The sequence below is a fragment of the Klebsiella sp. RIT-PI-d genome (genome assembly GCF_001187865.1).
Lineage (GTDB): Bacteria > Pseudomonadota > Gammaproteobacteria > Enterobacterales > Enterobacteriaceae > Superficieibacter.
This window is the reverse complement of sequence record NZ_LGIT01000003.1, coordinates 230,686-461,371: the sequence shown is the minus strand read 5'-3', so window position 1 is coordinate 461,371 and position 230,686 is coordinate 230,686. Positions and strand designations below refer to the sequence as shown.

Here is a 230,686-nt window from a genome sequence, read left to right as displayed (position 1 = left end):
TGATATTAAGCCTCGCATTGATCCTCGAGTGCGAAGCACTCTGGATAACGGCGCAACCGTGCTTGAACTGCTCGGAGGAGGACGAGAGATTGGCCTCGGGCGCAGTTCAGTAAGCACAAAATCACTGGCTGAAACCATCCCTGATTTCAAAAATAAGCTTTTTGCCTGGGGTGACAGTATCCGTAAATTATGGGGGAATCCGGAGCATATTGATAAATTTACAATTGATACGCGAAATAAAAAATTCAGCGCTGATAGCTTTTCGTGGGATCTTCCTTTAGCCATTGAAATTCTGCCCGATCAAGTCATACCTGTGGTTGATCAGCAGCGAGACAACACATCATTGCGCAAAACGCTGGCTTTTCTGCCGGAGGGGACGCAGTTTCTTTGGGTAGATAAATGTTCTAAGGCGGGCAATGTATGGAAATCGAACCTCGCGCTCTCCATGAACTGGTGTGTAAGTCAGGGGAGAATGGGGGGTGATATTACCGTTGAAGAGATTAATGGTGAAAAATACCAGGGTGTTGTCACCCAAAATGATAGTGCCACTAATACTGCACGCTACCGCAGAGATCAAATGCTTTTGCAGACCCTACCAGAGGATATTCGTTACTCCTCAGACTCTTTTAAATTTGCGTTAGAAGGGCAACCTAATTTCATTGAAAATATGATGGGTGTGAGTCGCAGGGAAGAGTGGGGCCGCTGGTCTGATGCGCTTGCCGCACCTTCAGTATTACTGCTGTATAAATATCCGTTTCCACAAGAGTTCGATCTTGAAATAGAAGCCAAAGCGTTTGGTAAAAACATTAACAAGCCTGTCGCGGTAAGCATTGGCGATCGAACGCAATACGCTTACTTTGGACAGCAGCCTGGTAAGGTAACGCTGCATTTCACCGCCGACATGTATACACGCCTGATAAATATCTCGCCACCAGAGCCAGAGCTCACCCGTGAGGGCAGTATATTAGGGTCTTCCACAGTATCCCCGGTACGTAAACTGGGAGTGGGGCTGATTACTATCAAAATTGTACCCAGGACGACATTAACGCCTGAATAGCGATCGGGGTGGGCATCCGTTCATTACATGCCGGATGCCCACGATCACGTCAGGATAATAATTAATGCGTCGTTTGCACCATCAATTATTCTGGTAAATATCTTTATAAAGCCGGCTTTCAAACCGGACAAGAGGAATACGGCGGTTGCGCTGGTCGGCAGGCGGTACAGCATAGCCGGACAGATACTGTACAAATGCCATACGCTGTCCACTGGCGGTGGTGATAAAACCAGCCAGGTTATACACCCCTTGCAGCGATCCCGTTTTCGCAGAAACTTTCCCGTCAACACCGGCCTGATGCAGGCCAGCACGATACTGGAGTGAACCATCATAGCCCGCCAGCGGAAGCATGGAGATATAATTGAGTTCACTGTCATGCTGGGCGATGTATTGCAGCACCTGAATCATGGTTGCGGGAGCTATCAGGTTATGGCGTGAAAGGCCTGACCCGTCAGCAATAATTGTGTTGCCAATATCGACGCCTACCTGCTGGCGAAGGATCTGACGTACGGCATCAGAGCCGGCGCGCCACGTACCCGGTACGTTAAAGCGTGAATGCCCAATCATGCGAAAGACCGTATCCGCAATCATGTTGTCCGACTTTTTCAGCATAATCTTAAGTAGATCGTGCAGGGGAGCCGACTGTTTGCTGGCAATGACCGTACCTGGTTCGTTTGCCAGAGTCTGGCGTAGCAGGGTACCGCTATAGCTAATCCCGGCCTGTTTTAGCTCATCCTTAAGAATGGCACCTGCATAGCTTGCGCCGTCCTGGATGGCGAAAGCCAGCGGTAACGGTTCTGCACGCTGTGGCAGACATCCGGTCAACGTAAAGCGATTCAGTTCACCAGGGACAACATCCAGTTCACAGTACTGAGCATCTGCAGAGCCGCGGGCTAATGTCCGTACCTGACTAAACATGGTCACCGGGTAAAATGAAGCAACCCGAATAAAGGCTAAATCACCTGCCTTTTGCGCGCTGTACAGCGATACAGAAAAACAGTTGCGATCGACAATCGCCGCAGCAGGAGGCGCACTAAAGCACTGGGTCATATCATTCCACGGCCAGCCAGGCGCTTTATCGTGACTGGCAAAAATTGAGGTATCAATAAGCACATTGCCCTCAATTTTCTGTACGCCAGCATTTTTAAGCGCGGCAACCATATTGCGCAGATCCTGACGTTTTAAGGTGGGATCAGCACCGAAACGGGCAATCAAGTCACCTTTCAAAATGCCATTATCTACGCTACCCTTGCTCTCCAGCGTGGTGGTAAAGCGGAAGTCCGGGCCAAGTTGCAGCAGGGCTGCCAGAGCGGTAATAACCTTCTGGGTGCTGGCAGGGAGCGCCATTTGTTGACCGTGATAGTCAATCTCCGGTGCCGGAGCGCCTACTTTTTGTACCATAAGAGCCAGGTTGGCACCTGCCGGGAGCTGGTTAACATACTCCTCGACGTTCGCCGCCTGAGCGCAAAACGCTAAACTGGTAGTCAATCCGATGATAAATCTGGAAAATCGCATAATCTCGCGCTAACAACCTGGAAACAAGCCGTCATACTACGGTGCAATACCCTGCAAAGTAAACGATGACCCATGGTGAACTTCAAGGTAAAATGACTATCAAATTGAAAAATTGCTGCTGACCTGGGGCTTTGCCCCCGGGTCAGTTTTCTTTTGCTTCTGTCCTGTCGAAAGGTGGCCGGACAAGAGGGGACGGCGGTTTGCGGTCTCCTGAAGGAACGTTAAAGAGGTATAATAATGCAAGCTATTCCGATGACCTTAGGCGGCGCAGAAAAACTGCGCGAAGAACTGGATTTTCTGAAGTCTGTACGACGTCCTGAAATTATTGCCTCGATTGCCGAAGCGCGTGAGCACGGTGATTTGAAAGAAAACGCAGAATACCACGCTGCGCGTGAGCAGCAGGGCTTTTGCGAAGGCCGTATTAAAGATATCGAAGCTAAACTGTCTAATGCACAGATTATCGATATCACTAAACTGCCTAATAACGGTCGCGTCATTTTTGGTTCCACCGTGACCGTCCTGAATCTGGACAGTGACGAAGAACTGACTTATCGCATCGTGGGCGATGATGAAGCTGACTTTAAACAAAATCTGATTTCTGTAAATTCACCGATTGCACGTGGTCTGGTGGGAAAAGAAAAAGATGATGTTGTGGTCATCCGTACGCCGGGTGGGGAAGTCGAATTTGAAATTCTCAAGGTAGAATATCTTTAATAATGGCATCCGCATAAGCATGTTGATGGATTGTAAAGATAAGAAAAAGGCCGCATAGCGGCCTTTTATCAACGTGAAGAGCATGGCATTTTGCTCCCCTGCACGTTAAAACTCGCGTTTTAAACACAAATCGTGTCTAAATCAGGATATTATTAACGTGGCAGCGAGATTTTACGCTCTTTGCCTGGGCGATAGAGTACCAGCGTTTTACCGATGACCTGTACGTTACAGGCACGGGTTTCGCGCACGATAGCGTCCACGATCAGGGTTTTAGTCTCGCGATCTTCCGAGGCAATTTTTACCTTAATCAGTTCGTGGTGCTCTAACGCTTGTTCAATCTCGGCCAGTACCCCTTCGGTCAAACCATTGTTACCAAGCTGAACAACAGGCTTGAGTGGATGTGCCAGACCTTTAAGGTGCTGTTTTTGTTTAGTACTAAGATTCATCGTATATTTTTACTTACGTTGGGATTGAAAACGGGTCATTCTACCGCCATCTCCCATATATCGCCAAACTGCTGCGTGTAAAATTACGCGTTTGGCTACGATGAGCTATCCCAATGGGAATGTTAAATGACAGGTAAAAAGCGTTCTGCCAGCTCAAGTCGCTGGCTTCATGAACACTTTAGCGATAAATATGTTCAACAGGCACAGAAAAAAGGATTACGTTCCCGTGCCTGGTTTAAACTTGATGAAATACAGCAAGGTGACAAACTTTTTAAGCCAGGAATGACCGTTGTCGATCTTGGTGCTGCTCCAGGAGGTTGGTCACAGTATGTGGTCACCCAGATCGGTGGCAAGGGCCGCGTCATTGCATGTGATCTTTTACCTATGGATCCTATCGTTGGTGTGGACTTTCTTCAGGGCGATTTTCGTGATGAACTCGTACTGAAAGCATTACTGGAACGTGTTGGCGACAGTAAGGTGCAGGTGGTTATGTCCGATATGGCACCTAACATGAGCGGGACGCCTGCTGTAGATATTCCTCGTGCAATGTTTCTGGTAGAACTGGCGTTAGAGATGTGTCGTGACGTCTTAGCACCAGGCGGCAGTTTTGTAGTGAAGGTGTTTCAGGGTGAAGGTTTCGATGAGTATCTTCGGGAAATTCGCTCTCTGTTTACGAAAGTAAAAGTTCGTAAGCCGGATTCTTCGCGAGCACGTTCGCGCGAAGTATACATTGTAGCGACCGGGCGAAAGTAATAGCCGGTTGATTTCAGGCGAAAGTTTGAAAGATGCTGGATATAGAGTATCCTGACGCTGTTTTTAACACAGTTGTAATAAGAGGTTAATCCCTTGAGTGACATGGCGAAAAACCTAATTCTCTGGCTGGTCATTGCTGTTGTGCTGATGTCAGTATTCCAGAGCTTTGGGCCCAGCGAGTCTAACGGACATAAGGTGGACTACTCTACCTTCCTGCAAGAGGTCAACCAGGACCAGGTTCGCGAAGCTCGTATTAACGGACGTGAAATCAACGTTACCAAGAAAGATAGTAACCGTTATACGACCTACATTCCGGTTAACGATCCTAAATTACTTGATAACCTGCTGACCAAAAACGTAAAAGTGGTTGGTGAACCACCTGAAGAGCAGAGCCTGCTGGGCACTATCTTTATCTCCTGGTTCCCGATGCTTCTGCTGATTGGGGTCTGGATCTTCTTTATGCGTCAAATGCAGGGCGGGGGTGGCAAAGGTGCCATGTCGTTCGGTAAAAGTAAGGCGCGCATGTTGACGGAAGATCAGATCAAAACCACCTTTGCTGACGTTGCAGGTTGTGACGAGGCGAAGGAAGAGGTTGGGGAGCTGGTTGAATATCTGCGTGAACCGAGCCGTTTCCAGAAGCTGGGCGGTAAAATTCCGAAAGGCGTCCTGATGGTAGGTCCTCCAGGAACCGGTAAAACGCTGCTGGCTAAAGCGATTGCGGGCGAGGCGAAAGTTCCGTTCTTCACGATATCGGGTTCAGACTTCGTTGAAATGTTCGTCGGTGTTGGTGCCTCTCGTGTGCGCGACATGTTCGAACAGGCCAAAAAAGCGGCTCCATGTATCATTTTTATCGATGAAATTGATGCCGTAGGCCGCCAGCGTGGCGCGGGTCTTGGCGGTGGTCATGATGAACGTGAGCAAACGCTAAACCAGATGCTGGTTGAGATGGACGGCTTTGAGGGTAACGAAGGTATTATCGTTATCGCAGCAACGAACCGACCAGACGTTCTTGACCCTGCATTACTGCGTCCGGGCCGTTTTGACCGTCAGGTTGTTGTGGGCCTGCCGGATGTTCGCGGTCGTGAGCAGATCCTGAAAGTGCATATGCGTCGTGTACCGTTATCGCCGGACATTGATGCAGCGATCATCGCTCGTGGTACGCCAGGCTTCTCCGGTGCCGATCTGGCAAACCTGGTAAACGAAGCAGCGCTGTTTGCCGCTCGCGGTAACAAGCGCGTCGTGTCCATGGTTGAATTTGAGAAAGCGAAAGACAAAATCATGATGGGTGCGGAACGTCGCTCCATGGTGATGACGGAAGCGCAGAAAGAATCTACCGCATATCATGAAGCAGGCCATGCGATTATCGGTCGCCTGGTTCCGGAACACGATCCGGTTCATAAAGTAACGATTATCCCACGTGGCCGTGCGCTGGGTGTGACCTTCTTCCTGCCGGAAGGCGATGCTATTAGCGCCAGTCGCCAGAAACTGGAAAGTCAGATTTCCACTCTTTACGGTGGCCGTCTGGCGGAAGAGATCATCTATGGCGTAGAACATGTTTCTACCGGTGCGTCGAACGACATTAAAGTCGCGACTAACCTGGCTCGTAACATGGTTACTCAGTGGGGTTTCTCCGAGAAGCTGGGTCCACTGTTATATGCGGAAGAAGAAGGCGAAGTGTTCCTCGGTCGTAGCGTCGCCAAAGCGAAGCACATGTCTGATGAAACTGCGCGTATCATCGATCAGGAAGTAAAATTGCTGATTGAACGTAACTACGATCGCGCTCGTCATCTGTTAAATGACAACATGGATATCCTGCATTCAATGAAAGATGCGCTCATGAAATATGAAACCATCGATGCTCCACAAATTGACGACCTGATGGCACGACGTGATGTTCGTCCGCCAGCAGGCTGGGAAGATGCAGGTAATTCTGGTAACTCGGATAGCAACGGTACACCGCGCGCGCCGCGTCCGGTAGATGAACCCCGTACGCCGAATCCGGGTAACACCATGTAAGCGCAGTTTGACGACAAATACGTCTTCTACTGTAGTACTCTAAAGCCCCGGAGCATTGCTCCGGGGCTTTTCTTTTTGTCAGAACAATAACAGAGGTTTTCATGAAACTCGTTGCGCATGGCTCGACACTCGATCTGGCCTATCCTCATGTCATGGGCATTCTTAACGTGACGCCCGATTCCTTTTCTGATGGTGGCTCACACAACTCGCTGGTAGACGCTGTTAAACACGCCAATCTGATGATCAATGCGGGCGCCACAATTATTGATGTTGGTGGTGAGTCAACGCGACCCGGCGCAGCGGATATTAGCGTTGATGAAGAATTATCTCGGGTTATTCCGGTTATCGATGCTATCGCGCAACGTTTTGAGGTCTGGATCTCTGTAGATACCTCGAAACCCGAAGTTATTCGTGAAGCGGCAAAAAAGGGGGCGCATATCATTAATGATATTCGTTCCCTGAACGAGCCGGGCGCGCTAGCCGCTGCGGCAGAAACGGGTCTGCCCGTTTGTTTAATGCATATGCAGGGACAACCTAAAACCATGCAGGATGCTCCACATTACAACGATGTCTTTGCTGATATAGAACGTTACTTTGTAGATCATATTGCCCGCTGCGAAGCCGCCGGAATTGCAAAAGACAAATTGTTACTCGACCCGGGCTTCGGTTTCGGTAAAAATCTCTCACATAATTATACCCTGCTGGCGCGTTTATCTGAGCTGCATCACTTTGGCCTGCCAATCCTCGTCGGCATGTCGCGAAAATCGATGATAGGCCAGCTACTTAATTCGGGTCCCTCGGAGCGGCTAAGTGGGAGTCTGGCATGCGCAGTGATAGCCGCTATGCAAGGGGCACAAATTATTCGTGTACATGATGTAAAAGAGACCGTTGACGCGATGCGTGTGGTGGAAGCGACATTATCAGCTAAGGAAAACAGACGTTATGAGTAACCGTAAATATTTTGGCACTGATGGAATACGTGGTCGTGTGGGCGACGCGCCAATTACCCCTGATTTTGTACTTAAGCTGGGCTGGGCGGCAGGCAAGGTTCTGGCTCGTCATGGTTCACGCAAAATCATCATCGGTAAAGATACGCGTATCTCGGGTTATATGCTCGAATCAGCGCTGGAAGCTGGCCTTGCAGCTGCAGGACTATCAGCGTCTTTTACCGGACCGATGCCAACCCCAGCGGTAGCCTATCTGACCCGCACCTTCCGCGCTGAAGCAGGAATCGTTATTTCTGCATCGCACAATCCTTACTACGATAACGGTATCAAATTTTTCTCCATTGACGGCACCAAGTTACCGGATGACGTGGAAGAGGCGATTGAAGCTGAAATGGAGAAAGACATCACCTGCGTAGACTCGGCGGAATTAGGCAAGGCCAGCCGTATTGTCGACGCCGCAGGGCGCTATATTGAGTTTTGCAAAGGTACTTTCCCGAATGAACTGAGTCTTAATGATCTAAAAATCGTGGTTGATTGTGCTAACGGTGCGACTTATCACATCGCCCCCAATGTTTTCCGTGAGCTGGGTGCAAAAGTCATCACCATGGGCTGCGAGCCTGACGGCGTTAACATCAATGAGAAAGTAGGGGCTACCGACGTACGGGAGCTGCAGGCGCGCGTACTAAGCGAGAAAGCGCATCTGGGCATTGCATTTGACGGGGACGGTGACCGGGTCATTATGGTTGACCATGAAGGTAACCGCGTCGACGGCGACCAGATCATGTATATCATTGCTCGTGAGGCCTTACGTCAGGGACAACTGCGCGGTGGTGCCGTCGGCACACTGATGAGCAATATGGGGCTGGAACTTGCGCTAAAACAGCTGGGTATTCCTTTTACGCGTGCGAAAGTGGGTGACCGCTACGTACTGGAAAAAATGCAGGAAAAGGGCTGGCGTATTGGCGCTGAAAATTCAGGTCACGTCATCCTGCTGGACAAAACAACCACGGGTGACGGCATTGTCGCAGGATTGCAGGTTGTTGCAGCCATGGTGCGAAATCATATGAGCCTGCACGATTTGTGTAGTGGAATGAAAATGTTCCCGCAAATCCTGGTCAATGTACGCTTTACCGCTGGTGCCAGCGATCCGCTTGAGCATGAGACAGTCAAAGCTGCGTTGGCGGAGGTTGAAGCGGCATTGGGTAATCGTGGACGCGTACTCCTGCGTAAATCAGGTACAGAACCTCTTATTCGGGTAATGGTAGAAGGGGAAAATGAGGCTCAAGTCACTGAATTTGCACATCGAATTGCTGATGCGGTAAAAGCGGTATAAAAGTTAAGTTAATATTTATTAACGGGTGAAAGATAATTTTGAATAAAGCAGCCTCATGAATAACATGGGCTGCTTTATTTTTTACCTTTATATAATTGGTTATAATGATAAATTAATAAATTTATCTTCATGGAAGATCCTGTTTTTACTATATATATTTACAACTAAATTACAATTAAACGGTTTTTTGATTAAATTATTCATAAACAATGAATATATAGATGCCATCATCTTTTCAGTTCTTAATCTAAGTTACGGGCATGCCAGGCGGGAAGATGAATTTTTTGATTTCTGGCATGACAGTAGATGAGAAGGTCCGGAAGGTTCAACACTATGATATTAAAAGTTATTTTAATTTTGCTTTTTAGTAGGGTGCCTAAAGAAATCTCCATCCTTAATACATGAAATATTACAATAAATAGAATATCTGATAATTCACGATGTGAATTGTTTATAACTCATTAGTGAAGCTTAATTCTTTCTTAAGAAAATATTATGATGCTTGTTTCTGCAATGTTAATATAAATAACATCGGGATTTTAAATATAAATTTATTCTTATAAATTACGGGTGGTACTTTCCGTGATTCATATTGCCGCATAGACTTAACGTGTCCCCCAGGCCTTACCTGGGGTTATGTTAATTTAAGGGAAATAAAATGAACACGTTAGTTTGCAATCTCAAAGGAAGTATGGCCCGCAAAGCAGTTAAGCTGCAAGAAATGAGAAAACAGCGCGGTGTGACGCTGCTAGAAATTATCATCGTATTGGGTATTATCGGTGTTATTGCCGCCGGTGTGGTTATTCTGGCACAGCGTGCTTTTACGACACAGGATTTATCCGATATTCAGAATAATGCTAACAGCATCCGTACTTCTATGGTTGAAGCATTTAAAGATGAGGGTAGTTACCCTAAAGCAGACACTATTGTAGGGTTAACGAAATCAACTATTTCAACGGCAGCCTCTGAAACACCTATTGTCACCCTGGTGAAACTGGGCAAAATCTCCCCGGATGAATCATTCAACGGCGTTTCTAATGATGCATTCCAGATGGGTAATGCAAAAATAGACACGTCATCGTCACAGAACAAAGCATTTGTACTGGCAGTAAACGGACTGGAAACCGAAGAATGCCGTAATTTAATTTCTCTTATGGGTAATCAATGGGATTATGTTGAAGCATTGAAAGCTGATGCTGGTGCAGGCAAAGATATCACCTCGCTTGATGGCAGAGATCTTAGTGTTGCCAAAAGTGGCGCTGTCCTGAAATCACTGACCTCCGGTGAAATTAAAGCAGCAGACATCACTGCGTCAGGTATTTGTGATGGTGCTGGCGCAATCAACGGTGTCATCTTCGGTAGTAAATAATTAGTTATTACAATTTCGTGTAATACTATTAGCCCCCCTATATAAGAGGGGCTTTAATAGTTTTAGAAAAGGCATATGAAATGCGTCGCAGAAAGGATTCGGGGTTTAGCTTACTGGAGATTATTATTGTTCTCGCTATTATTGGCGGGATCTTAGTCAGCTATACTTACTATGCACGCCAAAAAGCCGAAAACGCAGCCCAGCAGAGGGTGGCAAATGCCCTTGTTGCAGAAATAAAAGGCGTTATTAATTTTGCAAGAGAAAGTGAAATAGCGCTAATCAGAGGTTCTCAGAGTGAGGATGAGATAACAAATCCACTCTATGATGAGAGTCTATCCCCCGATCCCGGCTACGATCGTCGTATTACGAATGCCATCGATGCAACAGATACGGGTAGTGCGAATAATTATTTTCTATGGGGTAAAAGCAATAATAGCAAAAAGCAGCAGCGCTATCTTTTTTTAAGTAGCAAATGCAATATTACCTTAAAATCAACCTACGCTTTTGATAAAGAATATCTGTCGTGTTTCATGTCCAGTCAGGCAACCAATTCGCTTGCCGTCATCGATCGTATTGGGCTGGCAAGCGGCACGACCACTGAACGTGCGAGAGACATAAATCGTATTGATGTCATTATAAAATTTATAAAAAATGGCAAGAATAGCAGTTATCAGTTTGCCGACTATACTCCGCATTTTACAAGTGCCCTTGAGGCTGCAAATATTAGTGCATCACATGCCATAGTACTCCATCGTAACTCCTCAACAGAAAACTGGAAGCTGGTCGTTAAGAAAAAGGATAATAAAACGCCCGTTGAACTGGGTACCATAGCCAGTAACATGGATGCAGTCACACAGTATTCCAGTGGAGAGTTTGGCGTACGTTTCACTTTTGATCTTAATGATAATACCAATGGTAGCAGTGATAGTAGCGGTGGCGGAGGCGGCGGTGCATCCTGCTGGAATTCGGGCGATGTCTCGCTGTGCTATAACAAAGATGAAGGGCAGGGTGAACATGGCGAAGATATGGTGCTTTCCCTGGATATGACGGACAAGAGTAACAGCAATGGCAATGCAATGACGGGTACGCTGAAAGCCAATGTTGTTATGGAAAATACGTCCCGTAGAATTTATCTATTCAAGCGTACCCCTGGCGGTAATCTTGATATGGATAGTAATGACGTTCCTTTACGCTATACCTATACCGATAAAAATGGCGATGATTTTGAGGGCGATTTTGTCATGGATGATGACACCGCTAAAATGGCCTTCGATCAAAATTATTATTATAGCAACTATCAGGTTTATTCAACCAGGACATATGACGCATTCGAATTAACAACGCCTGTAACCAGTGAATATCACGCCTTTCGTGACTCCGGCATGGATGTAACTGGTAGAAGTGATTATGTACCTGATTACGATGATGCTGCATTGACAGGAAATACGGACTACGGAGGCATACGTATTCCGGTACAAAGTTGTCCGCAGGTTAAACAATCAGTTTCATTGAGAGATGGACAAGGTAACTTTCTACTAAATGATACAGGCGCAACTAAAAAAGTAGAAATTATTCGTAAATTATATCCGCGCTTAAGCGTATCAGTATCCTCAGTTGCAGCTTATAATTTGAATGGCATACTTTCTAACGATCCATCAAACACGCGTAATAAGTTAGATAATTCTGCGGTAGTTAGTCATCTGGCAGGAGTGGCCACTCAAATTAACTTCGCCGAAAATAATCAGCAATATCGTTCCGGATCGGACGGTATGAATACAGGTGCCCATGTCGTATATGAAGACAGCAAGTATCTTTGGATAATCAGTGCGACCGTTGGATTATACGACGGTAATACAGGAAAGGGGGCAACACTTGTCAACCCACCAAGCGTTGGTTATACCGTCTCACGTTGGTGCAGTACGATCCCCCAGCCTGGTACTCCGGCAGACGTATTAGAGACTTATGAATATAAATAGGAATGATGTTTTTAAAGGAATGATTAATGATGATGAAAAGTTATTATTTCGCGGCTACATTTTTAATGGTCGCGTTAGGTGGGGTAAGTCTTAATATCCAGGCTACATCTCAACTATCTACAGGCACTGTCAACGCCATAAACCCATTTAGCGGAAGCATGGCTGTATCGATCACTCCTCATGCTAAAGAACTAATACTTCACGAAAATCAGTTGTTAAGCCAGGAGATCAAAGCCTGGGTCGCCGGAAATGGTTATAAACTTTTCTGGAACAGTAAGAAAGATTATCTTATTTATAACACTATCAGCATTACAGGAAAAACTGACGACGATATATTACAGTCTCTGGGGGAAATATTTGCTTCCGAAAATTATGGGCTGGTTGTTAAGAAATACGAAAAAAATCGTGTCATAGTCATCGATGAAATGTAATTGGGCTGAACTCATGAAATTGAAAACAGGTATATTGTTGTTGGCGCTTCTTATTCAAGGCTGCATAAGTGATTTCGACGAAAAATATGACACTGATAAAAATATTAAAGAGCATACGTCTGATGCGTCTACATTAGATTCAGAGAAGAGTAAGCCATATACAAAATATGATTCCGCATTTTTAGGCAAAAAAGTACAGTATAACGTGGAACAGCAGAAAATAATGGCTAAGCATGTCAAGATTTCATCTTACGAGCCAACATCGCTGTCCACTATCATGGATGCTGTATCTGCGCAAACGGGCATAAGTTTTCGCATCAACTCTTCAGCGGTAAGTAATAAAAAAGTGGTTGATGATGATTCATGGAATAGTCCCCATACGGTACAGTTTGATGGAAGCTTTGAGGGTTTCATCAATTATATCAGCTCGTTATATGATGTCAGTGCTACACTCGATAGCAATAATATCCTGAAAATTAATGTTTTTGATACATATGTTATCCGTCTGGATTTTTATGGAGAGAATAACAAAAGTGAAACCACGCTCGATCTTTCAGGTAATGAGGCAACGTCCAGCGGTGGTTTAACCGGAAAATCTGAAACGAAATTTGAATCCTCGTTTTGGGATGATGTTGAAGATATGGCACAGAACTATGTGACGTCCGGAAACTATACCCTATTTAAAGATTCTTCAATTTTGATGATTAACTCTCGTCCCTCAGAGCATGAAGCACTGAGCCGGGCGCTGGATAAATATAAAGCAGATAATAGCCGCCAGTTTATACTGACATACCGCATTTATATTCTTGATAAAACAAAGGAAAATCAGTTAACCGCGGGGCTTGATACTAAGTTTATAGATGCACATAATACTATTGATATAAATAGTAGCCTGTTCAACAACTTAGCTGGTGGAATTTCTGCCGGATGGAAGAATAGCCGTATTGATGTAAATACTGGCCTTGATGTACTTTATAAACTGACGGGAAGCGAGTCATTGCAAAGTGGCTCTTTCATTACGCGTAATAATATGCCAGTTCCCGTCAATATGACACAGTCTCAGTATTATGTTTCAAGCAGAACCCGTACCACCGATGATAATGGTGAGGTCAATGTAGATGTTGAAACATCAGAAATCGTCACCGGAACCAGTTTTATTATTACACCACGCATTCTTTCTGACGGGCGTATTGAGGTTGTTAGCGGATTTACGAAACGCTTCTTAAATTCAATTGATGAATATGATGATGTGCAATTGCCGAATGTTAGCACGACTGAATCTTTCAACTCTTCAATTATTAAACCAGGCGATTTGCTGGTAGTTGGAAAGTATGAAGTGAAGGATACAAAAGATGGCTTGCAATATGAAGTATTAGGTGTTGATAAAGGTAATAACGAAGGTGTTTCTACAGTGCTTATGGTAGTCGGTGTAGATTATTACCGTCAACCAATGACTTCCCGTGATGAATAGTCAGAGTTGCTATGAATAAAATTCTGTTAGAAAATAACATACTAACCGGGCTTTTTTGGGAGCCTTATGACTTAAGTTATTTGCAGCCTGCAGAGCAGGCTTCATTTCGCGGAATGATGAAAGCTAACCGACGTTTAGTCTATACAGACGTCAGTGGCGAACCTGCGCTGGGCTACAGTACCAAAGTTTCAACGTTGTATGAACCTTTTGCTTTATATATCAAAGAACTATTTGGTGATGGGATATATTTTTTTCATGAAAGCGATATGACCACTTATTTTCTTATTATTGACAATGGTCGAATTATAAGTGGAACAGATTGTTTTGTTAGCAAGATGCTTTTTGATGAGCTAATGAAGCACCCGGGCGAGTTTTCGCATCTTGAAGTCACACCTCTTGACGAGATGCAAATCAATGCAGTAGTGGAAAGTTGTGTTACACGCCAGCAGGCGTTAAAGCGTCGGCGTCATATTATAATTGGTGCAATCCTTTTTGGTGGTATTGCTCTTTTGCTGCTGCTGGCATTAGTGCTTAACTTTTTTGTGGCAGGATAAGCTATGTTAAATAACCTTTACTTTTGGAAAAATAAAAGTGGTGGTACCACAAGGCGATCCATCTTATCAAAAATAGTTATTGCTTTGTTGGTATTGTTAATAGCTGGTGTTGGCGGCTGGTATTATTTTGTTATGCTTCCGGCTCAAGTTGCACATGAAGAGTCTATCGCAAGACAACTACAGGCAGCTCAGAAGATGCAAAGCGATATTGTCAGCGTTGAGAATTTTTATACGAAATCGCTCGAAGGTGCCAGTATTGAACGGGCGATTGAATTTTTGTCAGAATTACGTTTTAGTGAATTTCAATTTTATATCCTGAACATTAAAGCATTAAATTTTAAATGTGATATTAAAGCATGCTATTTTGGTTATCGTTACGATAAAGGCGAATTGTTGACACTGCCTGAAAAAACGTTATGGGGCAAAAGTTATCTGGCTTCGGTTCCAGGTGGAAAAGGGAAAAACAAAGATAAAATTGATTTCGAATATAAGAAAATTGAATCAAAATTAAACAATAATGCGTTGCAGAGAATGTATAATAGTAAAAAGTCACTTCTCCTGGAATCTTGCGATCGGGTAATTTCATATATTTTAACTTACAACTCTTTTGTCAATAGTCTAACGGCGAAGAGCAAGAAAAATAACGATAAAGAAAATGGCACTATTGTAATAAAAAGTATGCCTAAAAGTTCTGTCATTAATCTGGAGTCCGGGTTGCCCGGTAAAGTCAAAGCATACGGGCTAATGGCAGGAACCTGGGAGTTGAATTATAAAGGTAGCGATCGTGTTAATGAGGCGATAATGAACATGCAAGTACTGCTGTTCAAACAGGCATTCCGTGATGCTTTTCTTATAAAACGGATTGAGTCAACAAATTCAGGGATGAAAGTTTCAGGAGGGCTGGTATGCAAGGATTAAAGCTAATTTTTTCAGCAGGTACAGTTTTATTGGCAATGGGTACGGCGGTGGCTACAACAGGCATACCTTACACCCCGGACGAAGCCACTAAGGCGGGTGCTGTTGATACAGCTTCTGCAAGAGTAAACAATTCTGCTGCTGATAATCAAACTCAGGCAGTTCAGGATCGACTTGCAGCGATTGTCGAAGATGACTATGAGTTTGAAAAAGCGCGCCGTGAATTAGCTAATGAAGTAGAACTGGAGAAAATGCGCAGTGAACTGCGTAAATTACGCGGCGAAGATCGTAAGGCTCCTCAGCCTGTTGCACCAGCGGCTTCTGAAGCAGAACCACAGCAACAGAGTGTTCAAACAATCATTATGCCGCGCGTGGTTCTTGAAGCCCAAATTGGTGGGGCCCAACGTACAGCGGTAACTGATGGAGATACACTGCGTTACGTGCGTGCAGGCGAGGTCTTCTCTATGGGAGGGCATAATTATAAACTTGCAAAAGACAAAAAATCAGTCCTGCTAGTAGAGAGCGCAACACAGTGAGCCTGGAGTTTGTGCGCATCCCGTCCGATGAATTGTTAAACAGCGGATGGACATATTATGAATTTGAAGGTATTGGTTTTGTAGCCATGTCCGAAGAGTCCGAGTATTTTCTGGTTACCCATATCGAAATCAGCGATCTCTTTACCTATCAAATCCAGATATTACGTCTTGTTTCTCAGCATAAGCGTAATATTATCGGTCTGGCGCTTGTTCAGGAAGATGACTATTATCGGGTCATTGAGTATGTTTCATTAAAATTGCTTAATGATGCCAATAAAGATATTGATATTACCGACACGCAAAAGCAGCTAGTTACTATTTTAGAACGTGCAGTGAATATGGGGGCCAGCGATTTACATATCACCCGTAATGATGTACTTGCGCAATTCGAAGCCCGTGTAAACGGTGTTTTAGTCCCATTTATGCAGATTAAATCGCAAATCTGCGATGAACTGGTGTTCGTATTATATAATGTAGAAGCCACAACGCGTGATACGACGTGGAACAGATCTATTCCTCAAAGCGCCAATATTCTTTATAGCCTGAGTGGTAAGCCTTATCGTTTCCGCTACGCACACTTTCCTATCTTTGGTGAAACACCAGATTGTTATCATGCGGTATTGCGTATTATTCCATCAGGCTTACAGAAATCAAACATCGGTTCACTCGATAAAATTGGCATTTCAGCGGAAGAAATTGAGGATCTTAAAAAGATCCTGAGTAATCCTTATGGCGCTTATGTTATCGCGGGAACAACCGGATCGGGAAAATCAACAACCCTAAAGAATTTAATGGAATGGCTGCAAATCAATCGCTATGACGATCGCGGCTGCTTTCTGACCGTGGAAGATCCGGTGGAATATCAAATTTATGGTGCCAAACAAAGTTCAGTGGTCAGCGTCGATGGCGGAGGCTTTCATGCTGCGATCAAGTCAGCGCTTCGTCGCGATCCCGACGTCCTTATGGTTGGCGAGATCCGCGATAATATATCCGCCAATGCGCTTGCGGGCGCCGTAGAGAGTGGGCACTACTGTTTCACCACGGTTCACGCAGGTAATATCGTATCACTCTTGCAACGTATGTCTGCTCTGGGCATCGGCAGCGATAAACTATCCACACCGGGGTTTATCGCAGGTTTGCAGTGTCAAAAGCTGGTCCCGGTCTTATGTGATAACTGCAAAGTGGAGCTGCAAAAAAAGATCCTTAGCGGTCGGGAGTTCACGCTGTATACCGCCAGCGAAAACGGATGCCCACAGTGCAAGAATAGCGGTATTAAGGGACGGCAGCTTGTCATGGAGTATTTTCTCCCGACTTATGAGGAGCTGGCCACCATAGCGAAACAAGAATGGCTGAATACATTCACCCTCTGGCGTGAAAAACGACTATCTGCTACGGGCCTGACCGAAGGATTTGAAATTCGTGAAAAAGTCATGGCGCACGTTTTGCGAGGTCGTGTTGATGCTAATTGGTTTGCTATGGAGTTTGGGACTGTCGCAGCCAGGGATTTGGAGGTATTAGTTGAGAAAATTCGGTAAAAAGCAGCGCCTTTATATCTATCAATTCTGCGCTGATATGATTAAAGCAGGCTTGCCGCTTTTTAATTCACTGCAAAAGCTACAGCAGGAAGGTCGTCCACTGCTGGGAAAAGGTTTTAGTAATAAACTTAGCGGCTTGCTGACGAAAATGAAGCAGGAAACCTCTATTGCATCGGTATTCTCGGGTGCGGTACCTGGTTCAGAATTAAGCGTTATTACTGCAGCAGAGAAAAGTGGAAGCCTGGCCGATGGCTTTTTAACATTGGTTTCGGTCATTCACTACAACGATGAGCTGCGCAAAAAAATCATCGGGGCGCTTATTTTTCCTCTTATCATGATTTCGTTGTCCCTGGTAGTCATTGCTGGATATTCTCAAAAAGTATTTCCTGCGTTTGCCTCTGTCATACCCATCGAACAATGGCCTGCGGTCACGCAAAATCTGTATTTCTTTGGCGTAGCGCTCTATGAAGGGCTGTGGTTAAAGATATTACTGGGGTTTATCTTTTTTGTTTTTTTGACACGGCTGTCAATGGCCAATCTGAAAGGTGAGTTAAGAAATAAAATTCTTGACAAAATTATTCCATTCTCAACCTATCGGCAGCTAACATCTTCAATATTTCTGAATAATTTATCGTTGATGTTGAGTAATAATATTCCATTAACGGATGCGCTGGCAATTATTCAACTTAATGCTAATCGCTGGTTAACATGGCATTTGTTCAATATGTTAGATAAAATTGCGCATGGCATTAATTATGGTAAAGCACTTGATACCGGATTAATGGGCACGGAAGAATTACTTAATATCAGTTTGTATGCTGATTTGCCTTCCTTTAACGAGGTGTTACTTTCCGTATCTGAGCGTTCACGTGAACGTATTCAGGAATATATTAAAAAGCTAGCTGGACTTTTGAAAAACCTGGCGACAGTAGTGCTGGGCGGAAGTGTTATTTGGGTTTTTCTTGCCCTTTTCTCACTAATGGATACGTTATCCAAAACACTGTAGGATGATTCAGAGCATGATAAAGATTGGGCTGCATAAATGGATTTTTTTGTTTACTAGCGCACTTTGCGGCGTGCTGGATGCACACGGTGCTGCGATATACGGATTTGCACAACCGAAATGTTCACTATGGTCGACCTTTTTTCCTGTCTCCTTTCAGGTTAGCTCTGACATGGCAGTTATACCTGGGCTGGTAGATGCGGAAACGGCAGGGTTTAATATTTTTTATATTACAGGTGGTGATTTCCATAACATGGATGACTATTATGACCTTTACACCATAAATGGTGGTCACGTCTGGAATAATACATCTCCATGGCTTATCAACGGCAGGAATGCTGTAATGTGCAAGGGTAGTAGCGATTGTGTTAAATCAGGTACGGGTAGCATTGGAAAAGGCATTTCAGCCTATAATAGTTTAAAAGCTGAGTTTCCTGACGAAAATATCAAAGTTGCATCTGACAGGCCTTATTCTAATGGTGATATTGACTGGTATTATATCCCAACGCGCAGGTTGAAATTATTGCGCGTTGAATTTTTCACACCCAACAAAGGGAGTATGCCAGGAACCAGTCAGTATGTTGAGCCGATTTTTTTTGAGTATCGCGAAACCGGTAATGGGGATGAGATGAAGCTATATGAAATGGGTGGCACCGCCCGCGGAGCGGATTTTTCACACGTTAAACTGCCTGAGACGATAAAATTAACAACATTGTCCGCAATGCAGATTTGGATGTCTACCGCTTCTGGTAAACCTTATGAAAACGTTATGCCTTATGGCAAGGTTGTTCCTTTTACTGATTCGCAGATAGCGATGGTACCTAAGGGCTGTCTCTAATTTTAATACAAGGTGTCAATTGCACATGGACGTTTTTTTATCACCGTGGTATCCCTGGCTGGCGCTATTTTTTGGACTGCTCATTGGCAGTTTCCTGAATGTTGTCATTTATCGGCTACCGGTTATGTTGTTGCGTGAAACCGTCGATGAAGATGCGCTTAACGCGCTGCCGGATGTTAATCTGTGGTGGCCACCATCACATTGTCCTGTATGTAATAATAATATTAAGCCGTGGGATAATATTCCGGTCATTAGCTGGATCTTATTACGCGGCAAATGCCGGTGCTGTCATTGCGCCATCCCGTTCCAGTATCCGCTAAGTGAAGCATTAATAGGGGGTGGCTATTTTTTAATGGTATTTTTCTATTATCCACACTTAAGCCTTATACAACTGTCGTTTCAGGCTCTCTTTGGCAGTCTGCTTTATACCCTGGCGATGATCGACTGGAAAACCTTCCTGCTACCTGACAGTTTGGTTTTTCTGCTGCTATGGTCAGGGCTTATTGCCTCGGTCAGAAATCTTATCCCGGTATCGCCACGCGACAGCGTGATGGGAGCCGTATTTGTCTGGGGATTTACCTGGCTTATGGCACAAGGCTACAGCTGGATCACAGGGCGCGAAGGTTTTGGACAAGGCGACGTCAAGCTTTTCGCCGCGTGCGCGGTATGGTTGGGCAATGAGCATATCGCTTCTTTAATGCTCGGCTCTGCAGCGCTGGGGGCAGTATTTTTTCTTCTGCGTTGGTACGAGCGTAGAAAAGCGATTCATACGGAAAATAAACCTGACAACTATTTACCCTTTGGCCCCGCTATTGCGATAACGGCATTCATTATCATGCATATGGAGGTGCTGATTTAATGTCTTTTCTGCTTCTGTCCGGCGCACTCTTAACCGTCAATCCCGTTTATCGGATTGAGCCAAATTGTTACTTTTCCACTACGCAAGCACTCATACATGCGCCAGAGGCGAACAGTTTTCGCAGGCGTTACGGGATTCTGGATCCGCTACATTTTGTAGGCTGCCGCCTCCAAAGCAAAGGTATCGAAATTACCACGCTCGACGACTACGAGACTGCTTTCAGGCTTGCGGTACCTCGTTTAGAGGGGGATGAACAGCACGCTATGTTCAGCTGTTCTGCGCTTTTTCTTAAGCAGCCTGAAGCATCGTCAGACGCGTCCGAGGGCAGAGTAACGGCTAAAGAAGGGCAGTCACTGACCGAGGAGGACTATGCGCTTCATACTAATGACGGCGATTCAGGAAGCAGCGTCTTTAGCGTCATGAATGTAACTATTCCGACGACAAGTGCCCTACCGCCCATATGGAAGCCTCTGTTAAGTCAGCAAACGCAATCTGAATCCTTTATATTTCCATTGACCACCGCTTTGTATGTTACTTCACCCTACGGCCTGCGCTATCACCCTGTCATTCATTCTTTTATGCGCCATGAGGGAACGGATTTTCGTGCTGCAATGAACAGTAACGTAATGTCTATTGCTGATGGCGTAGTAACGGAGACAGGTTATGGCCCGGTAACAGGTTTTTATGTGACAATTAGTCATAAAGACGGATGGAACAGCCGTTACCTGCATTTAAACCAGCTAAACGTGTCACGAAATCAGGTTGTGCAAAAGGGCAGTGTTATTGGTTTGTCGGGTAACACTGGACGGACTAATGGACCGCACCTTCATCTTGAGATCGGCCACAATAATCAACTGCTTGATCCTATGACTATTTTATTTGAGCCACGTCAGACAACGGTACAAGATACTGCTCTTATTCCGGCCCCGGCGGCAGCGGCTCCTCAGCTCATTGATATGACGCCCACTATTGCCGTTGTGGTGGGTGAGGGTAAAAGCCTGCAAATAGGGGTGCGTGTTGGCCGAAAAATGACCCTGTATGCACCCAATGAGCCTGTCGAAACGGAACAAGGCAGCTGGCGGATTGCTAAAAAATTTGGCAAATATAAGTTGGTAAGGATAGAGACATCGCCTGCTAATGATTCGCGTGAGTGAGGTCGGGTTATTGCCTTGTTTTCTGGCTATATTAAGTTCGTTTTGCTGTTTTTTTCCGCATTCAGTATAATGCATCAAAATTGCCCTTGCGAAGGTCATTCGCTTTGGTTAGTATTCACACCCGCTTCAGTGGGAAGGTGTAGCGCCTTCCGCGATATTGGTCGAAGCAATTGGTATGCGGCATCTCCGCAAGGAACAGGTTAATTATGTACGAAGCTCTTTTAGTAGTTTTCCTTATTGTGGCAATCGGCCTTGTAGGTCTGGTTATGCTACAGCAGGGTAAAGGCGCTGATATGGGAGCCTCCTTCGGAGCAGGTGCTTCTGGTACGCTGTTTGGTTCAGGTGGTTCTGGTAACTTCATGACCCGCATGACCGCAGTGCTGGCGACATTGTTCTTCATCATTAGTCTGGTGCTTGGCAATATCAACAGTAACAAGGCCAATAAAGGAAGTGAGTGGGAAAATCTGAATGCGCCGGCCAAAACCGAGCAAACTCAGCCAGCTGCTCCGGCTCAGCCGACCAGCGATATCCCGCAGTAAGGCGTTTCTGTACCGAGGTGGTGGAATTGGTAGACACGCTACCTTGAGGTGGTAGTGCCCTAACGGGCTTGTGGGTTCGAGTCCCATCCTCGGTACCAATATTCCAGAAAAAAGACATCGCAAGATGTCTTTTTTTTTCGTCTGTCGTTTATCCCGCCCTGTATTCTTTTTTAGCGGATAGATATTACTGGCAGGATACAAAAAAAGCCGCAGAAGCGGCTTTTTCAATTATTGTTGATACGTTACTTTGCTTTATTTTCCAGATTTTCAACCTGCGGTACGCCGCTGGTAGAGGATGCCGACAGCAGCCCTGACTGCGCATAACCGAACAGCTTCTCACGGGTATCCGTAATATCCAGATTGCGCATCGTCAACTGACCTATGCGATCGTCCGGCGAGAAGACGGAATCACCTTTTTCCATGGTAAGACGTTCTGCTTTATAGGTCAGATTGTCCGAAACGGTATTCAGGATGGAATAGTCATTACCGCGACGCAGTTCAAGCGTGACCTCGCCGGTGATCTGGCTGGCGACCCAGCGTTGCAACGCATCGCGCAGCATCAGCGCCTGAGAGTCAAACCAGCGACCCTGATACAGCAGACGACCCAGCTGGCGTCCGTGTGCATGATATTGCTCAATGGTATCTTCATTATGAATACCGGTTAGCAGACGCTCGTAAGCAATGTGCAGCAGCGCCATCCCCGGAGCTTCATAAATGCCACGACTTTTTGCTTCGATGATACGGTTTTCTATCTGATCGCTCATTCCCAGTCCGTGACGACCGCCAATGCGGTTAGCTTCCATCATCAGCTCAACATCATCGGTAAAGGTTTTGCCATTTAATGCGACCGGATGACCGTGTTCAAAGCGTACCGTGACTTCTTCTGCGGCAATCTTAACGTTCTCGTCCCAGAATTTGACGCCCATGATCGGGTTAACAATCTTCACGCTGGAGTTGAGGAACTCGAGATCTTTCGCTTCGTGCGTTGCGCCCAGCATGTTGGAATCAGTGGAATAGGCCTTTTCGACAGACATCTTATAGTCAAAACCGCAGGCGATCATAAATTCAGACATCTCCTGACGACCGCCCAGCTCATCAATGAAATCGGTATCCAGCCACGGTTTATAAATTTTCAGCTCGGCGTTAGTGAGCAGGCCATAACGATAGAAACGTTCAATATCGTTGCCTTTATACGTGCTGCCATCGCCCCAGATGTTTACGCCATCTTCTTTCATGGCTGCAACCAGCATTGTGCCGGTCACCGCACGTCCAAGCGGAGTGGTATTAAAATAGGTCAGCCCACCGGTGGTATTGTGAAACGCACCGCACTGAATGGCGGCGATACCTTCGGCAACCAGCTGTTTACGGCAGTCGATCAGGCGAGCATGTTCTGCACCGTACTCTTTTGCACGGCGAGGAATAGCATCATAATCCTCTTCGTCCGGTTGCCCCAGGTTCGCCGTATAAGCATAGGGGACCGCCCCTTTTTGTCGCATCCACAGCAGCGCTGCGCTGGTGTCCAGACCGCCAGAAAAAGCGATACCAATACGTTGACCTGCCGGAAGATGCTTGAGAATCGTCGTCATAAAATAAACCCTGCCTGGTAGACTATGGTGAAAATATCACTGGTTGTAGTGCATGATTATGCAAAATAAGTGAGTTTTCATTTAAACACCTTTTACGCTATACCGAAAGTGATTCATGATGATTTCATCAAAAATCCTGTATAAATGACCTCGCGCTATGCACAGAGTTCGCTTTTTTATGCCGATTAAAAAGCCCCCAATCCGGGCAGCGGTCCAACCTTGACATCGGCTGCAATTCTTCCCTATACTACACGCCGGTTTTACGTCCCGTCTTCGGTACCAAATCCCAGCATTATTTGCATTTTCTACTCAAAACGCGTAGAATTTGCCACGTTTCAGGCGCGGGGTGGAGCAGCCTGGTAGCTCGTCGGGCTCATAACCCGAAGGTCGTCGGTTCAAATCCGGCCCCCGCAACCACTTTCCCTTAGAGTTCTTTTTCAAATAGTCTTTGGAGACATTGGCCTTCGTAGCTGAATTTGAAAAAAATTCTTTTTGAAAGTTCTCCAGGCCGCAGTTGCGGCTATAGGGTTCAGTTATCTAAAGCCCCGATTTATCGGGGTTTTTTGTTATCTGACTACAGAATAACTGGGCTTTATGCCCTTTTTTTATGTCTTGGGGGTGGCCTTGTCCACATTAGAGCAAAAATTAACAGAGATGATTACAGCACCGGTTGAAGCATTGGGCTATGAACTGGTCGGCATCGAATTTATTCGCGGTCGTACATCGACACTGCGCATCTATATTGATAGTGAAGATGGCATTAATGTTGATGATTGTGCTGATGTGAGCCATCAGGTCAGCGCGGTAATGGATGTTGAAGATCCCATTACCGTGGCTTACAACCTGGAAGTCTCCTCACCTGGCCTCGATCGTCCTATGTTTACCGCTGAGCACTATACGCGTTTCCTTGGTGAAGAGGTGGCGCTGGTCCTGCGAATGGCGGTGCAGAACCGTCGTAAATGGCAGGGTGTTATTAAAGCAGTAGACGGTGAGATGATCACGGTTACAGTTGAAGGCAAAGATGAAGTGTTCGCGCTGAGTAACATCCAGAAGGCGAACCTGGTTCCCCACTTTTAACAGTCTGGATTGAGGTGAAAGGCCCCGATGAATAAAGAAATTTTGGCTGTTGTTGAAGCCGTTTCCAACGAGAAATCACTGCCACGCGAGAAAATTTTCGAAGCGCTGGAAAGTGCACTGGCAACGGCAACAAAGAAAAAATATGAACAAGAGATTGATGTTCGCGTAGAAATCGATCGTAAAAGCGGTGATTTCGACACCTTCCGTCGTTGGGTTATCGTTGAAGAAGTTACCCAGCCGACGAAAGAGATCACGCTGGAAGCGGCCCGTTTCGAAGATGAAAGTCTGAACGTGGGTGAATATGTTGAAGATCAGATTGAATCTGTAACCTTCGACCGTATCACGACGCAGACGGCGAAACAGGTTATCGTACAAAAAGTACGTGAAGCTGAACGCGCGATGGTTGTTGATCAGTTCCGTGAACATGAAGGCGAAATCATCACTGGCGTAGTGAAGAAAGTAAACCGCGATAATATCTCTTTGGATCTTGGCAACAATGCTGAAGCCGTGATCCAGCGTGAAGATATGCTGCCGCGTGAAAACTTCCGTCCTGGCGACCGTATTCGTGGCGTACTGTACTCGGTGCGTCCTGAAGCGCGTGGTGCGCAGCTGTTCGTAACGCGTTCTAAACCAGAAATGCTAATCGAACTCTTCCGTATTGAAGTGCCAGAAATTGGCGAAGAAGTAATCGAAATTAAAGCCGCAGCTCGCGATCCAGGTTCACGTGCCAAGATTGCTGTTAAGACCAATGATAAGCGTATCGACCCGGTCGGTGCGTGTGTCGGGATGCGTGGCGCACGCGTTCAGGCGGTTTCAACTGAGCTGGGCGGCGAGCGTATTGATATCGTATTGTGGGATGATAATCCGGCGCAGTTCGTTATTAATGCCATGGCTCCGGCCGACGTCGCGTCTATCGTTGTTGATGAAGACAAACATACGATGGATATCGCAGTTGAAGCGGGTAACCTGGCACAGGCGATTGGCCGTAACGGCCAGAACGTACGTCTGGCTTCACAGCTGAGCGGCTGGGAACTTAACGTAATGACCGTTGATGACCTGCAGGCTAAGCATCAGGCTGAAGCGCATGCGGCCATCGACACCTTCACCCAGTATCTTGATATTGATGAAGATTTCGCAACCTTGCTGGTTGAAGAAGGATTTGCGACTCTGGAAGAACTGGCCTACGTGCCAATGAAAGAACTGCTGGAAATCGACGGCCTCGACGAACAGACCGTTGAAACACTGCGCGAGCGCGCTAAAACCGCACTGGCCACACTGGCGCAGGCTCAGGCAGAAAGTCTGGGTGATAACAAACCGGCTGACGATCTGCTAAATCTGGAAGGATTGGATCGTGATATGGCGTTCAAACTTGCGGCCCGTGGTGTTTGTACGCTGGAAGATCTCGCTGAGCAGGGCATTGATGATCTGGCTGATATCGAAGGGTTGACCGACGAAAAAGCCGGTGAGCTGATTATGGCTGCCCGTAATATTTGCTGGTTCGGCGACGAAGCGTAATAAACTGTAGCAGGAAGGAACAGCATGACAGATGTAACCGTAAAAGCGCTGGCCGCAGAGAAGCAGATTTCCGTTGATCGCCTGGTACAGCAACTCGCTGATGCAGGTATCCGCAAATCCGCTGATGACTCTGTGACCGCGCAAGAAAAACAGACGTTACTGGCACATCAGAACCGTGAAAGCGGCTCAGCGCCAGATAAGTTGACGCTGCAGCGCAAAACGCGCAGTACACTTAATATTCCCGGTACCGGTGGAAAAAGTAAATCGGTACAAATCGAAGTCCGCAAGACACGCACCTTTGTGAAACGCGATCCGCAAGAGGCTGAACGCCTTGCTGCGGAAGAGCAGGCGCAGCGTGAAGCGGAAGAGCAAGCCCGTCGTGAAGCAGAAGAAACTGCTAAACGCGAGGCGCAACAAAAAGCCGAACGTGAGGCCGCAGAACAAGCGAAACGTGAAGCCGCTGACAAAGCGAAACGTGAAGCTGCGGAAAAAGACAAAGTGAGCAACCAACAAGACGATATGACAAAAACCGCCCAGTCCGAGAAAGCCCGCCGTGAAAATGAAGCTGCTGAACTGAAGCGTAAAGCGGAAGAAGAGTCACGCCGTAAGCTTGAAGAAGAAGCTCGCCGCGTAGCGGAAGAAGCGCGCCGTATGGCCGAAGAAAACGAGAAGAATGGTGTGACTAACGCTGAACCGACTGAGGATACCAGCGATTATCATGTGACGACCTCTCAGCATGCTCGTCAGGCTGAAGACGAAAACGACCGTGAAGTTGAAGGTGGCCGTAGCACCCGTAGCCGCCCTGCGAAAGCAGCACGTCCGGTGAAAAAAGGGAATAAACACGCTGAATCTAAAGCCGATCGTGAAGAAGCGCGTGCTGCGGTTCGTGGCGGTAAAGGCGGCAAGCGTAAAGGTTCTTCTCTGCAGCAGGGCTTCCAGAAACCAGCTCAGGTTGTTAACCGTGACGTTGTGATTGGCGAAACCATCACCGTTGGCGATTTAGCCAACAAAATGGCGGTCAAAGGCTCTCAGGTCATCAAAGCGATGATGAAACTGGGCGCAATGGCGACCATCAACCAGGTCATCGATCAGGAAACCGCACAGCTGGTTGCTGAAGAAATGGGCCACAAGGTTATCCTGCGTCGTGAAAACGAACTGGAAGAAGCGCTGATGAGCGATCGTGACACCGGTGCTGCGGCTGAACCGCGCGCACCGGTTGTGACCATCATGGGTCACGTTGACCACGGTAAAACCTCTCTGCTGGACTACATTCGTTCAACGAAAGTCGCCTCTGGCGAAGCGGGTGGCATTACTCAGCATATCGGTGCATACCACGTTGAAACTGACAACGGGATGATCACCTTCCTGGATACCCCGGGACACGCCGCGTTTACCTCTATGCGTGCTCGCGGTGCGCAGGCAACGGATATCGTTGTTCTGGTTGTTGCAGCAGACGATGGCGTGATGCCGCAGACTATCGAAGCTATCCAGCATGCGAAAGCAGCGCAGGTGCCGATGGTTGTTGCCGTTAACAAAATCGATAAGCCAGAAGCGGATATGGATCGCGTTAAGAACGAACTGTCTCAGTACGGCGTTATGCCGGAAGAGTGGGGCGGTGAGTCGCAGTTCATCCCGGTTTCGGCAAAAGCAGGTACCGGTATTGATGACCTGCTGAACGCTATCCTGTTGCAGGCTGAAGTTCTGGAGCTGAAAGCCATCCGTAAGGGTATGGCAAGCGGTGCCGTTATCGAATCCTTCCTCGACAAAGGCCGTGGCCCGGTAGCGACGGTACTGGTACGTGAAGGTACCCTGAATAAGGGCGATATCGTACTGTGTGGCTTTGAATATGGCCGTGTTCGTGCAATGCGTAACGAACTGGGTCAGGAAGTGCTGGAAGCGGGTCCGTCTATCCCGGTAGAAATCCTCGGTCTGTCCGGTGTTCCGGCGGCGGGTGATGAAGTTACCGTAGTACGTGACGAGAAAAAAGCACGCGAAGTGGCACTGTATCGTCAGGGCAAATTCCGTGAAGTTAAGCTGGCACGTCAGCAGAAATCTAAACTTGAGAACATGTTCGCTAACATGACCGAAGGCGAAGTTCACGAAGTGAACGTCGTACTGAAAGCGGACGTTCAGGGTTCTGTAGAAGCGATCGCCGATTCCTTACTGAAACTGTCTACTGAAGAAGTGAAAGTACGGATCATCGGTTCCGGCGTCGGTGGGATCACCGAAACCGACGCAACGCTGGCTGCTGCGTCAAATGCTATCCTGGTTGGCTTTAACGTTCGTGCCGATGCGTCTGCACGTAAAGTTATCGAAGCTGAAAGCCTGGATCTGCGTTACTACTCCGTCATCTATCACCTGATTGACGAAGTGAAAGCAGCAATGAGCGGTATGCTGTCTCCGGAGCTGAAACAGCAGATCATTGGTCTGGCTGAAGTTCGTGACGTGTTCAAATCACCGAAATTCGGCGCTATCGCAGGCTGCATGGTGACTGAAGGTACGATTAAACGTCATAACCCAATCCGCGTTCTGCGCGACAACGTGGTTATCTATGAAGGCGAGCTGGAATCCCTGCGCCGCTTCAAAGATGACGTTAACGAAGTCCGTAACGGTATGGAATGTGGTATCGGCGTTAAGAACTACAACGACGTTCGCGTTGGCGATATGATCGAAGTGTTCGAGATTATCGAGATTCAACGTACCATCGCATAATCTTCGTCGTTTATACGTACACCGGGTAAGCGAAGCGCCACCCGGCAATTATTTCAAAAGGGGCTGATGCCCCTTTTTTGTCTGGAGAATTTATTATGGCGAAAGAATTTGGTCGCCCACAGCGCGTGGCTCAGGAGATGCAGAAAGAGATCGCAATCATCCTGCAGCGTGAAATTAAAGATCCGCGTCTGGGTATGATGACCACCGTATCCGGCGTCGAAATGTCCCGCGACCTGGCCTATGCCAAAGTATTTGTTACCTTCCTGAACGATAAAGACGAAGATGCGGTTAAAGCAGGTATTAAAGCGCTGCAGGAAGCTTCAGGTTTTATCCGTTCATTGTTAGGTAAAGCAATGCGCCTGCGTATCGTGCCGGAACTGACCTTTTTCTACGATAACTCGCTGGTTGAAGGGATGCGCATGTCTAACCTGGTGACCAGCGTGGTAAAACACGACGATGAACGTCGTGTGAACCCGGACGACAGCAAGGAGGACTAATGAGTCGTCCTCGTCGTCGTGGTCGCGATATTCACGGTGTTTTGCTGCTGGACAAGCCTCAGGGAATGTCCAGCAATGACGTGCTGCAAAAGGTAAAACGGATCTACAATGCTAATCGTGCCGGTCATACCGGTGCGCTGGATCCGCTGGCGACCGGTATGCTGCCGATATGCCTGGGTGAAGCAACGAAGTTTTCACAGTATCTGCTGGATTCCGATAAGCGCTATCGTGTCATTGCAAAACTGGGACAGCGAACCGACACCTCAGACGCTGATGGTCAGATTGTCGAAGAGCGCCCGGTGACGTTTAGCGCCCAGGAACTGGAAACCGCCCTGGACGGCTTTCGTGGCGATATCCAGCAAATACCGTCCATGTATTCAGCGCTGAAATACCAGGGCCGCAAGCTATATGAATATGCGCGCGAGGGGATAACTGTTCCTCGTGAAGCACGCCCGATCACTGTTTATGAGCTACGCTTTATTCGCCATGAAGGTGATGAGCTTGAACTGGAAGTTCACTGCTCGAAAGGCACGTATATTCGCACTATCATTGACGATCTGGGTGAAAAGCTGGGCTGCGGGGCGCACGTTATTTTTCTGCGCCGTCTGGCAGTCAGTAAATATCCGGTCGACCGAATGGTAACGCTTGAGCAGCTGCGTGAGCTGGTTGAACAGGCGGAGCAGCAACAGATCCCGGCGGCAGAGCTGCTTGATCCTCTGCTCATGCCAATGGACAGCCCGGCGTCTGATTTCCCGCAGGTCAATATTCCGCTGGTCGTGGCAGCCTACTTTAAGCAGGGGCAGCCGGTACGGGCCTCTGGTGTACCGTTAAATGGCCTGGTACGGGTCACAGAAGGCGATGATGCCGTCTTTATCGGTATGGGTGAGATAGATGATGAGGGCCGCATTGCGCCACGTCGTCTGGTTGTTGAGTATCCAGCATAATACTGCGCCGTCTTGCGATAACATGGCGTAGCGAGTAGAATATCGCCGCTTAATGCCTGGTAAATTGTTTAACAAGATAGCAGGCATGACCTGGGGTTGCTGAATTAGAGATTGGCACCCTTACATTCTTTTAAATTTGGAGTTCTAAAATGTCTCTAAGCGCTGAAGCTAAAGCTAAAATCGTTTCTGAGTTTGGTCGTGGTACTAACGACAGTGGTTCTACCGAAGTTCAGGTTGCACTGCTGACCGCACAGATTAACCACCTGCAGGGTCACTTTGCAGAGCACAAAAAAGATCACCACAGCCGTCGTGGTCTGCTGCGCATGGTTTCTCAGCGTCGTAAACTGCTCGACTACCTGAAACGTAAAGATGTTGCACGCTACACCGCGCTGATCGAGCGTCTGGGCCTGCGTCGCTAAGTCTTGCGAGTTTCAGAAAAGGGGCCTTCAGGGCCCCTTTTTTCAATCGGAACGCAGCAATTCGCTGGAAACTAATGTATTGTTGCTATGAATGATTTTCCGTCGCAGAGGTTCGCGCGGCTAATGAGAGGCTTTACCCAAATCATGGGTCAGGGTTGTCATTAGTCGCGAGGATGCGCAGAAGATCGGTTGTTAACGACAGCGTGCCCGGGGCACGCTGTCATTTAATCAGAAAGGATATTACTTTGCTTAATCCGATCGTTCGTAAATTCCAGTACGGTCAGCATACCGTTACGCTGGAAACCGGGATGATGGCTCGTCAGGCCACTGCTGCTGTTATGGTTAGCATGGATGACACCGCAGTATTCGTGACCGTAGTGGGTCAGAAAAAAACCAAGCCAGGCCAGGATTTCTTCCCGCTGACCGTTAACTATCAGGAGCGTACCTACGCTGCTGGTCGTATCCCGGGTAGCTTCTTCCGTCGTGAAGGCCGTCCGAGCGAAGGCGAAACCCTGATCGCGCGTCTGATTGACCGCCCGGTGCGTCCGCTGTTCCCGGAAGGTTTCATTAATGAAGTTCAGGTTATTGCGACCGTGGTTTCCGTTAACCCGCAGGTTAACCCGGACATCGTAGCTATGATCGGTGCTTCCGCAGCGCTGTCCCTGTCCGGCCTGCCGTTCAATGGCCCGATCGGTTCTGCCCGTGTTGGTTACATCAATGACCAGTACGTACTGAACCCGACTCAGGACGAGCTGAAAGAAAGCAAGCTGGACCTGGTTGTTGCCGGTACCGAAGCTGCTGTGCTGATGGTTGAATCCGAAGCTGAACTGCTGAGCGAAGACCAGATGCTGGGCGCGGTGGTATTTGGTCACGACCAGCAACAGATCGTTATCAAAGAAATCAACGAGCTGGTAAAAGAAGCCGGCAAACCACGCTGGGACTGGCAGCCAGAAGCCGTCAATGAAGCGCTGAATGCACGCGTTGCTGCGGTGGCTGAATCCCGTCTGAGCGATGCTTACCGCATCACCGACAAACAAGAGCGTTATGCTCAGGTTGGCGTGATCAAATCTGAAGCTATCGACGCGCTGGTTGCAGAAGACGAAACCCTGGACGCTAACGAACTGGGTGAAATCCTGCACGCTATCGAGAAAAATGTTGTTCGTAGCCGCGTGCTGGCAGGCGAACCGCGTATTGATGGCCGTGAAAAAGACATGATCCGTGGTCTGGACGTTCGTACTGGCGTACTGCCACGTACTCACGGTTCCGCACTGTTCACCCGCGGTGAAACTCAGGCGCTGGTTACCGCGACTCTGGGCACCACGCGTGATGCGCAGAACCTCGACGAACTGATGGGCGAGCGCACTGATAACTTCCTGTTTCACTACAACTTCCCTCCGTACTGCGTAGGCGAAACCGGCATGGTCGGTTCACCGAAGCGTCGTGAGATTGGTCATGGTCGTCTGGCAAAACGCGGCGTGCTGGCAGTGATGCCGGAACTGGATAAATTCCCGTACACCGTACGTGTGGTGTCTGAAATTACCGAATCCAACGGTTCTTCTTCTATGGCTTCCGTATGTGGTGCTTCTCTGGCACTGATGGACGCAGGCGTGCCGATTAAAGCCGCCGTAGCAGGTATCGCGATGGGCCTGGTGAAAGAAGGCGACAACTTTGTTGTTCTGTCTGACATCCTCGGCGACGAAGATCACCTGGGCGATATGGACTTCAAAGTCGCGGGTTCCCGCGAAGGTATCTCTGCACTGCAGATGGATATCAAAATTGAAGGCATCACCAAGGAGATCATGCAGGTTGCTCTGAACCAGGCTAAAGGTGCGCGTCTGCACATTCTGGGCGTGATGGAGCAGGCGATCACTGCCCCGCGCGGCGACATCTCCCAGTTCGCTCCGCGTATTCATACCATCAAGATCAGCCCGGACAAAATTAAAGACGTTATCGGTAAAGGTGGCTCTGTTATCCGCGCCCTGACCGAAGAAACCGGCACAACCATTGAAATCGAAGATGACGGTACCGTTAAAATCGCGGCTACCGACGGTGAGAAAGCGAAATTCGCGATCCGTCGTATCGAAGAGATCACTGCAGAAATCGAAGTAGGTCGTATCTACAACGGTAAAGTGACCCGTATCGTTGACTTTGGTGCGTTTGTCGCCATTGGCGGCGGTAAAGAAGGTCTGGTTCACATTTCACAGATCGCTGACAAGCGCGTTGAGAAAGTGACCGACTATCTGCAGATGAACCAGGAAGTTCCGGTTAAAGTTCTGGAAGTTGATCGCCAGGGCCGTATCCGTCTGAGCATTAAAGAAGCAACTGAGCAGTCTCAGCCTGCGAACGCACCGGAAGCTCCGGCTGCTGAACAGGGCGAGTAAGGTTGCCATTGCCCTCTGCTACGGCAGAGGGCTAATTAGCTGGCTGGACGCCTTGTTTGCAACTGGGGAACGGGAAGTTCATCCTTTTGTTGTCTTCGGGAGTGGGAAATGAAGCCTTTTTTGCGCTGGTGTTTCGTGGCAACAGCTCTTACGCTTGCAGGGTGCAATAGTACTAACTGGCGTAAAAGCGAGGTCCTCGCAGTACCATTGCAACCGACTTTGCAGCAAGAAGTCATTCTGGCGCGCATGGAACAAATTCTTGCCAGTCGGGCTTTAACCGATGACGAACGCGCACAGCTTTTATATGAGCGCGGAGTGTTGTATGATAGTCTCGGTCTGAGGGCACTAGCGCGTAATGATTTTTCACAAGCGCTGGCCATAAGACCAGATATGCCGGAGGTATTCAATTACTTAGGCATATATTTAACGCAGGCAGGCAGTTTTGATGCCGCCTATGAAGCGTTTGATTCTGTACTTGAGCTTGATCCAACTTACAATTACGCGTACTTGAATCGCGGTATCGCCCTGTATTACGGCGGTCGCGACAAGTTAGCGCAAGATGATCTGCTGGCGTTTTATCAAGACGATCCCAATGATCCCTTCCGCAGTCTGTGGCTTTATTTTGTTGAGCAGAAGCTCGATGAAAAGCAGGCGAAAGAAGCGTTAAAACAGCGCTTCGAGAAATCGGATAAGGAACAGTGGGGATGGAACATTGTCGAGTTCTACCTGAGCGACATTAACGAATCCGCGTTAATGGGACGACTCAAGGCGGACGCAACGGATAACACCTCGCTCGCTGAGCATCTCAGTGAAACCAACTTCTATTTAGGTAAGTATTACCTAAGTCTTGGGGACAAGGACAGCGCTACGGCACTGTTCAAACTGGCGGTCGCTAACAACGTTCATAACTTTGTTGAGCACCGATACGCATTGTTGGAATTATCGCTCCTGGGCCAGGAGCAAGATGACCTGGCAGAATCGGACCAGCAATAGCTGACGAACAGACATAAGCCCGAATTTTTATTGCAATCACCTTAACGGGTGAGGGCGTTGTTGTTCGTTAATACACCTACTTTGAGCCGGTTCACACTTTTCAATGAAAATTACTGAAAATTTTCACGATGAGTTATGTAGACTGGCCGCCAATAATTTTGAGGCACACGTACTACATGGCTGAATTCGAAACCACTTTTGCAGATCTGGGGCTGAAAGCTCCTATCCTTCAGGCCCTTAACGATCTGGGTTACGAAAAACCATCTCCGATCCAGGCAGAGTGTATTCCACATCTGCTGGGCGGCCGTGACGTTCTGGGTATGGCCCAGACCGGTAGCGGTAAAACCGCAGCGTTCTCTTTACCGCTGCTTAACAATCTCGATGGCGATCTGAAAGCACCTCAGATCCTGGTACTGGCACCGACCCGCGAACTGGCGGTTCAGGTTGCTGAAGCCATGACGGATTTCTCTAAACACATGCACGGCGTGAACGTGGTAGCCCTTTACGGCGGCCAGCGTTATGACGTGCAGCTGCGCGCCCTGCGTCAGGGACCTCAGATCGTCGTCGGTACGCCGGGTCGTCTGCTGGATCACCTGAAGCGCGGTACGCTGAACCTGTCCAACCTGAGCGGTCTGGTACTGGACGAAGCCGATGAAATGCTGCGTATGGGCTTCATCGAAGACGTTGAAACCATCATGGCGCAGATCCCGGCTGAACATCAGACCGCGCTGTTCTCCGCCACGATGCCGGAAGCGATCCGTCGCATTACCCGCCGCTTTATGAACGAGCCGCAGGAAGTGCGCATCCAGTCCAGCATTACCACGCGTCCTGACATCAGCCAGACGTTCTGGGCTGTACACGGAATGCGTAAAAACGAAGCGCTGGTGCGTTTCCTGGAAGCAGAAGATTTTGATGCGGCGATTATCTTCGTTCGTACCAAAAATGCGACCCTGGAAGTGGCAGAAGCGCTGGAGCGTAGCGGTTACAACAGCGCCGCGCTGAATGGTGATATGAACCAGTCGCTGCGTGAGCAGACCCTGGAGCGCCTGAAAGATGGTCGTCTGGACATCCTGATTGCGACCGACGTTGCGGCCCGTGGCCTGGACGTTGAGCGTATCAGCCTGGTCGTAAACTATGATATCCCGATGGATTCAGAGTCTTACGTTCACCGTATCGGTCGTACCGGTCGTGCGGGTCGTGCCGGTCGTGCACTGCTGTTCGTTGAGAACCGCGAACGCCGCCTGCTGCGTAACATTGAACGCACCATGAAGCTGACGATTCCAGAAGCAGACCTGCCGAATGCAGAACTGCTGGGCAAACGCCGTCTGGAAAAATTCGCGGCTAAAGTACAGCAGCAGCTGGAAAGTAGCGATCTGGACAAATATCGTGCGCTGCTGACTCAAATTCAGCCGACGGCTGAAGGCGAAGAGCTGGATATCGAAACGCTGGCAGCTGCACTGCTGAAAATGGCCCAGGGCGAACGTGCTCTGATCGTGCCGCCAGATGCGCCGATGCGTCCTAAGCGTGAATTCCGCGAGCGTGACGAACGTTTCGAACGTCGTAACGACCGTGGCGATCGTAACGATCGTGGTCCACGTCCTGAGCGTGCAGCAGGTGCTGCGGGTGAAGAGCGTCCACGTCGCGAGCGTCGCGATGTTGGCGACATGCAGCTGTATCGCATTGAAGTGGGCCGTGATGACGGCGTTGAAGTTCGTCATATCGTTGGCGCGATCGCTAACGAAGGCGATATCAGCAGCCGTTACATTGGTAACATCAAGCTGTTCGCTTCTCACTCCACCATCGAACTGCCGAAAGGTATGCCGGGTGAAGTCCTGCAGCACTTTACGCGTACCCGCATTTTGAACAAGCCGATGAACATGCAACTGGTCGGCGACGCACAGCCGCATACCGGTGGTGAGCGTCGTGGCGGTGGCCGTGGCTTCGGTGGCGAACGTCGTGAAGGTGGTCGTAGTGAGGGTGGTCGTCGTTTCAGCGGCGAACGTCGTGAAGGCAGCCGTGGGCCGCGTCGCGATGATTCATCTGCGGCACCGCGCCGTGATGACTCCTCCAGCCGTCGCCGTTTCGGTGGCGATGCATAATCTGCGCTAACCCCGTAAAGTAAAATATACAGCCCCGGTCTTAACTGCCGGGGCTTTTTTTATTCCATTTGTACTCGTGTACTGGTACAGTGCAACACGCTTCACCAGGAGACGTTATTTTCAACGGAGAAAAAACCAGATGAGTACCCTTACAACCATACAAAGTAAACCCTCGCTATTGAGCGGCGTGGTGATTATTGGCGGCACAATTATTGGCGCAGGCATGTTCTCTCTGCCGGTCATGATGTCGGGTGCATGGTTTTTCTGGTCGCTGGCGGCGCTGGTATTCACCTGGTTCTGTATGCTGCATTCTGGCCTGATGATCCTTGAGGCCAATCTTAACTACCGCATTGGCTCCAGCTTCGACACCATCACCAAAGATTTGCTGGGTCGGGGCTGGAATGTGATTAACGGGATCTCTATTGCTTTCGTCCTCTATATCCTGACGTACGCCTACATCTCTGCCAGCGGCTCCATTTTGCATCATACCTTTAGCGAGATGTCATTAAACGTTCCGGCTCGCGTGGCAGGCTTTGCATTCGCTTTGCTGGTAGCGTTTGTAGTGTGGTTAAGTACTAAAGCGGTCAGTCGGATCACGGCGATTGTACTGGGTGCGAAAGTCATCACCTTTTTTCTTACCTTTGGCAGTCTGCTGGGACATGTTACGCCCGCCACGCTGTTTAATGTGGCCGAAAGTCATGCCTCCTACGCGCCGTATGTACTAATGACGCTGCCGTTTTGCCTCGCCTCTTTTGGCTATCATGGCAACGTGCCGAGCCTGATGAAATACTACGGCAAAGATCCGCGCACCATTATCCGCTGTCTGGTCTACGGTACGCTGCTGGCCCTGGCGCTCTACTGCATCTGGTTGCTGGGTACGATGGGTAATATCCCCCGTCCGCAATTTATCGGTATCGCGCAGCAGGGTGGCAATATTGATGTACTGGTGCAGGCGTTAAGCGGGGTGCTTAATAGCCGCAGCCTGGATTTATTACTGGTGATTTTTTCTAACTTTGCGGTAGCCAGTTCATTTCTCGGCGTGACGCTGGGGCTGTTCGACTATCTGGCGGATTTATGCGGCTTTGACGATTCTGCCAGTGGGCGCTTCAAAACGGCATTGCTGACCTTTATCCCGCCGATCACTGGCGGTCTGTTGTGGCCTGACGGCTTCCTTTACGCCATCGGCTATGCCGGTCTTGCCGCGACCATCTGGGCGGCAATTGTTCCGGCGCTGTTAGCCCGCGCTTCGCGTAAACGTTTTGGCAGCCCGAAATTCCGCGTGTGGGGCGGCAAACCTATGATCGCCCTGATCCTGATCTTTGGGGTCGGTAATGCGCTGGTGCATATCCTGTCGAGCTTCAATCTGCTGCCGGTATATTCCTAATTACAGCGCCCGGTTTTCCGGGCGCTGCCGTTTAATCCAGCAACGCTTCCTTCACGTCCATCGCTAAATCGAACGAATGCAGGCGCGCCTGCTGGTCGAAGATCTGGCCGTTAACCATGATTTCGTCCGCATCCGTTTCGCGCAGGATCGACTGCAGGCCGTGACGAATTTTCGTTTTATCGCCTACCAGCGACATACTCAGTGCCTGCTGAACACCATACTTCTCAGACGGTGACCAGAAGTGGTCAATATTTTCAATCGGCGGCGGAAGCTGTCCGGTTTCCCCCCGACGCAGCTTAACAAACGCCTGCTGCATAGAGGTAAACAGAAATTCGGCATCACGATTACTGTCAGCAGCCACAATATTAATGCATACCATCGCATACGGTTTTTCCAGCCGTGCAGAAGGCTTAAAGTGCGTACGGTAGAGATGCAGCGCCTGGAACAGCATATCTGGTGCGAAATGCGAGGCGAAGGCGAACGGCAGGCCGAGCTGGGCGGCCAGTTGAGCGCTGTAGAGGCTGGAGCCTAATAGCCATACCGGGATTTTTTCGCCGTAGCCGGGAACCGGTCGCACCTGTGGTGCCGGGTCACGGGCGTCAAACCACTCGACCAGTTCATTGACATCGCGCGGGAAATTATCGACATCAACACTCATATTCCGACGCAGGGCGCGCATGGTCGGCTGATCGCTACCTGGTGCGCGACCCAGCCCTAAATCAATGCGTCCGGGATAGAGCGTATTCAGCGTGCCGAACTGTTCAGCGATCACCAGCGGAGAGTGGTTCGGCAGCATCACACCACCAGAGCCGAGATGTAAGGACGTGGTATTCGCGGCGAGATAGCCAATCAGCACCGAGGTCGCCGCGCTGGCGATCCCCGTCATATTGTGATGTTCAGCCAGCCAGTAGCGATGGTAACCGCGCTTTTCGGCGAGCTGTGCCAGTGACAGTGAATGTGAGAAGGCTTCTCTTGCCGAGGAGCCTTGCGGGATCGGCGCGAGATCCAGCACCGAAAAGGGAATAGATTTATCAGTCATAGCCGCTCACTTTGTTACCGGTTAATCTTTAATACTGCATGAAGATTTCATTATAGTTGTTAACAAAGTGAGCTTTTTTACGCCTGGAGCTCAAGTCCCGCCAGTCGTTTCCAGTAACCGTTACAGTCGCTATGGGGTGCAAGCGCGAGCGGTGTCGCGCCCGTTTCGTTAGCGCGGAAGGCGTCCAGCATGGCAAACGTTTCAGTTCCAAGCGGTGACAGGCGCACCATATCGACCAGGCCCTGCATAGACGTCAGTTCATTACCAAGGTTATAGACATAGCCGCTCATGGTCTGAATACCGTTGAGCACGAAGACCTGTTGATCCTCCTGCGAAAGCACATTACGCCCGTTAGGGTATTTGATGCAGCAGGTTTCACACTCATCTTTCGGCCGGTCTTCTGAACGGGCGGTGAAGCAGCGTGCAGAATACGCCAGCGGTAAATGTCCGTAGCTTAGTACCTCCACTTCAAACTGCTGGCGAATACCTAAAGATTCACATTGATCGAGCAGGTTGATCAGCCAGTCGCGGGATAGTTCAACCGGCATACACCAGCGCACCATGCCTTGTTTTAGCAGAAGACGCAGAGTGACCGCGTTATAGCAGTTGAGCGCGTGACCAGCGACAAACGGCAGCTTACGTTCTGCGCACATATTGACCACGCCCAGGTCGCTGGCTTCCAGTAAAAACGCGCCATTGTCCACATAACGTTTCAGCTCGCCCAGTTCAGACGAGGCCTGCACCAGGGCTAGCGTAGAAAGCACCACCTGCTTGCCGCTGTCTGCCAGCGATTTTGCCATATCCAGCCAGTCGCCCACTTTTGTGGCGCGCCGCTTGCTGCATACGGCTTCCCCGAGATAGATAACATCAGCGTGGCTTGACGCCGCCTGCTGATAAAAGTCTTCCAGCGTCTCTTTTGACCAGTAATAAAGCACCGGTCCGAGTGAATATTTCATCTTATTTCCTACTGCCATTTGCGGTGATAAGCGCCAAGCGTGGTCTGAGTGCCTTCAGACATTGCGCCAAGTGTCTCCATCCATGCCTGCTGCGGAACAAAATCCTGTGGCGAAGCCATGCAGCGATCGATCGCCTGTCGCCAGACCTTCGCCACCTGACTGACGTATGCCGGGCTGCGCTGTCGACCTTCGATTTTGACCGAGGCAATATTCGCCGCCAGCAACTTCGGCAGCAGTTCCAGCGTATTGAGGCTGGTTGGTTCCTCCAGCGCGTGATAGCGCTCCCCATCGACCAGATAGCGACCTTTACACAGCGTTGGATAGCCTGCATTTTCGCCGTCCTGATAGCGGTCGATTAACACCTCATTAAGACGCGACTCCAGGCCCTGCGGCGTTTGTTGCCAGCGAACAAAGCGCGCGGGTGAGCAGGCGCCCACCGTATTCGGTGACTCGCCGGTCAGATAGGAGGAGAGATAACAGCGTCCTTCGGCCATGATGCACAAACTGCCAAAGGCGAACACCTCCAGTGGAACAGGCGTGACGCGGGCAAGCTGTTTTACCTGATGGATAGATAACACGCGGGGGAGGACGACCCGCGCAACATCAAAGTGGCGATGATAAAAACGAATCGCCTCTTCATTGGTGGCTGATGCCTGGACTGAGACATGGCGCTCAATATGCGGATAGCGTTCAGCGGCATACTCTAGCATCGCAATATCAGCGAGGATAAGCGCATCTGCGCCCAGCTGCGCGGCCATATCGACCGCCCGCTGCCAGCGCGCGTAGCCGTCCGGGTGCGCAAAGGTATTAATGGCGATGTGTAGCTTACGGCGATGCTGATGCACGAAGCTGACGGCTTCCTGTAATTTTTTTTCGGTAAAATTAAGCCCGGCAAAATGACGCGCATTTGTATCATCTTTTAACCCGATATACACCGCATCAGCGCCGTTTTCGATAGCCGCCTTAAGCGCCGGGAGATTACCGGCAGGACAGAGGAGCTCCATAAAATTTCCTGAACGTTGCATCCCTCACAGGCTGCAAATTGTTAACGAACTGGAAGTTTAGTTAACCTGACCGCGACAAATTTTGATTTGAGGCAGTTAATCGCGTATTGATGATGCCAATAATAACGTCTTCATAACGTAATTGTTGATTTGCGCCGCCATGTTGTTTATTGGATGTGGCAGAATGATGGAATTATTGAATTGAGGGAGTAAAGCTCGTGTTGGATAAACTGCGTTCACGCCTGGTTCACCTTGGCCCGTCTTTGATGAGTGTGCCGGTGAAACTGACGCCTTTTGCCCTTAAGCGTCAGGTCCTGGAACAGGTCCTGCACTGGCAATTTCGCCAGGCGCTGGCAGATGGAGAACTGGAATTTCTCGAAGGCCGCTGGCTGAGTATTGAGGTACGTGATATTGGCCTGCGCTGGTTCACTTCTGTTGATAACGGGCGTCTGATTGTCAGCCAGACGGCACAAGCCGACGTTAGTTTTAGCGCCGATGCCAGCGATTTGCTGATGATTGCCGCGCGTCGCCAGGATCCCGATACGCTTTTTTTCCAGCGTCGACTGGTTATTGAAGGCGATACCGAGCTTGGCCTGTACGTGAAGAATCTGATGGACGCCATTGAGCTTGAGCAGATGCCAAAAGTATTACGTACGATGCTGCTGCAACTGGCGGACTTTGTTGAAGCAGGGTTGAAGAAACCGTCGCAAATCCCAAACAGATCGGTAGGTGAACCATGCTAATACGCGTTGAAATTCCCATCGATGCGCCTGGTATTGATGCGCTGTTACGCCGCGCTTTTGACCGCGATGCCGAAGCCAGACTGATCCGCGATCTGCGCGAAGACGGGCTGCTTACTCTGGGTTTAGTCGCCACGGATGATGAAGGCCAGGTGATTGGCTACGTCGCGTTTAGTCCGGTAGACGTTGAAGGTGAAGATCTACAATGGGTTGGGCTGGCTCCGCTGGCGGTCGATGAGAGCTACCGGGGGCAGGGTCTGGCACGCCAGCTGGTTTATGAGGGGCTGGATTCCCTGAATGAATTTGGCTACGCCGCTGTCGTCGCCTTAGGCGATCCGGCGTTTTACAGCCGTCTGGGCTTTGAGTCCGCCTCGCAGTATGATTTACGCTGCCGCTGGCCCAACAGTGAAAACGCCTTTCAGGTGCATCGACTGGCGGATGATGCGCTGATCAATGTTCACGGTCAGGTGGAATATCACGAGCATTTTAATCGTCTGTAATCAGGCTTTTTAGACAGACTTCTCCGGCGACGAGGCGCTCTTTCTGGCGCTTCGTCAGCTGCTTTATCCGGTATTCGAGGCGTAATGCTCGCGAACGCTCACCGACTTCTTCGACAAACGCCAGCGTCAGATCGCCCTTGCCGCGCAGGGCTTTTGCCCCTTTTCCTGACTGATGCTGCACAAAGCGGCGGGCAACATCGGTGGTAATGCCGGTATAAAGGGCATTTTTTTGCGTTCTGATGAGATAAAGATACCAGCACATGGTGTCAGGTCAGTGTGTTAAGGTGAACGCACCATAACATAAGGGAGAGCCGGTATGGAAACGCTTGCCGCCATCAGCCGCTGGCTGGCCAAACAGCATGTCATCACCTGGTGCGTAGCCCGGGAGGGTGAATTATGGTGTGCTAATGCCTTCTACATCTACGATCCGCACGCTATGGCTTTTTATGTTTTGAGCGAAGATACCACCCGCCATGCGCAGATGAGCGGTACACACGCTCACGTCGCCGGGACGATTAACGGTCAACCTAAAACGGTAGCGTTAATACGCGGGGTACAATTTAAAGGTGAAATTCGCCGACTTGATGGTGCGGAAAGCGAGGCCATACGCATTCGTTATAACCATCGCTTTCCGGTTGCCAGAGTGGTATCTGCGCCCGTCTGGGAGATCCGCCCGGACGAGCTTAAATTTACTGATAACACCCTGGGCTTTGGTAAAAAACTCTACTGGCTACGCGACTCAGGAACCGAGCAGACGCAGTGATTCACGGTTAAAGGCGGGCAGATCGTCCGGCGTGCGGCTGGTAACCAGCTGCTCGTTATCGACTACCACTTCCTGATCGTAGAATTCAGCCCCGGCATTTTTCACATCAACCACCACAGGTTTAACAGTGGTCAGCTTACGCCCGCGCACCACGTCAGCGCTGATTAGCAACTGTGGACCGTGACAGATGGCGAACACCGGTTTGCCGCTGTTGTAAAAATCGCGCGTGAAGTCGACAAAACGATCGTCACCGCGCAGAGAATCAGGTGAATGCCCGCCGGGCAGCAGCAGTGCGTCAAACTCTTCAGGGCTTACGTCGTCAATGCTCTTGTCGATCTTCACACTGGCTTCGCCCTGTTTACCTTTAATGGTCTTACCGGCTTCTTTTTCAATAGTGATAACTTCATGCCCGGCCTTTTTATAGGCTTCAGCCGGAGAAGTGAATTCTGAATCTTCAAACTCATCGGTGATAAGGACCGCGATTTTCTTGCCCATGTTTCCTCCGTTATATGGCTTCAAAGCATTTCTCTGGAAATGGTAAATAATTACCCTGTAGCTATAAGTGTGGTGCAGACCCCTGAGATTGCAACACGGACAAATCTGCATATTGGAAAGGAGAAGGTTATGAGTCAGGTTCTGATCACCGGGGCAACCGGGCTGGTTGGCGATCATCTGCTGCGCTTATTAATTCAGGAACCGCGTATTACGGCTATTGCAGCGCCGACGCGGCGTCCGCTGAAAGGCATCTCCGGCGTTTTTAACCCGGTAGATCCTCAGCTGACCGATGCCCTGGCGCAGGTGACTACGCCAATAGATCTCGTCTTCTGCTGTCTGGGAACCACCCGACGGGAAGCCGGCTCGAAAGAGGCATTTATTCATGCTGATTATACATTGGTGGTCGATACGGCACTGACCGGACAGCGCCTGGGGGCGACGCATATGCTGGTGGTCAGCGCCATGGGCGCGAATGCCAGTTCACCCTTTTTCTATAATCGGGTGAAGGGCAAAATGGAAGATGCGTTAATTGCGCAGCACTGGCCACGGTTGACCATCGCCCGACCGTCAATGCTGCTGGGCGATCGCGAAAAAAACCGGGTCAATGAATCACTTCTTGCCCCGCTGTTCAGGCTGCTGCCGGGCGATCTTAAATCAATAAATAGTCGCGATGTCGCGCTGGCGTTACTGGCTGAAGCATTTACCCCAGAAGGCGAGACAGTGGATATTCTTTCGTCGGCAACATTACGGGAAATGGCCGCGCGTAAACGGGATTAATAATTTCCATAAATATTTCGACAAGCGTACTATGCCCCGGCTTCTTTAAAACCATAAATTTTCCCGGGGAATGCTATGACTGGTCAGTCTTCATCTCAATTGGCACCGTCACGTCAGTGGTGGAAGCCCGCGCTTTTCTTTCTCGTTGTTATTGTCGGTCTGTGGTATGTGAAATGGCAGCCTTACTATGGTAAGGCGTTTACCGCAGCCGAAACGCACAATATAGGTAAATCCATTCTCGCCGGGGCCGATGCCAGCCCGCTAAAAGCGGCATGGGACTATGCGCTGGTCTATTTTCTTGCCGTCTGGAAAGCCGCCGTGCTGGGCGTGATCCTCGGCTCGCTGGTACAGGTCCTGATCCCGCGAAACTGGCTGCTGCGCACCCTGGGGCAGCCGCGTTTCCAGGGCACCCTGTTGGGAACCCTTTTTTCACTGCCCGGAATGATGTGCTCGTGCTGCGCTGCACCGGTCACTGCCGGTCTGCGTCGTCAGCAGGTTTCGATGGGCGGCGCGCTGGCGTTCTGGATGGGTAATCCGCTGTTAAATCCGGCAACCCTGGTATTTATGGGATTTGTTCTCGGCTGGCAACTGGCGCTAATTCGCCTGGTGGCCGGGCTGGCAATGGTGCTGGTTATTGCTTCTCTGATACAGCGTCTGGTGAACGATACCGTACAAACCTCAGCCGTGCCTCTGCCTGTGACCACCGTCGAAGGGCATTTCTTTTCCCGCTGGGGCCAGGCATTATGGACGCTGTTCTGGAATACGATCCCGGTTTATATTCTGGCGGTACTGGTTCTGGGGGCGGCGCGGGTCTGGCTATTTCCGCACGCGGAAGGCGTTGTCGGTAACACGGTATTTTGGGTAGCTGCGATGGCAATAGCGGGCTGTCTGTTTGTGATCCCAACTGCCGCTGAAATCCCGATTGTGCAGACCATGATGCTGGCAGGCATGGGCACAGCACCCGCACTGGCATTACTGATGACGCTTCCGGCCGTCAGCCTGCCGTCGCTGGTGATGTTGCGTAAGGCGTTTCCGGCAAAAGCACTCTGGCTAACCGGGGGACTGGTGGCGTTAAGCGGGATGATTGTGGGTGGGCTGGCGCTGCTGTAAAACGAATGCCGGGCGGCGGCTCTGCCTTGCCCGGCCTGCACGTGCTTAGCAGGTTAAACCAGAATGCAGGCCCGGTAAGCGCTGCGCCACCGGGCATGAAGGGAATAAACGGGCAGTTGCACTGCCCTAAAACGCAGAATTATTTAATAAACGTAAACGCAGTCGTCACGTGTTTCACGCCGCTGACCCGGCTGGCCATATCCGCTGCGGCTTTCGCTTCATCCTCTGTTACCAGACCCATCAGGAACACTTCGCCGTTTTCGGTGGTGACCTTCACATTAGACGATTTCACCTGATCGCTTGCCAGAAGCTGAGAGCGAACTTTGGTGGTGAGCCACGTATCGTTTGAAGCGGTGCCAAGGCCAATTGGCTGACCCTGCCGGATTTCGCTAAACACTTCCGTGGCGCCATCAACGCCCATAGCAATCTGCTTCGCGCGCGCGGTAAGCGTGCTGTCCGGAGACTGACCGACTAACAGGACCTTACCCTGATAAGCCGTTACATTAATGCGCGTTTGTTTCTTAATCTGTTCATCTTTAGCCAGCGCACTGTTTACACGCAGCTCCAGCGTTCCATCGTCCACCTGAGTACCAACGGTACGTGGATCGGTTGCCGCTTTAGTCCCTACGGCTGCCGTGCCGACAACCGCCGCAGCAACGCAACCCTGCAAAAGCAATGCAGAAATAAGGACTGCGAGGGGCGAAAATGCCTTCATGTGTACTCCTTAATCGTCCTGTTGAGGAAATAGCGTATTATCAATTAGATCGCATAAACAGTTGACCGTTAACATGTGCATCTCATGAATGCGTGCGCTACGGTGAGAGGGAATGCGAATCTCGACATCCTGTGGCCCCAGCAAACCTGCCAGCTCGCCACCATCATAGCCGGTTAATGCCACAATGGTCATATCGCGCGTCACAGCCGCTTCAACCGCTTTCACGATGTCACGACTGTTGCCACGCGTTGAAATTGCCAGAAGCACATCGCCTGAATGACCCAGCGCACGAACCTGCTTGGCGTAGATTTCATCATGCAAACGATCGTTGGCAATGGCGGTTAAGACCACGTTATCGGTATTAAGTGCCATTGCCGGCAAACCCGGACGCTCGGTTTCAAAGCGGTTAATCATACTGGCAGCAAAATGCTGTGCGTTGGCGGCGGCGGTGCCATTACCACAGCAGAGAATTTTGTTACCGTTGAGTAGCGACTGAACCAGTGTCATCGCAGCGCGGGAAATGGCATCAGGCAGCGCTTCTGCCGCTGCAATTTGAGTTTGAATGCTTTCAGTGAAGCACGCTTTAATTCGTTCGAGCACAGTATCCCTTAACTTTCAGGTTTATTCGCCAAAGGCGTTTTTGAGCCATTCGATGCGGCTGCTGTCGCAGGCTACCACATCAAACCGGCAATCCACAGTATCAAAACTCCCATTCTGACCGGCAAGCCACCAGCGGGCAGTTTGTAATAATTTCTGCTGCTTCGTTCTGCTTACGCTGGCTGCCGCACCACCGTAGACGGCACTGCGACGATAACGCACTTCAATGAACACCGTTACCGGTCCGTCACGCATAATGAGGTCAATCTCGCCGCCGCGCATCCTGACGTTGGCGGCGATAAAATGCAATCCCTTACCTTCAAGCCAGCGACGCGCTTTCTGCTCCCATGCGTCGCCAGTTTGCTTACGGGTTAACTCGCCGGCACGATTTGTCCCTGGTAGTATTTGAGCCATGATAACTTCCTGTTAATCACACAATCATTGCTGGCGGTTAAATCGCCGGTATTGCCGCTAAGTTCAAAGCCCTGAACCTGACGCATCTGCGAAAAATGATTCGCCAGCGACCAGGCATCGGCCCCCATCGCGTACAGACGGGCCAGCGAATAGTCATTATTGACGGCGGCCAGCGCCTGCTGCATTAATGCCGGATTGCTGCCTGCCAGCATTGGAATTTCACTATATTGCAGCCCGTCCATTTCCAGACGGAAATCCGGACCCGCGGTGCCCTGTGCACTGCGCGAGCTGGCATACAGGGTCACGCCGCTCTGACTGCCGTTACGCATGGTAATCATTGGTTTAATGAACGCGATCTCTTCCGGCGTGGCAAGAATGTAAGCGGCATCGACGCGACCCGTGGACAGTTGCGCGTCAGCTGGCGGTGCCGGGATGGTTAATCCGGCTATCGTTACGCTTTCTGGCTGCGACTGAGTGGTGCTTACCGGCGTTCCGGTCAGGGCAATGCCTGAACCGCCGTTGATCCCCTGGCGTAGCTCGGCGGTCGATCCGAATTTCTGTTCCAGCACCGTGCTGCCACCCTGTTTCTGCCATTCATCGGCAAACGCACTGGCGACGCGGTCGCCCAGGGCGCTGCGCGGGATCAGCACCAGCGGGGAGAATTTGCCCTGCTGATGAATAAAGCGCGCCGCATCGCGGGCTTCATCTTCCGGCGAAAGCGCGAAATAACAGATGTTAGGCCGATTCTCTACAGCTTCCGGCTGGTTAAGCGCCAGGACGCTAAGCGAAGTGTTACTTTTCACCATCTCATCAACGTCGTTCTTCAGAAGCGGTCCGACCACGATACTGGCACCGTCCTGTTGAACCTGAGCGAGGATCTGACTGAGCGGCTGCGACGTGGTGTCGTAGACTTTCAGTTCTGCTGACGGATTAGCTGGGGTGGCGACCGCTGCCTCCGCTTGTGGAGCGGGGGGAACTTCAGCCGGGACCGTATCTGTTATCTGCGCCGGCGCCGCGGTCTGGGCTGTCGTCTCCTGAGCCGGTGCCGTGCTTTGCGCTGTCGGCGTAGCGGCATCGGCCATATTGCCTGGCGCCTGCACTGGCGTTGCGGCTTCATTGCCCGGCGCTTGTACCGGTGGCTGCTGTGCCGTTGTTAAATCGCTCACTTCAGCCTGCGATGGACTGACAACGTCGTTATCCGCTGAGGCTGCCTGTGCAACCTGCTGGGGGACTGCGCTTCCGTTGACCGGGGTCGCGCCATTTTTCGCCGCTTCAAAACCCTGCTGAATGGTGCGGCCATAAATCGCCGCCTGACCGTTCAGCGGCAGCAGCAGTGCAATCCGGTTGGTCGAAGCCGGTTTATAATTCTGCACGTTAACCAGCTGCGAGGGCAGCATTTTTGCCCCCGGATTCTGCGGATAGCGCGTCTGCCAGTCGGCAATACCGGCTTTCATCATCTCCGCATCATTGCGGTTATCAAACCATACGCGTTGCAGATCCAGCCAGCCCTGCAACACATTTTCGTTAGCGTTGATAACCAGCGTCTGCGCCTGTTCTGGCGTCATGGCGGAGAGTGCCTGCCAGGTTGCATCAATATTCGCCTGCTTATCTGCTGCTGTCAGCAGCGGCTCCTGGGCGATTAGCGCACGCAGCAGAGCCAGAGACGGTTTACCCTGAAGACTAACAATCCCTGCCTGCCAGAAACGGGCCTGCTGATTTTTATCCAGGTCAGCCGGATTAATTTGCCCCAGCAGCGTCTGCGCCCCGGCGTAATCTTTTTGCGCCAGCTTAAGATCAACAGCCAGCAGCGACTGCTCACGGCGCTGCGCCTCATCAAGTTGCTGCGGGAGCTGAGCAAACAGCTCTGCCGCATGCTGGCTTTTGCCTTCCTTCAGCAGGGCACGAATGGCGAGTAATTGCCAGTTGGTCTTGCTATCATCTGAGCTTTGCTGCATCTGATTCAGATAATAACCGGAGTCAGCCTGCGCCGCCCCGTCAAGATGGGCCGTGCTCTGATCGGTTTTTTGAATGCCGCAACCAGTGAAAATCAGGGCTGCCAGAATGACCGGCAGGCCGCGTGCAGCTTTCGAACGAAGAAGCGTTGACAGTACCATACTGTATCCAGTGATATTTTTATTCGATGCTCAATATTAAATCGGCAATACGGACTAAACAATGAAACAACACCAATCGGCGGATAATTCTCACGGTCAGCTCTATATTGTACCGACTCCCATCGGTAATTTAGGCGATATTACTCAACGTGCGCTCGCCGTGTTGCAGGATGTTGACCTGATTGCCGCAGAGGATACGCGTCATACGGGCCTGCTGCTTCAGCATTTTGCTATTTCGGCCCGACTCTTTGCGCTTCACGATCATAATGAGCAACAAAAAGCCGAAACGCTGGTGGCAAAGTTGAAAGAGGGGCAGAACATTGCGCTGGTTTCAGATGCGGGCACGCCGCTGATTAACGATCCTGGCTATCATCTGGTACGCACCTGCCGTGAAGCCGGTATCCGCGTCGTACCGCTTCCCGGCCCGTGTGCAGCGATTGCTGCGTTAAGCGCTGCCGGGCTGCCTTCCGACCGTTTCTGCTATGAAGGTTTTCTGCCTGCCAAATCAAAAGGACGCCGCGACGCGTTAAAAGCGCTGGAAGAAGAGACGCGTACTCTGATTTTCTATGAATCAACCCATCGTCTGCTGGAAAGCCTTGAGGATATCGTGGCGGTACTGGGGCATTCTCGCTATGTCGTGCTGGCGCGCGAGCTGACTAAAACCTGGGAGTCCATTTATGGCGCGCCTGTTGGCGACCTGCTGGCCTGGGTAAAAGAAGATGAAAATCGCCGTAAAGGCGAAATGGTGCTGATTATTGAAGGGCATAAAGCGCAGGAAGACAGCCTGCCTGCCGATGCACTTCGTACGCTGGCGCTGTTACAGGCAGAGCTGCCGCTAAAAAAAGCGGCGGCGCTGGCGGCAGAAATTCACGGCGTGAAAAAGAATGCGCTGTATAAATATGCGCTGGAGCAGCAGGCGTAAACCGGCTTCCAGCCGGGAGCGTTAAAACACCTTATTGCCCGATACGGCAAAATATCGGGCAATAAGATTATACAATTTTCAACTCAACAGCCGTTTGTTCCAGTGCCTTGCGATCTTCCTCACTGATACTCTCATCGGTGATCACACAGTCTATTTTTTCCATTGGCAGGACCTGGTTAAAACCGCGGCGGTTAAACTTAGTCGCGTCGAGCACGGCAATCACCTTATGCGCGGCGGCAGCCATGACGCCACTGATGGAATAGCCTTCGTTAAACGTCGTGATCCCGTTGGTAGTATCAATACCGTCAGCGCCAACAAACATTACATCGGCGCTAATCCCCTGCAACGAGCGCTCGGCAATTGTACCGTGCATCGAGTGCGTTTTATGGCGAACCGTTCCTCCACAGACGACCAGGGTGATGTCTTTATTATCAGAAAGCGTAAACGCGGCGGGGAGGTTATTGGTAATAACGGTGATATTGGTGCTTTTGGTCAACGCTTCGGCGACAAGCAACGTGGTGCTGCCGCTATCAAGAAGCACGGTCATTCCTTCTTCTATCATTGCCGCAGCAGCCTGAGCGATGCGTTTTTTAGGATCGCTGGCAAGCTGATAGCGATCTTCCAGGATGACCTCCTGGTTATCGCTATCATGAGCATGGCTATCTGGTCTGGCAGCTCCACCATGAAAGCGCGTAACCAGGCCTTTATCTTCCAGCAATCGCAAATCGGCGCGGATAGTGACCTCCGAAATGCCAAAAGCGTTAGAAAGATCTAAAACCAGCACGCTGCCCTGCGAATTAACCAGATCGACAATTTTGTTCCTTCGTTCAAATGAGTTCATGTCAGTTTGCCTGATGATTAGCTAACGATTAGTTTAATCGAAGGATAGTGAAAGGTGAACGCCAATCTTCGAAAGTAATTGTGAGCCAGCTCAGGTTGCTGGCTCATACCGTTTAAGACAGTTTAAGCAAAATTTTACCCTGCATTGGTGCGCCTTTTAGCGCCTGCACTTCTTTGGCGAAACTTTCCGCAGTGCCTACATGAGCAATCAGCGGTTCAAGCGTAATTTTTTTCTCGCTTAGCAAACGTGATGCGATCTGCCACTCCTCACCGGGCCAGGGGCCAGAGTAATTCATCCAGCTGCCCAGAATGGTGAGTTCTTTACGCAAAATCTGGCCAAATACGCCGGCGGTCAGGGTTAAATCATGATGTAGCGTCCCGACCAGCGCCAGCTGCGCGCGCGGCCCGGCAATCTCTATCGCCAGAGAAACGGTTTGCGGCGAACCTGCGGTTTCGAGTACCAGCTGATCAAACTGGCTATCAGCAAGCGCAGACTGGATCTGTGCACTACTCATTTCCCGGCTATTAAATACGTGAGTCGCACCCAGTTCAGTTGCCAGAGCCAGCTTCTGCGGATTGATATCAATAGCGGTAATGCTTTTCGCGCCCAGCTCGCGAGCACACTGGAGTGCCAGCAGACCAATCGTTCCGGCACCCACAATGACCACATTTTTCCCCTCGCATCCTTGCGCCAGGTGGAAAGCATGAAGCCCAACGGTAATGGGTTCGATAAACGCACCGTCCGCAATCGGCATGGCGGCGGGAAGATGAAAAAGATTGGCGCGTTTTACCACCACATACTCGGCATTGCCGCCTTCGCTGCGGGAGCCGACAAACTGGTACTGCTTGCAAAGAGAGAAATATTGCCGTAGGCACTGAGGGCAGTTAAAGCAGGGGAGTAACGGCACGCAGGCTACCGCATCACCGGGAACGAGATCGGTCACGTCAGCACCGCAGGACTCAACATAGCCGCTAAACTCATGGCCCAGCGTAATAGGATAGTAATGCGCGCCATGCGCAAAAATGCGCGGAATATCTGAACCACACAGGCCTGAGCTGACAACCTTTACCCGCACGTCATCACCGGTGGTTAACTGCGGCATGGGACGTTCTTCAACGCGCACGTCTCCCTCAGCGTGGATCACCACTGATTTCATAAAATTCTCCAGAAATGTAAGGGGGGCGATGCCCCCCACAGGATTAAGAAAGGGTTTGGCCTGGCTGCGTGAGCGTCTCCGCTTTTTCTGCCGCGGCTATGCTACGCGCTCTGCGCCAGGTGAGCAGTACGCCGAGAACATACACGGCGGCAATGACCACGAAGCCGACGATGTTCTGCCAGGTAAAGAGCTGGATCAGCAGCCAGGTAATCGGCGATCCGCCCTGATCCATTGACGCGACCAGCCCGCCGTTTTTCAGCGCGCCTGCATTGGCGGCAAGCTGGGTATGCAGGCCAATGGTTTGCGTCGCGATCCACAGGGTGATCCCCATAATGATGACCCCGGAAATAAGCGTGCGGAACAGGTTGCCCTGATGCACGGCCACCGCCATTGCCACAAAGAAGCCGATGGTCGCCAGGTCGCCGAACGGCAAAACCTGGTTGCCCGGCACCACCACCGCCACCAGAATGGTTAACGGGATAAAGATCAGGCTGGCGGAGACCACCGAGGTGTGACCGAGCAGTAGCGCCGGGTCCAGACCAATCAGAAAATCCTGGCTGCCAAATTTCGCCTGCAGGCGTTTACGCGCCTGTTTTGCGATAGACGTCAGGCCATCCATAATCGGTTTGATCACCCGGGGCATTAACAGCATCACGGCCGCTGTTTTCACCGCCAGTTGCAGGATGGCTTTGGTGTCATAACCGGCTAACAGGCCAATAATAATCCCCATAATAAAACCGACGGTAACCGGTTCTCCGAACGGACCAAAACGTTTCTGAACGTCATCGGCGCTAAAATGAATCCGGTTCAGGCCGGGAATTTTATCGATGATAAGATCGACCAGCACTGCAATGGGCCCCATGTATGCCGAACTGCCGTGAGGAATAGCAATACCGTCGAGACCAAAATAGTCCCGCGCGTCTTTGGCAAACCAGTCGCCCAGTTTGTAGACAAACGCCGCGTGCAGCACTACACCGAGAATACCAATCCAGTACGACCCGGTAGCCAGATGCAACATTGCGCCGGTAAAGGTCATGTGCCAGATATTCCAGATATCGACGTTAACGACCCGGGTCATGCGCGTTACCAGCATCAGTACGTTGACGCCAATTGCCACCGGGATTGCTACCAGCGCAATCTGTGATGCCCATGTCATGGGTGAAGAGCCTGGCCAGCCGATATCGACTACATGCAGATTAATTTGAAACTGCTCGGCCATAGCTTTCGCCGCGGGTCCGATGGAATCCAGCATTAAGCCAATAACAAGCCCAATCCCGACGAAGCCAATCCCAATATGCAGGCCGCCCTTAAAACAGTCCCCGAGCTTCATCCCCAGTAGTTTTGAGAAGATGATAATCACAATCGGCAGCATAACTGTCGGACCTAAGTCGAGGATATAACGCATTATTTCGCTAAACATGACGCTACCCCACGAGGATGCTCAGGATTTTCTGCTGCAGCGCTTCGATGCCCACGCCGGAAATAAAAGGCATACCGTGAACCACCGGAATTTCACCAAATGCCCGATCGACCTTAGCAGTCGTACAAATCATATCGACCCCATCCATATAGGTTTCGATTTCGTTGACCCGGCACTGAACCAGGTCCAGCGTGATGTTGTGAGCATCACATAATTCTTTGATTTCTTCTGCTGCCATCGTTGAGGTTGCTACCGCACCGCCACAGGCGACAATTACTTTACGTTTCATAGGGTATTCCTTTTATTATCAGTGTGTTGTTAGGCCTGAGCGCACGGCTCAGCGTCGAGGATTGTTTTTTGAAACAGGTGCCCAAGCTCGCTGTCAGACGCCGCCAGCAGAGCATCGAGAGCGTCTGGATTTTGCAGCTCACTGAATAACCGCCGCAGCAGCGTTAGCTGTGCCGTTGGGTTCTCTACAATCAGCGCAATGATCAATGAGACCGGAATTTCACCGTCATCATCTGCGCGGCGGAAAAGGACCGGATTCTGCGGGCGAATCAGGTAAATCGCCGGGGATTTTGCATGTATTGCTTCGCAGTGCGGGATCGCAACCGCATGATTTTCCAGGGCGATACCGGTGGGGAAATCGGCTTCCCGCGCCAGTAACGCCTGCGGCCAGGTTTCGTGCACGACGCCCTTCACCAGCATCTCTTGTCCGATATGCTCCAGCGCCTGATGGCAGGTACTGAAATCAATTCCGATGCGAACAAATAATTGGCTCATAAATCCTCTTTATGACGATCAGGCTATTTCGGAAGAACAACCGTAACGGTAGGCACGCAGCACATCCTGAATCTTATCGAGGATGAGAATGTGCGGCGTGGCGGTAAGTTCGCTCATTGCCAGGCGTTCGAACTGCACCGGCATATACTGGCTAATAAGCCCCAGCGGCAGGGAGGCGGTACTCAGGTTGGCGAGGAGTTTTTCTACGCTCTGGCTTATGCGTGGATGCGGCCAGTAATAGCGGATGCGATCGGAGAGGCTGAAATGGATATCAACCATCGCCTGACTCCAGGCTGGACGATAATATTTTTTCCAGTAGCCTGGTTCATTCAACATGACTTCATCAATTACGTCCAGCACCCGGCTACGATCTTCCGGTGCGATAAGTTCATTCTCCATTTTTGCGAGGGCGAAAATGGCCTCGCGCAACGCGAACGTCAGTGCCGGTCCAACTTTGAGGATAGCGAAATGATCCTGCACCAGCGCGCGATAGGCGTAGCGGGTCTGATAATCCGTAGAGTGCGCCTCGTAGACCATGGGCGTGTCTTTGATCCAGCGTGACAGCGCCTGTGCCTGCTGCGGCTGATAATGAATAATTTGCGTGTGATCGAATTCAACGCCGGGTTGAACCACAATGGCAATGACGCGCGTGAGCGCCTCGTCCAGACCTCGTGTACGAAAGGCAACCTGATGGGTTTCCAGCGTGCGGGCGGCGTCTTCCGCTCGCGTAACGTGCACGCTACCAATAGTGCTGGCCTCACCGCCAGGAACCGGAACTTCAGTGCCGATAACGTAGGTCAGATGACGTTTCTGTTCTGCTGTCGCCGTGTGCTCTGCCACCTGACACAGCTGAGCCGCACGTTCTGCCACGACTACCGGGTCCAGCGGCACCGGATCGTCTGCGCAGGACATCGAGGCATCAAGATGAATTTTACTGAAGCCCGCCGCCACGTAAGCGCGGATCAGTTCGAGCGATTTTTCCATCGCGGAGGCCGCATTTTCATGTTGCCAGCAGTTTGGGCCAAGATGATCGCCGCCAAGGATAATACGCGCCTGCGGGAAACCTACAGTTTCAGCAATCTTATACACAAAATCGCGAAAATCAGCGGGTTGCATGCCGGTATAGCCGCCAAACTGATTCACCTGATTTGATGTTGCCTCTATTAACACTTTGTTTTGCGTATGCAAATCAAAGCGCAATGCGGCTTCGATGACCAACGGATGTGCAGAGCAAACGGAACAGATACCCGTGTGTTTACCCGCTTTATGAGCAGAAATAATCTCTTTCATTTTAATCTCCGTTTGCTTATTTTTATCTTCATAATCTTTTGAGCCTGAAGCAAAGAGAACATGCGGCGTTCGTGATCGTGCTCGTAAAAAATTCGCTGCAGTTTCTTAAGTTACCCAGGATTTACAGCTTTCCTTCACAGCCGCAGTCAGCAATCACTTTCTTCACGACAGCTTTCATGGCTGCTTTTGCCGGAACCATGTAATGACGTGGATCGCTGGCATCCGGATAACTAAGGAAATAGGCCTTAAGCGCATCCGAAAACGCGATTTTTAATTCGGTCGCCACGTTGACTTTGCACACGCCTCCCGAAATGGCCTGACGGATATCCTGAGCAGGAAGGCCCGATGCGCCGTGAAGCACCAGCGGGACGTTAACGGTATGACGAATTTCCTCAAGGCGGACGAAATCGAGTTTTGGCTCTGCTGTATAAAGCCCGTGAGCAGTGCCGATGGCGACTGCCAGGGAATCAATTCCCGTTCTTTCAACGAATTCTTGCGCCTGCTGTGGATGGGTATAAAGCGCGTCTTTTCCGTCGACGATCAGATCGTCTTCCTGACCGCCCAGACGGCCTAACTCAGCTTCTACGCTGACATCGTAACGGTGACAAAAATCGACGACTTTCTTCACCAGCGCTACGTTTTCGTTAAAGGCTAAGTGGGAACCGTCAATCATCACCGAACGCACGCCCGCCAGAACTTTGCTCTCAATGTCGGCGAATTTTTCGTGATGATCTAAATGGATGGCCAGCGGCTGGTTAAACTGGTGGGCCAGCGCACCTGCAATAGCCACAATATTCTGGCTACCTGCATAGCTGAATGTGCCCGGCGTACCGGCGACGATCAGCGGAGAACGCAGTTCAGCTGCGGTTTCTACAACGACCTGCAGCGTTTCAAGATTGTGGATATTGAATGCGGGTACGGCATAGCCTTCATACTGTGCTTTTCGCAGCATCGCGGTGGTCGAAATAACGTACATTACCCCTCCGAAATCTTTCGTTTGTTTTCTTCGAAAGAAAGTATAGGGTTTTGAAAAGGTTTTATGTGATCAAAGTCTGATATCGAAAGAAAAAGAAATATTATGAATGTTTGGGCGAGATGAAAGTGCTGGCGATAGCTGCCAGCATTCAGGAGGGGAGGTATAAAATGTTGTTAAAAAGAGAAATGAATGCGCGTTGACAGCGCGCTTAAAACGAAAGTGTGCGATCAGTCGCTTTTCTTCTCAATATGGCCCAGATCTTTTTGTGGAAAACAGTAGTCGCGCACCCGGCGTTTCAGTTCTGCGGCATCCGGGAATCCACCGTCCTGTTTACGATCCCAGACGATCTGCCCATCGATATCAATCACAAAAATTCCGCCGGTACCAGGGACAAGGCGTACTGAATCAAGATCGGTACTAAATGTCTGGAGCAGTTCCTGCGCCATCCAGGTTGCCCGAAGCATCCAGTTACATTGCGAGCAATACTGGAGTGTTACCGCGTTTTTACGCATTTTTATCATCTCTGAAAAAAAGGAATTGGGGGGATAATTTACCGATGTTGCGGCAAAAATGTGAAGACTTTGTGAAGTTGTTGCAATTGATAATAGTTATCATTAGTATTCAATGCATAATTTATAACAGTACGTGATCTTTTTATTTACCCCATTTTCGACGAGTCAGTGGAAGAGAGATGTGAGCCCCGATACTAATAAAATTAAGGCTTACAAGACATTATGCATACATCGCACATTTCTTTGCATCGCTTTGGGAAAAGCGTTCTGGCGACCTCATTGCTCGCCTCGCTTTATCAGGCCCCGGCTTATGCGGCACAGACCTCACCGGCAACGACCACAGTAAATCCTGCATACGAGGAGCCTGCCGATCGGATGATCGTTAGCGCGCCTGCGCCGGTACTGAACGCAGGAAATCGCCATACGCTCGGCGCTCAGGAGTTGCAGAACAAAGGCGCAAACGACTTTGGATCCATTATGCGCTATGAGCCGCTGATCGGTGCGACGGGCACCAGCGGCGGCTCCGGAAACGGTAAAAGCGGATTCGATCGCGGCGGTTATACCGGCTACAACATTCGCGGGCTGGAGAGCAATCGCGTCGGCATTGATGTAGACGGAATACCGCAGCCGGACGCTACCGGGCGAAGCTATGTCAGCCGTTCAGGTCTGAATACGTTTGGTATTGGCCGGGACTATATCGATCCCTATATGTATGGCAATGTGGACATTGAATCCGGTGCGACTTCGACAGATCAGGCGAATACCTCCATCGGCGGCAATGTCTCCTTCCGCCCGAAATCTGCGGATGACTATCTGCGCCCCGGAAAAGAGGCCGGGTTCGGTTACCAGAGTGACTATGATTCCGCCGATCGTAGCTGGCACAACGGCATCACCGGTGCGGCAGGGGATGAGACGCTGCGCGGCATTTTCGTCTACAGCCGTCGTGACGGTCAGCAAACGCGTAATAATAGCGATACGGTAGACGCTTATCCGGCCAACTGGCACTCCGACGCCATGATGACGTCAGGGATCTGGCAGCCCGGCGATGAGCATAAATTCACCGGCACGCTGGATTACTATCACAAGACCAATCATAGCCGGTATGACGCGTGGAACAGCAGCGGTAGCCAGATCCTTGGCGACGCGCAGCAAACCAGTCAGACCCGTCGCTGGGGAGCCAGCCTGAAAGATGACTGGACACCGATGAACGACTGGCTGGACAGCATGTCGACCAAAGTTTACTACCAACATACCGAAGCGCACGATCGGACTTATCAGCCGGACAGCATCGCGACCGGGATGCAGACCGTCTATTCCAATTATGATACTGAAACCTGGGGCCTGCAAAATGCGCTGACGAAGACCCTTGGCCGTCACGATCTGAGCGCCGGTTTTAACGCCAGCACGACTAAAACCGAGCGTCCTTTTAAGCAATCGCCGACGCCCAGTGCCTATACTGAAATCATGCAACCGGAAGCCGACAGCCAGAGTTATACGCTCGGCGCATTCTTGCAGGATCAGATTAATTTCGATGTCGAAGGCCACCATTTCGCGATTATTCCCGGCGCGCGCGTTGTCCGTCAGTCGATGAAGCCGCAAAGCCTTGCGGATTTAACAACCAATAGCGCCGTGCTGGACGAAGGCGAAGTCTCAACGTTGTACGGCAAAAATTCCGATACGCAACTGCTGCCGTCGCTGACGTTCCAGTATGACATCACTCCGCGTCTGATGACCTGGCTGCAATACAAACGCGGCGCTGAATTCCCGAATGCCAGCCAGCTTTACGGCTCGTGGAATCTCGGCTCCAGCTATGCCGGAAGACAGCAATATGCGCTTATTGGCAATACCGATCTGAAAACCGAAACCAGCGATAACGTTGAGTGGGGGATGAAAGGAGAGGTGACCGACGGTGTGACGCTGCGTACCTCGCTGTTCTATAACACCTATAAAAACTTTATTGCTTATACCCGCTATTCGCGTGCCAATAACCCGGACCAGTTCACTCATGTGCCGTCGAACATTTACACCACTTATCAGGCGGAAAACCGTGACAAAGCCTATATCTACGGCGGTGAAATTAGCGCGAAGTTTAATGTCGGTACCTGGTTCGAAGAGATAAATGGCTTAAGCGCCACGCTGGCGTACGGCTATTCTCAGGGACAATCAAAATCAAGCTATAGCGGCGATAAATACATCGATCTCGACAGCATCGCGCCGATGAAAGCCATCGCTGGCGTGGCGTGGGACGATCCGGCAAAACGCTATGGTACCGCGCTGGTTGCCACCTTTGTGAAGGGCAAGCGCGCCGCCACGACCAGTCGTGAATCCTACGCGAATACCGGTTCTGCGATTGCGAGCGCCAGTAATGAGTATATTCGCGTGCCGGGCTATGGTCTGCTGGACTGGACGGCCTGGTGGCAGGTGGCGAAGAACGTCAGACTCAATAGCGGAATTTACAACATTACCGATCGTAAATATCGCGACTACCTGAGCAGCCGGACCATTGAGCAATCGACGCGTCAGGATGCTTATGACAAGGCGCTGGCCGTGATGCCAGGACGTACGTGGCAATTGGGCGTTAACGTCGACTTCTGAGTAAAGCGTTATTTCTGATGCCTGTACCCCCCGGCCTCGCTGCCGGGGTTTTTAACCTTTTAAGGAAGCAAACATTATGTCCGTTCCATCAGCAGACGTTTCAACTCTCTGGCAGCAATATCAGAGCCTTAAAGCACAGGATCCTGCAAAGTATGCCCGCGATATCGCCGCAGAAATGGCAATCAGTGAAGCGGAGTTGACCGCCGCACGGGTCGGCCACGATGCGCTACGTTTGACCAGTGAGATGCGTGAAATACTGGCGGCGCTGGAACAGGTTGGCGACACCAAATGCATCTGCCGCAACACCTGGGCCGTCCACGAGCACAGCGGCAGCTTTACCCATCTGCACCTCAGTGAACATGCCGGGATCGTGTTGAATCCGCGTGCGCTTGACCTGCGCCTGTTCTTCGGCCAGTGGGCCAGCGCCTTCAGCCTGTGCGAGCACAGCCCGCACGGCGAGCGTCACAGCCTGCAATTTTTCGATCATCAGGGGGACGCGGTGCTGAAAGTCTATGTTACCGCGCAGACCGATCTGACCGCGTGGAATGCGCTGGTTGCCCGGTTTACCGCGCGTGACGTGATACCGCTGGTGATTACCGCTGCCCCGACCGTAGAGCATGCGCAAAACCCGGATGCCCATGCGCTGGATCGGCAATGGCGGGAGATGACCGATGTTCACCAGTTCTTCGGCCTGCTGAAGAAACATCGCCTGTCGCGTCAACAGGCATTTCGCCTGGTAGGCGACGATCTGGCCTGCCAGGTTGATAATAACGCTCTGCCGCGTTTGCTGAATACCGTCCTGGCTCAGGGCAATGAGATCATGATTTTTGTTGGCAATCGCGGCTGCGTGCAGATCTTCACCGGAACGCTGGAAAAACTGACGCCGATGAAAGGCTGGATCAATATTTTTAACCTGCACTTTACTCTGCACCTGCCTGAAGCGGGGATCGCCGAAAGTTGGATCACGCGCAAGCCCACTGCCGACGGCCATGTCACCAGCCTCGAACTGTTCGCCGCTGACGGCACTCAGATCGCCCAGATCTACGGCCAGCGTAGCGAGGGGCAGCCGGAGCAGGCCCAATGGCGTATGCAGATGGACGCGTTGTGCAATGACGGGATTGGCGCATGAAAAAATTACTGATGCTGCTGGCTGCTCTGCCGCTGGTAGCGAGTGCTGCCGGGCACAAGATCGTGTCGCTGGGCGGGGACGTAACCGAAATCGTGTACGGGCTGGGCGCACAGGGGCAGCTGGTCGGACGCGATACCACCAGCAGCTGGCCTCCCGACGCGCAACAGCTGCCGGATGTCGGCTACGTCAGGCAGCTTAACACCGAAGGCATTTTATCCCTGCGTCCGGATGTTGTTCTGGCGAGTCAACAGGCGCAGCCGTCGTCGGTCCTGCAAAACGTTGAAGAAAACCACGTCAGGATCGTCAATGTTCCCGGCGGCTACTCGCTAGCGGCCATTGATAGCAAAATTGCTACGATTGCCGATGCGCTGGGAAAACCTGCGGAAGGCGCGAGGCTGCGGCAAACGCTGAAGGCGCAGATTGACGCGTTACCGCAGACACCTGTCAACAAACGGGTCCTGTTCCTGCTGAGTCACGGCGGGATGGGAACGCTGGTTGCCGGGCAGGATACCGCGGCCGACGGAGCGATCCGCGCGGCGGGTTTGCAGAACGCCATGCAGGGCTTCGCGCACTATCGTGGACTGTCGCAGGAAGGCATCATTGCCAGCCAGCCGGATCTGATTGTCATCTCTGCCGCGGGCGTCAGGGGAATGGGGGGAGAAGCAAACCTGTGGAAACTACCGGGTCTGGCGCAGACCCCCGCCGGACAGCATAAGCAGGTCATGATCATCGACGATATGGCGATGCTTGGTTTTAGCTTACGCACTCCGCAGGCGTTACTGGAAATGCGCCAAAAAGCGGAGCGCCTGCCCTGATGCCTCGTGCGGTAGTGTGTTCATTATGGCTCATGTTACTTCTATTGCTTGTTATCACTCTGGGGGCCACGACTCAGGGGGCAATGTCGCTGCCGGTAAGCCGTCTGTGGAACGGTAGCGATGATGCGCTGCGCCAGATTTGGCTGACTATTCGGCTGCCGCGCGTGCTGCTGGCACTGGTAGTCGGCGCGGCGCTGGCGCTGTCCGGTTGCGTGATGCAGGGATTGTTCCGTAATCCGCTTGCCGATCCGGGGTTATTGGGGATCAGTAGCGGCAGCGCGCTGGCGGTGGCCTGCTGGCTGGTCCTGCCGCTGCCGGTTCCGGCCCTGGTAGCGCTGTATGCGCCGATGCTGGCGGCGTTTATCGGCAGCCTGGCAGTGATGGCGGTTATTTTTCTGCTCAGTAAAGCCCGCGATAATTCCCTGTCGCGCCTGCTGCTGGTCGGTATTGCGATCAATGCCCTGTGCGGCGCGGCGGTGGGATTGCTCTCCTGGATCAGCAGCGATGCCCAGCTTCGCCAGCTTTCTCAGTGGGGCATGGGAAGCCTGGGGCAGGCGCAGTGGTCGACATTAGGCGTGGCGACAACGCTGATTTTGCCCTCGGCGGTGGCAGTATGGGGCGTCGCCCGGCAGCTTAATTTGTTGCAACTGGGCGATGAGGAGGCGCATTACCTGGGCGTTAATGTGCCACGATTACAACGCGTAATGTTGCTATGCAGCGCCCTGCTGGTAGCGGCAGCGGTCGCCATCAGCGGGATTATTGGTTTTATTGGCCTGGTGGTTCCGCACCTGATGCGCATGTGGCTGGGGGCCGACCATCGGGCGCTGGTGCCCGGATCGCTGCTGGCAGGCGCCATACTGCTACTTATTGCCGATACGGCGGCCCGCACCGTGGTGGTGCCTGCGGAAATGCCGGTGGGGCTTATCACCAGTCTGCTTGGCGCGCCGTGGTTTTTGTGGCTCATTTTCCGCCAGAGGAGGGCGACCTGTGGTTGATTCATTTACTGCCCACCATCTGCGCCTGCAGCGCGGATCGCGATGGCTGATTGATGATGTTTCGTTAACGCTGACCTGCGGTGAGCTGGTGGCGTTAATTGGCCCGAACGGTGCGGGAAAATCCACCTTACTGCGCCTGCTGAGCGGATATTTATCACCGGCGCAGGGAGAGTGCATGATGGCCGGGCGTCCGCTGGCAAACTGGGCCGCCGGGGTGCTCTCGCGCCGGCGAGCAGTGATGTTGCAGCAAACGCAGCTGCAATTCGACTGGCCGGTTGATGCCATCGTCGCCATGGGGCGCGCGCCCTGGGGAGCGCGAAATGAGAAGGCGATTGTTCGCCAGGTGATGGCGCTAACCGGATGCGACGATCTGGCAACTCGTCGCTACGCCACGCTGTCCGGCGGCGAACAGCAGCGGGTGCAACTGGCGCGCTGTCTGGCGCAATTATGGCAAGACGACGCACCGGAGGGCTGGCTGTTTCTTGATGAGCCGACCTCGGCGCTGGATCTGTATCATCAGCAACAACTGCTGCGCCTGCTAAAAAAGCTCACCGCTGGCGGCAAGTTGCATGTCTGTGTGGTACTGCACGATCTTAATCTGGCTGCGCTATGGGCGGACCGCATTCTGCTTTTACACGAAGGCAAACTGGTTGCCGAAGGCGCGCCGCAGCAGGTTATTCAAACCGGGATCATTACCAGATGGTATGGGGCGGAAGTACAGGTGACGGTGCTGCCGGGCAGCGACCGGCCGCACGTTTTTCTGAGTGCGTAACGGGTGACAGGAGAATTCTGGCCAGCAACCGTGAGATTTCTCCCCGTACGGTTTTCGGTGGCAGCGGCGTAGAAAAACAAAAATCCCCCGACAAGCGGGGGATGATAAGGCCAGAATCAGGTCACAGGCGCCGGATTAAACACCGCCAGCTGGTTGTGCAGACCCCACTGATCCGAGAAGGTTTTCTTCCGACCACTCGCCACGTCGAGAATAAAGTGGAACAGTTTCCAGCCCACGTCCTCAATGGTTTCTTCACCAGTAGCGATAGTACCGGCATTGATATCCATCAGATCGTACCAGCGGTTTGCCAGCTCGGTACGGGTCGCCATTTTGATTACCGGCACGGCCATCAGACCGTATGGGGTTCCGCGACCGGTAGTAAATACCTGAACAGTGATCCCGGAGGCCACCTGCTGCGTACCGCAGACGAAATCGCTGGCTGGCGTCGCCGCGTAAATCAAACCGCGTTTTGTCGGCCGCTGACCCGGCGAGAGCACTTCTGAAATCGCGCTTTTGCCTGACTTCGCAATCGAGCCGAGGGCTTTTTCTACCACGTTGGCCAGGCCGCCTTTTTTATTACCCGGAGACGGGTTAGCGCTGCGGTCCGTTTGACCCAGGTCGAGATAATTATCATACCAGGCCATTTCTTCGAGCAGGCGCTTGCCCACGTCTTCGTTAATGGCGCGCGGCGTTAACAGATGGATCGCATCGCGAACTTCGGTTACCTCTGAGAACATTACCGTTCCGCCACAGCGGATAAGCAGGTCAGAGGCATAGCCTACCGCCGGGTTCGCGGTAACGCCAGAAAACGCATCGCTACCGCCACACTGCATGCCGACGACCAGCTCAGAGGCCGGACATGTTTCACGCTTGCGCTGGTTAAGCTTTTGCAGATGACGCTCGGCAACGACCAGAATGTCCTCAACCATCGATTTGAAACCGACGTGCTGCTCATCCTGCAGGCGAACAATGCTGGCTTCCTCAACCGGGATCGCTTTAACGTCTTCCGTGCCTTTTAACAGGCGCTCCGGCTGGAGTTTTTCACAGCCCAGACCAACTACCATGACTTCGCCGCCAAAGTTCGGGTTCAGCGCGATGTTGTGGATAGTACGAATCGGTACAATTGCTGCCGGCGCATTGATTGCGACACCGCAGCCGTACAGATGATTCAACCCGACCACGCCGTCTACATTCGGGTATTTCGGCAGGAGATCACGCTCGATGATTTTGACCACATAATCAACAACGCCGGCGACACAATGGACGCTGGTTGAAATACCCAGCAGGTTCTTGGTCCCAACGCTGCCGTCCGGATTACGAAAACCCTCAAAGGTATAACCTTCCAGCGGCGGCAGAGGTTCCGGCACTTTGGTTGCCAGCGGCAGCGTGTTCAGCGGCGGCGCTTTTGGCAGTTCAACGGTGGATTCATCAATCCAGCTGCCCTTTACCACATCGCGCACGGCATAGCCGATAACCTCGCCATAGCGCACGATTTCGCCGTGGACAGGAATATCCACCAGCGCCACTTTATGTCCCTGTGGAATATGTTCAATGAGTTCCAGCCCGTCGGGAAAACGTGTTCCCGCCTTTAAACCGTTATCATTAACAATAATCGCCACATTATCGGTTTCATGTACTTTAATATAGAACGCCGAAGGCGATTGCTGTCTAATTTCGATGTCGGCCATTGTCCAGTATTCTCCAGCAAATGTAGATAATAAAAACGGGTAACCTGAGCGTTTTAAAAATAATTATAAAAAATAAAACCTCAATATTATGTACGTAAGAATGCACTGACTTCAAAAATTAGAATGTGATCTGGATCACTGATTTTCGCGGTAGCCCCTGACACCGGGGGGGTAAAGCGTAAATCTGTGCATCAGCGCCCAGAAGTATGTGCATTTGACATATATATTAGTTGTTGTCCCCTTTTAAATTATGCAAATGCACAATGTGCAATATCGGCTGGCTGATTATACTAATCGTCAATTACATTGTATCTGATCCGTTTATTGAGATGCCTGCATCAATAAAAAATCAGTAACGCTGTCTGATAAAAATAATTAAACAGATCGCTCCGTACCCGAGGATAAATAATGTCGCTGGATACTGCTATTAAATCAAAAAGAGTCATTCCGACCCGCTATATAATACTGTCAATTATCTTTATGGTAACTGCCGTTAACTATGCGGATCGTGCAACGCTGTCGATTGCCGGCAGTGCGGTGGCCGAAGAGTTGCATCTTAGCACCATCTCAATGGGCTACATCTTCTCTGCTTTCGGCTGGGCCTATCTGTTGATGCAAATCCCCGGCGGCTGGCTGCTGGATAAATTCGGCTCGAAGAAAGTCTATACCTACAGCCTGTTCTTCTGGTCATTATTTACTTTCCTGCAAGGGTTCGTGGATGTATTCCCGCTGGCCTGGGCCGGGATGTCGATGTTTGTTATGCGCTTTATGCTCGGTTTCTCCGAAGCGCCTTCTTTTCCGGCTAACGCCCGTATCGTCGCCGCCTGGTTCCCGACGAAAGAGCGTGGTACCGCTTCAGCGCTGTTTAACGCCGCCCAGTACTTCTCCCTGGCTATTTTCTCACCGTTACTCGGCTGGCTGACTTTTGCCTGGGGCTGGGAGCACGTCTTTACCGTAATGGGCGTGATTGGTTTTGTGCTGACCGGCCTGTGGGTGAAGTTTATTCATAATCCGACTGACCACCCACGGATGACTGCGGAAGAGCTGGATTACATCACCAAAGGCGGCGCGGTGGTTGATATGGACCACAAAAAGCCGGGGGAAACTAAATCAGGTCCTAAGCTTCATTACATCAAGCAACTGCTGACTAACCGTATGATGCTGGGCGTGTTTTTTGGCCAGTATTTCATTAATACCATTACCTGGTTCTTCCTCACCTGGTTCCCGATTTACCTGGTGCAGGATAAAGGCATGTCGATTCTGAAAGTGGGTCTGGTCGCGTCTATACCTGCGCTGTGCGGTTTTGCAGGCGGCGTATTAGGCGGTGTGTTCTCTGATCATCTTATCAAGCGCGGCGCAACGCTTACTCTGGCGCGAAAGTTACCAATTGTGCTTGGAATGCTGCTTGCATCAACGATTATTCTCTGTAATTACACCAATAATACCACTCTGGTTGTCGCCCTGATGGCGCTGGCATTCTTTGGTAAAGGTTTTGGTGCGCTGGGATGGCCGGTGATTTCCGATACCGCGCCGAAGGAAATTGTCGGCCTGTGCGGTGGGGTATTTAACGTATTTGGCAACGTGGCGTCTATCGCGACTCCGCTGGTCATCGGTTATCTGGTGAGTGAACTGCACTCATTCAACGCCGCGCTGATATTCGTAGGCTGTTCAGCACTAATGGCGATGATTTGCTATCTGTTCATTGTTGGCGATATCAAGCGTATGGAACTCCAGAAATAATTCACGGTTAAGTTACAAGGTACAGATGATGAATAAAGATATTTTCCCGAATAAATTCAAAGCTGCGCTGGCCGCGCAGCAAGTTCAGATTGGCTGCTGGTCCGCGCTGGCCAGTCCAATCAGCACTGAAGTACTCGGTCTGGCAGGATTTGACTGGCTGGTTCTGGACGGCGAACATGCGCCGAATGATATCACCACCTTTATTCCGCAGTTGATGGCCCTGAAAGGCAGCCCAAGTGCGCCCGTCGTTCGTGTGCCAACTAACGATCCTGTGGTCATCAAGCGTCTGCTGGATATCGGTTTCTATAACTTCCTGATCCCGTTCGTTGAAACGCAGGAAGAAGCCGCGCAGGCTGTTGCATCAACGCGTTATCCGCCGGAAGGTATTCGCGGCGTATCCGTTTCTCATCGTGCCAACATGTTTGGCACCGTGCCGGATTACTTTGCCCAGTCCAATAAAAACATCACCATTCTGGTACAGATCGAAAGTCAGCAGGGCGTTGATAACGTTGATGCTATCGCAGCGACCAGCGGCGTTGACGGTATTTTCGTTGGACCAAGCGATTTAGCCGCCGCACTGGGCCACCTGGGCAACGCGTCACATCCGGATGTGCAGCAATGCATTAAACATATATTCGCCGCTGCAAAAGCACACGGTAAGCCGTGCGGCATTCTGGCACCGGTAGATGCCGATGCGCGCCGCTACCTGGAAATGGGCGCGACCTTTGTTGCCGTTGGCAGCGATTTAGGCGTGTTCCGCGGTGCGACGCAGAAATTAGCAGATTCCTTTAAGAAATAACCATCACCGAAAAAGAGAGAGAGCAATTATGACCATTAAAGTAGGTTTCATTGGCCTGGGTATCATGGGCAAACCAATGAGCAAAAACCTCATTAAAGCCGGTTACTCGCTGGTGGTGTCCGACCGTAATCCTGACGCCGTAGCCGAAGTGGTCGCGGCGGGCGCAGAAACTGCGACTACCGCCAAAGCGATCGCGGAGCAGTGTGACGTGATTATCACCATGCTGCCAAACTCACCGCACGTTAAAGACGTTGCGCTGGGTGAAGGCGGGATCATCGAAGGCGCGAAAGCGGGCACTGTCGTTATCGATATGAGCTCCATCGCGCCGCTGGCAAGCCGCGAAATTAGCGAAGCGTTAAAAGCAAAAGGCATTGATATGCTGGATGCACCGGTGAGCGGCGGCGAGCCGAAAGCGGTTGATGGCACCCTGTCTGTCATGGTTGGCGGTGATAAAGCGATTTTTGATAAATATTACGATCTGATGAAAGCAATGGCCGGTTCAGTGGTTCATACCGGAGATATCGGCGCAGGTAACGTGACCAAGCTGGCAAACCAGGTCATCGTGGCGCTGAATATTGCGGCAATGTCCGAAGCGCTGACGCTGGCAACCAAGGCAGGCGTTAATCCGGATCTGGTCTATCAGGCCATCCGTGGCGGCCTTGCAGGCAGCACCGTACTGGATGCGAAAGCGCCAATGGTTATGGATCGTAACTTCAAACCGGGCTTCCGTATCGATCTGCATATCAAAGATCTGGCGAATGCGCTGGATACCTCGCATGGCGTTGGTGCACAGCTGCCGCTAACCGCAGCAGTTATGGAAATGATGCAGGCGCTGCGTGCTGACGGTCATGGTAATGATGATCATAGCGCTATCGCATGCTACTACGAAAAACTGGCGAAAGTAGAAGTCTCTCGCTAACAACGTATTGCCCGATAACGTTGGTTATCGGGCCTACAGCAATACGCCTTTGTGGGCCGGGAAGGTCAGGCTTTCCCGGTATTGCGTGGTAACAGGCTACTCACTATGAAAATCGTAATCGCCCCAGACTCTTATAAAGAAAGCCTTTCTGCCAGCGAGGTAGCTCAGGCGATAGAAAAAGGATTTCGGGAAATCTTTCCTGATGCGCAATATGTCTCTGTTCCGGTCGCTGATGGGGGGGAAGGGACGGTTGAAGCGATGATTGCCGCAACGCAGGGCACAGAATATACCGCTCGGGTCACCGGCCCCCTCGGCGAACCTGTTGATGCCTGCTGGGGCATTTCCGGTGACGGAAAGACCGCCTTTATTGAAATGGCCGCTGCCAGTGGACTGGCATTGGTCCCTCCCGCACAGCGTAATCCTTTAATCACGACCTCCCGGGGAACTGGCGAACTGATTTTGCAGGCTCTGGAACAGGGTGCAAGAAATATTATCATCGGCATTGGCGGCAGTGCCACCAATGATGGCGGTGCCGGTATGGTCCAGGCGCTGGGCGCAAAACTGTGTGACGCTAACGGTTCTGAAATAGGCAACGGTGGCGGCAGTTTAATCAACCTCAACGCCATTGATATTACTGCGTTAGATCCGCGCTTGCGCGAATGTACGATCCGCGTGGCGTGTGATGTGACAAATCCTCTGACCGGTGACAAAGGTGCTTCGCGCATATTTGGGCCGCAAAAAGGGGCGACGGAAGCATTAATTGTCGAGCTGGATCGTAATCTCGATCATTATGCAGACATGATTAAAAAATCCCTCGATATTGACGTTAAGAACGTTCCCGGCGCAGGCGCTGCGGGCGGTATGGGTGCGGCACTAATGGCGTTCCTCGGTGCAGAGCTGCGTAGCGGCATTGAGATTGTGACCCAGGCACTTAACCTTGAAGAGCATATTCACGATTGTACATGGGTCGTGACCGGCGAAGGCCGAATCGATAGCCAGAGTATTAACGGCAAAGTTCCGGTGGGCGTGGCGCAGGTCGCGAAAAAATACCATAAACCGGTGATCGGTATTGCTGGTAGTTTGACCAATGATGTGGGTGTTGTACACCAGTATGGCATTGATGCTGTCTTTAGCGTCCTGACCAGTATCAGCACGCTGGAAGAGGCCTTCAGGGGGGCATTTGATAATATTTATCGCGCTTCTCGTAACATTGCCGCGACGCTACAGGTGGGAATGTTGACCGAAAGGTGACAGCGAAGTAGAAACACTTTATACTTCGCGCCGAAGCTGACCAGACAGTCGCCGCTTCGTCGTCGTCCTCCTTCGGGGGAGACGGGCGGAGGGGAGGAAAGTCCGGGCTCCATAGGGCAGGGTGCCAGGTAACGCCTGGGGGGGTAACCCACGACCAGTGCAACAGAGAGCAAACCGCCGATGGCCCACGCAAGTGGGATCAGGTAAGGGTGAAAGGGTGCGGTAAGAGCGCACCGCGCGGCTGGTAACAGTTCGCGGCACGGTAAACTCCACCCGGAGCAAGGCCAAATAGGGGTTCATAAGGTACGGCCCGTACTGAACCCGGGTAGGCTGCTTGAGCCAGTGAGCGATTGCTGGCCTAGATGAATGACTGTCCACGACAGAACCCGGCTTATCGGTCAGCTTCAACCATTACGTACAACGCCCGCTGGTTTTCCAGCGGGCGTTTTGCTTTTTGCGCCTGCGTTCGTGGGCCGCACGAGATACGCGCAGCACCTTCCAGTATTCTTCAGCATAATAATGTATAATATTTGTTAATTTATGATTAATAAATATGGTTAATGTTATTGCTGATTTTAGTGGTAATATATTGAAAGATGTGATGTATCACAGATTAATTTGCTCTAATTAATAATTTATTAATTATCTAAACTTTATTTTATAGATTTCTTAGGTACTGGTTGTTAATTAGTCTAAATAGAATTAATAAGGCATTTCTAGTACACTGTAACATAACGTAGTTATCCCCATAAAATAAATTCATCTTAGCTTTTTTTATTGATTGAAATCATCAAAAATACAAAATTTATATTTTTAAATTATTGTTTTTATTCGTTTTAATGATGATTTAATACATTAGAATAAGTAATGTAATACTATTTTGTGAGTAACAGCACATACCGCTAGCAACTTAATTTCGTACACTTGGCCGCACGATTTAACGAGATGAGTTAAGGATTATGGAAAATTTCACCTTGCCGAAGACCCAGCACCTCGTCGTATTTCAGGAGGTCATTCGCAGTGGATCAATCGGTTCTGCGGCAAAACAGTTAGGATTAACTCAACCGGCAGTAAGTAAAATTATTAATGATATAGAATCTTATTTCGGTATCGAATTAATCGTGCGAAAAAACACCGGCGTTACGCTGACCAGTGCCGGGCAGGTCGTTCTTTCTTACTCTGAGTCGATAACCAGAGAAATGAAAAACATGGTCAGCGAGATGAACAACATGAGCAGTAACGGCGTGGCCGATGTCTCGTTCGGTTTTCCGTCGCTGATTGGTTTTACCATCATGTCCAGCATGATCCAGAAATTTCAGAACGTGTTTCCTAAAGCGCAGGTCTGTATGTACGAAGCGCAGCTCTGCTCATTTTTGCCAGCCCTACGTGACGGACGACTGGATTTTGCCATTGGCACATTGAGTGATGAGATGAAACTGCAGGACCTGCATGTCGAGCCGCTTTTTGAATCAGAATTCCGGCTGGTGGCCAGTAAATCACGAACGTGCAGCGGCCCTGCAACGCTGGGGTCATTAAAAAATGAGCGCTGGATATTACCGCACACCGAAATGGGATACTACAGCGAACTTCTTACCCTCTTAAAAAATAATGGCATTGATAACGAGCATATTATAAAAACAGATTCCGTTGTCACCATTTATAATCTTGTATTGAATGCCGGTTTTCTGACAGTTATTCCTTGCGATATGATCGCTCCTTTCGGCTCAGATCAATTTATAACGCTGGCTATTAAAGATACGCTTCCGGTTGCACGTTACGCGGCTGTCTGGTCTAAAAACTATACCATGAAAAAATCAGCTTCTTTTCTTGTTGAATTAGCGAAGGAACAGTCATCGTTTAATTACTGTCGATGATAAAAACCGATCAGCAGACGGTCATGTTTATAGCGATAACTATTTATTTTATATCTGGTTAATCAGATTAACGGCCATATTACACCTGAATTTATTATAAGAGGGCATTATGCATATTACTTACGAACTTCCTGTTTCTATCGACGACGTTCTCGATGCTAAAAAGAGACTTGCCGGAAAAATTTATAAAACGGGCATGCCACGGTCCAACTATTTTAGCGAATGCTGTAAAGGTGAGATTTTTTTAAAGTTTGAAAATATGCAGCGCACCGGCTCCTTCAAAATTCGCGGCGCTTTTAACAAGCTCAGTTCATTGACTGATGAAGAAAAGCGCAAAGGCGTTGTTGCTTGCTCGGCGGGCAACCATGCGCAGGGCGTTTCACTGTCATGTGCGATGCTCGGCATTGACGGTAAAGTGGTGATGCCAAAAGGCGCACCAAAGTCAAAAGTTGCGGCAACATGCGACTACTCGGCAGAGGTCGTCCTGCACGGTGACAACTTCAACGATACCATCGCCAAAGTTAGCGAAATCGTCGAGCTTGAAGGAAGAATATTTATTCCGCCTTATGACGACCCTAAAGTCATTGCAGGCCAGGGAACCATTGGTCTTGAAATTATGGAAGACCTGTATGACGTCGATAACGTTATTGTTCCGGTCGGCGGTGGCGGCTTAATTGCCGGGATCGCTATTGCGATTAAATCAATTAATCCAACAATTAAAATCATTGGCGTTCAGTCTGAAAACGTTCACGGCATGGCGGCATCTTATTATGCAGGACAAATAAGCTCACACCGCACCAGTGGAACGCTGGCAGACGGTTGCGATGTTTCTCGTCCAGGCTCGATTACTTATGAAATAGTCCGTGAACTGGTTGATGATATTGTTTTAGTTAGTGAAGATGAAATTCGTAAAAGTATGGTTGCGCTTATTCAGCGTAATAAAGTCATTACTGAAGGCGCAGGTGCGCTGGCCTGTGCTGCATTATTGAGTGGTAAACTTGACGGCTATATTCAGAACAGAAAAACGGTCAGTATTATTTCTGGCGGCAATATCGATCTGTCACGCGTTTCACAAATTACCGGTTTAGCTGATGCCTAATTACTTTTGCTGAGGATATAACATGAGCACTACAGATAGTCTTGTTACGGGCCAGACAACCTCGTCATCATGGCGCAAATCCGATACCACGTGGACCCTTGGATTATTCGGAACGGCCATCGGTGCCGGCGTGCTGTTTTTTCCGATTCGCGCCGGTTTTGGTGGATTAATCCCGATCCTGATCATGCTGGTCCTGGCTTATCCCATCGCTTTCTTTTGCCACCGGGCACTCGCCAGACTCTGCCTGTCAGGGAGTAATCCTTCAGGCAATATTACCGAGACGGTAGAAGAGCACTTTGGTAAAACCGGCGGGGTAGTGATTACCTTTCTGTATTTCTTTGCGATCTGCCCGCTGCTGTGGATCTACGGCGTGACCATTACCAATACGTTTATGACCTTCTGGGAAAACCAGCTGCAAATGATGCCTCTGAATCGAGGCGTTGTTGCGCTGTTCCTGCTACTGCTGATGGCCTTTGTGATCTATTTCGGCAAAGATCTCATGGTCAAAGTCATGAGCTTTCTGGTTTTCCCGTTCATTGCCAGTCTGGTCCTTATCTCCCTGTCGCTAATCCCTTACTGGAATTCAGCGGTGATCGAGCAGGTTAATCTTAGCGATATATCACTTGTCGGTCATGATGGCATTCTGGTTACGGTCTGGCTGGGCATCTCGATCATGGTGTTCTCCTTTAACTTCTCGCCGATCGTCTCATCCTTTGTGGTATCGAAACGTGAAGAGTATGAGCAGGAATTTGGCCGGGACTTTACCGAGCGTAAATGCTCAAAGATCATCTCGCGTGGCAGTATGTTGATGGTGGCCGTCGTCATGTTTTTTGCCTTTAGCTGCCTGTTTGCACTCTCTCCGCAAAACATGGCCGACGCCAAAGCGCAGAATATTCCGGTACTTTCCTATCTGGCGAACCACTTCGCCTCCATGTCCGGTACTAAATCGACGTTTGCAACTGTGCTGGAATATGGCGCGTCGATTATCGCGCTGGTCGCCATTTTCAAATCATTCTTTGGTCATTACCTGGGCACGCTGGAAGGGTTAAACGGTCTGATACTGAAATTTGGTTATAAGGGTGACAAAACCAAAGTTTCTGTTGGCAAGCTGAACCTGATGAGTATGGTCTTTATCATGGGATCAACCTGGGTCGTTGCCTATGCCAACCCGAATATTCTCGACCTGATTGAAGCGATGGGCGCACCGATCATTGCCGCACTGCTTTGTTTACTGCCGATGTATGCCATTCGTAAAGTTCCGGCACTGGCTAAATATAAAGGCAGACTGGATAACGTTTTTGTTACCGCAATCGGCCTGCTGACTATCCTGAATATTGTTTATAAACTTTTTTAATTCACTGATGCAGAATGAATGGAGTCTGCAATGAATGAATTTCCGATAGTGCTGGTAATTAACTGTGGATCATCATCGGTTAAGTTTTCTGTTCTGGATGCTGCGACCTGTGAAGTATTACTGACCGGTATCGCGGATGGTATTAATACGGAACGGGCTTTTCTGGCGGTGAATGGCGGTGAAGCAAAAAAACTTGCGCATAATACCTGTGACGGGGCGCTGGAGGCAATTTCCAGTGAACTGGCTACACGTAATTTAATGACCAGTGTGGCGTTAGTCGGCCACCGCATCGCTCACGGTGGCGACGTATTTAAACATTCGGTTGTTATTAACGATGAGGTCATTGAGCGTATTCGTCAGGTATCATCTCTGGCCCCGTTACATAATTATGCCAATTTAAGCGGCGTGATGGCGGCGCAGGTATTGTTTCCCGGAATACCGCAGGTGGCGGTCTTTGATACCAGTTTCCATCAGACGTTACCACCTGAAGCCTATCTCTATGGCCTGCCATGGAAGTATTACGAACAGCTTGGCGTGCGGCGCTATGGTTTTCACGGTACGTCACATCGTTATGTGGCTCTACAGGCACACACCTTGTTGGATCTTGATTCGCAAAACTCGGGGTTAGTGATTGCTCACTTAGGTAATGGTGCCTCCATTTGTGCGGTCCGCAACGGGATAAGCGTCGATACGTCCATGGGCATGACGCCGCTGGAAGGCCTGATCATGGGCACCCGCTGTGGCGATGTCGATTTTGGCGCGATGGCGTGGATCGCCGGGCAAACCGGACAAACCCTCAGTGATCTTGAACGGGTGGTTAATAGTGAGTCCGGACTGCTGGGAATGTCCGGTATCTCGGCAGATTTACGTGTTCTGGAAAAAGCCTGGCATCAAGGAAACGATCGGGCGCAGCTGGCGATTAAGGCATTTGTCCACCGTATTGCTCGCCATATTGCCGGACACGCCGCCGCCCTTAAAAAGCTCGATGGCATTATTTTTACCGGCGGTATCGGTGAAAACTCAGCGCTTATTCGTCGTCTGGTGATAGAGCATTTAAGTGTATTTAATGCTGAGCTGGACCACGATAAAAATATGATCCCCAACACTGTGGGCGAGCGTATTATTTCGCTTGAGACATCGCGCGTCCTGTGCGCAGTTATTCCCACTAATGAAGAAAAAATGATTGCACAGGATGCGTTACAACTGGCTGATATTGGTGCCGCAGTAGATTGCGCTTAATTAATTATTCTGTAGAGAGAGCCGTTTAATGAAGGTTAATATTGATACTCGCAATGTGCATTATACCCATGCATGGCGAAATTTTCACGGCGCTGACTGGAAAAGCGAAATTAACGTCCGTGATTTTATTCAGCAAAACTATACGCCTTATGAAGGCGATGAAAAATTTCTCGCTGATGCCACGCCTGCGACTGCGGCATTATGGGAAAAAGTGATGGCGGGCATTCGCATTGAAAATGCGACCCATGCGCCCGTCGATTTTGATACCAATATCGCCACGACGATCGTTGCCCATGATGCAGGTTATATCGATCGGCCGCTGGAAAAGATTGTCGGCCTGCAAACGGACAAACCGCTCAAGCGCGCACTGCATCCTTTTGGCGGTATTAATATGATCAAAAGTTCATTCGACGCCTACGGACGGAAAATGGACGCTGATTTTGAATACCAGTATACGGCACTGCGTAAAACGCATAACCAGGGCGTGTTTGATGTGTATTCACCGGATATGCTGCGCTGTCGCAAATCCGGCATTCTCACCGGTCTGCCGGATGGTTACGGGCGCGGACGTATTATCGGCGACTATCGGCGCGTGGCGCTGTATGGTATTGACTACCTGGTTCGCGAGCGCGAACTGCAATTCGCCGATTTACAAACGAAAATGGAGTGGGGGGAAGATCTCGACGCCACGCTTCGTCAACGTGAAGAACTGGCCGAGCATCGCCGGGCGCTGCTGCAAATTCAGGAGATGGCAGCGAAGTACGGCTGTGATATTTCCCGTCCGGCGAGCAATGCACAGGAGGCCGTACAGTGGCTCTATTTTGCCTATCTGGCAGCGGTGAAATCACAGAACGGCGGTGCTATGTCGCTGGGACGTACTGCAACCTTCCTCGATATCTATATTGAACGCGATATGCGCGACGGGCGGTTAACAGAGCAGCAGGCGCAGGAGCTTATCGACCACTTTATTATGAAGATCCGGATGGTGCGTTTCCTGCGCACGCCGGAATTCGACTCGCTCTTTTCCGGCGATCCGATTTGGGCGACGGAAGTCATTGGCGGCATGGGGCTGGACGGTCGCACGCTGGTGACCAAAAATGCCTTCCGTTATTTGCATACGCTACACACGATGGGACCCGCCCCGGAGCCGAACCTGACCATTCTCTGGTCTGACGGACTGCCCATTGCTTTCAAGAAATATGCGGCACAGGTGTCTATCATCACCTCGTCCCTGCAATATGAAAACGATGATTTAATGCGTACCGATTTCAACAGCGATGACTATGCCATTGCCTGCTGCGTAAGTCCGATGATCATTGGTAAACAGATGCAGTTCTTTGGCGCACGCGCCAATCTCGCGAAAACGCTGCTGTACGCGATCAATGGCGGTGTCGATGAGAAGCTAAAAATTCAGGTGGGGCCAAAAACCGCACCGCTGCTGGATGAGGTTCTGGACTATGACACGGTTATGCAAAGTCTGGATCACTTTATGGACTGGCTGGCGGTGCAGTACATCAGCGCGCTGAATATCATCCACTTTATGCATGATAAATACAGTTACGAAGCCGCGTTAATGGCGCTACACGATCGCGATGTCTATCGCACAATGGCTTGCGGTATCGCCGGATTATCCGTTGCAGCGGATTCTTTGTCGGCCATCAAATATGCGACGGTCAAACCGGTGCGCGACCATACCGGGCTGGCGGTGGATTTTGTGATTGAGGGTGACTATCCGCAATATGGTAATAACGATGAGCGCGTGGACAGTATTGCCTGCGATCTGGTCGAGCGCTTTATGAAAAAAATTAAAGTACTGCCGACCTATCGTAATGCGGTGCCTACGCAGTCGATACTGACCATCACCTCTAACGTGGTATACGGGCAAAAAACCGGTAACACGCCGGACGGTCGCCGGGGGGGAACGCCATTTGCGCCAGGTGCTAACCCGATGCACGGGCGCGATCGTAAGGGCGCGGTAGCGTCATTGACCTCAGTGGCTAAATTGCCGTTTACCTATGCCAAAGATGGTATTTCTTACACTTTCTCTATTGTGCCAGCGGCGCTGGGCAAGGATGAGATCGTGCGCAAAACCAACCTGGTGGGTCTGCTGGACGGTTACTTTCATCACGAGGCGAATGTGGAGGGCGGGCAGCATCTCAATGTTAATGTGATGAACCGCGATATGCTACTGGCGGCCATTGAACACCCGGAAGCGTATCCAAACTTAACCATTCGCGTTTCGGGCTACGCCGTGCGATTTAATGCCCTGACCCGCGAACAACAGCAGGATGTGATTTCGCGAACCTTTACGCAGGCACTGTAATGATGAAATCTGTGGGCTGTGCCTTACTCCAGCCCGCAGATCTCTGAAAGGCGAGCTACAACGCCTGGCTTAGCGCCGTGCTGTCCGGAATAACGTCTTCGCCGGTCAGCCTGACTTCGGCATCGGTTACGATAGCTTCCAGTTCGGCCAGCATGTCTTCATAACCAAACGCGGAAGGCGCCACCACAGCTGGTTGTGTGGTAGGAATATGATTAACGGCAGATCGTTTTTTTAGCTTTTTTTTGCTCATGGACATACACACATTGTTGATGAGAATTATACCGGTAAATCGATCAGTAACGCGCGCAGTGGCGTACCGGCAACCAGCGTTATAGTATCCTCATCGCGAATGAAAGCGCCATCCCCGCAGGTCAAAACCTGTTTATCCTGTTGATTCGTCTGCGCAGCGATCGTGCCATGAATAGATTGTAAATAGGCGCGAGGGCCGTGGATCTGGACGCTGGTCTGCTCACCTTTCTGCAATTCGATATGATGTATCCATACCTGCTGGCGCAGTTGCAGACTGTTATTGCTTCCTTCCGGGGAGGCCAGTAATTGCTGAGCCGTATCGGTAATCACTATCTTTTGCAGCGGCGGGTTTTCGCGCTCCGGACAGGCGTCCAGCCAAAGTTGCATTCGGGTGAGTGAGGCATCCTTACTCAGATTATGCTCGCTGTAACTCACACCGGGTTGGGTGGCGATCAGCAGTGCTTCGCCCGTTTTCGCCTGAATATGGTTGCCTTCACTGTCGCGGTATTCAGCCGTGCCCTCCAGGATCAGATTCAGAATATCGACTTTTGGATAGGTACGCGGCTGAAAGGAGGCGCCAGGGGCCAGCACTTCCTGGTTCAGGACGCGCAGGGATGCGTAGCCCAGCAGTTTTGGGTCGAAGTAGTGTCCAAAAGAAAACGTGTAGCGAGCCTGTAGCCATCCGAAATCTGCTTGCCCACACTGTTTAGCGGTTCGGGTAGTAATCATAATTCTTGACCTCTTTTTACACTGAAACAATGTTAAAGCGATGGACGCTTCAATGTAAGCCAGATATTCTGCCCGGTATGTTCAAATTTCCTGAACGAGAGCGAAATGGCCAAAGATAGAGCATTAACCCTGGAAGCCCTGCGCGTCATGGATGCCATCGACCGCCGCGGGAGCTTTGCCGCCGCCGCCGATGAACTGGGGCGTGTTCCCTCGGCCCTGAGCTATACCATGCAAAAACTGGAGGAAGAACTGGATGTGATCCTGTTCGACCGCTCCGGCCACCGTACCAAATTTACCAACGTGGGGCGAATGTTGCTTGAACGCGGCCGCGTTCTGCTGGAAGCCGCCGATAAGCTAACAACCGATGCCGAAGCGCTGGCACGCGGCTGGGAAACGCATCTGACGCTGGTCACTGAGGCGCTGGTCCCCACGCGCGACATCTTCCCGCTGGTAGATAAGCTGGCGACAAAATCCACTACCCAGCTCTCTATTATTACCGAAGTGCTGGCTGGCGCATGGGAACGTCTTGAACAGGGGCGCGCCGATATTGTGATTGCGCCGGATATGCATTTCCGCTCCTCATCTGAAATTAACTCACGCAAACTCTATAAGGTGCTCAATGTCTATGTTGCCGCACCGGATCACCCGATCCACAGTGAAGCGGAACCGTTATCAGAAGTAACGCGGGTGAAATATCGCGGCATTGCGGTTGCGGATACCGCCCGTGAGCGGCCGGTACTGACGGTACAGCTTCTTGATAAGCAGCCGCGTCTGACCGTGAGTTCTATTGAAGATAAGCGGCAGGCCTTACTGGCGGGGCTGGGTGTTGCCACGATGCCGTATGCGCTGGTAGAAAACGATATTGCTGAAGGTCGCTTGCGCGTGGTCAGTCCTGAATATACCAGCGAAATTGATATTATTATGGCCTGGCGACGCGACAGTATGGGAGAAGCGAAGGCGTGGTGCCTGCGTGAGATCCCGAAATTATTTATGGGCCGTCAGGTAATATGACTGGCAGCAGGATCCCGCTAATGGGGGTTCATGATAGCATTGCTTGAAAGACGGTCAGATAAAAATAAGAAGGCTCCTTCATCAGAAGGAGCCTGGTAACTACTCGACAGTACGTTTTGGATCAGGTCCGAAACGGTTATTGCCTTTCGTCCCGTCCTGGCAGTTGAAAACCAGGATTACCAGCCAGCCGACCAGCGGGATAAGCAGCAGTAGCAGCCACCATGCCGAACGGTCAGTATCATGCAGCCGACGGAACTGGAGCGCCCACCACGGTAAAAAAATCAGGATCCCGTAAAGCGTGGTCAACACGCCCTCACCGCCGGCGCGCTGCCAGCCCAGCAGCTTGTCGAGTATGCCCAGCACAAAAGTAAGAATGATATTGACCAGCACGAACATCCAGTACTCTTTCCGCCGTGCCCGGCCGCCAAAACCAATGTAATTCTTTAGCGCTTTCAGATACCAGTCCATTTCAACCCTCAATTAGCTATCAATCGTTTGTTTTATAAGCACTAATGTAATATTAATCGTTTTTATGGAAATGGTGAAACTATTTAGATGAATGATGAGTCGTGTCCGGGAGGCTCAACGGGGCAGGGGCAGAGGCCCGGACTGAATCAGGCTTACCGGCATAACGACCCGTAGCGCTGAAAGGCTGCTTTCTTCGAGGCTAATTTTGTGAAGTAAAACGTATTTTAGCTTATATATACTTGTATGGTAGTTAATGCGGCGGTAGCCTGGTGTCATACGATCTCATCTTTCAGGGTCATGACACGTTTTATTGCAGACGCTGGCATGGCGAAAAATCCACCCGGTACATAAGGATCGACTATGCCATTAGTTCCTTTCGACGAAATGAAGCAGACCGTTAAACAGGCTTTCCTGAACGCAGGGCTGTCCGAAACGCAGGCTGATACCTGCGCGCAAATCCATACTGAAACCAGCTGCGACGGCATTTTTTCGCACGGCCTCAACCGGGTCGCCAGGTTTGTCGATTATGTGCAAAAGGGGTGGATCAATATCAATGCCGAACCGGTGCGGGTGAAATCGTCAGGGAGTATTGAAGTATATGACGGGCAGCGTGGCATCGGCATCATCAACGCGCTGTTTGCAGTTGACCGGGCCATGGAACTGGCCAGAGAGCAGGGGATTGGGCTGGTCGGAATGCGTAATACTTCACACTGGATGCGCGGAGGAACCTATGGCTGGCGCGCCGCTAAACAAGGGTTTGCGACGATTTGCTGGACCAATACCGAATCCTGTATGCCCGCCTGGGGAGCGAAGAATACCCGGCTGGGGAATAATCCGTACGTGATGGCGGTCCCGATGAAAGAAGAGGGCGCGCTAATCCTTGATATGGCGATGTCACAATATGCCTATGGCAAACTGCAGGTCACCCGTCTGAACGGAGAGAAATTGCCGTTTCCCGGCGGGTTCGATAAAAACGGTAACCTGACCGATGAGCCTGGGCTGATTGAGGAGTCGATGCGTATCCTGCCGACCGGCTACTGGAAAGGGTCCGGTATGGCCATTTTACTGGACGCTATGGCCGCGTTTCTGACCGCCGGCGCGCCAACCAATGAAATTGATAAGATCCAGCAGGGGAGCTGTACCGGCGCAAGTCAGGTCTTTATGATCTTTGATCCTCAACACTTCGGCGGTAAAGCCTTCAGCGAAGACCTGGCCGCCAGCATTGCTGATTATGTCAAATCGTCAGAGCCTGCCGATGATAATGGTGACGTGTTCTATCCGGGAGAACGCGAAGTCAGCCGCCGGGCGCGACACAGAGCGGAGGGCATTCCGGCTGATGAGGGTGTCTGGGCGGAGGTTCAAAGGCTGGCTCGAGCTTAAGCCAGCTGTGCGCGGCGACCAACTATCGCCGCGCTGACAGATACGTTATGCGAAACGGGCATCGCGTCCGTGAGGCTCATCCAGATCCTGCCATGGCCCGATGGAAATAATACCCGTCGGGTTAACCATTTTGTGGCTGCAATAATAATGATGACGGATATGTGCGAAATTCACTGTTTCCGCAACTCCTGGCGTTTGATAAAGATCGCGCAGAAAACCGTAAAGATTAAGGAAATCGCTAATCCGGTGTTTATCGCATTTGAAATGCGTTACGTAGACCGGATCAAAGCGTATTAGGGTGGTCCACAAACGAATATCTGCCTCGGTCAGCTGGTCGCCGGTCAGGTATCGATGCTGGCCGAGGATCTGCTCCAGACGGCTCAGGGAAGTAAAAACCTTTTCCACCGCCTCGTCATACGCCTGCTGGCTGGTGGCAAAACCCGCTTTATAGACGCCGTTATTGAGATCGTCATAGATCCAACTGTTCAGCTCATCGATCTGCTCACGCAGTGCCGCCGGATAGTAATCACCCGCTCTGGCTCCCAGCGCATCAAACGCGGTGTTAAACATGCGGATGATCTCTGACGATTCATTGCTGACGATAGTCTGATTTTTTTTATCCCACAGTATCGGAATAGTTACTCGCCCGGAGTAATGCGGATCGGCATGGAGATAGAGCTGATAGAGAAAATCATGTTGATACAGCATATCGCCGGTTGCGTCGGGGAAATCATCGCCAAAGGTCCAGCCATTTTCCAGCATCAGCGGATGAACAACGGAGACAGGAATAAACTTCTCCAGCCCCTTAAGTTTACGAACGATCAGCGTGCGGTGCGCCCACGGGCAGGCGAGAGAAACATACAGATGGTAGCGATCTTTTTCCGCGGCAAAACCGCCTTCTCCCGAGGGACCCGGTGCGCCGTCGGCAGTAAGCCAGTTGCGATAAGCGGAAGTGGAGCGTTTAAATTTTCCCCCGGTCGATTTCGTGTCATACCAGGTATCTTGCCAGACACCGTCTACAAGTTGTCCCATGTTCACCTTCATATCGTTAAAAGCGGCCTGGAGCCTGCCCGGTATAAAAACAGGAGAAGCCTGGCAGGTAACGTACCACCCGGCATTCTAAGACACGCCGCCAACGTTAATGGTCAGCGGCATGTTTACTTATTATAGAGCGCTTACCATTTTTTATTCAGCAGGCGGTCGATACTCAGTGCCCCAGGACCGGTGATTGCCAGCAGCAGGTAGCCACCTGCAATGGTCAGGTTTTTCATAAACATCAGCGAGTTCACGCCTTCCGCAAAGTTATTATGAAAGATAAACGCGGTCAGCAGAGTAAAGCCTGCGGTAAACAAGGCGGTAGTGCGGGTCAGGAAACCAAACAGAATGGCCAGACCGCCGCCAAACTCCAGCAAAATGGTCAGCGGCAGGAAAAACCCCGGCACGCCCATCGCTTCCATGTATTGCTGAGTACCGGCGTAGCCCGTAATTTTACCCCAGCCTGCATAAATAAACAGGATTGGCATCAGGATACGCGCAACCAAAATACCAACATCTTCTAATTTTTTCATTTTTCTCTCCGGGTAACCATATGCGGTCAATAGTGTTGTTAGCCAGCGGCACAGGCGGTGTTCGCGATGTTGCTGTCGATAGAGAGAATCATAAACGGGAGGGATAACAATTGTTAGCAAGGAAAACTGTCAATCTTCATCAAAAAATATGAGTAAAAGCTTGAGAGGTAAAAAAAGCCCGCGTGCGTTGCCGCAGGCGAGCTTGTTTTGCAGACAGGAATTAGCGCAGGCGCTGGTTGCGTATAGTCGTCTGCATCAGACGCCATGCGCTCCACATGCCGAAACCGCGTTTACCCCAGCGTACTAAGAAGCTGGGATTGCGCACGCCCCAGACGGCCATGACGCTACTGCCGACCAGCGCCCAGGCGCGGAGGTTAAGTAGCGTATTCCAGCCCCGGTCGTATCCCCCGGTCACGTCCAGCCAGTCGCGACGGCTGGACGATAAATCCAGCCGCTGCTGTTGGATCTGACTGAGCAGCCAGGCTTTACGCTGTTGGCGTTCAAGCTTGCTACTCAAGACTTATCCTCCTCCAGTAAGGAACGGTCGTTGGCCAGTTCCTGACGGGTGTGACGTAAAAATGTCGTGCGGCGCGCTTTAACCAGCGTCCAGATGCCACCCGTTACAGCCAGCAGCAAAAGAACGGCCGTTGTGCCAATCATGACATTCAACCGATATTGCGGATCGACAGCCCAAATGATTAATACCATCAGACTCATCAGGCCAAAGGCGGCGAAAAGCATGGTCAGTCCCAGCAGCAGCAAGAGCTGGAAGAGATTCGCTTTCTCTTCTTCCAGTTCAACTACCGCCAGCCTAAGCCGCGTTTCCACCATCTCGATAATGATTGAGACGATCCGCTGCCCGATCCCCAGCACGCTTTTTCCGGGCCCCTGTGCTTGACGATAATCAGCCATAATTATCGACGCGCCACGAGAACACCCAGTACCACGCCAATGGCGGCACCGATGCCCACGCTTGCCCACGGATTTTCGCGAACGTACTCGTCGGTACGTTCAGCGGCAACGCGGGTCTGTTTAGCCAGTGCATCACCGGTCTCACCCAGACTTCTGCGGCTGTCTTTCAGCGCACGTTCCGCTTTGCTGCGCAATTTGCTCATTTCTTCTTTTGATTTGTCGCCTGAAGAACTCAGCACTTCTTCCAGCGTATCCGTAAGGGATTTCAACTCGGCGCGCAGATGATCTGTATTGTTGTCTTTAGACATAAATGTTCTCTCCAGGTGAGTAAGTTATATTTCCGTAAACTCAATAATCCCGCGATTCCAGCGCTTTCAGTTCGTCCTGCGCTTCCTTGAGTTTATTCTCGCGTTTCGTTACTTTTTCCGCATCGCCTTTTTGTCTGGCTTCTTTCAGATCGTCCTGTCGTTCAGCAACTTCTTCTTTCTGATCGGCAATTTTTTTCTGATGATCGGCACGCAATTGGCTGTCACTACAGTGATCTTTAACTTCGCTGAGGGCTTTTTTCAGGCCGTTAATACGACTCTGATTGTGATGCTTTTCGGCGTAGCTTATTTCACGCTGTATATCCTGCTCTTTTTCCTGACACGGTGTCTGTGCCCAGGCACCTGCACTGATTGATAAAAGAGCAAAAGCGGTAACGATGCAGTATTTCATAAATGAAAGCTTCCATTATGTTGCGGCGCATAGGGACTGTGCCTGCGCGTCCAGGCGAATAAAAGGTGATTGCCCTGCGCATACTTAAGGATAGTAAGTAAACGAGAAATCACAAAAATAAGTTAAAAGATTCAGAATGCTGGAAGAAACTAGCCTAATCGGCGTGACGTATCGCGCAATCGGGTAAGCCACATGATGGCCTGTTCGTCTTCATCCTGCTGGGCAATGATGTACCCGTGCGGAAGCGAGCGGTCGAGAACCTCTTTTGCTGCTGCACTTTGATCGCTGGAATCGAACTTGATGAGCAGGGTATCTGCATGTGGCGTAATGCTTTTAAAGCGGATACCGTTTGCATCAAGCTGGTGCCAGACCGAGAACCCGTCGGGAACGCTGACGCCCTCGCTTGACGGGCTGATAGCCAGCGTGGATTCGTGGTGCTGTAGCGTAACAGCTGCATAAAACAGACAGACAAACAGAATCAATGCGCCAAAAGACCAACTGATTCGACGCAGTATTGTGGGGTTAATTGCCATTATTTGTCCTCAACCTCACGATGTTTCTTTCTCCACAGAACCACCAGTGAGCCAACCAGACCAACGACCAGTAATACGACAGGGAGCAGCATCAGGCAGGACATCAGCTTTTCTTCGTACTTAAGAAACACCGGCGTTTTGCCCAACAGATAGCCCAGCGTCGTCAAAATAAGTACCCATAACAGGCCGCTCACCCAGTTGAAAAACTGGAAACGGGCGCTGCTTAAACCGGAAAGCCCGGCAATGGTGGGCAGTAGCGTACGCACAAAGGCGATAAAGCGGCCAATCAGCAGTGCCGAAAGCCCGTGTTTATGGAAAAGATGATGCGCCCGCTGATGATAGTGCGCAGGCAGATGTGAAAGCCACTTTTGCACCAGCCGGGTATTACCCAGCCAGCGGCCCTGAATATAACTGAGCCAGCAGCCGAGACTGGCTGCCATCGTCAGCAGAATAATCGTTTGTGGGTAGCCCATTGCGCCTTTGGCAATCAGGACACCGACCAGAACCAGCAGGCTGTCGCCCGGTAAAAACGCAGCCGGAAGTAATCCATTTTCGAGGAAAAGGATCATAAATAAGACGAAATAGAGCATCCCAATCATGGAAGGATTCGCCAGCGTGTCATAATCCTGGCTCCAGAGGGCTTGCATCAATTGAGTAAAAAGTTCCATTCAATATTCCTGGTACATCGGTTAACGTCGCGACGGAACGCGGTTTAACTACAGGGCGACTTTTAATTATGGTAAGCATGGTCGCGGCAAACCCGTTCTGACGATTCCCTGTCGTAGAGCGAGGTGAGCAATAACTCACTCACTAAAATTGCAAATGCATCTAATTGTAACAAAGGTCCGGAATTTCGTCACAGTAATTACAGTGCGTTAAAAGTCGATTTTGCTGCCTGGAAAGGTTTGAGGCGAGGAGTTTTACACTCTCTGACACAATATGCGATTTGCTTACCGGAAAAGGGTGCCGCAGGCCATTGACGACCTGCGCGGAGAGGGCTTTATTTTACGCTGCCGACGGCGGTATCAAGATGAACTACCGGGTTTTCGGCAAAAAGATAGCGATCGGCGTTAAACTCAAAGTCGTCGCTGGTTTCGTTGAACAACATTTGCTTTGTGTTCTCGAGATGCTGCCACATAGCCAGTTTTGCCGCATGTGGATCTTTACGGATGAGCGCTTTAAGAATTTGGTCGTGATCGTCGCACCAGTTATCAACCGTGCGCAAATCAATATGGTCGTGCAGTTTTTTCCAGTACGGGTTATGCACTCGCTGCGTCCACATTTTCTCGACGATGGCGGCCAGCGCGGTGTTTTGTGTCGCCAGCGCCACCTGCACATGGAACTGGAGATCCCATTCAGAATCGCGGAAGCACTTCTCTTTACGCGCCATCTCCTGAATTTCCATCAGCTTCATGATGTCCTGCTTGGTCACCTGAGTGGCGGCAAACTCGGCAATATTACTCTCGATAAGCTGACGGGCCTGTAACAGTTCAAACGGACCGTAGTTGGCAAACTCTTTCGTTTCGTCCGGAAGATGATGGTGCTTTGCCTGATTCGAAATAACGTGGATACCGGAACCTTTACGGACCTCAACGTAGCCTTCAACCTCCAGCATAATAATGGCCTCACGGACGACGGTGCGGCTGACATTTTTTTCATCGGCAATAAAACGCTCGGCGGGCAGTTTATCTCCCACTAAATAGACACCTTGCTCAATGCGCTGCTTAAGATCGGCGGCAAGCTGCTGGTATAAACGACGTGTTTCGGTAATTTCCATTTGTGCTCCGGACGGAATAAGGCACCTTTATTTGTTATACCACTTTTGGCATCCTGGCACCACCGACAGACAAAAAAGCCGCCCTGTAACAGGCGGCTTTTCTGGTTTACATCGGGAGACGGGAACGTTAGCTCTGCGTCGCCGGATCTTTACTCGGTGGGGCCTGAACAATCTCTGCGGCCGGCTGATTTTTCAGTACCGTCCAGATAACGATAGCACCCAACACATCAAACACCGCCAGCACTGCGAACAGTGGGCTAAAGCCGATGGTATCCGCCAGCGCACCAACCACCAGGGCAAACATGGTACTTGCCATCCAGGCTGCCATACCGGTCAGACCGTTCGCGGTCGCCACTTCATTACGACCAAAAACGTCGGAAGAAAGTGTAATCAGCGCACCAGACAGAGACTGGTGAGCAAAGCCGCCGATGCACAGCAGGCCAATGGCCACGTATGGGCTGGTAAACAGACCAATCATGCCTGGGCCAATCATCAGCAGTGCGCCCATGGTGACAACCATTTTACGCGATACGATCAGATTCACCCCGAACCAGCGCTGGAACAGTGGCGGCAGGTAGCCCCCAACGATACAGCCGAGGTCGGCAAACAGCATTGGCATCCAGGCGAACATGGCGATTTCTTTCAGGTTAAAGCCATACACTTTAAACATGAACAGCGGGATCCACGCGTTGAATGTTCCCCACGCCGGTTCTGCCAGGAAACGTGGCAGCGCGATACCCCAGAACTGACGGGTGCCCAGGATCTGCCAGACAGTCATTTTTTTGCCGTTGTTGGTCTGATGCTGTGCTTCCTGACCGCCAATAATATAGTCGCGTTCTTCTTCGGTTAATTTTTTCTGATCGCGCGGGTGTTTGTAGAAGATCAGCCAGGCAATCGCCCACACAAAGCTCAGGACACCAGAGATAATAAACGCCATCTGCCAGCTATGCATCACGATAGCCCACACCACCAGCGGCGGAGCAATCATCGCACCGATGGACGAGCCAACGTTAAAGTAGCCCACGGCAATCGAACGTTCTTTTGCCGGAAACCATTCGGAGCTGGCTTTCAGTCCCGCAGGGATCATTGCGGCTTCCGCTGCGCCTACAGCACCACGGGCCAGAGCCAGACCGCCCCAGCTACCGGCCAGTGCCGTTGCACCGCAGAACACAGCCCAGGCGATGGCGAAGAACGCATAGCCAATTTTGGTGCCCAGAATGTCCAGGACATAACCGGCAACCGGCTGCATGACGGTATACGCTGCTGAATACGCCGCGATAATGTAAGAGTACTGCTGAGTGGAAATATTCAGCTCTTCCATCAGTGTCGGGGCAGCGGCGGCCACGGTATTACGGGTCAGGTAGCCCAGCACGGTGCCCATTGTCACCAGGGCAATCATATACCAACGTAAACCTTTAATTTTACGCATTTAAAACCTCTTCGTTATGGTATGTCCGCGTTTGACGCGGTCACATCTCAGCCATTGTCAGGGGATGTGCTAGTAACGGAGGGGCGTAACGACGTATAAACCGTTACGACCTACTCCTTGCTATGTAAAGACTTCATAAGTCATCGGCGTCCATACCGGTAAATCTGATGAACACGTTCATCAAAAATGCATTCATTGAAACTATCTTTGGAACGGCGGAAAAGATAACTTGTCATACAACTTTAAAAGGTGAGAGCCGTCACAAAAGTGTGAATATTTGTATGGGTATTGTTTTTTAGCGTAAATCTGTTATTTAACAATATCTTAATAACCATTTACTCTATAGTGGGTAGTTTTTTTATTATTTATTATTGATCTATCTCACGAAAATATGCTCGGACTGTAGAAATTGGTGTGATAACTTTGTCAGCATTGACCATATGCATCAGACGCACTCTCTGAGAGGAAGATGAAATGACCCCGTTTATGACTGAAGATTTCCTGCTGGATACCGAATTTGCCCGCCGTCTCTATCATGATTACGCGAAAGACCAGCCTATTTTCGATTTCCACTGCCATTTACCGCCGCAGCAGATCGCTGAAGATTACCGCTTCAAAAACTTGTATGACATCTGGCTGAAAGGCGATCATTACAAATGGCGCGCCATGCGCACCAACGGCGTGGCCGAACGCCTGTGTACCGGCGATGCCAGCGATCGTGAGAAGTTTGATGCGTGGGCGGCTACTGTTCCGCATACCATTGGTAACCCGTTATACCACTGGACCCACCTGGAGCTTCGTCGTCCGTTTGGTATTACAGGTAAGCTACTTTCGCCCTCGACTGCGGATGAGATCTGGGAGCGTGGTAATGAACTGCTGGCGCAGGATCGCTTCTCTGCCCGTGGGATCATGCAGCAGATGAATGTGAAAATGGTAGGGACGACTGACGATCCGATCGACTCTCTGGAGCATCATGCCAGCGTGGCGAAAGATACCAGTTTCACCGTTAAAGTACTGCCGAGCTGGCGACCGGATAAGGCGTTCAACATTGAGCAGGCGACGTTTAACGACTATATGGCAAAACTGGGTGAAGTTTCTGACACCGATATCCGCCGTTTTACCGATCTGCAAACCGCGCTGACCAAACGTCTGGATCACTTTGCCGCTCACGGCTGTAAAGTCTCCGATCACGCGCTGGACGTCGTGCTGTTTGCTGAAGCCAGCGATGCTGAACTGGACAGTATTCTGGCGCGTCGTCTCGCGGGTGAGAGCCTGAATGAGCAAGAAGTGGCCCAGTTCAAAACCGCCGTGCTGGTTTTCCTCGGCGCAGAATACGCGCGTCGCGGCTGGGTACAGCAGTACCACATTGGTGCTCTGCGTAATAACAACCAGCGTCAGTTTAAATTGCTGGGGCCGGACGTCGGTTTCGACTCCATCAACGATCGCCCGCTGGCAGAAGAGTTATCCAAACTGCTGAGCAAGCAGAACGAGCAGAATCTGCTGCCGAAAACCATTCTGTACTGTCTGAACCCGCGTGATAACGAAGTGCTGGGCACCATGATTGGTAACTTCCAGGGCGAAGGGATGCCGGGCAAAATGCAATTCGGTTCCGGCTGGTGGTTTAACGATCAGAAAGACGGCATGGAACGTCAGATGACTCAGCTGGCGCAACTTGGCCTGTTAAGTCGCTTCGTCGGTATGCTGACCGACAGTCGCAGCTTCCTCTCCTACACGCGTCACGAATATTTCCGTCGCATTCTGTGCCAGATGATTGGCCGTTGGGTTGAAGCGGGCGAAGCGCCGGCCGACATCCAACTGCTGGGCGAGATGGTAAAAAATATCTGCTTTAACAATGCGCGTGATTACTTCGCCATTGAACTGAACTAAGCCTCGAGGTTGGTTGATATGCAATACATTAAGATCCATTCGCAGGACAACGTTGCCGTCGCGCTGGCCGATCTCGCCATCGGTACGCAAGTGACCGTTGAGGGTCAGACCGTCGAACTGCGTCAGGACGTAGTGCGCGGGCATAAGTTCGCGCTTTGCGCCATTGCGAAAGGGGAAAACGTCACAAAATATGGTCTGCCTATTGGTCATGCGCTGACGGATATTGCGCCAGGGGAACATATCCATGCCCACAACACGCGCACTAACCTCAGCGATCTGGACGAGTATAGCTATCAACCTGAATTTCAGGCTGAAGAAGTACAGCCTGCGGATCGTGAAGTGCAGCTCTATCGCCGCGCCAATGGTGACGTTGGCGTACGTAACGAGCTGTGGATCCTGCCAACCGTTGGCTGCGTCAACGGCATCGCCCGCCAGATCCAGAATCGTTTCCTGAAGGAAACCAACGATGCGGAAGGCACCGATGGTGTCTTCCTCTTCAGCCACACCTTTGGATGTTCACAGCTTGGCGACGATCACATCAACACCCGTACCATGCTGCAAAATATGGTCCGTCATCCCAATGCGGGGGCGGTGCTGGTGATTGGTCTGGGTTGTGAAAACAACCAGGTCGATGCGTTCCGGGAGACGCTGGGCGATTTCGATCCCGAGCGCGTTCACTTTATGGTTCTGCAACATCAGGACGATGAAATCGAAGCCGGACTTGAGCATTTACACCAGCTGTACAACGTGATGCGTCATGATAAGCGTGAGCCGGGCAGACTGGGCGAGCTGAAATTTGGTCTTGAGTGCGGCGGTTCAGACGGGCTCTCCGGGATCACCGCGAACCCGATGCTCGGTCGCTTTTCTGATTATGTGATTGCCAACGGTGGGACGACCGTACTGACTGAAGTCCCGGAAATGTTTGGCGCTGAACAGTTGTTAATGAGCCACTGCCGCGATGAAGAAACGTTTGAAAAGCTGGTAACCATGGTCAACGATTTCAAACAGTACTTCATTGCGCATAATCAGCCGATTTATGAGAACCCGTCGCCGGGTAACAAAGCCGGTGGCATCACGACGCTTGAAGATAAATCGTTAGGGTGTACGCAGAAAGCCGGTTCCAGTCAGGTGGTTGACGTATTACGTTACGGCGAGCGCCTGAAAACGCCGGGTCTGAACCTGCTGAGCGCGCCAGGCAATGATGCCGTCGCCACCAGCGCGCTGGCCGGAGCAGGTTGCCACATGGTGCTGTTCAGTACCGGGCGCGGCACGCCTTACGGCGGTTTCGTCCCGACGGTGAAAATTGCCACTAACAGCGAGCTGGCCGCGAAGAAGAAAAGCTGGATCGATTTTGATGCCGGACAGCTGATTCACGGTAAACCCATGCCGCAGTTACTGAGCGAGTTTGTTGATGTCATCGTGGACATTGCCAGCGGTAAAAAATCCTGTAATGAACTGAATGATTTCCGCGAGCTGGCGATTTTCAAAAGTGGCGTAACGCTGTAACGTTGCCATTGTAATTTTAAAACGGCGTTTCATATAATGAAGCGCCGTTTCTATTTGTACTGCACGCTAAGGATCAAGCATGACTGCATACTGGCTGGCCCAGGGAGTGGGTGTTGTTGCCTTTCTGATTGGGATCACAACCTTCATTAATCGCGACGAGCGACGTTTCAAACTTCAGCTGGCCGTCTATAGCGCCGTTATCGGACTGCATTTTTTCCTGATGGGAGCATGGCCTGCGGGCATGAGTGCGGAACTCAATGCCATTCGTACCGTGATTTCTCTGCGCACGCGCAGATTGTGGGTGATGAGCGTTTTTATCGTTTTGACGCTGGTGCTTGGCCTGAGCAAACTGGATCACGCCATGGAACTGCTGCCGATTATTGGCACTACCGTCAGTACCTGGGCGCTGTTTCGCTGTAGGGGATTGACCACACGCTGCGTCATGTGGTGCTCAACCGTGTGCTGGGTAGCGCATAACTTCTGGCTGGGTTCAATTGGCGGCACGTTGATTGAGGGCAGTTTTTTACTGATGAACGGCCTGAATATCATTCGTTTCTGGCGTATGCAGCGCCGCGGTATTGACCCGTTTAAAATTGAGAAAGCAGTACAGGAAGAGAACCCCTCAGCCCGCTAGCCGAGGGGCGTAATGCTTAGTTGCGTAGCGCGTTGTGCGCCAGTCGGTCATCTTCAGCCTGACAGGCAGCTGCGGTAAACAGCACGTCGGTAGAGGAGTTGAGGGCCGTCTCACAAGAGTCCTGTAATACGCCGATGATAAAGCCTACTGCCACGACCTGCATGGCGATATCGTTCGGAATGCCAAACATGTTGCATGCCAGCGGGATAAGCAGCAGCGAGCCGCCTGCCACACCGGATGCACCACAGGCGCACAGAGAGGCAACCACGCTTAATAAAAGCGCCGTTGGTAAATCCACCGGAATGCCCAGCGTGTTTACGGCTGCCAGGGTCAGTACGGTAATCGTAATTGCCGCACCAGCCATATTGATGGTCGCGCCCAGCGGAATGGAAACCGAATAAGTGTTTTTGTCCAGATTCAATTTTTCACACAGCGCCATATTCACCGGAATATTGGCCGCGGAGCTGCGGGTGAAGAACGCGTAAACACCACTTTCACGCAGGCAGGTGAATACCAGCGGGAACGGGTTACGACGTATTTTCCACCACACCAGTAGAGGGTTAATCACCAGCGCAACCAGCAACATACAGCCGATCAGCACGACCAGCAGCTGCGCATAGCCCCATAGAGTGGCAAAACCGGTCGTTGCCAGCGTTGACGCGACCAAACCAAAAATGCCGATCGGGGCAAAACGGATCACCAGTCTCACCATAAAGGTCACCGCATGGGACATATCGTTAACCAGATTTTTAGTGGTGTCGTTCCCGTGGCGCAGAGCAAAGCCCAGACCGACGGCCCAGACCAGAATACCGATATAGTTGGCATTAAGCAGAGCATCAATTGGGTTGGCTACCATGCTTAACAGCAGACCGCGCAAAACCTCAATAATGCCGGATGGCGGCACAATATCATTAGCGCTGCTGGTCAGGTGCAGGGTAGACGGGAAGGCAAAACTGAAAACAACTGCTGCCAGCGCGGCGGAGAAGGTACCCAGCAGATAGAGAAATAAAATCGGACGAATGGTGGTTTTTTGCCCGTGCTGATGGTTAGCGATAGACGCCATAACCAGCATTAACACCAGCAAGGGCGCGACGGCCTTAAGTGCGCCAACGAACAGCGTGCCCAGCAATCCCACGGCAATCGCCGCCGGCGTTGAAATCCAGGCTATTAAAATCCCCAGCACCAGGCCGACTAAAATTTGTTTAACCAGACTGCCTCCAGCCAGACGCCGAAATAGCCCCGGTGTGCGTTGTGTTGTCATTTCATGATCCTTTCATTGTGTTGTTGCTCATCCGTAGTGCGTTCTGATGACGCATCTTTCAGGATGTTACAAAGTGTTTGCCTGAGTGAGTATCAGGTAACAAAAGGAGTGCGAAAAGCAAAATATGCTGGATTTTACGCTCTGCTCATATTCTTTAACTTAAAATTAACTATTTTGTGACATGTTAAGCAGAATGCCCGCGCAGCGAACGCTCGCGGGCTTTCACCTGTTAAGGCGAATAAAAGATGGGCTACGCCCGCCGCTTCTTGTCGTTCTGATGGTTCACCCACAGGTTAATTAGCAGTGTGGCGACCAGAATACCAAATACAATGCCGAGCGAGATGGCGATCGGAATATGGTAAAAATCCACGATCAGCATCTTAATACCGATAAACACCAGGATAATCGACAAGCCGTATTTGAGCATTGAGAAACGCTCTGCAACACCCGCCAGCAGGAAGTACATCGCACGCAGACCGAGGATCGCAAACAGGTTTGAAGTCAAAACGATAAACGGATCGGTAGTCACCGCAAAGATAGCCGGAATACTGTCTACCGCGAAAATTACGTCGCTCAGTTCCACCAGAATCAGCACCAGCAGCAGCGGCGTCGCAAACAGCACACCGTTTTTGCGAATGAAAAAATGCTCGCTTTCGATTTTATCCGTCATGCGTAAATGGCTGCGCAGCCAGCGCACCACCGGTTTGTCGCCGATGCCGCCTTCATCTTCTTTTGCCAGCGCCATCTTCACGCCGGTAAACAGCAGGAACGCGCCGAACACATATAGTAGCCATTCAAACTGGGTGATAAGCCAGCTACCCGCGAAGATCATGATTGTTCTGAGCACGATCGCCCCCAAAACGCCATAGATCAGCACGCGACGCTGTAACGCGGCGGGAACCGCAAAGTAGCTAAATAGCATCAGCCAGACAAAAACGTTATCTACGGCCAGCGCTTTTTCAATCAGATAACCGGTGAGAAAAGCCAGTGCCTGAGGATCGGCAACGGCGCGCCCCTGGGTGGTAGTAAGATACCACCAGAAAGCTGCGTTAAAGATAAGGGAGAGACTGACCCAGACCAGAGACCAGACGGCGGCCTGCTTCATGCTCATGGTATGCGAGCCGCGACGCCCCTGGAGCAGGAGATCGATAGCCAGCATAATCACGACGACAACCGCAAATCCGCCCCACAATAGTGGTGTGCCGACAGTATTCATAGAGCCACTCCTTACGCATAAAAAACAAAACGGCTGAGGTCAGAAGACGTCAGCCGCTACGTGTTTATGCATAGACCTCGCCTTCCGGCAAGGTCTCACTTACAACACTTCTCTATGCTGTAGCGTGGCGGATAGCGTTTCGCTACCCGGCAGACATCAACGTCGATGGTGTTGCCCGGCGACCGGATGCAGTGTTATCCACATCGTAATGACGATCTACCGGCAGTTATGAAGTTACTCCCCTTTGCAGGTAACAAAGTATGACAGGGCATTCATCGGGTCAATGTCCTGAAACCATGCTTTTACACAGTTTTACGCGAGGGCCTGGGCGCTTATATCATCTGCCGGGAAAACCACACCGATCTGGCGGCGGATTTCAGTCTGCAATTTGGCCGTCGTACGACTGACTGCCAGCCCCGGATGATTAACTTCGCCGGTTTCTACCAGCCGCGCAAAGACGTTGGCTTCATACAGCATGGTATTAATATGCTGAGGTTGAGTCAGATCCTGTGCTTTTCCGCCGCGCGGCACCAGGGCCAGGTTCTGGCACTCGGAAATTTTTTCAATCACCAGCGAGCCATCCTCACCCTGAATTTCACTTGCCAGCACTGAGTCGCTGACTTTCGAGTGATGCAGCGTGACGTCAAAATCGCCGTAGTGTAATACTACCGTACCGTGGGCATCCACGCCGCTTGCCAGCAGGCCAGCAGAGGCCTGAACGCTGTGCGGCTCGCCCCATAATGCCACTGCTGATGCCAGACAGTAAAAACCGATATCCATAATCGAGCCGTTAGAAAATGCCGGATTAAAAGTGTTCGGATTTTCCCCGTCCAGATAGCGCTGGTAGCGGGAAGAGTACTGGCAATAATTAATAAACGCTTTGCGGATTTTGCCTAATTTCGGCAGGGTTTGCTGTAGCAGCAGAAAGTTTGGCAGGCTGGCGGTTTTAAACGCTTCAAACAGCACGACCTGATTTTCACGCGCCAGCGCGATAGCCTCTTCAACCTCTCGCAGGTTTGATGCCAGCGGTTTCTCACAAATCACATGTTTTTTATGGCTGAGAAACAGACGCGTTTGCGGAAAATGCAGAGAATTAGGACTGGCGATATACACGGCGTCAAACGCGTCGCTGCTGGCCATATCTTCGAGCGAGGTAAAGAGATGCTCTACCGGATAATCGCTGGCGAAATGCCGGGCCTGCTCAAGGCTGCGTGAGTAAACGGCGGTTAAGGTGTATTTACCGGTTTCATGGGCGGCATCGACAAACTGACGGGTGATCCAGTTTGTGCCAATGACTGCGAAGCGTATCATAGATGCGTGTCTACTCCGTTAAATGAACGTGCTGCCAATGTAGCATGGCGTCATGACAAAACCAGCGCTCTGGCGTGTATAACGTTATGCAGGTCGCGCTTTACTGTACAGGACAGCCGCTTTTACCATTGGCCCTGAGCGTCACCAGTGGGCCAAGGTATTTAGGCTGGCGGTGCAGGATCCTGGCGTCCAGCACCGCGCTCACCCGCGCCAGTTTTTCCCGAATTTGCGTATAGCGGCCGTGCTTACCGGATAAATCTTCCGCGTTAAAGCCGATGGCATCAATACCGTACTGCTGCGCCAGCCAAATCGCTCGCTGATTATGAAAGGCCTGAGAAACGATGGTAAAACGGTTTTCACCAAAGACTTTTTGCGTACGTACGACGGAATCCAGCGTGGAAAAACCGGCATAATCGCAATAAATCGCATCTGACGGAACGCCGCGAGCGATCAACGCCTTGCGCATGGCGGAAGGTTCATCGTAATGCGCGTTGCCGTTGTCACCGCTGACCAGAAGCCACGTGACCTTTCCCGCCTGATAAAGCTCCGCCGCCGCGTCAATACGCCGGTTGAAGTAACGATTACCCGGTTTTGCGCCGAGTACCAAAGCCACTTTGCGTACCGGCAGATCGTCCAGACTATGGTATAGCCGGCCTTGCGAAGCTGCCGTGATGGTATGGCCTGCATAGAGGATCAGTCCTGCCCCTGCGATAATCGCCAGTAACAGCAGGATGAAAACATAGCGATTAAAAATAAGATGAAATAATGCTGTGAATATCCGTTTAACCTGCATTGTTCATTCCTTGTGACGAGTGATGACAGAGCATAAACCGGAATAAACAAAATACACGCACAAGATGGAAAACGATTCTGCTTTCGGACTCATCCCTGGGCCAGATGCGTCAGCCACAGTCGGGTATCAAACTCGAGCTGGTGATACTGCGGCTCCATATGGCAGCAGAGCTGATAAAACGCTTTGCTATGTTCTTTCTCTTTCAGGTGCGCCAGTTCATGCACAACGATCATCCGCAGAAACGGTTCTGGCGCACTGCGAAATACCGTTGCGACGCGAATTTCAGCTTTAGCTTTCAGCTTGCCACCCTGGACGCGTGAAATCGCGGTATGCAGGCCCAGCGCGTTTTTCAACACGTGGATCTTATTGTCATACATCACTTTATTAATCGGCGCGCCGTTACGCAGAAACTGACTTTTCAGATCCTGCGTATACTGCCAGAGAGCCTTATCGGTGGTGATATCGTGCGTACCCGGATAGCGCTTTTGCAGCACGTCGCCGAGCCGCTGTTCAGCAATCAGCGTGCGAACCTGAGAAAGCAGGTGTTCCGGATAGCCCTGTAGATAGTTAAGATTGCTCATTGATGCCCCACGCTGACGGTAAAAAAGAGTATACTCACGCACCCTTTTAGGGATAACACCGAAATTTTACCATTCTGGAGGGCCGATGAGCCACATAGACAACGGTTTCCGTTCACTGGATCTTAAACGTTTCCCTGAAACGGATGACGTTAACCCGCTACAGGCGTGGGAAGCGGCGGATGAGTATCTGCTGCAACAGTTGGACGATACCGCCATCACCGGCCCGGTCCTGATTTTTAACGACACGTTCGGTGCATTAAGCTGTGCGCTGGCTGAACATAAGCCGTACAGCATTGGTGACTCTTATTTAAGCGAGCTGGGCACGCGTGAAAATTTACGCCATAACGAGCTTGCAGAAGGCGACGTCACCTTTCTCGACAGCACGGCGCCATACCCGCAGACGCCGGGCGTGGTGCTGATTAAAATTCCAAAAACACTGGCGTTGCTGGAACAGCAGCTCCGTGCCCTGCGTGAGGTGGCAACCGCTGAAACGCGGATCATCGCCGGGGCGAAAGCGCGGGATATTCATAACTCCACGCTGGCGCTGTTCGAAAAAATTCTTGGGCCGACCAAAACCACGCTGGCGTGGAAAAAAGCGCGCCTTATTCAGTGTACGTTTACCGCACCGGCGTTAGCTGACGCGCCACAAACTCTGAGCTGGGCGCTGGAAGGGACACCGTGGACCATCCACAACCATGCTAACGTGTTCTCCCGTACCGGGCTGGATATCGGCGCACGTTTCTTTATGGAACATCTGCCGGGTAATCTGGAAGGCGAAATCGTTGATTTAGGCTGCGGTAACGGCGTGATTGGCCTGACGCTGCTGGATAAGAACCCTGAAGCCACGGTGGTGTTTGTTGATGAATCTCCGATGGCAGTGGCCTCAAGTCGTCTCAACGTCGAAACCAATATGCCTGAGGCATTAGATCGCTGCGAATTTATGATCAACAACGCGCTTTCAGGCGTTGAGCCGTTCCGTTTTAACGCCGTACTGTGCAACCCGCCTTTCCATCAGCAGCATGCGCTGACGGATAACATCGCGTGGGAGATGTTTCATCATGCACGCCGCTGCCTGAAAATTAACGGCGAGCTGTATATTGTGGCGAACCGTCACCTCGACTACTTCCACAAGCTGAAGAAGATTTTCGGCAACTGCGAGACTATCGCCACCAACAGCAAGTTTGTAGTGCTGAAGGCAGTGAAACTGGGCCGCCGCCGCTAAATTGCCAGCGCTAACCGGGTGCCCTGCGTAATCGCGCGTCGGGCATCCAGTTCCAGCGCCACGTCACAACCGCCAATCAAATGTACCGTCTTCCCTGCCGCGCGTAATGCCCCGGCCAGATCGCGCCGTGGCTCCTGTCCGGCACAGATCACCACATGATCCACGTCCAGTACCTGCGGTTCGCCGCCGATCAGAATATGTAATCCGGCGTCGTCGATCTTTTGATAGCTGACCGCCGGGATCATTTCCACGCCGCGGGACAGCAGCGTGGCCCGGTGGATCCAGCCTGTGGTTTTCCCCAGACCGTCGCCAGGCTTACTGGCTTTGCGCTGAAGCATCACGATTCGCCGCGGGCTTTTCGGCAGTTGCGGGCCTTCAGGACGCAGGCCGCCGGGTTGATTCAGGCTGGTATCGATACCCCATTCGACACAGAATTCAGCTATATTCTGGCTGGTGGGATCGCCGGGCTGGCTCAGGTACATCGCAGTGTCAAAACCGATACCGCCGCAGCCGATGATGGCTACCCGCGCGCCAACCGGGGTTTTATCACGCAGTACGTCGAGATAGGTCAGCACTTTCGGATGATCAATACCGTTAATCAGCGGTAGTCGAGGTTCGATGCCGCAGGCCATGATCACCTCATCAAAAAGATGTAGCTGATCTGCGCTAACAAAGTGATTGAGTTGAAGGGCCACGCCGGTGACGTCAATCATTCGCCGGTAATAGCGCAGCGTTTCATAAAACTCCTCTTTGCCGGGGATCTGCCTGGCGACAGTAAACTGTCCACCGATCTCCGCCTGGGCATCAAAAAGCGTCCCGCTGTGGCCGCGTGCAGCGGCATTAATGGCGAAAGCAAGGCCCGCCGGACCGGCACCGATAACCGCCAGATTTTTCTTTTTAATCGCCGGCGTGACGGGCATTTTTGTTTCGTGGCAGGCCCGGGGATTGACCAGGCAGGAGGTCACTTTGCCGGCGAAAATCTGATCCAGGCAGGCCTGATTACAGCCGATACAGGTGTTAATTTCATCTGCCCGCCCGCTTTCGGCTTTTGAAAGAATTTCCGCATCGGCCAGGAACGGACGGGCCATAGAAACCATATCCGCATCGCCACGCGAGAGGATCTCTTCTGCGACCTGCGGATCGTTAATCCGGTTAGTGGCGATCAGCGGGATCGTCACCTGACCTTTAAGCTTACGCGTCACCCAACTAAACGCACCGCGCGGCACGGGCGTCGCAATGGTGGGGATACGGGCTTCATGCCAGCCGATCCCGCTATTGATAAGCGTTGCGCCCGCCGCTTCAATCGCCTGCGCCAGCGCAATGGTTTCCGCCAGCATGCCGCCGTTTTCAACCAGATCGAGCATCGACAGGCGGTAAATAATAATAAAGTCATCACCGATACGTGCACGTACGGCACGCACAATCTCAATCGCAAAACGCATGCGGCGAGTGTAATCGCCACCCCATTCGTCATCACGCTGGTTAGTTCGCGCCGTCAGGAATTCGTTAATTAAGTAACCTTCGGAACCCATTATCTCAACGCCGTCATAACCGGCTTCACGCGCCAGCGCCGCACAGCGGGCAAAATCGTCTATCAGCGTCAGTATCTCGCCGTGAGTTAATTCACGCGGCGTAAAGCGGTTGATGGGCGCCTGAAGCGGGGAGGGGGCAACCAGCTGTGGTTGATAGCTGTAGCGCCCGGTATGCAGGATTTGCAGGGCAATTTTACCGCCTTCATGATGTACCGCATCGGTTATCAGCCGGTGCTGCGCCAGCTGGCTAACATTGATTAATACCGCCGCGCCTTCCATCGTCACGCCGGAGTGGCAGGGCGCTACGCCGCCGGTGACAATCAGCGCCACGCCGTGGCGCGCCCGTTCCGCATAAAATGCTGCCAGCCTCTCTGCACCGTCGGGACGCTCCTCCAGTCCGGTATGCATTGAGCCCATTAGTACCCGATTTTTCAGGGTGGTAAAACCCAGGTTAAGCGGAGCAAACAGCGACGGATAGCTCATAATCGTGTCCAGTATGTAAAATTATTGTTATGTGGTCGGATGAGTTACTAATTTAGCGGCTGCCGCCAAAAAGGGAAAAGATCCGTGTGGTGATTGTGATGGGATTCAAAGATCGAAAGATGGAGGCGCACCGGCAAAGTGATGCTGGTCGGCAGAGAATGAATCTGAGAGTAGGGGGATTCCGCATGTCATTCACTGGCCCGGTAAGCATCGCGCCACCGGGCAGTGAGTCAGTCAGCAGTCGCTTATAGCTCCGCTTCAGGCTCCTGCTGGATAGCTTGCAGAGCCATCAACGCCTGAGCAGCGGCTTTTAATACACTCTCACACTGCTCAATACTCAACGTCAGCGGTGGTTCAATGCGGATGGTTTTCGCGTTATTTAATGTTCCCGCCACCAGAATATGCTGGCAGAACATCTGGCTGGCAAACCGATACCCGGTGTCGCCGTCCACAAACTCAATAGCCATCAGCATACCTTTACCGCGTGCATCCTTAATTAATTCAGGATACTGGCGTGCCAGAAGCCTAAAGCCGTCCAACAGCATGTCGCCTTTCTGCTCTGCCTGCGCCGGAAGATTTTCCTCCAGCAGCACATTAATGGTAGCCAGCGCCGCAGCGCAGGCCAGCGGATTGCCGCCAAAGGTGGTGGTATGCAGAAACGGATTATCAAACAGCACTGAAAAGACTTCTTCAGTCGCAATAGTGGCCCCAATGGGCATGACACCGCCGCCCAATGCTTTTGCCAGGCACAAAATATCTGGCTGTACGTTCTCATGCTCGCAGGCAAACATTTTGCCGGTTCGGCCCATCCCGGTCTGGACCTCATCGAGGATCAGTAATGCGCCAAACGTATCGCACAGTTTACGGACTGCGGATAAGTAGCCGGATGGCGGCAGGATCACACCGCCTTCGCCCTGGATGGGTTCGAGGATCACCGCGGCCACATCGTCACCCGTTTTCTGGCATTCACTGAGCATCAAATGCATCGCATCAATATCACCAAACGGAACGTGGCGAAAGCCTGGCAGCAGCGGCATAAACGGTTTGCGAAAGTCAGATTTCGCCGTTGCCGATAGCGCGCCGAGAGACTTACCGTGGAAGGCACCGCTGGCGGCAATAAAGGTAAATTTGCCGCGCGGCGACTGGTAGGCTTTAGCCAGTTTGAGCGCCGCCTCAATAGATTCGGTGCCGCTGTTGCTAAAGAAACTGTATTTCAGTTTGCCCGGCGTAAGTGCCGCCAGCGTTTTTGCCAGCATCGCCCTTAAAGGATCGAGCAGCTCCTGGCTGTGAAGGGGTTGTTTAGCAAGCTGATTCTGTACGGCGGAAACAACAACCGGATTACGGTGCCCCACGTTAAAAATGCCAAAACCGCCCAGGCAATCAATAAATTCCTGCCCCTGGGTGTCGACAAGCGTATTCAGACTGCCCGCCTGCCACTCTACGGCTCCGTAATCCCCGCCAGCGGTAACAGATTTTCGATATTGCAAAAAACCAGGATTTACATGCTCTTTGAAGTAGTCGATCACCTCGCGATTAAGCTCTTTCATCTCCTCATGATCAAGCGTGCGCTTTTCAATGAGATTCAATGCGTGCGCAGTACAGGCTAACGCCGATGCGCTGGAAGGTAGTCTGTTCAAAATAAGCTCCAGGGGCGCGCGTATCACGTGATACTGAATTAAGTATTGCAGGGATTGCGCCAGTTCGACGCACTTAACACAAATCAGGATAAACACCAGGCAAAACCCGATTTGAACAATATTTAATCACGTTGTCAGGGCTGAGGAAAAGCGAACGCCTGAATACGGCGGAGAGGGAAACAAGCAGAATCAGCCAGTTGCGCCAAAAAGGAGCAGGCCTGCACGCTTATTGAGCTGACTATTGAACTATTTCATGACGAAAATATTAAAAATCAATGAATTAAATAATCCTGCAAATTATGCGGTTTAATCGCAAATTGCGATCTAAGTCAAATTTAACAACTAAAGATAAATAAATTATCGCCGACATAACATTACACCAAAAAATTAACATCCAAATAACGCGCAAAGGATGCAGTTATGCCTACCTCTTCTGTTGTTACCCAACGTGAGCACCTTCTGGACGACAATACGACATTAATGTCGACCACCGATTTACGCAGCATCATTACCCACGCGAATGATACGTTTGTGGATGTCAGCGGCTATTCACTTCAGGAACTGTCAGGCCAGCCACACAATCTGGTGCGGCATCCGGACATGCCAAAAGCCGCGTTTGCCGATATGTGGTATACCCTACAGAAGGGTGAGCCGTGGACCGGCATTGTCAAAAATCGCTGTAAAAATGGCGACCACTACTGGGTGCGGGCGAACGTAGCACCGATGGTGCGCGAGGGCAAAATCACCGGTTATATGTCAATTCGTACTAAAGCCCGCGCTGATGAAGTGGCTGCCGTAACGCCGCTGTATCAGGCGCTGAATGCCGGAAAATGCCGTCAGCGGCTGCACAAAGGGAGAGTCGTTCGCCCCGGCATTAGCGGCTGGCTCAATGCTCTGCCGCTACGCTGGCGCGTGCGGAACATCATGATACTGCTTTTTGTAATGCTCGCAGCAGCATTGGGGCTAAGCGGTGCGCCGCCAGCAGCAATACTCTTCAGTTCGCTACCGCTGTTACTGGGATGTGCCTGTCTGGAGTGGCAAATTGTTCGACCGGTAGAACAGGTGGCGCGTGAGGCCCTCAGCGTGGCGACCGGTGAAAAGAGCCAGGTTGAGCCGTTTCACCGTAGTGATGAACTGGGGTTAACGCTGCGGGCTGTCGGGCAACTGGGTCTGATGAGCCGCTGGCTGATGAACGATGTTGCAAGCCAGGTCGCCCGCGTGCGCGACGGCAGCGTTGCGCTGGCGAAAGGCAACGACGATCTTAATGAGCGTACCCGGCAAACGGTGGTCAACGTTCAACAAACGGTTGCCACCATGAGCCAGATGGCGGTATCAGTACAAAATAACTCCGTCACGGCCGCGGCGGCCGATAAACTCTCCAGCGCCGCCAGCAGTGCGGCAACACACGGTGGAAGGGCGATGGAAACCGTAATAAAAACCATGGATGAGATTGCCAGCAGCACTCAGCGCATTGGCTCCATCACCACGTTAATCAATGACATTGCTTTTCAGACTAATATTCTTGCTCTTAATGCTGCCGTTGAAGCCGCCCGTGCAGGGGAGCAGGGTAAAGGATTTGCCGTAGTCGCCGGGGAGGTTCGTCATCTGGCCAGCCGCAGCGCCAGTGCGGCCAACGATATTCGTAAGCTGATCGATGCCAGTGCCAGTAAAGTTCAGTCTGGCTCGGGACAGGTCCATGCCGCCGGACAGACGATGGACGATATTGTGGTGCAGGTACAAAATGTTACCCGGCTGCTTGGCGAAATCAGCAGTTCTACCGCTGAACAGGCGGCAGGGCTGGCTGATTTAACGCGGGCTGTGGCTGAACTGGATGTCATCACGCAGAAAAATGCCGGGCTGGTAGAAAAGAATGCCGCGGTTTCTGCGATGGTTAAACAGCGGGCCAGCCGCCTTGAAGAGGCGGTGACCGTACTGCATTAATCCAGCTGGCCAATCTCCAGCGCCGCGCGGTCAATAATGCCGATAATCTGCTTAAGCTGCGCGGCACTCAGTTCTTGCTGGTTAATTTTTAAATCCAGCACCGTTTTAAAGTTTTCAATCGCACGTTTCATCTGGGGATCTTTACGTAGCGCATAGCCGACGCAACGCGCTTTGATCCGCACATAAATGTGATCCAGCGTATCCTGATTCTCTTCCAGCCAGTGCAATCCTATTTTGGTAATAGCGATTTTTTTACGTCCGCCGTCTTCATCAGTGACGGTGATCAGCTGCTGGTCCTGCAAAAGCTCAAGTGTGGGATAAATCACCCCGGGGCTGGGAATATAATTACCCAGCGTCAGTGACTCAATTTCTTTAATAATTTCATACCCGTGGCTGGCGTGATGACGTAATTGATCGAGAATGACCAACCGCAGTTCGCCGTGGGCAAAAAAGCGCTGACGCCGACTACCGCGAAGATGAAGGGAGTGTTCACCCTCCGGCTGATGATGCTGTTGCATAGAAACACCTCATTACATTGCTATATCTACTCTATATCTAATGGTGTCTAAACTGCAATTACTACCTTTCATATATATTTACTATATGTTTTTAAAGGTTATTTTAATCATGCCTTCCCTATATTTAGATATATCTAAAAATGCTTGATCTTTTTATAACTAACAATCATTATCATTTGAGTTGAAAATCAGATATATCATAGCGAGCAGAGGTTACATAATGAGCGATAAATCGCCTTATCCGCGTAAAGTCCGTAATGAATTACGCTTCCGCGAACTGGACGTATTACGCGTTGAGCGTATTAGCGCCGGCTTTCAGCGCATCGTTCTGGGCGGCGACGCGCTGGAAGGATTTTCTTCACAAGGTTTTGACGACCATACCAAAGTTTTTTTCCCCGAGACAGGGACACGGGTGATCCCTCCCGAGGTCACTGAGGACGGGATTATCTGGACCGACGGTGTGCGCCCTCAGGCGCGTGATTACACCCCGCTGTATGACGCGGTACGCCATGAGCTGGCGCTGGACTTCTTTATTCACGACGGCGGCGTCGCCAGCCGCTGGGCCATAAATGCTCGTGCAGGGGATACGCTGACTATCGGTGGACCACGCGGTTCGCTGGTGGTGCCGGAGGATTACGCCTGGCAGCTCTACATCTGTGATGAGTCAGGTATGCCCGCACTGCGTCGGCGGCTGGAAGGATTACAACGTCTGACATCGCGGCCGGAGGTAAAGGCCATTGTCAGCGTGACCAATCCCGCGGTAAAAGATTACCTGGCCCCGCTAACCGATTTTACTATCGACTGGATTATCGGCCATGATCAGCAGGCGCTTGCCGCACGGCTGGCACAGCTTACTGTGCCGGAGGATGACTATTTTATCTGGCTGACCGGCGAAGGCGATACGGTGAAAAACATATCAGCAGTGTTTAACAATCAGGATCAGCAGCGGGTGCGGAGTGTGGCCTACTGGCATCAAAAATAAATAGCCGGACGGCTAATGCCAAAGGATGACGGCCTTTTAGCGCCGTCTATACGATGATAGCGTGCAGGGGCTGTTTTATATAAATAATATTTATATTCATCACATCAATGATTGCTATTCACTGTTTGCGCTTACCTGTATCTTGATAACGTTTGTTGCCCCGATCCGACTACCGTTTAACGCAATTTGAGCATATTCATGACCAATGAAAAAACCTGTCCTTATTTTCTTGAGGCTGATGAGAGGCATCTGTTTGAGCTTCTCAATCATAATTCTGACTGGTTATGGGAAGTGGATGCTGAAGGGCGCTATACCTGGGTGTCCGACGTCGTTAATGAACTGTTAGGTTATCCCCCGGAATATGTTCTCGGGCGAACGCCATTTGATTTTATGCTGCCCGAAGAGGCGCAACGGGTAGGGCTGGCTTTTGCCGAGATTGTGACGGCTAAAAGGGCATTTTCCGGCCTGGTAAACCGTAACCGCCGGGCGGACGGTTCAATAGTCGTGCTTGAGACCAGCGGCATACCGCTGTTTGATGAGCAGGGAGAACTCAGGGGCTATCGGGGCATCGATCGTAATATCTCCACGCTGGGTGAACGCGTACTACAACTGGAAACCATCTACGACACCACGCCGGTTGCGCTATGCATGATTGACTTAAGCGGACGTATCGTGATGTCGAATAAAGCGATGACCCGTCTGTTAGCCAGCGCGCCTGCCGACACCAGCAGCCACTATTTTCCCGATGTGATGCCTGAATGCTGGCAGCAGTTTTTGCAGGATTTCACCGTTGCAAGCAGCAGCGCAGAGATCCCCAGCCGGGAGGTCATCTACTCCGGGCGCTATTATTACACTCAGCCGGTGCCAGTTTATGATGCCATGGAGAATGTGGTCGGCTTGTCGGTCACCTGGGTAGATATTACCGCCCGTCGTCTGGCAGAAGAGAAGCTGGCCAGCGCTAATCTGGTACTGCAGCAATTTGCGCAGTTAGATCATTTGACCGGGCTGTTTAATCGTCGTCATATGGATGAGTTTCTGGTCACGCAAATTGCCCATGCCCTTGAACAAGGGCTACCGCTGTCTATTTGCCTCGCGGATATCGACTTTTTCAAAAATTTTAATGACAACCAGGGGCATCAGTCCGGTGATGAGTGCCTGCGTGCGGTGACCAAAGCGCTGGTTTCAGCCAGCCTGCGACCCGAAGATAATATCAGCCGCTACGGTGGCGAAGAATTTTTAGTGATCCTGCCGCGTACCGATATGGCCGGTGCGCTGATTGTCGCCGAACGGCTGCGTGAAAGTATTACCGCACTGCATATCCCGCATATTTCGAGTCCAACAGGCTTTCTGACCATCAGCATCGGGGTAGCGACCCTTTACGATGCGAAAGCTCTGCCCGACGACCGGCCGCTGCACAGTATTGCCAGCGAGCTGATTTATCAGGCGGACACTGCCCTTTACAAGGCTAAAAAGCAGGGCCGCAACCGGGTGGTGAGCGGGGAATAGTAAGGCAAAATGCTCCCGGCTAATCCGTAGCCAGGAGCATGATTTAACGGACTCTGTATTCTTGTGGGATGCTGAAAGGCTCATCAGCACGGTAATAACCGCCGTCTTTCACTTCCTCAATCAGTACCATGGTATGCGCCCGGGCATGTTCGGAAAAATACTCGACCAGCAGGTCTGTGATCCGATGGCCAATTTCGGCTTTCTGCTCCGCGCTTAATGCTGCTTCCGGGGTTTTGATATTAACAAAAGGCATAATCGTCTCCTCAACTACATCAAATCGCGCCGCCGTTGACGCGGATCACCTGACCATTAATCCAGCCGCTTTCTTCGCCCGCCAGAAAGCGCACCACCTGCATGATGTCCTGCGGTTCGCCAAGGCGACCCAGCGGGTTCATCTTTTTAATTTGCGCTACCAGTTCCTCACTCTTGCCATTAAGAAACAGATCCGTCGCCACCGGTCCGGGAGCGATGGCGTTCACCGCGATCGCGCGTGAACCCAGTTCCTTAGACAACACATGCGTCATCGCTTCAATGGCCGCTTTGGTGGCGGCATAGACGCCGTACTGTGGTTGATAGAGTCCGACTACGCTGGATGAAAAATTAATAATCCGCCCACCCGCATTAAGCCGGTTGGCTGCTTCGCGCATCAGGCGAAAAGGTGCGGTGAGATTGGTCGCTACCTGACGTTCAAAACTGGCATCGTCGGTGGCAGAAAGTGGCGATAGCGTCATGATGCCCGCATTGTTGACCAGGATATCCGTTTTTCCGAACGCACTTTCTGCGGCAGTAAACAGTTTATCTGCCGCATCCGGCTGGGTAATATCGGCCTGCACGATGATGGCTTTCCCGCCTGCGGCAGTAATTGTAGCCAGCACGTCTTCAGCCTGTTCACTGCTGCGCGCATAGTTAATCACCACGGCCAGCCCATCAGCCGCAAGGCCACGGGCGATTTCAGCACCAATTCCACGAGAGGCACCCGTTACAATCGCTACTTTTGTCTTCTGCATAGGTTGTGCTCCTGATGATGAGTAATGTTCACCAGCACTATACCTGTCGGATTATTAAAAATAATCGTCTGGAAATTGACATGATAATTCATCTGATACTAATAATAGGGTAGTTAACGGGAGGGACGTATGGACAAAATTCAGCAGCTCCAGCTTTTCGTCCGCATTGTAGAGGGCGGAAGCTTTTTGCAGGCGGCGCAGGCGCTGGGAATTGCCCGGTCTACCGCCACCTACGCGATTAAACAGCTGGAGCAAGAAATCGGTGTCCAGCTGCTGGCGCGCACCACGCGGGCGGTAAAGCCGACGCCGGAGGGCGACGCATTTTATCGCCGGGCCAACGCCGTGCTGGAGGATATCGACGAAACCTGGACCGCGTTTCGTCAGACCACGCCGGGCGGGCATTTGCGCATTAATGCGCCGGGTTTACTGACGCGTACCTTTCTGGTTCCGCAACTCACTGAATTTCTCCGCCAGTACCCGGATATCACCGTGACCTTCGGGCAAACCGATCGGCTGGTGAATCTGGTACGTGAAGGTATTGACTGCGTGATCCGCGTCGGCGTGCCCGAAGACAGCAGTTTACGGCTGCGTCGGCTCGGGCATTTGCCAGAAATTACCTGTGCCAGCCCGGCCTATTTGGCAGCGAAGGGAATACCGCACAGCATCGAGGATCTGGCCTCGCATACCATGGTTGGCTTTATTTCATCGCAAACCGGCGACACGATGCCGCTCAACTTTATCCGTAACGGGCGAACGGAATCGCGACGTTTACCCGCTCAGGTCATGACCGATAATTCGGATACCGCCGCCGCGCTTGCCGTGCAGGGGCTGGGTCTGATCCAGGCCCCGCGTTACCGCTTTGAAGACCAGCTACGGCGCGGTGAGCTGGTGGAGGTGCTTTCCGCCTATCCTCCCGGCTCCTTACAGATTAATGCGATTTATGCGGGTGAGCGCCGGGTTTCCCGGCGTCTGGACGTATTTCTCCACTGGGTAAGCGAGATATTTGCCCGCGCCTTATAAACCGATCAACGCTCAGTTTGCTTTTTTTCTGCCGGTTTAAAGATTAAGGTGCCCGTCAGGAGCGAGACGCCGTTATTGTCACTGGGATGGTTAACACCGTCATATACCGGGACCGCCGGAAAATCAAATGGGCTCACGCCGTCAAGGCAGGCAACATTGATACCAAACTGATCCGGGTTCGAACGCCGCTGATGATGAGTATAAATTCCGCAGCGTGAACAGAAAAAATGCTGTGCCACGCCGGTATTAAAGCGATAGCAGGTGAGCAGGTCTTCACCGCGAATAAACCGGATCCCGCCTGCGGCGGCAGAGGCAACCACGGCTCCGCGCATCCGGCAGTACGAACAGCTACAGCGACGAATACCGCTTAAACCTTCACTCAGCGTGACCTCAAATTCTACTGCCCCACAGTGGCACTGGCCGTGATGAGGCTTAATGGATGTTGTCATAGGGCTATCTCTCCCGGGACACGATGCCACCTGTCTGACACCATCGTTTTGATAGCGCGCAGGCAAGAGTATCCCATTTGCTGTGATTTATTCGTGGTTTTGCATCGCCAACCTGACGCAGTAATGATCACCTTTTAACCATTGTATAACAAATATTGTTCAGTCGCGGCGGCAATGATATCATCATGAAAATAGCCGTTTAGATGGCTAAAAAATCATAGCGAATAAGGAATGAGTATGTGGCAAGAGAGGCTTGCACAACTGGTCACCACCTGTCACTGGATCGGCGCGAAAGGCTGGGCGCCGGCAACCGGCGGCAATATGTCGATCCGTCAGGATGAAGCATGGTGCTGGCTTAGCGAGTCAGGGCGTGACAAAGGCAGTCTGACGACCGACGATTTCTTACAAGTGTCTGTTGCGGATAATACTGCCCCGTCCGGGCGCAAACCGTCCGCCGAAACCGGCCTGCACACCTTAATTTATCGCCTGTTTCCTGAAGCTAACGTGGTGCTGCACGTGCATACGGTGAATGCCACCGTCCTGTCACGCATTGAACCGCATCAGACGTTATCACTCCAGGGCTATGAGATGCAAAAGACCCTGACCGGGCAGCACAGCCATCTCGACACGGTATCGATGCCAATTTTTGATAACGATCAGGATATTCAGGCGCTGGCAGCGCGCATTGAGGCCGACGCGCAGACGCGTTCATTACGCTACGGTTTTTTGCTGCGCGGGCACGGTTTGACCTGCTGGGGAACGGATATCAATGAGGCGCGACGTCAGCTGGAAGGGCTTGAATTTCTCTTTGAGTGCGAACTGTTGCGCCGCCGCTATGCCTGATCTCAACGCCCGGCAGTGCGCCGGGCGGTATTGCTACAGTCAGGGCAGGCGAGGATAGGCATCGGCGATGGTATCGCCGGTAAAATTGGCTATCCAGCCTTCCTGGTTATCGAAAATACGAATCGCAGTAAAATTGGGTTCTGATCCCATATCAAACCAGTGCGGCGTTCCGGCCGGAACAGAAATCAAGTCATTCTTCTCGCACAGCACCTGATAAATTTCATTGCCGATATGCAGGCAAAATAGCCCTGCGCCCTCAACGAAGAAACGCACTTCATCTTCCCCGTGAGTATGTTCATTAAGAAACTTCGCCCGCAGCGCCTCTTTCTGCGGATTGTCGGCGCGCAGGCTGATCACATCCCAGCTCTGATAGCCTTTCTCAGCAACCAGCTTATCGATGGCGTGTTGATACGCCGTAATCACCGTTTCCGGCGTGGGGGCCTCACCAAGCTGGCGGTCAGCCTGCCAGCGCTCAAAACGAACGCCCTTCGCATTAAGCTGCTGCTGAATGTCACCGGCGTCGGTACTGTGCCAGACGGGCTGACGGGCATCGTTGTCTGAGAAAACGGTTAATGCGCTCATGAAGGGATTTGCTCCGGATGAATGTCGTCAAAACGTTGAACCTGGGGATGATGGCTGCCCGCATCGCGATCGCCGCGGACCAGCTGTAGCGTGCGTAATCCGGCCTCTTCTGCGGCATCCAGCTCCTGATGAATATCGGAGAGAAACAGAATCGATGCCGGAGAATGCCCGATTTGCCCGGCGATATTACGATACGACTGTGCGTCACGTTTTGCACCCGTACGCGTATCAAAATAGCCGCTGAACAAATGTGTAATATCGCCCTCGTCGCTGTAACCAAACAACAATTTCTGCGCCGCCACGGACCCGGAAGAATAGACATACAGATCAATCGACTGCGACTTCCATTTTTCCAGCGCGGGCAGGACGTCCGGGTAAAGATGACCGGTAAAATCGCCGTGCAGATACCCCTCCTGCCAGATAATTCCCTGCAACGCTTTTAGCGCCGTGGATTTACGGTCTTCATCCATAAAGGTCAGCAGGACTTCAGTCAGTTCCTGCGCCGTTGCCGCAGGCTGGTCTATCTCTTCGCGCAAATTATCAAGAATGGTTTTCACCGGTTCGGCATATTGCTGCGATTTCACCAGCGCCGCCAGCCGCTCGCGCGCATAGGGGAACAGGACATCATGCACAAAGCGGATGTCGCTGGTGGTGCCTTCAATGTCGGTCACAATAGCGCGGATCATGGTCTCTCCAGAGTGAGCGTTACGCCTTATAAACGTAACGCAGAAATGTAGGTCATCTGGACGTCTAAGCGTCTTTAATATTCGAGGTTAACATTGTGTTAAGGTGGGTTCAAGAGAGGATGGGCTGACTTATCGTCTCATCCCCTGACTTGTTGCCAGACGCAATCAGCACGGTATCTTTATACGTCATAACGAAGCGCGCATTAGAGGGAATAAAAAAACTAAAAGGCGCGCTTCGCGGCCGCGCCCTGATGGATCAATCGTACCTTTACGCTACAGCATCATCCGAATTGAACTCGATATCGATACGATCATACGGCAAAACGATCTTATCGCCATCCTTGTCGAGAACGCCGCCGTTCAGCAGTGCCTGAACATCGTTATACACGCCGCGAAAATCGCGATCCACCCGTCGTGAAAGCTCGCGAATAGAAACAGGTTTTGCACCTTTCATGACCCTGATGATCTGCCAGCGATTTGGCGCAAGCATAGTTTTAGCAAGCTGCTCAACGCTGGGAAATATCAACTCAGAGCCGGTGGCCACGCCGGACATGGCACGAGTAGCATCTTCCATCGTTGCCTGAAAAGCATCGGCGATGGACATGATCCTGACGGATAATATTCTCATACTGTCATCTCCTCAGATGGTTGATATCTTCCTGAAAACTGGCTATCAGATGTTGTATGTCGGTAAACGTAACCGGATATTCACGATCGCCAATATGTTTATGGTCGCCCTTGCCGCGTTCATTGTCATAACGCATCACGCAGACACCATCCACAATATACGCCAGACTGTATTTATATAGATGCTCACTACCTATAAGAGCAGGATCAACCTGCAAAATACGAATAGTGGCAAACGCATTATCCGCAATTTGAATCCTCCGATTCATCAACTCAACAGCAGACATAGTGTGTCTCTCCTTGTTGATGTAAAGCATAACATCAGTAATCTGTTGATGAAAGTGATTACATCAATAAAAGTTGATTGCCCGATACCGCTGTCATGGCACTTCAACTGATTGGCACCGACCAGAAGTGCACCCTTGCTGCCCGTCGCCTGAGGACGCTGGACCCGAAGTATTACGCTATTCTGTATGCCGCCCAACTGGAAATGCTTTACTATTTTGTGGAGCCGTTCATAGATGATCTCATCAAGAAGGTGCAAATAAAGTACTATAAGGATTTCGATGCGATTTATGACGACTTAAAGGGCGGGTGATATGTTTAAGAGCCTGCTATCAATTCTATTTGCGGATATTATATTTCCCGTTTATATTTTGCGTGCGCCTCTTTATTCCTGTGGCTGGTTCCCGGGCACTGGGTATTATTAACGTTTATGGCAATCATCGTGTTTGTTATTGTTCACCCGATTATATTTGGTCGCTTTGATAAATACGATAAATGATTTACAAGGAGTTTTATGTCAAATCCGGATTATTTATTTCTTATTGATGAAAATGGTTCCCCTGTGACTGGCCCATCCCTCGTGTACGGGCGTGAAGGGCAATTGAACTTAAATCATTTACGCATAACGTCAATATTCCTGTCGACGGAAATACCGGGAAATTGACAGGCACGCGTGTCCACATGCCTGTTATGTTCCAGAAGGAATTTGACCGTGTAACCCCGCTTTTATTTCAGGCACTGAGTACAGGAAGAATGCTTCAATCAGCCACAATAAAGATGTATGAAATTAATGATGCTGGTTTAGAGCAGGAGTATTTTAATATCATAATGGAAGGTGTGAAGATAACCTCTATCACTCCCGACATGTACCCAGGCGCAAGTACCGGAAAGCATCTTGAAACAGTACTCGTGCGCTATGAGAAAATCACCTGGAAATATTGTGAAGGCAATGTCATTTATAGTGACTCCTGGAATGAGCGGGCAACGTACTAAAGCGCAATACAAACCCTCCCCCTGAAGGCCGGTTGTATTCTGCGATTTTCCTGCAACCTCCCCGTTTTTCAGCTGAGCATGCGTCAGGGGTGCCCGTTATAACTCTGTGCTCAGGAATATGTCGGTAAAAATCCATCGACATTTTACCGATAATCAAAAACGAGGTAACAAAAAAGCCACTCGCGTGAGTGGCTTTTTTATATGATTTTAAAGCTAAAATTTGGTGGCCCCTGCTGGACTTGAACCAGCGACCAAGCGATTATGAGTCGCCTGCTCTAACCACTGAGCTAAGGGGCCGTGGCGGTGAATTATAAAGTAACTCGGCAATGCGATCCAGCCATAAACGACTGCTTGCTGTTTTTGTAAACAATGGATTTTCAATCCCTTATACTTTCTATTCGAATCATTCATCAGGAGTAAGTATGATCGGCGATATTCTGGCTCCGGGACTGCGGGTGGTGTTTTGTGGCATCAATCCGGGGAAGTCATCGGCACATACCGGATTTCATTTTGCGCATCCGGGTAACCGTTTCTGGAAGGTGATCCATCAGGCAGGATTTACCGAGCGACTGCTAAAGCCGGAAGAAGAACAGCATCTGTTAGATACGCGTTGTGGCATTACCATGTTGGTTGAAAGGCCAACGGTACAGGCCAGCGAAGTGAATTTGCATGAATTGCGCACGGGCGGGCGAGAGCTGGTGAAAAAGATAGAGGATTATCAGCCTGACGTTCTGGCCGTTCTCGGAAAGAATGCGTTTGAGCAGGCATTCAGCCAGCGGGGAGCGGCGTGGGGTAAGCAGCAGCTTACTATTGGCGCGACGCAGGTCTGGGTACTGCCTAATCCGAGCGGACTGAATCGCGCGACGCTGGATAAGCTGGTTGAGTCGTATCGTGAACTCGATCGGGCGCTCGTGGCGCGCGGGCGGTAATAGCCGGAGCCAGAGGCCCCGGCGAAACGATTAAAACTCGATGCGCGCGCCCATATTATAGCGACGACCCTCCAGCAGGGACGACTGGTTATAGGTGGTCGTGTAAATCGGATTCGCGTCGAACAGGTTATAGACTCCGGCCATCAACGTGGTATTTTTGTTGAGATGATAGCGTGCTCCTGAATCAACCAGTGCATACGCCTCGGTTGATGTCGACTTGCCCGTGTCTGGCGTATTGCTGCGCCAGCTGGTTTTCGTCCACAGCTCCAGTGCGTCACGCGCATTCCACGTCAAAGACAGGTTGACCATACTCTCCGGGTATCCGCTTAGCGCATCGCCCTTATACTGACCGCTTTTTTGTTCGCTGTGCGTATAGGTGTAGTTCGCGTTCGCTTTTAGTGATGCCGTAACCTGCCAGTCACCATTCAGCTCCATGCCGTAAATTTCAGCGTCGCTGACGTTGAAATACTGAGAGACTTCTTCTGCCTGATAACCGTTATAAATACACTTCTGCGTGGCGGTTGCAGTACAGATCGTATAGTCGCTGATCTTATCCTTAAATTTGGTGAAGAAGACGGTGGCATCCAGCGCCAGCGCATCCTGCTGCCAGTACACGCCAAGCTCGGTATTGACGCTTTGCTCCGGCTTCAGATCGTCATTACCGATGCCAATGAAGGAGTAGGGATATGCCCCGTAGACGCTGGTGAAGCCCTCGTTGTTCTCACGTAGATCGGGTTTTTTATAGCCTGCCGATACGCCACCTTTCAGCGCCCAGCTTTCATCTATCGTCCAGTTTCCATAGAGCTTCGGCGTAACGTGGTAGCCAAAGTAGCTATCGTGATCAAGACGGGCGGAGGTGGTCAGGGTGAAATCCGGGTCCATCATCCAGGCATCTTCAGCGAATACTGCCCAGCCATTACGCGAGATTTTACTGACCGGCGTTACGCCCGGTACCTCTTTATTTTCAATGCCGAAGGTATCGTCCAGCTCATTACGGGTAAAATTAACCCCCATCGTTAGCTTATGATCGCCAAGCGAAAAAGTATTGGCACTGTTGGCTTCATAATTACGCTGTTTGATAAACTGTGAACGTAAACCCGGAACACGATATTCGGTTTTAGCCTTCTCATAGCTGATGAAGTTCTTCACTTCCAGCAGATCATCACCGTACCAGGCATTCTGAGAAAGCGACGCGGCATCGCGGTCAAAGCCCCAGTACCACGCCTTATCGTTATGCGATTTCTCCTGATGGCCTTTGACGGCGTTCAAATCCCATAGCTGGGTATCCGTTGGCGACATATTAATTGTCGCGTCGAGGTTGCCGGCCTGATGTTTGACAAAGCGTTCATCATCCGGGCTATCGTCATCACGGCGGTCAAGATAATCTGCCGCAAGGCTCATGCCGAGCTTGCCAGGAATGATGGGGCCCATTAAGAAAGCATTGGTCTGATTGGTATTACCATACTCACTCTTCTCCTGCAGAAAGTAGTTATCTTCCAGCACGCCTGTCCATTTATCGAGATTCCAGGCTTTTTTGGTGATCACATTAACGACGCCACCGATGGAGTCAGAACCATATAATGAGGACATCGGTCCGCGGATCACCTCAATGCGTTCGATAGCGGCAATGGGCGGCATGAAGGCCGCTTCGGTTCCAATATGGTGCCCATAAGGGCGGGATTCGCGAGTGGCTTGCTTGATACCGTTGACCATATAAGAGGTATAGGTCGAATCCATACCGCGCATCTGGATGTCGCCAGTCGCCAGGCTGCCGTTACCGTTACCCACCAGTACGCCGGGCATCTCGCGCAACGCTTCGGTGACGTTCTGATTAGAGCGGGTATTCAGCTCCTTTTCGCCGACCACGGAGATGGTGGCGGGGGCTTCGCGGCGTTCCTGAGCGAAGCCGGTAGCGGTGACTACAAGTAATTCTTCATTATCAGGCGCAGTCTCTTCGGCAAAAACGGCCGCAGGAAGGCTGGCGAGGGCGAGTGAAATCGCCAGCGCCATACGAGTCCGGATTATCATGACGCTATCCTCAGAATTGGGTTAAATCGATTTTCAGTACGTAGTCAGCCTCGGGCGTTTTTTCATCCTGCTTTACGCTGACGAAGAGCGTGTTGCTGTCAGGCGAAAGCACCATGCTATTGGGCATGGCTGCCGTTTTAATGGTGTGTTTCAGGCTGTATGTACTGGCATCGATAACGCTGATCTGACGGGCATTTCGATGAGTAACATAAACTTCATTACGGGCAGCGTTATAGATAGCGGCAATCGAGTTAGGGGTGGGAACACGGTGAACGATCTTCCCGGAAGAGAGTTCTACCACCAGCACATCGGCAGTATTGGTATCAGCGATAAATCCGACGCCTTTAGCCGGGTTCACAGCCATGTTCAGGAAATAGTGTTCAGGCTCGGAAGGATCAACTTTTACACGCGAAAGGACCCGTGAGGTTTTACCTTCCAGCGTAATGAGCTCGCCCTGGCCGGTAACGGCATAGACTTTATCAGCCGCCTCGTCGACCGCAAAACCGACGGCGTTGAGTGAATTTTGAGTATCTAACAGCGTCTGGTTTTGCGTGTCGATTATCCACGTTACACCTTTACCTTTACTGCCGATACCGGAGACATACAGGCGATGATTTTTCTTGTCGAGAACCACTTCACGAACGTGAGCATTAGTTTCAGCGTTGGTAAGCTGGATTATCTTTACTTCTTTACCGCTACGGGTGTCCAGCAGGGTGACGGAGCCGTCCAGCGCATTGCCCAGCCACAAAATGTGGTTAGGTTCATCGAGAGAAACGGCAAAAGGACGACGCTGAGTGACCATACGTTGTTCAATCTTCAGCGTGTCAGGGGAAAGTCGAAATACATCTCCGGCGGTTTTGTCTTTATCGAAAGAGGGCGCTGATGCCGCATACAGGGTTTGTTGCCCGCCGTCGAGAGCCAGCTCATAAACGCCATGACCCAGCGGTTGCGACGAGAACTGTGCCTCGGTAAATTCCTTTGCAGAAGCGGAGCCAGCGTGAAGGGCGATACCAACGATTAGCGCGCAGAGGGATTGTTTTTTTAATATTGTGAAGTTCATATAATTTTTCTTTACAGGTGCTTACGAAAAGAAAAATGATAATGAAAATAAATATCATTTGCAATTGCATCTTTACACGCTGCATCCTGCCATTTTTGGTATCTATCATAAAACACGCAAAAAAAAAGCTCCCCGCAGGGAGCTTTTCGAGAACAGAGGTTATTAATCGTCGAGGAAGCTACGCAACACTTCAGAGCGGCTTGGGTGGCGCAGTTTACGCAGCGCCTTCGCTTCAATCTGACGGATACGTTCGCGGGTAACGTCAAACTGTTTACCCACTTCTTCCAGCGTGTGGTCGGTATTCATATCGATACCGAAACGCATACGCAGGACTTTCGCTTCACGAGCGGTCAGACCCGCCAGAACGTCGTGGGTAGCAGCACGCAGACTCTCAGTCGTGGCAGAATCCAGCGGCAGCTCGAGGGTGGTATCCTCGATGAAATCACCCAGATGCGAATCTTCATCGTCGCCAATCGGCGTTTCCATGGAGATAGGCTCTTTCGCAATCTTCAGCACTTTGCGGATTTTGTCTTCCGGCATCAGCATACGTTCGGCCAGTTCTTCCGGCGTCGGTTCGCGGCCCATCTCCTGCAGCATCTGACGAGAAATACGGTTGAGCTTGTTAATCGTCTCAATCATATGCACCGGAATACGGATGGTGCGCGCCTGATCCGCGATGGAGCGGGTGATTGCCTGACGGATCCACCAGGTTGCATAGGTGGAGAACTTGTAACCGCGGCGGTATTCAAACTTATCTACCGCTTTCATCAGACCGATGTTGCCTTCCTGGATCAGATCGAGGAACTGCAGGCCACGGTTGGTGTATTTTTTGGCGATAGAAATAACCAGACGCAAGTTCGCTTCAACCATCTCTTTCTTCGCACGGCGCGCTTTCGCTTCACCAATAGACATGCGACGGTTGATATCCTTCACCTGTTCAATGGTCAGGCCGGTTTCTTCTTCGATCATGTGCAGTTTCTGCAGGCTGCGATGTACTTCGTCAGACACATCGTGCAGCTTCTCAGACCACGGCTTGTTCATAGCGATGGCCGCGTTGAACCAGGTCTCGCTGGTTTCGTTGCCGGTGAACAAGGTGATGAAGTTTTTCTTCGGCATTTTGCACTGCTCAACGCACATCTTCATGATGAGACGTTCCTGGGTACGCACGCGATCCATCATTACGCGCATGCTGTTGACCAGGTAATCGAACTGTTTTGGCACCAGGCGGAACTGTTTGAAGACTTCGGACAGTTTCAGGATCTCTTCCTGGGACGCGGCATTGCTGCGGCCTTTCGCCTTAATGGTGTCACGAGTAACGATGTACTGCGTACGCAGCTCACCGAATTTCTCACGCGCCAGTTCCGGATCTATGCTGTTGTCATCGTCGCTGCTGTCGTCTTCTTCGTCTTCATCTTCGTCCTCGTCTTCCATTTCTTCTGACGAGAGTTCAGAACCTACGTGCGTTGCGGTAGGCGCTAAATCTTCTTCAGCGTTGGGATCGACAAAACCGGTTATCAGGTCGGAAAGACGTGCTTCTTCAGCTTCAACGCGATCGTACTGTTCCAGCAGATAGGTGATGGCTTCCGGATATTCCGCAACGGAGCACTGTACCTGGTTGATACCGTCTTCAATACGTTTAGCGATGTCAATTTCGCCTTCACGCGTCAGAAGTTCAACGGTACCCATTTCACGCATGTACATGCGCACCGGGTCAGTGGTGCGCCCGATTTCGGATTCAACGCTGGAGAGTACCTGCGCAGCCGCTTCTTCAGCATCTTCGTCGGTATTGTTTGAGTTTTCAGCAAGCAACAGATCGTCGGCATCCGGTGCTTCTTCCATCACCTGAATACCCATATCGTTAATCATCTGGATGATGTCTTCGATCTGATCTGAGTCGACGATATCTTCCGGCAGATGGTCGTTGACCTCGGCATAGGTCAGATAGCCTTGCTCCTTACCACGTTGGACAAGAAGCTTCAGCTGTGACTGCGGGTTTTGCTCCATAAGACGGTATCCACACTTAATTCATGAGGTTGGTGTCGGTCGGCGAAACGAACCGCCAACATATACATTTCATCTTTAATCCTGCGCTGACGCAGGTAAAACGACGGCCTGTATGACTAATGAGGGCCTGCTTATATTTTTGCCGCTGCCCTTCAGTGCGGCTGTCGGGATCTACCCGATCGATATTCGGCACTTAAGCCGTTAAATTTATTTCTTCGCCAGTTCCTGGTTTAATGTCCAGAGCTCCCGGCGTTCTTCGTTATTCAAACCGTGCGTGCGATCGCGAGCGATTAACTCTTCCTGACGCAGTTTGAGCAACGAATCAAACATATGGTTGAGCGAATCGGTAAACGTTTTTTCTGCAATCTCTTTATCTGCTATATCGTCCCACATCGACAACTTTTCAAGGGTAGGCGCTTCATTTGTGCCACGATAATGCTCTAAAAGTTGTCCGGTGGTCAGGCCAGGCTGTGACAAACACGTGTCGACCAGTTCAGCAAATAAGCCAAGCCCCGGCAGCTTGCTCTGATCCAGTCCTGCCAGCGGCGGCACCAGTGGAACTAAGTCCGGGTTTTGCAGCAGCAGTCCTATCAGTATACGCATGGTCGTGCGTTTTAGCTGAGGAGGTGGGCGTACCGCGCCACTTTCTGCCTGTTTTGGCATTAAACGATCAAGCTGGCTGTCGTCGAAGATGCCCAGTTTCAGTCCCAGCGTCTGGCGCAGCTGAATACGATGCGCGTCGCCAGGTACCTGATTAATCAGCGGTAGCGCAAGTGCAGCAAGCTGCGTGCTGCCATCCGGCGTGCTTAAATCGACTTGCGGCAGCAGGCTGTTAAATAAAAACATCGACAGCGGTTGAGCGTGCTCCATACGCGCTTCAAATGCGTCTTTGCCTTCCTGACGTACCAGCGTATCCGGGTCTTCACCATCAGGCAGAAACATAAAGCGTAGCTGACGGCCATCAGTCATATAGGGCATCGCGGTTTCAAGCGCGCGCCATGCTGCGTCACGTCCGGCACGATCGCCGTCATAGCAGCAAATCACATTCTGCGTAGAGCGGAACAGCAGCTGAATGTGGTCGGCGGTGGTTGAAGTCCCCAGTGACGCAACGGCATAATTAATGCCATATTGCGCCAGCGCGACAACGTCCATATATCCTTCGACCACCAGTAGTCGCTGGGGTTCCGCCGCATTCTGCAACGCTTCATAAAGGCCATATAGCTGGCGGCCCTTATGGAAAATATCGGTTTCCGGGGAGTTCAGATACTTCGGCGTATCATTACCTAATACGCGACCACCAAAACCAATGACCCGGCCGCGCTTGTCGCGAATAGGGAACATCACCCGATCGCGGAAGCGGTCGTAACTGCGGCCCTGATCGTTAGTGACCAGCATCCCCGCATCGGTTAATGACTGGCGATCTTCGTTGTTGCCGCCAAACCGTTTTAGCGCGTTATCCCAGCCGGGCGGTGCAAAGCCAACGGCGAATCGAGCAATGATGTCACTGCTTAAACCACGTTTTTCCAGATACTGGCGCGCGGGTTCTGCGGCGGGATTCTTAAGGGATTGCTGATAAAACGTATTCAGACCTTCCATCAGCTGATAAAGCGTTTGCCGCTGATGGCGCTCGATCTGCGTTGGCCCACTGCCTGCTTCATACGGAATGTCCAGGTTGTGCATGGCCGCCATTTCTTCAACGGTTTCAACGAACTCGAGCTTGTCGTAGTTCATTAAAAAGTCGATGGCATTGCCGTGCGCACCACAACCGAAGCAGTGGTAAAACTGCTTATCACCGTTAACGGTGAAAGAAGGGGTTTTTTCGTTATGAAACGGACAGCACGCATGAAAATTTTTGCCCTGCTTTTTAAGCTTCACCCGCGCGTCGATTAAATCGACGATGTCGGTGCGCGCCAGCAGGTCATTGATAAATACGCGTGGGATTCGTCCAGCCATAAGCCCCGTACAATTTTTACCAACTCGTAAACGAAAATAAGCCGCGCATTCCTTCCGGAAGCACGGCCTTACAACTACAACTCGGTCTGCCAGATGAGGGCGTTGGCCCTCAAATCATTAGTACAGACGAGTACGGCGTGCGTTTTCGCGAGCCAGTTTCTTCGCGTGACGTTTCACAGCAGAAGCTTTAGCGCGTTTACGTTCGGTAGTCGGTTTTTCATAGAACTCACGACGACGAACTTCGGCTAAAACACCTGCTTTTTCGCAGGAACGCTTGAAGCGACGCAGTGCAACGTCGAACGGCTCGTTTTCACGTACTTTAATTACCGGCATGTAACTCTCACCTTTAATAAATTCGGTTTGCCGCTGGCATCACGCCAGCTTATTTCAAAATGGTGCGGAATTTTACTGCAATTGCTGCTGCTTTGTAAAGCACCGACGCGTATTTGAAAGGGACTTTTATAAGGAAGAGGAGTATACACGAGGCCCGTGCCTGCGGCGAACAAAGTTTTACATCATCCCGCATTGGTCCTACACTGCGCGGTATTGAAATGAGGTAAAGCAAACCATGCGTGTACTGGGTATTGAAACATCCTGCGATGAGACCGGAATCGCCATTTACGATGACGAAAAGGGTCTGTTAGCCAACCAATTGTATAGTCAGGTGAAATTACATGCTGACTACGGCGGCGTGGTGCCTGAGCTGGCTTCCCGCGACCATGTCCGTAAAACCGTTCCACTGATCCAGGCGGCGCTAAAAGAGGCCAGTCTGACGGCGAAAGATATTGATGCGGTAGCCTATACGGCAGGTCCGGGACTGGTTGGCGCGCTGCTGGTCGGTGCAACGGTAGGGCGCTCTCTGGCGTTTGCATGGGACGTTCCGGCGATTGCGGTACATCACATGGAAGGGCACTTGCTGGCACCGATGCTGGAAGATAATCCGCCGGAGTATCCTTTTGTCGCGCTGCTGGTTTCCGGCGGCCATACCCAGCTTATCAGCGTTACCGGTATTGGTCAGTATACGTTGCTCGGCGAGTCAATTGACGATGCCGCCGGTGAGGCGTTCGATAAAACCGCCAAACTGCTGGGGCTGGATTATCCCGGTGGTCCGATGTTGTCGAAAATGGCGGCCCAGGGTACAGAAGGGCGTTTTGTGTTCCCGCGTCCAATGACCGATCGTCCGGGGCTGGATTTCAGTTTTTCGGGCCTGAAAACGTTTGCTGCCAATACCATTCGTAATAATGAGGCAGATGACCAGACCCGGGCAGATATCGCTCGCGCGTTTGAAGATGCCGTCGTTGATACGCTGATGATCAAATGCAAACGCGCGCTGGATCAAACCGGATTTAGCCGTCTGGTAATGGCAGGCGGCGTCAGTGCCAACCGTACTCTGCGCACAAAGCTGGCTGAGATGATGCAAAAACGCCGGGGTGAGGTTTTCTACGCACGTCCGGAGTTTTGTACCGATAACGGCGCAATGATCGCCTATGCAGGAATGGTGCGTTTTAAAGCTGGCGCAACAGCGGATCTGGGCGTCACCGTTCGTCCCCGCTGGCCGCTGGCGGAACTGCCTGCGGCCTGAGCTACTCTCTCCCTCTCCCTGAGAGGGAGGGGGAGAGCCGAATACGTACGCCACCGCACTTCCGGACTCATGCGGTCCGGTATTGCCGGTTTTATCCTTTCAACATCCCTTTATCTTCCAGAAACGCAATGATCTTCTCCAGACCCTCACCGGTCTTCAGATTGGTAAACGTCCACGGGCGTTCACCGCGCATACGTAATGTGTCGCGCTCCATAACCTCCAGCGAGGCGCCGACATAGGGCGCGAGATCGATTTTATTGATCACCAGAAAGTCAGATTTTGTGATCCCGGGTCCGCCTTTGCGCGGAATTTTTTCGCCTTCTGCTACATCAATAACGTAGATCGTCAGGTCGGCCAGTTCCGGGCTGAAGGTGGCGCTGAGATTATCACCGCCGCTTTCGACGAAAATTAATGCCAGGTTGCCGAATTTTTCGCTGAGTGCTTCAACTGCCGCCAGATTCATAGACGCGTCCTCACGGATCGCCGTATGCGGGCAGCCGCCGGTCTCCACGCCGACAATGCGATCCGGCTCCAGCGCGCCCGCTTCAGTCAGGATGCGCTGATCCTCTTTGGTATAAATATCGTTAGTCACCACCGCAAGCTGGTACGTATTGCGCATCGCTTTACACAACGCCTCCAGCAGGGCTGTTTTCCCCGATCCAACCGGTCCGCCGACGCCAACGCGCAGTGGATGTGTAATGTGTGACATATTCTCTCCTCAGGAACGGAACAAACGCGAATATTGAGTTTCATGACGGGCCGAGGCGATGGCGGCGAGCGGCGTGGCGGAGCCAATATCACGCTCATCGCAGCACAGCGCCCGATCCATGCCTGCTGCATACTGTTCAGACAGGGAAAGGATCAGCTGCTGCGCCGCTTTCTGACCAAAAGGCACCAGCTTGACCCCGGCCATTACCGCACTTTCGATCCAGCTGTAGCCAAGACTCAACGCCAGCGCGGGCAGGGCAATCTGCCAGCGCACGCCGAGCCAGGCCATGCCGCAAAGCTGGCTTTGCGCAAATAGCGTGCGCCAGGCCGGGGGGCAATCCGGCTCCCAGTCAGTAACCAGACGGGTAAACGCCGCCCCGCGATTACGCTCTTCTTCGCGGAGTTCACGCGTTTCCCGGCAGGCCAGTAGCCAGGCGGTCCAGTGTTGGGCTTCGTGGAGGTCATCATGGATGCAAGCCTGATACAGACGGGCAAAAACAGGCAGATCCACGCTGAAAAAGCTGTGCTCCATCTGCTGAGTCTGCCAGCGCTTAAACGCGGCGCTGTCTGTTACCCAGCCCGCTTCCGTTGCCCATTCCAGACCCTGTGACCATGTAAAAGAGCCAACGGGCAGGCTGCTGCTGGCAAGCTGCATCAGGCGCATCAGTTGAACTGAGTCGGTCATTTAATGCGCATGTGCATGAGCGTGGGTTTCTCCGGAGTAAGCTCCGGCCTCTGGCTCAAACGGCAGATGGGCGAACGTCACCTCCAGCGCCAGCTGGCGCAGCATATCGTCCAGCACATGATCGTGGTGATAGCGCAATTCTCCTGGCAGGATCTGGAGGGGCACATGGCGATTACCAAGGTGATAACAGGCTTTGGCGAGCAGAAAGGGATCGTCGCAGCGTACGACGGATACCGATTCATCAGCGGCAACGATCCTGACGATTTCCAGACCGTCTGCGCTACTTAACACATCACCGCCGCGCAACAGCAGCCCTCGCGGTAACATCAGTCCGGCTTCGCGGCCGTCGCTGAGAGTCACTTTGGCGCGGCTTTTTACCCGCACGTCGACAGGCAGCGTTAGCGTGGCGGTCACCTGGCCAGGGGTGTCAATTCGCTGAGTCAGATAGAGCATCATACCTCCTTAAAACAGAAAATAACGCTGTGCCATCGGCAGGATGTCAGCGGGTTCGCTGGCGATTGTTTCGCCGTCGATGCGTACTTCATAGGTCTGGGCGTCAACGGTAATGTTGGGTTGCAGATGGTTGTGGATCATGTGGCACTTTTTCACCGTCCGACAGCCTTTGACCACGCCGATAATGCTCTGAAGATTGAGCTGCTGCGCGATATTACCCGCCTGTGCCGCCTGAGAAAGAAAGGTCATCCGGCAGGCATGACGGGCCGCGCCCAGTGCGCCAAACATTGGCCGGTAGTGCACTGGCTGTGGCGTAGGAATGGACGCGTTAATATCGCCCATTGGTGCCGTAGCAATCATGCCGCCTTTCACCACGGTCGCCGGTTTGACGCCGAAAAAGGCCGGCGACCAGACCACTAAATCTGCCAGTTTCCCGGCCTCAATCGAGCCAACTTCGTGAGCGATGCCGTGAGTCAGCGCTGGATTAATGGTGTATTTGGTGATATAGCGCTTCACGCGAAAATTATCGTTATCGCCCGTCTCTTCCGGTAGCGCGCCGCGCTGAACTTTCATCCGGTGCGCCACCTGCCAGGTTCTCAGGATCACTTCGCCAACGCGTCCCATGGCCTGCGAGTCCGAAGAGGTCAGTGAAAATGCGCCGATATCGTGCAGCACATCTTCTGCGGCGATCGTCTCCCGGCGAATGCGGGATTCGGCAAATGCGACGTCTTCGGCGATATCCGGATCAAGATGATGACACACCATCAGCATATCCAGATGCTCATCAATCGTGTTCACGGTGTAGGGCAGCGTCGGGTTGGTTGACGACGGTAATATATTGGGATGTTTGCAGGCCGTAATAATATCCGGCGCGTGGCCGCCGCCGGCACCTTCAGTATGAAAGGTATGAATAGTGCGATCGCCAATGGCCGCCAGGGTATCTTCGACAAAACCAGACTCATTGAGCGTATCGCTGTGCAGGGCCACCTGAATATCCATCTCATCGGCGACCGTCAGCGAACAATCAATGGCGGCAGGCGTTGCGCCCCAGTCTTCATGAATTTTCAGGCCGATAGCGCCGGCCGCTACCTGTTCGCGCAGGGTGGCCGGATTTGAGCCATTGCCTTTGCCGAGCAGGCCAATATTGACGGGCAGGGTATCGGCGGCCTGAAGCATACGGGCGATATACCACGGGCCGGGCGTACAGGTCGTGGCATTGGTCCCTGCCGCCGGGCCGGTGCCGCCGCCAATCATTGTCGTCACGCCGGAGACCAGCGCTTCTTCAGCCTGCTGCGGGCAGATCCAGTGAATATGCGTATCTACACCGCCTGCGGTAACGATCTTACCTTCGGCGGCGATCACTTCGGTCCCAACGCCTATCGGGATCGTTACATCGGGTTGAATATCCGGATTACCCGCTTTGCCGACCGCGAAGATCCTGCCATTTTTTACCCCGATATCGGCTTTAACGATCCCCCAGTGATCGATAATCAGCGCGTTGGTCAGCACCAGATCCACGCACTCGCTGGCCGGCATTTGCCCCTGGCCCATACCATCGCGGATCACTTTACCGCCGCCGAACTTCACCTCTTCGCCATAGGTGGTAAAATCGTTTTCTACTTCGATCCACAATTCGCTATCGGCCAGCCGTACTTTATCGCCGGTCGTCGGGCCAAACATATCGGCCCACGCCTGGCGGGAAACCTTAGTCATCGTGTGCCTCCAGCGAATTCATCACCTCGCCGCGAAAACCGAAAATGCGCCGCGCGCCGGCTACCGCAACCAGCATCACTTCCCGTTTCTGCCCCGGTTCAAAGCGTACTGCGGTGCCGGCAGCAATATTCAGTCGATAACCTTTGCAGCGTGCACGGTCGAACTTCAGCGCCGGGTTGACCTCATAAAAGTGATAGTGCGATCCGACCTGAACAGGACGATCGCCATGGTTTTCAACCACAATAGTTAAGGTCTGACGACCGGTATTGATTGCGATCTCGCCGGGCTGGATCTGGTATTCGCCTGGGATCATAATGCCTCCTCAGATAATCGGATGATGGACAGTGACCAGTTTTGAACCGTCGGGAAATGTCGCCTCGACCTGAATGTCGGGGATCATTTCCGCAATGCCCTCCATCACCTGATCGCGGGTTAACACGTGACGCCCATCCTCCATTAATGCGGCCACGCTTTTGCCGTCGCGCGCACCTTCCATAATGAATGCGCTGATGAGCGCGACGGCTTCCGGATAGTTAAGCTTCAGGCCGCGGGCCAGTCGTCTCTCCGCAACGAGCGCCGCGGTAAACAGCAGCAGTTTGTCTTTTTCTCTCGGCGTTAATTCCATAGGAGTCTCTCAGGTATGCCAGATGCGGGGAAATACGGGTGATTTTTGCAGCATTCGGGGACGCATGTAGCGCCATATCTCGCGCATGGCCCGCAGGCAGATCAGGTTATCGTGACTGAGAAAGCGTACCGTCAGTAGCTGGTCGATAAGCGTTGCACCTGCGTACGCTCCCAGCGGTTCAAGCCTTTCACGCACGCCTTCCAGCTGCGCGTCATCTGCCGGGTAAAACAGCAGCGTGCCGACCCAGGGGTGTTCGGCCACCGCAGACAAATCGCCATCGGCCAGATATAAGCGTTCAATTAACAGCGGCACATCATCTTTCCAGACTTCGATCCGATTATTCAGGCAGCCGCGGTGAAATGTTTCGTTGATAACCGGGCGTCCCAGACACAGTAAATCCCACGCCAGCAGGCGAGAGCCGGTACTGATATGGAAAACGGAGTCAACACGCGCCTGCGCGCCGGGGAAGAAAATGGCATCCTGCGGCAACCATTCCAGCGTCGCCTCAGGGGCCAGATGAAAGTGCTGACGCAGGCGGGCCGTCGGGCCACTGCTGCGATAAAATTTGCTGGCGCCGGGCATGGTCAGCAGCACATGACTTTGTGCATCCAGGGTGACGGAAATATCCAGCTCATCGCCACCAACAATCCCGCCGGGGGGATGCAGTAAATAGAGATGACAGGTATTACCTTCAGGATAAAAAGGCCGCTGTACGGTAAGCGGACCGGTATGACAGGCCGAATGCAGTCGCGTCTTTTCCACGGAATGACAAAACTGCAACGCAAGCGAAGCCTGCCAGCCTTTATAGGTTTTGTCGGGGATCGGGTTTACGACCATGCTGCATCCATCCACTTGCCATCTCCGCTTTCAGTATGCCCTGGCAGAAATCAACCCGGTCATATGAGTCGCTTATGGATAAACAATGAATGGCATACGCAGAGAAACGTCGTAGACAGAAAGGAAGATGGGGCGGTAGTGGAGACGTGCAGGCCTGATACGCGAAGCGCCATCAGGCATTGAAGGAGCAGGTAGCGCTGCGCTACTGCGGATTGTTGGGTTTTTTCTTTTTCAGCCGCGCCCAGATTTTTGTTTCCTGCCGACGCCAGAGGCGCTGAATATTATCGTGATGACGCAGCAGGATCAGACAGGAAAGCATCGACACCGGGAAGGTGAACTGCGGCATAAACCACCAGACATAAAACGGCGCGATCAGCGCGCTGACAATCGCGCCGAGCGAAGAGTAGCCGCTGAGCAAAATGGTCAATAGCCAGGTCCCGGCCATCACGCCGGTGAGATCCCAGCCGATAGGCGCAATGGCACCAAATGCCGTTGCCACACCCTTACCGCCACGAAAATGAAAGAAGACGGGCCAGATATGCCCGAGACAGGCGGCGATAGCAATCAGCCCCAGCCAGAATGGCGCGAGGCCTAACGCATACGCTCCCCAGACGGGCAGCATACCTTTTAACACATCAAAAATCAGGACTGCTACGGCTGCTGTCTTACCGCCAATTCTTAAGACGTTGGTCGCCCCTGGATTACCTGAGCCACTTTCGCGCGGATCGGGTAAACCTGCGATACGGCAGACCAGAATGGCGCTGGAAATTGAGCCGCAAAGGTAGGCGAGGATAATCATTCCAGCCGCGATTGCACTCATAACGCTGTTCCGTTTAGAAAAAATCGGTTTATTCTCTGCATCTGTGGATAATACGCATAATTCGCCGGAAGTGGTATCCGGTTTAGCCAAAAAGCAGGCAGGTCATGATGGATATTGTATTTATAGAGCAACTTTCGGTAATCACCACTATTGGCGTGTATGACTGGGAGCAAACTATCGAACAGAAGCTAATGTTCGATATCGAAATGGCGTGGGACAACCGCAAGGCGGCAGCCAGTGACGATGTTGCTGACTGCCTGAGCTATGCCGATGTCAGCGAACTGGTGGTCAGCCACGTAGAAGGTGGCCGTTTTGCGCTGGTGGAACGCGTCGCGGAAGAGATTGCAACGCTGCTGCTGGCACGCTTCCCCTCGCCGTGGGTACGTATTAAAGTCAGCAAGCCGGGTGCCGTGGCCCGGGCGACCAGCGTCGGTGTAATCATTGAGCGTGGCAATTTTCCTAAAGAAAACATTTAAATAAATTATTATTAAACGCAGCGTAAGAACGCTGGTCATAATGCAGGATTATTTTATCGCCGCCATACTGGATGTTGCAGTCAGGCTATAAATTTTATTCATTTATCTTTTAAGGGTTTACTTGATGAGCGATATGCACTCGCTGGTGATTGCAGCGATATTGGGTGTGGTCGAAGGATTGACGGAATTCTTGCCTGTTTCCAGTACCGGACACATGATCATCGTCGGTCACCTGCTGGGTTTTGAAGACGAAACGGCAAAGACCTTTGAGGTGGTGATCCAGCTGGGTTCTATTCTGGCTGTCGTGGTGATGTTCTGGCGTCGTCTGTTTGGCCTGATTGGCATTCATTTTGGCCGTAAGCCCGATCATGAAGGCACCGGGAAAGGCCGTCTGTCGCTTATCCACATCCTGCTGGGGATGTTTCCTGCGGTCGTGCTGGGCCTGTTGCTGCACGACATGATCAAGTCGCTGTTTAATCCAATCAATGTGATGTATGCGCTGGTGGTGGGCGGTGTGCTGCTGATTGTGGCCGAATGCCTGAAGCCGAAAAAGCCGCGTGCTGAGGGCGTGGACGATATCACCTATCGCCAGGCCTTTATGATTGGCTGCTTCCAGTGTCTGGCGCTGTGGCCGGGTTTTTCACGCTCCGGCGCGACCATTTCCGGCGGAATGCTGATGGGCGTGAGTCGCTATGCGGCGTCAGAATTCTCGTTCCTGCTGGCAGTGCCGATGATGATGGGAGCCACCGCGCTGGATCTCTATAAAAGCATCGATTTTCTGACGGTAGCCGACATCCCGATGTTTGCAGTCGGTTTCGTTACCGCGTTCGTGGTCGCGCTAATCGCCATCAAAACCTTCCTGCATATTATCAAGCGTATTTCGTTCATTCCGTTCGCCATCTACCGTTTTATCGTGGCGGCGGTGGTCTACGCCGTCTTTATGTAAGATGCTGCCCTCAGCTTTCCGGCTGAGGGCAGTTTTTATCTTTCCACTGCGCCACCGCCCGCACGCGGCGTCGGGTTAACTCCTCGCGGATCTTCGGTCCCTGAAATCCGGCTGCCACAACCTCACTGACCGGCACGGCTTTCGCCACTTCCCAGGCGGCGCGCAGCTGGCGACCCTGCGGATAATCATTGGCTTCAAACCCGGCACGTCCACGCACGTCGGCTTCGCTGGTTAACGCGATTTGCTCTACACGCTGCGGTTTGCGCCACGCATCGATGGAATCGAACAGTTTGACGATGGTCTTAGGCTGGAGCAGCGGAAAGGTATGGATGAGATCGTGGAACTCAGCCACCAGCTTTGCCAGATCGCGAATTTCATTAGGTACGCGCAGGCGGGTACAGACGTTATTGACCAGACGAACGCCGGCCGGACCGTGGCCATGATGCCGTGGCCATAGCTCAGGAGGGGTTAACCCTTTGCCGAGATCGTGACACAGCGTGGCAAAACGCACGTCGATTTCCGGGCTGAGCATCGCCGCCATCGACAGGGTCATTAACGTATGAATACCGGTATCGATTTCCGGGTGCCACTTTGCCGGTGCCGGAACGCCAAACAGCGCATCCAGCTCGGGAAACAGAACCTTTAGCGCGCCACAGTCGCGTAATACCTGAAAATAAACCTGCGGATTTCGCGTGCCAAGTGCGCTTTCAGTCTCTTTCCAGACCCGCTCGGGCGTCAGATGCTCCAGTTCTCCGGCGGCCGTCATCCCACGCATCAGCGCCAGTGTTTCATCGGCAATGCGAAAACTTAAATGTGCGTAACGAGCGGCAAAGCGCGCCACGCGCAGTACGCGCAGCGGATCTTCGCTGAAGGCGGGAGAGACATGGCGCAGAAGGCGATTTCGCAAATCTGCCTGCCCGTGCCAGGGATCGATAATCTTGCCGTCGGTATCCTGAGCCAGGGCGTTAACAGTGAGGTCGCGACGCTGTAAATCCTCTTCCAGCGTCACGTCCGGTGCCGCGTGGCAGGTAAAACCGGTATAGCCGACGCCAGATTTACGTTCGGTACGCGCCAGCGCGTATTCCTGGCGACTTTCAGGATGAATAAACACGGGGAAATCGCGGCCTACCTGAAGATAGCCCGCGTCAAGCATTTGCTGCGGTGTTGCGCCAACCACGACCCAATCCTGGTCTTTAATCGGTAGCCCTAATAATTTGTCCCTGACTGCGCCACCGACCAGATAACTCTTCACTGCACCTCTCCTCACCTATCGTCTATCGCCGAATCATACGTAAGTGTAGAGGAGAAGGCGAATCCGGCTTAATTCATCCAGCGGTCTTTACGCTTGCGGCTTGGGATCATATGCGGCAGCACCAGTCCCAGGAGAAGCCCGATACCCAGCACGCCGCCGCCGTACATAAACCACTGCATAATGATGGTGCGCTGCTTGTCATCAAGCTGCAAATTGGCGGCGCTGACTTTTTTCTGAGCAACAATAAGCTCATTTTTGAGCTTCTGATTTTCGTCTTTCAGACCGTTAATCACGCTGTCGCTCTGCGCGACTTTTTTCTGCATTTCAGCGGTGCGCTGGTTCCAGGTGGTATCAATACCGTTCAGCTTATCCGTCAGCGTTTTAACCTGGTTTTCAAGTTCCGGTACGCGTGAGCGCAGGCTCGGCTCAGTATTTAACTCTTTCAGTGGGATCCAGACGCTACGACCGCTGCTGTCACGCACCTGACCATAATTGGTGCTGGCATCCGTCTGAAGCAGGGTAACTTCCTCGCCGGCATTTACGGTGCCAACGAGGCGATAATTATCGCCGGGGCCGCTGCGGACCCAGGTATTGAGTTCATCTGAAACATACCGTTTTTCTTCACCATGAGAAACGGTAGAAACGCTAAGGGTAAGTAAAGTTAAGGCAATCAAGCGTAATTTAGGCATTAGATCATCGTTATTGTCATAGAAGTGGAACGAATGTCGTGGCAACAGTCTGACGACGTAATGGCGTAAGCAGCAATCGGAATCATCCGGGTCGGGAAGCCAAACTTTTCTGCTTTCAACACGCACAGTTCGTGGTATTTTGCCGCAAAATACTATCTACTGACAAAAAAGATGCGTGTAAGTTCGCGCTAATTGTCTTTCGTAACAACGTAACCTTAAGAATTCCGCTATGGCTCAAGAAATCGAATTGAAGTTTATTATTAATCACGATGGCGTCGGCACGCTGCAAAATCATCTGAACACGCTGTCGGCGGAGCATATCCCGGCCAGCCCATTGCTCAACATCTATTACGAGACGCCGGACAACTGGCTGCGTCAGCACGATATGGGACTGCGTATTCGCGGCAATAATGGCCATTATGAAATGACCATCAAAACCGGTGGACGGGTGATTGGTGGACTGCATCAGCGCCCGGAATACAATATTGAACTGAGTCAGCCGGAACTGGATCTGGCGCGGTTCCCCGCCGACGTATGGCCGCAAGGCGAAATGCCTGCCGGACTTGCAGAACAGGTGCAGCCGCTGTTCAGCACCGATTTCCAGCGTGAAAAATGGCTGGTCAACGTCGGGGCAAGCCGCATCGAAATTGCTCTTGACTGCGGTGAAATCAAAGCCGGCGAGTGGCAAGAGCAAATTGGCGAGCTTGAGCTGGAACTGCTGTCCGGCGATACGCAGGATATTCTCAAGCTGGCGCGTCAGCTGGTTAACCTTGAGGTGTTACGCCAGGGCAGCCTGAGCAAAGCAGCGCGCGGATATCATCTGGCGCAGGGCAACGCAGAGCGCCCACTTAAACCGCTGACTATTTTAAGCGTGCCGCGCAAAGCCAGCGTTGAGCAGGCGTTCGAAGCGGCGCTGGAGAACGCGCTTTCCCGGTGGCTGTATCACGAAGAATTATGGGTGCGCGGCAATAAGGCGGCCAAAGCAGAGGTAGTGGATGCGATCGCTCTGATTCGCCACACCCTCACCCTGTTTGGTGGCATCGTACCGCGGAAAGCGAGCGCTCGCTTACGCGATCTGTTAACGCAGTCAGAAACGACGCTGGCCTCGGATGTCTCAGCGCAAACGGCTGCCAGCAGCGCGACTATCGCGCTGGCGAAACTGACCCTGACGGAATGGCTGATCGCCCGCGGCTGGCAGGCTTTTCTGGATGATAAGGCGCAGGCGAAATTTGCCGACTCCTTTAAGCGCTATGCCGATATCTCACTCTCCCGCCATGCGGCTGAACTGCGTAAAACATTCGCCTATCCGCTGGTAGACAGCTATGGCGATCAGATCCCGCGCCTGAGCCGTGATATCGACAGCATTGCCATGCTGGCAGGCAATTACGATCATGTTGTCGCTCAGGCGTGGCTGGAAAACTGGCAGGGTCTGCTGTATGCGATCAAAAAACGCCAGCACATTGAAATTGAACATTTCCGTAATGAAGCGCTGGCGATGGAACCCTTCTGGTTGCACAGCGGTAAACGTTAATTCAGGTCAAGGATATTCGCGATGATGCCGCTTTCCTCACGCTTACAGCAGCACTGGCAAACCGTGCCAGGACGTCTGCCGGAGGATTTTCCGGTGCAAACGTTCAGCGAACAGGCACAGTCAGTGCTCACGTTCAGTGATTTTGTGCAACAGAGCGTGGCGGCATATCCTGAATGGCTGACGGCACTGGAAAACGCGCCGCCTGAAGAAGACGAATGGCAGCACTATGCGGCGTGGTTGCAGGAGACCCTGGCATCGGTACACGATGAAGCGGCGTTAATGCACGCTCTGCGTCTGTTCCGTCGGCGCATTATGGTGCGTATTGCGTGGGCGCAGGCGCTGATGCTGATGCGTGAAGAAAGCACGCTTCAGCAGCTAAGCGTGCTGGCGGAAACGCTGATTGTGGCCGCACGCGACTGGCTGTATGCCGCCTGCTGCCGCGAATGGGGCACGCCGTGCAATGCGCAGGGCGAGGCACAGCCGCTGCTCATTCTTGGTATGGGCAAGCTGGGCGGCGGCGAACTTAATTTCTCCTCCGACATCGATCTGATTTTTGCCTGGCCGGAAAAGGGCACAACCCAGGGTGGGCGGCGTGAGCTTGATAACACCCAGTTTTTTACCCGTCTCGGGCAGCGGTTGATTAAGGCTCTGGACCAGCCGACGCAGGACGGTTTTGTCTATCGCGTCGATATGCGTCTGCGGCCGTTCGGCGATAGCGGTCCGCTGGTGTTAAGTTTCGCCGCGCTTGAAGATTACTACCAGGAGCAGGGGCGCGACTGGGAGCGCTATGCGATGGTCAAGGCGCGCATTATGGGTGACAACGACGGCGTTTATGCCAGCGACCTGCGCGCCATGCTGCGTCCATTCGTTTTCCGTCGCTATATTGATTTCAGCGTCATTCAGTCTCTGCGCAATATGAAAGGGATGATTGCCCGGGAAGTCAGGCGTCGGGGACTCAAAGATAATATTAAACTCGGGGCGGGCGGCATTCGCGAAATCGAGTTTATCGTGCAGGTATTCCAGCTGATCCGCGGCGGGCGTGAACGATCCTTACAGCGCCGTTCGCTGCTGCCCACGCTGTCCGCGATTGCGGAACTGCATTTGTTGTCAGACGACGATGCGAATGCCTTGCGCGAGGCGTATCTGTTTTTGCGGCGGCTGGAAAATTTACTGCAAAGCATTAACGATGAGCAGACCCAGACCCTGCCGGGTGACGATCTTAATCGCGCGCGGCTGGCGTGGGGCATGCGCGTTGATGACTGGTCGACGCTGGAGGCTGTGCTTGCCGGGCACATGCATCGCGTTCGCCAGGTCTTTAATGAACTGATCGGCGATGATACTGCCGATACGGAAGCCGATCCGCTTTGCGAGCAGTGGCGTGAACTGTGGCAGGATGCATTGCAGGAAGAGGACGTTACGCCTGTTTTAGCCCATTTAACGCAGGCCGATCGTCACCGGGTGGTCGCGCTGATTGCTGATTTCCGCCACGAGCTGGATAAGCGGACTATTGGGCCACGTGGTCGACAGGTGCTGGATCACCTGATGCCGCACCTGCTGGCCGATGTCTGCTCCCGCGACGACGCGCCGGTGCCGCTTTCCCGGCTGATGCCGCTGCTCACCGGAATTGTTACCCGTACAACCTATATCGAATTGCTGAGCGAATTTCCCGGCGCGCTCAAACACCTTATAACGCTTTGTGCGGCCTCGCCGATGGTCGCCAGCCAGCTGGCACGTTATCCGTTACTGCTTGATGAACTGCTCGATCCCAGCACCCTGTATCAGCCTACCGCAACCGATGCCTACCGCGATGAACTGCGGCAGTATCTGCTGCGGGTACCGGAAGGGGATGAAGAGCAGCAGCTTGAAGCGCTGCGCCAGTTCAAACAGGCGCAACTGTTGCGTATTGCGGCAGCGGATATTGTCGGCACGCTGCCGGTGATGAAAGTGAGCGATCACTTAACCTGGCTGGCGGAGGCCATTATTGATGCCGTTGTTCAGCAGGCCTGGACGCAGATGGTGGCTCGCTACGGGCAGCCTGCTCATCTGCGCGAGCGAGAAGGGCGCGGATTTGCCGTCATTGGCTATGGCAAACTTGGCGGCTGGGAGCTGGGCTACAGTTCGGACCTGGATTTAGTGTTTCTGCACGATTGCCCGGCCGAGGTGATCACCGATGGGGAACGAGAAATTGACGGTCGTCAGTTCTATTTGCGACTGGCGCAGCGCATTATGCACCTGTTCAGCACGCGCACCTCCTCCGGCATCCTGTACGAAGTAGATGCCCGGCTGCGGCCTTCTGGCGCGGCAGGCATGTTAGTAACCACCGCTGACGCGTTCGCCGACTACCAGAAAAATGAAGCATGGACATGGGAACATCAGGCGCTGGTGCGCGCCCGCCCGGTGTATGGCGATCCGCAGCTGAACCGCCAGTTTGATACCATCCGTCGCGAGATTTTAAGCCTCCCGCGCGAGGGCGAAAAACTGCAAACCGAGGTCCGCGAGATGCGCGAGAAAATGCGTGCGCATCTCGGGCATAAACGTCGGGATCGGTTTGATATTAAAACCGATGCCGGTGGTATTACGGATATTGAATTTATTACCCAGTATCTGGTGCTACGTTACGCGCCTCTCCAGCCCAAACTGACCCGCTGGTCAGATAACGTGCGCATCCTCGAACTGCTGGCGCAGTACGCGATTATGGATGAGCAGGAAGCCCGGGCGCTGACTCAGGCTTACACCACCCTGCGCGACGAATTACACCATCTGGCACTTCAGGAACAGCCGGGAAATTTACCGACGGATGCCTTCATCGCCGAGCGTACGCAGGTCAGCGCCAGCTGGCAGAAGTGGCTGATGGAGCCGTACACATCCGGGCAGGTATGATATTATCGCGCGCAACAGAATGTATGACTGATGAATCTCTCAGGAGACAGGAATGAAAGTAACGCTGCCAGAATTTACACGTGCAGAAGTCATGGTGGTCGGTGATGTCATGCTGGATCGCTACTGGTATGGCCCAACCAGCCGTATTTCACCGGAAGCGCCGGTGCCGGTAGTGAAAGTCGATACCATTGAGGAGCGTCCTGGCGGCGCGGCAAACGTGGCGATGAACATTGCCTCGCTGGGCGCAGCCTCGCGTCTGGTTGGCCTCACCGGAATTGATGACGCCGCCCGCGCCTTGAGTAAATCGCTGGCAGACGTCAAGGTAAAGTGTGATTTTGTCTCCGTGCCGACCCATCCCACCATCACTAAACTGCGCGTGCTGTCGCGTAATCAGCAGTTAATCCGCCTGGATTTTGAAGAAGGTTTTGCCGGGGTTGATCCACAACCCCTGCACGATCGCATTCAGCAGGCGCTGGAACATATCGGCGCACTGGTGCTTTCCGATTATGCGAAAGGCGCGTTAGAGAGCGTTCAGCAAATGATTGCCCTGGCGCGTCAGGCCGGGGTACCGGTATTGATTGATCCGAAAGGCACTGATTTTGAGCGCTATCGCGGGGCCACGCTGCTGACGCCAAACCTCTCCGAGTTTGAAGCGGTGGCCGGGAAAAGCCAGAGCGAAGAAGAGCTGGTGGAGCGCGGCATGAAGATTATTGCTGATTTCGAACTTTCGGCGCTGCTGGTGACCCGTTCCGAGCAGGGCATGACGCTATTACAGCCGGGTAAAGCGCCGCTGCATATGCCGACGCAGGCGCAGGAAGTCTACGACGTCACGGGTGCCGGCGACACGGTGATTGGCGTGCTGGCGGCGACGCTTGCCGCGGGTAACTCGCTGGAAGAAGCCTGTTACTTCGCCAACGCCGCCGCTGGCGTCGTGGTGGGCAAACTGGGAACCTCAACTGTTTCGCCTGTAGAGCTGGAAAATGCGGTACGCGGTCGCGCGGAAACCGGTTTTGGCGTTATGGATGAAGCGGAGTTGCAGCAGGCCGTTGCCGCCGCCCGCAAGCGCGGTGAGAAAGTGGTCATGACCAACGGCGTGTTTGATATCCTTCACGCCGGTCACGTCTCCTACCTTGCCAACGCACGCAAGCTGGGCGATCGGCTGATTGTTGCCGTTAACAGCGACGCCTCCACTAAGCGTTTAAAAGGCGATTCACGACCGGTTAATCCGCTGGAGCAGCGGATGATCGTTCTGGGGGCGCTGGAAGCGGTAGACTGGGTTGTCTCATTTGAAGAGGATACCCCGCAGCGTCTGATCGCAGGTGTATTACCCGATCTGCTGGTGAAAGGCGGCGACTATCAGCCGGAAGATATCGCAGGCAGCAAGGAAGTCTGGGCTAACGGCGGCGACGTGCTGGTGCTTAACTTTGAAGACGGCTGCTCGACCACCAATATTATCCGTAAGATCCAGAAAGACAGCCGCCAGTAATGCGAAAAGGTGTCGGATAAGCGCAACGCTGTCCGGCACCTGACTACCGCGCCAGGGTGACTTGCGCGTTTTTTACCCATTCAGATCAACTTTTCCTCACTCAGCCCTGTACCCGTCCAGATTTGACCTAAGCTTAAAAAAATGGACAGGAGATGCAGTAAAGATGAACGAACAGGATTTGTACTCGGTACAGAACTTTGATTTTCTGGCGCGCAGTTTTGCCAGAATGCAAAGCGAAGGACGCCATATTGATATCAGTAACGTTACCGGAAATATGGATGAAGAGCATCGTAGCTGGTTTCGTCAGCGCTACGAGTTTTATCAACGTCAGGCGGTATGTGAATAAGCATCATGGCCCGGTACTGACCGGGCCATTTTTTTAGCGGATTTACTCTTGTGGATTAACCGGCGGAATAGCCGGAGCAGGTTTCACCGCTACCGCTTCGCCGGACGAACGGTTTTCCAGTTCGGTCAGTCGCTGTTCAAGCAGCGCCAGTTTCTCACGCGTGCGCAGTAATACCTGGGTCTGTACATCAAACTCTTCACGACTGATTAAATCCAGGCGAGTTAACTGCGACTGCAGCACCTGGCGGATTTTCTTTTCTACATCATCCCCGAAGTCCCGGATCCCCTTCGGCATCGATTCATGGACCTGGCGGGCAAGTTGTTCAATTTTTTTCGGGTCAATCATTGTCGTTTCCTGATTTGATAGGCTCTCTTTATTGTAGTTTGAGAACGCCACTCTATAAACAATTGTTTGAATTGAATGGATTGCCCAAAGTAGTTAACGGCGTTATAGTTGCTGTGATTATTCTCAGGGCGGGGTGTGATTCCCCACCGGCGGTAAATCGACTGTTGTCGAAAGCCCGCGAGCGCTTCCGGCGGTGCCGGAAGGTCAGCAGATCCGGTGTAATTCCGGGGCCGACGGTTAAAGTCCGGATGGGAGAGAGTGACGATCCAAAAGGCAATGGCCTGCGCACGTTATTTTTTTGACTCCTAAGTCTGCCCTGATTCTGGTAACCATAATGTTAATGAGGTTTTTTTACCATGAATCAGACTCTTTTTTCTTCTTTTGGTAACGCATTTGAGCGTGTAGAACAGGCTGTTGCTGCGCTGCGCGAAGGCCGTGGTGTGATGGTGCTGGACGACGAAAGTCGTGAAAACGAAGGTGACATGATCTTCGCCGCAGAAACGATGACCACCGAACAAATGGCCCTGACTATCCGTCACGGCAGCGGGATTGTGTGCCTGTGCATTACGGAAGAACGTCGCCAGCAGCTTGATCTGCCAATGATGGTTGAAAACAACACCAGCGCTTACGGCACCGGTTTCACCGTGACCATCGAAGCTGCTGAGGGCGTCACTACCGGCGTCTCTGCCGCTGACCGTATTACTACTGTCCGTGCGGCAAGTGCTGACAACGCCAAACCGTCCGACCTCAATCGCCCCGGCCACGTTTTTCCTCTGCGCGCGCAGGCGGGTGGCGTATTAACCCGTGGCGGCCATACCGAAGCGACTATCGATTTGGTGACGCTGGCAGGCTTTAAACCGACCGGCGTACTGTGCGAACTGACCAATGACGATGGTTCAATGGCGCGTGCGCCGGAGTGCATCAAATTTGCCCGCGAGCACAATATGGCCGTGGTGACCATTGAAGACCTGGTGGCATATCGTCAGGAACACGAGCGTAAAGCGGGTTAAGCGCGGTTCAGCCGGTTTGTCGTGCCCGGTGGCGTTTCGCTTACCGGGCGTACAAACTGTCGCAAATAGAGGCCGGGCAATCGCCGCCCGGCATATCGCCTCATTTAAGATAAAATCTGTCAGCCAAATCCAATGGCCTGCAGTAACACCAGGCTTAATCCCATCACCGACATTCCGCACAGCACGCCGTAACTCGGATTGTTATTCGGGTCTATCTCTTTTGCCAGCGGCATTAACTCATCCACTGACAGCGCCACCATAATTCCTGCGACAGCAGCCATAATCGCCGCCATCACTATCGGTGACATCATGCTGCCCAGAATCAACCATGCCAGCATGCCGCCTAAAATTTCGGCCAGCCCCGAGATCCCTGCCCAAAAAACCGCTTTGCCCCGCGAGCCCGTCGCCGCATACACCGGGCCGGCAACTGCCAGACCTTCCGGAATATTATGCAGCGCGACGGCCAGGGCAATACCAAAGCCCAGCTCCAGGTTGTTACTTGCCGTCACGTACGTGGCAACGCCTTCCGGGAAATTATGCAGGCTGATGCCCAGCGTCAGCAAAATGGCAGTGCGGCGGATTTTGTGCGTGGGCGGCAGGGAGCCGCCCTGCATCAGGTCCTGCGGATGGGAATGGGGAAGAAGACGGTCCAGGCCGTAGTAACCCAGCAAACCGGCGATAAACATGCCGTAGCCCAGCACTGGCGACATGTCCTGTGTTGACAGCGCAGCGGGTAACATCTCCATTAGCGAAATAAGCAGCATGATCCCGGCAGCAAAGCCGAGCGAAAACGCCAGTAAGCGGTTTGATGGCTTCTGACCCAGCACGCCGAGGATCGCTCCAATAAAGGTGGCTGCGCCGGCCAGCACGGTCAGAATAAGAGGGACTGACATTTGCTACTCCTTTGATAATGATTCTCATTCATAATAGAGGTATCTTCCATAATGTTCGAGAGGGCATACCCGGCCTTTAATAATCCTTACATTCAAATTTTCTGACGATCATCATCATGGTTATCTGAGTTTATCGGATGTAAAAAGAGCGTAATGTGGTGTTATCAAATTATACGCTTTGTAAGGATATCATCATGTCCCGTTCCCGTATGCCAGCTCTTTTTTTAGGCCATGGTAGTCCTATGAACGTGCTGGAAGACAACAAATACACTCGTGCCTGGCAGTATCTGGGTGAAACCCTGCCTCGCCCGAAAGCTATCGTAGTGGTTTCCGCTCACTGGTTCACGCGCGGCATCGGCGTCACGGCGATGGAAGCCCCGAAAACGATCCATGATTTTGGTGGCTTTCCGCAGGCATTATACGACACGCACTATCCGGCGCCGGGATCGCCTGAGCTGGCGCAACGGCTGGTAGAACTGCTTTCGCCCGTGCCGGTGGCACTCGATCGCGAAGCCTGGGGGTTCGATCATGGCTCATGGGGCGTATTGATCAAAATGTACCCGCAGGCGGATATCCCGATGGTGCAGCTGAGCGTCGACAGTACCAAACCTGCGGCCTGGCATTTTGAAATGGGCCGTAAGCTGGCTGCGCTTCGCGACGAAGGCATTATGCTGATTGCCAGCGGCAACGTGGTGCATAACTTGCGTACGGCGCGCTGGCATGGCGAAAACACGCCGTATCCGTGGGCATCGTCATTTAATGAGTACGTGAAGACGAATCTTACCTGGAAAGGAACGCCAGAGGATCATCCGCTGGTTAATTATCTGGATCACGAAGGCGGATCGCTGTCGAATCCGACCGCAGATCATTACTTACCGCTGCTTTATGTTCTGGGCGCATGGGATGGAGAAGAGCCGGTGACAATCCCGGTTGACGGGCTTGAGATGGGCAGTTTGAGTATGCTGTCGGTGCAGGTGGGATAACGTTACGCTGGTTTATTCGACGGGCGGGAAGGGGAGAGCTCGATTACACACCTGAACCGGATACCGGACAATCCCCTCTCCCTGAGGAGAGGGTGAGGGAGAAACGGCCACTCACTCGACAAAAATATGCGGATAAAAGCGTGACAGATCCTGAGTGATCAGGGCGCGATCTTCGCGAATACCGATGCCGGCAGGCCGATCGTTAATGAGCCAGCTACCAATTACCATATAGCTGTCAGCAAACTTTGGCAGCGGGTAAAACTGCTGGACGATCATACCTTCTTCACCGTACGGTCCTTCAACCTGCTCGACGGTTTTGCCATTTTCGACAATCGAAACGTTAGCCCCTTCGCGCGAAAAAATGGGTTTAACCACGAATTTTTCCATTGGCGGATGATCGTCTTCGGCAAAGTAAGCAGGCAGCAAGTTAGGATGATCCGGGAACATTTCCCACAGCATCGGTAGCAGCGCCTTATTGGAAATAATGCTTTTCCACGCCGGTTCCAGCCAGCGCACGCCAGCATCTTCCAGCTTGGTAGAAAACACCTCGCGCAGCATATATTCCCACGGATAGAGCTTAAATAGATTGCCGATGACCTGATCCTGCAAATCGGTAAACTGGCCTTTTTCGCCGAGGCCGATATCTTCGATATACAGAAAATCGGTGGCGATACCCGCTTCGGCGGCGCAGTCCTGGAGATACTGTACCGTACCGCGATCTTCAACCGTATCGCGACAGCAGGTCAGGTGCAGAAGCTGAAAACCGTGCTGCTCACGCAGTTCACCAAAGCGTTCGATCAGTTTTTCCTGAAGACTGTTGAACTGATCGCTGCCCGGCGGCAACTGGCCTGCCTGAAGCTGGTCTTCCAGCCACAGCCACTGGAAAAATGCGGCTTCATACAGCGAGGTAGGCGTGTCGGCATTATTTTCCAGCAGCTTAGGCTCACCGGTACCGTCCCACGCCAGATCGAGGCGTGAGTAGAGCGAGGGCTGATGCGTTTGCCAGGACTGGCGTACAAAACCCCATGTGTGTTTCGGAATGCGGAATTTGGTCATCAGCGCATCGCTGGCGATGACCTTGTCGACCACTTTCAGGCACAGCTGGTGTAGCTCTGCCGTAACGTCTTCCAGCTTGTCGACCTGAGCCAGCGTCAGTTTGTAATACGCTTCTTCGCTCCAGTACGGTTCCCCATACATAGTGTGAAAGTTAAAGCCAAATTCGGTGGCTTTTTCACGCCAGTTCGGGCGTTCAGTAATGCTGATCCTTTCCATGGCGATTAACCTCCCATTGATCGAGAGGAGCTGCCTGTTGCGCTGCTGCGCTGCATTGTAGACTGTTTAGCGACCGACTCACCAAAGCCGCCGCGGGTGACCGTAGAGGTGGTTGCCGGTTTTGGTGCCATCGCCGTTTTAGGCACCGTCATGCTGCGGCCCGGTTGCGCTGCGCCGTAATTTTTACCGCTGGCGTCGGTGTATTTTCCGTATGCCGGGCTGGACGGGTTGCGTGAGCTGAACAGCGGCTGCTGCGCAAAGCCGGCACCGCCGCCCATCAGACGACCCATCATATAGCCCGCCATCAGCGGCATCCAGATCCCGCCGCTGGACTGAGCCTGCGCCTGGTTCTCCGGTGCCATACCCGCCTGGGCCGGAGCCTGCTGGCACTGACCTTCCCCGAATTCAGCCACGCAATCTTCTCGCGTCGCGTATTTAGGCGCGGTACGTTCTGCTTCTTTTAGCGCATTATTATACGCGGTCGTACATTCCGCGCTCTTGCCCGGATTGGCCGAAGAACAGTCGTCAGCATTCATATAGGTAGAAACTGTTTCGTCACTTTTCTCGCAGCCGGCCAGCATAAAGACGGCCGTTACCGCAAAGGCTACAGGGGTAAGATGACGCGCGTTCCAGCTTTTGCGGAACGTGGCATGATTAATCGTTTTTGTCCGTTTCATATTTGTCTTCCTGGACCAGTGGTATTTAAGTAGTGAATAGTGCTCAGGATAGAGGATAGGCGGTCGAAAATGAAGCAAGAAGGGCGGATTAGCAGGGGATCTTTACGTTGCCTTACGTTCAGGCGGGGACTGGTCTCCCCGCCTGACAGAATAGCTTAACGGCGGACAGAAGCAGGTTGAACTGCCGTGCCGGAGTAACCGTCTGCACTGGCCACCTGAGAAGCGTCTTCTGGCGCGACGCTTTCTGGGGTCGTAGGCACATTTTTGCCCAGAGCGCTGTTAAGCGCAGCCAGATCCTGTTCATTCAGCGTACCCAGCGCATTTTTGACGTTGAGCTGATTGATCAAATAGTTATAACGGGCGCTGGAAAGTTGCTGTTTGGCGTTATACAACGTGGTGGTCGCATCCAGTACATCAACAATCGTACGGGTACCCACGGTGTAACCTGCTTCTGAGGCATCCAGAGAACTTTGTGCGGATATTACGGCTTGCTTATACGCATTGATGCTGCTGATTGAGGCATTGATGTTGTTATAAGAAGAACGAACATTTTGCACAACGCTGCGATGCGCACTTTCAAGCTGCTCGCTGGAACCGACGAAGTTGTACTGCGCCTGTTTTACCTGCGAGTTAACCATTCCGCCCTGATAAAGTGGCAGGGAGAAACTTAGACCGACCTGATTCTGGCCTGCGTTATTATCTTCATACTGCGCGCCGTTTACACCGCGCGTTTTTGAACCGTGATATGACGTGTCCGATACGCCCGATGAGGCGGTCAGATTCAGCGTAGGCAGATGACCATCCTGCGCCTGGCGAATCTGCTCGCGGGCCAGATCCTGACTCAGACGAGCCTGTAACAGCGTCAGGTTACGATTTTCTGCTTCTTTCAACAGGCCATTCACCGCCGACGGACGCGTCGTTTTAAAGGTATCAACATTCAGCGATGCCAGCTCAGGGTAGTAATTACCCGTCACCTGACGCAGAGATTCAACGGCATTATCAAGGTTATTACGGGCCGTCACTTCATTTGCCAGCACGGTGTCGTACTGTGAACGGGCGTTCTGCACGTCCGTAATGGCGACCAGGCCGACATTAAAACGCTGCGTGGTCTGATCTAACTGGCGATAAACAGCCTGTTTCTGCGCTTCGGTATAGGAGAGTGCATCAATGGCGCTTAATACGTTAAAATAGGCGGTAGCCGTGTTCAGGATCAGCGATTGCTGATCGGCCTGCCAGGTTACATCCTGAATACCCGCTGATTTTTCCTGGAGCGTCAGAGCACGCCATTTCGACATATCAAAAATGGTTTGCGTTAACTGTAATGAGGCGCTTTTTGACGTGGTATCAAGACCGTTGCTGTCGCGAAAACCATTGTTGTAGTTATAGTCTGCGCCCAGACCGAGCTGTGGCAACAAAGGGCTGCGCGCTTCATTGATTTTTTCGAATGCCGCATCGCGATCGGCTGCTGATTTACGCAGGTCCGGGTTGCTTAAACGGGCCTGCTGATAAACCTGTAGCAGGTTCTCTGCCTGGCTTACTGCGCTGAAGCCGGTCAGGCTCAGGCCGATAAGGATGGGGAGCAATTTCTTCATTTGCATTCCTTGTTGAGAAGCATTTTTATCGCTAAACAAATTCAAAAAATAATCGCCGATTGTAACAGAATCTGCCAGTCTAAAAGGTTGGCGTTATGTGCCATCTGACGTGAATGGGCACTAATCTACCATACAGTTCGTCAAACCGTAGTTAAACAGGTGAGAAATCCACAATTTCATCACTATTGTCATCCGGAGATAATCATGACCACACAAAATGGACTGACGGCAAATTATACAAAAAATGATGTAGAAATTATTGCACGTGAACCATTATATCGCGGTTTTTTTTCACTCGATCTTTATCGGTTCCGCCATCGCCTTTTTAACGGCGAAATGAGCGGTGAAGTGCAGCGTGAAATTTTTGAGCGCGGCCATGCTGCGGTATTGCTACCCTTTGACCCGGTACGCGATGAAGTGGTATTGGTTGAACAGATCCGCATCGCCGCCTTTGACACCAGCGAAAGCCCCTGGCTACTGGAACTGGTCGCCGGAATGATCGAAGAAGGTGAAAGCGTAGAGCAGGTCGCGCGTCGCGAAGCGGTGGAAGAGGCGGGGCTTGATGTCGGGCGGGTGAAGAAATTTATGAGCTATCTGGCAAGTCCGGGTGGCACCAGTGAGCGCCTCTCCTTAATGGTAGGGGAAGTGGACGCCACGACCGCAGAAGGGATCCACGGTCTGGCTGATGAAAACGAAGATATTCGGGTTCATGTGGTAAGTCGGGAGCAGGCTTATCAATGGGTTGAAGAGGGGAAAATCGACAACGCGGCGTCAGTGATTGCGCTGCAATGGCTACAGCTACATTATCAAGAGTTAATTAATGAGTGGAAAAAATGAAGCGTTATACACCTGACTTTCCCGAAATGATGCGCCTGTGCGAAACGAATTTTGCCCAGCTCCGCCGCCTGTTGCCGCGTAATGACGCGCCGGGTGAAATCGCATGTTATCAGGTGGCCAACGCGCAGTACCGGTTAACCATACAAGAATCTACCCGTTACACGACGCTGGTGGCCATCGAGCAAACGGCTCCTGCCATCAGTTACTGGAGCCTGCCCTCCATGTCGGTTCGGCTATATCATGACGCCATGGTCGCGGAAGTGTGTTCAACTCAGCAGATCTTTCGCTTCAAAGCGCGGTATGATTACCCGAATAAAAAGTTGCATCAACGCGACGAAAAGCATCAAATTAATCAGTTTTTAGCCGACTGGCTACGATATTGTTTAGCACATGGAGCGATGGCGATTCCGGTTTTATAGCGTCGTTAAACCTAAGGACACCATTTGGAAAGCCTGTTAACTCTTCCTCTGGCTGGTGGGGCCAAAGTGAAGATACTGCAAATTACTGATACTCACCTGTTTGCTGAAAAGCATGAGACGTTACTGGGTGTAAACACCTGGGACAGTTATCAGGCGGTGCTCGACGCGATCCACGCTGAGCAGCGTGAATGCGATCTCATCGTAGCGACAGGCGATTTAGCACAGGATCAGTCCGCTGCGGCCTATCAGCACTTTGCTGAGGGTATCGCAAGTTTTGCTGCGCCCTGCGTCTGGCTACCCGGCAACCATGACTTCCAGCCTGCCATGTACAGCGCGCTTCAGGAGTCCGGGATTTCGCCCGCAAAACGGGTATGGATCGGCGATCGCTGGCAAATCCTGCTGCTCGACAGCCAGGTGTTCGGCGTGCCGCACGGGGAGTTGAGCGAGTTTCAGCTTGAGTGGCTGGAGCGTAAATTAGCTGAATCCACCGACCGGCATACCCTGCTGCTGCTTCATCATCATCCGCTGCCGGCAGGATGCGGCTGGCTCGATCAGCACAGCTTACGCAACGCGCAGGAGCTGGATAACGTTCTGGCGCGGTTCCCCGGAGTGAAGTCCATGCTGTGCGGTCATATTCATCAGGAGCTGGATCTCGACTGGAACGGCCGCCGCATGATGGCAACGCCCTCTACCTGCGTCCAGTTTAAGCCGCACTGCTCCAACTTCACCCTGGACACGGCTGCGCCCGGCTGGCGCTGGCTTGAATTACACGATGATGGTTCTCTGGTAACGGACGTGTGCCGTTTACAGAGCACGCAATTTAGCCCCGATACCGCTTCTGAAGGATATTGATGTCTACGCTTCTCTATCTGCACGGGTTTAATAGCTCGCCGCGTTCCGCAAAGGCCACGGCGCTACAGCACTGGCTGGCCGAACACTATCCGGACATTGAGATGGTGACGCCGCAACTGCCCGCGTTTCCGGCGCAGGCGGCGGAACTGCTGGAATCCCTGGTGCTGGAACTGGGTGGTGAGCCGCTGGGCATTGTAGGTTCTTCGCTCGGTGGCTACTACGCTACCTGGCTGTCGCAATGTTTTATGGTGCCTGCCGTTGTGGTTAACCCTGCGGTTCGTCCTTTTGAACTGTTAACGGATTACCTGGGGCATAACGAGAATCCCTACACCGGCCAGCAATATGTGCTAGAGTCACGCCATATTTACGATCTTAAAGTCATGCAAATTGACCCGCTCGAAGCGCCGGACCTTATCTGGCTGCTGCAACAGACCGGGGACGAGGTTCTTGATTACCGTCAGGCGGTTGACTATTTTGACGCCTGCCGCCAGACCGTTGAAGAGGGCGGCAATCATGCCTTTGTGGGCTTTGAAGATCATTTCACACAGATTATCAATTTTCTGGGCCTGCGCTAAGCAGCCAGAGCGACCTACGAAAACACCATGACGCAATCATATAACGCTGATGCCATTGAGGTACTTACCGGGCTTGAGCCGGTTCGCCGCCGTCCGGGAATGTACACTGATACAACACGGCCTAACCACCTGGGCCAGGAAGTCATTGATAACAGTGTGGATGAAGCACTGGCAGGCCACGCTAAACGCGTGGATGTCATTCTCCATGCCGATCAGTCGCTGGAGGTCATTGATGATGGCCGCGGTATGCCGGTGGATATTCACCCGGAAGAGGGTGTTCCGGCAGTCGAACTGATCCTTTGTCGCCTGCACGCGGGCGGCAAGTTTTCCAATAAAAACTATCAGTTCTCCGGTGGCCTGCACGGCGTCGGCATTTCCGTCGTTAACGCCCTGTCGAAGCGCGTGGAAGTCACGGTTCGCCGCGACGGTCAAGTGTACCGGATTGCGTTTGAAAATGGCGAAAAGGTTGAGGAACTGAAAGTGATCGGTACCTGCGGAAAACGCAATACCGGCACCAGCGTCCATTTCTGGCCGGATGAAAGCTTTTTCGACAGCCCGCGTTTTTCCGTCTCCCGCATGAGCCACCTGCTGAAAGCTAAAGCGGTGCTTTGTCCGGGGGTTGAAATCAACTTTAAAGATAACGTCAATAATACCGAGCAGCGCTGGTGCTACGAAGATGGCCTTAACGACTATCTCTGTGAAGCAGTAAACGGCCTGCCGGTACTGCCGGAAAAACCGTTCGTTGGCAATCTGTCTGGCGAGACCGAAGCCGTCGAGTGGGCGCTGCTGTGGTTACCGGAAGGCGGTGAACTGTTAACCGAGAGCTACGTTAACCTGATCCCGACCATGCAGGGCGGTACGCACGTTAACGGCCTGCGTCAGGGGCTGCTGGATGCAATGCGCGAATTTTGCGAATACCGCAATATTCTGCCGCGTGGGGTAAAACTGTCCGCAGAAGATATCTGGGATCGCTGTGCGTACGTACTGTCGGTTAAAATGCAGGACCCGCAGTTTGCCGGGCAGACTAAAGAACGTCTCTCGTCGCGCCAGTGCGCCGCATTTGTCTCGGGTGTAGTGAAAGATGCGTTTAGCCTGTGGCTAAATCAGAACGTGCAGGCCGCAGAAATGCTGGCTGAAATGGCCATCTCCAGCGCCCAGCGTCGCCTGCGTGCGGCCAAAAAAGTGGTGCGTAAAAAGCTGACCAGCGGTCCGGCGCTGCCGGGAAAACTGGCAGACTGTACCGCACAGGATCTTAACCGCACCGAGCTGTTCCTGGTCGAGGGTGACTCGGCGGGCGGCTCTGCCAAACAGGCGCGGGATCGTGAATATCAGGCGATCATGCCGCTGAAGGGAAAAATCCTTAACACCTGGGAAGTCTCTTCTGACGAAGTACTGGCCTCGCAGGAAGTACACGATATTTCGGTGGCTATTGGTATCGACCCGGACAGCGAAGATCTGAGCCAGCTGCGTTACGGTAAGATTTGTATCCTCGCGGATGCTGACTCCGATGGCCTGCACATCGCAACGCTGCTATGCGCCCTGTTTGTGAAGCATTTCCGTACCCTGGTAAAGCATGGACACGTCCACGTTGCGCTGCCGCCGCTCTACCGTATCGATCTGGGTAAAGAGGTCTATTACGCCCTGACGGAAGAAGAAAAAGCGGGCGTCCTGGAACAGCTTAAGCGCAAGAAGGGGAAACCTAACGTTCAGCGCTTTAAAGGGCTGGGTGAAATGAACCCGATGCAGCTGCGTGAAACGACGCTCGATCCTAACACGCGCCGTCTGGTGCAGCTGGTAATAAGCGACGAAGACGATCAGCGTACTAATGCTATGATGGATATGCTGCTAGCGAAAAAACGTTCTGAAGATCGCCGCAACTGGCTACAGGAAAAAGGCGATTTAGCCGATATCGAAGGCTGATACGTCTTATGTCAGGCCTTGCTCTCTGGCGGGTCTGACGCACGTTTTATGCCGCTTACGATACTGTAGCGGCGTCTCGCCAATCCCTTTGCCGAAAGCGCTGATAAAGTACGTCACATCCGAAAATCCTACCTGCCTGGCAATCTCCCGCACGCTTTTATCGCTGTGTAACAGGGCTTCACAGGCTTTGCGCAGCCGCAGCGTATTAAGATGATCAAGAATGATCTCCCCCGTTTCATAATGAAATCGCCGTGAAATATAGCTTTTGGATTTGCCCAGCGCATCCGCCAGTGCCGCAAGGCTGAATTTGCGCGTGTAATTCTCATCAAGCCAGAACATTACCTCGCTGGCGATGCCCGTCCGGGTGCCTGTCAACGTGTCGTTATCTTCAGGCAACAGGCTAAATAAACTCAGTAACAGGCAGGAAACTTGCTCAGCGCTCAGAGGCTTTAGTGAGGCTATTTTTTCATAACGACTGAAAAGAAAATCCACATGTGAATGGATCTCTCGCGCGTCGACTACCCAGGCTTCACCTCCCCGCACGGACAGATTTTGCAAACGCCGCTGACTCAGCGGGAAATCACGCAGAACTTTCAGAACGGCATGTTGATCGAGATGAATAATGGTTCGCCGATAGCTGTCCTGTGCCTGCTCATCGACCATGATTTTATGCAGCTTAAACGGAGGGAAAAAGAATACCCGGCCCGGACGCAGCGTGTATTGCTTATGATCGACAATCACGACCCCGTAACCCTCCTCCACATACAGCACCTCCAGACACTGATGCCAGTGATGATAGCGAACCGTATTGGCGAAAAGTCGGCTGAACGACGCCAGGGTATCGTTCAGGGCAATCGGCTCCAGACGTTCGGTGTTCCAGCGATCGGCCATAGACAACCAAATTAAATTTTTAGCCAGGGTATCTGCAAAATAAACCACTATTTTAAATTTCCTCAACAGGAGGTTTAATTAAATAGCTCAGTTGTGATGCGGATAACATTTCTGCGTCATGGCGATTCTTTATGCTTTAGCCACTTTCGGGGAGGACCAACTGATGGCTACGGCAACAGAAGAAAAATCAATATCATTGTCTTCACGCGACGACGTTACCGCCGCGCTGATGTCCATGTTAGACGCGCTGGATAAGCAATTTCCTGCGGGTAGCGCGCAGTTTTCGCTGGGTAATACCTGCGCGCATTACGACGCGTCAATCGCCAATATGGAAGGATTGTCACGCGCATTATGGGGCCTGTTTCCCCTGCTGGCCGGCGGCGGTGAAATACCACTGAGTCAGAAATACACGGATGCCATCAGGCTGGGTACCGACCCGCAAAGCGCGCAATACTGGGGCGATACCGGGCCTTACGATCAGCGGCTGGTCGAAATGGCGGCCTACGGGCTGGGACTGGCGCTGTTACAGGATAAGCTGACCCGCGTGTTTACTCCCCGCGAGCAGGAAAATCTGCATCGCTGGCTGGATCAAATCAGCGGTGCCGAAATGCCCGACAGTAACTGGAACTATTTTGCCATTATGGTGCAGCTCGGCTTTAAACGCGCTGGCCTGCCGTGGGATCGCGAGGCGGTCGAACGCCGGTTCACGCAAATGGAGGCCTACTACCTCGGTGATGGCTGGTACTCAGACGGTCCCGGGCGTCCGAAAGATTATTATATTTCGATGGCCTTCCACTTCTACGGTCTGATCTACGCCACGCTTAATGCCGAAGACGATCCTGACCGGGCGGCCGTATTGCGTGAGCGCGCACGCTTCTTTGCGCAGGATTTTATCTATATGTCTGCCGCCGATGGCGCATCGGTCCCGTTTGGCCGAAGCCTGACCTACCGTTTCGCGATGGTGGCATTCTGGAGCGCAGTCGCTTTTTCCGGGCTGGACATCCTTTCTCCGGGGGAGATCAAAGGCGTGATCCTGCGTCATCTGCGCTGGTGGCTGAAGCAGCCTATCTTTGATCGCGATGGTATTTTGACTCTCGGCTTTACCTATCCCAATCTGGCGATGTGCGAGGATTATAATTCGCCCGGTTCACCCTACTGGGCGCTAAAGGTATTCCTGATCCTGGCCCTGCCCGCAGAGCATCCTTTCTGGCAGGCAAAGGAAAGGGCGCTCCCGCCGCTGGCTTCCACGCGCGCAGTGCCGCACGCCCAACAGATCCTGATGCACAGCGAGCAGTCACAGCACGTGGTAATGCTGACGTCCGGACAGCTGGAACTGAATAACTACGTTAATACCGAGGCCAAATACACCAAATTTGCCTACTCCAGCCGTTTTGGATTCACCATCGAGCGCGGACGTTACGGGATCAAACATGCAGCCTGCGACAACATGCTGCTATTAAGCGAAAACGACGACTATTTTCGCGGTCGCCGCGCCTGTGACGCCGTGCAGGTCGATGCTGACTTTATCTTCTCACGCTGGTCGCCCTGGCAGGATGTGCATATTGAAAGCTGGCTTATCCCGTGCGGAGAGTGGCATCTGCGTATTCACCATATCGACAGCGGCCGTAGTTTGAGCAGTGTGGAAGGCGGTTTTGCGGTAATTAACGCGGTACCCCGGTTAACCGACGGCGGCTGCCTGATCCCGGCGATGAACGGGACCAGTGCGATCCGCTGCCTGGCTCCTGCCGCGAAGCGTCGGGGCGACTGTATTGTCACGCCGCCCAACAGCAGCATTATGTTTGCCGAATGCGCCGCGATCCCCGTCTTGCGCGGTGAGATCCCGGTGGGCGAGAGCTGGCTTTACAGCGCGGTGGGGGCAAGCGTTAACTCACATCATACCTTTGAAAACGTGCCGGACCTGGTTGTAGATAACCAGCAGATAATAGTGACCGATCCCGCAACCGGCAAACGAGTGATGATTGCGCGGTAGTCAGTGTTGAACGGCTTGTAGCGCGAAGCAAAAAATTATCCCGCATACGGACAGCCCTCCCTCAGGGAGAGGGCTGGGGTGAGGGTGTTCAGACCCGATATCACATCAACAGATTAATTTACTGTTTAATCTTCTTTCGTCGAGGAATGTATGGAAAATACGTCAACGAAAAACAGATCTGAATATTACAAAATCAGCGCCTTTATTTTTATCTACTTTTTTACATGGTCTGCAAGCATCGGTCTGCTGGCGATTTGGCTGGGGCAAAAAGCAAATTTAAGCGGAACGGAAATAGGCACCGTATTTGCGGTTAACGGCGTGTTCTCGGTGATCCTCAAACCCATCTATGGTTATATTCTCGATAAAATCGGGATGAGTAAATATTTGCTCTATTTCGTTGTGGTGATGTCAGCCTTAATGGCCCCGTTCTTTATTTATATCTACCAGCCGTTATTAATCTCTAATACGCTACTCGGTATTATTATTGGGGCTATTTATTTAAGCTTCGCCTGGTATGCCGGGGTCGCGGCCTGTGAATCCTATTCAGATCGCTTTAGCCGCCTTAACGGAATGGAATTTGGCCAGATCCGTATGTGGGGATCGCTTGGCTGGGCGGTGGCCTCCTCCTTCTCGGGGCTGCTGTTTAATCTCTCCCCGGCGTATAACTTTATACTCGGCAGCGTCGCGTCGGTGATTATGCTTATCGTACTTATTAGTCTGAAAGTGAATGTTAACTCGGCTCAGGCGAGTGAGGTCCTGACGACACAAAAAATTGTGCCGGCCGATGTCTGGCTGCTGCTGAAAAGCCGTAAGTTCTGGGCATTCTGCCTTTATGTTGCCGGAGTGGCATGGATGATGTTTATCGCCGAGCAGCAATTCTCACGCTATTTCGTTACCTTCTTTGATGACGTTCATCAGGGCAATGCTATCTTCGGTTATTTGGGTACGGTGCAGTCCGGAATGGAATTTATCATGTATATGGTGATCCCGTTCTTCGTCAATGCCATTGGTGCAAAACGTGGCCTGCTGCTGGTGGGTGTGCTCGTGGGGGCGCGTCTGATTATTTCCGGTCTGTGTGATTCGCACCTGCTGATTTCCGTTCTTAAACCGCTTTATGGTCTGGAGATCTGCCTGCTGCTGGTATCAGTATTTAAATATATCGCCGAGCATTTTGATAAGCGTGTTAATGCAACTATGTATTTATTGGGCTACCAGGCAATGCTGTATGTCGGCAATGTCGTGGTCTCTTCTCCGGCCGGAATAATGTATGACCGAATTGGCTTCGAGCATACCTACGTCATTATGGGCGCGATAGCGCTGTTCTTTACGTTTATTTCTGCTTTTACGCTTTCTGCCTGTCAGGTGCAAAGGCGAACTAAATATGATGTCGTTGAAAACAGTACTGCTAAATAAGGAACCGAAATATGTTAAGCCAAATCATTGAGGAAAGATTACCTGAATGTCCGGATGCACCGGTAGATCCACAGGCGCTGACAGACCAGTTGAGTACTGCACGTCATCACGTCCTCGAATTGATTCGCCGCCATTTAACGCAATTCGGTGATAAATTTCCGGCAGAGGCGTGCGTAAAAGGCCACTATCCGCTGACGGATAATGTAGAGTGGACCACCAGTTTCTGGACCGGACAGCTCTGGCTGGCGTGGGAAATGAGCGGTGAGACGTTATTTCGTCAACAGGCAGAAAAGCACGTACGTTCATTTGGCGTGCGTATTGCCAGCCGCCACGATACCAGTACGCATGACCTGGGCTTTTTATACACGCTTTCCTGTATGGCTGCCTGGCGACTGACCGGCAATCGGGAGGCGCGAGGCTTCGCATTACAGGCGGCAGACGCGCTACTGGAACGCTATCATCCAAAAGCACATATCATTCAGGCGTGGGGCGATCTCAACGATCCTGAACTGGCCGGACGGATGATCATCGACTGCAATATGAACTTGCCGCTGCTGTACTGGGCGACGGAGCAGACGGGCGATCCGCGTTACGCAGAGGCGGCGAAAGCGCATGTGATGCAGGCAGCGAAATATCTGATCCGTCCGGATGCCTCCACCTTCCATACGTATTATATGGATATTGTGACCGGCGAGGCGCGCTACGGTAATACTCAGCAGGGCTATGCCGATGATTCCTGCTGGGCGCGCGGGCAGGCATGGGGCATTTACGGCTTCCTGCTGAGTTATCTGTACACCGGCGATAAAACAATGATCGCCTTATCCAGGCGGCTGGCGAACTATTTTCTCAACCGGTTGCCGGAAGACGGCGTTTGTCACTGGGATCTGGCGCTGGTGGGTACTGATGCGCTGCGCGACTCGTCAGCGGCGGCCATCGCGGTGTGCGGGCTACTGGAACTGGTAAAACAGTTGCCGGTGACCGATCCGGATCGCGAAACCTACCAGCAGTGGGCGCTGAAAATTTTCTCTTCTCTGACGCAGGATTATCTGACTGGTCTGAACGAGCCGGGAAACGGTTTACTGAAGCATTCGGTTTATCATCTTGCCAGCGATAAAGGCGTTGATGAGTGCTGTAGCTGGGGAGATTATTTTTACGTCGAAGCGCTGATGAGGATCACCCAAAGCTGGAAGCTATACTGGTAATGCTGCCCGGTGGCGCTGTTGCTTACCGGGTCTGCGAAGGGTATGTGACGTATTGATACCGGTGATTTGTAGGCCGGGCAAACGCAGTGCCGCCCGGCATGTACAGCACAGCGATTAACTAGACGCCCTGCTCCAGAATACGGATATGGGTTTCCAGCACGTCGCCTTTTACCGCTTCGCCGTAGGCCTTCATATGCGCAGTCTGCAAATGTGCTTCCAGATGAGCGACGCTTTCCCACTGCTCCAGCATAATGATGGAATCCGGCGCGGTGGCCTGGAAACTCACGCCGGCAGCATGGTCGACCAGCGGGGCGTAACCGTGGCAACCTTCTTCCTGAAGCACCGTCGGGATAATCTTCGCAAACTGGTCCAGCACCGCCTGACGATGATGATTGCCTGGACGGGTACGGATTTCTGCAATAACTGTCAACATGATGTACTCAACTCCTTGTGCAATTAATCCTCACATTTAACCAAAAATTGCCGCCAGATGCTTGCGATATTCTGCAATATCGCGAGGAACATCGGGAAGTTTTATCACGTCGTTAGCAATAAAGGTGGGCAACGGCTCGAGGGCCAGGAACTGGTTGGCTTTATGGAACGACAGATAAACGCCGTCCACCCCGACGCCGTGGAAAAACTGTTCTGGATCGGTGAATGCCTCCATCGGAGCGTTCCAGGTCAGGGAAAGCATGTATTTTTTACCGTGCAGCAGACCGCCGGAACCATATTTTTTACTGGCGTCAGAACGGGTGCGACCATCGCTGGCGTACAGCGAACCGTGTCCTTCCGTAAAAACATCATCGATATATTTCTTCACCGTCCACGGTGCGCCCATCCACCAGCCCGGCATTTGCCAGATAATCGTGTCGGCCCACAGGAAGTTTTGCACTTCCTCTTTCACGTCGTAGTCATCCTCTGCGCGAACAACACGTACCGCATGGCCCGCATCGCGCAGATAGCTTTGTGCGACATCGGTCATGGTGTCATTTAACTGGCCGTTAGAATGGGCGAATTTTTTCGCGCCGTTAATAATCAGAATGTTACTCATTATAGGTTCCTGGTAAATTGCATTTGCCCGGTATATTACGCCAGCAGACAGGGCAATAAAATTAGCAAAATGTGCAAAGACTTTTGCTAAAAACGCAATAATGTCGTTACCAGCCGATCTGAACCTTAAAGCCGCCATCTGAGGCATGATCAAAAGCCACGGACATCTGATGCAATGTAGCAATACGCTGGACGATTGACAGCCCCAGTCCGCTTCCCGGCTGATCCTGACCGGGCGGACGGTAAAAGCGCTCGCCGAGGCGTGCCAGCGTCGCGTCATCAACGCCCGGGCCGTTATCCCGTATCGTAAAACTGCGGCTGCACAATGTGATATCAACCTGGCTGCCTGGCGGGCTGTAACGGACCGCGTTATCAAGCAGGTTACGCACCAGCAGGCTCAACAGAAGCGGCTGACCAACGAAGGTAACGTTATCGGCATCACGATGCAGCCTGACCTCGACGCCCGCCTGATGCGCCGGATGATAAATATCCATCACGGCAGATTGCAGCAGATCTGCCATGGATAACGACTGTACGTCGTCGAGATTGGCCAGCGAATCCAGTCTTGAGAGGGTAAGAAGCTGGTCAACAAGCCGGGTAGCACGGTCGATGCCCACATGCAGTTGCAGCAGGGCTTTTTCCCGCATTTGCGGATCGTCTTTAGCCAGTTGCGCGACGTCGGTTTGTACTTTTAGCGCGGTCAGCGGGCTGCGCAGTTCATGGGCGGCATCGGAAGTGAATTGACGCTCGCGGATCATCATCTCATGAGTGCGTGAAAACAGATGGTTGAGCGCATCGACCAGCGGGCGCACTTCGCTGGGAACGCCTTTGATATCCAGCGAATCTGCCGTCTCCGGCGCGCGGCGACGCAGGGTATGCGTGAGCTTTTTTAACGGTCGCAGTTCGCGGCTTAATAATACCACCAGCAGCAACAGCATCAGCGGAAGCGCGACCAGCCACGGGGTCAACTGTGAGGTAATGATTTTTAACGCCATCTCCTCGCGATACTCCCACTCCTGGCCCACTACAATGCGGTAACGTTTATCCGGGGTGGTCAGCCAAAGAAAACGCCACGTATCGTCATCGGTGGTCAGATAACCGTCTTCAAAGCCGTCCTGATGATAGGTAAACGGAATATCGCGACCGTTTTCGCCGTCGTGGAGCACCATTGCCCCTTCCGCGGTATAGATGGTGAAAGCCATGACATCATCGTCATAGTGGCCATTTTTGACTTTTCGCGAGGCCACTAACGGCGGCTGCGGCGAGCGGATCTCGTTGAAATCCATGGCGCTGATGCGTCGGGCAAACTGCAATTGCTGGGTATCAAATAGAGTGTTGAGTTGCTTGATGGTTTGATGCCAGGCCACCACGCTGGCACAAAGCCAGGCGGTCACTGCCAGCAGTAAAAACAGCAGAGTCAGCCTGAGACGCAGGCTCAGGCGCTGGGTAAATATCATGCATCACCTAATGTGTAGCCAATACCGTGAACGGTTCGGATAAAGTCGCTGCCAAGCTTGCGCCGCAAATGGTGGACATGCACTTCAACGGCATTGCTCGAGACTTCATCGTCCCATGAATAGAGTTTTTCTTCGATAAGCTTGCGCGGCAGCACCCGGCCGATATTGCGCATTAATAACTCCAGCAGCGCAAACTCTTTTGGCTTGAGGGCGAGTGATTCACCGGCAAGCGTTGCCACCAGGCTACCGGGGTCGAGAGTGACATCGCCGTGGACCAGCATGCTGATGGATTTTCCGTGAGCGCGGCGGATCAGCGCCTCAAGGCGGGCGGCCACTTCGATTAAGGCAAAAGGTTTACACAGGTAGTCATCCGCGCCAAGACGCAGCCCTTCTATCCGCTGTGCCAGCGCATCGCGGGCAGTAAGAATAAGTACCGGCTCACCGTGCTGTTTCTCACGCCATTCGCGCAGGATCTCCAGTCCGTCAATGCCGGGCAGGGTGAGATCGAGAATAACGGCATCATAGGGCGCGCTGTACACCGCCGATCGACCCTCTTCACCGCCGGTAAACCAGTCCAGGGTAAATCCCATCCGCGTCAGCCCGGCTTTTAAACCATCGCCGATCAGTTTGTCATCTTCTATCAGCAAAATACGCATCAGACACTCCTTGTTAAACTCTGCGTCTGTATCATCAGACGTTCTCATCCTGAACGGCAAATTATATTTCATCCGCTTAAGAAGTTGTTAAGTATTACACTGTTTAATGAAGATGAAATAAACTTAAGGGAGAGAATCACATGAAAAAATTTGCTGCAATGACGGCTATCCTGGCGCTGTGCGCTGCTCCGGCGTTCGCTGCCGATCAGGGTGGGTTCAACGGACCGGGGACTACGCAGAACGCGACGCAAAACGGTGGATTCAACGGCCCTAACAGCAGCGCGGTCAGCGTCGAAAATGCTAAAAAGCTGAACGATGATGCCCCGGTGACGCTGCGCGGTAATATCGTCGAGCGCGTCTCTGACGAGCTGTATCTGTTTAAAGATGCATCCGGAACGATTAATGTCGATATCGACAATAAACGCTGGAACGGCGCCACTATTACGCCACAGGATGTGGTTGAAATTCAGGGGGAAGTGGACAAGGGCCGCAACTCCGTTGAGATTGACGTGAAACGCATCAATAAAGTCACCAAATAATTCCTCTTCGGGCCGGTTCTCCGGCCCTTTTTCTTTGTGACTCAACGCAGCAGATAGGGTAGTATCTGCGGCAATATTGCCCATCAATAGTCGGGTGTAAGTTGAGGAATCACAATTAATGAGCGATATGGCAGAGCGCCTTGCGCTACATGAATTCACAGAAAACGCCTATCTGAACTACTCCATGTACGTCATCATGGATCGGGCACTGCCGTTTATCGGCGATGGTCTGAAGCCCGTACAGCGGCGCATTGTGTATGCAATGTCTGAGCTGGGGTTGAATGCCAGCGCGAAGTTTAAAAAATCCGCCCGTACCGTCGGTGATGTGCTCGGTAAGTATCATCCGCACGGCGATAGCGCGTGTTATGAGGCGATGGTGCTTATGGCGCAGCCGTTCTCCTATCGCTACCCGCTGGTCGACGGGCAGGGGAACTGGGGCGCACCGGACGATCCGAAATCTTTCGCCGCGATGCGTTACACCGAATCGCGCCTGTCGAAATATGCCGAGCTGCTACTTAGCGAGCTGGGGCAGGGGACGGCGGACTGGGTGCCGAACTTTGACGGCACGATGCAGGAGCCGAAAATGCTGCCTGCGCGTCTGCCCAATATCCTGCTCAACGGCACCACCGGTATTGCCGTCGGGATGGCGACAGATATTCCGCCACATAACCTGCGTGAAGTGGCAAAAGCGGCCATTACGCTTATTGAGCAGCCGAAAACCACGCTGGGCGAACTGCTGGATATAGTCCAGGGGCCGGACTATCCCACCGAGGCAGAAATCATCACCTCCCGCGCTGAAATTCGTAAAATCTACGAAAACGGGCGCGGCTCGGTGCGTATGCGCGCGGTGTGGAAAAAAGAAGACGGTGCAGTGGTGATTACGGCCCTGCCGCACCAGACTTCCGGCGCGCGCGTGCTGGAGCAGATTGCCGCGCAAATGCGCAATAAAAAGCTGCCGATGGTTGACGATCTGCGCGACGAGTCAGATCACGAAAACCCGACGCGCCTGGTGATTGTTCCGCGTTCAAATCGGGTGGATATGGACCAGGTGATGAATCATCTGTTCGCCACCACCGATCTGGAAAAAAGCTATCGCATTAACCTGAACATGATCGGCCTTGATGGTCGTCCGGCAGTAAAAAATCTGCTGGAGATTTTAAGTGAATGGCTGGTATTCCGTCGCGATACCGTACGCCGTCGTCTTAATTATCGTCTTGAGAAAGTGCTTAAACGCCTGCATATCCTCGAAGGTTTGCTGGTGGCGTTTCTCAACATTGACGAAGTGATTGAGATCATCCGCCGTGAAGATGAGCCGAAACCGGCGCTGATGTCGCGTTTTGACATCAGTGAAACCCAGGCTGAAGCCATCCTTGAACTCAAATTGCGCCACCTCGCCAAACTGGAAGAAGTTAAAATCCGCGGCGAGCAGAACGAGCTGGAAAAAGAGCGCGATCAGCTCCAGGGTATTCTGGCTTCCGAGCGCAAAATGAATACTCTGCTGAAGAAAGAGCTTCAGGCAGATGCAGAAGCCTTTGGTGACGAACGTCGTTCGCCGCTGCAGGAGCGCGAAGAAGCCAAAGCCATGAGCGAACACGATATGCTGCCGTCTGAACCGGTGACTATTGTTCTGTCGCAGATGGGCTGGGTACGCAGCGCGAAAGGTCACGATATCGACGCGCCGGGGCTTAATTATAAAGCCGGAGATAGCTGGAAAGCGTCGGTCAAAGGCAAGAGTAATCAGCCGGTTGTCTTTATTGATACCACCGGGCGCAGCTACGCCATCGATCCTATCACGCTGCCATCCGCGCGCGGTCAGGGCGAGCCGTTAACCGGTAAACTGACCCTGCCGCCGGGCGCGACCGTTGAACACATGCTGATGACCGGTGATGAGCAGAAATTGCTGATGGCCTCAGATGCGGGCTACGGCTTTGTCTGTACCTTTAACGATTTGATCTCGCGTAATCGCGCGGGTAAAACGCTGATCACGCTGCCGGAGAACGCCCGCGTTCTGCCGCCGCTGATTGTTGAAAACGAATCCGATATGCTGCTGGCCATCACCCAGGCCGGGCGAATGCTGATGTTCCCGGTGAGCGACCTGCCGCAGCTGTCGAAAGGGAAGGGCAACAAGATTATCAGTATTCCTTCCGCAGAAGCCGCTGCCGGTACAGATGGCCTGGCGCATCTCTTCATTTTGCCACCGCAAAGCACGCTAACCCTGCACGTGGGCAAGCGTAAAATCAAGCTGCGGCCAGAAGAGCTGCAAAAAGTGGTCGGCGAGCGCGGGCGTCGTGGTTCGTTGATGCGCGGTTTGCAGAAAATTGACCGTGTGGAAATCGACTCTCCGCACCGGGCAAGCGCTGGCGATAGCGAAGAGTAACTCTGCATTTCCCCTTCCGCTAACGGAAGGGGATGCAGCTAAAAAAAGCTGTAAAGTCGTTGTTAAATCACGCGTTGCGATTAACAATACCCCTTCCGGGGATCCGCAATTCACCACACGCTGTTTCGCATAATGGTAACGTAAAATTCTAAGCGAAACGGGTGTCAGAGGTAGCTATGCTTGCAATTTTTCGTTTAATTATTGTGGTCATCTACAGCATCCTGGTATGCGTATTTGGCTGTATTTACTGTCTGTTCAGTCCTCGTAATCCGAAACACGTTTCCACTTTTGGTCGCTTGTTCGGACGTCTTGCACCGCTATTTGGCCTGAAAGTCGAGCTTCGCCGTCCGGCAGATGCGGCAAGCTATGGCAATGCAATTTATATTGCTAACCACCAGAACAACTATGACATGGTCACGGCATCCAGCATTGTTCAGCCACCGACTGTCACCGTGGGTAAAAAAAGTCTTATCTGGGTTCCGTTCTTTGGCCTGCTTTACTGGCTGACCGGCAACCTGCTGATTGACCGTGATAACCGCTCTCGCGCCCACAGCACCATCGCTGCGTTGGTAGATCAGTTCAAAAAGCGTCGTATCTCTATCTGGATGTTCCCGGAAGGTACCCGCAGCCGGGGGCGCGGACTGCTTCCCTTCAAGACGGGCGCGTTCCATGCGGCCATTGCCGCGGGTGTGCCGGTGATCCCGGTTTGCGTATCCACGACGTCGAATAAAATCAAACTCAATCGACTGAATAACGGGTGGGCGATCGTTGAAATGCTGCCGCCGATTGATACCAGCGGCTGGGGAAAAGATCAGGTACGCGAGCTGGCCGCTCACTGCCGTGAAATTATGGCGACCAAAATTGAAGAGCTGGATCGGGAAGTGGCAGAGCGCGAAGCCGCACAGAAGCAGTAATCCGTTTTGCCAGCCGGATAACGGCCCTTTTTTCTTATTTTTTGTTTTTATGGAGCATATATGTCACTCAGTCGGCGTCAGTTTGTTCAGGCATCAGGGTTGGCGCTGTGCGCCGGTGCGGTGCCGCTGAGGGCAAACGCTGCCGGACAGCAACAGGCACTGCCGGTGCCGCCGTTGCTGGAGTCCCGTCGCGGACAGCCGATCTTTTTGACGCTCCAGCGTTCACACTGGTCTTTCACTCCGGGGACCCGGGCTGCGGTCTGGGGGATTAACGGACGTTATCTTGGGCCCACTATTCGCGTCTGGCGCGGTGATGACGTTAAGCTCATTTACAGCAATCGCATGACTGAGAATGTCGCGATGACGATTGGCGGTTTGCAGGTGCCGGGACCGCTCATCGGCGGCGCGGCGCGCATGATGTCGCCGAATGCGGACTGGGCACCGGGTTTGCCGATTCGTCAGAGCGCGGCGACGCTGTGGTATCACGCCAACACGCCGAACCGGATGGCTGAGCAGGTGTATCAGGGGCTGGCCGGAATGTGGCTGGTGGAAGATGAAATCAGCAAGTCGCTGCCGATCCCGAGCCACTACGGCGTGGACGATTTCCCTGTCATCATTCAGGATAAACGCCTGGATAACTTCGGTTCTCTGGAGTACAGCGAGCCGGGCAGCGGTGGGTTTGTCGGTGACACTCTGGTGGTTAACGGGGCGCAAAGCCCGTACGTTGAAGTTTCACGCGGCTGGGTGCGCCTGCGTTTATTAAACGCGTCAAACGCCCGCCGCTATCAGCTGCAAATGAGCGATGGGCGCGCCATCCACGTTATCTCTGGTGACCAGGGTTTCTTACCCGCTCCGGTGTCGCTTAAACAGCTTTCGCTGGCGCCTGGCGAGCGTCGGGAGATCCTGGTCGATATGACCAATGGCGATGAAGTCTCGATCACCTGCGGCGAGGCCGCCGGCATTATGGATCGTATTCGCGGCTTCTTTGAACCGTCGAGTATTCTGATTTCGACCCTGGTGCTGACCCTACGCCCGACCGGGCTACTGCCGCTGGTCACCGACAGCCTGCCGCAGCGCCTGCTGTCGGCAGAACTTATCAACGGTGCGGCGGTGCGCAGTCGTGATATCAGCCTTGGTGACGATCCGGGTATTAACGGTCAACTTTGGGACCCGCAGCGAATGGATATCACGGCTCAGCAGGGAACCTGGGAGCGCTGGACGGTTCGCGCGGATGCGCCGCAGTCGTTCCATATTGAAGGCGTGATGTTTCAGATCCGCAACGTCAACGGGGCGATGCCGTTCCCGGAAGACCGGGGCTGGAAAGATACCGTCTGGGTCGATGGTCAGGTCGAGCTGCTGGTCTATTTTGCACAGCCTTCATGGGCACACTTCCCGTTCCAGTTCGCCAGTCAGACCCTGGAAATGGCCGATCGGGGATCGATGGGCCAGCTGCTGGTAAATCCGGCCCCCTGACAGTTTGCCGGCGCCTGTTTGTACAGGCGCTCACGCCGCATCCCGCAAGCCATAGCAAAAATGTCCCTTCATTTATCGGTGATATTCGGCGTATAATCCACGCCCTTTGATTATTTTTTCCCCGGAAGCATTATGAGCGCTATCTCCCTGATCCAGCCGGATCGTGACCTTTTCTCGTGGCCGCAATACTGGGCGGCCTGCTTTGGCCCGGCGCCATTTTTGCCAATGTCACGTGAAGAGATGGATCAACTTGGCTGGGATAGCTGCGATATTATTCTGGTCACCGGCGACGCCTATGTCGATCATCCAAGCTTTGGCATGGCAATATGTGGACGTATGCTCGAAGCCCAGGGTTTTCGGGTCGGGATCATCGCCCAGCCGGACTGGAACAGCAAAGATGATTTCATGCGCCTCGGCAAGCCGAATATCTTTTTTGGCGTGACGGCAGGGAATATGGACTCAATGATCAACCGCTATACGGCGGATCGTAAGCTGCGTCATGATGATGCCTACACGCCGGATAACGTAGCAGGCAAGCGCCCGGATCGCGCTACCCTGGCTTATACCCAACGCTGCAAGGAGGCATGGAAAGATGTGCCGGTGATCCTCGGCGGTATCGAAGCCAGCCTGCGCCGCACCGCGCATTACGACTACTGGTCAGATACCGTACGTCGTTCGGTGCTGGTGGATTCCAAAGCCGATATGCTGATGTTTGGTAACGGCGAGCGTCCGTTGGTGGAAGTGGCGCACCGCCTGGCAATGGGCGAACCGATTAGCCAGATCCGCGATGTGCGTAATACCGCGATTATTGTTAAAGAAGCGCTGCCGGGCTGGAGCGGCGTAGATTCCACGCGCCTCGACACGCCGGGTAAAATTGACCCTATCCCGCATCCGTACGGCGACGATCTGCCGTGTGCGGATAACAAGCCGGTTGCGCCGAAAAAGCAGCAAGCAAAAACCGTCACCGTACAGCCGCCGCGCCCGAAGCCGTGGGAAAAAACCTATGTGCTATTGCCTTCGTTTGAAAAGGTGAAGAGTGACAAAGTACTGTATGCACATGCCTCGCGTATTCTGCACCATGAAACTAACCCCGGCTGCGCGCGCGCATTGATGCAAAAACATGGCGATCGCTACCTGTGGATCAACCCCCCGGCTATTCCGCTCTCCACGGAAGAGATGGATAGCGTGTTTGCCCTGCCTTACCAGCGCGTACCGCATCCCGCATACGGTAACAGCCGCATTCCAGCCTATGAGATGATCCGCTTTTCGATCAACATTATGCGTGGCTGTTTTGGCGGCTGCTCCTTCTGCTCTATTACCGAGCATGAAGGGCGTATTATTCAGAGCCGATCACAAGACTCGATCATCAATGAAATCGAGGCCATTCGTGACTCGGTGCCGGGCTTTACCGGCGTGATCTCCGATCTGGGTGGGCCAACGGCTAACATGTATATGCTGCGCTGTACGTCGCCACGTGCCGAGCAAACCTGCCGCCGCCTGTCGTGTGTCTATCCTGAGATCTGCCCGCATATGGACACCAATCATCAGCCGACCATCGATCTGTATCGTCGCGCGCGCGATCTCAAAGGCGTGAAGAAGATCCTCATCGCCTCTGGCGTGCGTTACGATCTGGCCGTTGCCGATCCGCGCTACATTAAGGAACTGGCCACGCACCACGTTGGCGGCTATCTGAAGATCGCCCCGGAACATACCGAAGCGGGTCCGCTGTCGAAAATGTTGAAGCCGGGTATGGGCAGCTACGATCGCTTTAAAGAGCTGTTTGATCTGTACTCTAAACAGGCCGGGAAAGAGCAGTACCTGATCCCGTATTTCATTTCCGCGCATCCGGGCACGGAGGATGAGGATATGGTGAATCTCGCCCTGTGGCTGAAGCGCCATCGTTTCCGTCTCGATCAGGTGCAGAACTTTTATCCATCGCCGCTGGCGAACTCAACCACCATGTATTACACCGGCAAGAACCCGCTGGGTAAAATCGATTACAAAAGTGAAGATGTGGTGGTGCCAAAAGGAGATAAGCAGCGTCGTTTACATAAAGCACTGCTGCGCTATCACGATCCGGCCAACTGGCCGCTGATCCGTCAGGCGCTGGAAACCATGGGCAAGAAGCATTTAATTGGCGGTCGGCGTGAATGCCTGGTGCCTGCGCCAACCCTGGATGAGATGCGTGAAGCGCGACGGCAGAATCGCAACACGCGTCCGGCGCTGACAAAACATACGCCGGTAGCCCATCAGCGGCAGGGGCTGGCCGCGAGCAAAAAGCGGGTGAAATCAACGGGTCGTTAATACTTGCCGTGGAAAAGGTCACTAAAATGAAGAAATCTTTTGCCCCGGCAATCGTGTTAATAGCGTTATTGCAAAACGGGTGCGTCACCCATTATCAGAACCAGCCGCGAGTGGAAGGCAAGGTATTGGACAGCCACGGGCAACCGCTGGCAGGAGTTGGTATTACCCTTGAAAGCAATGCCGGGGCGTCCCGCATCGTCTCTGACCGCGCCGGACGTTTTTCTTTTCCCGCAAAGCACGAATGGGCGTTCTATTTACCGCTCGGACCGATGGACTGGATGCATCGTGCACAGTTGCGCATTCAGACCGCGACCCGGCAGTATGACTATTTTATCGCGGGGGGACTGGGCAATTCACATGTGATGGACGGCGCGGAATTTGGCGTGATATGCCAGCTGCCGGCGGCGACGCAGCTGCCGCCGCCGGAGGTGTGTCACGGTGTGGATATCCACACCGTAAAAGGCGATCAGCCGCCGAACTGATCCGGGTCAGGTCCCAGACGTTTGCCCTGATCCAGTTTTGCGATTTCGCCCAGTTCGTCTTTATCCAGACGGAAATCCCAGACGCCGAAGTTTTCAACAATGCGCGATGGCGTGACCGATTTCGGGATCACTACCAGGCCGTTATCCAGATGCCAGCGGATGACGATCTGCGCCGGCGTTTTGCCATATTTATCGGCAAGCTGACGAATGATTTTTTGATCGAACACGCCCTCGCCACCCTGGGCCAGCGGGCTCCAGGATTCAGTCTGGATCTTATGTGTAGCATTCCAGGCATGAAGCTGGCGCTGTTGCAGCAGCGGATGCAGTTCGATCTGGTTGATGACCGGGGTCACGCCCGTTTCATCGATCAGCCGTTGCAGATGGTTAATTTGAAAGTTGCAGACCCCGATGCTTTTTACCAGCCCCTGCTTTTGCAGGTCGATCATCCCTTCCCACGCCTCAACGTAGTGATCGATTGCCGGCACGGGCCAGTGCATTAAATAGAGATCGACATGATCGAGCTGGAGCTTATCAAGGCTTTCCTGTAACGCATCAGCAGGCCGTTTTTGGTCGTCATTCCACAGTTTGGTGGTAATAAAAAGATCGTCTCGCGGGATACCCGCACTCTGTAACGCTTTTCCCACACCGTCTTCATTTTTGTACGCTGCAGCAGTATCAATGGAGCGATAACCCACTTCCAGCGCTTTATGAATGGCCTGTACGACCTCGTCATTACCTGCTTTCCACACGCCAAGACCCAGTTGTGGCATGAGAGTGCCGTCCTGAAGTTTGATGATGGTTGGATGTGACATTGATTTCTCCTTATTGAAACTTGCCGGAGTACTCCCCGGCAAAGTTATGTGTATTAAGTCTGGACGAAAACGTCAAAAACGAAAGTCGGGAGATAAAATGGTTAGCGCGCCGCCTCGTAAATACGACGGCTGACGTCGAGGGTAATATCGCCATGTTCACCCAGCGCAGTCATACCGTGTTCTTCCAGTTTTGCCAGCAGGGCCGGAATAGAACTGCCGTCCAGACCATAGCCAGACAGATGAGTCGGTACGCCAAGCTGTTCAAAGAAATTCCGGGTGGCCGCAATAGCGGCATCAATACGCCGATCGTCGCTGCCTTCAGTAATATTCCAGACGCGTTCGGCGTATTGCAGCAGCTTAGCGCGTTTCGTGGCGCGTTGTTCATTCCACAGCGCAGGCAGAACCACCGCCAGCGTCTGCGCATGATCCAGTCCGTGCATTGCCGTCAGCTCATGACCCAGCATGTGCGTCGCCCAGTCCTGCGGCACGCCCGCACCAATCAAGCCGTTTAGCGCCTGGGTCGCGGCCCACATGACGTTGGCCCGAACATCATAGTTTTCCGGCTCCTGAAGCGCTTTCGGGCCATCTTCGACCAGCGTCAGCAAAATACCCTCGGCAAAGCGGTCCTGAATTTTTGCATTCACCGGATACGTTACATACTGCTCGACCGTATGAACAAACGCATCAACCACGCCGTTAGCCACCTGACGCGGTGGCAGGGTATAGGTGTAAACCGGATCGAGTACGGCGAAAACCGGCTGGACGAACGGCGAGTGGAAAGCCTGCTTGTCACCGGTGGTTTTACGCGAAATCACCGCGCCTTTATTCGACTCGGAGCCGGTTGCCGGTAAAGTCAGGACCGAGCCCATCGGAATGGCGCTGCGAATATCACTGCCGGAGGTTTGCAGGATATGCCATGGATCGATCCCGTCAGCATAATGCGCGGCGGCGGCAATAAATTTAGTGCCATCAAGTACAGATCCACCGCCGACGGCCAGCAGGAAAGTAATGTTCTCATCGCGAGCGATTTTTACCGCATTCATCAGCGTTTCATAAGACGGATTCGGCTCGATACCGCCGAACTCATGCACGTCCATACCCGCCAGGGCGGAGTAAACCTGATCCAGAACGCCGGTTTTTTTGACGCTGCCACCGCCATAAGTGATGAGAATTCGGGCATCGGCCGGGATTTGCTCGCGCAAACCGACGATGGCGTCTTTACCAAACAGAATGCGGGTAGGCGTATGGAGAGTAAAGTTATTCATTGTTCGTTCCCTCAAGTGGATAAAAAAATCAGGCTTTCATTGTGGTCCGGTGATGAATAGCTCTCAATGCATATTTCTGCCATTCTCTTGCCCATTTCTCTATAGCTCTGGAGAAAAGCATTAGATTCGCGCAAACTGGACCGGTGTTGTTATGCCCCGGAGATCGCGTTTTATGAACCGTCAGGAAACCTGTCAGCAGCTGACTGAAAAAATTAACCGGCTTAAAAATAACGAAAAATCGCTCAGCACTCTGCTGCCAGACGTGCGCCTGCTTTACGGGACGCAGCCCGGTGCCCGTACGCCTGTGATGTATCAGCCAGGGATTATCTTTCTCTTTTCCGGCCATAAAACGGGCTACATCAACGAACGCGTTTTTCGCTATGACGCGAATGAATATTTGTTGCTGACCGTTCCGCTGCCGTTTGAGTGTGAAACCTGGGCCACGCCGGAAATTCCGCTGGCAGGGCTCCGGCTCAATGTGGATGGCCTGCAATTGCAGGAGTTACTGATGGATATTGGTGAAGATGAGCATTTCCAGCCCGGTGAGTCGGCAAGCGGTATTAACTCATCCATTTTATCGGATGAGATCCTGTGCGCCGCAGAGCGCCTGCTTGACGTAATGGAACGCCCGCTGGACGCACGTATACTTGGCCGACAGATTATCCGGGAGATCCTGTACCATGTCCTGACCGGGCCACGCGGCGGAGCGCTGCTGGCGCTGGTCAGTCGGCAGACCCACTTTAGTTTGATCAGTAAAGTACTTAAGCGAATTGAAAGCCATTATACCGAGAGCCTGAGCGTGGATCAGCTTGCTGCCGAAGCCAACATGAGCGTCTCCGCGTTTCACCACAACTTTAAATCGGTTACCAGCACCTCGCCGCTTCAGTATCTGAAATCGTATCGGTTGCATAAAGCGCGAATGTTGATGATACATGACGGAATGAAAGCCAGCGCGGCGGCCATGCGTGTCGGCTATGAAAGCGCCTCACAATTTAGTCGCGAATTTAAACGCTATTTCGGCATCACGCCGGGAGAAGATGCGGCGCGGCTGCGCACGATCCAGGGGATATAAGGGGTTCTGGCATCGCCTTGCGGAGGTGCCAGACCATCAGGCGCGGCAGAATTTCTTTTTCAGCACCAGAACAACGGTGCCCAGCAGCCCGGCAACTAACAAAAATACAGGCAGGATCATCAGAAAGGTCATTACCTGGTCTTCATGGCGCTTCACGAATGGGATCATGCTCAGTGCATAGCCGAAGCTTGTGACTACCAGCACCCACAATAAGGCGCTTAGCCAGTTGAAGAACTGGAAGCGGCGGTTTGAAAGACCCGAAATACCGGCCATTGTCGGTAATAATGTGCGGATAAAGGCCAGAAAACGCCCGGCCAGCAGCGCCAGTAAGCCGTGGCGGTCGAACATACAGGTGGCCCGCTTGTGGTACTTATCCGGAAGCTGGGACAGCCAGCCCCGCACCACGCGCGTATTGCCGAGCCAGCGGCCTTGCACATAACTCAGCCAACAGCCAAGACTTGCCGCCGTGGTCAGGATAATAACGGTTGGCATAAAACCCATCACGTCACGGGCGATCAGCGCACCTGCCAGCAACAGCAGACTATCACCAGGTAAGAAAGAGGCGGGCAGCAGACCATTTTCCAGAAACAACGTAGCAAACATGACCAGATAGACGACACCAATGACGTGCGGATCCGCCAGAGCAGCAAAATCATGCTGCCACAGCGCGGCGACGATATTATGAATAACAGCCATGAACTTTCCCGTGAAACAGCATCTATTCGACGATTCTAACCCTTTTCGATCCGGGACAAGTTGATCCCGGACGCAGCATTGCAGACTTTCCCACTATTACGTGACGAAAAGAGGTGCATCTCGTGTCTATTATTACACGATCCGGGCAAACCCCGCTGCTAAATCAAGCAAGAGATCGTCAACATTTTCCAGACCAATATGGACGCGGATCAGCGTGCCGTCAAAATCTACCTCACCATCAGGACGAATAGCCGCAATATGCTCCGGCTGATTAGCCAGGATCAATGACTCAAAACCGCCCCATGAGTAGGCCATGCTGAATAATGAGAAATGATCGAGATAGTCCGCCAGTTCTTGCTCATTCAGTCTTTTTCTAAGAACAAAGGAGAACAGGCCGCTGCTGCCGGTAAAATCGCGTTTCCAGAATGTATGGCCTTTGCTGCCGGGCAGGGCAGGGTGATTGACCTCAGCAACCTGAGGATGAATAGCCAGCCATTCGGCAATTTTTACACTGCTTTCGTGATGCTGACGCAGGCGTACGCCGAGAGTGCGCAGGCCACGACTGGTCATATAAGCCGTATCCGCATCAACCATCTGCCCCATCAGGTACGCATTTTCACGCAGCTGATCCCAGCAGCGGGCATTAGCGACGGCCGTGCCAATCATCGCATCAGAGTGTCCAATCAGATATTTGGTGCCAGCCTGAATAGAGATATCAATGCCGAAATCGAGTGCTTTAAACAGAATGCCTGCCGACCAGGTGTTGTCGATCATAATAATGGCATTCGGGGCAACGCGCCTGACCGCGTCGACAATGGCCGGAACATCATGGACCTCCATGGTGATTGAACCGGGCGACTCCAGGAATACAATTCGGGTCTCAGGACGTAATTTATCGGCAATTTTTGCGCCAATAAGCGGATCGAACCAAGTGGTGGTCACGCCCATTTTGCCGAGGATTTTAGTGGCAAAATCCTGCGTCGGTTCATAAGCGGTGTTAGTAATCAGAATATGGTCACCCTGTTCAACGAAGGCGAGGATCGTATTTGCCACCGCTGCGGCGCCGCACGGAAAAAGAGCACACCCGGCCCCGCCTTCCAGCTCGCACATCGCTTCCTGAAGCGAGAAGTGAGTCAGCGTACCGCGACGGCCATAAAACAGTTCTCCCTTCGCCCGGTTGCGGGTCGCATGCTTTTTCGCTTCCACCGTTTCAAAAACCAGGGACGACGCACGCTGGATCACGCTATTTACCGAACCTTGGGTATATTTTTTACTGCGCCCCGCGTTTACCAGTGCGGTATCAATATGCTTCTCTGACATGATCACTTCACCTATTCTTATCCATCTGGACGTCTAAATTAGCACGATTACATTATTATGCCTGCGCACAAACGTCTATTCAGAATAAAAAATTTGCCTTAATTCGCCTGACAACTTTTTTACTGCGTAAGCGCAAGGAAAATGGGCAGAATTTGCGGCATTATGTAAATACTAATGAGAACTACTATCAATTCGACATTGTTTTGATATTATTATGCTCAGATTTGTGACTTGTGTCCTGGAGATTGAGAGTGGGTAATAATTTGATGCAGACGGATCTTTCCGTTCTGGGTATGTATCAACATGCCGACATCGTGGTTAAAATTGTGATGATTGGCCTGATCCTGGCCTCCGTCGTCACCTGGGCAATTTTTTTCAGCAAGAGCGCGGAAATGTGGGCGCACAAGCGCCGTATTAAACGTGAACAGCAGCTGCTGGCAGATGCCCGCTCTTTGGATCAGGCGACTGAAATCGCGTCATCCTTCCACCGTAACAGTTTGAGCACCCGCCTGCTTTATGAAGCACAGAACGAGCTGGAACTCTCTACAGGCTCCTCTGATAACGAAGGTATTAAAGAACGTACCGGCTTCCGACTGGAACGCCGCGTTGCCGCGTTTGGCCGCCATATGGGACGCGGGAACGGTTACCTGGCGACGATCGGCGCTATTTCACCTTTCGTCGGCCTGTTCGGCACGGTATGGGGGATCATGAACAGCTTTATCGGCATCGCACAGACCCAGACCACCAATCTGGCCGTTGTTGCCCCGGGTATCGCAGAAGCCCTGCTGGCGACGGCAATTGGCCTGATTGCCGCTATTCCGGCTGTCGTGATCTACAACGTTTTTGCTCGCCTTATCGGCAGCTATAAAGCGACGCTCGGTGATGTCGCCGCCCAGATCCTGCTGTTGCAGAGTCGCGACCTCGATCTTGATGCCAGCAATGCTGCGCATCCTGTCCGTTCTACCCAAAAACTTCGCGTAGGGTAATGCAGCATGGCTTTGCATCTTAATGAAAATCTGGACGATAACGGCGAAATGCATGACATCAACGTCACGCCGTTTATCGACGTCATGCTGGTTCTGCTGATCATCTTTATGGTTGCCGCTCCGCTGGCGACAGTGGATGTGAAGGTGAACCTGCCAGCATCATCCAGCCAGCCGCAGCCGCGTCCGGAAAAGCCGGTTTATCTGTCGGTGAAAGCGGATAACAGCATGTTTATTGGTAACGATCCGGTTACCGATGAGACGATGGTCAACGCACTGAATACGCTGACGGAAGGTAAGAAAGACACCACCATTTTCTTCCGCGCGGATAAAACCGTCGACTATGAAACGCTGATGAAAGTCATGGATACCCTGCATCAGGCGGGCTATCTGAAGATTGGGCTGGTCGGTGAAGAAGTCGCTGGCGCGAAGTAACGGCATTACCGGGGTCAGATACCACGTCTGGCCCCTTCATTCTACTCTCGGATAGTCACACGTTAACCCACCTTGTAGGCAGGCAGATCAGCCTCAGAAGCCGCGTCTGAATCAGTCAGTCATCATCAGACGATGTCGGAACAGAGGGCGGTACAGCGGCCTCTGCTGTCGCAAGCGGAACGATTCTGACGTTTGAGCTACGATAATTGCCGTCGGCGAGTTTGCGGGTCAGCGTCAACGTAGCCGTTTCACGTTCACGTAAGTTCTGATAACTTGCCTCTATGTTATCGAGTATTTTCTCTTTTAAATCGGGCCGACGGGCGATGATTTCATTAATCACTGCACCATAAATTTCTTCTTTTACCTGCCAGGCGTAGATCTCACGCCGATTTTGCCACTTCATTTTAACCAGCGCCGCCGGGATAGAGACCAGCGCTTTGGCGGTGTTCTGAATGGTGGCATTTTTATCACTGACCAGCACCGCAAGATTATGCTTTAAGATAACGTCATCGCTTTTTGTATCGTCTAAAGTCAAATAAACGTCTTTGTTATTGTATTTTTTCACGTTATTCATCGTCCAGATCGTAAAACATAGGCGCAATTTTTTCGCGGGTAATCAAATTAAGCCAAATTTCATTTCCCTGTTCATTAATTTCCAGCGTTTTATCTGCGAGAATTTGACTTAATTCCTGGGCAGAAAAATCGCCGTCGGTCTGTAAGGCATTAAGGACATGGCAAAATGCCTCAATTTTAACAACGCGAAATAGCCGATCTTTTATATGACGATCGCGTTCTTCCAGCAGCATATTTCTGGAAAAACCGTTACGGCTAATTGAGGCTAATATGTCTGCTTCAAGCTCGGAGAGCGTTCTTTTCCCCTGAGTTAAATTAGCATTATTTTCTGCTTCCTCACGCTTTTCCTCTGTCACAGATGTGTCAAAGCGAGCCGGGATAAGGGTCTCGGGTATCATGCAAATTCCTTAATTTTCAAGACCATGAGGAATATATTACTGAGAGGCTCGTTGACAATAACATGGTGCACTTTTAAAATCAAAAAAAATGGAGTGCATGATGAACAGTATTATTTATTTAGTGATAGCGTTGCTATTGCTCACCGCTATTATTCTCTTCCTGATGGCAGAGTTCACTAAAAGGCCCGAGGCAAGTGAAGAAAAATCTTCACCTCCGGTTCCGGTAATGTCAAAAGAGCAGGGAGAAGATCACTTTTCTCTGCTAATGAATGCAATTACGCCAGCATGGTACTGGCGAGTAAACCATGAATATATTGACTTTTTACATGCCACTATTAAAAGAATGGACGTGGCACAAATAAAATCGACGCCGGGTTTATTTGACGCTCAACGCCGCTGTAGCGATCTCAATTCAGCTGTTTATAAATATTACGATAATCTGAAACAGCGCTGTCAAAACGGAGAAAAGGTGCCGCGTACCGATCTTGATGTGGTGAATCTCCAGCAGTGTTTCCGTGAGTTTAGTACGGATGCGTATCCGTCGCTGGTGGCGCTGGTCTGGCCGGAATATCATCGTCCGTTTGTGAAGCCTTACCTTGTTTAACCCCAATTTACCGAAGGACATTTTATTAAAAGAGCCTAAGTCAGATGATAATTTCAGGATGTAGCCGTGCTGAATAAATCGTTATAGAAAGTATATTTACAAAAAATAATCACAAAAGGTTATAAATTTTCGCCGCTTTGCCGATAACAGAAGGTAAGAACATCCCCTGGGTGTAATCCTATAAAAGGCAAGGAATCTTTATGCGACTTCTTCGTAATCTCACCATCCGCCTCGTCATGTTGTCGATTCTGGGTATTTTTTGTGTGCTGTGGTCTGGTGTCGGTCTGTACAGCGTTATGTCCCTGACCAAAGTGGCAGAGGGAAATGATATTGACAGACAGCTGGTGAAACAGATGACCGTTCTGAGTCAGGGCAACGATCAGTATTTTCGTTTTGTCACCCGTCTGAATCGAAATATGGAAACTAAAGCGGCTGGCGGTACGCCCGATTTCACATCGACGCAGCTGGCGCTGGAGATCATGCGTAAAAGGCTTGATGAGCTAAAAGCGTTGTCTCCTGGTGCGATGGACCCGCAAATTGCGGCTGAAGTGATCGAAAACTGGCAGGCACTCCTCGATCAGGGCGTGGTTCCGCAAATGCAGCGTGCGCAGCAGGGAAGTCCTGAAGCCTATCGCGCTCAGGCAAATGATATTACCCCGCCGCTGAGCCGGGCCTTTGGTTTAAGCACCGAGAAATTTAACACCGCGGCGGCAACGATCCTCGATCATACCCGTATTACGGTAGACCAGCGCACCAGCACGACGCGTATCGCCCTGATTGCCGCAGTGATCATCGGTATTCTGCTGCTGATTTTCTCCGATCGCTATCTGGTCACGATGCTGGTAAAACCGCTGGACCGTATCCGTCAGCAGTTCCGCCAGATTTCTCAGGGCGATCTCAGTCAGCCGATGGAAGATATGGGACGCAACTGCGTCGGGCAACTGGTCCCGTTGCTGAAAGCCATGCAGGACAGTCTGCGCGATGCGGTAAGTAATATTCGCTCGGGCAGTGAAAATATCTGGCGTGGGGCGACCGAGATTGCAACAGGCAATAATGACCTTTCCTCACGCACTGAAGAGCAGGCTGCGGCGCTGGAAGAAACGGCTGCCAGCATGGAACAACTTACCGCGACGGTAAAACTGAATGCGGATCACGCGCGCCAGGCCAGTGAACTGGCAGATGTTGCTTCCACTACCGCCAGCGATGGCGGTGAGCTGGTAGGTGAAGTAGTCGAGACGATGGTCGGGATCTCCGCCAGTTCAAAGAAAATTGCTGAGATCACTGACGTCATCAACAGCATTGCGTTTCAGACCAATATTCTGGCGCTCAATGCCGCGGTGGAAGCGGCAAGGGCAGGGGAACAGGGACGTGGTTTTGCCGTTGTCGCCGGAGAAGTGCGCAATCTGGCCAGCCGCAGCGCCGGCGCTGCCAAAGAGATCGAAGCATTGATTGCCGATTCCGTTACCCGCGTAGAAAAAGGATCGCGTCTGGTATCAGATGCCGGGACCACAATGGAAGCGATTCTGCGTGCGGTGCGGGAAGTGACCGCTATCATGAAGCAAATTGCGGCCGCAACGGATGAGCAAAGCAAAGGTATTTCACAAGTCGGCATTGCCATTGCACAAATGGACAGCGTGACGCAGCAAAACGCCTCGCTGGTGGAGCAGGTTTCTGCTGCCGCGACCTCGCTGCGCATTCAAACGGAAGATCTGCGCAGCTCCGTACAAACGTTCCGCCTCTCCGACGAACCCGCATTACCGGCGGAAGTTACCTCCGATACACCGCGCTCGCCGCGTAGCCCGACGTCCGCAGCGACAGAGGAATGGGTGGCATTCTGATGCTATAAAACCATCCCACCAGAGCATTCCGGCGGGATGGGCTATCAGGATTGACGCTGGTCTTCAGTTTGCGTGTCGAAGTCGCTGGCGTCGTGACGTTCATGAAGCTGCTCATTAAGCGGACCGAAGGTGCGGTTAACTATTCGTCCCCGTTTCACTGCCGGACGGCTGGCGATGTCGTTAGCCCAGCGCAGCACATTCTTGTAACTGCTGGCGTCAAGGAATTCCGCCGCATCATAAACGTTGCCGAGCACCACATTACCGTACCACGGCCAAATCGCCATATCTGCGATGGTGTACTCCGCTCCCGCAACATATTGATGAATTGCGAGCTGCTTATCCAGAACGTCTAACTGACGTTTTGCCTCCATGGTAAACCGGTCGATGGCATACTCAATTTTCACCGGAGCATAGTGGTAAAAGTGACCGAAGCCGCCGCCGAGGAAGGGGGCAGAGCCCTGAAGCCAGAACAGCCAGTTCAGCGTTTCAGTACGTGCTGCCAGCTCATTCGGCAGGAACGCGCCATATTTTTCAGCCAGATACAGCAGAATTGCGCCGGACTCAAACACCCGGACAGGCGGCGTTGTCCCGTGATCGTACAGCGCCGGAATTTTGGAGTTAGGATTAACGTCAACAAACCCGCTGGAGAATTGATCGCCTTCACCAATGCGGATTAGCCAGGCATCATACTCTGCACCACTGACCCCTTTTGCCAGCAGCTCCTCAAGCATGATGGTGACCTTCTGACCATTGGGCGTGCCCAGAGAGTACAGCTGGAGCGAATGCTTACCTACCGGAAGGGCCTTTTCATGCGTAGCCCCGGATATCGGGCGATTGATATTCGCAAATGCGCCGCCGCCTTTGCGATCCCATGTCCATACCTTCGGCGGATGATAGTGATTTTCTGACATGCTGCCTGCCTTATTGTGGTTGTGTTGTGAGGTTGGCGGTCAGACTGGACGTTAAGCCAACGCCACGGTCTGAACGTGAATTTTTACCTTACCGGATCATGGTAGCGGTTAATCGGGTGTAAGATAAGTCGACGTCTGTTCACTTAGCACAAAGAGCAGGGTGTATTCTGCTCAAACGGTATTAGGTAAGGTAAGGTTCATGAGCAAAGGAATTACCCATCAGGATGCCCCGTTTGGGACACTTCTCGGTTACGCCCCCGGCGGCGTGGCTATCTACTCATCAGATTACAGTTCTCTCGACCCCAAATATTATGCCGATGACGCGGCGTTTCGTAGTTACATCGACAACGAGTATATGGGGCATAAATGGCAGTGCGTTGAATTCGCCCGCCGTTTTCTGTTTCTTAACTATGGTGTTGTTTTTACCGATGTCGGTATGGCGTGGGAAATCTTCTCCCTGCGTTTTCTGCGTGAGGTCGTCAATGACAACATTCTGCCGCTACAGGCATTCGCCAACGGTTCACGCCGCGCCCCGGAGGCGGGTGCGCTGCTTATCTGGGATAAGGGCGGCGAGTTTGGCGGTACCGGACACGTCGCTGTTATCACCCAGTTGCACCAGAATCGGGTCAGGATCGCCGAGCAGAATGTGATCCATGCGCCGTTGCCTCCAGGTCAGCAATGGACCCGTGAGCTAAGGCTCGACGTGGAGGATGGCTGCTATACGCTGCGCGATACGTTCGACGACACCACCATTTTAGGCTGGATGATCCACACAGATGAAACCCGGTTCAGCCTGGCACAGCCGGATACTGTCGGTGAGGCATTAGCGATACGCGGTGAGCGTTTGCCGGATAAAACGCGGTTTGACGGCAAGTGGCTTAACGAGCAGGATCCGCTGCAACATGCTTATGTGCAGGCCAACGGGCATGTGATTAACCGCGATCCGGCGCAATATTTTACCATTACGGATACGGCCGAGCAGGAGCTTATCAAGGCGACGAACGAGCTGCATTTAATGTATCTGCACGCCACTGATAAAGTGATGAAGGACGATAACCTGCTGGCCTTATTCGATATTCCTAAAATTCTCTGGCCACGCTTGCGCCTGTCGTGGAAGCGACGTCGCCACGATATGATCACCGGGCGCATGGACTTCTGTCTTGATGAGCGCGGGTTAAAAGTTTACGAATATAATGCCGACTCAGCCTCCTGCCATACCGAGGCGAGTCTTATCCTCGATCGCTGGACGCAACATGGCTACAAAGGCGAGGGATATAATCCTGGTGAAGATTTGCTGAATGAGCTGGTGGGCGCATGGAGACACAGTAACGCCCGTCCATTCGTACACATCATGCAGGACAAGGATGTTGAGGAAAACTACCATGCCCAGTTTATGCAAACGGCGCTGGAGAAGGCCGGGTTTGAGAGTAAAATCCTGCGCGGACTGGAAGCGTTACGCTGGGATGATGCCGGTCAGTTAATTGACGACGACGGTCGGCCGGTAAGCTGCGTCTGGAAAACCTGGGCGTGGGAGACGGCAATTGAGCAGGTACGTGAGGTCAGCGAAACCGAATATGCCGCTGTGCCGATCCGTACCGGTCATCCGGAATGCGAGGTCAGACTCATCGACGTTCTGCTGCGTCCGGAAGTCATGGTTTTTGAACCGTTATGGACCGTTATCCCCGGCAACAAAGCCATTCTGCCGATCCTCTGGTCACTGTTCCCGCACCACCGTTATTTGCTGGATACCGATTTTGTCGTGAATGAGGAGCTGGCCAAAACCGGCTATGCGGTCAAACCGATTGCCGGTCGCTGTGGCAGTAATATTGATTTAGTGAGTCATCAGGAAGAGCTGCTGGATAAAACCAGCGGTAAATTTAGCGAGCAGAAAAATATCTATCAGCAGCTGTGGTGCCTGCCGAATGTGGCGGATAAATATATTCAGGTCTGCACGTTTACCGTCGGCGGACGCTACGGCGGCACGTGTCTGCGTGGTGATGATTCATTAGTCATTAAGAAAGAGAGTGATATCGAACCGTTAATTGTGGTGAAAGCAGCAAAGTAATGTAAACGTTGTGGAGCCTGCATCCTCAGGCTCCACAATGATAATACTTAAATCTCTTTTACGCCCTGAAAGCCATTCAGCATCAGAACCAGGCTTTCACGTGATGAAGCCGGATTAAACTCATAGGTATTTCCCTGACGGTCGCCGCCAATATACCAGGAAATTTCACTTTTCCCTTCTGCCAGTGCTTTGCGTACTGCTTTATCAACATCAACATAACGGTATTCACGAGAATAGTTGAGGTAGAGCGTGGCATCAGAGCTGTAGCGTACTTCGGGGCGCGTATTCCAGGTGACGGTTTTCGCATCCCAGTCGCTGTTGGTCGGATAGAAGAAAATCTGGTCAGCTCCATTTTTCTCAACTTTACCGCCGTAAATGCGAATGCGGTATTTAAACAACGTGGTATCCATACCGGCAGGTAAATGTGGGATCTTGAATTTTACCAGCGTCATCGTTTCCGGATGATTTGTCCGTCCGCCATTTTTCCAATCATCCTGGATTTTCAATGTATCCGGCGTCGCATTCGTTTCCGTCGGTTTATCGCTGCTTACCCACGTATTTTCTGCTTTTGAGTAAGCCCATGGAACGTTGGTGCCGCAATCCATATTGTTATTCATGCACAAGTCGGTCATAAAGCGGGTGGCATCTTCTGTCCAGCCATTCATAAAATCGGCATGGGCGGTGTAAATACTTCCCCAGTGCTCTTCACGCTGGTCGCCGTGCATTGTCGGGTCCAGAGACAACTCAACTTTTGACGTGTCCATAGAGGTAATTTGCGGCAGAACATACGCAATGTTCATATTAACCGTCGGAATTTTTACCGGGAAATCAGCAGGGCATTTACCGCTGGTATCATAGGTGGCATTGCTATGCCCATGTGCAGGTTTCAGGTTAACGCCGTCCCAGCAGTTAGGGAACGCGATGCCGATATTAAACTGTACGGCATCTCCTGCCTTGCGCAATCCACAGACCTCACCCGCTTTGTTGGTGTACCCTTTACCGTTAGCGCAGAGGAATGAAATTCTGGAGCTTGGTGCTGTACCATGGTGATCGCCTGCCAGTAATTCCAGTCCAGCCGGGAAAGGATGCAGAGGATATTTATCGACGTTATTCGCCTGATAATACGTCTTTTGATAGGCTGGAGTGACGACTTCCCCGTCTGGCAATCTCAGCGACGGAGCCCAGTATGCCGAGCCATCGGCCTGGTTATCGCAGCTGGTCTGCGGGTGCTCTCTCAGCGTCTGATAGGTTGAAAAAGAATCGGTAAACTTGTTGCCAAAAAAATCATGCCACATGGCCTGTCCGCTTTTGCCGAACATCATAATGGCATCGTCGCCGAGAGTATGATGATAAGCACAAACGGCTTGTGCTTGCGGACCTGCGTGGGCAGTAAAAGAACAGAGGGCAAGGGCGGACATCAGTCCTGTTGTTATTGCGGTTAATTTCATCGTAGCGTTCCTGCTGAGTGTGAAAGACAGCAGAATTAGCAGGAATGCTTGCTGGTAACGAATCATTAGGCCCCATATTATCTCATTTTTTATGATGAGATTGATGATTGGGGCAGATGATATTGTACAGATATCATCTGCCCGGGGGCTGCATGGTTATTTACCGTGATGCGTAATCGCCCGCGCCGCAAAAATCAGCGCCAGATGGCTAAGGCCCTGCGGCAGATTACCGGTCCAGGTACGTGTTTTGACATCAAACATCTCATTAAAGGTCTCAACATTTCCTTTATCGCACAGCGCGTTGAGGATCTCCTCCATGGCGTCTTCCGCTTTTTGTGACTCTCCCATTACCGCCCAAGCTTCCACCAGCCAGAAAGAGCAGGCGACGAAGGTATTTTCTTCTTTTTCGACGCCGCTATAACGATAGAGCATTGCACTGTCATGACCCAGTTCGCGGCGGATAGCCTGATAAGTGGACAGCATCCGCTGCGGATTAACTTTTCTACCGTAACGGTGCACCAGCGCCATTGAGGCATCCAGACCGCCGTCACTCCCGCGATAAAACAGATATGCCTGTTTGCTTTCACTCCAGCAGTGACTTTCTATCCAGTCGCGGATGCGATCGCGCTCTCGCTGCCAGCGCAGGATCCACGTCGGTTCAATATATTTCTCTTCAGCCAGTTTGACGGCCATATCCAGCGCCAGCCAACAGGCCATTTTGGAGTGCGTATAATGCTGAAGTTCTGGTAATTCCCAGATACCCGAGTCTTTCTCGCGCCAGCGATCGGCACAACTGTTTGCCAGCTCGCCCAGCAATCGTGACGTCGCCAGATCCAGTACATTTCCGGCATTCACAAACAGCCAGGCCGTGGCAAGCATATCGCCGTACATACTCAGCTGACTCTGATCGCGTGCATTATTGCCGATGCGCACTGGCTTCGAATCTTTATAGCCGCGCAGCGGCGGATAAGACTCCTCCGGCACCATCTCGCCTTCCAGGGTATAACAGGCGTGTAACTGGACACCATGGCGGAGAATGGTTTTCGACAGCCAGGAAAATGCCGCTTTACACTCTTCCAGTGCGCCCAGGAGGACAAACGCTTTAATGATTAGACACGCGTCACGGATCCAGGCATAGCGGTAGTCATAATTTTTCTCCCCGCCAATGCCTTCCGGCAGGGACGTTGTGGCCGCCGCTGCCAGCGCTCCGGTTGGTGAATACCACAGGAACTTTAGCGCCAGCGCTGAACGTCCCACATGTTTCCGGTAGCGACCTTCATAACTCAGGCCTTGCGCCCAGTCACGCCAGGCGATGTGGCTGGTTTCGATACGGTTATCAATCGCTGAGAGCGGCGGTACGGCCAGCGGCTCTTTTTCCGTTACCAACAGAGCAACCAGCGTACGGGAGCCAGGCTGGGTGGTCAATCGCGCAACAATATGTTCATCATCTTCTTCAACGATTTCGACATCATCGCTGGTACGGAGCATCGCCATCAGATCGGCTATGTGATACACATTGCCCTGACGGGTCTCTGCCATCCATGGTGAACGGGTTTCTGCCCGGGTGCCGAAGCGCAGGGAGAGATTAAGCGTCATATCGCCTTCAATGCCTTCCACGCGCCGTGCCAGCTCGCTCCACGGTAGCCGCCCTGCTAATGTGCTGTTAATTGACTCTGTCAGCAGCACTTTACCGGTATTCGTTTCAAAACAGGTTTCCAGTACGTTGCTATCCTGACGATACTGGCGCGTAACTTTATAAGCACCTTCCGGCTCCAGCTGAAAAAAACCGCCAATCTCAGGATCGAGCAGACGATCGAAAAGGGGAGGGGAGTCAAGATTAGGTGCGCACCACCAGTCAATTGAGCCATCGGGCGCAATCAGCGCAACCGAGCGACCTTCACCAATGGCTGCGTAATCGCCGAGCTCGGCAAAGCCCTCTCTGCGCACGGGAGAGTGATATTCTGTGTTCTTCACTTTTAAGGTCCAGATTTTGTTAAAAAAGGCTGCCGGATGGCAGCCATAATGGGCAAGAAAATATGCTTACTTACAGGGTGCCGGTACCACCGTCAGAGCACCATACCTGACCGGAGGTATAGCTGCTTTCTGGTGATGCCATGGTGACATACAGCGAGGCAATTTCGGCTGGCTGCCCGGGGCGACCCAGCGGTGCGCTGGCACCAAACTGTTTTACTTTTTCTTGTGGCTGACCGCCGCTGGACTGAAGCGGCGTCCAGTAAGGGCCCGGCGCTACAGCATTGACGCGGATACCGTCTTTACCCAACTGCTGTGCCAGTGACTTGGTAAACGTCACGATACAGGCTTTGGTCTGGGCATAATCCAGCAGGATTGGGCTTGGCTGATAGGCCTGAACCGAGGAAGTATTGATAATGCTGGCCCCACGCGGCAGATGGTCGATAGCGGCACGGGTGATCCAGAACATTGCATAAACGTTAGTCTTAAACGTAGCGTCAAAATCTTCTGTGGTCAGCGTTTTAATTGATTCGTTAAACTGCTGGCGACCGGCGTTGTTAACCAGGATATCCAGCCCGCCGAGTTGACTAACGGCTTCTTTTACCAGTTTCTCACAGAATTCTTCAGAACGAATATCGCCCGGGATCGCAATCGCTTTACGGCCTTCTGCTTCAATAAGTTTAATAACTTCTGCCGCATCAGACTCTTCTTCAGGCAGATAGTTAATCGCGACATCGGCCCCTTCACGGGCATAGGCGATGGCAACTGCACGGCCGATACCGGAATCACCACCGGTGATCAGCGCCTTACGTCCGCTCAAACGGCCTGAGCCACGATAGCTGGTTTCACCGTGATCGGGAACCGGGATCATTTTGCTGGCAAGGCCAGGTACAGGCTGCGGTTGCTCTACAAAGGGTGGAGTAGGGTATTCCGGTGCGAGAGAGGTTTTTTTAGTTTGCTCAGACATGCTTACTCCTTGAACATCGTTTCAGGTGTTTTTAAGCCTGGCAGATATGTGAGGTTTGTCACGTTTGAGTCGATAAAAGTTGGATAAATACACGTTAAAATACGTTTTAAAATGTTATTTTATATTTCGATAGAAGAGCATCTTGTTGAAAGAAAAGAGTATTATGATAGGTGGGTTGCCTATACGTACTATTTTTCAATGCTACCACATCCGCAGGTCTGTTTTTGGTTAATTATCAAAGTGCGGAGTTTAATCCGTATTTTTTCTTGTAAATCAAAACAGTAGACTTAAATGTGAAAAATAATTTTGTTTAGATACTCCAGTTTAATTCCTTCAATACTTTTGTCTGCCATAATTTTCAAAACTCTGGCGCAGCATTACCCTGAAAATCCCGTTGTACCTGCTGCAATAATCCTGTGATTTCTGCCGTTAAAAACACGAAAAACTTTTCTTTATGCAGTGTGCGCTCCTGTACTTCCTGCGGGATAAAACGCGCCATTTCGTTACGGAAGGCATCACCTTTAATAATTTCTGGCAGGCGCTCCAGCATGGCAGCCAGCTTTTGCGGGTAATCGCCAATGAAATAATCGGCCACTTTATTGCGTATCCAGTCAATACGTACCCTCGCTCCCTGCTGCTTCAGCCAGCGTAGATCCCAGATATCGCGGTGGCGTACATAACGCTGTGTATTAACCAGTGAAACTAACTTATCAGCCATGATTTCATCCAGCGTTTCGGCTAATACCAGCGTGTCGAAATAGCCTTCGGGCAGGAAGTTATAGTTTGCCTGTAAGGCTTTAGGCTCTCGCGAATAAGAAGGAATATTCGCCACTTCGATTTTGATCCGTTGTCTGGGGAGATCCCGTCGTTCTGGCGCAGTAATAATAGAAACCTGCCATTTATCCACGTTCAGGCCTGCGTATTCAGGCTCGTCCTTTAAATCTGCCGGTTCTTTAACGGAAACCTCAAAGCCATAGCGGTCGCCAATATAGTGTTCCAGACAGGTTTTCATGGCTTGTAATTGTTTACTGTTGAAATTGACGCCGCCGGAGAAATCTAAATCTTCGCTAAAGCGTGGCGCACCGTAACACAGACGCAGCGACGTTCCTCCCTGAAAGGTCAGTTGATCCAGCAGTCCATTTGCGTCAAGGCAAAAAAGGATATCGTAATGGAGTAGCTCTTTCTCAATCACCGGACGCATATGGGAACGCCCGGAAACCTGTATGGCAAGCTCAGTGAGTTGAGTAAAATTGGCTTTATTCGTCATTCAATAGTGCCTTCTCATTAACCAGATGGACATTACGCCCCACACGTTTTAAATCTCGCAGGGCGCATTCTGGTGTGGCTATTTTTAACGGACGGTTGGTTGGAACCATACCTACTAGAATATCCTGCTGCTGGCGTTTGGTATGTGTGAACTCAATGGTGCCAAACGGCGTAGGGTAAGTCCCTTTCCTGCCGGTTGTCATGACGGTGAGTCTGTCGAGGGGGATTTGTGAAATGATGCCGTATTCGCTCAATGCTGACTCAAGGCTGACGTAGTTGTACTCACCACGGCGTAGCGCTCTGGCGATATGCTCAATCGCGTAACTGTCGCGGCTATGGGCGAGGTTAAACAGGTAGATACCCCGCACCGGTCGGGCAAGGATGCCTTCTTTTACCAGACGATTTAATCCTGCCTGAAGGGTTTTGGGATTATCTTCGGCAAAAATCTTGCTGAGATCGGCAAGGGTAAAAACATAGCGCCCTTGTTTGTCCCACTGTGTCAATCTTTGAAGTGCGGTTGATCGGTTCATAAGTGGACGCGAATGCTAGGTTTACAGGGTCTTGGTGTCCACATAACTATAGCGCCATTTTAAGTAGACGTCAAAGCGCTTTTTTTATGGTTTTAATGTCTACTTACTTAATTGCCTATGTTGCTAATGTTGATAATTACTCTGCCGTGAAACATCTAAAACGAAAACATCAACCAGACCACGGAGATCAACCGGTAACTTTGCTTCAATACTGATTTTAAGCTCCTGAGCGGTTTTAATTCCGTGGGTTTTGCGGCCAGCAACGGTTTCGCTTTCACCAAACCATATGACAAGAAAGATACCCTGCTGCTCAGCATCAGGATGAATGGAATAACGCTCATAAAGTTGGGCTGAAGCGGCAGAATATAATTCCCTGTGCCATTGGCCTTTGACTTCAGTAACCAGCAGTCGTCTTTTCCCGTTAATCAACTTAGAGGCTGTAAAGTCACTTCTGTTTTGACCTTTTAACTGATGCTCAGGCGTTATAGATATGCCCTGGGGTTCTAGCCTTAAATTGAGACGTTCAGCAATGATTTCCGTGGATTTTACTTCATCAAGACGTTTGTTTTTCTCATAGAAGCGATCTGCCGAGTTAAACTCCCCGCCATCAATCGCTTTCTGGAAATCATGAAGCTCCTGAAGAACTAACTGACGCAGGCCCTCAACAGTAACGACTGAGTCACAATCCAGACGTTGAACTATCTCATCTGGCGTCGGTGGTTCAAAATCCCTGAGCGCTTTTCTTCTGATCTGATCGGCGTATATGCTTCGCAACTCTTTATGTAGATTGGTGAAACGTGGATCATTGAGAAGACGGTTCAGCACCGGTATTGCATTATCGGGAGTATCCGAGTTAATTGACCAAATCAAATCAGTCAAAAAGCGGTAGGCTTTCTCTTCTTCAGGGCTATCACTACCCCAGCTATCAGGTAGATCAACACGCGGCCAGTGTCCAATGAAAGCGTCTAAAATGGCTTCAACCTTAATTGAGGCGAGTTCCGGCCAGGCGCGGTGTTCGCTTCGATTCATATGTCCAGAACGTTCATAAAAATGCAGTAAATTATTTTTATCAGATTTTAACCATGCCCAATAAGTATCCGTAATGTTCTCCATAAAGTAGAATTCACGTACCAGCCAGAATATTCGCTTACGTTCAATATTCTCATTTTCTGTCGGGTTGAGCCAGCCTGACATCATCTCTGAGCAACGCTCTGCAATAATTTCTTTTAAATCCTCACGTTCGCCATATTGAGCGGCAATTTCAAAAAGTGTATCTACTGAATTAAGGGACACATCGGGGAAACGACGAAGCCATTCAATGGAAAGTTTAGCGCGTGAATGACTAAAAACCTCTTGTCTACTTAATATCCATATTTCAGGGTGAGGGCATGGCTGAGCGAGTTGGGGTTTAACGTACTGTCGGAGATATTTTTCCGCACTTTCGCTGTCAGGAAAAATAAGCCGGTCAACCTCCACTTGTAGCGCATCACGTTCCTCCGTTGAAACTGAGTTGTATCCCATGTGAATGTGTGTTCTTAGCACGGTGAGAAGTGCAATCTCGACGCGCTCAAGACTACCTTCTGCTCGCAAAATCTCCAGACAGGCGGCATATAAAATCCTCTGAGAAAGCGTATGCTTGGATTCACAATGCAGGGCTGCCAGTTTGGAAAGTGTGGGAACCTCGGGAGTAATAAAATCCAGACAATTTCGCAACGCAGTCCGAACCAGTTTCTCGTCACCAAATTCTAATTCAATTCTTTCTGGATTCATGAGCACAAGTTCCGCAAAACGCGCCAGACAACGCCAGTGACGGCCACGTTCTACAATGTCTCTGTTCTCATTAACAAATTTTATGTTTCTGGCGTGGATCTCTCGTTGCTTTCTGTCACGGCGTTTCATCTTTCGGCTATGTCTGAATCTCCGGAGTTGGCTCTTCTGCCCGGATAATTTCATGGCATTGTTGTATCGGGCCCATTCGCGCATAAATGCGGGCCTGGAGAGGGCATGCTGACGCATTTGTGCCCGCAAATCATCAGGGCCTTGCTCTTCCTTGTTTCTGTAACGTTGGTGGTTGACAAGGAAACTCGCCCACAGGTCAACATTATCTGCTTCAAAAGCCAGATTAAGGATAAATTTATAGTCATTCCTTCGTAAATGAAGGCCTGAATGTGAGTGCAGATGCCCGTCGAATTTTTCTACTCTTGTGTTGAATATTTCATTACGATCCGTTAAAGGCCCAAATACATAGGCAATGATCCCCTGACGAAGTGTGTCATTTTCCCGAAGCACTTGTACCGATTTGCTTTGATCGGCCTGACATTGGTGATGAAAATTGAGATTACCTGTCCATTGCCAGATCCTGACAGGGTCAAACGGCGCTTGAGCTAATTCAAAATAGCGATCGACCATTGAACCGACGATCTTGCTTATTCCATTGCGACAATCACACTCATAGGACTTTTTCCCACAGTGGCAATGTAGATTATGGGTTAATTCGTCCAGAAGAAATTCAAGCATATGCTGTGGAAAACAGGATATGAGCCTCTTAATAAAATAACGAGAGCCGACCACTCTTTCGAATTGTTCTTCGTGACCGGGATAGAGATTCGCACAGACGCGGAAGAATCCAGAGAGATATGTGTGGTTAAATTTTTCTGGCCCTGTGACTTCGATGACGTTGGCTGCAATATTGAGCGAAATATGACTGGCTTCAAAAATTAAAACGGCTAAAGTGCCAATGAAATCATATTCTTTGACATTGAGTAAGCATCTGCTTGCTAAGGTACGAATGTGTTCAGACTCGTCGGGATTTAAAGTAAGCAGGCTTAATTCAGGTACCAATTGACAATTAATCGGAGAGTCTGTCAGAAGTTCTAAAATCAAACCACGTAAATGACCTTCATTGCCCATTGTTAAAAGTGGTTTTATTTCTTCAATAACGTCTTGTGTGAAGAAACCAGCCGCGCTAAACCGGCGCCAGAAATCGTTTCGACGAAAGTAAGGGTCCGCGACTTCAATCTCTTTGAGTTGATAGATAAGCTGTCGTTTCGATGAGCGTTCAAGCTGCGATGGATCGCCGTTTGCGAGTACCGCATAGGCGTCAAGCTCAATAATGGATCCCTGTACCGATCTGTTGCCTAATGCTGCCATCCATCCGAGTAGACCTCTCAACTCATCTCTGGCAATACCGTTCGGTGCAATAACAGGCAAGCACTTTGGTAAAGTGAGGACATCCACAGGATCGGCTATTCGTTTAATGAGATAATCCGCTGCGCAGTATTCAGCGACAATCTTGTGGACCGGGCGGTGCTGGTCTTCCTTATCGCCGGGCTTGAAAAGCTGAGTTGACAATATTTCGTAACAGGCCGCACTTCTGTTAAACAACGCTTGCAGCATGGGATACATCCGGTTTGCCGTCACGTCGATGGTGCTGACTCCCTCTGCGCCCGACAACAGAAGTTTGGTATAAACCTCGGCAGAAAATGAAATCTTCTGTGCAACTGAAAGAGATACAGGGACTTTCGGGATATCTGGATTGACTTCCTTAGCCAGTCGTTCGACTGCTAAAGCAAAGATTGAACGTTTGTCAGCAAATCGTCTGTCACTTTCTAAATAGGCATCGGTGAACATTTTCAGAAACTGAGGGTTTGGTAACAACATATCTAAACTAAACCGTGCTACTTCGGTCTGGAATGCAAAGAAGTCTTCTTCTGGCGCATGGTGCTTAAAGATGGCGTGTTGTTCGTCTTGATCGAACTCTCTCAGCCTCACAACCATAGGGGAGAAACCAAGAAATTTTTCAAAAATACTGGTAGAAGCCTGTCCCCATTCGCTTGATCTGCTCGACATGATTACGTGAGTTGGCTTAGATGTTCTGGCGAGTGCAAGGAGTTTATGAATACCAGATTGATCGATCCTGGCGACTTCATCAACAGCGTCGATTATCAGTGGGCTATTTTCTTTATCGGCACCCGCATAAGCAAATACGCTGGCATTTGAGACAGAAGTGTTCAGTTGCAGAGCGAGACTTTTCATCAACTCCGTTTTTCCACCGCCGGGTTCTGCTAATACAACTATGTATTTTGAGATAGCCAGCAACGCTGTTTCTGTGTACGTCTTGTCGCCGTGTGTAAAAGTACGTTGAAGATAGAAGGTTGAATTCATCGTTACATAATTCTTCTTATTGAATAGCACGAATATTCCAGTAAAAAAGGAAGTTGTGCCTGATTTTCCTTTTTTACATTAAAGATAGTACGGCATTTTTTCTTTATTCGGGTGGCAATTTTATTAACTGTTGGCCGTATTATACAACTTATTGGCGTTCATCACATTTCGAAATCACGATTGTGCAAACGGACAGGATATTAAGTCTTTTTTGTTATAGTGCACCTGTCTGTGGAACTTTTATTTTCTGCGATCCACCTTCCACAGTCTCGCTCTCGATGGTGGGCTGGGCGAGAGCACCGCAAGGTGCGCCGGTATTCAGAATGGCCGGTAAGGTCACTCTTATTCAGTCCACCTTCCTTGGGATTGACCTCTCTGGTGGCGGTTTTAAAAATCACATACTGGAGACTGCTACTATGGTTATGACCCCAATCCAGACACACCCGTTACTTGCTGCTATCTTCAATGCCGCCACAGACTTTACCGTCTTTGCCGATCACTGCGCCGAAACTCTGATTGAAAGTAAAGGCATAGCGTTAAAAAAGGTACTCTGCGGCAGACTCAACGCCGCTCTGGCGATGCTTCGGCCAAACTGTTAGAACTCGTTCCACCCCATCTTATTGAAAGCCTGATCATCGATATCCTCCCGGCGAATTTTCCTCCGAGTTTGGGCAGGAATGCGCCGAGCTTTGTCACTACTGCCTCGTACTGACGGAAGCAGGGATTTTCTCCTGAAAAGGCGGAACAGTTGAGTTATCTGCTGTACGACCTGATTAACTATTTTGTGACAGAAATGAAAGCTTCATATTGGGTACCTACAGCCGACGGCGAGAGATTTATTGATGGCGAGGCGGCATGATTATGATGCAATCGGACGGCATTCCTCCGACATTATTACAGCGCTAAAAAATCAGGAGGGTTGCTGTCTGCCGTTTCCCACAAATTCAGGCTGGTGCCCTGGAGGCTGGCAAATCATAACAATTGGGATAGCTTTTTCCCAGAAAGCAAAAACCCGCCTTTTGGGCGGGTTTTTTGAATAGTGGTGCCCGGACTCGGAATCGAACCAAGGACACGGGGATTTTCAATCCCCTGCTCTACCGACTGAGCTATCCGGGCAACGGGGCGCATTAAACCGCAATCCCCACGCGGCGTCAATGAAAATTATCAAATTCGCAGCAGACTGCACATTATGCCACCATGTTGGTGAGAATGCAGCCATTTTCAGGTGAATAAGGTGGTCCACAGCGCTGAAAGCGGCATTGCGAGGATAAGCGCCGGGAGCATATTGGCGACCGCAAACATCTTTATACCGCAGATACGCAGACCGGTTGCAAGGAGCAATACACCGCCTACCGCTGAGAAATCTCCCATCATTGCCGGGGTGGTCAGCGGCATAATAAACGTGGCGCAGAAGGCAAGCAGGAGCTGAATGGCCAGCATGGGAAACGAAATAGCCGAGACGGCTAAGCCCAGTGACGTGGCAAAGATGGCGGCGGTAAAGAAGTCGAGAAAGGATTTCGCGATCAAAATGCTGGGATCCCCGGTCATTCCCTCATGCATTGCGCCAAAAATACCGGTTCCGCTGGCGCAAAAGAGAATAACCAGTGCCACCAGATTATTAACGAAAGCCTCATGGGCACCATTAGCCTGAAGCACCGGATTTTTCTTTTGCGCCATTTTTCGCAGACCGTTGATCGCTCCGCTAATTCCACGCTCAACATAACACAGCTCGCCAATCAGCGTGCCCAGTAGCGTAGCCAGTACCATTACCGGGAGATTAGCACATTTAATAACCAGTAAAATCCCAATGCCCAGCGAGCACAGTCCGAATGCGGAGGGCATTGAGACGCGAACACGCTCTGGCAGACGGTGGCTGAGTAGCGCGCCCAGCGCACCGCCCACCAGGACGGCACTGGCATTAATAAAAGGTCCTGTAAGCAAAACGATCCCTCCTTAAAATAGCGTATAAAGGTAATAAAAATACATAGTTATTCATTGCTGGCAGGGCGCCTTACCGGGAAATGCAACGCATTTAATCCATGCTACCGAGGGTAATCCGATCGCCTGAGGGTGCAAAGTACTATTGCATTACGTTGCATTTTTCATCCCCGGTGAATGTTGCGCCAGGCGGTTAAAGGTGCCATTATTGCGCGAATTTTCTTCATTTGCTTACGGGGTTGCCTGAGATGACATCGCTGTCACGACACCGCCTGAGTCATCGCGCGCTGACGCGAAGGCGACGCCGTGCCCTTCCTGCCGTTCTTCTGCCCACCATGCGGTGAGGCATCCCACGCTCGTGCCAGGCTATCAGTAAAATCAGATGCAGTCTGCTTTTACTGATGTCCAGTGGTCGCAGCGGCTAGCTCGCCAGATCCTGACGTTTCGTTGGATAAAGTAAAACTTTATCCGGAGTTTTTATTCTCCCGAAATGGGTATTTACGCCTATGAAATCAATGAAAATTGCCGCCAGCGTTGAGCTGGTCTCCACACTGTCCTCGTCACGCGAGATTGTGACGCTGGACTGTACTGATTTTACCGATGTGGCGGCAGTCGTCATTACTCCGGCAGACAGCCGTAGCGGCATCCTTGCGCTACTCAAACGCACGGGTTTTCAGCTGCCGGTATTTTTATTTGCCGCCGAAGAGCCCCTTCCTGAAGGCGTGATCGCCAGTCTTCACGGTAGCGCACAGGAGTGGCTGGAAGTCGAATCGGCGGCATTACGCTACGAAGAAAATCTGCTCCCGCCGTTCTTTGATACGCTCACACAATATGTGGCGATGAATAACAGTACCTTTGCCTGTCCGGGACATCAGCACGGCGCGTTCTTTAAAAAACATCCTGCCGGACGGCAGTTTTTCGATTTCTTTGGCGAAAACGTATTTCGTGCAGATATGTGCAACGCAGATGTTAAGCTGGGCGACCTGCTTATTCACGAAGGGTCGGCTAAACACGCACAGAAATTTGCTGCCAAAGTGTTCCATGCGGATAAAACCTACTTTGTACTCAACGGAACGTCGGCGGCCAATAAAGTGGTGACTAACGCGCTGTTGACGCCCGGCGATCTGGTGCTTTTTGATCGCAATAATCATAAATCGAACCATCATGGTGCACTAATCCAGGCCGGGGCAACGCCGGTATATCTTGAAGCGGCGCGTAACGCTTTTGGTTTTATTGGCGGGATTGATGATCGCTGCTTTAACGATAGCTATTTACGCGAGGCCATCCGGGCCGTTGATCCGGAAAAAGCGGACCGGCCTCGTCCGTTCAGAATGGCGGTGATCCAGCTTGGCACCTACGATGGCACCATTTATAACGCCCGGCAGGTTGTCGATAAAATCGGTCATCTTTGTGATTATATTCTGTTTGATTCAGCATGGGTTGGCTACGAGCAGTTTATCCCGATGATGGCTGACAGTTCGCCGCTGCTGCTGGATCTGAATGAAAACGATCCGGGGATTTTCGTCACCCAATCGGTACATAAACAGCAGGCCGGATTCTCCCAGACTTCGCAGATCCATAAAAAAGATAACCACCTTCGTGGGCAGGCGCGCTTTTGTCCACATAAGCGTCTGAATAATGCGTTCATGATGCACGCGTCCACCAGCCCCTTCTATCCGCTATTTGCGGCACTGGATGTGAATGCCAAAATCCATGAAGGGGAGAGCGGACGCCGTTTGTGGGCAGAATGTGTGTCACTTGGCATTGATGCCCGCAAGGCAATTATCGCCCGCTGCAAAATGATTAAGCCCTTTATTCCACCGCAAGTAGACGGGCGGGCGTGGCAGGATCATCCCACTGAAACCATCGCCAGCGAGCGGCGTTTCTTTAGTTTCGAGCCGGGGGCTACATGGCACGGTTTTGAAGGCTATGCCCGCGAGCAATATTTCGTTGATCCCTGCAAACTGCTGCTCACTACGCCGGGCATTGATGCGGAAAATGGTGAGTATACCGATTTCGGCGTTCCGGCGACGATCCTTGCGCACTACCTGCGTGAGAACGGGATCGTGCCGGAAAAGTGCGATCTTAACTCGATCCTCTTTTTACTGACGCCTGCAGAGAGCGCGGAGAAGCTGGCACAGCTGGTGGCGATGCTGGCGCAATTCGAACATCATATTGAAGACAACACGCCGCTGGCGGACGTGCTGCCGACCATTTATAACAAATATCCGGTACGCTACCGCGACTATACGCTGCGCGAATTATGCCAGGAAATGCACGACCTCTACGTCAGCTTTAACGTCAAGGAGTTGCAGAAGGCCATGTTCCGTAAAGCGAGTCTGCCGACCGTGGCAATGGGCGCGCAGCAGGCCAATAGCGAGTTTATCCGCGGCAACGTTGAGCTGGTTCGTCTGAGTAAGGCTGAAGGACGCATTGCCGCCGAAGGCGCGCTGCCGTATCCGCCTGGCGTGCTTTGTGTCGTGCCGGGTGAACTCTGGGGTGGAGCGGTTCAGCGTTATTTTCTGGCGCTGGAAGAGGGCGTCAACCTGCTGCCGGGCTTTTCGCCGGAATTGCAGGGCGTCTACAGTGAAACCGATGCGGATGGTATTAAACGTTTATACGGTTACGTGCTGAAATAAAATCTGGCGGAGCGGGTGAGTCTGAGCCTGCTCCATTTTTTGCTCTCATTCATACGCTCAATAACCCACACCAATCATGGCACATTTTCTGTTTGCAGAATATAGCCAGTATATTTTGCGATAAATAAAACATGTCCCACATAGTCAAAATATAAACTCATCTGCGTATTGAGCTAAGAATGCAGACGATGTTAAAGAATAGCATTCGGAATCTCTCTAATATATTCAATTAATAAATGAATATGATGGAATAATAATTATGGAGGATACATGGCAATTGTAGTCTTTGACTGGGGCGGCACAGCAATAAAACACGGCGTCTGGGAAAATGGAGCGTTAGTTAAGACGAACGCCATAAAAACGCCTGCCAGCTGGCCGGCAATGAAAACGCTTCTTCTGACGCTTTTCCAGCAATACCAGCAGGATTTTACGCCAGAGGGCATCTCGGTTAGCGCACCGGGTAATGTCGATCCAGATGCCGGGATCATCGGTGGATTAAGCGCTATTCCTTACATTCACCGCTTTGCGATTGTTGATGAACTGACGTCGCTTTTCGGTTTACCTGTGCATATTGAAAACGATGCCAACGCCGCTGGCATCGCCGAGGCCACGCTGGGGGCCGGCAAGGGTAAGCCACGCGTCTTATTCGTTATTGTTGGTTCAGGCATCGGAGGCGCTATTGTTGAAAATAAGCGCCTGCAACGGGGATGCCATAAATATGCCGGCGAGTTTGGCCTGATGACGCTTGACGGGGAGAATACTTTCAGTGAACTGGGCACCGCAGTAGCGATGGCAAAACGTTACAACCAAAAAGTGTCTGCTGCGGTGGCGTTCAGCGGCGCTGAGGTTTTCGCGCTGGCGCAGCAGGGCGACAATATTGCTCAACAGGAAGTTGACCGGTTTTATCGCTGGATGGCGACCGGACTGTTGAATTTGCAGGTCTGCTACGATCCTGATGTTATTATTATTGGTGGTGGTATTTCCGCCAACAGAGCGATATTTGAAGGGATACGTCAGCACCTTCATGCTCGGGTACGTGAGAAAAACCTTCAGGAATTTATGCCGGACATAGGCCTGTGCCAGTATGGCAGCGATGCCAATCTGGTTGGTGCGGCGGTGAATTTCGAACAAAGAACCCAGCGATAACCGGGTTAACGATGCCCCTGAACCGGGGCATCCGTTTTTACCGCGTTTTGCCGGCGGTGGCGCCGCCCGATCCTATTTTCTGCGATATATTTTCTGGGTACTGTTGACCTTATAGAGATAACGACGCGATTCCGCTGACGGATGGCGGGTCGTAATGGTCTGATAAAGGTCTCCCGGCGACATCGTGTTGATCATCGCTGCTGCCTGTGCCTTATCTGCGGAGAACATGCGCAGTACGCTACCCGCTCCGCCGTTATAAGCGGTGATCACCGCATAACGGCGCGAGGTCGGATTGCTGATCCCGGCCAGATAGACGTTGTTGAGCATGGCCAGATAGGCAGTACCGGTATCAATGTTATTCGCCGGATCGAACAGGTAGCTGCGATCGGGCATTCCGCTTTTCCCCTGGATTCGGAAAACATCTTTACCAGCCGTATGTTGCACCACCTGCATCAGGCCCAGCGCATCGGAACGGCTGACGGCATAGGGGTTGAATGAGGATTCAGTTTGCATAATGGCAAGGATTAAGGATTCATCAACATTATACTTTCGCGACGCCTGACGGACCATGCCAACATATTTGTGCGCACGTTTATCCAGGTGGTTTGCAACCAGATCGATGGTGATGCTGTAAACGATGTGTAAGCCATTATTCCGGCTTTTCATGCGGTGTTGCAGCAGATAATCGGCGAAGCGCGCCGCACGCCACTCCCAGCGAATCGGTGCACCGTTGTTATCAACTACCTGCCCGTATAAAAACGGTTCTTTTGAGATCTGGATATCGTCGGCATCGGAGTAGAGATCGATAGAACCCGGATCTTCTCCGATCAACAGCGTCTGGATAATCGCCTGACGCAGGCGCGCCGCCGGCTCCGTTCCTGAGATGGTTTCGATGGTGATCGTACCTTCATCAAAGTTGATGTGACTACGCGTCTGATATTGATCGGTATACTTAACGTAGTCTTTAGGTCCGGCGATCAGAACTTCTTTATAACCCCAGATATTCTCAATGTTATGAGCAAACTGCCCCATCAAAATATCAAAACTATTGGTGTCCTTGACCCAGGCCTCGTTAAACGTCTCACCTTTTTTGGTTGAATCTGAACAGGAGATCAGTAACGGCGCAATAAGGGCCAGCGCAAAATATTTTTTCATTATTGTAGGAGCGTGTGTTGTGTTGTGATAATGGGCAACAGTCCCGGAGACTGATGCCTGGTGGCGCTCGCTTAATAGTCAACTATCGACACGGCTTCACGCAGGGGTGCCTCATCCGGCATAAACGCTGCGCTCAACGTTGTCGGTACACGGCTATTTTTTATCTTGCGGCGTATAGCCTTCAATATGTACATCTTTGCCTTCAAACAGAAAGTTGATCATCTCCTGCTCCAGCAGTTTGCGATGTTCAACATTCATCATATTGAGCTTTTTCTCGTTAATCAGCATGGTCTGCTTATGCTGCCACTGCGCCCAGGCTTCTTTCGAGATGTCATTATAGATGCGCTTACCCACTTCGCCCGGGTACAACTGGAAATCCTGACCTTCAGCGTCACGTTGTAAAAAAGTACAAAAAATAGTTCTGCTCATCGGTAATCCTCTTTATTGGCCGGGCGTTAAACGAGTGCTCCGGCACGTAACTGTTGTAACAGGCGCTCTACAGGCGCAGCCAGTCCTACGGACGGCGGCTGCGCTAAGTTATACCAGAGCGCATTGCCTTCATCCATGCATGAGTGGAAGGAAGACACGGGAAGCCACATGGGCACAATATCCAGATGGAAATGGCTGAATGTATGGCGAAATGCCGTCATCTGACGCAGATTATTAGCGCTAATCTGCCGTTGTGCCAGCCATTCTGTCAATTCCTGCTCAGTAGCAAATTGCGGGAAGCAAAATAAACCTCCCCACAGGCCGCTGGGCGGTCGCTGCGCCAGGTAAACCTCATCATTATGCTGCATTAACAATAAATAACCTGTGCGTTCCGGCAGCGTTTGCTTTGGCTTTTTGCCCGGATACATAGCCCAGCTATGGGCGGCGTATGCTTCACAGCCGTTGTTCAACGGACATAATTCACATTTGGGTTTTGAACGGGTGCAGACCATTGCTCCCAGATCCATCATTGCCTGATTAAAACGGGCAACCCCGTGTGCTGGCGTAACTGCTTCGCTGACGGACCACAGGCGGCTTTCGACCTCTTTTTTACCGGGCCAGCCGGCAACAGCATAGCAGCGGGCCAGCACGCGTTTAACGTTACCATCCAGAATAGGATAATGCTGACCCAGCGAGAGGGATAAAATCGCGCCGGCGGTTGAGCGTCCTACGCCGGGCAAATCCATTACGGCTTCAAATGTCTGCGGAAAGACGCCGCCATGACGCGTAGCGACCTGCTGTGCTGCTTTATGAAGATTGCGGGCGCGGGCGTAATAGCCAAGTCCGGTCCATAAATGCAGCACTTCATCAAGCGGGGCATCAGCAAGATCGGTCACCGTTGGAAAACGCGCCATAAAACGTTCAAAGTAGGGGATAACCGTGGCCACCTGCGTTTGCTGCAACATCACTTCAGACAGCCACACTTTGTAAGGCGTCTTTTCGATTTGCCAGGGCAGAGTTTTACGCCCATATTTGTCGTACCATTCCAGCACCTGAGCTGAAAATTGCGCTGCGTGTAGGGTCAAAGCGGGCTTCCGAATTTGCGCGATTAAGGGCACAGATTCCAGCACAGCAGCGCGAAGCTGTAAATCGGATCTTTGCTATGCTTGCATCCGGCAACTAACTTTGGATAATGCCCGTTTTCCCGAAGACTCTCACAAGCAGACTACTTTTATGAATAACGACGTCATTTCACCGGATTTTGATGAAAACGGTCGCCCGCTGCGCCGTATCCGTAGCTTTGTCCGCCGCCAGGGGCGTCTGACCAAAGGTCAGCAGCACGCACTGGACCACTTCTGGCCGGTGATGGGCGTTGAGTTCTCCGAAGCGCCGCTGGATTTTAGCGTTCTGTTTGGCCGCGATGCGCCGGTTACTCTGGAGATTGGCTTTGGCATGGGGGCATCACTGGTCACCATGGCGAAAGCAAAACCAGAGCAAAACTTCCTGGGAATCGAAGTTCATTCCCCTGGCGTTGGGGCTTGCCTTTCTTCCGCGCATGAAGAAGGCGTGGAAAACCTGCGTGTGATGTGTCACGACGCTGTAGAAGTGCTGCACAAAATGATCCCTGACAATTCTTTAAACATGGTTCAGCTGTTTTTCCCTGACCCGTGGCATAAAGCCCGGCATAATAAACGCCGTATCGTTCAGGCCGAGTTTGCGGAACTGGTCAAGAGCAAGCTGAAGCTGGGCGGCGTGTTCCATATGGCGACCGACTGGGAAGCCTATGCCGTGCACATGTTAGAAGTCATGTCTTCGCTGGATGGATATAAAAACCAGTCTGCCAGCAACGACTATGTACCGCGTCCGGATTCGCGTCCGGTAACCAAATTTGAACAGCGTGGCCATCGTCTTGGTCACGGCGTATGGGACTTAATGTTCGAGAGGGTGAAATAATGGCAAAGCAACGTAGTCGTCGTCTGCGCAAAAAAATGCACATTGACGAGTTTCAGGAGTTAGGGTTTTCCGTTGCCTTCCGTTTCCCGGAAGGGACTGCGGAAGAACAGGTTGATCAAACCATTGATGATTTCATCAATGAGGCTATCGCACCGAATAAGCTGGCGTTTGATGGTAGCGGCTATCTTGCATGGGAAGGGCTGATTTGCCGTGAAGAAATAGGCAAGTGTACCGAAGACGATCAGGCTGCCGTGCGTAAATGGCTGGAAGAACACAAACTCGAAGAGGTACGCATCAGCGAACTTTTCGACGTCTGGTGGGACTAAGAACTACGGGGCTGGCATATGCTGGCCCGTTTTGTCTCTGAGGGAGTATGTATGATGCATAAAGCGCTGCTGGCAGCGGCATTGACGGTAACAACGTTTGCTGCACAGGCAGACTATAAGTGTAGCGTCACACCGCGCGACGACGTGATCCTGATGCCGCAAACGGTTCAGGTTAAAGGCGAGAATGGCAATCTGGTGATCGCACCCGATGGCGGCGTGATGTTTAACGGTAAACAGTATAATTTGAACGCCAGCCAGCGTGAACAGGCAAAAGATTATCAGAACGATTTACGCAGTGCGCTGCCGTGGATCGACGATGGCGCGCGCAGCCGGGTGGAGAAAGGCCGCGCGGCGCTGGACAAAATTATTACCCAGCAGGTCGGGGCCGACAGCAAAATGCGCAACCGCCTGACTAATCTGGATGCACAGCTGAAAGAGCAACTGAACAAGATCATAGAACGTCGCAGCGACGGTCTGACCTTCCACTATCAGGCTATCGACCAGGTTCGGGCTAATGGCCAGCAATTGGTTAATCAGGCGATGGGCGGTATCCTCCAGGACAGCATTAACGAGATGGGTGCGCAGGCCGTGACTAAAGGCGGCAACCCGTTACAAAGCGTGCTGGGCAATCTCGGTGGCCTGCAAAGCGCAGTCCAGAGCGAATGGAAAAATCAGGAAAAAGATTTCCAGCAATTTGGTAAAGATGTGTGCCAGCGGGTGATCTCGCTGGAAGACAGCCGCAAAGCGCTGGTAGGCAGTTTGAAATAAGGGGCTACACCCTAACCCTCTCCCTCAGGGAGAGGGGACGCCCCGTGCGCGTGTTCGGTTTGTTCCACCTTAAATTACACCGAATGCTGACTGGCTCCCTCTCCCTCAGGGAGAGGGGACGGCCCGTGCGCGTGATCGGTTTGTTCCACCTTAAATCACACCGAATGCTGACTGGCTCCCTCTCCCTCAGGGAGAGGGCAGGGGTGAGGGTGGCCGTTATGGCATATAATCACTCCCGATACTCTTGCCCGCCAGAGTGCGTGCCTGTAATCGCGCGAGGATCGTCATCAATACGCCTTCTTCAGACTCACGCAGCGCATTATTCCAGAAGCGCAAAACGTCCCACCCTTTTGCCTTTAAAAAAGCCGTTCTTGATAAATCATACTCGAGCTGATCTGCATGTTGACCACCGTCCAGTTCGACAATTAATCGGGCTTTGTGGCAGGCGAAATCAACGATATAGGGGCCGATGGCCAGTTGCCGGCGAAATTTAAACCCATAAAATTGTCGCCCACGCAAAAGCATCCAGAGCTGCATTTCTTCCGGCGTGGCATTTCTTCTCAACATCCTGGCGTTAATCATCGCGCTATTATGATTAAGCGTTATGTCGCGGGTGTAAAAAGAGCGTAAATCTGGAAGATGCTTCGCAATACATTTCAGGCGGGATAAGTCTGCCGTCGCTGACGCCAGGAATCTGGCGTGGCGCACGGCCGCATATTAATCTGCGAGGAACAGTTCCAGCAGGGAGTTGAGGAATAACTTACCGTGCTGCGTTATTTGCCAGCTTTCTGCGCTTTCGGTGAGATATCCCTGCGCAATCGCCGCGTCAATCTGCTGACGAATAACCGTTTCTGGCAGCCCGGTATAATCGGTGAATTCCTGGCGTGGAGCGGGCTCCAGCAGACGGAAGCGGTTCATAAAGAACTCAAACGGTTTATCCGCCAGCTCGACATCGCGTTCACTTTCAGAATAGCGTCCCTGCATGTAGCCGCGTGGATGACGCGTTTTCGTTGTCCGTAAAATGCGCCCATCCGGGAACGTCACCTTACCGTGTGCACCGCAGCCAATGCCGAGATAATCGCCAAAGCGCCAGTAATTGAGGTTATGTTGGCACTGATAACCTGGTTTTGCATATGCTGACGTTTCATACTGCTGATATCCGGCAGCGCTAAGGAGCTGATGACCGCGCTCGAAAATATCCCACAGCGCATCGTCATCCGGCAGCACGGGTGGACGAGAGCCAAATAGCGTGTTGGGTTCGATAGTCAGTTGATACCACGACAGATGCGGGGGAGCCAGGGCGATAGCCTGACGTAAATCATCCAGCGCCTCGTCCAGCGTTTGATCCGGCAGGCCGTGCATGAGATCGAGGTTGAAGCTGCGCAGTCCAAGGCCGGCGGCCAGTCGTGCAGCGCGTTTGGCCTCTTCCGGGCCATGAATACGTCCCAGACGCTGCAATTTCTGGTCGCTAAAGCTTTGTACACCGATAGAGATTCGATTAATACCTGCACGCTGATAATCGACAAAGCGGTCAGCTTCTACCGTCCCGGGATTAGCTTCCATGGTGATTTCTGCATTAGCCGCCAGCGGCAGGCGCGACCGGACGCCATCCAGCAGCGTCTGCATGCCCGGGCCAGAAAGTAGGCTTGGGGTGCCACCGCCGATAAAAATAGTCGCAATCTCACGCCCCTGAGCGTAAGCGATATCGCCGTCGAGATCGCTCAGCAGATGCTGAACGTAGTCGTCGTGCGGCACTTCGCCTTTCAGCGCATGAGAATTGAAATCGCAGTACGGGCATTTCTGCACGCACCACGGAATATGAATATACAGGCTCAGAGGCGGTAAATTAACGATCACGCAGCGCGTCCAGTAACAGTTTCAGTGCCTGCCCTCGGTGAGAAATAGCGTTTTTCTCTTCGCGAGTCAGTTCGGCTGCCGTTTTACCTTCTGACGGCACAAAGAAAATCGGATCGTAACCAAAACCGCCGTGACCTGCGGCCTGACGGGTAATGACGCCGGACCAGCTACCGTGACATACCAGCGGCGTGGGATCGTCCGCATGACGCAGGTACACCAGTACACAATGGAATTGTGCATGGCGCTGCTCGTCAGGCGTCTCTTTCATTGCCTCAAGCAGCTTTTCCAGATTCTGCTGGTCGCTGGCATCTTCACCGGCATAGCGTGCGGAATAAATGCCCGGCGCGCCGCCCAGGACGTCAACAGCCAGCCCGGAGTCATCCGCAATCGCGGGCAGGCCGGTTATCTGCGCTGCATGACGCGCTTTCAGAATGGCGTTCTCAATAAAGGTCAGGCCGGTCTCTTCGGGGGACGCTACGCCGAGATCGGTTTGCGCAACAACATCAAGACCAAAATCGCTAAGCAGTGAGGCCAGCTCACGCACTTTCCCGGCATTGCCGGTGGCGAGGACAACTTTTTGCATACAATATTTACTCTGTTAGGGCCGCAACGTTTGCCGGAATATGCTGCGGATGAAGAATTTTGACCTGCTTATGGCGGCCCAGCTCGCCCTTTTCAATCATGACCTGGCTTTTTGCTACCCGAAACTGTTTGGCGAGGAATTTGATCAGATGTGCATTAGCCTGACCGTCAACCGGCGGGGCAGTGATGGCGACTTTCACTTCGTCGCCATGCAGGCCAACAATGCTGTCGCGGCTGGCTTTCGGCTGAATATAGAGCCGTAAAACCAGGCCATCCGACAGCGATTCAACTGCACTCATGCCCATCCCCAGATATAGGCCAGCGGCACAGCGACATTGGCCAGTAGCTCCATCACCCCCATATTAATCACGTACATTATTAATACGAGGATCATAGGAGAGAAGTCTATGCCACCCATTGACGGCAGCAATTTACGAATCGGACGCAGTAAAGGCTCTGTCAGCTGGATTAAAACGAATTCCACCGGGCTTCGTCCCCGACTGACCCAGCTCATAATCGCCATCGCCATCAGTACCCAGAAAATGAGCGAGCCGACCGTTTTGATAAGCACCAGCGCCGCAGAAAAAGGCAGCAGCAGGCCGCTAATCGTAATATACGGGTTGAGAAAAACCTTTACGATACACAACACCAGTGCGATCAGCAGCGAGGCTGTATCAACAGGTCCCATGGCCGGAATAAAACGGCGCAGCGGACCGACAATAGGCTGGGTTGCCTTAACGATAAATTGGGCAAAAGGATTATAAAAATCACAGCGCGCCCACTGCATCCAGATGCGTAAAAGCAATATCATCGTATAAATCTGGATGACCAGTGAAAAGAGAGTGGACAACGTATTCATAGCGTTCCTCAGTTTTCCTTATTATTTTGTGTAGTCGCGTGCACCGAAAATAGCGGTGCCAATACGAACCATCGTGCTACCTGCCGCAATCGCAGCATCCATATCATCTGACATGCCCAACGACAGGGTATCTATCGTGGGATAGCGTGTTTTAAGCCGCGTGAATGCTACAGCCATTTGGCCTGCTACCGCAAACTGCCTTACATATTCTGACTCAGGCGCAGGGATTGCCATTAATCCGCGGAGGGTTAATCCTTTAAGTTCCATGATGGCATCGGCCAGACTATCGACCTCTGCCAGAGAAATGCCCGACTTACTCTCTTCATCACTGATATTGACCTGAATAAGGACGTTAAGCGGCGGCAAATGCGCCGGACGCTGCTCGCTCAGGCGGGACGCTATGCGCAGGCGATCGACCGTATGGCACCAGTCGAAATGCTCAGCCACCAGGCGACTTTTATTGGACTGTAACGGACCGATAAAATGCCACTGTAACCCGTCTACGCCAGCCTCACGAAAGTGCAGCACTTTCTCCACGCCTTCCTGCACATAGTTTTCACCAAATGCGCGCTGCCCGGCCTGGATAGCTTCTGCGACGGCGCTCGCAGGTTTTGTTTTGCTCACTGCAAGCAGCGTAATGTCTTCTGAAACACGGCCGCAAAGCGATGCCGCCGCGGAGATTTTATTCCTGACCTGTGCCAGGTTATGCGCAATGTCGTTCATTTTCAGAGGATGATGGTATGGATATGGAAGAAATAGTGGCCCTTAGTGTAAAGCATAATGTCTCGGATCTACACCTGTGCAATGCCTGGGCACCCCGCTGGCGAAGGTTGGGGAAGCTGGAGCCTGCGCCCTTTGCCCCTGTAGACGTAGAAAAATTGCTGCATGATTATCTGGATGACGCTCAGCTGGCTCAGTTTCATCAGGGGCAGGTCGATTTCGCCATCACCTTATCCGGCCAACAGCGGCTACGCGCCAGCGCGTTTATTCATCGCCAGGGCGCCTCTCTTGCGCTCCGCCTGCTGCCTGATGTAACGCCGCATTTTGACGATCTGAGCGTGCCCGCCGCGCTGCCTGAGCTATTAAACGAGGATAGCGGGCTGATTCTGGTGACCGGGGCAACGGGAAGCGGAAAATCCACGACGCTTGCCGCCATGGTTAATCATCTGAATCATCATCTGGACGGGCACATTGTGACGCTGGAAGATCCCATTGAGTTTGTTCACGCGAGTCAGCGTTGTCTCATCCATCAGCGGGAGATTGGCCGCCATGCGGCATCGTTTGCCGCCGCGCTACGGGCGGCGCTGCGTGAAGATCCTGACGTCATTCTATTGGGGGAACTGCGCGACAGTGAAACTATTCGTCTGGCGCTGACCGCCGCAGAAACCGGACATCTGGTACTGGCAACGTTACACACGCGTGGGGCTGCCCAGGCCGTTGAACGGCTGGTGGATGTCTTTCCTGCTCAGGAGAAAGAGCAGGTACGTAGCCAGCTTGCCGGAAGTCTGTGCGCGGTAATAGCGCAAAAGTTACAGTGCAATCAGCAAAACAGCCGGGTGGCGCTGTTTGAACTGCTGATAAACACACCTGCGGTAGCGAATCTAATTCGTGAAGGCAAAACGCATCAGTTACCCGGCGTGATGCAGACCGGGCAGCAGGCAGGAATGCAGACTTTTACCCAAAGCTATCAACAACGCACTGCGGCAGGGCTGCTTTGATGTGATTTTGGGGAGAATGCCGTTTACCACCAGCGTATCCCTGCCGTGAGATAAAGCTAACATTCGCTGGCCAGCCAACAGTTTGCCTGGTCTTGTATCCTCCTCAACTGGCGCTAGAATCTGTAGATGGCTTAAGCCCGCAGCGGACAATAATTGCTATGTCATCTCAACCGAACCAAAGTCTGATCGACGGCATCCGCTGTCTGCAATACCTGGTCTCCAGCGACCGCGCCATTGGCTGTCGTGAACTGGCGCGTCTGATGGGCATTAATACTACCCGCGTTAATCGACTGCTCATGACAATGGCCTCTATTGGCCTGACGAGGCAGGATGAACAACGCCGCTATCTTCCTGGTCCGGGGATCCACGCTCTGGCGGCGCAGGCGATCCGCGGATCGGCCCTTTTTTCTCAGGCGCTCCCTGTGCTGGAACGCCATGCGCCACGTGATATCGTGGTTGCGATGGGCGTGCTGTGGGAGGATCAGGTTATCTACATTTACCATTCTGAACCCGGCAATCAGATGAGCCAGGCGCTGGCGGGGTTTCATATGCTGCCCGCATGGCAGTCCGTCATTGGCATGAGTTTACTGGCCGCCGAATCAGATGAGGAACTGACCGTGCGCTTTAGCGAGCGGCAGTGGCAACAACTGGCTCCGCATCTTCAGCAGCAGCGAAAGCAGGGAAGTGTCATCTGGCATCATGAGGACGGAGAAGTCTCAATGGCTCAGCCCCTGGGCGCCCACTCTGCAGCCCTGGCTTTTGCCGGAATGTGGCATCCGGAAGCGGAGACGCTTACAGCACGCCATCTTGAAATGCAGTCGCTGGCAGCGAAGTTAACCAGCTCCTGAGAATGGACTTTCCTGCGATGAAGCCAAATTTGCCGCAGAAGGTACCAGAAATGCACCTGGCCGGGCGGAATAACCAGCAGCGTCGATTAGCCCTCGTCCATCAGGCTGGCTTATTCCACTTCTGAGCCAGTGATAAGATTGTCACAGGAATTCGCTTAAATCATGAAATATTTTTCGGGATTACTTTTCAGGATCGGAAGAATGGCCGTGATATCAGCGACGCGACAATATACGTTTGAAGGAGAGTCAGAATGTTCCAACAGGATAATGGGTTAAGCATGGCGCAGCAGATGTTTATTATTACGTGTCCTTCTGTACAGTCCAGGTCATTTGCCAGCTATCTGGCCGAAGCGCTTTCTATTCCCGTCACAGTACAGAATATTGCCAAACCATTAGAGCAAAGACTGCCTGAGGGTGTTATTGTATTATTCGATATTGCTGTATCAAATAAAAAGCTAAATGGCATCTGGTGTGACATTCTGCAAGCACAGACCGCCGATTTACGTATGGTAATCTTAAATAGCGCTCATCAGCATGCCTTTATTGAGATGACTCGATTACCGGGATTTTACGGCGTATTCAGTTGTAACGACACTCAGGAGCATATTTTAAAAGGGCTTGAAGCAATTTTAAAAGGTAACTCTCCAGAGCTGCTTACCCATATTCAGTTCCGTTCAGACGTGCAAAGCCATGAGCGCATGGATAATATTCCACTTACCGAGCGGGAATATGAAATTCTTAATGAATTACGCTATGGCGCATCAAATATAGATATCGCCCGCGCGTTATTTATTAGTGAAAATACGGTACGTACGCATTTATACAATATTTTTCGCAAGTTAAATGTTAAAAACAGAACGCAGGCGGTAAGCTGGACCAATGCGTCCCTGCGTGACCAGACAATCCGGACATCGCAGGAAGCATTTAGCTAAACACGCTGCTCGAAATAGCTTTCCAGAATAATCACCGCAGAGGCAGAATCGACGCTGCCTTTATTTAATGCACGAAAGCCGCCGTGTTCAAATAATCCGGCGCGCGCCTCTACGGTGCTTAACCGCTCATCGTGCAGGGTGACCGTGACGCCAAACCTGCCGTGAATTTTATTAGCGAATTTTCGCGCCCGGGCCGTAAGTGGCTGCTCGCTACCGTCCATATTGAGCGGTAGGCCGATGATGACAGCATCCGGTTGCCACTCTTTAAGCAGACGTTCAATAACACTCCAGTCCGGGGTTCCATCCTGGGCTTTGATCGCATTGAGAGGCCGGGCGGTACCGGTGATCTGCTGACCAATGGCTACACCAATGCTTTTGGTACCGAAATCAAAAGAGAGAAAGGTTCCGCTCATCAGGCATGTCCCGCCACGCCAGGCATGGTCTGGATATCAATGCCAATCAGTTTTGCGGCTTCGCGCCAGCGATCGGCAATCGGAGCTTTAAACAGAATATTCAGATCCGCCGGTGTGGTAAGCCAGGCGTTGTCAAGTAGCTCCTGTTCAAGCTGCCCTTTCTCCCATGAGGAGTAGCCCAGCGCCACCAGTACATCGACCGGCTGATTGTGCGTGCCCAGCGTTTCCAGAACATCCCGCGATGTGGTGATCACCGTATTATCAGAAATACGGATGCTGGAGGAAAAAGAAGCCGGAGGCGTATGCAGAATGAATCCGCGATCTTCTGCCAGCGGGCCGCCGAGTAAAACCGGTTTATCCAGACGGATTGCCGGATCGCGTGGTTCAGGCGTGATTTTTAGTTTTTCCAGAATGCCCTCAACCTGCAAATTTTCCAGCGGTTTGTTAATAATAATGCCCATTGCACCATCGTCGTTATGTTCGCAGATATAGACGACAGCGCGGCGAAAGAGAGGGTCCTGGAGTGCAGGCATGGCAATCAGAAAGTGATGCTGTAAATTCATTGTCAGAGATTCTGTTTTCCTGGTTCAAAAAAGCAACAACGTCCAGTATGCGGGGAAAGTTCGACGCTGTCACTAGCCAGTAGTAGGAAGACAGGCGGGGTCCCTCCCGCCATAACCAGGCTTCAGGCGCGCATCGCGTCTGCACAGTCCGAACTACTTCGCCAGGCGTTTCTCAATAGCGTCCATGAGCATACCGGTAATTGACACCGGAAACTCTGCTTCGATTTCGCGAATACAGGTCGGGCTGGTGACATTCACTTCGGTCAGACGATCGCCGATGATATCAAGGCCAACGAAAATCAGACCTTTTGCTTTTAGCAACGGCCCCACGCGGCGCGCAATTTCCCAGTCGCTGTCAGTCAGTGGACGCGGTTCACCCCGGCCGCCAGCCGCAAGATTACCCCGAGTTTCGCCGCCTTGCGGGATACGTGCCAGGCAGTAAGGCACCGGTTCGCCATCAACCACCAGTACACGCTTGTCGCCATCGACAATGGCGGGCAAATAGTTCTGCGCCATGCAGTAACGGGTGCCGTGCTCGGTCAGCGTTTCGGCGATCACGCCAAGATTCGGATCGCCTGCTTTGACGCGAAAAATAGAAGCGCCGCCCATTCCATCCAGCGGTTTTAAAATGATATCGCTGTGCTTTTGCCAGAACGCTTTCAACTGCGCTTTACTGCGTGTGACCAGCGTATCCGGCGTCAAATCGGAGAACCAGGCGGTATAAAGCTTCTCGTTACAGTCGCGCAAGCTTTGCGGCTTGTTAACGATCAGCGTGCCCTGTTCTTCCGCACGTTCAAGGATATAAGTGGAGTAGATAAACTCGGTATCAAACGGTGGATCTTTACGCATCAGGATAACGTCGAGATCGGCAAGATGGATATCCTGCTCGGCGTTAAACGCATACCATTTGTCGTAATTCTGCTCAACACTGAGCAAACGCGTACGCGCGCGCGCTTCACCGTTGATCAGATAGAGATCGGACATCTCCATATAATGAAGCTCATAACCACGGCGCTGTGCTTCCAGCAGCATAGCGAAGCTGGAGTCTTTCTTAATATTAATGCTTGCGATGGGGTCCATCACGATGCCGAGCTTGATCATTATTGTTCTCCGTTAGCCCAGATCGCCAAACCGCACTTGTAATGCAGTAATGGCGGTGAGCGCAGTTGTCTCAGTGCGCAGAACGCGAGGTCCCAGCAGAATATCAGTAAACTGATACTGTGCGGTCATGGCAATTTCATCGGCCGATAATCCGCCTTCCGGCCCAATAAGCAGGCGTATGCGCTCAACCGGCAGCGGCAGCGTGTTGATGCTGGCGCTGGCGCGCGGATGCAGGTTCAGTTTCAGCCCCTCATCCGGTTCAGCACACCAGGTTTCGAGATCCATCGCCGGACGGATTTCGGGGACCTGATTACGCCCGCACTGTTCGCAGGCGGCGATGGCGATTTTCTGCCACTGCTGAAGCTTCTTATTCAAACGTTCAGCATCCAGTTTAACGCCGCAGCGCTCAGAAAAAAGTGGCGTAATGAGGCTTACTCCCAGTTCGATCGATTTCTGGATAGTAAATTCCATTTTTTCGCCCCGCGACATCACCTGACCTAAATGAATATGCAGCGGAGATTCGCGATCGTCGACGGCGCTGTTTCGCACGTTAACCATTACGCTTTTTTTATCTGCGCGAATAATCTCGGCGTCGAATACCTGATTAGTGCCATCAAAAAGCTGTACCGGCTGGCCGGCGGTCATGCGCAGTACGCGCCCGACGTGATTGGCGGCGTCATCATTGAGCGCCACGTCCTGGCCGACAATCAGCGGGGCAGGGTGATAAATGCGGGGTTTACGCATAAGGCTATGAGTCCATTAATGATAATACCCGCTAGTGTAGGTTAGCTCTTTTGCGCCTGGCAAGCGCGCTGCACGTAAGGATTATGATTCCCCTGAACCTTTGCAATGCGGTTATCACGTTCACACTCCCATTTTGTGACCGGATAGAGCTTATCCCAGGCGGTAAAGAGCTGGGTCTGCTGGCGGGAGAGGCTAATTTTATACTGGTCGCGCATATAAAAATTAATGCGGGCGATGGCGCCTCGCGCGCGTTCAGGCGGCTCAGCCTGCTTGTTTTTGAAATCGACTTTCATGGCGCACTGGCCGTACTGACCTTCGCCGCCTTTCCACTGGCTGTACATAAAATTATTACGATCGCCGTTGACTTCGCCCACCGCCGGTTGCAGGTTATGCATATCGCTTTCTATCTGGCGATATACCGGATCTTTGACGCAGTTTTTGCGCCCGCCGTCTTGCCAGCACTGGCGCTGATGACCGAACTGCCATGCCGGGACAACGTGCTCCCACTCAACCCGGCCGGCACGATTGGCATTTTTACGCACTTTATAGCCGCATGACGCCAAATCAATAACGCCTTTTTTCCCCTGCCAGCTAATCGCACAACCGCAATAAAAATCGCCGGGAACGTCGGCGTTTACTTTTACACTGGCTGTTTTAGCCTGGGCAAAGCTGGTAATTTCTTTGGCATACAAAGGCGTTGCCAGTATCGGAATCAAAAAGAGCAGGGAAGAATGCCAGGTACGGTACATCGTGAACTCCATGTTAGCAGGAGGTCGCAACGTAACGAAAGTAGTTGTCAGATGCAATCAATCAGAACATAAAAGTTCTTAATATTTCTTAAATCAGGTGTCGGCTTTCAGCGGTTGGCCGCAGTGAACGCAACGGTAGGTCGCTTCTTTGCGCAGTATTCGATTGTGGCGGCGTACCGTCAACTGATGCTGCTGGCAGTGGCAGCGGTAGGAAAAGGTATTGCGGCGCACTGATGCCAGTTCAAACTGATGCGTCCGGGAGGCCGGAACGTGCAGCACGCTTTCCATCATCCATTTCCACTCTTTACCGTGCGGAGCGACCCGCCCAAAGTGTTTCCATACCAGCAGATGCGCCAGTTCGTGCGGTACTACTTCATTGATAAACGCCTGCTGATTTTCCAGCAGCAGAACCGGATTGAGGCGGATTTCATAGCTATCAAGCCAGGCGGTACCGGCTGCCGTTCCGCGCTGTTGATAGATCAGTTTCGGTTCCGGATAATTTCGCCCCAGCGTCTGATTGGCGAGCGTCAGTTTATCTCGCAGGCTGCGCATAACGGCTTGCTGGATGGCGATAGGGAGGCGGGAGGTTTTCATAACTCCAGAGAATAATCGCTAAAAAAGGCGGCTGCAATAGACGCCGCAGTCAGACAGGAAAATGCAGTGAGAAGATATGGTGCCCCCGATCAAAGCGATAGCGCACCGAACCGCCATGCAGCTCCATAATGGCTTTTACCATCGACAGGCCCAGTCCGTAGCCCGATGAATGACGGGCGTTATCGCCGCGCCAGAAACGGTTAAACATCTTGTCCGGGGCATTAAATGACGCGCCGGGATTGGCAATCTCAATAATGTCCTGCCCATCGCGAGCGTGGCTGGTGATGCGCAGAGTCGCGCCATCGGGTGAATAGCGGATCGCATTGCTGAGCAGGTTTAGCAATACCCGTTGCAGTAATATCCGGTCGGCCTGGACCGTGCCGGTACAGGTGATATCGAACGTCATCTTCTTTTCATCGGCATCATACTCAAGAAAGTCAACAAGATGAGTAACGGCATCGACCTGAGAAAGGCGCTCTTTTTTAAGCAGAATATTGTGGTGTTCTGCCCGGGCGAGAAACAGAATATTTTCCGTCAGGCGCGACAGGTTTTCGAGTTCTTCGATATTGTTTGCCAGCGCCTGCTGATACTCCTCCACGCTGCGTTCTTTGTTTAACGCTACCTGGTTATGACCCAGCAGAATGGTAACCGGCGTGCGCAGCTCATGCGCCAGGTCGTCAGCAAACTGGTTGAGGCGCGTAAAGTCCTCACCCAGTTTTTGGCGCATAACATTTAATGCGCTTCCCAGCGGCTTCAGCTCAACGGGAAGCCGTGTTTCATCCAGCGGCTGGCTGAGTCCGCGGCTATCCGTATTCGCCGTGAGCTGACTCAGGGCGGCAATCGCTTTCAGCCCGCGTCTGATGAGCAGCGGACTGACGGCGGAGCAGAGAAGGATCGCGATAACAGAGATCAGAATGCTGTGGTATCGATACTGTTCAAGCATGTACTGACGTTCTGTTGCCAGTCTGGCAACAGTAATGGTGACCGGCTTACCCTGACTGTTTGCCGCAACGCGTACCGCCGAAAGTGGCGTACCGGAGACATCACTTTTCGCAATAGTGTCCAGCGTTGGCTTTTTCTGCGCGGGAAGCACATCCAGCCGCGCAGGATCAACGCGGGTATGGTTGACCGAAACAGGCTCTGCGCCGGGAGCCTGGATAAGCAGAATATCCTGACGCGTATCCATCATCCGGTTAAAGTAGAGCGGCAGATTTTGCGCCTGAGCGCCATCGAGCAGAAGCTGCTTAATTTGATCCGCCCGATTAACCAGCGTGATATCGTCCCGCCATGTGAGTTCTTTACTCAGCCCCTGATACAGCGTCCAGCTCACGCCAGTGCAGGCCAGCGTCATCACCAGGACAAATGCCAGCGTCAGGCGAAACGTTATTGATAATTCAGGCTTTATTATTTTCATCTACAGTAACCCGGTAACCCATTCCTCTGACGGTGCCGATCAGTTTATGCGCGAAGGGATCGTCAACTTTGGCGCGCAGGCGACGGATCGCCACGTCAACCGTATTGGTTTCGTTGTCAAAATTGATACCCCAGACTTCACTGGCAATCACCGCGCGGGGAATAATTTCACCGGCGCGTGAAGCCAGCAGCCACAGCAGGAGAAACTCTTTGCGGGTTAATATTATCGCCTTGCCGTCACGGTGAGCGCTTTGTCGCAGAGAGTCCATCTCCAGCCCACCCATTTTCAGGCGCGTATCGGCGGCATTGTTGTCTCTGAGCTGGGTGCGAACTCTTGCCAGCAGTTCGGCAAACGAGAACGGTTTTACCAGGTAATCATTTGCCCCGGACTCCAGCCCTTTCACCCGATCGTCAACGGCATCGCGCGCGGTAAGGCATATTACCGGCGTCTGATGCGCCGTTCGTATCGCTTTCAGTACCTGCCAGCCATCCATCAACGGCAGCATGATATCGAGGATTATCAGGGCGTAAGGTTCCTGCAGGGCAAGGCGTAATCCGCTTTTGCCCTCGCTTGCCGTGTCGACGACATAACCGGCTTCACTCAGCCCCTGGCTTACCCAATCGCGGGTTTTTTGATTGTCTTCAATGAGCAGAATTTTCATGCAGCCACTATGTCACAGGCATCAGGTCCGTGGGGGAGATATTAGCAATCATGACGAAATTGTCATCTTCGCGTCAGGTTAGCAGCGCACGAGTCATATACAGTCAATGTACTCAACCGAACCCGGAGCATCACATGAAAAAGTACCTTCTTACCGCCGCCATCGCCTGTGCGATTTCTGCCCCTGGCATGGTCATGGCTGCCGCCAACAATATTTTGAGCGTGCATATTCTCGATCAACAAACCGGTAAACCCGCCGCTAATGTCGAAGTGGTTCTGGAGCAAAAAAACAGCAATGGATGGCAGCAATTGAATAGCGGACATACCGATAAAGACGGGCGCATTAAAGCGTTATGGCCGGAGCAGGAAGCGAAGCCGGGAGACTATCGGGTGACGTTCAAAACTAAACCCTATTTTGATAGCAAAAAGCAGGAGAGCTTCTTCCCGGAAGTGCCGGTTGAGTTTCATATAACGAAAACCGATGAGCACTATCATGTACCGCTGCTGTTAAGTCAGTACGGTTACTCGACCTATCGCGGAAGTTAACGGTGGGACAGGCTTCCTCCCGTCAGAGAGGAAGCCTGTAATGATCAGTTACGTGCGCCAATATCGCGCAGTTTACGCCCTTTCATCAGATTACGTTCGATGTGCTCCAGCGAGACGTGTTTGGTTTCCGGCACCAGCCACAGCGTCAGCAGGATAAACAGTACGTTCAGACCCGCATACACCCAGAAGGTAGTGGCGTTGCCCAGCGTGTTAAGCATGGTCAGGAACGTTGCGCCGACAATCATGTTGGCGATCCAGTTGGTTGCAGTGGAGCAGGTGATACCAAAATCACGGCCTTTCAGCGGCTGGATTTCAGAGCACAGCACCCAAATCAGCGGACCGGCACTCATGGCGAAGCCGATGATAAACATCAACAGCATGGCGATAGCAAAGTACTGCGCTGATGGAGAGTGGATACCGATATGCATCATGGTGCCCAGGATACCCATCCCGACAGCCATGACCAGGAAGCCCAGGGTCAGCGTCGGCTTACGGCCCCAGCGGTCTACCAGTCCGATCGCAATGAAGGTTGCCAGCACGTTAGTCAGGCCGACAATCACCGTGCCCCACATCTGCTCGTGAGTATTAGTGTAACCGGCCAGTTCGAAGATTTTCGGCGCGTAATACATGATCACGTTCATGCCGGTGAACTGCTGCATAACCTGAAGTAACACCCCAAGGAATACCGCCCGGCGGAAGTTGCTGTTCTCTTTAAACAGCGCCCAGCCACTCTGTTTTACCTTCAGGCTCTCACGAATTTCTTCGAGTTCATTTTTCGCTTCCGCGCTGGTATCACGCAGCCGTAACAGCACGCGTTCCGCATCGTGAAAACGACGTTTAGCGGCAAACCAGCGCGGGCTGTCCGGCAGGAAGAAGACCCCAATCAGCAACAGAACAGCCGGAATGATGATCACGCCGAGCATCCAGCGCCATGCACCGCTGTAGCTAAACGCGGTGTCAGAAAGATAGGCACCTAAAATCCCGATGGTAATCATCAGCTGGTACATGGAAATCATACTGCCGCGGATTTTTTCCGGCGCAATTTCTGACAGATAAAGCGGGGCGGTATAAGACGCGACGCCGACGGCCAGGCCCAGCAGCACGCGGGAGAGGATCAGCACTTCAACGTTAGGTGCTGCGGCGGAGAATAGCGAGCCGAGTACGAACAGAATGGCGCCGATCATCAGGCTTTTCTTACGTCCAAGACGGAAAGAGAGCCAGCCGCTACCCACGGCACCGACGGCGGCACCGAACATCATCGAACTCACCACCCATTCTTGCGTATGAGCGCTGATCTGAAATTCATCGGTGATAAAAGGTAAAGCCCCGGCGATCACACCGATATCAAGGCCAAAAAGCAGTCCGGCCAGCGCGGCAAGGAAACAGACAAAAAAGGTCATCGCCTTGTTAGAACGCCCATGTTTTTTATTGTCAGGCATGGTGCCCTCCAGTTGTGTTATCAGGTTTATTGACCCGAATAATAGGTCAGTATGCCGCTAAAATATGTGAGTTGAATCACGTCAGTGTAATCGGTTACATAAGTGTCAAGAATGGTAAGTTCATAACAGCATGAAACTATAGTATTTTTGTCAGGCTTTGCGATATTTTTTAACTCCATTTCAGATTATGCTGAAATAAAATGTAACGAATGGCAAAATTCTGTGCTGCACGAATCGCATTAGTGCGGCTCTGGCGAAAGAAGAGGGTGTAATCGTTTTCACGATAAATAACGGGCACGTTTACCAGTACAGAAGCTTTGAACAGAAAGGCGTTTGCCGGCCGGCGCAGAAAATAAAAAAGCCAGCGCGAGGCTGGCTTTATGTGAATAGCGATGGATTATTTCAGACCGGCAGCATCACGCAGCAGTTGCGCTTTATCGGTTTTTTCCCACGGGAAATGTTCGCGACCAAAGTGACCGTAAGCGGCCGTTTCTTTGTAAATCGGATGCAGTAGATCCAGCATCTGGATCAGGCCGTAAGGACGCAGGTCGAAGAACTCGCGTACCAGTAGCGTCAGCTGTTCGCTGGCAATTTTTTCGGTGCCAAAGGTTTCAACCATGATCGATGTTGGCTCAGCCACGCCGATAGCGTAAGAAACCTGGATTTCACAACGATCGGCCAGACCCGCAGCCACGATGTTTTTCGCTACGTAACGCGCGGCATAGGCGGCAGAACGGTCAACTTTAGACGGATCTTTACCAGAGAATGCACCGCCGCCGTGACGCGCCATGCCGCCGTAGGTATCGACGATGATTTTACGTCCGGTTAAACCGCAATCGCCCATCGGGCCGCCGATCACAAAACGACCGGTCGGGTTGATAAAGAACTTGGTCGCGCTGTTCAGCCATTCGGTCGGCAGCACTGGCTTGATGATCTCTTCCATTACCGCTTCTTGCAGCGATTTCTGATCGATATCTTCAGCATGCTGAGTCGACAGGACGACCGCATCAATGCCGACAATTTTGCCATCATCGTACTGGAAGGTGACCTGGCTTTTTGCATCCGGACGCAGCCACGGCAGGGTACCGTTTTTACGCACTTCAGCCTGACGCTGCACCAGACGGTGCGCATAGGTGATAGGCGCAGGCATCAGCACGTCGGTTTCGTTAGTCGCATAGCCAAACATCAGACCCTGGTCGCCCGCACCCTGTTCCAGCGGATCGGCACGGTCAACGCCCTGATTGATATCCGGAGATTGTTTACCAATCGCGCTCAATACGGCGCAAGAGTTGGCATCAAAACCCATGTCAGAGTGGATATAACCTATGTCACGTACCGTATTGCGGGTGATCTCTTCGATATCAACCCATGCGCTGGTGGTAATTTCACCGCCAACTAAAACCATGCCGGTTTTAACGTAGGTTTCACACGCAACGCGCGCTTTTGGGTCCTGTTCGAGGATCGCATCCAGTACAGCATCGGAGATTTGGTCTGCGATTTTGTCAGGATGCCCTTCTGAAACGGACTCAGACGTAAAAAGGTGTTTTGCCATGTTTAATTTCACCCAAGGAGAAGTCGGTTAGCGCAAACTGCCATGCGGAGTTGCCATGATGGATAACTCTACCAGGGCGTGCAGGTTGATTGGCACTGGCAGTCGGCGTGTTAATCTGTATATACCCGATTCTTCAAACTGCTTATGGACTGGCTGCGGGCAGTAAACTGGACACCGTGTTAGCTTCATGGTCGGAGTTGAGTCGCTGGCCGTCGCAATGCAATTTGAATGCTTTTATGTATAGATGGATTAACATCTGGACGGCTATTTTAGGGTAGTTACTCACCCGATTTCCAGTTTTTTTTTGATTAATGTCGCATTACCAGGCAAAGCGGATGAGATTGTCGTGCGGTAAGTCAGGGATAGCGCGTATTTATCTTTTGCATTTCAGAGACGAACCACGTATAAAACGCCGCGCGCGGCTCATATAAAAGCGCACGACGAAATTCATCGTGTCGCCACTTCCAGCCGGGTTAAAACTTTAGCTTTGGCTTATCGCTGACTGAAGAAGTTGGCGTGGAGGTGATACGAAATAATGAACCATTGGACGCCGCTTATGCAGCCGCACTGTTCTGGTGTGCGCTTCTTTTCCGCAATCTGCATCTCGTTGATACAAACCTGCCGATGTTATACCCATCCCGGTGTTTCTCAGGATCTCAGAGCCGATTACCGACTGTGAACTGAACAAGGGCGCTCTTGCTAAGCAAGGGTTTTCTCATGGTTTCTCCGAATTGTCATACCAGGTTCGGGTACGTGTTTTACAATGATATGAATAAGAAACCGTTCGCTCAGCTGGCGCTTCAGCATTTTCTACTGAAGAATCAGACTGTTTATGGGTTGTTATCGCGCCTTTGGGCTGCGATAGTAGTTTGCTGTTTTACACTTTCGACACAATTTGAGGTTCGCTATGTCTGACGACATTTCTTCAGTTTCGCCTTCGTCAGCGGGCGAACAAGGTGTACTACGTTCCATGCAGGAGGTTGCGATGAGCTCCCAGGAAGCCAGCAAGATGCTGCGCACATACAATATTGCGTGGTGGGGTAATAATTATTACGACGTTAACGAACTGGGCCATATCAGCGTGTGCCCCGATCCCGACGTCCCACAAGCACGCGTCGATCTTGCCAAACTGGTTAAGGCCCGCGAAGCACAAGGCCAGCGCCTGCCTGCATTGTTCTGCTTCCCGCAGATTTTGCAACATCGCCTGCGCTCGATTAACGCCGCGTTCAAACGCGCTCGTGAATCATACGGTTATAACGGCGATTATTTCCTCGTTTACCCGATAAAGGTTAATCAGCACCGCCGTGTGATCGAGTCCCTGATCCATTCTGGCGAGCCACTGGGTCTGGAAGCCGGTTCGAAAGCGGAGCTAATGGCGGTTCTGGCCCACGCAGGCATGACCCGCAGCGTGATTGTCTGTAACGGTTATAAAGACCGTGAATATATCCGTCTGGCACTGATCGGCGAGAAGATGGGCCATAAAGTCTATTTGGTCATCGAAAAAATGTCCGAAATCGCCATCGTGCTGGCTGAAGCTGAGCGTCTGAATGTGATCCCGCGTCTGGGCGTGCGTGCGCGTCTGGCGTCGCAGGGGTCCGGCAAATGGCAGTCTTCCGGCGGTGAAAAATCTAAATTTGGCCTGGCGGCAACGCAGGTCTTGCAGCTGGTTGAAACGCTGCGTGAATCCGGGCGCCTGGACAGCCTGCAACTGCTGCATTTCCATCTCGGTTCACAGATGGCCAATATTCGTGATATCGCCACCGGCGTGCGCGAATCTGCACGTTTCTACGTGGAATTGCACAAGCTTGGCGTCAACATTGAGTGCTTTGACGTCGGCGGCGGCCTTGGCGTGGATTACGAAGGCACCCGTTCACAGTCCGATTGTTCGGTAAACTATGGCCTTAATGAATATGCTAACAACATTATTTGGGCTATTGGCGATGCCTGTGAGGAACACGGCCTGCCGCATCCGACGGTGATTACCGAGTCGGGACGTGCCGTTACGGCGCACCATACCGTACTGGTGTCGAACATTATCGGCGTAGAGCGTAACGAATATACCGTTCCTGTTGCGCCTGGCGAAGACGCCCAGCGCGCGCTGCAAAGCATGTGGGAAACCTGGCAGGAAATGCATGAGCCGGGCACCCGTCGCTCGCTGCGTGAATGGCTGCATGATAGCCAGATGGACCTGCATGATATTCATATCGGTTATTCCTCCGGAACATTCAGTCTTCAGGAGCGCGCCTGGGCCGAGCAGCTTTATCTGAACATGTGCCATGAAGTACAAAAGCAGCTTGATCCGAGCAACCGTGCGCATCGTCCTATTATCGACGAATTGCAGGAGCGCATGGCGGATAAGATGTACGTTAACTTTTCGCTGTTCCAGTCGATGCCGGATGCGTGGGGTATCGATCAGCTGTTCCCGGTTCTGCCGCTGGAAGGTCTGGATCAGGTGCCTGAGCGTCGTGCGGTTCTGCTGGATATTACCTGCGACTCCGACGGCGCTATCGATCACTACATTGACGGCGACGGTATTGCGACGACTATGCCGATGCCGGAGTACGATCCTGAAAATCCACCGATGCTGGGCTTCTTTATGGTGGGGGCCTATCAGGAAATCCTCGGTAACATGCACAACCTGTTTGGCGATACCGAAGCGGTTGATGTGTTCGTCTTCCCGGATGGTAGCGTAGAAGTGGAGCTGTCTGACGAAGGCGATACGGTAGCCGATATGCTGCAATATGTGCAGCTTGACCCCAATACGTTGCTGAAGCATTTCCGCGATCAGGTGAAGCAAACCGATCTCGACGATGCACTCCAGCAGCAGTTCCTTGAAGAGTTTGAGGCGGGGCTTTACGGGTATACGTATCTCGAAGACGAGTAGTATTTCATCCTGACCGGGTGACAGGCGAGGGGATGCATGACTGCCTATACTCTCTTGAACCCGATTGAATTAACGGCGATAATCCGCCGTAACAAGCAGCTTATAAATGATCCCTTTCTCGTCGGGCTTAACGACGCGGAAGGGATTTTTTTTCATCTATGTTTCACAACATCGACTCCAAAGAGGTCAACACATGAGCACCTTAGGTCATCAATACGATAATTCCCTGGTATCCAATGCCTTTGGTTTCTTACGTCTGCCGCTGAATTTCCAGCCGTACGACAGCGATGCGGATTGGGTTATTACCGGCGTTCCGTTCGATATGGCAACGTCAGGTCGTCCCGGTGGCCGTCACGGCCCGGCTGCGATCCGTCAGGTGTCCACGAACCTGGCGTGGGAGCATCATCGCTTCCCGTGGAACTTTGACATGCGCGAGCGCCTGAATGTGGTTGACTGTGGCGATCTGGTTTATGCCTTCGGTGACGCCCGTGAGATGAGCGAAAAGCTGCAGGCTCATGCGGAACAGCTGCTGGCAGCGGGAAAACGAATGCTGTCTTTCGGCGGCGACCATTTTGTGACCCTGCCGCTGCTGCGCGCCCACGCCAAACATTTTGGTAAAATGGCGCTGGTCCATTTTGACGCCCATACCGATACCTATGCCAACGGATGCGAATTTGATCACGGCACGATGTTCTATACCGCGCCGAAAGAGGGACTGATCGATCCAAATCATTCTGTCCAGATTGGTATTCGTACTGAGTTTGATAAAGATAATGGCTTTACCGTGCTGGACGCCTGTCAGGTTAACGATCGTACGGTTGATGACATCATCGCTCAGGTAAAACAGATTGTCGGCGATATGCCGGTATACCTGACCTTTGATATTGACTGTCTGGACCCGGCATTTGCACCAGGTACCGGTACGCCGGTTATCGGCGGTCTGACATCCGACCGGGCGATTAAGCTGGTTCGTGGCCTGAAAGATTTAAATATCGTCGGAATGGATCTGGTGGAAGTGGCACCGGCATACGATCAGTCTGAGATCACGGCGCTGGCTGCCGCGACACTGGCGCTGGAAATGTTGTATATCCAGGCAGCAAAAAAAGGCGAGTAATAAAATCTGGCCCGATCGCGCGCGATAGCGTTTTGTCGGGCCAGTTAAAAAGCTCTCTTTCGTCCTGTAAAGGACGAAAGAGAGAAGGGCCGGTCAACGTCAGGCCAGGTCTGAATCCGTGTCGTTGAGCTTAATGGTCACGGCCGCATAGATATTAATGGGCGTTTCAGTCAGCAACGGTTTCCAGTTACTCCGCGGGTTCATCGCCGCATCCAGCGTTTTATGCTCTGGCGTTTTTGGCATATCCATCCCGCTTTTTCCGGAAGCCGATCCCGGCGACAGCGTAGGGATATTACCGCCGGTATTACCGCCCGGAATAATCCCGTTGGTCTGATCGCCGTCAACCGTTTTATGTGCCGGCGTTTTCGGCGTATCCATTCCGCTTTTACCAGAGGCCGATCCTGGCGACAGCGTAGGGATGTTACCTCCCGTATTGCTGGCAGGCGTCACGGCGTCGGTTTGAGCGTCCTGCGGGTTTTTATTATCCGGCGTTTTTACGGTGTCCGAACTGCTTTTCCCTGACGTTGCATCTGGCGCAGACGTATCACCGCTGGTTTTACTGGCCGGTGCGACGCCGTTGGTTTGATCGCCATCGACGGTTTTATGCGTCGGCGTTTTCGGCGTATCCATCCCGCTTTTACCGGAAGCCGACCCTGGCGACAGCGTAGGAATATCACCGCTGGTATTGCTGGCCGGTGCGACGCCGTTGGTTTGATCGCCATCGACGGTTTTATGCGTCGGCGTTTTCGGCGTATCCATCCCGCTTTTACCGGAAGCCGACCCTGGTGACAGGGTTGGAATATCACCGCTGGTATTGCTGGCCGGTGCGACGCCGTTGGTTTGATCGCCATCGACGGTTTTATGTGCCGGCGTTTTCGGCGTATCCATCCCGCTTTTACCGGAAGCAGACCCTGGTGACAGGGTTGGAATATTACCGCTGGTATTGGTGGCCGGTGCGACGCCGTTGGTTTGATCGCCATCGACGGTTCTGTGCTTCGGTGTTTTCGGTGCGTCCATTCCCGATCTGCCGGTAGCCGATCCTGGCGACAGCGTTGGATAGTTGGTATTTGGCACCGCCCATTTTTTTGCTGGCGCTGGCTTGTTAGCTGCCGAGTCACCGTCGGTGGCATCGCCGCTCGGTTTCGGCGCAGGTTTCAGGTCATCAGCCTTAGACGGTTCAACCGTTGGCACATCTTCACTATGGGCCGTGTCGGAAGGCGTCGTGTCCTTCGTCGTGGTATCTTCGGACGGCTTCGGCTTCGGCGTTATATTGTCCGGTTTCGGTGTTATATCGTCTGTTTTCTGTGTTTCATCATCCTTCTTCGGCGTAGTGTCTTCGGACGGCTTCGGCTTCGGCGTGGTGTCTTCGGACGGCTTCGGCTTCACATCATCTGTTTTATGAGACGGTGTGTCAGTATCTGTGTTGCGCTTCTTCGGCGTGGTCGGCGTATCAACGTCATAGCTACCTTTGCCCTTTTTCTTAAGGCCCGGATCGCCAACGGTAAACGAAATATTGTTCCCCGCCTCTTTCTCATCGCGGGTAACAACTGACATATTCTCTTTGTCAGTGTTAATATCGCCATTCACCTCTTTACTGGTCTTATCATTTACGGCAATTGTTGATTTTTGCGTCTCGTTGTAGTGGATTTCATCTACGGTATCTACATACAGATTCGCTGTTGGAATATATCCATCTGTACCAAAGCCTGCGCCACCGCCACCGTACTTACCATCTTGCTCAATATAATCTTCCAGGCTTTTAGTGTTGATATTGCCTGCAACATCCACAGATCCCGATCCGTCTTCGGAAACCAGATGTGATCCTTCCATATTCAGATCGCCGCCCGTTTTCACGTTTAGCTCGCCATTGGTAGTAATACCTGACTGTTTTGCCGTAGTCGCAGAATCGTAGCTTTCAGATCCACCACCACCGTTAGCTGAAAACGAGGGCAGTGGTACACCGCCATTCGCAGTTGATATACCAACACCCACCGATGCACCCCAGTTAGTGTTATCAGCCTCAGTATGTGTAATATCTTGAAGAGAATTAATATTTAGATCGCCTGCAACGTCGATATCGGCAGTGTTGGCATTAATATTTGCCCCCGACATCGTCATGTCACCACCGGCGTTAATGTTTACATTGCCTGCATCGATATTGCTATTTGTATAACTGGTGCTATTACCCGAGCCACTGTCTTTGCTGCCATTGTAGCCAAATGAAACCCCTGCGCTTAAGCTGTTTACATCAACGCCTGCATCCATGGAGATACCTGCCTGATGCGTTGCGGTTTCAGTGGTATAAGAAGACGTTGATTTTGCTGCATTGATATCAACATCACCACCCGCGTTAATGGTCACATCGTCGGCTTTGATATCTACACCGTTGAGGGTCGTATTTTTCTTCGAATTGATGGAAATACTGCCTGCATCAATATTGGTAATATTTTCTGAGGTAGACGAGCTGGTTTCACTGGTTTTACTGGTTTTTACACCAATTGATACCGACGCGCCGGCCAGGTCGTTAAATAGCAAATTCGAAGCATCGCCTAATACTTCTGCTGTGGTAGTGCCCGCATTGATATCCTGCCCATCCTGTGCCTTTTCCACCAGGTTGCCCGTTTTATCTAACGAGTCGGCAATTGCGCTGTGAGCTTCACCAGAGATACCCATAAACGTTTCTTCATGAGATTGTGTGGTTTTAGACTCATCGAGATATTTGGTGCTGGCGACTTCCTCAGCAGAAATGTCGAGCGCATTGCCTGCGCTCATATCCGCGCCACCGATATCGACGGTTTTACCCGCTTCAATAGATCCTGAGTCAGCAAAATTCAGCGACGCATTGGTATTCTTTTTGGTCTGGGTGGTGGTGGTATCCGTGGTGGTTTCCATACCGATTTTGAAGTTTGCCGTATCACCCATCGCTGCACGGCCTGCACGGCCCCCGGCGGATTGGGACTTACCTTCAGAACCTGCGCTGGTGTAATCACCGGAGGTTTTACTGGTGCTCGTACCTTCGTTCCGACCGTAACCCGCTTCAATCGTTTGACCGACACCGCTGGCGCTGGCTTCTGCGATGAACTGACGAGAGGTAATGCTCTGTTCCTCCAGCGCCACATCTTCTGACGTTTTCAGCGTGACATCGTTGCCTGCCTTGATGCTGCCGGTGTCGGCAGAATAAGTGCCACCTTCCATTATCACATCGTTGCTGGCATCGATAGTCATGTTGCCGCCCGCCGAGACGTTTGAGCCGATGGCTGTCCCGGTGGTATTTTTGGTGTCCGTGATCTTATAACTGGCTGCGCCGGTGATCTCGCTGTCAATGGTGCGGTCAGCTCGCATCTCATGGAGATCGTTAAAAGTGACATCGCCATCGGTCGCTTTCAGAGAGATATCTTCGCCTGCGGTGATATCCGAGGCGTTTGAGGTAATGGACTCCGCCTCCATCGATATAGAGCCGCCAGCGCTTACGCCATCATCGTTAGCATGGATCTTCTGATTACCACTTTCATCACGACCTACGCTTGCCGTCATGGTGATATCGCCATTCTCTGCAGACATGTCAATATCACCATCAGCTTTAATGGCCGCGCCAGTATTATTGATATCGCCATTAGTGGTCGTCATATCAATATTACCACCCGCAGAGATCCCGGCATCCATCCCGTTGCTGACATTATTAATATCGCCGTCGGAGACCAACGTCATGTCACCACCAGAGTGGATAGAACCATTCATATTATTAATTGCATCGGCATCAACGTTAACATTATTGCCCGCATTAATTGCCGCAGAACCGTTACTGACTTCGCCGGATTCAATTTGTTTAAGCGTTTCCGGGCACAGATAGACGACCGGCACCATGACCTCAACACCGTTCAGATTCTGGCTAACGAACCAGACGATATCCTGGTCGAGATTATTTTTTTGCTCATCCGTCAGCGGCTGTCCGACCACCAGACCCAGCTCACTGTCTGCCGCTGCGACACCCGCGTTATCCATAAACTGTTGTACTAACTCATCACCTTCCAGCCCGTCTCTGACAGCGAAGAAACTGCCGACAGCGCCACTAACTTCACGGCGGATAAGCTCAGAAGTAAAGTAATTATCACCAATAACGTTAATCGGATTAACCGGATCGTAGCCTACCTGATCGAAGAAATAGTCAGAGCCGGTAAATTCACTCTGATCGATCATGCTCGGACGTGTTTCGAAAATTGGCACGATATTGTTAGCTGGCGCGGAATATTCGGTACCATTTTTCTCAGCTTCGGATGCTTTTTTGAAATCGGTAGAAATCTCAAACATGCCTGGAATAGCAACCAAATCTTTTATTGTCGGCAAGGGGCTGATACCCATACTTAATTCGTCAATACTCTTGGTATTGACTTTAATATCGTACCCGGCTATCGCGGTATCGACAGTGTACTCGCCCACAGCCACATCAGTAATGCCAGCACCCTGATTGATTGTTCCGGCCTCAGCAATACCGTTGTTAATGGTACCGCCATTCTGTGTAAAATCACGTCCGGCGGTAATTTCGCCTTTTTCCAGCGGAACGAAATAGATCATCCCGTCTTTCAATGGCTGATTATCGGCCTGAGTAATGCTAGTCCAGTCATTTCTTAGCGTTGAATAATCTTCGGTCATCCAGGTCTCACCGAAGATTTTGTTCATAATGCTTTTTAACTGCGTTGAATCTTTTGCAGCATCGACGAGGGTTTTATATACGCGATTCTTTTCAGGATTTTCACCGCCATTTGATGTTGCTGGTGAGCCATTGCCAAAAAGATAGTTTAAATACTGATACAGAGAGTTAAAAGTCAATGTGGTTTTGTGTTTTCCTTCAATGACTCCCCAGTCATATTTAACGGTAATGGGTGAAGAGAGGGCAATTTTCAGATAATCATAGACGGACTCTGAAACATATTTAGGTGAGTTATAGATATTGCCCGTAATAGTAACATCGTGGCCCGCCTGAATTAGCCCTCCTTCATTGATAACGTCATGTGTTTCATAAATATCGCGCTGGTTAATATTGATATTGCCGCCAGCACTAATTTCCGCCAGTGTATCAAGAGCGATATCTGATGCCAGCACTGGAATATGGAAAGTAGTTTGGTAGTTGGTTTTGGTGGTAAGATGCTCAACCTCGCTGTAATAACCAGATGAATCCTGCGTGACCGTCTGGGTCACGTCACCGCCAGTATAGGTACTTTCGTTTTTGATGGTTTCGGCATCAAGATTAATGTCTTTCTCTGCGCGAATAATCGCAGCGTAGTTCCAGATCTCTTTAGCAATAATTGAGATGTCACCCATGCTGAGAATATTACCTTTCATTTTATTAACGAAGGTTCCACTTCTCGCATCAAGGCTCATATCGCCCATTGTCCACAATAATGTGTTTGCCTCATTAGTAATGCTGGCTGCATCAACATTCAGATCGCCTGCGCTAATGATGGATTGTTTGTTTACAAAGGCATCTTTTGCATGAATATTCAGGTCGCCCAGCGCTTCTATTCCGCTATCATTGGTAAAGCCGCCCTGAGTCGTAATATCCAGTGATTGTCCAGCATGGATATCGCCGTTAGTATCATTAAGATAAATACTATCAACAACATCAAGTGCCAGCGTCATCGCCGACTCGAGAAGCCCGTCAGCGTTATCGAGATGCGCAGTCTCTATATTTAATGAGTTTTCAGCACTAACACTGCTGCTTGCAGTATTATTCAGCGTATCGCTGGTAATAGAAACATCTGTACCACCAATAAGTGCAGAGTCTTTATTATTGACAATACTATTATGCGCATTGATGGTTGTTTTATAATCGCTAATCAGTACGGCACGAGCACTGTTATTAAGCTGTTTCGTAATATTCAGGGTCAAATCGCCGTCGCTGGCGACGATAACGGCCTGATCGCTATTATTTACCGTATCTGCATTGATAATGATGTCACCACTGGACACAATAGTAGAAACGTCGTCTACACCGCTATCAGTAGGAACTGAACCTGAGTTATTGAGCGTAGTAGCAGAAATCTCAATTTTACCATCCTGCGCCTGAATGATGCCTGCTCCATTATTGGTCACCACGCCAATCGCACTCAGTACAGCATTCATACCTGTCGTAATGACGGCATGATCGGTATTAACCAGGGATTCAATATCGGTAAACGTGAGGTTGCCTAACGCCATTAAGACATTTCCACTTCCCTGGTTAATCAGGCTGCGAAGATGACTAATAACTAAATCGGCTCCGGCCTGAACAATACCCTGATTTTTAAACGTATCACCATTGGTAAGGCTAATATTCCCTTCACTAATGATAACGGCATCGTTATTGAGCGTGGTAATATTATCGAGCTTGATATCGCCCATTGATGAGATAACCGCGTCACTGGCGTTAGTCAGTGTTTTGACCTTTTTAATATCAACCAGGGTATCCGAAGCAATTACCGAACCAGTAATATTATTAAGCGTATCAATGTCTGAAAGAGCGGCTTTTACGCTTCCTGAGAGGCTTCCGCCATTACTATTATTCAGCGTTTTTACTGTAGCAACGGTAAGTTCCCCATCGGAGACGACCAGCGAGTTATCATTGTTGAATGTCTTAATATTATCCAGTACGATACTTTCATTCGCATAAAGCGTACTGCCGTTAATATTATTCAGAATATTCACGTCTGAAATAGAGAGATGACCACCCTGAATTGTTGCGCCATCGTTGGTTAGTGTATCAAGCGCACCCAGTTTCATTTCATTAGTGGCGATCAATACGCCTTCACCTGAGTTAGTCAGTGATGTAATTCCGTCAACACTGACCGAGTCGCCCTGTATCCAGCCGCCACTTTCATTCGTCAGGGTTGAACCCGACTCACCGCGAATGTTTAACATGCCATCGGCAAGAATTTGCGCCTCGCCTGAGTTAATCATTTGTTTACTGAAAGCAAGCTCCATATTGCCGCCGCTGCTCAGTTGACCACCATTACTATTGCTGAGCGTTGTTGTCTTAATCTGCAACTGTTGCTTCGCGCTAATATTACCGCTGTTATTTATCTGTGCGCCAGCGGCGGCGGTCGTTATTGTAGTAGTGCGGCCTTCGATTTTTCCTCGGTTGGCGATCGACTTATTTTTGCTGCTAACTTTGACGTCCTGCTTATTGCTGATAATGTTTCCATCGTTGGTTATATCACCATCAGCTGTTAACAATAACTCAGCATCATCGCCGCTAATCGTACCGCTATTATTCAGATTGCCAGTGATCGTAACATCTAATTTGCCCTGATTAACACCTATAATCCCCCTATTGTTGAGTGCGCTGGCGTTCATTACCAGCTGTTTATCAGCAAACAGCCGGCCATTATTTTCCAGGGTCGCAACGCTCAGCGTCTGAATGCCAGTTGCATACAAGATCCCATTGTTCTTCATGTTTCCGGATGCAACGGTTATATCTCCGGTTGCATTAATTGAGCCGTTGTTTTCAAAGGCATCTTGCAGATTGATCTGCAATGTGCCTTTTTTGGCGATAATGACGCCATTATTGCTCATTCCCTTGGCATTGATAGCAATATCACCGCTATGGCTGACTATTTCAGCATCGGAGACCACACTGGTAAAGGCCGTTTCCTGACCGTTTACCAGAACGACAAAATCGCCATTTCTCAGCGTGACTACACCGTCTTTAATGACATTACCATTAGCATCAAGCGCTTTAAGCCCGCCGTTGAGGGTGTATTGCCCGGCAACGTTAATCTGAATCGCGGGTACTGACGTGTTAGCTGCGCTTTCAGTAATCAGCGCCGCGGCATTTTGCAGGAGTGAAGAGGCATCAATACGGATGATCCCGGAATGAGAGAGTATATCGTTGTTGATGGTCGTACCAGCCAGCGCATTAATAATAATATCGTTTTGCGCTTCGGTCCCCCCTTTACCTTCGCCATCCTTATTTAAGGCGATATTATTACCGGCAATCTTAATTCCTTGATCGCTATGTAGCGTAGTCAGCGAAATATCGCCATCGGCGCTGATTTCAATATCTTTGCTGGCAATAATGGCACCCGCATGACGTACGCCTGCGCCGGATTCAGTACTGATCAACTGGATCTTGCCGCCGTACATTGAACCCAATGTACTGCCATCAATAGCGACGCCAGGCGTCTGGTTATCACCTTTACTATTAACCGTATGAGTTCGGCCCGCTAAATCATAATCATTCTTACCCGCCAGAACTTTCACATCAGCGGCCCCGGCGATTTCCCCCTGTAACTGAGCACTGCGGCTGACAATATCGAAATAACTTAGTCCCTCAGTAGAAATACCCTGGCCGGTAATCTCAACATTACCTTTTTGAACGGCCAGCATAAAGTTGCCGTCGTCTTTCATCTGTACTTTGCCGGTACTCAGAGTAAGGCTATTCGCATTGATAGTTGTTGCGCCGTTGACGCTGATCCCGTTTTCATTAGCAATAATGATGTCGGCCTTTTTACCGAAAACTTCCATTGTGCCGTTAATGTAGGAGGCTTTCGCACCAGTGACTTCACTAATAATCGCGCTGGCTTCCTGTTGCAACTGGGCGTTTTTAATGGCATAGCCGCCAATTTTTGTTACGCCGTCCTGCATACTGTTGTTAAAAACCATTCCTTGCTTATCAACATTAAATTGATCGAATTTGTTGTGAGAAATACCTCTGGCATTAGGATCGGCGATATTGATCATCGGCGTGCCGTTGGCCGTCTGGCCCATCGTTGGGCCATTGGTCTGTTTTGAATCTGGTGTAGTTGTCGCTTCCGCGCCGACAGAAAATACGCCGGCCAGCGACAGATAAACAGGACATAAATGTTTGTGTAGCGTCCCGGCAGTTATTTTGTGTTTCGACTTAACTTTTCTTTTCATAATTCATCCTTTATTTAAAAATTAACTTCCAACTTGTAGTAAACCACCGTGTTATCGACAGTATTTTTGTCCATTGAGTCTGGTTTTTTAACCGGCCAACCCGCAGCCACCGATGATGAGAAAAACCGGCCAGAGGCTTTCACCCCCACACCCGCCCCCATCATAAACTGGCTGTCGCAGGCATTAACGCCTTCGGGACAGTTATCTTTAGCAAAACCAAGGTCATAACCCAGATAGGGCGTAAGCTGGTAAATACCCGCAATATTAATATCGAAGGGAAAATTAAGCGTATTGGCAATCCAGGCACCGCTGTCCACCATCAGTGAATCATCTTTAAAACCACGCACAGAATACTCGTCGCCCAGCGTCATTTTATAATCACTAACCAGAGTATTATTGGTATACTGAAAACCCGTATTCAGTTCATAATTAATACCCAGGCGGCCAAACTGAAATAGTGGTCGTGACCAACTGGCTATTCCATTATATCTAATATAATTGACGTCAAAACCATCAAGATCTTTATCATTTTTCCAGGTAGCATTAGACCAGGGGGTGCCGAATGATGCGCCAACATCACCATAGAACCATCCTCCCAGTAATGCACCGACCCATGTTATGCCGGAAGATAGCGATGAGTAGGTTTTAGAGCTGACATCAATCTGATCGCCTTCAATACCGTTATAGTTTTGGCGTTTTTCGAACTTCGCCCACATACTGGTTTTACCGGACGCATTACGGGTAAGCATTCTGCTTACCCGTATAGAAGAACGCTCAGAATGTCCATCGCTATCATAGCCGCCATAATAACCACCAATCATCTTATCATAGCTGGATTTATAATATGAAAGATCGACTCCCCAGTACC

The 230,686-nt window shown here is 51.7% G+C and carries 213 protein-coding genes, 4 tRNA genes, 1 other RNA gene, 3 pseudogenes and 1 riboswitch (2 of these 222 running past the window's edge); of the genes and pseudogenes, 110 read left to right on the top strand and 111 right to left on the bottom strand.

The window, feature by feature from the left end:
* On the top strand, window positions 1-1,057 hold the end of the coding sequence (opgB, locus tag AC791_RS02590; RefSeq protein WP_049838919.1) for a phosphatidylglycerol--membrane-oligosaccharide glycerophosphotransferase. The gene continues 1,274 nt to the left of window position 1, outside the view; only the last 1,057 of its 2,331 coding nucleotides appear in the window; its start codon lies beyond the left edge, outside the window; the stop codon is at window positions 1,055-1,057.
* 81 nt (window positions 1,058-1,138) lie between these two features.
* Here the strand turns inward: opgB and dacB are convergent, their stop codons facing one another.
* On the bottom strand, window positions 1,139-2,572 hold the full coding sequence (dacB, locus tag AC791_RS02585; RefSeq protein ID WP_049838918.1) for a serine-type D-Ala-D-Ala carboxypeptidase: 1,434 nt from the start codon (window positions 2,570-2,572) through the stop codon (window positions 1,139-1,141).
* 237 nt (window positions 2,573-2,809) lie between these two features.
* On the opposite strand from dacB, the gene greA reads away from it, so the two are divergent.
* Window positions 2,810-3,286 (top strand): transcription elongation factor GreA, encoded by a 477-nt coding sequence (gene greA / locus AC791_RS02580; RefSeq protein ID WP_049838917.1) that lies wholly within the window; start codon window positions 2,810-2,812, stop codon window positions 3,284-3,286.
* A gap of 152 nt (window positions 3,287-3,438) precedes the next feature.
* On the opposite strand, the gene yhbY is transcribed toward greA, so the two are convergent.
* The gene (yhbY, locus tag AC791_RS02575; protein ID WP_049838916.1) at window positions 3,439-3,732 is read right to left on the bottom strand and encodes a ribosome assembly RNA-binding protein YhbY; all 294 of its coding nucleotides are present in this window, start codon (window positions 3,730-3,732) and stop codon (window positions 3,439-3,441) included.
* Window positions 3,733-3,858: 126 nt separating this feature from the next.
* Here yhbY and rlmE point away from each other — a divergent pair, with 126 nt between their 5' ends.
* The 18 genes from rlmE to AC791_RS02480 all read left to right on the top strand — a co-directional run bounded on the left by rlmE (window position 3,859) and on the right by AC791_RS02480 (window position 22,059).
* A complete protein-coding gene (gene rlmE / locus AC791_RS02570; RefSeq protein ID WP_049838915.1) occupies window positions 3,859-4,485 on the top strand; it encodes a 23S rRNA (uridine(2552)-2'-O)-methyltransferase RlmE in 627 nt (208 codons plus the stop codon).
* 102 nt (window positions 4,486-4,587) lie between these two features.
* Window positions 4,588-6,501, top strand: coding sequence for an ATP-dependent zinc metalloprotease FtsH (gene ftsH, locus AC791_RS02565; RefSeq protein WP_049838914.1), 1,914 nt, complete (start codon window positions 4,588-4,590; stop codon window positions 6,499-6,501).
* A gap of 101 nt (window positions 6,502-6,602) precedes the next feature.
* The gene (folP, locus tag AC791_RS02560; RefSeq protein WP_049838913.1) at window positions 6,603-7,451 is read left to right on the top strand and encodes a dihydropteroate synthase; all 849 of its coding nucleotides are present in this window, start codon (window positions 6,603-6,605) and stop codon (window positions 7,449-7,451) included.
* Entirely contained in the window at window positions 7,444-8,781 is a 1,338-nt protein-coding gene (gene glmM / locus AC791_RS02555; RefSeq protein ID WP_049838912.1) for a phosphoglucosamine mutase, read from the top strand. Before folP ends, glmM begins: the two co-directional genes overlap by 8 nt.
* A gap of 658 nt (window positions 8,782-9,439) precedes the next feature.
* Complete coding sequence (locus AC791_RS02545; protein WP_049838910.1) at window positions 9,440-10,150, top strand: type IV pilus major pilin; 711 nt, start codon at window positions 9,440-9,442, stop codon at window positions 10,148-10,150.
* Between the two features lie 80 nt (window positions 10,151-10,230).
* Complete coding sequence (locus tag AC791_RS02540) at window positions 10,231-12,126, top strand: type II secretion system protein (protein WP_049838909.1); 1,896 nt, start codon at window positions 10,231-10,233, stop codon at window positions 12,124-12,126.
* A 26-nt stretch (window positions 12,127-12,152) separates the two neighbouring features.
* A complete protein-coding gene (locus AC791_RS02535; protein ID WP_228136866.1) occupies window positions 12,153-12,557 on the top strand; it encodes a TcpQ domain-containing protein in 405 nt (134 codons plus the stop codon).
* Window positions 12,558-12,570: 13 nt separating this feature from the next.
* Window positions 12,571-14,028 (top strand): type II and III secretion system protein, encoded by a 1,458-nt coding sequence (locus tag AC791_RS02530; protein WP_049839057.1) that lies wholly within the window; start codon window positions 12,571-12,573, stop codon window positions 14,026-14,028.
* Window positions 14,029-14,039: 11 nt separating this feature from the next.
* A complete protein-coding gene (locus AC791_RS02525; RefSeq protein WP_049838908.1) occupies window positions 14,040-14,582 on the top strand; it encodes a hypothetical protein in 543 nt (180 codons plus the stop codon).
* 3 nt (window positions 14,583-14,585) lie between these two features.
* Window positions 14,586-15,500 carry a hypothetical protein gene (locus AC791_RS02520; RefSeq protein WP_148677739.1) on the top strand — a complete coding sequence of 305 codons (915 nt, stop codon included), beginning with the start codon at window positions 14,586-14,588 and terminating at the stop codon, window positions 15,498-15,500.
* Entirely contained in the window at window positions 15,488-16,033 is a 546-nt protein-coding gene (locus tag AC791_RS02515; RefSeq protein ID WP_049838906.1) for a hypothetical protein, read from the top strand. The genes AC791_RS02520 and AC791_RS02515 overlap by 13 nt, the downstream gene beginning before the upstream one ends.
* 191 nt (window positions 16,034-16,224) lie before the next feature.
* Window positions 16,225-17,568 carry an ATPase, T2SS/T4P/T4SS family gene (locus AC791_RS02510; protein WP_148677747.1) on the top strand — a complete coding sequence of 448 codons (1,344 nt, stop codon included), beginning with the start codon at window positions 16,225-16,227 and terminating at the stop codon, window positions 17,566-17,568.
* The gene (locus AC791_RS02505) at window positions 17,552-18,574 is read left to right on the top strand and encodes a type II secretion system F family protein (RefSeq protein ID WP_049838904.1); all 1,023 of its coding nucleotides are present in this window, start codon (window positions 17,552-17,554) and stop codon (window positions 18,572-18,574) included. The genes AC791_RS02510 and AC791_RS02505 overlap by 17 nt, the downstream gene beginning before the upstream one ends.
* 13 nt (window positions 18,575-18,587) lie before the next feature.
* Window positions 18,588-19,409 carry a hypothetical protein gene (locus AC791_RS02500; RefSeq protein WP_148677738.1) on the top strand — a complete coding sequence of 274 codons (822 nt, stop codon included), beginning with the start codon at window positions 18,588-18,590 and terminating at the stop codon, window positions 19,407-19,409.
* 25 nt (window positions 19,410-19,434) lie between these two features.
* Window positions 19,435-20,268, top strand: coding sequence for a prepilin peptidase (locus AC791_RS02495; protein WP_049838902.1), 834 nt, complete (start codon window positions 19,435-19,437; stop codon window positions 20,266-20,268).
* Window positions 20,268-21,422 (top strand): M23 family metallopeptidase, encoded by a 1,155-nt coding sequence (locus tag AC791_RS02490; protein ID WP_049838901.1) that lies wholly within the window; start codon window positions 20,268-20,270, stop codon window positions 21,420-21,422. The genes AC791_RS02495 and AC791_RS02490 overlap by 1 nt, the downstream gene beginning before the upstream one ends.
* Before the next feature lie 206 nt (window positions 21,423-21,628).
* A complete protein-coding gene (gene secG / locus AC791_RS02485) occupies window positions 21,629-21,961 on the top strand; it encodes a preprotein translocase subunit SecG (protein ID WP_049838900.1) in 333 nt (110 codons plus the stop codon).
* An 11-nt stretch (window positions 21,962-21,972) separates the two neighbouring features.
* Window positions 21,973-22,059 (top strand) — tRNA-Leu (locus tag AC791_RS02480).
* Between the two features lie 144 nt (window positions 22,060-22,203).
* Here AC791_RS02480 and argG read toward each other — a convergent pair.
* Window positions 22,204-23,547 (bottom strand): argininosuccinate synthase, encoded by a 1,344-nt coding sequence (gene argG / locus AC791_RS02475; protein ID WP_049838899.1) that lies wholly within the window; start codon window positions 23,545-23,547, stop codon window positions 22,204-22,206.
* Between the two features lie 340 nt (window positions 23,548-23,887).
* On the opposite strand from argG, the gene AC791_RS02470 reads away from it, so the two are divergent.
* From AC791_RS02470 to mtr, 12 genes are all read left to right on the top strand, one after another.
* Window positions 23,888-23,964, top strand: a tRNA-Met gene (locus AC791_RS02470).
* 207 nt (window positions 23,965-24,171) lie between these two features.
* Window positions 24,172-24,624 carry a ribosome maturation factor RimP gene (gene rimP, locus AC791_RS02465; protein ID WP_049839056.1) on the top strand — a complete coding sequence of 151 codons (453 nt, stop codon included), beginning with the start codon at window positions 24,172-24,174 and terminating at the stop codon, window positions 24,622-24,624.
* 27 nt (window positions 24,625-24,651) lie between these two features.
* A complete protein-coding gene (gene nusA, locus AC791_RS02460) occupies window positions 24,652-26,139 on the top strand; it encodes a transcription termination factor NusA (protein WP_049838898.1) in 1,488 nt (495 codons plus the stop codon).
* A 24-nt stretch (window positions 26,140-26,163) separates the two neighbouring features.
* Window positions 26,164-28,851, top strand: coding sequence for a translation initiation factor IF-2 (infB, locus tag AC791_RS02455; protein ID WP_049838897.1), 2,688 nt, complete (start codon window positions 26,164-26,166; stop codon window positions 28,849-28,851).
* 95 nt (window positions 28,852-28,946) lie between these two features.
* Window positions 28,947-29,348 (top strand): 30S ribosome-binding factor RbfA, encoded by a 402-nt coding sequence (gene rbfA / locus AC791_RS02450; RefSeq protein WP_049838896.1) that lies wholly within the window; start codon window positions 28,947-28,949, stop codon window positions 29,346-29,348.
* Window positions 29,348-30,292 (top strand): tRNA pseudouridine(55) synthase TruB, encoded by a 945-nt coding sequence (gene truB / locus AC791_RS02445; protein WP_049838895.1) that lies wholly within the window; start codon window positions 29,348-29,350, stop codon window positions 30,290-30,292. The genes rbfA and truB overlap by 1 nt, the downstream gene beginning before the upstream one ends.
* Window positions 30,293-30,441: 149 nt before the next feature.
* Window positions 30,442-30,711, top strand: a complete 270-nt coding sequence (gene rpsO / locus AC791_RS02440) for a 30S ribosomal protein S15 (RefSeq protein ID WP_049838894.1) — start codon at window positions 30,442-30,444, stop codon at window positions 30,709-30,711.
* Between the two features lie 245 nt (window positions 30,712-30,956).
* A complete protein-coding gene (gene pnp / locus AC791_RS02435) occupies window positions 30,957-33,092 on the top strand; it encodes a polyribonucleotide nucleotidyltransferase (protein ID WP_049838893.1) in 2,136 nt (711 codons plus the stop codon).
* Window positions 33,093-33,200: 108 nt separating this feature from the next.
* The gene (gene nlpI / locus AC791_RS02430) at window positions 33,201-34,085 is read left to right on the top strand and encodes a lipoprotein NlpI (protein WP_049838892.1); all 885 of its coding nucleotides are present in this window, start codon (window positions 33,201-33,203) and stop codon (window positions 34,083-34,085) included.
* Between the two features lie 103 nt (window positions 34,086-34,188).
* Window positions 34,189-34,269: a protein YrbN gene (yrbN, locus tag AC791_RS20305; protein WP_148677746.1), complete on the top strand. Its 81-nt coding sequence runs from the start codon at window positions 34,189-34,191 to the stop codon at window positions 34,267-34,269.
* Complete coding sequence (locus AC791_RS02425) at window positions 34,262-36,184, top strand: DEAD/DEAH family ATP-dependent RNA helicase (RefSeq protein ID WP_049838891.1); 1,923 nt, start codon at window positions 34,262-34,264, stop codon at window positions 36,182-36,184. The genes yrbN and AC791_RS02425 overlap by 8 nt, the downstream gene beginning before the upstream one ends.
* A gap of 139 nt (window positions 36,185-36,323) precedes the next feature.
* Complete coding sequence (mtr, locus tag AC791_RS02420; RefSeq protein WP_049838890.1) at window positions 36,324-37,568, top strand: tryptophan permease; 1,245 nt, start codon at window positions 36,324-36,326, stop codon at window positions 37,566-37,568.
* Window positions 37,569-37,599: 31 nt separating this feature from the next.
* Here mtr and AC791_RS02415 read toward each other — a convergent pair whose 3' ends face one another.
* The 3 genes from AC791_RS02415 to ubiU form a co-directional block, all read right to left on the bottom strand.
* Complete coding sequence (locus tag AC791_RS02415) at window positions 37,600-38,607, bottom strand: luciferase-like monooxygenase (RefSeq protein WP_049838889.1); 1,008 nt, start codon at window positions 38,605-38,607, stop codon at window positions 37,600-37,602.
* A 77-nt stretch (window positions 38,608-38,684) separates the two neighbouring features.
* Window positions 38,685-39,563, bottom strand: a complete 879-nt coding sequence (locus AC791_RS02410; protein ID WP_416202284.1) for a U32 family peptidase — start codon at window positions 39,561-39,563, stop codon at window positions 38,685-38,687.
* Window positions 39,564-39,571: 8 nt separating this feature from the next.
* Window positions 39,572-40,567 carry a ubiquinone anaerobic biosynthesis protein UbiU gene (ubiU, locus tag AC791_RS02405; RefSeq protein ID WP_049838887.1) on the bottom strand — a complete coding sequence of 332 codons (996 nt, stop codon included), beginning with the start codon at window positions 40,565-40,567 and terminating at the stop codon, window positions 39,572-39,574.
* A gap of 218 nt (window positions 40,568-40,785) precedes the next feature.
* On the opposite strand from ubiU, the gene ubiT reads away from it, so the two are divergent.
* Window positions 40,786-41,310: a ubiquinone anaerobic biosynthesis accessory factor UbiT gene (gene ubiT / locus AC791_RS02400; RefSeq protein WP_049838886.1), complete on the top strand. Its 525-nt coding sequence runs from the start codon at window positions 40,786-40,788 to the stop codon at window positions 41,308-41,310.
* Entirely contained in the window at window positions 41,304-41,807 is a 504-nt protein-coding gene (locus tag AC791_RS02395) for a GNAT family N-acetyltransferase (RefSeq protein ID WP_049838885.1), read from the top strand. Before ubiT ends, AC791_RS02395 begins: the two co-directional genes overlap by 7 nt.
* Here AC791_RS02395 and AC791_RS02390 read toward each other — a convergent pair.
* Window positions 41,794-42,069: a GIY-YIG nuclease family protein gene (locus AC791_RS02390; RefSeq protein ID WP_049838884.1), complete on the bottom strand. Its 276-nt coding sequence runs from the start codon at window positions 42,067-42,069 to the stop codon at window positions 41,794-41,796. The two genes, AC791_RS02395 and AC791_RS02390, sit on opposite strands and share 14 nt — an antisense overlap.
* 54 nt (window positions 42,070-42,123) lie before the next feature.
* On the opposite strand from AC791_RS02390, the gene AC791_RS02385 reads away from it, so the two are divergent.
* Entirely contained in the window at window positions 42,124-42,570 is a 447-nt protein-coding gene (locus AC791_RS02385) for a YhbP family protein (protein WP_049838883.1), read from the top strand.
* Here the strand turns inward: AC791_RS02385 and AC791_RS02380 are convergent.
* Window positions 42,547-43,065, bottom strand: a complete 519-nt coding sequence (locus tag AC791_RS02380; protein WP_049838882.1) for a type 1 glutamine amidotransferase domain-containing protein — start codon at window positions 43,063-43,065, stop codon at window positions 42,547-42,549. The genes AC791_RS02385 and AC791_RS02380 overlap by 24 nt on opposite strands.
* Window positions 43,066-43,194: 129 nt before the next feature.
* Here AC791_RS02380 and AC791_RS02375 point away from each other — a divergent pair, with 129 nt between their 5' ends.
* Both AC791_RS02375 and AC791_RS02370 read left to right on the top strand, forming a co-directional pair.
* Window positions 43,195-43,842 (top strand): NAD(P)H-binding protein, encoded by a 648-nt coding sequence (locus tag AC791_RS02375; protein WP_049838881.1) that lies wholly within the window; start codon window positions 43,195-43,197, stop codon window positions 43,840-43,842.
* Window positions 43,843-43,917: 75 nt separating this feature from the next.
* Window positions 43,918-44,952, top strand: a complete 1,035-nt coding sequence (locus AC791_RS02370; RefSeq protein ID WP_049838880.1) for a permease — start codon at window positions 43,918-43,920, stop codon at window positions 44,950-44,952.
* Window positions 44,953-45,091: 139 nt separating this feature from the next.
* On the opposite strand, the gene dolP is transcribed toward AC791_RS02370, so the two are convergent.
* From dolP to AC791_RS02350, 4 genes are read right to left on the bottom strand one after another with little or no spacing between them, the layout of a single operon-like run.
* The gene (gene dolP / locus AC791_RS02365) at window positions 45,092-45,667 is read right to left on the bottom strand and encodes a division/outer membrane stress-associated lipid-binding lipoprotein (protein ID WP_049838879.1); all 576 of its coding nucleotides are present in this window, start codon (window positions 45,665-45,667) and stop codon (window positions 45,092-45,094) included.
* 9 nt (window positions 45,668-45,676) lie between these two features.
* Entirely contained in the window at window positions 45,677-46,267 is a 591-nt protein-coding gene (gene diaA / locus AC791_RS02360) for a DnaA initiator-associating protein DiaA (protein ID WP_049838878.1), read from the bottom strand.
* Window positions 46,268-46,288: 21 nt separating this feature from the next.
* On the bottom strand, window positions 46,289-46,678 hold the full coding sequence (locus tag AC791_RS02355) for a YraN family protein (protein WP_049838877.1): 390 nt from the start codon (window positions 46,676-46,678) through the stop codon (window positions 46,289-46,291).
* A complete protein-coding gene (locus tag AC791_RS02350) occupies window positions 46,636-48,792 on the bottom strand; it encodes a penicillin-binding protein activator (RefSeq protein WP_049838876.1) in 2,157 nt (718 codons plus the stop codon). Before AC791_RS02350 ends, AC791_RS02355 begins: the two co-directional genes overlap by 43 nt.
* Window positions 48,793-48,853: 61 nt before the next feature.
* On the opposite strand from AC791_RS02350, the gene rsmI reads away from it, so the two are divergent.
* A complete protein-coding gene (gene rsmI / locus AC791_RS02345) occupies window positions 48,854-49,714 on the top strand; it encodes a 16S rRNA (cytidine(1402)-2'-O)-methyltransferase (RefSeq protein WP_049838875.1) in 861 nt (286 codons plus the stop codon).
* A 67-nt stretch (window positions 49,715-49,781) separates the two neighbouring features.
* Here rsmI and AC791_RS02340 read toward each other — a convergent pair whose 3' ends face one another.
* The 8 genes from AC791_RS02340 to AC791_RS02305 all read right to left on the bottom strand — a co-directional run bounded on the left by AC791_RS02340 (window position 49,782) and on the right by AC791_RS02305 (window position 56,692).
* Window positions 49,782-50,555 (bottom strand): DeoR/GlpR family DNA-binding transcription regulator, encoded by a 774-nt coding sequence (locus tag AC791_RS02340; protein ID WP_049838874.1) that lies wholly within the window; start codon window positions 50,553-50,555, stop codon window positions 49,782-49,784.
* 112 nt (window positions 50,556-50,667) lie between these two features.
* On the bottom strand, window positions 50,668-51,711 hold the full coding sequence (gene gatD, locus AC791_RS02335) for a galactitol-1-phosphate 5-dehydrogenase (RefSeq protein ID WP_049838873.1): 1,044 nt from the start codon (window positions 51,709-51,711) through the stop codon (window positions 50,668-50,670).
* Window positions 51,712-51,754: 43 nt separating this feature from the next.
* The gene (locus AC791_RS02330; RefSeq protein WP_049838872.1) at window positions 51,755-53,131 is read right to left on the bottom strand and encodes a galactitol-specific PTS transporter subunit IIC; all 1,377 of its coding nucleotides are present in this window, start codon (window positions 53,129-53,131) and stop codon (window positions 51,755-51,757) included.
* Between the two features lie 4 nt (window positions 53,132-53,135).
* On the bottom strand, window positions 53,136-53,420 hold the full coding sequence (gene gatB / locus AC791_RS02325; protein ID WP_049838871.1) for a PTS galactitol transporter subunit IIB: 285 nt from the start codon (window positions 53,418-53,420) through the stop codon (window positions 53,136-53,138).
* Window positions 53,421-53,449: 29 nt separating this feature from the next.
* Entirely contained in the window at window positions 53,450-53,914 is a 465-nt protein-coding gene (gene gatA, locus AC791_RS02320; RefSeq protein ID WP_049838870.1) for a PTS galactitol transporter subunit IIA, read from the bottom strand.
* Between the two features lie 18 nt (window positions 53,915-53,932).
* Window positions 53,933-55,204 carry a tagatose-bisphosphate aldolase subunit GatZ gene (gatZ, locus tag AC791_RS02315; RefSeq protein ID WP_049838869.1) on the bottom strand — a complete coding sequence of 424 codons (1,272 nt, stop codon included), beginning with the start codon at window positions 55,202-55,204 and terminating at the stop codon, window positions 53,933-53,935.
* Between the two features lie 121 nt (window positions 55,205-55,325).
* Window positions 55,326-56,180, bottom strand: a complete 855-nt coding sequence (locus AC791_RS02310; protein ID WP_049838868.1) for a tagatose bisphosphate family class II aldolase — start codon at window positions 56,178-56,180, stop codon at window positions 55,326-55,328.
* A 227-nt stretch (window positions 56,181-56,407) separates the two neighbouring features.
* A complete protein-coding gene (locus AC791_RS02305; protein WP_049838867.1) occupies window positions 56,408-56,692 on the bottom strand; it encodes a SelT/SelW/SelH family protein in 285 nt (94 codons plus the stop codon).
* 222 nt (window positions 56,693-56,914) lie between these two features.
* On the opposite strand from AC791_RS02305, the gene AC791_RS02300 reads away from it, so the two are divergent.
* The 5 genes from AC791_RS02300 to AC791_RS02280 all read left to right on the top strand — a co-directional run bounded on the left by AC791_RS02300 (window position 56,915) and on the right by AC791_RS02280 (window position 62,998).
* On the top strand, window positions 56,915-59,287 hold the full coding sequence (locus AC791_RS02300; RefSeq protein WP_049838866.1) for a TonB-dependent receptor domain-containing protein: 2,373 nt from the start codon (window positions 56,915-56,917) through the stop codon (window positions 59,285-59,287).
* Between the two features lie 76 nt (window positions 59,288-59,363).
* Window positions 59,364-60,416 carry a hemin-degrading factor gene (locus AC791_RS02295; RefSeq protein WP_049838865.1) on the top strand — a complete coding sequence of 351 codons (1,053 nt, stop codon included), beginning with the start codon at window positions 59,364-59,366 and terminating at the stop codon, window positions 60,414-60,416.
* Window positions 60,413-61,231 (top strand): heme/hemin ABC transporter substrate-binding protein, encoded by an 819-nt coding sequence (locus AC791_RS02290; protein ID WP_049838864.1) that lies wholly within the window; start codon window positions 60,413-60,415, stop codon window positions 61,229-61,231. Before AC791_RS02295 ends, AC791_RS02290 begins: the two co-directional genes overlap by 4 nt.
* On the top strand, window positions 61,231-62,226 hold the full coding sequence (locus tag AC791_RS02285) for a FecCD family ABC transporter permease (protein ID WP_049838863.1): 996 nt from the start codon (window positions 61,231-61,233) through the stop codon (window positions 62,224-62,226). Before AC791_RS02290 ends, AC791_RS02285 begins: the two co-directional genes overlap by 1 nt.
* Entirely contained in the window at window positions 62,219-62,998 is a 780-nt protein-coding gene (locus tag AC791_RS02280; protein ID WP_049838862.1) for a heme ABC transporter ATP-binding protein, read from the top strand. Before AC791_RS02285 ends, AC791_RS02280 begins: the two co-directional genes overlap by 8 nt.
* 116 nt (window positions 62,999-63,114) lie before the next feature.
* Here the strand turns inward: AC791_RS02280 and garD are convergent, their stop codons facing one another.
* Complete coding sequence (gene garD, locus AC791_RS02275; protein WP_049838861.1) at window positions 63,115-64,686, bottom strand: galactarate dehydratase; 1,572 nt, start codon at window positions 64,684-64,686, stop codon at window positions 63,115-63,117.
* Window positions 64,687-65,094: 408 nt separating this feature from the next.
* Between garD and AC791_RS02270 the strand changes: the two genes are divergently transcribed.
* From AC791_RS02270 to pflB, 10 genes are all read left to right on the top strand, one after another.
* On the top strand, window positions 65,095-66,426 hold the full coding sequence (locus AC791_RS02270) for an MFS transporter (RefSeq protein WP_049838860.1): 1,332 nt from the start codon (window positions 65,095-65,097) through the stop codon (window positions 66,424-66,426).
* Window positions 66,427-66,454: 28 nt separating this feature from the next.
* Window positions 66,455-67,225, top strand: coding sequence for a 2-dehydro-3-deoxyglucarate aldolase (garL, locus tag AC791_RS02265; RefSeq protein WP_049838859.1), 771 nt, complete (start codon window positions 66,455-66,457; stop codon window positions 67,223-67,225).
* A 28-nt stretch (window positions 67,226-67,253) separates the two neighbouring features.
* A complete protein-coding gene (gene garR, locus AC791_RS02260; RefSeq protein ID WP_049838858.1) occupies window positions 67,254-68,144 on the top strand; it encodes a 2-hydroxy-3-oxopropionate reductase in 891 nt (296 codons plus the stop codon).
* A 105-nt stretch (window positions 68,145-68,249) separates the two neighbouring features.
* Complete coding sequence (gene garK, locus AC791_RS02255) at window positions 68,250-69,395, top strand: glycerate 2-kinase (RefSeq protein ID WP_049838857.1); 1,146 nt, start codon at window positions 68,250-68,252, stop codon at window positions 69,393-69,395.
* A gap of 32 nt (window positions 69,396-69,427) precedes the next feature.
* Window positions 69,428-69,805: RNase P RNA component class A (gene rnpB, locus AC791_RS03285), an RNA gene on the top strand.
* Window positions 69,806-70,354: 549 nt separating this feature from the next.
* Window positions 70,355-71,269 (top strand): transcriptional regulator TdcA, encoded by a 915-nt coding sequence (tdcA, locus tag AC791_RS02250; RefSeq protein WP_049838856.1) that lies wholly within the window; start codon window positions 70,355-70,357, stop codon window positions 71,267-71,269.
* A gap of 109 nt (window positions 71,270-71,378) precedes the next feature.
* Window positions 71,379-72,368 (top strand): bifunctional threonine ammonia-lyase/L-serine ammonia-lyase TdcB, encoded by a 990-nt coding sequence (gene tdcB, locus AC791_RS02245; protein WP_049838855.1) that lies wholly within the window; start codon window positions 71,379-71,381, stop codon window positions 72,366-72,368.
* Window positions 72,369-72,390: 22 nt separating this feature from the next.
* A complete protein-coding gene (gene tdcC, locus AC791_RS02240; protein ID WP_049838854.1) occupies window positions 72,391-73,722 on the top strand; it encodes a threonine/serine transporter TdcC in 1,332 nt (443 codons plus the stop codon).
* A gap of 30 nt (window positions 73,723-73,752) precedes the next feature.
* Window positions 73,753-74,961 carry a propionate kinase gene (gene tdcD, locus AC791_RS02235; protein ID WP_049838853.1) on the top strand — a complete coding sequence of 403 codons (1,209 nt, stop codon included), beginning with the start codon at window positions 73,753-73,755 and terminating at the stop codon, window positions 74,959-74,961.
* 28 nt (window positions 74,962-74,989) lie between these two features.
* Window positions 74,990-77,284, top strand: a complete 2,295-nt coding sequence (gene pflB, locus AC791_RS02230) for a formate C-acetyltransferase (RefSeq protein WP_049838852.1) — start codon at window positions 74,990-74,992, stop codon at window positions 77,282-77,284.
* A 55-nt stretch (window positions 77,285-77,339) separates the two neighbouring features.
* Here pflB and AC791_RS02225 read toward each other — a convergent pair whose 3' ends face one another.
* Entirely contained in the window at window positions 77,340-77,534 is a 195-nt protein-coding gene (locus tag AC791_RS02225; protein WP_049838851.1) for a hypothetical protein, read from the bottom strand.
* 26 nt (window positions 77,535-77,560) lie between these two features.
* A complete protein-coding gene (locus tag AC791_RS02220) occupies window positions 77,561-78,262 on the bottom strand; it encodes a pirin family protein (protein ID WP_049838850.1) in 702 nt (233 codons plus the stop codon).
* A gap of 105 nt (window positions 78,263-78,367) precedes the next feature.
* Here AC791_RS02220 and AC791_RS02215 point away from each other — a divergent pair, with 105 nt between their 5' ends.
* Entirely contained in the window at window positions 78,368-79,273 is a 906-nt protein-coding gene (locus AC791_RS02215) for a LysR family transcriptional regulator (RefSeq protein WP_049838849.1), read from the top strand.
* 99 nt (window positions 79,274-79,372) lie between these two features.
* Here AC791_RS02215 and AC791_RS02210 read toward each other — a convergent pair whose 3' ends face one another.
* Window positions 79,373-79,741 (bottom strand): DUF805 domain-containing protein, encoded by a 369-nt coding sequence (locus tag AC791_RS02210; protein ID WP_049838848.1) that lies wholly within the window; start codon window positions 79,739-79,741, stop codon window positions 79,373-79,375.
* 360 nt (window positions 79,742-80,101) lie between these two features.
* Here AC791_RS02210 and yiaK point away from each other — a divergent pair, with 360 nt between their 5' ends.
* Window positions 80,102-81,121, top strand: coding sequence for a 3-dehydro-L-gulonate 2-dehydrogenase (gene yiaK / locus AC791_RS02205; RefSeq protein WP_049838847.1), 1,020 nt, complete (start codon window positions 80,102-80,104; stop codon window positions 81,119-81,121).
* 45 nt (window positions 81,122-81,166) lie between these two features.
* Here yiaK and AC791_RS02200 read toward each other — a convergent pair whose 3' ends face one another.
* From AC791_RS02200 to AC791_RS02155, 10 genes are all read right to left on the bottom strand, one after another.
* Window positions 81,167-82,153: a glutathione S-transferase family protein gene (locus tag AC791_RS02200; RefSeq protein WP_049838846.1), complete on the bottom strand. Its 987-nt coding sequence runs from the start codon at window positions 82,151-82,153 to the stop codon at window positions 81,167-81,169.
* A 143-nt stretch (window positions 82,154-82,296) separates the two neighbouring features.
* Complete coding sequence (locus AC791_RS02195) at window positions 82,297-82,689, bottom strand: DoxX family protein (RefSeq protein WP_049838845.1); 393 nt, start codon at window positions 82,687-82,689, stop codon at window positions 82,297-82,299.
* Between the two features lie 220 nt (window positions 82,690-82,909).
* Window positions 82,910-83,206, bottom strand: coding sequence for a YqjK-like family protein (locus AC791_RS02190; protein ID WP_049838844.1), 297 nt, complete (start codon window positions 83,204-83,206; stop codon window positions 82,910-82,912).
* Window positions 83,203-83,601 carry a phage holin family protein gene (locus AC791_RS02185; RefSeq protein ID WP_049838843.1) on the bottom strand — a complete coding sequence of 133 codons (399 nt, stop codon included), beginning with the start codon at window positions 83,599-83,601 and terminating at the stop codon, window positions 83,203-83,205. Before AC791_RS02185 ends, AC791_RS02190 begins: the two co-directional genes overlap by 4 nt.
* 2 nt (window positions 83,602-83,603) lie before the next feature.
* Entirely contained in the window at window positions 83,604-83,909 is a 306-nt protein-coding gene (locus AC791_RS02180; RefSeq protein WP_049838842.1) for a DUF883 family protein, read from the bottom strand.
* A 40-nt stretch (window positions 83,910-83,949) separates the two neighbouring features.
* Window positions 83,950-84,318 (bottom strand): DUF1090 domain-containing protein, encoded by a 369-nt coding sequence (locus AC791_RS02175; protein WP_049838841.1) that lies wholly within the window; start codon window positions 84,316-84,318, stop codon window positions 83,950-83,952.
* Between the two features lie 149 nt (window positions 84,319-84,467).
* Complete coding sequence (gene mzrA / locus AC791_RS02170; protein WP_049838840.1) at window positions 84,468-84,851, bottom strand: EnvZ/OmpR regulon moderator MzrA; 384 nt, start codon at window positions 84,849-84,851, stop codon at window positions 84,468-84,470.
* Window positions 84,851-85,519 (bottom strand): DedA family general envelope maintenance protein YqjA, encoded by a 669-nt coding sequence (gene yqjA / locus AC791_RS02165; protein ID WP_049838839.1) that lies wholly within the window; start codon window positions 85,517-85,519, stop codon window positions 84,851-84,853. The genes mzrA and yqjA overlap by 1 nt, the downstream gene beginning before the upstream one ends.
* A gap of 332 nt (window positions 85,520-85,851) precedes the next feature.
* The gene (gene exuR, locus AC791_RS02160) at window positions 85,852-86,628 is read right to left on the bottom strand and encodes a transcriptional regulator ExuR (RefSeq protein ID WP_049838838.1); all 777 of its coding nucleotides are present in this window, start codon (window positions 86,626-86,628) and stop codon (window positions 85,852-85,854) included.
* 127 nt (window positions 86,629-86,755) lie between these two features.
* Entirely contained in the window at window positions 86,756-88,057 is a 1,302-nt protein-coding gene (locus tag AC791_RS02155) for an MFS transporter (protein ID WP_049838837.1), read from the bottom strand.
* Between the two features lie 474 nt (window positions 88,058-88,531).
* Here AC791_RS02155 and uxaC point away from each other — a divergent pair, with 474 nt between their 5' ends.
* From uxaC to AC791_RS02140, 3 genes are all read left to right on the top strand, one after another.
* Window positions 88,532-89,944 carry a glucuronate isomerase gene (gene uxaC, locus AC791_RS02150; RefSeq protein ID WP_049838836.1) on the top strand — a complete coding sequence of 471 codons (1,413 nt, stop codon included), beginning with the start codon at window positions 88,532-88,534 and terminating at the stop codon, window positions 89,942-89,944.
* A gap of 18 nt (window positions 89,945-89,962) precedes the next feature.
* The gene (locus AC791_RS02145; protein ID WP_049838835.1) at window positions 89,963-91,450 is read left to right on the top strand and encodes a UxaA family hydrolase; all 1,488 of its coding nucleotides are present in this window, start codon (window positions 89,963-89,965) and stop codon (window positions 91,448-91,450) included.
* A gap of 79 nt (window positions 91,451-91,529) precedes the next feature.
* The gene (locus tag AC791_RS02140) at window positions 91,530-92,084 is read left to right on the top strand and encodes a YgjV family protein (RefSeq protein WP_049838834.1); all 555 of its coding nucleotides are present in this window, start codon (window positions 91,530-91,532) and stop codon (window positions 92,082-92,084) included.
* Between the two features lie 16 nt (window positions 92,085-92,100).
* Here AC791_RS02140 and sstT read toward each other — a convergent pair whose 3' ends face one another.
* The 5 genes from sstT to AC791_RS02115 all read right to left on the bottom strand — a co-directional run bounded on the left by sstT (window position 92,101) and on the right by AC791_RS02115 (window position 97,246).
* On the bottom strand, window positions 92,101-93,345 hold the full coding sequence (gene sstT / locus AC791_RS02135) for a serine/threonine transporter SstT (RefSeq protein WP_049838833.1): 1,245 nt from the start codon (window positions 93,343-93,345) through the stop codon (window positions 92,101-92,103).
* 250 nt (window positions 93,346-93,595) lie between these two features.
* Complete coding sequence (locus tag AC791_RS02130) at window positions 93,596-94,561, bottom strand: TerC family protein (RefSeq protein WP_049838832.1); 966 nt, start codon at window positions 94,559-94,561, stop codon at window positions 93,596-93,598.
* 312 nt (window positions 94,562-94,873) lie between these two features.
* A complete protein-coding gene (locus AC791_RS02125; protein ID WP_049838831.1) occupies window positions 94,874-95,872 on the bottom strand; it encodes a Gfo/Idh/MocA family protein in 999 nt (332 codons plus the stop codon).
* Between the two features lie 100 nt (window positions 95,873-95,972).
* Complete coding sequence (locus AC791_RS02120; RefSeq protein WP_049838830.1) at window positions 95,973-96,665, bottom strand: SanA/YdcF family protein; 693 nt, start codon at window positions 96,663-96,665, stop codon at window positions 95,973-95,975.
* A gap of 89 nt (window positions 96,666-96,754) precedes the next feature.
* Window positions 96,755-97,246, bottom strand: coding sequence for a M48 family metallopeptidase (locus tag AC791_RS02115; protein WP_049838829.1), 492 nt, complete (start codon window positions 97,244-97,246; stop codon window positions 96,755-96,757).
* A gap of 85 nt (window positions 97,247-97,331) precedes the next feature.
* Here AC791_RS02115 and rlmG point away from each other — a divergent pair, with 85 nt between their 5' ends.
* Window positions 97,332-98,468 carry a 23S rRNA (guanine(1835)-N(2))-methyltransferase RlmG gene (rlmG, locus tag AC791_RS02110; RefSeq protein WP_049838828.1) on the top strand — a complete coding sequence of 379 codons (1,137 nt, stop codon included), beginning with the start codon at window positions 97,332-97,334 and terminating at the stop codon, window positions 98,466-98,468.
* Here the strand turns inward: rlmG and AC791_RS02105 are convergent.
* Window positions 98,465-100,483, bottom strand: a complete 2,019-nt coding sequence (locus AC791_RS02105) for an NADPH-dependent 2,4-dienoyl-CoA reductase (protein ID WP_049838827.1) — start codon at window positions 100,481-100,483, stop codon at window positions 98,465-98,467. The genes rlmG and AC791_RS02105 overlap by 4 nt on opposite strands.
* A gap of 245 nt (window positions 100,484-100,728) precedes the next feature.
* On the bottom strand, window positions 100,729-102,120 hold the full coding sequence (gene ygjG, locus AC791_RS02100; protein WP_199485490.1) for a putrescine aminotransferase: 1,392 nt from the start codon (window positions 102,118-102,120) through the stop codon (window positions 100,729-100,731).
* Between the two features lie 420 nt (window positions 102,121-102,540).
* On the opposite strand from ygjG, the gene AC791_RS02095 reads away from it, so the two are divergent.
* Window positions 102,541-104,061 carry a PAS domain-containing methyl-accepting chemotaxis protein gene (locus AC791_RS02095; protein ID WP_049838825.1) on the top strand — a complete coding sequence of 507 codons (1,521 nt, stop codon included), beginning with the start codon at window positions 102,541-102,543 and terminating at the stop codon, window positions 104,059-104,061.
* On the opposite strand, the gene AC791_RS02090 is transcribed toward AC791_RS02095, so the two are convergent.
* Window positions 104,058-104,579 (bottom strand): PadR family transcriptional regulator, encoded by a 522-nt coding sequence (locus AC791_RS02090; protein ID WP_049838824.1) that lies wholly within the window; start codon window positions 104,577-104,579, stop codon window positions 104,058-104,060. The two genes, AC791_RS02095 and AC791_RS02090, sit on opposite strands and share 4 nt — an antisense overlap.
* A 220-nt stretch (window positions 104,580-104,799) precedes the next feature.
* Between AC791_RS02090 and AC791_RS02085 the strand changes: the two genes are divergently transcribed.
* Together AC791_RS02085 and AC791_RS02080 are read left to right on the top strand one after the other, a co-directional pair.
* Window positions 104,800-105,561 (top strand): siderophore-interacting protein, encoded by a 762-nt coding sequence (locus tag AC791_RS02085; protein ID WP_049838823.1) that lies wholly within the window; start codon window positions 104,800-104,802, stop codon window positions 105,559-105,561.
* 198 nt (window positions 105,562-105,759) lie between these two features.
* The gene (locus AC791_RS02080; RefSeq protein WP_049838822.1) at window positions 105,760-107,067 is read left to right on the top strand and encodes a diguanylate cyclase; all 1,308 of its coding nucleotides are present in this window, start codon (window positions 105,760-105,762) and stop codon (window positions 107,065-107,067) included.
* Between the two features lie 43 nt (window positions 107,068-107,110).
* Here AC791_RS02080 and AC791_RS02075 read toward each other — a convergent pair whose 3' ends face one another.
* Window positions 107,111-107,320 carry a tautomerase family protein gene (locus AC791_RS02075; RefSeq protein ID WP_049838821.1) on the bottom strand — a complete coding sequence of 70 codons (210 nt, stop codon included), beginning with the start codon at window positions 107,318-107,320 and terminating at the stop codon, window positions 107,111-107,113.
* A 19-nt stretch (window positions 107,321-107,339) separates the two neighbouring features.
* Entirely contained in the window at window positions 107,340-108,074 is a 735-nt protein-coding gene (locus AC791_RS02070; RefSeq protein WP_049838820.1) for an SDR family oxidoreductase, read from the bottom strand.
* 129 nt (window positions 108,075-108,203) lie between these two features.
* Here AC791_RS02070 and AC791_RS02065 point away from each other — a divergent pair, with 129 nt between their 5' ends.
* Window positions 108,204-109,094: a LysR family transcriptional regulator gene (locus AC791_RS02065; RefSeq protein WP_049838819.1), complete on the top strand. Its 891-nt coding sequence runs from the start codon at window positions 108,204-108,206 to the stop codon at window positions 109,092-109,094.
* A 5-nt stretch (window positions 109,095-109,099) separates the two neighbouring features.
* Here the strand turns inward: AC791_RS02065 and AC791_RS02060 are convergent, their stop codons facing one another.
* A complete protein-coding gene (locus AC791_RS02060) occupies window positions 109,100-109,543 on the bottom strand; it encodes a GFA family protein (protein WP_049838818.1) in 444 nt (147 codons plus the stop codon).
* A gap of 237 nt (window positions 109,544-109,780) precedes the next feature.
* Here AC791_RS02060 and AC791_RS02055 point away from each other — a divergent pair, with 237 nt between their 5' ends.
* Entirely contained in the window at window positions 109,781-110,386 is a 606-nt protein-coding gene (locus AC791_RS02055; protein WP_049838817.1) for a methylthioribulose 1-phosphate dehydratase, read from the top strand.
* A gap of 39 nt (window positions 110,387-110,425) precedes the next feature.
* Here AC791_RS02055 and AC791_RS02050 read toward each other — a convergent pair whose 3' ends face one another.
* From AC791_RS02050 to AC791_RS02035, 4 genes are all read right to left on the bottom strand, one after another.
* On the bottom strand, window positions 110,426-110,968 hold the full coding sequence (locus AC791_RS02050) for a 1,2-dihydroxy-3-keto-5-methylthiopentene dioxygenase (RefSeq protein WP_049838816.1): 543 nt from the start codon (window positions 110,966-110,968) through the stop codon (window positions 110,426-110,428).
* Window positions 110,965-111,654 carry an acireductone synthase gene (mtnC, locus tag AC791_RS02045; RefSeq protein ID WP_049838815.1) on the bottom strand — a complete coding sequence of 230 codons (690 nt, stop codon included), beginning with the start codon at window positions 111,652-111,654 and terminating at the stop codon, window positions 110,965-110,967. Before mtnC ends, AC791_RS02050 begins: the two co-directional genes overlap by 4 nt.
* Before the next feature lie 268 nt (window positions 111,655-111,922).
* Window positions 111,923-112,282 (bottom strand): hypothetical protein, encoded by a 360-nt coding sequence (locus tag AC791_RS02040; RefSeq protein WP_049838814.1) that lies wholly within the window; start codon window positions 112,280-112,282, stop codon window positions 111,923-111,925.
* Between the two features lie 4 nt (window positions 112,283-112,286).
* Complete coding sequence (locus AC791_RS02035; protein WP_049838813.1) at window positions 112,287-112,568, bottom strand: toxin-antitoxin system TumE family protein; 282 nt, start codon at window positions 112,566-112,568, stop codon at window positions 112,287-112,289.
* A gap of 95 nt (window positions 112,569-112,663) precedes the next feature.
* On the opposite strand from AC791_RS02035, the gene AC791_RS02030 reads away from it, so the two are divergent.
* Together AC791_RS02030 and AC791_RS02025 are read left to right on the top strand one after the other, a co-directional pair.
* Entirely contained in the window at window positions 112,664-112,879 is a 216-nt protein-coding gene (locus AC791_RS02030) for a hypothetical protein (RefSeq protein ID WP_049838812.1), read from the top strand.
* Window positions 112,880-113,080: 201 nt separating this feature from the next.
* Window positions 113,081-113,559, top strand: a pseudogene (locus AC791_RS02025) (Hcp family type VI secretion system effector).
* Window positions 113,560-113,780: 221 nt separating this feature from the next.
* Here AC791_RS02025 and AC791_RS02020 read toward each other — a convergent pair.
* Window positions 113,781-113,856: transfer RNA gene (locus tag AC791_RS02020), tRNA-Ile, on the bottom strand.
* 125 nt (window positions 113,857-113,981) lie between these two features.
* On the opposite strand from AC791_RS02020, the gene mug reads away from it, so the two are divergent.
* Window positions 113,982-114,488 carry a G/U mismatch-specific DNA glycosylase gene (gene mug, locus AC791_RS02015; RefSeq protein ID WP_049838811.1) on the top strand — a complete coding sequence of 169 codons (507 nt, stop codon included), beginning with the start codon at window positions 113,982-113,984 and terminating at the stop codon, window positions 114,486-114,488.
* A gap of 30 nt (window positions 114,489-114,518) precedes the next feature.
* Here mug and AC791_RS02010 read toward each other — a convergent pair whose 3' ends face one another.
* The 5 genes from AC791_RS02010 to rpsU all read right to left on the bottom strand — a co-directional run bounded on the left by AC791_RS02010 (window position 114,519) and on the right by rpsU (window position 121,866).
* Window positions 114,519-116,516, bottom strand: a complete 1,998-nt coding sequence (locus AC791_RS02010) for a TonB-dependent receptor domain-containing protein (RefSeq protein ID WP_049838810.1) — start codon at window positions 116,514-116,516, stop codon at window positions 114,519-114,521.
* 10 nt (window positions 116,517-116,526) lie between these two features.
* Entirely contained in the window at window positions 116,527-117,576 is a 1,050-nt protein-coding gene (locus AC791_RS02005; protein ID WP_049838809.1) for a YncE family protein, read from the bottom strand.
* A 162-nt stretch (window positions 117,577-117,738) separates the two neighbouring features.
* Complete coding sequence (rpoD, locus tag AC791_RS02000) at window positions 117,739-119,580, bottom strand: RNA polymerase sigma factor RpoD (RefSeq protein ID WP_049838808.1); 1,842 nt, start codon at window positions 119,578-119,580, stop codon at window positions 117,739-117,741.
* A gap of 207 nt (window positions 119,581-119,787) precedes the next feature.
* Window positions 119,788-121,533, bottom strand: a complete 1,746-nt coding sequence (gene dnaG, locus AC791_RS01995; RefSeq protein WP_049838807.1) for a DNA primase — start codon at window positions 121,531-121,533, stop codon at window positions 119,788-119,790.
* A gap of 117 nt (window positions 121,534-121,650) precedes the next feature.
* Entirely contained in the window at window positions 121,651-121,866 is a 216-nt protein-coding gene (gene rpsU / locus AC791_RS01990) for a 30S ribosomal protein S21 (RefSeq protein WP_001144069.1), read from the bottom strand.
* 235 nt (window positions 121,867-122,101) lie between these two features.
* Here rpsU and tsaD point away from each other — a divergent pair, with 235 nt between their 5' ends.
* Window positions 122,102-123,115, top strand: a complete 1,014-nt coding sequence (tsaD, locus tag AC791_RS01985; RefSeq protein ID WP_049838806.1) for a tRNA (adenosine(37)-N6)-threonylcarbamoyltransferase complex transferase subunit TsaD — start codon at window positions 122,102-122,104, stop codon at window positions 123,113-123,115.
* A 91-nt stretch (window positions 123,116-123,206) separates the two neighbouring features.
* Here tsaD and ureG read toward each other — a convergent pair whose 3' ends face one another.
* From ureG to plsY, 8 genes are all read right to left on the bottom strand, one after another.
* Window positions 123,207-123,824 carry an urease accessory protein UreG gene (gene ureG, locus AC791_RS01980; RefSeq protein ID WP_049838805.1) on the bottom strand — a complete coding sequence of 206 codons (618 nt, stop codon included), beginning with the start codon at window positions 123,822-123,824 and terminating at the stop codon, window positions 123,207-123,209.
* Window positions 123,825-123,833: 9 nt separating this feature from the next.
* The gene (locus tag AC791_RS01975) at window positions 123,834-124,508 is read right to left on the bottom strand and encodes an urease accessory protein UreF (protein ID WP_049838804.1); all 675 of its coding nucleotides are present in this window, start codon (window positions 124,506-124,508) and stop codon (window positions 123,834-123,836) included.
* Window positions 124,509-124,961: an urease accessory protein UreE gene (gene ureE, locus AC791_RS01970; protein ID WP_049838803.1), complete on the bottom strand. Its 453-nt coding sequence runs from the start codon at window positions 124,959-124,961 to the stop codon at window positions 124,509-124,511. It abuts the gene before it with no gap.
* 9 nt (window positions 124,962-124,970) lie between these two features.
* The gene (gene ureC, locus AC791_RS01965; protein WP_049838802.1) at window positions 124,971-126,674 is read right to left on the bottom strand and encodes an urease subunit alpha; all 1,704 of its coding nucleotides are present in this window, start codon (window positions 126,672-126,674) and stop codon (window positions 124,971-124,973) included.
* A complete protein-coding gene (locus AC791_RS01960; RefSeq protein ID WP_049838801.1) occupies window positions 126,667-126,987 on the bottom strand; it encodes an urease subunit beta in 321 nt (106 codons plus the stop codon). Before AC791_RS01960 ends, ureC begins: the two co-directional genes overlap by 8 nt.
* A gap of 9 nt (window positions 126,988-126,996) precedes the next feature.
* Complete coding sequence (locus AC791_RS01955) at window positions 126,997-127,299, bottom strand: urease subunit gamma (protein WP_049838800.1); 303 nt, start codon at window positions 127,297-127,299, stop codon at window positions 126,997-126,999.
* 9 nt (window positions 127,300-127,308) lie between these two features.
* On the bottom strand, window positions 127,309-128,136 hold the full coding sequence (locus AC791_RS01950) for an urease accessory protein UreD (protein ID WP_049838799.1): 828 nt from the start codon (window positions 128,134-128,136) through the stop codon (window positions 127,309-127,311).
* 202 nt (window positions 128,137-128,338) lie between these two features.
* Window positions 128,339-128,956 (bottom strand): glycerol-3-phosphate 1-O-acyltransferase PlsY, encoded by a 618-nt coding sequence (plsY, locus tag AC791_RS01945; protein WP_049838798.1) that lies wholly within the window; start codon window positions 128,954-128,956, stop codon window positions 128,339-128,341.
* Window positions 128,957-129,063: 107 nt separating this feature from the next.
* Here plsY and folB point away from each other — a divergent pair, with 107 nt between their 5' ends.
* Together folB and bacA are read left to right on the top strand one after the other, a co-directional pair.
* The gene (gene folB / locus AC791_RS01940; RefSeq protein WP_049838797.1) at window positions 129,064-129,432 is read left to right on the top strand and encodes a bifunctional dihydroneopterin aldolase/7,8-dihydroneopterin epimerase; all 369 of its coding nucleotides are present in this window, start codon (window positions 129,064-129,066) and stop codon (window positions 129,430-129,432) included.
* Window positions 129,433-129,556: 124 nt separating this feature from the next.
* On the top strand, window positions 129,557-130,378 hold the full coding sequence (gene bacA, locus AC791_RS01935; protein WP_049838796.1) for an undecaprenyl-diphosphate phosphatase: 822 nt from the start codon (window positions 129,557-129,559) through the stop codon (window positions 130,376-130,378).
* A 10-nt stretch (window positions 130,379-130,388) separates the two neighbouring features.
* Here the strand turns inward: bacA and AC791_RS01930 are convergent, their stop codons facing one another.
* The gene (locus AC791_RS01930; protein WP_049838795.1) at window positions 130,389-131,630 is read right to left on the bottom strand and encodes a multifunctional CCA addition/repair protein; all 1,242 of its coding nucleotides are present in this window, start codon (window positions 131,628-131,630) and stop codon (window positions 130,389-130,391) included.
* Window positions 131,631-131,698: 68 nt separating this feature from the next.
* On the bottom strand, window positions 131,699-132,319 hold the full coding sequence (locus tag AC791_RS01925) for a TIGR04211 family SH3 domain-containing protein (protein WP_049838794.1): 621 nt from the start codon (window positions 132,317-132,319) through the stop codon (window positions 131,699-131,701).
* A gap of 229 nt (window positions 132,320-132,548) precedes the next feature.
* On the opposite strand from AC791_RS01925, the gene AC791_RS01920 reads away from it, so the two are divergent.
* From AC791_RS01920 to glgS, 4 genes are all read left to right on the top strand, one after another.
* Window positions 132,549-133,850 carry an inorganic triphosphatase gene (locus tag AC791_RS01920; RefSeq protein WP_049838793.1) on the top strand — a complete coding sequence of 434 codons (1,302 nt, stop codon included), beginning with the start codon at window positions 132,549-132,551 and terminating at the stop codon, window positions 133,848-133,850.
* 21 nt (window positions 133,851-133,871) lie between these two features.
* On the top strand, window positions 133,872-136,730 hold the full coding sequence (gene glnE / locus AC791_RS01915) for a bifunctional [glutamate--ammonia ligase]-adenylyl-L-tyrosine phosphorylase/[glutamate--ammonia-ligase] adenylyltransferase (protein ID WP_199485489.1): 2,859 nt from the start codon (window positions 133,872-133,874) through the stop codon (window positions 136,728-136,730).
* Window positions 136,731-136,782: 52 nt separating this feature from the next.
* Window positions 136,783-138,216, top strand: a complete 1,434-nt coding sequence (hldE, locus tag AC791_RS01910) for a bifunctional D-glycero-beta-D-manno-heptose-7-phosphate kinase/D-glycero-beta-D-manno-heptose 1-phosphate adenylyltransferase HldE (RefSeq protein ID WP_049838792.1) — start codon at window positions 136,783-136,785, stop codon at window positions 138,214-138,216.
* Window positions 138,217-138,379: 163 nt separating this feature from the next.
* Window positions 138,380-138,562, top strand: a complete 183-nt coding sequence (gene glgS / locus AC791_RS01905) for a cell surface composition regulator GlgS (protein ID WP_049838791.1) — start codon at window positions 138,380-138,382, stop codon at window positions 138,560-138,562.
* 42 nt (window positions 138,563-138,604) lie between these two features.
* On the opposite strand, the gene ubiK is transcribed toward glgS, so the two are convergent.
* On the bottom strand, window positions 138,605-138,907 hold the full coding sequence (ubiK, locus tag AC791_RS01900; RefSeq protein ID WP_049838790.1) for a ubiquinone biosynthesis accessory factor UbiK: 303 nt from the start codon (window positions 138,905-138,907) through the stop codon (window positions 138,605-138,607).
* Window positions 138,908-139,022: 115 nt separating this feature from the next.
* Window positions 139,023-139,171, top strand: a riboswitch (FMN riboswitch).
* 92 nt (window positions 139,172-139,263) lie between these two features.
* On the opposite strand from ubiK, the gene ribB reads away from it, so the two are divergent.
* Window positions 139,264-139,917: a 3,4-dihydroxy-2-butanone-4-phosphate synthase gene (ribB, locus tag AC791_RS01895; RefSeq protein WP_049838789.1), complete on the top strand. Its 654-nt coding sequence runs from the start codon at window positions 139,264-139,266 to the stop codon at window positions 139,915-139,917.
* Between the two features lie 119 nt (window positions 139,918-140,036).
* Here ribB and zupT read toward each other — a convergent pair whose 3' ends face one another.
* Window positions 140,037-140,810 (bottom strand): zinc transporter ZupT, encoded by a 774-nt coding sequence (zupT, locus tag AC791_RS01890; RefSeq protein WP_049838788.1) that lies wholly within the window; start codon window positions 140,808-140,810, stop codon window positions 140,037-140,039.
* A 194-nt stretch (window positions 140,811-141,004) separates the two neighbouring features.
* Here zupT and ygiD point away from each other — a divergent pair, with 194 nt between their 5' ends.
* Window positions 141,005-141,793: a 4,5-DOPA dioxygenase extradiol gene (ygiD, locus tag AC791_RS01885; protein ID WP_049838787.1), complete on the top strand. Its 789-nt coding sequence runs from the start codon at window positions 141,005-141,007 to the stop codon at window positions 141,791-141,793.
* A gap of 111 nt (window positions 141,794-141,904) precedes the next feature.
* Here ygiD and AC791_RS01880 read toward each other — a convergent pair whose 3' ends face one another.
* The 3 genes from AC791_RS01880 to tolC all read right to left on the bottom strand — a co-directional run bounded on the left by AC791_RS01880 (window position 141,905) and on the right by tolC (window position 145,334).
* A complete protein-coding gene (locus AC791_RS01880; RefSeq protein ID WP_049838786.1) occupies window positions 141,905-143,065 on the bottom strand; it encodes a glutathionylspermidine synthase family protein in 1,161 nt (386 codons plus the stop codon).
* Between the two features lie 5 nt (window positions 143,066-143,070).
* Window positions 143,071-143,742, bottom strand: a complete 672-nt coding sequence (locus AC791_RS01875; protein ID WP_049838785.1) for a DUF1190 family protein — start codon at window positions 143,740-143,742, stop codon at window positions 143,071-143,073.
* A 155-nt stretch (window positions 143,743-143,897) separates the two neighbouring features.
* The gene (gene tolC, locus AC791_RS01870) at window positions 143,898-145,334 is read right to left on the bottom strand and encodes an outer membrane channel protein TolC (RefSeq protein ID WP_049838784.1); all 1,437 of its coding nucleotides are present in this window, start codon (window positions 145,332-145,334) and stop codon (window positions 143,898-143,900) included.
* A gap of 204 nt (window positions 145,335-145,538) precedes the next feature.
* Between tolC and nudF the strand changes: the two genes are divergently transcribed.
* The 5 genes from nudF to parE are packed head-to-tail and all read left to right on the top strand — an operon-like array spanning window position 145,539 to window position 149,937.
* Window positions 145,539-146,171 carry an ADP-ribose diphosphatase gene (nudF, locus tag AC791_RS01865; RefSeq protein ID WP_049838783.1) on the top strand — a complete coding sequence of 211 codons (633 nt, stop codon included), beginning with the start codon at window positions 145,539-145,541 and terminating at the stop codon, window positions 146,169-146,171.
* Window positions 146,168-146,590 carry a DUF1249 family protein gene (locus tag AC791_RS01860; protein WP_049838782.1) on the top strand — a complete coding sequence of 141 codons (423 nt, stop codon included), beginning with the start codon at window positions 146,168-146,170 and terminating at the stop codon, window positions 146,588-146,590. Before nudF ends, AC791_RS01860 begins: the two co-directional genes overlap by 4 nt.
* Window positions 146,591-146,614: 24 nt before the next feature.
* A complete protein-coding gene (gene cpdA, locus AC791_RS01855; RefSeq protein WP_049838781.1) occupies window positions 146,615-147,442 on the top strand; it encodes a 3',5'-cyclic-AMP phosphodiesterase in 828 nt (275 codons plus the stop codon).
* Window positions 147,442-148,017 (top strand): esterase YqiA, encoded by a 576-nt coding sequence (gene yqiA, locus AC791_RS01850; protein WP_049838780.1) that lies wholly within the window; start codon window positions 147,442-147,444, stop codon window positions 148,015-148,017. Before cpdA ends, yqiA begins: the two co-directional genes overlap by 1 nt.
* A 27-nt stretch (window positions 148,018-148,044) precedes the next feature.
* Window positions 148,045-149,937 (top strand): DNA topoisomerase IV subunit B, encoded by a 1,893-nt coding sequence (parE, locus tag AC791_RS01845; RefSeq protein WP_049838779.1) that lies wholly within the window; start codon window positions 148,045-148,047, stop codon window positions 149,935-149,937.
* A 6-nt stretch (window positions 149,938-149,943) separates the two neighbouring features.
* Here the strand turns inward: parE and AC791_RS01840 are convergent, their stop codons facing one another.
* Window positions 149,944-150,828 carry a helix-turn-helix transcriptional regulator gene (locus tag AC791_RS01840; RefSeq protein ID WP_049839054.1) on the bottom strand — a complete coding sequence of 295 codons (885 nt, stop codon included), beginning with the start codon at window positions 150,826-150,828 and terminating at the stop codon, window positions 149,944-149,946.
* Window positions 150,829-150,991: 163 nt separating this feature from the next.
* Here AC791_RS01840 and AC791_RS01835 point away from each other — a divergent pair, with 163 nt between their 5' ends.
* The 3 genes from AC791_RS01835 (at window position 150,992) to AC791_RS01825 (ending at window position 155,433) form a co-directional block, all read left to right on the top strand.
* Window positions 150,992-152,818 (top strand): DUF2264 domain-containing protein, encoded by a 1,827-nt coding sequence (locus AC791_RS01835; protein WP_049838778.1) that lies wholly within the window; start codon window positions 150,992-150,994, stop codon window positions 152,816-152,818.
* 150 nt (window positions 152,819-152,968) lie between these two features.
* A complete protein-coding gene (locus tag AC791_RS01830; RefSeq protein WP_049838777.1) occupies window positions 152,969-154,231 on the top strand; it encodes an oligosaccharide MFS transporter in 1,263 nt (420 codons plus the stop codon).
* Between the two features lie 11 nt (window positions 154,232-154,242).
* A complete protein-coding gene (locus AC791_RS01825; RefSeq protein WP_049838776.1) occupies window positions 154,243-155,433 on the top strand; it encodes a glycoside hydrolase family 88 protein in 1,191 nt (396 codons plus the stop codon).
* A gap of 118 nt (window positions 155,434-155,551) precedes the next feature.
* Here the strand turns inward: AC791_RS01825 and AC791_RS01820 are convergent, their stop codons facing one another.
* From AC791_RS01820 to qseB, 4 genes are all read right to left on the bottom strand, one after another.
* Window positions 155,552-155,866, bottom strand: a complete 315-nt coding sequence (locus AC791_RS01820; RefSeq protein WP_049838775.1) for a putative quinol monooxygenase — start codon at window positions 155,864-155,866, stop codon at window positions 155,552-155,554.
* Window positions 155,867-155,902: 36 nt separating this feature from the next.
* Window positions 155,903-156,484 carry an NAD(P)H-dependent oxidoreductase gene (locus AC791_RS01815; protein ID WP_049838774.1) on the bottom strand — a complete coding sequence of 194 codons (582 nt, stop codon included), beginning with the start codon at window positions 156,482-156,484 and terminating at the stop codon, window positions 155,903-155,905.
* A 106-nt stretch (window positions 156,485-156,590) separates the two neighbouring features.
* A complete protein-coding gene (gene qseC, locus AC791_RS01810) occupies window positions 156,591-157,940 on the bottom strand; it encodes a quorum sensing histidine kinase QseC (protein WP_049838773.1) in 1,350 nt (449 codons plus the stop codon).
* The gene (gene qseB, locus AC791_RS01805; RefSeq protein ID WP_049838772.1) at window positions 157,937-158,596 is read right to left on the bottom strand and encodes a quorum sensing response regulator transcription factor QseB; all 660 of its coding nucleotides are present in this window, start codon (window positions 158,594-158,596) and stop codon (window positions 157,937-157,939) included. The genes qseC and qseB overlap by 4 nt, the downstream gene beginning before the upstream one ends.
* A 140-nt stretch (window positions 158,597-158,736) precedes the next feature.
* On the opposite strand from qseB, the gene AC791_RS01800 reads away from it, so the two are divergent.
* From AC791_RS01800 to AC791_RS01775, 6 genes are all read left to right on the top strand, one after another.
* A complete protein-coding gene (locus AC791_RS01800; RefSeq protein WP_049838771.1) occupies window positions 158,737-159,135 on the top strand; it encodes a YgiW/YdeI family stress tolerance OB fold protein in 399 nt (132 codons plus the stop codon).
* A 118-nt stretch (window positions 159,136-159,253) separates the two neighbouring features.
* A complete protein-coding gene (gene parC, locus AC791_RS01795; protein WP_049838770.1) occupies window positions 159,254-161,512 on the top strand; it encodes a DNA topoisomerase IV subunit A in 2,259 nt (752 codons plus the stop codon).
* A gap of 176 nt (window positions 161,513-161,688) precedes the next feature.
* Window positions 161,689-162,426, top strand: coding sequence for a 1-acylglycerol-3-phosphate O-acyltransferase (locus AC791_RS01790; RefSeq protein ID WP_049838769.1), 738 nt, complete (start codon window positions 161,689-161,691; stop codon window positions 162,424-162,426).
* Between the two features lie 60 nt (window positions 162,427-162,486).
* Complete coding sequence (gene ftsP, locus AC791_RS01785) at window positions 162,487-163,899, top strand: cell division protein FtsP (protein ID WP_049838768.1); 1,413 nt, start codon at window positions 162,487-162,489, stop codon at window positions 163,897-163,899.
* Window positions 163,900-164,031: 132 nt separating this feature from the next.
* Window positions 164,032-166,203 (top strand): YgiQ family radical SAM protein, encoded by a 2,172-nt coding sequence (locus AC791_RS01780; RefSeq protein ID WP_049838767.1) that lies wholly within the window; start codon window positions 164,032-164,034, stop codon window positions 166,201-166,203.
* 26 nt (window positions 166,204-166,229) lie between these two features.
* A complete protein-coding gene (locus AC791_RS01775) occupies window positions 166,230-166,685 on the top strand; it encodes a carboxypeptidase-like regulatory domain-containing protein (RefSeq protein ID WP_049838766.1) in 456 nt (151 codons plus the stop codon).
* Here AC791_RS01775 and dkgA read toward each other — a convergent pair.
* A complete protein-coding gene (gene dkgA, locus AC791_RS01770) occupies window positions 166,670-167,497 on the bottom strand; it encodes a 2,5-didehydrogluconate reductase DkgA (RefSeq protein WP_049838765.1) in 828 nt (275 codons plus the stop codon). The two genes, AC791_RS01775 and dkgA, sit on opposite strands and share 16 nt — an antisense overlap.
* A gap of 101 nt (window positions 167,498-167,598) precedes the next feature.
* Window positions 167,599-168,762, bottom strand: coding sequence for an alcohol dehydrogenase (gene yqhD, locus AC791_RS01765; protein WP_049838764.1), 1,164 nt, complete (start codon window positions 168,760-168,762; stop codon window positions 167,599-167,601).
* A gap of 172 nt (window positions 168,763-168,934) precedes the next feature.
* On the opposite strand from yqhD, the gene AC791_RS01760 reads away from it, so the two are divergent.
* Window positions 168,935-169,834 (top strand): AraC family transcriptional regulator, encoded by a 900-nt coding sequence (locus AC791_RS01760; RefSeq protein WP_049838763.1) that lies wholly within the window; start codon window positions 168,935-168,937, stop codon window positions 169,832-169,834.
* 36 nt (window positions 169,835-169,870) lie between these two features.
* Here the strand turns inward: AC791_RS01760 and AC791_RS01755 are convergent, their stop codons facing one another.
* A complete protein-coding gene (locus tag AC791_RS01755; protein ID WP_049838762.1) occupies window positions 169,871-170,530 on the bottom strand; it encodes a DedA family protein in 660 nt (219 codons plus the stop codon).
* Window positions 170,531-170,662: 132 nt separating this feature from the next.
* Entirely contained in the window at window positions 170,663-171,850 is a 1,188-nt protein-coding gene (metC, locus tag AC791_RS01750; RefSeq protein WP_049838761.1) for a cystathionine beta-lyase, read from the bottom strand.
* Between the two features lie 251 nt (window positions 171,851-172,101).
* Here metC and exbB point away from each other — a divergent pair, with 251 nt between their 5' ends.
* Window positions 172,102-172,836: a tol-pal system-associated acyl-CoA thioesterase gene (gene exbB, locus AC791_RS01745; RefSeq protein ID WP_049838760.1), complete on the top strand. Its 735-nt coding sequence runs from the start codon at window positions 172,102-172,104 to the stop codon at window positions 172,834-172,836.
* 6 nt (window positions 172,837-172,842) lie between these two features.
* Entirely contained in the window at window positions 172,843-173,268 is a 426-nt protein-coding gene (gene exbD / locus AC791_RS01740) for a TonB system transport protein ExbD (RefSeq protein WP_049838759.1), read from the top strand.
* Window positions 173,269-173,383: 115 nt separating this feature from the next.
* On the opposite strand, the gene AC791_RS01735 is transcribed toward exbD, so the two are convergent.
* Complete coding sequence (locus AC791_RS01735; RefSeq protein ID WP_148677736.1) at window positions 173,384-173,833, bottom strand: cytoplasmic protein; 450 nt, start codon at window positions 173,831-173,833, stop codon at window positions 173,384-173,386.
* 1 nt (window position 173,834) lies between these two features.
* Window positions 173,835-174,239: a hypothetical protein gene (locus tag AC791_RS01730; RefSeq protein WP_049838757.1), complete on the bottom strand. Its 405-nt coding sequence runs from the start codon at window positions 174,237-174,239 to the stop codon at window positions 173,835-173,837.
* 100 nt (window positions 174,240-174,339) lie between these two features.
* Here AC791_RS01730 and AC791_RS01725 point away from each other — a divergent pair, with 100 nt between their 5' ends.
* Complete coding sequence (locus tag AC791_RS01725) at window positions 174,340-174,843, top strand: ESA_00282 family adhesion-associated protein (protein WP_049838756.1); 504 nt, start codon at window positions 174,340-174,342, stop codon at window positions 174,841-174,843.
* 200 nt (window positions 174,844-175,043) lie between these two features.
* Window positions 175,044-176,681, top strand: a complete 1,638-nt coding sequence (locus AC791_RS01720) for a methyl-accepting chemotaxis protein (protein WP_049838755.1) — start codon at window positions 175,044-175,046, stop codon at window positions 176,679-176,681.
* A gap of 44 nt (window positions 176,682-176,725) precedes the next feature.
* On the opposite strand, the gene yghU is transcribed toward AC791_RS01720, so the two are convergent.
* Window positions 176,726-177,592: a glutathione-dependent disulfide-bond oxidoreductase gene (gene yghU / locus AC791_RS01715; RefSeq protein WP_049838754.1), complete on the bottom strand. Its 867-nt coding sequence runs from the start codon at window positions 177,590-177,592 to the stop codon at window positions 176,726-176,728.
* 199 nt (window positions 177,593-177,791) lie between these two features.
* Between yghU and gss the strand changes: the two genes are divergently transcribed.
* Window positions 177,792-179,657: a bifunctional glutathionylspermidine amidase/synthase gene (gene gss / locus AC791_RS01710; RefSeq protein ID WP_049838753.1), complete on the top strand. Its 1,866-nt coding sequence runs from the start codon at window positions 177,792-177,794 to the stop codon at window positions 179,655-179,657.
* Window positions 179,658-179,704: 47 nt separating this feature from the next.
* Here gss and AC791_RS01705 read toward each other — a convergent pair whose 3' ends face one another.
* The 6 genes from AC791_RS01705 to AC791_RS20695 form a co-directional block, all read right to left on the bottom strand.
* The gene (locus AC791_RS01705; protein WP_049838752.1) at window positions 179,705-181,105 is read right to left on the bottom strand and encodes a DUF1996 domain-containing protein; all 1,401 of its coding nucleotides are present in this window, start codon (window positions 181,103-181,105) and stop codon (window positions 179,705-179,707) included.
* Between the two features lie 156 nt (window positions 181,106-181,261).
* Window positions 181,262-183,079 (bottom strand): glycoside hydrolase family 15 protein, encoded by a 1,818-nt coding sequence (locus AC791_RS01700; RefSeq protein WP_049838751.1) that lies wholly within the window; start codon window positions 183,077-183,079, stop codon window positions 181,262-181,264.
* A 70-nt stretch (window positions 183,080-183,149) separates the two neighbouring features.
* On the bottom strand, window positions 183,150-184,043 hold the full coding sequence (locus tag AC791_RS01695) for an SDR family oxidoreductase (protein WP_049838750.1): 894 nt from the start codon (window positions 184,041-184,043) through the stop codon (window positions 183,150-183,152).
* Between the two features lie 358 nt (window positions 184,044-184,401).
* The gene (locus AC791_RS01690; protein ID WP_049838749.1) at window positions 184,402-185,310 is read right to left on the bottom strand and encodes a nucleotidyl transferase AbiEii/AbiGii toxin family protein; all 909 of its coding nucleotides are present in this window, start codon (window positions 185,308-185,310) and stop codon (window positions 184,402-184,404) included.
* Window positions 185,300-185,839: a type IV toxin-antitoxin system AbiEi family antitoxin gene (gene abiEi / locus AC791_RS01685; protein ID WP_049838748.1), complete on the bottom strand. Its 540-nt coding sequence runs from the start codon at window positions 185,837-185,839 to the stop codon at window positions 185,300-185,302. The genes AC791_RS01690 and abiEi overlap by 11 nt, the downstream gene beginning before the upstream one ends.
* Before the next feature lie 123 nt (window positions 185,840-185,962).
* Complete coding sequence (locus AC791_RS20695; RefSeq protein ID WP_228136865.1) at window positions 185,963-190,033, bottom strand: hypothetical protein; 4,071 nt, start codon at window positions 190,031-190,033, stop codon at window positions 185,963-185,965.
* A 248-nt stretch (window positions 190,034-190,281) separates the two neighbouring features.
* Between AC791_RS20695 and AC791_RS20850 the strand changes: the two are divergent.
* Window positions 190,282-190,389: pseudogene (locus tag AC791_RS20850) on the top strand (peptidase); the annotation flags it as partial.
* A 30-nt stretch (window positions 190,390-190,419) separates the two neighbouring features.
* Window positions 190,420-190,862, top strand: a pseudogene (locus AC791_RS20690) (hypothetical protein).
* Between the two features lie 181 nt (window positions 190,863-191,043).
* On the opposite strand, the gene AC791_RS01670 reads toward AC791_RS20690, so the two are convergent.
* Together AC791_RS01670 and AC791_RS01665 are read right to left on the bottom strand one after the other, a co-directional pair.
* Window positions 191,044-191,119 (bottom strand) — tRNA-Phe (locus AC791_RS01670).
* A gap of 105 nt (window positions 191,120-191,224) precedes the next feature.
* Window positions 191,225-191,944, bottom strand: coding sequence for a DUF554 domain-containing protein (locus AC791_RS01665; RefSeq protein WP_049838747.1), 720 nt, complete (start codon window positions 191,942-191,944; stop codon window positions 191,225-191,227).
* A gap of 503 nt (window positions 191,945-192,447) precedes the next feature.
* Between AC791_RS01665 and AC791_RS01660 the strand changes: the two genes are divergently transcribed.
* Together AC791_RS01660 and AC791_RS01655 are read left to right on the top strand one after the other, a co-directional pair.
* A complete protein-coding gene (locus AC791_RS01660) occupies window positions 192,448-194,580 on the top strand; it encodes an ornithine decarboxylase (RefSeq protein WP_049838746.1) in 2,133 nt (710 codons plus the stop codon).
* A 270-nt stretch (window positions 194,581-194,850) separates the two neighbouring features.
* Entirely contained in the window at window positions 194,851-195,726 is an 876-nt protein-coding gene (locus AC791_RS01655; RefSeq protein ID WP_049838745.1) for an ROK family protein, read from the top strand.
* Between the two features lie 72 nt (window positions 195,727-195,798).
* On the opposite strand, the gene mltC is transcribed toward AC791_RS01655, so the two are convergent.
* From mltC to mutY, 3 genes are all read right to left on the bottom strand, one after another.
* The gene (gene mltC / locus AC791_RS01650; protein WP_049838744.1) at window positions 195,799-196,881 is read right to left on the bottom strand and encodes a membrane-bound lytic murein transglycosylase MltC; all 1,083 of its coding nucleotides are present in this window, start codon (window positions 196,879-196,881) and stop codon (window positions 195,799-195,801) included.
* Window positions 196,882-197,034: 153 nt separating this feature from the next.
* On the bottom strand, window positions 197,035-197,310 hold the full coding sequence (locus AC791_RS01645) for an oxidative damage protection protein (protein ID WP_049838743.1): 276 nt from the start codon (window positions 197,308-197,310) through the stop codon (window positions 197,035-197,037).
* Between the two features lie 26 nt (window positions 197,311-197,336).
* Window positions 197,337-198,395 carry an A/G-specific adenine glycosylase gene (gene mutY, locus AC791_RS01640; RefSeq protein WP_049839052.1) on the bottom strand — a complete coding sequence of 353 codons (1,059 nt, stop codon included), beginning with the start codon at window positions 198,393-198,395 and terminating at the stop codon, window positions 197,337-197,339.
* A 148-nt stretch (window positions 198,396-198,543) separates the two neighbouring features.
* Here mutY and trmB point away from each other — a divergent pair, with 148 nt between their 5' ends.
* Genes trmB through AC791_RS01625 form a run of 3 tightly spaced genes read left to right on the top strand, consistent with a single transcriptional unit; the run spans window position 198,544 to window position 200,357 of the window.
* Complete coding sequence (trmB, locus tag AC791_RS01635; RefSeq protein WP_049838742.1) at window positions 198,544-199,263, top strand: tRNA (guanosine(46)-N7)-methyltransferase TrmB; 720 nt, start codon at window positions 198,544-198,546, stop codon at window positions 199,261-199,263.
* Complete coding sequence (locus tag AC791_RS01630; RefSeq protein WP_049838741.1) at window positions 199,263-199,589, top strand: YggL family protein; 327 nt, start codon at window positions 199,263-199,265, stop codon at window positions 199,587-199,589. The genes trmB and AC791_RS01630 overlap by 1 nt, the downstream gene beginning before the upstream one ends.
* Before the next feature lie 51 nt (window positions 199,590-199,640).
* Window positions 199,641-200,357, top strand: coding sequence for a DUF2884 domain-containing protein (locus AC791_RS01625; RefSeq protein ID WP_049838740.1), 717 nt, complete (start codon window positions 199,641-199,643; stop codon window positions 200,355-200,357).
* 216 nt (window positions 200,358-200,573) lie between these two features.
* On the opposite strand, the gene AC791_RS01620 is transcribed toward AC791_RS01625, so the two are convergent.
* From AC791_RS01620 to AC791_RS01595, 6 genes are all read right to left on the bottom strand, one after another.
* Complete coding sequence (locus AC791_RS01620) at window positions 200,574-200,939, bottom strand: endonuclease domain-containing protein (RefSeq protein WP_049839051.1); 366 nt, start codon at window positions 200,937-200,939, stop codon at window positions 200,574-200,576.
* A gap of 135 nt (window positions 200,940-201,074) precedes the next feature.
* Window positions 201,075-202,211, bottom strand: a complete 1,137-nt coding sequence (gene hemW / locus AC791_RS01615; RefSeq protein ID WP_049839050.1) for a radical SAM family heme chaperone HemW — start codon at window positions 202,209-202,211, stop codon at window positions 201,075-201,077.
* The gene (locus tag AC791_RS01610; protein WP_049838739.1) at window positions 202,204-202,797 is read right to left on the bottom strand and encodes an XTP/dITP diphosphatase; all 594 of its coding nucleotides are present in this window, start codon (window positions 202,795-202,797) and stop codon (window positions 202,204-202,206) included. Before AC791_RS01610 ends, hemW begins: the two co-directional genes overlap by 8 nt.
* Window positions 202,798-202,804: 7 nt before the next feature.
* Window positions 202,805-203,095, bottom strand: coding sequence for a DUF167 family protein YggU (gene yggU / locus AC791_RS01605; protein WP_049838738.1), 291 nt, complete (start codon window positions 203,093-203,095; stop codon window positions 202,805-202,807).
* The gene (locus tag AC791_RS01600; RefSeq protein WP_049838737.1) at window positions 203,092-203,655 is read right to left on the bottom strand and encodes a YggT family protein; all 564 of its coding nucleotides are present in this window, start codon (window positions 203,653-203,655) and stop codon (window positions 203,092-203,094) included. The genes yggU and AC791_RS01600 overlap by 4 nt, the downstream gene beginning before the upstream one ends.
* Window positions 203,656-203,676: 21 nt before the next feature.
* Window positions 203,677-204,378, bottom strand: a complete 702-nt coding sequence (locus AC791_RS01595; RefSeq protein WP_049838736.1) for a YggS family pyridoxal phosphate-dependent enzyme — start codon at window positions 204,376-204,378, stop codon at window positions 203,677-203,679.
* 17 nt (window positions 204,379-204,395) lie between these two features.
* On the opposite strand from AC791_RS01595, the gene AC791_RS01590 reads away from it, so the two are divergent.
* The 3 genes from AC791_RS01590 to AC791_RS01580 all read left to right on the top strand — a co-directional run bounded on the left by AC791_RS01590 (window position 204,396) and on the right by AC791_RS01580 (window position 207,153).
* Window positions 204,396-205,373 carry a type IV pilus twitching motility protein PilT gene (locus AC791_RS01590; protein WP_049838735.1) on the top strand — a complete coding sequence of 326 codons (978 nt, stop codon included), beginning with the start codon at window positions 204,396-204,398 and terminating at the stop codon, window positions 205,371-205,373.
* A 158-nt stretch (window positions 205,374-205,531) separates the two neighbouring features.
* Complete coding sequence (locus AC791_RS01585) at window positions 205,532-206,221, top strand: hypothetical protein (RefSeq protein ID WP_049838734.1); 690 nt, start codon at window positions 205,532-205,534, stop codon at window positions 206,219-206,221.
* Window positions 206,222-206,472: 251 nt separating this feature from the next.
* Entirely contained in the window at window positions 206,473-207,153 is a 681-nt protein-coding gene (locus tag AC791_RS01580; RefSeq protein ID WP_049838733.1) for a LuxR C-terminal-related transcriptional regulator, read from the top strand.
* On the opposite strand, the gene ruvX is transcribed toward AC791_RS01580, so the two are convergent.
* From ruvX to hprR, 8 genes are all read right to left on the bottom strand, one after another.
* Window positions 207,150-207,566: a Holliday junction resolvase RuvX gene (gene ruvX, locus AC791_RS01575; protein ID WP_049838732.1), complete on the bottom strand. Its 417-nt coding sequence runs from the start codon at window positions 207,564-207,566 to the stop codon at window positions 207,150-207,152. The two genes, AC791_RS01580 and ruvX, sit on opposite strands and share 4 nt — an antisense overlap.
* On the bottom strand, window positions 207,566-208,129 hold the full coding sequence (locus tag AC791_RS01570) for a YqgE/AlgH family protein (RefSeq protein WP_049838731.1): 564 nt from the start codon (window positions 208,127-208,129) through the stop codon (window positions 207,566-207,568). Before AC791_RS01570 ends, ruvX begins: the two co-directional genes overlap by 1 nt.
* 153 nt (window positions 208,130-208,282) lie before the next feature.
* On the bottom strand, window positions 208,283-209,230 hold the full coding sequence (gshB, locus tag AC791_RS01565; protein ID WP_049838730.1) for a glutathione synthase: 948 nt from the start codon (window positions 209,228-209,230) through the stop codon (window positions 208,283-208,285).
* Between the two features lie 12 nt (window positions 209,231-209,242).
* Window positions 209,243-209,974, bottom strand: a complete 732-nt coding sequence (rsmE, locus tag AC791_RS01560) for a 16S rRNA (uracil(1498)-N(3))-methyltransferase (RefSeq protein WP_049838729.1) — start codon at window positions 209,972-209,974, stop codon at window positions 209,243-209,245.
* A 41-nt stretch (window positions 209,975-210,015) separates the two neighbouring features.
* A complete protein-coding gene (gene endA / locus AC791_RS01555; protein WP_049838728.1) occupies window positions 210,016-210,723 on the bottom strand; it encodes a deoxyribonuclease I in 708 nt (235 codons plus the stop codon).
* Window positions 210,724-210,816: 93 nt separating this feature from the next.
* Window positions 210,817-211,317, bottom strand: coding sequence for a SprT family zinc-dependent metalloprotease (locus tag AC791_RS01550; protein ID WP_049838727.1), 501 nt, complete (start codon window positions 211,315-211,317; stop codon window positions 210,817-210,819).
* Window positions 211,318-211,366: 49 nt separating this feature from the next.
* Complete coding sequence (locus tag AC791_RS01545) at window positions 211,367-212,731, bottom strand: heavy metal sensor histidine kinase (RefSeq protein ID WP_049838726.1); 1,365 nt, start codon at window positions 212,729-212,731, stop codon at window positions 211,367-211,369.
* Window positions 212,712-213,392: a response regulator transcription factor HprR gene (gene hprR, locus AC791_RS01540; RefSeq protein WP_049838725.1), complete on the bottom strand. Its 681-nt coding sequence runs from the start codon at window positions 213,390-213,392 to the stop codon at window positions 212,712-212,714. The genes AC791_RS01545 and hprR overlap by 20 nt, the downstream gene beginning before the upstream one ends.
* Window positions 213,393-213,526: 134 nt before the next feature.
* Here hprR and hiuH point away from each other — a divergent pair, with 134 nt between their 5' ends.
* Window positions 213,527-213,937 carry a hydroxyisourate hydrolase gene (gene hiuH / locus AC791_RS01535; protein ID WP_049838724.1) on the top strand — a complete coding sequence of 137 codons (411 nt, stop codon included), beginning with the start codon at window positions 213,527-213,529 and terminating at the stop codon, window positions 213,935-213,937.
* A gap of 44 nt (window positions 213,938-213,981) precedes the next feature.
* Here hiuH and galP read toward each other — a convergent pair whose 3' ends face one another.
* Window positions 213,982-215,376: a galactose/proton symporter gene (galP, locus tag AC791_RS01530; protein WP_049838723.1), complete on the bottom strand. Its 1,395-nt coding sequence runs from the start codon at window positions 215,374-215,376 to the stop codon at window positions 213,982-213,984.
* 397 nt (window positions 215,377-215,773) lie between these two features.
* Complete coding sequence (metK, locus tag AC791_RS01525) at window positions 215,774-216,928, bottom strand: methionine adenosyltransferase (protein ID WP_049838722.1); 1,155 nt, start codon at window positions 216,926-216,928, stop codon at window positions 215,774-215,776.
* 768 nt (window positions 216,929-217,696) lie between these two features.
* Between metK and yqgB the strand changes: the two genes are divergently transcribed.
* The 3 genes from yqgB (at window position 217,697) to speB (ending at window position 220,926) form a co-directional block, all read left to right on the top strand.
* Window positions 217,697-217,843 (top strand): acid stress response protein YqgB, encoded by a 147-nt coding sequence (yqgB, locus tag AC791_RS19490; RefSeq protein ID WP_148677744.1) that lies wholly within the window; start codon window positions 217,697-217,699, stop codon window positions 217,841-217,843.
* Window positions 217,836-219,812 carry a biosynthetic arginine decarboxylase gene (gene speA, locus AC791_RS01520; RefSeq protein ID WP_072094272.1) on the top strand — a complete coding sequence of 659 codons (1,977 nt, stop codon included), beginning with the start codon at window positions 217,836-217,838 and terminating at the stop codon, window positions 219,810-219,812. The genes yqgB and speA overlap by 8 nt, the downstream gene beginning before the upstream one ends.
* 193 nt (window positions 219,813-220,005) lie before the next feature.
* Window positions 220,006-220,926 (top strand): agmatinase, encoded by a 921-nt coding sequence (speB, locus tag AC791_RS01515; protein WP_049838720.1) that lies wholly within the window; start codon window positions 220,006-220,008, stop codon window positions 220,924-220,926.
* A 99-nt stretch (window positions 220,927-221,025) separates the two neighbouring features.
* Here speB and AC791_RS01510 read toward each other — a convergent pair whose 3' ends face one another.
* Both AC791_RS01510 and AC791_RS01505 read right to left on the bottom strand, forming a co-directional pair.
* Window positions 221,026-229,818 (bottom strand): hemagglutinin repeat-containing protein, encoded by an 8,793-nt coding sequence (locus tag AC791_RS01510; protein ID WP_077264586.1) that lies wholly within the window; start codon window positions 229,816-229,818, stop codon window positions 221,026-221,028.
* 14 nt (window positions 229,819-229,832) lie between these two features.
* Window positions 229,833-230,686, bottom strand: partial view of a ShlB/FhaC/HecB family hemolysin secretion/activation protein gene (locus AC791_RS01505; RefSeq protein WP_049838719.1) — the 3' portion only. Its footprint extends 880 nt past the window's final position; only the last 854 of its 1,734 coding nucleotides appear in the window; its start codon lies off the right edge, out of view; its stop codon occupies window positions 229,833-229,835.

Bases quoted from the DNA above. Each gene is read 5' to 3' on its own strand.
- AC791_RS01625 (WP_049838740.1), top strand. From the start codon at position 199,641: ATGATGCATAAAGCGCTGCTGGCAGCGGCATTGACGGTAACAACGTTT.
- dkgA (WP_049838765.1), bottom strand. From the start codon at position 167,497: ATGTCACATCCAACCATCATCAAACTTCAGGACGGCACTCTCATGCCA.
- tdcC (WP_049838854.1), top strand. From the start codon at position 72,391: ATGAGCACTACAGATAGTCTTGTTACGGGCCAGACAACCTCGTCATCA.
- AC791_RS01860 (WP_049838782.1), top strand. From the start codon at position 146,168: ATGAAGCGTTATACACCTGACTTTCCCGAAATGATGCGCCTGTGCGAA.
- AC791_RS01695 (WP_049838750.1), bottom strand. From the start codon at position 184,043: ATGTCTGAGCAAACTAAAAAAACCTCTCTCGCACCGGAATACCCTACT.
- AC791_RS01600 (WP_049838737.1), bottom strand. From the start codon at position 203,655: ATGAATACGTTGTCCACTCTCTTTTCACTGGTCATCCAGATTTATACG.
- ygiD (WP_049838787.1), top strand. From the start codon at position 141,005: ATGTCCCGTTCCCGTATGCCAGCTCTTTTTTTAGGCCATGGTAGTCCT.
- AC791_RS02040 (WP_049838814.1), bottom strand. From the start codon at position 112,282: ATGAGAATATTATCCGTCAGGATCATGTCCATCGCCGATGCTTTTCAG.
- uxaC (WP_049838836.1), top strand. From the start codon at position 88,532: ATGACCCCGTTTATGACTGAAGATTTCCTGCTGGATACCGAATTTGCC.
- tolC (WP_049838784.1), bottom strand. From the start codon at position 145,334: ATGAAGAAATTGCTCCCCATCCTTATCGGCCTGAGCCTGACCGGCTTC.
- AC791_RS01595 (WP_049838736.1), bottom strand. From the start codon at position 204,378: ATGAACGACATTGCGCATAACCTGGCACAGGTCAGGAATAAAATCTCC.
- AC791_RS01755 (WP_049838762.1), bottom strand. From the start codon at position 170,530: ATGGCTGTTATTCATAATATCGTCGCCGCGCTGTGGCAGCATGATTTT.
- AC791_RS01590 (WP_049838735.1), top strand. From the start codon at position 204,396: ATGGATATGGAAGAAATAGTGGCCCTTAGTGTAAAGCATAATGTCTCG.
- AC791_RS01835 (WP_049838778.1), top strand. From the start codon at position 150,992: ATGGCTACGGCAACAGAAGAAAAATCAATATCATTGTCTTCACGCGAC.
- AC791_RS02380 (WP_049838882.1), bottom strand. From the start codon at position 43,065: ATGGGCAAGAAAATCGCGGTCCTTATCACCGATGAGTTTGAAGATTCA.
- AC791_RS02490 (WP_049838901.1), top strand. From the start codon at position 20,268: ATGTCTTTTCTGCTTCTGTCCGGCGCACTCTTAACCGTCAATCCCGTT.
- hiuH (WP_049838724.1), top strand. From the start codon at position 213,527: ATGAAAAAGTACCTTCTTACCGCCGCCATCGCCTGTGCGATTTCTGCC.
- endA (WP_049838728.1), bottom strand. From the start codon at position 210,723: ATGTACCGTACCTGGCATTCTTCCCTGCTCTTTTTGATTCCGATACTG.
- AC791_RS02385 (WP_049838883.1), top strand. From the start codon at position 42,124: ATGGAAACGCTTGCCGCCATCAGCCGCTGGCTGGCCAAACAGCATGTC.
- ureE (WP_049838803.1), bottom strand. From the start codon at position 124,961: ATGCTCTATCTGACTCAGCGAATTGACACCCCTGGCCAGGTGACCGCC.
- zupT (WP_049838788.1), bottom strand. From the start codon at position 140,810: ATGTCAGTCCCTCTTATTCTGACCGTGCTGGCCGGCGCAGCCACCTTT.
- qseB (WP_049838772.1), bottom strand. From the start codon at position 158,596: ATGCGTATTTTGCTGATAGAAGATGACAAACTGATCGGCGATGGTTTA.
- AC791_RS02120 (WP_049838830.1), bottom strand. From the start codon at position 96,665: ATGCAGGTTAAACGGATATTCACAGCATTATTTCATCTTATTTTTAAT.
- AC791_RS01545 (WP_049838726.1), bottom strand. From the start codon at position 212,731: ATGAAAATAATAAAGCCTGAATTATCAATAACGTTTCGCCTGACGCTG.
- AC791_RS02310 (WP_049838868.1), bottom strand. From the start codon at position 56,180: ATGTACGTTATTTCGACCACCGCGATGCTGCGAAAAGCACAGTATGAA.
- mug (WP_049838811.1), top strand. From the start codon at position 113,982: ATGATCGGCGATATTCTGGCTCCGGGACTGCGGGTGGTGTTTTGTGGC.
- gatA (WP_049838870.1), bottom strand. From the start codon at position 53,914: ATGAGCCAATTATTTGTTCGCATCGGAATTGATTTCAGTACCTGCCAT.
- ureG (WP_049838805.1), bottom strand. From the start codon at position 123,824: ATGTCACACATTACACATCCACTGCGCGTTGGCGTCGGCGGACCGGTT.
- AC791_RS01780 (WP_049838767.1), top strand. From the start codon at position 164,032: ATGAGCGCTATCTCCCTGATCCAGCCGGATCGTGACCTTTTCTCGTGG.
- rsmE (WP_049838729.1), bottom strand. From the start codon at position 209,974: ATGCGTAAACCCCGCATTTATCACCCTGCCCCGCTGATTGTCGGCCAG.
- AC791_RS02500 (WP_148677738.1), top strand. From the start codon at position 18,588: ATGATAAAGATTGGGCTGCATAAATGGATTTTTTTGTTTACTAGCGCA.
- glmM (WP_049838912.1), top strand. From the start codon at position 7,444: ATGAGTAACCGTAAATATTTTGGCACTGATGGAATACGTGGTCGTGTG.
- AC791_RS01690 (WP_049838749.1), bottom strand. From the start codon at position 185,310: ATGACGAATAAAGCCAATTTTACTCAACTCACTGAGCTTGCCATACAG.
- gatB (WP_049838871.1), bottom strand. From the start codon at position 53,420: ATGAAACGTAAAGTAATTGTCGCCTGTGGCGGTGCGGTAGCAACCTCA.
- AC791_RS01620 (WP_049839051.1), bottom strand. From the start codon at position 200,939: ATGATTAACGCCAGGATGTTGAGAAGAAATGCCACGCCGGAAGAAATG.
- nlpI (WP_049838892.1), top strand. From the start codon at position 33,201: ATGAAGCCTTTTTTGCGCTGGTGTTTCGTGGCAACAGCTCTTACGCTT.
- speB (WP_049838720.1), top strand. From the start codon at position 220,006: ATGAGCACCTTAGGTCATCAATACGATAATTCCCTGGTATCCAATGCC.
- AC791_RS01875 (WP_049838785.1), bottom strand. From the start codon at position 143,742: ATGAAACGGACAAAAACGATTAATCATGCCACGTTCCGCAAAAGCTGG.
- garR (WP_049838858.1), top strand. From the start codon at position 67,254: ATGACCATTAAAGTAGGTTTCATTGGCCTGGGTATCATGGGCAAACCA.
- yiaK (WP_049838847.1), top strand. From the start codon at position 80,102: ATGCCATTAGTTCCTTTCGACGAAATGAAGCAGACCGTTAAACAGGCT.
- ubiU (WP_049838887.1), bottom strand. From the start codon at position 40,567: ATGGAGCTCCTCTGTCCTGCCGGTAATCTCCCGGCGCTTAAGGCGGCT.
- AC791_RS02050 (WP_049838816.1), bottom strand. From the start codon at position 110,968: ATGAGCGCATTAACCGTTTTCTCAGACAACGATGCCCGTCAGCCCGTC.
- AC791_RS02330 (WP_049838872.1), bottom strand. From the start codon at position 53,131: ATGTTTAGCGAAATAATGCGTTATATCCTCGACTTAGGTCCGACAGTT.
- AC791_RS01775 (WP_049838766.1), top strand. From the start codon at position 166,230: ATGAAGAAATCTTTTGCCCCGGCAATCGTGTTAATAGCGTTATTGCAA.
- parE (WP_049838779.1), top strand. From the start codon at position 148,045: ATGACGCAATCATATAACGCTGATGCCATTGAGGTACTTACCGGGCTT.
- metK (WP_049838722.1), bottom strand. From the start codon at position 216,928: ATGGCAAAACACCTTTTTACGTCTGAGTCCGTTTCAGAAGGGCATCCT.
- qseC (WP_049838773.1), bottom strand. From the start codon at position 157,940: ATGATATTTACCCAGCGCCTGAGCCTGCGTCTCAGGCTGACTCTGCTG.
- yrbN (WP_148677746.1), top strand. From the start codon at position 34,189: ATGAAAATTACTGAAAATTTTCACGATGAGTTATGTAGACTGGCCGCC.
- AC791_RS01975 (WP_049838804.1), bottom strand. From the start codon at position 124,508: ATGACCGACTCAGTTCAACTGATGCGCCTGATGCAGCTTGCCAGCAGC.
- bacA (WP_049838796.1), top strand. From the start codon at position 129,557: ATGAGCGATATGCACTCGCTGGTGATTGCAGCGATATTGGGTGTGGTC.
- AC791_RS01510 (WP_077264586.1), bottom strand. From the start codon at position 229,818: ATGAAAAGAAAAGTTAAGTCGAAACACAAAATAACTGCCGGGACGCTA.
- AC791_RS01950 (WP_049838799.1), bottom strand. From the start codon at position 128,136: ATGGTCGTAAACCCGATCCCCGACAAAACCTATAAAGGCTGGCAGGCT.
- AC791_RS01580 (WP_049838733.1), top strand. From the start codon at position 206,473: ATGTTCCAACAGGATAATGGGTTAAGCATGGCGCAGCAGATGTTTATT.
- AC791_RS02005 (WP_049838809.1), bottom strand. From the start codon at position 117,576: ATGAACTTCACAATATTAAAAAAACAATCCCTCTGCGCGCTAATCGTT.
- glnE (WP_199485489.1), top strand. From the start codon at position 133,872: ATGATGCCGCTTTCCTCACGCTTACAGCAGCACTGGCAAACCGTGCCA.
- AC791_RS02540 (WP_049838909.1), top strand. From the start codon at position 10,231: ATGCGTCGCAGAAAGGATTCGGGGTTTAGCTTACTGGAGATTATTATT.
- AC791_RS02270 (WP_049838860.1), top strand. From the start codon at position 65,095: ATGTCGCTGGATACTGCTATTAAATCAAAAAGAGTCATTCCGACCCGC.
- speA (WP_072094272.1), top strand. From the start codon at position 217,836: ATGTCTGACGACATTTCTTCAGTTTCGCCTTCGTCAGCGGGCGAACAA.
- AC791_RS02390 (WP_049838884.1), bottom strand. From the start codon at position 42,069: ATGTGCTGGTATCTTTATCTCATCAGAACGCAAAAAAATGCCCTTTAT.
- AC791_RS02065 (WP_049838819.1), top strand. From the start codon at position 108,204: ATGGACAAAATTCAGCAGCTCCAGCTTTTCGTCCGCATTGTAGAGGGC.
- AC791_RS01825 (WP_049838776.1), top strand. From the start codon at position 154,243: ATGTTAAGCCAAATCATTGAGGAAAGATTACCTGAATGTCCGGATGCA.
- rlmG (WP_049838828.1), top strand. From the start codon at position 97,332: ATGAGCCACATAGACAACGGTTTCCGTTCACTGGATCTTAAACGTTTC.
- gatZ (WP_049838869.1), bottom strand. From the start codon at position 55,204: ATGAAAGAGATTATTTCTGCTCATAAAGCGGGTAAACACACGGGTATC.
- ribB (WP_049838789.1), top strand. From the start codon at position 139,264: ATGAATCAGACTCTTTTTTCTTCTTTTGGTAACGCATTTGAGCGTGTA.
- AC791_RS01815 (WP_049838774.1), bottom strand. From the start codon at position 156,484: ATGAGTAACATTCTGATTATTAACGGCGCGAAAAAATTCGCCCATTCT.
- AC791_RS01730 (WP_049838757.1), bottom strand. From the start codon at position 174,239: ATGATACCCGAGACCCTTATCCCGGCTCGCTTTGACACATCTGTGACA.
- ftsP (WP_049838768.1), top strand. From the start codon at position 162,487: ATGTCACTCAGTCGGCGTCAGTTTGTTCAGGCATCAGGGTTGGCGCTG.
- AC791_RS01760 (WP_049838763.1), top strand. From the start codon at position 168,935: ATGAACCGTCAGGAAACCTGTCAGCAGCTGACTGAAAAAATTAACCGG.
- plsY (WP_049838798.1), bottom strand. From the start codon at position 128,956: ATGAGTGCAATCGCGGCTGGAATGATTATCCTCGCCTACCTTTGCGGC.
- AC791_RS01955 (WP_049838800.1), bottom strand. From the start codon at position 127,299: ATGGAATTAACGCCGAGAGAAAAAGACAAACTGCTGCTGTTTACCGCG.
- AC791_RS02395 (WP_049838885.1), top strand. From the start codon at position 41,304: ATGCTAATACGCGTTGAAATTCCCATCGATGCGCCTGGTATTGATGCG.
- AC791_RS02175 (WP_049838841.1), bottom strand. From the start codon at position 84,318: ATGAAATACTGCATCGTTACCGCTTTTGCTCTTTTATCAATCAGTGCA.
- AC791_RS02075 (WP_049838821.1), bottom strand. From the start codon at position 107,320: ATGCCTTTTGTTAATATCAAAACCCCGGAAGCAGCATTAAGCGCGGAG.
- truB (WP_049838895.1), top strand. From the start codon at position 29,348: ATGAGTCGTCCTCGTCGTCGTGGTCGCGATATTCACGGTGTTTTGCTG.
- tdcD (WP_049838853.1), top strand. From the start codon at position 73,753: ATGAATGAATTTCCGATAGTGCTGGTAATTAACTGTGGATCATCATCG.
- greA (WP_049838917.1), top strand. From the start codon at position 2,810: ATGCAAGCTATTCCGATGACCTTAGGCGGCGCAGAAAAACTGCGCGAA.
- AC791_RS01655 (WP_049838745.1), top strand. From the start codon at position 194,851: ATGGCAATTGTAGTCTTTGACTGGGGCGGCACAGCAATAAAACACGGC.
- AC791_RS01720 (WP_049838755.1), top strand. From the start codon at position 175,044: ATGCGACTTCTTCGTAATCTCACCATCCGCCTCGTCATGTTGTCGATT.
- AC791_RS02145 (WP_049838835.1), top strand. From the start codon at position 89,963: ATGCAATACATTAAGATCCATTCGCAGGACAACGTTGCCGTCGCGCTG.
- AC791_RS02515 (WP_049838906.1), top strand. From the start codon at position 15,488: ATGCAAGGATTAAAGCTAATTTTTTCAGCAGGTACAGTTTTATTGGCA.
- AC791_RS02495 (WP_049838902.1), top strand. From the start codon at position 19,435: ATGGACGTTTTTTTATCACCGTGGTATCCCTGGCTGGCGCTATTTTTT.
- AC791_RS01880 (WP_049838786.1), bottom strand. From the start codon at position 143,065: ATGGAAAGGATCAGCATTACTGAACGCCCGAACTGGCGTGAAAAAGCC.
- ureC (WP_049838802.1), bottom strand. From the start codon at position 126,674: ATGACTAAGGTTTCCCGCCAGGCGTGGGCCGATATGTTTGGCCCGACG.
- rpsU (WP_001144069.1), bottom strand. From the start codon at position 121,866: ATGCCGGTAATTAAAGTACGTGAAAACGAGCCGTTCGACGTTGCACTG.
- AC791_RS02375 (WP_049838881.1), top strand. From the start codon at position 43,195: ATGAGTCAGGTTCTGATCACCGGGGCAACCGGGCTGGTTGGCGATCAT.
- yqjA (WP_049838839.1), bottom strand. From the start codon at position 85,519: ATGGAACTTTTTACTCAATTGATGCAAGCCCTCTGGAGCCAGGATTAT.
- dnaG (WP_049838807.1), bottom strand. From the start codon at position 121,533: ATGGCTGGACGAATCCCACGCGTATTTATCAATGACCTGCTGGCGCGC.
- rpsO (WP_049838894.1), top strand. From the start codon at position 30,442: ATGTCTCTAAGCGCTGAAGCTAAAGCTAAAATCGTTTCTGAGTTTGGT.
- ruvX (WP_049838732.1), bottom strand. From the start codon at position 207,566: ATGAGCGGAACCTTTCTCTCTTTTGATTTCGGTACCAAAAGCATTGGT.
- mzrA (WP_049838840.1), bottom strand. From the start codon at position 84,851: ATGGCAATTAACCCCACAATACTGCGTCGAATCAGTTGGTCTTTTGGC.
- secG (WP_049838900.1), top strand. From the start codon at position 21,629: ATGTACGAAGCTCTTTTAGTAGTTTTCCTTATTGTGGCAATCGGCCTT.
- AC791_RS02520 (WP_148677739.1), top strand. From the start codon at position 14,586: ATGTTAAATAACCTTTACTTTTGGAAAAATAAAAGTGGTGGTACCACA.
- ubiK (WP_049838790.1), bottom strand. From the start codon at position 138,907: ATGATTGACCCGAAAAAAATTGAACAACTTGCCCGCCAGGTCCATGAA.
- AC791_RS02525 (WP_049838908.1), top strand. From the start codon at position 14,040: ATGAATAAAATTCTGTTAGAAAATAACATACTAACCGGGCTTTTTTGG.
- nudF (WP_049838783.1), top strand. From the start codon at position 145,539: ATGACCACACAAAATGGACTGACGGCAAATTATACAAAAAATGATGTA.
- exbD (WP_049838759.1), top strand. From the start codon at position 172,843: ATGGCTTTGCATCTTAATGAAAATCTGGACGATAACGGCGAAATGCAT.
- glgS (WP_049838791.1), top strand. From the start codon at position 138,380: ATGAACGAACAGGATTTGTACTCGGTACAGAACTTTGATTTTCTGGCG.
- AC791_RS01800 (WP_049838771.1), top strand. From the start codon at position 158,737: ATGAAAAAATTTGCTGCAATGACGGCTATCCTGGCGCTGTGCGCTGCT.
- gshB (WP_049838730.1), bottom strand. From the start codon at position 209,230: ATGATCAAGCTCGGCATCGTGATGGACCCCATCGCAAGCATTAATATT.
- AC791_RS02370 (WP_049838880.1), top strand. From the start codon at position 43,918: ATGACTGGTCAGTCTTCATCTCAATTGGCACCGTCACGTCAGTGGTGG.
- AC791_RS01705 (WP_049838752.1), bottom strand. From the start codon at position 181,105: ATGAAATTAACCGCAATAACAACAGGACTGATGTCCGCCCTTGCCCTC.
- yqiA (WP_049838780.1), top strand. From the start codon at position 147,442: ATGTCTACGCTTCTCTATCTGCACGGGTTTAATAGCTCGCCGCGTTCC.
- AC791_RS02155 (WP_049838837.1), bottom strand. From the start codon at position 88,057: ATGCGTAAAATTAAAGGTTTACGTTGGTATATGATTGCCCTGGTGACA.
- exuR (WP_049838838.1), bottom strand. From the start codon at position 86,628: ATGGAAATTACCGAAACACGTCGTTTATACCAGCAGCTTGCCGCCGAT.
- AC791_RS01830 (WP_049838777.1), top strand. From the start codon at position 152,969: ATGGAAAATACGTCAACGAAAAACAGATCTGAATATTACAAAATCAGC.
- rpoD (WP_049838808.1), bottom strand. From the start codon at position 119,580: ATGGAGCAAAACCCGCAGTCACAGCTGAAGCTTCTTGTCCAACGTGGT.
- ftsH (WP_049838914.1), top strand. From the start codon at position 4,588: ATGGCGAAAAACCTAATTCTCTGGCTGGTCATTGCTGTTGTGCTGATG.
- AC791_RS02545 (WP_049838910.1), top strand. From the start codon at position 9,440: ATGAACACGTTAGTTTGCAATCTCAAAGGAAGTATGGCCCGCAAAGCA.
- AC791_RS02115 (WP_049838829.1), bottom strand. From the start codon at position 97,246: ATGAGCAATCTTAACTATCTACAGGGCTATCCGGAACACCTGCTTTCT.
- AC791_RS01570 (WP_049838731.1), bottom strand. From the start codon at position 208,129: ATGAATTTACAGCATCACTTTCTGATTGCCATGCCTGCACTCCAGGAC.
- hldE (WP_049838792.1), top strand. From the start codon at position 136,783: ATGAAAGTAACGCTGCCAGAATTTACACGTGCAGAAGTCATGGTGGTC.
- garD (WP_049838861.1), bottom strand. From the start codon at position 64,686: ATGGCCGACATCGAAATTAGACAGCAATCGCCTTCGGCGTTCTATATT.
- sstT (WP_049838833.1), bottom strand. From the start codon at position 93,345: ATGACAACACAACGCACACCGGGGCTATTTCGGCGTCTGGCTGGAGGC.
- pflB (WP_049838852.1), top strand. From the start codon at position 74,990: ATGAAGGTTAATATTGATACTCGCAATGTGCATTATACCCATGCATGG.
- yghU (WP_049838754.1), bottom strand. From the start codon at position 177,592: ATGTCAGAAAATCACTATCATCCGCCGAAGGTATGGACATGGGATCGC.
- AC791_RS02105 (WP_049838827.1), bottom strand. From the start codon at position 100,483: ATGAGCTATCCGTCGCTGTTTGCTCCGCTTAACCTGGGTTTTACCACC.
- AC791_RS02055 (WP_049838817.1), top strand. From the start codon at position 109,781: ATGTGGCAAGAGAGGCTTGCACAACTGGTCACCACCTGTCACTGGATC.
- AC791_RS01660 (WP_049838746.1), top strand. From the start codon at position 192,448: ATGAAATCAATGAAAATTGCCGCCAGCGTTGAGCTGGTCTCCACACTG.
- rlmE (WP_049838915.1), top strand. From the start codon at position 3,859: ATGACAGGTAAAAAGCGTTCTGCCAGCTCAAGTCGCTGGCTTCATGAA.
- tdcA (WP_049838856.1), top strand. From the start codon at position 70,355: ATGGAAAATTTCACCTTGCCGAAGACCCAGCACCTCGTCGTATTTCAG.
- mtr (WP_049838890.1), top strand. From the start codon at position 36,324: ATGAGTACCCTTACAACCATACAAAGTAAACCCTCGCTATTGAGCGGC.
- mltC (WP_049838744.1), bottom strand. From the start codon at position 196,881: ATGAAAAAATATTTTGCGCTGGCCCTTATTGCGCCGTTACTGATCTCC.
- argG (WP_049838899.1), bottom strand. From the start codon at position 23,547: ATGACGACGATTCTCAAGCATCTTCCGGCAGGTCAACGTATTGGTATC.
- nusA (WP_049838898.1), top strand. From the start codon at position 24,652: ATGAATAAAGAAATTTTGGCTGTTGTTGAAGCCGTTTCCAACGAGAAA.
- AC791_RS02140 (WP_049838834.1), top strand. From the start codon at position 91,530: ATGACTGCATACTGGCTGGCCCAGGGAGTGGGTGTTGTTGCCTTTCTG.
- metC (WP_049838761.1), bottom strand. From the start codon at position 171,850: ATGTCAGAGAAGCATATTGATACCGCACTGGTAAACGCGGGGCGCAGT.
- AC791_RS02200 (WP_049838846.1), bottom strand. From the start codon at position 82,153: ATGGGACAACTTGTAGACGGTGTCTGGCAAGATACCTGGTATGACACG.
- tdcB (WP_049838855.1), top strand. From the start codon at position 71,379: ATGCATATTACTTACGAACTTCCTGTTTCTATCGACGACGTTCTCGAT.
- AC791_RS01585 (WP_049838734.1), top strand. From the start codon at position 205,532: ATGTCATCTCAACCGAACCAAAGTCTGATCGACGGCATCCGCTGTCTG.
- trmB (WP_049838742.1), top strand. From the start codon at position 198,544: ATGAATAACGACGTCATTTCACCGGATTTTGATGAAAACGGTCGCCCG.
- AC791_RS02035 (WP_049838813.1), bottom strand. From the start codon at position 112,568: ATGTCTGCTGTTGAGTTGATGAATCGGAGGATTCAAATTGCGGATAAT.
- infB (WP_049838897.1), top strand. From the start codon at position 26,164: ATGACAGATGTAACCGTAAAAGCGCTGGCCGCAGAGAAGCAGATTTCC.
- yqhD (WP_049838764.1), bottom strand. From the start codon at position 168,762: ATGAATAACTTTACTCTCCATACGCCTACCCGCATTCTGTTTGGTAAA.
- AC791_RS01630 (WP_049838741.1), top strand. From the start codon at position 199,263: ATGGCAAAGCAACGTAGTCGTCGTCTGCGCAAAAAAATGCACATTGAC.
- tsaD (WP_049838806.1), top strand. From the start codon at position 122,102: ATGCGTGTACTGGGTATTGAAACATCCTGCGATGAGACCGGAATCGCC.
- AC791_RS02195 (WP_049838845.1), bottom strand. From the start codon at position 82,689: ATGAAAAAATTAGAAGATGTTGGTATTTTGGTTGCGCGTATCCTGATG.
- AC791_RS01925 (WP_049838794.1), bottom strand. From the start codon at position 132,319: ATGCCTAAATTACGCTTGATTGCCTTAACTTTACTTACCCTTAGCGTT.
- AC791_RS02300 (WP_049838866.1), top strand. From the start codon at position 56,915: ATGCATACATCGCACATTTCTTTGCATCGCTTTGGGAAAAGCGTTCTG.
- galP (WP_049838723.1), bottom strand. From the start codon at position 215,376: ATGCCTGACAATAAAAAACATGGGCGTTCTAACAAGGCGATGACCTTT.
- AC791_RS01840 (WP_049839054.1), bottom strand. From the start codon at position 150,828: ATGGCCGATCGCTGGAACACCGAACGTCTGGAGCCGATTGCCCTGAAC.
- AC791_RS02180 (WP_049838842.1), bottom strand. From the start codon at position 83,909: ATGTCTAAAGACAACAATACAGATCATCTGCGCGCCGAGTTGAAATCC.
- dacB (WP_049838918.1), bottom strand. From the start codon at position 2,572: ATGCGATTTTCCAGATTTATCATCGGATTGACTACCAGTTTAGCGTTT.
- rbfA (WP_049838896.1), top strand. From the start codon at position 28,947: ATGGCGAAAGAATTTGGTCGCCCACAGCGCGTGGCTCAGGAGATGCAG.
- AC791_RS02210 (WP_049838848.1), bottom strand. From the start codon at position 79,741: ATGGACTGGTATCTGAAAGCGCTAAAGAATTACATTGGTTTTGGCGGC.
- AC791_RS02355 (WP_049838877.1), bottom strand. From the start codon at position 46,678: ATGGCTCAAATACTACCAGGGACAAATCGTGCCGGCGAGTTAACCCGT.
- AC791_RS02425 (WP_049838891.1), top strand. From the start codon at position 34,262: ATGGCTGAATTCGAAACCACTTTTGCAGATCTGGGGCTGAAAGCTCCT.
- AC791_RS01645 (WP_049838743.1), bottom strand. From the start codon at position 197,310: ATGAGCAGAACTATTTTTTGTACTTTTTTACAACGTGACGCTGAAGGT.
- AC791_RS01960 (WP_049838801.1), bottom strand. From the start codon at position 126,987: ATGATCCCAGGCGAATACCAGATCCAGCCCGGCGAGATCGCAATCAAT.
- AC791_RS02085 (WP_049838823.1), top strand. From the start codon at position 104,800: ATGAGCGATAAATCGCCTTATCCGCGTAAAGTCCGTAATGAATTACGC.
- parC (WP_049838770.1), top strand. From the start codon at position 159,254: ATGAGCGATATGGCAGAGCGCCTTGCGCTACATGAATTCACAGAAAAC.
- AC791_RS02095 (WP_049838825.1), top strand. From the start codon at position 102,541: ATGCCTACCTCTTCTGTTGTTACCCAACGTGAGCACCTTCTGGACGAC.
- gss (WP_049838753.1), top strand. From the start codon at position 177,792: ATGAGCAAAGGAATTACCCATCAGGATGCCCCGTTTGGGACACTTCTC.
- yqgB (WP_148677744.1), top strand. From the start codon at position 217,697: ATGAATAAGAAACCGTTCGCTCAGCTGGCGCTTCAGCATTTTCTACTG.
- AC791_RS01820 (WP_049838775.1), bottom strand. From the start codon at position 155,866: ATGTTGACAGTTATTGCAGAAATCCGTACCCGTCCAGGCAATCATCAT.
- AC791_RS02130 (WP_049838832.1), bottom strand. From the start codon at position 94,561: ATGAATACTGTCGGCACACCACTATTGTGGGGCGGATTTGCGGTTGTC.
- AC791_RS02530 (WP_049839057.1), top strand. From the start codon at position 12,571: ATGAAATTGAAAACAGGTATATTGTTGTTGGCGCTTCTTATTCAAGGC.
- AC791_RS02410 (WP_416202284.1), bottom strand. From the start codon at position 39,563: ATGAAATATTCACTCGGACCGGTGCTTTATTACTGGTCAAAAGAGACG.
- AC791_RS01920 (WP_049838793.1), top strand. From the start codon at position 132,549: ATGGCTCAAGAAATCGAATTGAAGTTTATTATTAATCACGATGGCGTC.
- rsmI (WP_049838875.1), top strand. From the start codon at position 48,854: ATGAAACAACACCAATCGGCGGATAATTCTCACGGTCAGCTCTATATT.
- AC791_RS02415 (WP_049838889.1), bottom strand. From the start codon at position 38,607: ATGACTGATAAATCTATTCCCTTTTCGGTGCTGGATCTCGCGCCGATC.
- AC791_RS02215 (WP_049838849.1), top strand. From the start codon at position 78,368: ATGGCCAAAGATAGAGCATTAACCCTGGAAGCCCTGCGCGTCATGGAT.
- AC791_RS01610 (WP_049838739.1), bottom strand. From the start codon at position 202,797: ATGCAAAAAGTTGTCCTCGCCACCGGCAATGCCGGGAAAGTGCGTGAG.
- folP (WP_049838913.1), top strand. From the start codon at position 6,603: ATGAAACTCGTTGCGCATGGCTCGACACTCGATCTGGCCTATCCTCAT.
- AC791_RS02290 (WP_049838864.1), top strand. From the start codon at position 60,413: ATGAAAAAATTACTGATGCTGCTGGCTGCTCTGCCGCTGGTAGCGAGT.
- AC791_RS01725 (WP_049838756.1), top strand. From the start codon at position 174,340: ATGAACAGTATTATTTATTTAGTGATAGCGTTGCTATTGCTCACCGCT.
- AC791_RS02305 (WP_049838867.1), bottom strand. From the start codon at position 56,692: ATGCGTAAAAACGCGGTAACACTCCAGTATTGCTCGCAATGTAACTGG.
- AC791_RS02080 (WP_049838822.1), top strand. From the start codon at position 105,760: ATGACCAATGAAAAAACCTGTCCTTATTTTCTTGAGGCTGATGAGAGG.
- AC791_RS02295 (WP_049838865.1), top strand. From the start codon at position 59,364: ATGTCCGTTCCATCAGCAGACGTTTCAACTCTCTGGCAGCAATATCAG.
- AC791_RS02185 (WP_049838843.1), bottom strand. From the start codon at position 83,601: ATGGCTGATTATCGTCAAGCACAGGGGCCCGGAAAAAGCGTGCTGGGG.
- AC791_RS02030 (WP_049838812.1), top strand. From the start codon at position 112,664: ATGGCACTTCAACTGATTGGCACCGACCAGAAGTGCACCCTTGCTGCC.
- AC791_RS02090 (WP_049838824.1), bottom strand. From the start codon at position 104,579: ATGCAACAGCATCATCAGCCGGAGGGTGAACACTCCCTTCATCTTCGC.
- yhbY (WP_049838916.1), bottom strand. From the start codon at position 3,732: ATGAATCTTAGTACTAAACAAAAACAGCACCTTAAAGGTCTGGCACAT.
- AC791_RS02340 (WP_049838874.1), bottom strand. From the start codon at position 50,555: ATGAACTCATTTGAACGAAGGAACAAAATTGTCGATCTGGTTAATTCG.
- AC791_RS02225 (WP_049838851.1), bottom strand. From the start codon at position 77,534: ATGAGCAAAAAAAAGCTAAAAAAACGATCTGCCGTTAATCATATTCCT.
- folB (WP_049838797.1), top strand. From the start codon at position 129,064: ATGGATATTGTATTTATAGAGCAACTTTCGGTAATCACCACTATTGGC.
- AC791_RS02070 (WP_049838820.1), bottom strand. From the start codon at position 108,074: ATGCAGAAGACAAAAGTAGCGATTGTAACGGGTGCCTCTCGTGGAATT.
- gatD (WP_049838873.1), bottom strand. From the start codon at position 51,711: ATGAAATCAGTGGTGATCCACGCTGAGGGAGACGTGCGCGTTGAAGAA.
- AC791_RS02535 (WP_228136866.1), top strand. From the start codon at position 12,153: ATGATGATGAAAAGTTATTATTTCGCGGCTACATTTTTAATGGTCGCG.
- AC791_RS02125 (WP_049838831.1), bottom strand. From the start codon at position 95,872: ATGATACGCTTCGCAGTCATTGGCACAAACTGGATCACCCGTCAGTTT.
- AC791_RS02285 (WP_049838863.1), top strand. From the start codon at position 61,231: ATGCCTCGTGCGGTAGTGTGTTCATTATGGCTCATGTTACTTCTATTG.
- AC791_RS01790 (WP_049838769.1), top strand. From the start codon at position 161,689: ATGCTTGCAATTTTTCGTTTAATTATTGTGGTCATCTACAGCATCCTG.
- dolP (WP_049838879.1), bottom strand. From the start codon at position 45,667: ATGAAGGCATTTTCGCCCCTCGCAGTCCTTATTTCTGCATTGCTTTTG.
- abiEi (WP_049838748.1), bottom strand. From the start codon at position 185,839: ATGAACCGATCAACCGCACTTCAAAGATTGACACAGTGGGACAAACAA.
- AC791_RS02220 (WP_049838850.1), bottom strand. From the start codon at position 78,262: ATGATTACTACCCGAACCGCTAAACAGTGTGGGCAAGCAGATTTCGGA.
- garK (WP_049838857.1), top strand. From the start codon at position 68,250: ATGAAAATCGTAATCGCCCCAGACTCTTATAAAGAAAGCCTTTCTGCC.
- garL (WP_049838859.1), top strand. From the start codon at position 66,455: ATGAATAAAGATATTTTCCCGAATAAATTCAAAGCTGCGCTGGCCGCG.
- hprR (WP_049838725.1), bottom strand. From the start codon at position 213,392: ATGAAAATTCTGCTCATTGAAGACAATCAAAAAACCCGCGATTGGGTA.
- AC791_RS02060 (WP_049838818.1), bottom strand. From the start codon at position 109,543: ATGACAACATCCATTAAGCCTCATCACGGCCAGTGCCACTGTGGGGCA.
- mtnC (WP_049838815.1), bottom strand. From the start codon at position 111,654: ATGATCCGCGCTATTGTGACCGACATTGAAGGCACCACCAGCGACATC.
- AC791_RS02350 (WP_049838876.1), bottom strand. From the start codon at position 48,792: ATGGTACTGTCAACGCTTCTTCGTTCGAAAGCTGCACGCGGCCTGCCG.
- yggU (WP_049838738.1), bottom strand. From the start codon at position 203,095: ATGAGTGCAGTTGAATCGCTGTCGGATGGCCTGGTTTTACGGCTCTAT.
- AC791_RS01550 (WP_049838727.1), bottom strand. From the start codon at position 211,317: ATGAAAACCTCCCGCCTCCCTATCGCCATCCAGCAAGCCGTTATGCGC.
- AC791_RS02010 (WP_049838810.1), bottom strand. From the start codon at position 116,516: ATGATAATCCGGACTCGTATGGCGCTGGCGATTTCACTCGCCCTCGCC.